At 62.3% G+C, this 230,686-nt stretch carries 196 protein-coding genes, 3 tRNA genes, 3 rRNA genes, 1 other RNA gene and 1 pseudogene (2 of these 204 only partly in view); 136 read left to right on the forward strand and 68 right to left on the reverse strand.

Annotation, left to right across the window (positions count from 1 at the left end; all coding sequences use genetic code 11):
• On the reverse strand, nucleotides 1–74 hold the 5' end (the start) of the coding sequence (locus AT302_RS04380) for a helix-turn-helix domain-containing protein (protein WP_058377381.1). Its footprint begins 856 nt before the window's first position; only the first 74 of its 930 coding nucleotides appear in the window; it begins with the start codon at nucleotides 72–74; its stop codon lies beyond the left edge, outside the window.
• A gap of 191 nt (nucleotides 75–265) precedes the next feature.
• Between AT302_RS04380 and AT302_RS04385 the strand changes: the two genes are divergently transcribed.
• On the forward strand, nucleotides 266–1,159 hold the full coding sequence (locus AT302_RS04385; protein ID WP_058377382.1) for an NmrA family NAD(P)-binding protein: 894 nt from the start codon (nucleotides 266–268) through the stop codon (nucleotides 1,157–1,159).
• 275 nt (nucleotides 1,160–1,434) lie between these two features.
• Here the strand turns inward: AT302_RS04385 and AT302_RS04390 are convergent, their stop codons facing one another.
• From AT302_RS04390 to AT302_RS04405, 4 genes are all read right to left on the reverse strand, one after another.
• The gene (locus AT302_RS04390) at nucleotides 1,435–2,427 is read right to left on the reverse strand and encodes an Ldh family oxidoreductase (RefSeq protein ID WP_058377383.1); all 993 of its coding nucleotides are present in this window, start codon (nucleotides 2,425–2,427) and stop codon (nucleotides 1,435–1,437) included.
• Between the two features lie 47 nt (nucleotides 2,428–2,474).
• Nucleotides 2,475–2,909 carry a GNAT family N-acetyltransferase gene (locus AT302_RS04395; protein ID WP_058377384.1) on the reverse strand — a complete coding sequence of 145 codons (435 nt, stop codon included), beginning with the start codon at nucleotides 2,907–2,909 and terminating at the stop codon, nucleotides 2,475–2,477.
• A gap of 18 nt (nucleotides 2,910–2,927) precedes the next feature.
• Entirely contained in the window at nucleotides 2,928–3,392 is a 465-nt protein-coding gene (locus tag AT302_RS04400) for a CreA family protein (protein ID WP_157125679.1), read from the reverse strand.
• A 227-nt stretch (nucleotides 3,393–3,619) separates the two neighbouring features.
• Entirely contained in the window at nucleotides 3,620–4,381 is a 762-nt protein-coding gene (locus AT302_RS04405) for a hypothetical protein (protein WP_058377385.1), read from the reverse strand.
• Nucleotides 4,382–4,573: 192 nt separating this feature from the next.
• Between AT302_RS04405 and AT302_RS27160 the strand changes: the two genes are divergently transcribed.
• From AT302_RS27160 to AT302_RS04455, 10 genes are all read left to right on the forward strand, one after another.
• A complete protein-coding gene (locus AT302_RS27160; protein ID WP_237172060.1) occupies nucleotides 4,574–5,530 on the forward strand; it encodes a GNAT family N-acetyltransferase in 957 nt (318 codons plus the stop codon).
• 94 nt (nucleotides 5,531–5,624) lie between these two features.
• Nucleotides 5,625–6,515, forward strand: a complete 891-nt coding sequence (locus AT302_RS04415) for a LysR family transcriptional regulator (protein ID WP_058377386.1) — start codon at nucleotides 5,625–5,627, stop codon at nucleotides 6,513–6,515.
• 136 nt (nucleotides 6,516–6,651) lie between these two features.
• Nucleotides 6,652–7,323, forward strand: a complete 672-nt coding sequence (locus AT302_RS04420) for an epoxyqueuosine reductase QueH (protein ID WP_058377387.1) — start codon at nucleotides 6,652–6,654, stop codon at nucleotides 7,321–7,323.
• Nucleotides 7,324–7,420: 97 nt separating this feature from the next.
• The gene (locus AT302_RS04425; RefSeq protein ID WP_058377388.1) at nucleotides 7,421–8,404 is read left to right on the forward strand and encodes a DUF1852 domain-containing protein; all 984 of its coding nucleotides are present in this window, start codon (nucleotides 7,421–7,423) and stop codon (nucleotides 8,402–8,404) included.
• 27 nt (nucleotides 8,405–8,431) lie between these two features.
• Nucleotides 8,432–9,460, forward strand: coding sequence for a methionine synthase (locus tag AT302_RS04430; protein ID WP_058377389.1), 1,029 nt, complete (start codon nucleotides 8,432–8,434; stop codon nucleotides 9,458–9,460).
• A 96-nt stretch (nucleotides 9,461–9,556) separates the two neighbouring features.
• A complete protein-coding gene (locus tag AT302_RS04435; protein ID WP_237172061.1) occupies nucleotides 9,557–10,105 on the forward strand; it encodes a flavin reductase family protein in 549 nt (182 codons plus the stop codon).
• 181 nt (nucleotides 10,106–10,286) lie between these two features.
• Nucleotides 10,287–11,015, forward strand: coding sequence for a TonB family protein (locus tag AT302_RS04440; protein WP_157125680.1), 729 nt, complete (start codon nucleotides 10,287–10,289; stop codon nucleotides 11,013–11,015).
• The gene (locus tag AT302_RS04445; protein ID WP_058377392.1) at nucleotides 11,012–11,518 is read left to right on the forward strand and encodes an RNA polymerase sigma factor; all 507 of its coding nucleotides are present in this window, start codon (nucleotides 11,012–11,014) and stop codon (nucleotides 11,516–11,518) included. The genes AT302_RS04440 and AT302_RS04445 overlap by 4 nt, the downstream gene beginning before the upstream one ends.
• A gap of 127 nt (nucleotides 11,519–11,645) precedes the next feature.
• Nucleotides 11,646–12,638 (forward strand): FecR family protein, encoded by a 993-nt coding sequence (locus AT302_RS04450; protein WP_058377393.1) that lies wholly within the window; start codon nucleotides 11,646–11,648, stop codon nucleotides 12,636–12,638.
• A gap of 308 nt (nucleotides 12,639–12,946) precedes the next feature.
• On the forward strand, nucleotides 12,947–25,564 hold the full coding sequence (locus AT302_RS04455) for a filamentous haemagglutinin family protein (protein ID WP_218918984.1): 12,618 nt from the start codon (nucleotides 12,947–12,949) through the stop codon (nucleotides 25,562–25,564).
• Between the two features lie 284 nt (nucleotides 25,565–25,848).
• Here the strand turns inward: AT302_RS04455 and AT302_RS04460 are convergent, their stop codons facing one another.
• Nucleotides 25,849–26,346 (reverse strand): cupin domain-containing protein, encoded by a 498-nt coding sequence (locus AT302_RS04460; RefSeq protein WP_058377395.1) that lies wholly within the window; start codon nucleotides 26,344–26,346, stop codon nucleotides 25,849–25,851.
• Nucleotides 26,347–26,620: 274 nt separating this feature from the next.
• On the opposite strand from AT302_RS04460, the gene AT302_RS04465 reads away from it, so the two are divergent.
• Nucleotides 26,621–28,216, forward strand: coding sequence for an MDR family MFS transporter (locus AT302_RS04465; RefSeq protein WP_058377396.1), 1,596 nt, complete (start codon nucleotides 26,621–26,623; stop codon nucleotides 28,214–28,216).
• A 4-nt stretch (nucleotides 28,217–28,220) separates the two neighbouring features.
• The gene (locus AT302_RS04470; protein WP_064675033.1) at nucleotides 28,221–28,763 is read left to right on the forward strand and encodes a MarR family winged helix-turn-helix transcriptional regulator; all 543 of its coding nucleotides are present in this window, start codon (nucleotides 28,221–28,223) and stop codon (nucleotides 28,761–28,763) included.
• A 218-nt stretch (nucleotides 28,764–28,981) separates the two neighbouring features.
• Here the strand turns inward: AT302_RS04470 and AT302_RS04475 are convergent, their stop codons facing one another.
• The gene (locus tag AT302_RS04475) at nucleotides 28,982–30,253 is read right to left on the reverse strand and encodes an amino acid deaminase (RefSeq protein ID WP_058377397.1); all 1,272 of its coding nucleotides are present in this window, start codon (nucleotides 30,251–30,253) and stop codon (nucleotides 28,982–28,984) included.
• 175 nt (nucleotides 30,254–30,428) lie between these two features.
• On the opposite strand from AT302_RS04475, the gene AT302_RS04480 reads away from it, so the two are divergent.
• The 5 genes from AT302_RS04480 (at nucleotide 30,429) to AT302_RS04500 (ending at nucleotide 34,439) form a co-directional block, all read left to right on the forward strand.
• On the forward strand, nucleotides 30,429–31,310 hold the full coding sequence (locus tag AT302_RS04480) for a MurR/RpiR family transcriptional regulator (protein ID WP_058377398.1): 882 nt from the start codon (nucleotides 30,429–30,431) through the stop codon (nucleotides 31,308–31,310).
• A 1-nt stretch (nucleotide 31,311) separates the two neighbouring features.
• On the forward strand, nucleotides 31,312–32,805 hold the full coding sequence (locus AT302_RS04485) for an N-acyl-D-amino-acid deacylase family protein (protein ID WP_058377399.1): 1,494 nt from the start codon (nucleotides 31,312–31,314) through the stop codon (nucleotides 32,803–32,805).
• A 41-nt stretch (nucleotides 32,806–32,846) separates the two neighbouring features.
• Nucleotides 32,847–33,233, forward strand: a complete 387-nt coding sequence (locus AT302_RS04490; protein WP_044457733.1) for a RidA family protein — start codon at nucleotides 32,847–32,849, stop codon at nucleotides 33,231–33,233.
• Between the two features lie 194 nt (nucleotides 33,234–33,427).
• Complete coding sequence (locus AT302_RS04495; RefSeq protein WP_157125681.1) at nucleotides 33,428–33,922, forward strand: hypothetical protein; 495 nt, start codon at nucleotides 33,428–33,430, stop codon at nucleotides 33,920–33,922.
• A gap of 106 nt (nucleotides 33,923–34,028) precedes the next feature.
• The gene (locus AT302_RS04500) at nucleotides 34,029–34,439 is read left to right on the forward strand and encodes a hypothetical protein (RefSeq protein WP_058377401.1); all 411 of its coding nucleotides are present in this window, start codon (nucleotides 34,029–34,031) and stop codon (nucleotides 34,437–34,439) included.
• A gap of 37 nt (nucleotides 34,440–34,476) precedes the next feature.
• Here the strand turns inward: AT302_RS04500 and queF are convergent, their stop codons facing one another.
• The 4 genes from queF to AT302_RS04520 all read right to left on the reverse strand — a co-directional run bounded on the left by queF (nucleotide 34,477) and on the right by AT302_RS04520 (nucleotide 38,536).
• On the reverse strand, nucleotides 34,477–35,304 hold the full coding sequence (gene queF / locus AT302_RS04505; RefSeq protein WP_058377402.1) for an NADPH-dependent 7-cyano-7-deazaguanine reductase QueF: 828 nt from the start codon (nucleotides 35,302–35,304) through the stop codon (nucleotides 34,477–34,479).
• Nucleotides 35,291–36,214, reverse strand: coding sequence for a 5'-nucleotidase (locus AT302_RS04510; protein WP_058377403.1), 924 nt, complete (start codon nucleotides 36,212–36,214; stop codon nucleotides 35,291–35,293). Before AT302_RS04510 ends, queF begins: the two co-directional genes overlap by 14 nt.
• A 51-nt stretch (nucleotides 36,215–36,265) precedes the next feature.
• Nucleotides 36,266–37,795 carry a threonine ammonia-lyase, biosynthetic gene (gene ilvA / locus AT302_RS04515; protein WP_058377404.1) on the reverse strand — a complete coding sequence of 510 codons (1,530 nt, stop codon included), beginning with the start codon at nucleotides 37,793–37,795 and terminating at the stop codon, nucleotides 36,266–36,268.
• A 120-nt stretch (nucleotides 37,796–37,915) separates the two neighbouring features.
• Entirely contained in the window at nucleotides 37,916–38,536 is a 621-nt protein-coding gene (locus AT302_RS04520) for a nucleotidyltransferase family protein (RefSeq protein ID WP_058377405.1), read from the reverse strand.
• Nucleotides 38,537–38,655: 119 nt separating this feature from the next.
• Between AT302_RS04520 and AT302_RS04525 the strand changes: the two genes are divergently transcribed.
• The gene (locus tag AT302_RS04525; RefSeq protein WP_058377406.1) at nucleotides 38,656–39,273 is read left to right on the forward strand and encodes a YqaA family protein; all 618 of its coding nucleotides are present in this window, start codon (nucleotides 38,656–38,658) and stop codon (nucleotides 39,271–39,273) included.
• A gap of 53 nt (nucleotides 39,274–39,326) precedes the next feature.
• Here the strand turns inward: AT302_RS04525 and AT302_RS04530 are convergent, their stop codons facing one another.
• Nucleotides 39,327–41,441 (reverse strand): xanthine dehydrogenase family protein molybdopterin-binding subunit, encoded by a 2,115-nt coding sequence (locus AT302_RS04530; RefSeq protein WP_237172157.1) that lies wholly within the window; start codon nucleotides 41,439–41,441, stop codon nucleotides 39,327–39,329.
• Nucleotides 41,442–41,581: 140 nt separating this feature from the next.
• Nucleotides 41,582–42,040, reverse strand: coding sequence for a (2Fe-2S)-binding protein (locus tag AT302_RS04535; RefSeq protein WP_058377407.1), 459 nt, complete (start codon nucleotides 42,038–42,040; stop codon nucleotides 41,582–41,584).
• 492 nt (nucleotides 42,041–42,532) lie between these two features.
• Between AT302_RS04535 and AT302_RS04540 the strand changes: the two genes are divergently transcribed.
• The 21 genes from AT302_RS04540 to AT302_RS04640 all read left to right on the forward strand — a co-directional run bounded on the left by AT302_RS04540 (nucleotide 42,533) and on the right by AT302_RS04640 (nucleotide 68,781).
• Entirely contained in the window at nucleotides 42,533–46,528 is a 3,996-nt protein-coding gene (locus AT302_RS04540) for a DUF3683 domain-containing protein (protein WP_058380099.1), read from the forward strand.
• 52 nt (nucleotides 46,529–46,580) lie between these two features.
• On the forward strand, nucleotides 46,581–48,269 hold the full coding sequence (locus tag AT302_RS04545) for a Na+/H+ antiporter (RefSeq protein WP_058377408.1): 1,689 nt from the start codon (nucleotides 46,581–46,583) through the stop codon (nucleotides 48,267–48,269).
• A gap of 27 nt (nucleotides 48,270–48,296) precedes the next feature.
• Entirely contained in the window at nucleotides 48,297–48,740 is a 444-nt protein-coding gene (locus AT302_RS04550; RefSeq protein ID WP_058377409.1) for an HIT family protein, read from the forward strand.
• 82 nt (nucleotides 48,741–48,822) lie between these two features.
• Nucleotides 48,823–49,239: a gamma-butyrobetaine hydroxylase-like domain-containing protein gene (locus AT302_RS04555; protein WP_058377410.1), complete on the forward strand. Its 417-nt coding sequence runs from the start codon at nucleotides 48,823–48,825 to the stop codon at nucleotides 49,237–49,239.
• A 48-nt stretch (nucleotides 49,240–49,287) separates the two neighbouring features.
• A complete protein-coding gene (gene ubiE / locus AT302_RS04560) occupies nucleotides 49,288–50,022 on the forward strand; it encodes a bifunctional demethylmenaquinone methyltransferase/2-methoxy-6-polyprenyl-1,4-benzoquinol methylase UbiE (protein WP_058377411.1) in 735 nt (244 codons plus the stop codon).
• A gap of 243 nt (nucleotides 50,023–50,265) precedes the next feature.
• Nucleotides 50,266–51,252 (forward strand): Tim44 domain-containing protein, encoded by a 987-nt coding sequence (locus AT302_RS04565; protein WP_058380100.1) that lies wholly within the window; start codon nucleotides 50,266–50,268, stop codon nucleotides 51,250–51,252.
• 167 nt (nucleotides 51,253–51,419) lie between these two features.
• Nucleotides 51,420–52,031, forward strand: coding sequence for a ubiquinone biosynthesis accessory factor UbiJ (locus tag AT302_RS04570; protein WP_058380101.1), 612 nt, complete (start codon nucleotides 51,420–51,422; stop codon nucleotides 52,029–52,031).
• A gap of 3 nt (nucleotides 52,032–52,034) precedes the next feature.
• Nucleotides 52,035–53,597, forward strand: a complete 1,563-nt coding sequence (ubiB, locus tag AT302_RS04575; protein ID WP_058377412.1) for a ubiquinone biosynthesis regulatory protein kinase UbiB — start codon at nucleotides 52,035–52,037, stop codon at nucleotides 53,595–53,597.
• The gene (locus tag AT302_RS04580) at nucleotides 53,587–54,297 is read left to right on the forward strand and encodes a methyltransferase domain-containing protein (RefSeq protein WP_058377413.1); all 711 of its coding nucleotides are present in this window, start codon (nucleotides 53,587–53,589) and stop codon (nucleotides 54,295–54,297) included. The genes ubiB and AT302_RS04580 overlap by 11 nt, the downstream gene beginning before the upstream one ends.
• Nucleotides 54,298–54,692: 395 nt before the next feature.
• Nucleotides 54,693–56,138, forward strand: a complete 1,446-nt coding sequence (locus AT302_RS04585) for a sodium:solute symporter family protein (protein WP_058377414.1) — start codon at nucleotides 54,693–54,695, stop codon at nucleotides 56,136–56,138.
• A gap of 213 nt (nucleotides 56,139–56,351) precedes the next feature.
• Nucleotides 56,352–56,723 (forward strand): FmdB family zinc ribbon protein, encoded by a 372-nt coding sequence (locus tag AT302_RS04590; RefSeq protein WP_058377415.1) that lies wholly within the window; start codon nucleotides 56,352–56,354, stop codon nucleotides 56,721–56,723.
• Nucleotides 56,724–56,866: 143 nt separating this feature from the next.
• The gene (locus AT302_RS04595) at nucleotides 56,867–57,511 is read left to right on the forward strand and encodes a DUF502 domain-containing protein (protein WP_058377416.1); all 645 of its coding nucleotides are present in this window, start codon (nucleotides 56,867–56,869) and stop codon (nucleotides 57,509–57,511) included.
• A gap of 47 nt (nucleotides 57,512–57,558) precedes the next feature.
• Nucleotides 57,559–59,361, forward strand: coding sequence for an aspartate--tRNA ligase (gene aspS / locus AT302_RS04600; RefSeq protein ID WP_058377417.1), 1,803 nt, complete (start codon nucleotides 57,559–57,561; stop codon nucleotides 59,359–59,361).
• 106 nt (nucleotides 59,362–59,467) lie between these two features.
• A complete protein-coding gene (locus tag AT302_RS04605) occupies nucleotides 59,468–59,839 on the forward strand; it encodes an NUDIX domain-containing protein (RefSeq protein ID WP_058377418.1) in 372 nt (123 codons plus the stop codon).
• A 138-nt stretch (nucleotides 59,840–59,977) separates the two neighbouring features.
• Nucleotides 59,978–60,439, forward strand: a complete 462-nt coding sequence (nudB, locus tag AT302_RS04610) for a dihydroneopterin triphosphate diphosphatase (protein WP_058377419.1) — start codon at nucleotides 59,978–59,980, stop codon at nucleotides 60,437–60,439.
• A 16-nt stretch (nucleotides 60,440–60,455) separates the two neighbouring features.
• Nucleotides 60,456–61,613 (forward strand): cardiolipin synthase ClsB, encoded by a 1,158-nt coding sequence (gene clsB, locus AT302_RS04615; protein ID WP_058377420.1) that lies wholly within the window; start codon nucleotides 60,456–60,458, stop codon nucleotides 61,611–61,613.
• A gap of 174 nt (nucleotides 61,614–61,787) precedes the next feature.
• A complete protein-coding gene (locus AT302_RS04620; protein WP_058377421.1) occupies nucleotides 61,788–62,381 on the forward strand; it encodes a TetR/AcrR family transcriptional regulator in 594 nt (197 codons plus the stop codon).
• Between the two features lie 39 nt (nucleotides 62,382–62,420).
• Entirely contained in the window at nucleotides 62,421–64,208 is a 1,788-nt protein-coding gene (locus AT302_RS04625) for an acyl-CoA dehydrogenase C-terminal domain-containing protein (protein ID WP_058377422.1), read from the forward strand.
• A gap of 17 nt (nucleotides 64,209–64,225) precedes the next feature.
• Nucleotides 64,226–66,670, forward strand: coding sequence for a 3-hydroxyacyl-CoA dehydrogenase/enoyl-CoA hydratase family protein (locus AT302_RS04630; RefSeq protein ID WP_150683264.1), 2,445 nt, complete (start codon nucleotides 64,226–64,228; stop codon nucleotides 66,668–66,670).
• A 17-nt stretch (nucleotides 66,671–66,687) separates the two neighbouring features.
• Nucleotides 66,688–67,887, forward strand: a complete 1,200-nt coding sequence (locus AT302_RS04635) for an acetyl-CoA C-acyltransferase (RefSeq protein WP_058377423.1) — start codon at nucleotides 66,688–66,690, stop codon at nucleotides 67,885–67,887.
• Between the two features lie 126 nt (nucleotides 67,888–68,013).
• Complete coding sequence (locus AT302_RS04640; protein ID WP_058377424.1) at nucleotides 68,014–68,781, forward strand: enoyl-CoA hydratase; 768 nt, start codon at nucleotides 68,014–68,016, stop codon at nucleotides 68,779–68,781.
• 91 nt (nucleotides 68,782–68,872) lie between these two features.
• Here the strand turns inward: AT302_RS04640 and AT302_RS04645 are convergent, their stop codons facing one another.
• Complete coding sequence (locus tag AT302_RS04645; RefSeq protein WP_058377425.1) at nucleotides 68,873–69,292, reverse strand: acyl-CoA thioesterase; 420 nt, start codon at nucleotides 69,290–69,292, stop codon at nucleotides 68,873–68,875.
• A 207-nt stretch (nucleotides 69,293–69,499) separates the two neighbouring features.
• Here AT302_RS04645 and AT302_RS04650 point away from each other — a divergent pair, with 207 nt between their 5' ends.
• The 7 genes from AT302_RS04650 to AT302_RS04680 all read left to right on the forward strand — a co-directional run bounded on the left by AT302_RS04650 (nucleotide 69,500) and on the right by AT302_RS04680 (nucleotide 77,396).
• Nucleotides 69,500–71,422, forward strand: a complete 1,923-nt coding sequence (locus tag AT302_RS04650) for an ABCB family ABC transporter ATP-binding protein/permease (protein ID WP_058377426.1) — start codon at nucleotides 69,500–69,502, stop codon at nucleotides 71,420–71,422.
• Between the two features lie 94 nt (nucleotides 71,423–71,516).
• Nucleotides 71,517–72,473 carry a LysR family transcriptional regulator gene (locus AT302_RS04655; RefSeq protein WP_058377427.1) on the forward strand — a complete coding sequence of 319 codons (957 nt, stop codon included), beginning with the start codon at nucleotides 71,517–71,519 and terminating at the stop codon, nucleotides 72,471–72,473.
• Between the two features lie 309 nt (nucleotides 72,474–72,782).
• Nucleotides 72,783–74,072, forward strand: a complete 1,290-nt coding sequence (locus AT302_RS04660; RefSeq protein ID WP_058377428.1) for a Glu/Leu/Phe/Val family dehydrogenase — start codon at nucleotides 72,783–72,785, stop codon at nucleotides 74,070–74,072.
• Between the two features lie 165 nt (nucleotides 74,073–74,237).
• Entirely contained in the window at nucleotides 74,238–75,146 is a 909-nt protein-coding gene (locus AT302_RS04665; RefSeq protein WP_058377429.1) for a glutamate/aspartate ABC transporter substrate-binding protein, read from the forward strand.
• 107 nt (nucleotides 75,147–75,253) lie between these two features.
• On the forward strand, nucleotides 75,254–75,994 hold the full coding sequence (locus tag AT302_RS04670; protein ID WP_058377430.1) for an amino acid ABC transporter permease: 741 nt from the start codon (nucleotides 75,254–75,256) through the stop codon (nucleotides 75,992–75,994).
• A complete protein-coding gene (gene gltK, locus AT302_RS04675; RefSeq protein ID WP_058377431.1) occupies nucleotides 75,994–76,674 on the forward strand; it encodes a glutamate/aspartate ABC transporter permease GltK in 681 nt (226 codons plus the stop codon). Before AT302_RS04670 ends, gltK begins: the two co-directional genes overlap by 1 nt.
• Complete coding sequence (locus AT302_RS04680; RefSeq protein WP_058377432.1) at nucleotides 76,671–77,396, forward strand: amino acid ABC transporter ATP-binding protein; 726 nt, start codon at nucleotides 76,671–76,673, stop codon at nucleotides 77,394–77,396. Before gltK ends, AT302_RS04680 begins: the two co-directional genes overlap by 4 nt.
• Nucleotides 77,397–77,535: 139 nt before the next feature.
• Here the strand turns inward: AT302_RS04680 and AT302_RS04685 are convergent, their stop codons facing one another.
• Nucleotides 77,536–78,366: a class II glutamine amidotransferase gene (locus tag AT302_RS04685; protein ID WP_058377433.1), complete on the reverse strand. Its 831-nt coding sequence runs from the start codon at nucleotides 78,364–78,366 to the stop codon at nucleotides 77,536–77,538.
• A gap of 174 nt (nucleotides 78,367–78,540) precedes the next feature.
• On the opposite strand from AT302_RS04685, the gene pyrC reads away from it, so the two are divergent.
• The 3 genes from pyrC (at nucleotide 78,541) to rnpB (ending at nucleotide 80,911) form a co-directional block, all read left to right on the forward strand.
• Entirely contained in the window at nucleotides 78,541–79,578 is a 1,038-nt protein-coding gene (pyrC, locus tag AT302_RS04690) for a dihydroorotase (RefSeq protein WP_058377434.1), read from the forward strand.
• A gap of 16 nt (nucleotides 79,579–79,594) precedes the next feature.
• Nucleotides 79,595–80,449: a DUF3025 domain-containing protein gene (locus AT302_RS04695; RefSeq protein ID WP_237172063.1), complete on the forward strand. Its 855-nt coding sequence runs from the start codon at nucleotides 79,595–79,597 to the stop codon at nucleotides 80,447–80,449.
• Between the two features lie 53 nt (nucleotides 80,450–80,502).
• Nucleotides 80,503–80,911, forward strand: an RNA gene (gene rnpB, locus AT302_RS04700) — RNase P RNA component class A.
• A 109-nt stretch (nucleotides 80,912–81,020) separates the two neighbouring features.
• On the opposite strand, the gene AT302_RS04705 is transcribed toward rnpB, so the two are convergent.
• The gene (locus tag AT302_RS04705; RefSeq protein WP_058377435.1) at nucleotides 81,021–81,443 is read right to left on the reverse strand and encodes an OsmC family protein; all 423 of its coding nucleotides are present in this window, start codon (nucleotides 81,441–81,443) and stop codon (nucleotides 81,021–81,023) included.
• A 666-nt stretch (nucleotides 81,444–82,109) separates the two neighbouring features.
• Between AT302_RS04705 and rplM the strand changes: the two genes are divergently transcribed.
• From rplM to erpA, 4 genes are all read left to right on the forward strand, one after another.
• Complete coding sequence (gene rplM / locus AT302_RS04710) at nucleotides 82,110–82,538, forward strand: 50S ribosomal protein L13 (RefSeq protein WP_010805091.1); 429 nt, start codon at nucleotides 82,110–82,112, stop codon at nucleotides 82,536–82,538.
• 9 nt (nucleotides 82,539–82,547) lie between these two features.
• Nucleotides 82,548–82,943 (forward strand): 30S ribosomal protein S9, encoded by a 396-nt coding sequence (gene rpsI, locus AT302_RS04715; protein ID WP_058377436.1) that lies wholly within the window; start codon nucleotides 82,548–82,550, stop codon nucleotides 82,941–82,943.
• Nucleotides 82,944–83,114: 171 nt separating this feature from the next.
• Complete coding sequence (gene argC, locus AT302_RS04720) at nucleotides 83,115–84,158, forward strand: N-acetyl-gamma-glutamyl-phosphate reductase (protein ID WP_058377437.1); 1,044 nt, start codon at nucleotides 83,115–83,117, stop codon at nucleotides 84,156–84,158.
• 97 nt (nucleotides 84,159–84,255) lie between these two features.
• Nucleotides 84,256–84,621 carry an iron-sulfur cluster insertion protein ErpA gene (gene erpA / locus AT302_RS04725; RefSeq protein ID WP_058377438.1) on the forward strand — a complete coding sequence of 122 codons (366 nt, stop codon included), beginning with the start codon at nucleotides 84,256–84,258 and terminating at the stop codon, nucleotides 84,619–84,621.
• Between the two features lie 103 nt (nucleotides 84,622–84,724).
• Here erpA and AT302_RS04730 read toward each other — a convergent pair whose 3' ends face one another.
• Together AT302_RS04730 and AT302_RS04735 are read right to left on the reverse strand one after the other, a co-directional pair.
• Nucleotides 84,725–85,882: an anhydro-N-acetylmuramic acid kinase gene (locus tag AT302_RS04730; RefSeq protein WP_058377439.1), complete on the reverse strand. Its 1,158-nt coding sequence runs from the start codon at nucleotides 85,880–85,882 to the stop codon at nucleotides 84,725–84,727.
• Between the two features lie 107 nt (nucleotides 85,883–85,989).
• On the reverse strand, nucleotides 85,990–87,267 hold the full coding sequence (locus AT302_RS04735; protein WP_322788727.1) for a M23 family metallopeptidase: 1,278 nt from the start codon (nucleotides 87,265–87,267) through the stop codon (nucleotides 85,990–85,992).
• 269 nt (nucleotides 87,268–87,536) lie between these two features.
• On the opposite strand from AT302_RS04735, the gene tyrS reads away from it, so the two are divergent.
• The 4 genes from tyrS (at nucleotide 87,537) to AT302_RS04755 (ending at nucleotide 90,844) form a co-directional block, all read left to right on the forward strand.
• Nucleotides 87,537–88,781, forward strand: a complete 1,245-nt coding sequence (gene tyrS / locus AT302_RS04740) for a tyrosine--tRNA ligase (RefSeq protein ID WP_058377440.1) — start codon at nucleotides 87,537–87,539, stop codon at nucleotides 88,779–88,781.
• A 30-nt stretch (nucleotides 88,782–88,811) separates the two neighbouring features.
• Nucleotides 88,812–89,279: a D-aminoacyl-tRNA deacylase gene (gene dtd / locus AT302_RS04745; protein WP_058377441.1), complete on the forward strand. Its 468-nt coding sequence runs from the start codon at nucleotides 88,812–88,814 to the stop codon at nucleotides 89,277–89,279.
• Between the two features lie 81 nt (nucleotides 89,280–89,360).
• Nucleotides 89,361–89,987 (forward strand): YbhB/YbcL family Raf kinase inhibitor-like protein, encoded by a 627-nt coding sequence (locus tag AT302_RS04750; protein WP_058377442.1) that lies wholly within the window; start codon nucleotides 89,361–89,363, stop codon nucleotides 89,985–89,987.
• A gap of 146 nt (nucleotides 89,988–90,133) precedes the next feature.
• Nucleotides 90,134–90,844: a histidine phosphatase family protein gene (locus AT302_RS04755; RefSeq protein WP_058377443.1), complete on the forward strand. Its 711-nt coding sequence runs from the start codon at nucleotides 90,134–90,136 to the stop codon at nucleotides 90,842–90,844.
• Between the two features lie 22 nt (nucleotides 90,845–90,866).
• Here the strand turns inward: AT302_RS04755 and AT302_RS04760 are convergent, their stop codons facing one another.
• Genes AT302_RS04760 through ruvC form a run of 3 tightly spaced genes read right to left on the reverse strand, consistent with a single transcriptional unit; the run spans nucleotide 90,867 to nucleotide 93,539 of the window.
• Nucleotides 90,867–91,853 carry an oxygenase MpaB family protein gene (locus tag AT302_RS04760; protein ID WP_058377444.1) on the reverse strand — a complete coding sequence of 329 codons (987 nt, stop codon included), beginning with the start codon at nucleotides 91,851–91,853 and terminating at the stop codon, nucleotides 90,867–90,869.
• 31 nt (nucleotides 91,854–91,884) lie between these two features.
• Nucleotides 91,885–92,970 (reverse strand): Holliday junction branch migration DNA helicase RuvB, encoded by a 1,086-nt coding sequence (gene ruvB, locus AT302_RS04765; RefSeq protein WP_058377445.1) that lies wholly within the window; start codon nucleotides 92,968–92,970, stop codon nucleotides 91,885–91,887.
• Between the two features lie 26 nt (nucleotides 92,971–92,996).
• Nucleotides 92,997–93,539 carry a crossover junction endodeoxyribonuclease RuvC gene (gene ruvC / locus AT302_RS04770; protein WP_058377446.1) on the reverse strand — a complete coding sequence of 181 codons (543 nt, stop codon included), beginning with the start codon at nucleotides 93,537–93,539 and terminating at the stop codon, nucleotides 92,997–92,999.
• A gap of 270 nt (nucleotides 93,540–93,809) precedes the next feature.
• Here ruvC and AT302_RS04775 point away from each other — a divergent pair, with 270 nt between their 5' ends.
• The 3 genes from AT302_RS04775 (at nucleotide 93,810) to AT302_RS04785 (ending at nucleotide 95,960) form a co-directional block, all read left to right on the forward strand.
• The gene (locus AT302_RS04775) at nucleotides 93,810–94,226 is read left to right on the forward strand and encodes a CopD family protein (protein ID WP_058377447.1); all 417 of its coding nucleotides are present in this window, start codon (nucleotides 93,810–93,812) and stop codon (nucleotides 94,224–94,226) included.
• 63 nt (nucleotides 94,227–94,289) lie between these two features.
• Nucleotides 94,290–94,910, forward strand: a complete 621-nt coding sequence (locus tag AT302_RS04780; protein WP_058377448.1) for a 2-hydroxychromene-2-carboxylate isomerase — start codon at nucleotides 94,290–94,292, stop codon at nucleotides 94,908–94,910.
• 69 nt (nucleotides 94,911–94,979) lie between these two features.
• Nucleotides 94,980–95,960, forward strand: a complete 981-nt coding sequence (locus tag AT302_RS04785) for a 2-hydroxyacid dehydrogenase (RefSeq protein ID WP_058377449.1) — start codon at nucleotides 94,980–94,982, stop codon at nucleotides 95,958–95,960.
• Between the two features lie 10 nt (nucleotides 95,961–95,970).
• Here AT302_RS04785 and AT302_RS04790 read toward each other — a convergent pair whose 3' ends face one another.
• Nucleotides 95,971–96,816 (reverse strand): SIS domain-containing protein, encoded by an 846-nt coding sequence (locus AT302_RS04790; RefSeq protein WP_058377450.1) that lies wholly within the window; start codon nucleotides 96,814–96,816, stop codon nucleotides 95,971–95,973.
• Nucleotides 96,817–97,239: 423 nt separating this feature from the next.
• Here AT302_RS04790 and edd point away from each other — a divergent pair, with 423 nt between their 5' ends.
• From edd to AT302_RS04815, 5 genes are all read left to right on the forward strand, one after another.
• Entirely contained in the window at nucleotides 97,240–99,075 is a 1,836-nt protein-coding gene (gene edd / locus AT302_RS04795) for a phosphogluconate dehydratase (protein WP_058377451.1), read from the forward strand.
• Between the two features lie 55 nt (nucleotides 99,076–99,130).
• Nucleotides 99,131–99,757 (forward strand): bifunctional 4-hydroxy-2-oxoglutarate aldolase/2-dehydro-3-deoxy-phosphogluconate aldolase, encoded by a 627-nt coding sequence (eda, locus tag AT302_RS04800; protein ID WP_058377452.1) that lies wholly within the window; start codon nucleotides 99,131–99,133, stop codon nucleotides 99,755–99,757.
• A 176-nt stretch (nucleotides 99,758–99,933) separates the two neighbouring features.
• Nucleotides 99,934–101,289: a GntP family permease gene (locus AT302_RS04805; protein ID WP_058377453.1), complete on the forward strand. Its 1,356-nt coding sequence runs from the start codon at nucleotides 99,934–99,936 to the stop codon at nucleotides 101,287–101,289.
• Between the two features lie 70 nt (nucleotides 101,290–101,359).
• Nucleotides 101,360–101,902 (forward strand): gluconokinase, encoded by a 543-nt coding sequence (locus AT302_RS04810; protein WP_058377454.1) that lies wholly within the window; start codon nucleotides 101,360–101,362, stop codon nucleotides 101,900–101,902.
• A gap of 49 nt (nucleotides 101,903–101,951) precedes the next feature.
• Nucleotides 101,952–103,262, forward strand: a complete 1,311-nt coding sequence (locus AT302_RS04815) for a THUMP domain-containing class I SAM-dependent RNA methyltransferase (protein ID WP_058377455.1) — start codon at nucleotides 101,952–101,954, stop codon at nucleotides 103,260–103,262.
• A gap of 82 nt (nucleotides 103,263–103,344) precedes the next feature.
• On the opposite strand, the gene AT302_RS04820 is transcribed toward AT302_RS04815, so the two are convergent.
• The 4 genes from AT302_RS04820 to AT302_RS04835 form a co-directional block, all read right to left on the reverse strand.
• On the reverse strand, nucleotides 103,345–104,112 hold the full coding sequence (locus AT302_RS04820; RefSeq protein WP_058377456.1) for a 5'-methylthioadenosine/adenosylhomocysteine nucleosidase: 768 nt from the start codon (nucleotides 104,110–104,112) through the stop codon (nucleotides 103,345–103,347).
• A gap of 121 nt (nucleotides 104,113–104,233) precedes the next feature.
• Nucleotides 104,234–105,676: an NAD(P)(+) transhydrogenase (Re/Si-specific) subunit beta gene (locus AT302_RS04825; protein WP_058377457.1), complete on the reverse strand. Its 1,443-nt coding sequence runs from the start codon at nucleotides 105,674–105,676 to the stop codon at nucleotides 104,234–104,236.
• Nucleotides 105,673–105,993: an NAD(P) transhydrogenase subunit alpha gene (locus AT302_RS04830; RefSeq protein WP_058377458.1), complete on the reverse strand. Its 321-nt coding sequence runs from the start codon at nucleotides 105,991–105,993 to the stop codon at nucleotides 105,673–105,675. The genes AT302_RS04825 and AT302_RS04830 overlap by 4 nt, the downstream gene beginning before the upstream one ends.
• Nucleotides 105,994–106,012: 19 nt before the next feature.
• Entirely contained in the window at nucleotides 106,013–107,143 is a 1,131-nt protein-coding gene (locus tag AT302_RS04835) for a Re/Si-specific NAD(P)(+) transhydrogenase subunit alpha (protein WP_058377459.1), read from the reverse strand.
• Nucleotides 107,144–107,641: 498 nt separating this feature from the next.
• On the opposite strand from AT302_RS04835, the gene AT302_RS04840 reads away from it, so the two are divergent.
• The 11 genes from AT302_RS04840 to AT302_RS04890 all read left to right on the forward strand — a co-directional run bounded on the left by AT302_RS04840 (nucleotide 107,642) and on the right by AT302_RS04890 (nucleotide 116,155).
• Nucleotides 107,642–108,118 carry an NUDIX hydrolase gene (locus AT302_RS04840; protein ID WP_058377460.1) on the forward strand — a complete coding sequence of 159 codons (477 nt, stop codon included), beginning with the start codon at nucleotides 107,642–107,644 and terminating at the stop codon, nucleotides 108,116–108,118.
• Nucleotides 108,115–109,287, forward strand: coding sequence for a tRNA 2-thiouridine(34) synthase MnmA (mnmA, locus tag AT302_RS04845; RefSeq protein ID WP_058377461.1), 1,173 nt, complete (start codon nucleotides 108,115–108,117; stop codon nucleotides 109,285–109,287). The genes AT302_RS04840 and mnmA overlap by 4 nt, the downstream gene beginning before the upstream one ends.
• 72 nt (nucleotides 109,288–109,359) lie before the next feature.
• A complete protein-coding gene (locus tag AT302_RS04850; RefSeq protein ID WP_058377462.1) occupies nucleotides 109,360–110,961 on the forward strand; it encodes an FMN-binding glutamate synthase family protein in 1,602 nt (533 codons plus the stop codon).
• 216 nt (nucleotides 110,962–111,177) lie between these two features.
• Complete coding sequence (locus AT302_RS04855; protein WP_058377463.1) at nucleotides 111,178–111,978, forward strand: helix-turn-helix transcriptional regulator; 801 nt, start codon at nucleotides 111,178–111,180, stop codon at nucleotides 111,976–111,978.
• Nucleotides 111,975–112,193: a type III secretion system needle filament subunit SctF gene (gene sctF / locus AT302_RS04860; RefSeq protein ID WP_058377464.1), complete on the forward strand. Its 219-nt coding sequence runs from the start codon at nucleotides 111,975–111,977 to the stop codon at nucleotides 112,191–112,193. The genes AT302_RS04855 and sctF overlap by 4 nt, the downstream gene beginning before the upstream one ends.
• Nucleotides 112,190–112,591, forward strand: coding sequence for a DUF1039 domain-containing protein (locus AT302_RS27485; protein ID WP_058377465.1), 402 nt, complete (start codon nucleotides 112,190–112,192; stop codon nucleotides 112,589–112,591). Before sctF ends, AT302_RS27485 begins: the two co-directional genes overlap by 4 nt.
• The gene (gene sctI, locus AT302_RS04870) at nucleotides 112,588–112,935 is read left to right on the forward strand and encodes a type III secretion system inner rod subunit SctI (protein ID WP_058377466.1); all 348 of its coding nucleotides are present in this window, start codon (nucleotides 112,588–112,590) and stop codon (nucleotides 112,933–112,935) included. Before AT302_RS27485 ends, sctI begins: the two co-directional genes overlap by 4 nt.
• 17 nt (nucleotides 112,936–112,952) lie before the next feature.
• On the forward strand, nucleotides 112,953–113,702 hold the full coding sequence (sctJ, locus tag AT302_RS04875) for a type III secretion system inner membrane ring lipoprotein SctJ (protein WP_058377467.1): 750 nt from the start codon (nucleotides 112,953–112,955) through the stop codon (nucleotides 113,700–113,702).
• On the forward strand, nucleotides 113,699–114,367 hold the full coding sequence (locus tag AT302_RS04880; protein ID WP_058377468.1) for a type III secretion system domain-containing protein: 669 nt from the start codon (nucleotides 113,699–113,701) through the stop codon (nucleotides 114,365–114,367). The genes sctJ and AT302_RS04880 overlap by 4 nt, the downstream gene beginning before the upstream one ends.
• Nucleotides 114,343–115,032 carry a hypothetical protein gene (locus AT302_RS04885; protein ID WP_058377469.1) on the forward strand — a complete coding sequence of 230 codons (690 nt, stop codon included), beginning with the start codon at nucleotides 114,343–114,345 and terminating at the stop codon, nucleotides 115,030–115,032. The genes AT302_RS04880 and AT302_RS04885 overlap by 25 nt, the downstream gene beginning before the upstream one ends.
• On the forward strand, nucleotides 115,025–116,155 hold the full coding sequence (locus AT302_RS04890; protein WP_084656021.1) for a TyeA family type III secretion system gatekeeper subunit: 1,131 nt from the start codon (nucleotides 115,025–115,027) through the stop codon (nucleotides 116,153–116,155). Before AT302_RS04885 ends, AT302_RS04890 begins: the two co-directional genes overlap by 8 nt.
• Nucleotides 116,156–116,203: 48 nt before the next feature.
• Here the strand turns inward: AT302_RS04890 and AT302_RS04895 are convergent, their stop codons facing one another.
• The 5 genes from AT302_RS04895 to AT302_RS04910 form a co-directional block, all read right to left on the reverse strand.
• Nucleotides 116,204–116,617, reverse strand: a complete 414-nt coding sequence (locus AT302_RS04895; RefSeq protein WP_167365778.1) for an InvB/SpaK family type III secretion system chaperone — start codon at nucleotides 116,615–116,617, stop codon at nucleotides 116,204–116,206.
• Between the two features lie 262 nt (nucleotides 116,618–116,879).
• Nucleotides 116,880–117,092 (reverse strand): EscE/YscE/SsaE family type III secretion system needle protein co-chaperone, encoded by a 213-nt coding sequence (locus AT302_RS28415; protein ID WP_407668842.1) that lies wholly within the window; start codon nucleotides 117,090–117,092, stop codon nucleotides 116,880–116,882.
• 28 nt (nucleotides 117,093–117,120) lie between these two features.
• Nucleotides 117,121–118,503, reverse strand: a complete 1,383-nt coding sequence (gene sctD / locus AT302_RS04900; RefSeq protein ID WP_058377472.1) for a type III secretion system inner membrane ring subunit SctD — start codon at nucleotides 118,501–118,503, stop codon at nucleotides 117,121–117,123.
• Complete coding sequence (locus AT302_RS04905) at nucleotides 118,500–120,074, reverse strand: EscC/YscC/HrcC family type III secretion system outer membrane ring protein (RefSeq protein WP_084656023.1); 1,575 nt, start codon at nucleotides 120,072–120,074, stop codon at nucleotides 118,500–118,502. Before AT302_RS04905 ends, sctD begins: the two co-directional genes overlap by 4 nt.
• A 110-nt stretch (nucleotides 120,075–120,184) precedes the next feature.
• Nucleotides 120,185–120,658, reverse strand: coding sequence for a hypothetical protein (locus AT302_RS04910; RefSeq protein WP_058377474.1), 474 nt, complete (start codon nucleotides 120,656–120,658; stop codon nucleotides 120,185–120,187).
• Between the two features lie 307 nt (nucleotides 120,659–120,965).
• On the opposite strand from AT302_RS04910, the gene AT302_RS04915 reads away from it, so the two are divergent.
• The 12 genes from AT302_RS04915 to AT302_RS04970 all read left to right on the forward strand — a co-directional run bounded on the left by AT302_RS04915 (nucleotide 120,966) and on the right by AT302_RS04970 (nucleotide 131,794).
• A complete protein-coding gene (locus tag AT302_RS04915) occupies nucleotides 120,966–121,625 on the forward strand; it encodes a two component system response regulator (protein WP_058377475.1) in 660 nt (219 codons plus the stop codon).
• A gap of 136 nt (nucleotides 121,626–121,761) precedes the next feature.
• Nucleotides 121,762–122,193 (forward strand): hypothetical protein, encoded by a 432-nt coding sequence (locus AT302_RS04920; RefSeq protein WP_058377476.1) that lies wholly within the window; start codon nucleotides 121,762–121,764, stop codon nucleotides 122,191–122,193.
• Nucleotides 122,190–124,286, forward strand: a complete 2,097-nt coding sequence (gene sctV / locus AT302_RS04925; protein WP_058377477.1) for a type III secretion system export apparatus subunit SctV — start codon at nucleotides 122,190–122,192, stop codon at nucleotides 124,284–124,286. The genes AT302_RS04920 and sctV overlap by 4 nt, the downstream gene beginning before the upstream one ends.
• Nucleotides 124,287–124,288: 2 nt before the next feature.
• A complete protein-coding gene (locus tag AT302_RS04930; protein WP_058377478.1) occupies nucleotides 124,289–125,674 on the forward strand; it encodes a FliI/YscN family ATPase in 1,386 nt (461 codons plus the stop codon).
• Nucleotides 125,650–126,090 carry a hypothetical protein gene (locus AT302_RS04935; RefSeq protein ID WP_058377479.1) on the forward strand — a complete coding sequence of 147 codons (441 nt, stop codon included), beginning with the start codon at nucleotides 125,650–125,652 and terminating at the stop codon, nucleotides 126,088–126,090. Before AT302_RS04930 ends, AT302_RS04935 begins: the two co-directional genes overlap by 25 nt.
• A 40-nt stretch (nucleotides 126,091–126,130) precedes the next feature.
• On the forward strand, nucleotides 126,131–126,583 hold the full coding sequence (locus AT302_RS04940; RefSeq protein WP_157125683.1) for a hypothetical protein: 453 nt from the start codon (nucleotides 126,131–126,133) through the stop codon (nucleotides 126,581–126,583).
• The gene (locus tag AT302_RS04945) at nucleotides 126,573–127,721 is read left to right on the forward strand and encodes a hypothetical protein (protein WP_157125684.1); all 1,149 of its coding nucleotides are present in this window, start codon (nucleotides 126,573–126,575) and stop codon (nucleotides 127,719–127,721) included. Before AT302_RS04940 ends, AT302_RS04945 begins: the two co-directional genes overlap by 11 nt.
• 132 nt (nucleotides 127,722–127,853) lie before the next feature.
• Nucleotides 127,854–128,504 (forward strand): type III secretion system export apparatus subunit SctR, encoded by a 651-nt coding sequence (gene sctR, locus AT302_RS04950; protein ID WP_058377482.1) that lies wholly within the window; start codon nucleotides 127,854–127,856, stop codon nucleotides 128,502–128,504.
• A gap of 76 nt (nucleotides 128,505–128,580) precedes the next feature.
• Nucleotides 128,581–128,847 carry a type III secretion system export apparatus subunit SctS gene (gene sctS, locus AT302_RS04955; RefSeq protein WP_058377483.1) on the forward strand — a complete coding sequence of 89 codons (267 nt, stop codon included), beginning with the start codon at nucleotides 128,581–128,583 and terminating at the stop codon, nucleotides 128,845–128,847.
• Nucleotides 128,844–129,725, forward strand: coding sequence for a type III secretion system export apparatus subunit SctT (gene sctT / locus AT302_RS04960; protein ID WP_084656024.1), 882 nt, complete (start codon nucleotides 128,844–128,846; stop codon nucleotides 129,723–129,725). The genes sctS and sctT overlap by 4 nt, the downstream gene beginning before the upstream one ends.
• A gap of 6 nt (nucleotides 129,726–129,731) precedes the next feature.
• The gene (locus AT302_RS04965; protein WP_058377484.1) at nucleotides 129,732–130,883 is read left to right on the forward strand and encodes an EscU/YscU/HrcU family type III secretion system export apparatus switch protein; all 1,152 of its coding nucleotides are present in this window, start codon (nucleotides 129,732–129,734) and stop codon (nucleotides 130,881–130,883) included.
• Nucleotides 130,880–131,794: a lytic transglycosylase domain-containing protein gene (locus tag AT302_RS04970; RefSeq protein WP_237172064.1), complete on the forward strand. Its 915-nt coding sequence runs from the start codon at nucleotides 130,880–130,882 to the stop codon at nucleotides 131,792–131,794. Before AT302_RS04965 ends, AT302_RS04970 begins: the two co-directional genes overlap by 4 nt.
• Before the next feature lie 78 nt (nucleotides 131,795–131,872).
• Here AT302_RS04970 and AT302_RS04975 read toward each other — a convergent pair whose 3' ends face one another.
• The gene (locus tag AT302_RS04975; protein WP_058377486.1) at nucleotides 131,873–132,484 is read right to left on the reverse strand and encodes a glutathione S-transferase family protein; all 612 of its coding nucleotides are present in this window, start codon (nucleotides 132,482–132,484) and stop codon (nucleotides 131,873–131,875) included.
• A gap of 273 nt (nucleotides 132,485–132,757) precedes the next feature.
• Between AT302_RS04975 and purB the strand changes: the two genes are divergently transcribed.
• Both purB and AT302_RS04985 read left to right on the forward strand, forming a co-directional pair.
• On the forward strand, nucleotides 132,758–134,131 hold the full coding sequence (gene purB / locus AT302_RS04980; protein ID WP_058380106.1) for an adenylosuccinate lyase: 1,374 nt from the start codon (nucleotides 132,758–132,760) through the stop codon (nucleotides 134,129–134,131).
• Between the two features lie 133 nt (nucleotides 134,132–134,264).
• Nucleotides 134,265–134,714, forward strand: coding sequence for a c-type cytochrome (locus tag AT302_RS04985; protein ID WP_058377487.1), 450 nt, complete (start codon nucleotides 134,265–134,267; stop codon nucleotides 134,712–134,714).
• Between the two features lie 162 nt (nucleotides 134,715–134,876).
• Here the strand turns inward: AT302_RS04985 and AT302_RS04990 are convergent, their stop codons facing one another.
• The 7 genes from AT302_RS04990 to queA all read right to left on the reverse strand — a co-directional run bounded on the left by AT302_RS04990 (nucleotide 134,877) and on the right by queA (nucleotide 142,841).
• On the reverse strand, nucleotides 134,877–135,563 hold the full coding sequence (locus tag AT302_RS04990) for a cytochrome b/b6 domain-containing protein (protein ID WP_058377488.1): 687 nt from the start codon (nucleotides 135,561–135,563) through the stop codon (nucleotides 134,877–134,879).
• Between the two features lie 182 nt (nucleotides 135,564–135,745).
• A complete protein-coding gene (gene secF, locus AT302_RS04995; RefSeq protein ID WP_058377489.1) occupies nucleotides 135,746–136,723 on the reverse strand; it encodes a protein translocase subunit SecF in 978 nt (325 codons plus the stop codon).
• Between the two features lie 24 nt (nucleotides 136,724–136,747).
• Entirely contained in the window at nucleotides 136,748–138,640 is a 1,893-nt protein-coding gene (gene secD, locus AT302_RS05000; protein ID WP_058377490.1) for a protein translocase subunit SecD, read from the reverse strand.
• Between the two features lie 137 nt (nucleotides 138,641–138,777).
• Nucleotides 138,778–139,044, reverse strand: coding sequence for a preprotein translocase subunit YajC (gene yajC, locus AT302_RS05005; RefSeq protein WP_233179920.1), 267 nt, complete (start codon nucleotides 139,042–139,044; stop codon nucleotides 138,778–138,780).
• Between the two features lie 228 nt (nucleotides 139,045–139,272).
• Nucleotides 139,273–140,403 carry a tRNA guanosine(34) transglycosylase Tgt gene (gene tgt / locus AT302_RS05010; RefSeq protein WP_058377492.1) on the reverse strand — a complete coding sequence of 377 codons (1,131 nt, stop codon included), beginning with the start codon at nucleotides 140,401–140,403 and terminating at the stop codon, nucleotides 139,273–139,275.
• Between the two features lie 90 nt (nucleotides 140,404–140,493).
• Nucleotides 140,494–141,618: an MBL fold metallo-hydrolase gene (locus AT302_RS05015; protein ID WP_084656025.1), complete on the reverse strand. Its 1,125-nt coding sequence runs from the start codon at nucleotides 141,616–141,618 to the stop codon at nucleotides 140,494–140,496.
• 140 nt (nucleotides 141,619–141,758) lie between these two features.
• Entirely contained in the window at nucleotides 141,759–142,841 is a 1,083-nt protein-coding gene (gene queA / locus AT302_RS05020; protein ID WP_058377494.1) for a tRNA preQ1(34) S-adenosylmethionine ribosyltransferase-isomerase QueA, read from the reverse strand.
• A gap of 100 nt (nucleotides 142,842–142,941) precedes the next feature.
• Here queA and recG point away from each other — a divergent pair, with 100 nt between their 5' ends.
• The 3 genes from recG to AT302_RS05035 all read left to right on the forward strand — a co-directional run bounded on the left by recG (nucleotide 142,942) and on the right by AT302_RS05035 (nucleotide 148,181).
• Nucleotides 142,942–145,239, forward strand: coding sequence for an ATP-dependent DNA helicase RecG (gene recG / locus AT302_RS05025; RefSeq protein WP_058377495.1), 2,298 nt, complete (start codon nucleotides 142,942–142,944; stop codon nucleotides 145,237–145,239).
• Nucleotides 145,240–145,429: 190 nt separating this feature from the next.
• Nucleotides 145,430–146,374, forward strand: a complete 945-nt coding sequence (locus tag AT302_RS05030; RefSeq protein WP_058377496.1) for a LysR substrate-binding domain-containing protein — start codon at nucleotides 145,430–145,432, stop codon at nucleotides 146,372–146,374.
• 355 nt (nucleotides 146,375–146,729) lie between these two features.
• Nucleotides 146,730–148,181, forward strand: coding sequence for a catalase (locus AT302_RS05035; protein WP_058377497.1), 1,452 nt, complete (start codon nucleotides 146,730–146,732; stop codon nucleotides 148,179–148,181).
• Nucleotides 148,182–148,184: 3 nt separating this feature from the next.
• On the opposite strand, the gene AT302_RS05040 is transcribed toward AT302_RS05035, so the two are convergent.
• Nucleotides 148,185–148,889: a thiamine phosphate synthase gene (locus AT302_RS05040; protein WP_084656026.1), complete on the reverse strand. Its 705-nt coding sequence runs from the start codon at nucleotides 148,887–148,889 to the stop codon at nucleotides 148,185–148,187.
• Nucleotides 148,890–149,096: 207 nt separating this feature from the next.
• Between AT302_RS05040 and AT302_RS05045 the strand changes: the two genes are divergently transcribed.
• The 3 genes from AT302_RS05045 (at nucleotide 149,097) to AT302_RS05055 (ending at nucleotide 150,987) form a co-directional block, all read left to right on the forward strand.
• On the forward strand, nucleotides 149,097–149,585 hold the full coding sequence (locus AT302_RS05045) for a Dps family protein (RefSeq protein ID WP_058377498.1): 489 nt from the start codon (nucleotides 149,097–149,099) through the stop codon (nucleotides 149,583–149,585).
• Between the two features lie 83 nt (nucleotides 149,586–149,668).
• The gene (locus AT302_RS05050; RefSeq protein WP_058377499.1) at nucleotides 149,669–150,460 is read left to right on the forward strand and encodes a YdcF family protein; all 792 of its coding nucleotides are present in this window, start codon (nucleotides 149,669–149,671) and stop codon (nucleotides 150,458–150,460) included.
• Nucleotides 150,461–150,579: 119 nt separating this feature from the next.
• Nucleotides 150,580–150,987, forward strand: coding sequence for a GlcG/HbpS family heme-binding protein (locus AT302_RS05055; RefSeq protein WP_058377500.1), 408 nt, complete (start codon nucleotides 150,580–150,582; stop codon nucleotides 150,985–150,987).
• A gap of 451 nt (nucleotides 150,988–151,438) precedes the next feature.
• Here AT302_RS05055 and hemP read toward each other — a convergent pair whose 3' ends face one another.
• The 13 genes from hemP to AT302_RS05120 all read right to left on the reverse strand — a co-directional run bounded on the left by hemP (nucleotide 151,439) and on the right by AT302_RS05120 (nucleotide 161,972).
• Nucleotides 151,439–151,690, reverse strand: coding sequence for a hemin uptake protein HemP (gene hemP, locus AT302_RS05060; RefSeq protein WP_058377501.1), 252 nt, complete (start codon nucleotides 151,688–151,690; stop codon nucleotides 151,439–151,441).
• Between the two features lie 175 nt (nucleotides 151,691–151,865).
• The gene (locus AT302_RS05065) at nucleotides 151,866–152,336 is read right to left on the reverse strand and encodes an SRPBCC family protein (RefSeq protein WP_058377502.1); all 471 of its coding nucleotides are present in this window, start codon (nucleotides 152,334–152,336) and stop codon (nucleotides 151,866–151,868) included.
• 109 nt (nucleotides 152,337–152,445) lie between these two features.
• On the reverse strand, nucleotides 152,446–152,856 hold the full coding sequence (locus AT302_RS05070; protein ID WP_058377503.1) for an OsmC family protein: 411 nt from the start codon (nucleotides 152,854–152,856) through the stop codon (nucleotides 152,446–152,448).
• Nucleotides 152,857–153,042: 186 nt separating this feature from the next.
• A complete protein-coding gene (locus tag AT302_RS05075; protein ID WP_058377504.1) occupies nucleotides 153,043–153,951 on the reverse strand; it encodes a pirin family protein in 909 nt (302 codons plus the stop codon).
• Between the two features lie 232 nt (nucleotides 153,952–154,183).
• Nucleotides 154,184–154,606, reverse strand: a complete 423-nt coding sequence (locus AT302_RS05080) for an ExbD/TolR family protein (RefSeq protein WP_058377505.1) — start codon at nucleotides 154,604–154,606, stop codon at nucleotides 154,184–154,186.
• A 27-nt stretch (nucleotides 154,607–154,633) separates the two neighbouring features.
• Nucleotides 154,634–155,374 (reverse strand): MotA/TolQ/ExbB proton channel family protein, encoded by a 741-nt coding sequence (locus tag AT302_RS05085; protein WP_058377506.1) that lies wholly within the window; start codon nucleotides 155,372–155,374, stop codon nucleotides 154,634–154,636.
• A 39-nt stretch (nucleotides 155,375–155,413) separates the two neighbouring features.
• Entirely contained in the window at nucleotides 155,414–156,112 is a 699-nt protein-coding gene (locus AT302_RS27940) for an energy transducer TonB (protein WP_058377507.1), read from the reverse strand.
• Nucleotides 156,113–156,544: 432 nt separating this feature from the next.
• Nucleotides 156,545–156,811, reverse strand: a complete 267-nt coding sequence (locus AT302_RS05095) for a (2Fe-2S)-binding protein (RefSeq protein WP_058377508.1) — start codon at nucleotides 156,809–156,811, stop codon at nucleotides 156,545–156,547.
• 224 nt (nucleotides 156,812–157,035) lie between these two features.
• Nucleotides 157,036–157,908: a glutamate racemase gene (murI, locus tag AT302_RS05100; protein WP_084656027.1), complete on the reverse strand. Its 873-nt coding sequence runs from the start codon at nucleotides 157,906–157,908 to the stop codon at nucleotides 157,036–157,038.
• Between the two features lie 124 nt (nucleotides 157,909–158,032).
• Entirely contained in the window at nucleotides 158,033–158,512 is a 480-nt protein-coding gene (gene bfr, locus AT302_RS05105; RefSeq protein ID WP_058377509.1) for a bacterioferritin, read from the reverse strand.
• A gap of 272 nt (nucleotides 158,513–158,784) precedes the next feature.
• On the reverse strand, nucleotides 158,785–160,308 hold the full coding sequence (locus AT302_RS05110) for a fumarate hydratase (RefSeq protein ID WP_058377510.1): 1,524 nt from the start codon (nucleotides 160,306–160,308) through the stop codon (nucleotides 158,785–158,787).
• Nucleotides 160,309–160,345: 37 nt separating this feature from the next.
• Nucleotides 160,346–160,927 (reverse strand): TIGR00645 family protein, encoded by a 582-nt coding sequence (locus AT302_RS05115; RefSeq protein WP_058377511.1) that lies wholly within the window; start codon nucleotides 160,925–160,927, stop codon nucleotides 160,346–160,348.
• A gap of 124 nt (nucleotides 160,928–161,051) precedes the next feature.
• Complete coding sequence (locus tag AT302_RS05120) at nucleotides 161,052–161,972, reverse strand: DMT family transporter (protein ID WP_150789649.1); 921 nt, start codon at nucleotides 161,970–161,972, stop codon at nucleotides 161,052–161,054.
• 342 nt (nucleotides 161,973–162,314) lie between these two features.
• Here AT302_RS05120 and acs point away from each other — a divergent pair, with 342 nt between their 5' ends.
• The 4 genes from acs to AT302_RS05140 all read left to right on the forward strand — a co-directional run bounded on the left by acs (nucleotide 162,315) and on the right by AT302_RS05140 (nucleotide 167,187).
• A complete protein-coding gene (gene acs, locus AT302_RS05125) occupies nucleotides 162,315–164,297 on the forward strand; it encodes an acetate--CoA ligase (protein WP_058377513.1) in 1,983 nt (660 codons plus the stop codon).
• Nucleotides 164,298–164,525: 228 nt separating this feature from the next.
• On the forward strand, nucleotides 164,526–165,005 hold the full coding sequence (locus AT302_RS05130) for a DUF4212 domain-containing protein (protein WP_058377514.1): 480 nt from the start codon (nucleotides 164,526–164,528) through the stop codon (nucleotides 165,003–165,005).
• Entirely contained in the window at nucleotides 165,002–167,020 is a 2,019-nt protein-coding gene (locus AT302_RS05135; protein ID WP_058377515.1) for a sodium:solute symporter family protein, read from the forward strand. Before AT302_RS05130 ends, AT302_RS05135 begins: the two co-directional genes overlap by 4 nt.
• 76 nt (nucleotides 167,021–167,096) lie before the next feature.
• Nucleotides 167,097–167,187: transfer RNA gene (locus tag AT302_RS05140), tRNA-Ser, on the forward strand.
• A 207-nt stretch (nucleotides 167,188–167,394) separates the two neighbouring features.
• Here the strand turns inward: AT302_RS05140 and AT302_RS05145 are convergent.
• From AT302_RS05145 to AT302_RS27490, 5 genes and pseudogenes are all read right to left on the reverse strand, one after another.
• Complete coding sequence (locus AT302_RS05145; RefSeq protein ID WP_058377516.1) at nucleotides 167,395–167,727, reverse strand: hypothetical protein; 333 nt, start codon at nucleotides 167,725–167,727, stop codon at nucleotides 167,395–167,397.
• A complete protein-coding gene (locus AT302_RS05150) occupies nucleotides 167,724–168,446 on the reverse strand; it encodes a peptidoglycan recognition protein family protein (RefSeq protein ID WP_058377517.1) in 723 nt (240 codons plus the stop codon). Before AT302_RS05150 ends, AT302_RS05145 begins: the two co-directional genes overlap by 4 nt.
• Nucleotides 168,447–168,452: 6 nt before the next feature.
• Nucleotides 168,453–168,779 (reverse strand): hypothetical protein, encoded by a 327-nt coding sequence (locus tag AT302_RS28030; RefSeq protein WP_058377518.1) that lies wholly within the window; start codon nucleotides 168,777–168,779, stop codon nucleotides 168,453–168,455.
• A 75-nt stretch (nucleotides 168,780–168,854) separates the two neighbouring features.
• Nucleotides 168,855–168,956, reverse strand: a pseudogene (locus AT302_RS28420) (PAAR domain-containing protein); the annotation flags it as partial.
• 2,448 nt (nucleotides 168,957–171,404) lie between these two features.
• On the reverse strand, nucleotides 171,405–172,175 hold the full coding sequence (locus AT302_RS27490) for a hypothetical protein (RefSeq protein WP_157125685.1): 771 nt from the start codon (nucleotides 172,173–172,175) through the stop codon (nucleotides 171,405–171,407).
• Nucleotides 172,176–172,894: 719 nt separating this feature from the next.
• Here AT302_RS27490 and AT302_RS05175 point away from each other — a divergent pair.
• The 5 genes from AT302_RS05175 (at nucleotide 172,895) to AT302_RS05195 (ending at nucleotide 177,953) form a co-directional block, all read left to right on the forward strand.
• Nucleotides 172,895–173,971 (forward strand): porin, encoded by a 1,077-nt coding sequence (locus AT302_RS05175; RefSeq protein ID WP_058377522.1) that lies wholly within the window; start codon nucleotides 172,895–172,897, stop codon nucleotides 173,969–173,971.
• A gap of 111 nt (nucleotides 173,972–174,082) precedes the next feature.
• Nucleotides 174,083–175,363: an MFS transporter gene (locus tag AT302_RS05180; RefSeq protein ID WP_167365781.1), complete on the forward strand. Its 1,281-nt coding sequence runs from the start codon at nucleotides 174,083–174,085 to the stop codon at nucleotides 175,361–175,363.
• Between the two features lie 161 nt (nucleotides 175,364–175,524).
• Nucleotides 175,525–176,337 (forward strand): 2-keto-4-pentenoate hydratase, encoded by an 813-nt coding sequence (locus AT302_RS05185; protein WP_237172065.1) that lies wholly within the window; start codon nucleotides 175,525–175,527, stop codon nucleotides 176,335–176,337.
• Nucleotides 176,338–176,371: 34 nt separating this feature from the next.
• A complete protein-coding gene (locus AT302_RS05190) occupies nucleotides 176,372–177,136 on the forward strand; it encodes an alpha/beta fold hydrolase (protein WP_084656030.1) in 765 nt (254 codons plus the stop codon).
• A gap of 166 nt (nucleotides 177,137–177,302) precedes the next feature.
• A complete protein-coding gene (locus AT302_RS05195; RefSeq protein ID WP_058377525.1) occupies nucleotides 177,303–177,953 on the forward strand; it encodes a GntR family transcriptional regulator in 651 nt (216 codons plus the stop codon).
• A 20-nt stretch (nucleotides 177,954–177,973) separates the two neighbouring features.
• Here AT302_RS05195 and AT302_RS05200 read toward each other — a convergent pair whose 3' ends face one another.
• On the reverse strand, nucleotides 177,974–178,678 hold the full coding sequence (locus AT302_RS05200) for a GntR family transcriptional regulator (protein ID WP_064675036.1): 705 nt from the start codon (nucleotides 178,676–178,678) through the stop codon (nucleotides 177,974–177,976).
• 262 nt (nucleotides 178,679–178,940) lie between these two features.
• On the opposite strand from AT302_RS05200, the gene AT302_RS05205 reads away from it, so the two are divergent.
• The 5 genes from AT302_RS05205 (at nucleotide 178,941) to AT302_RS05225 (ending at nucleotide 184,034) form a co-directional block, all read left to right on the forward strand.
• Entirely contained in the window at nucleotides 178,941–180,101 is a 1,161-nt protein-coding gene (locus AT302_RS05205) for a Rieske 2Fe-2S domain-containing protein (protein WP_058377527.1), read from the forward strand.
• 31 nt (nucleotides 180,102–180,132) lie between these two features.
• The gene (locus AT302_RS05210) at nucleotides 180,133–181,404 is read left to right on the forward strand and encodes an NAD(P)/FAD-dependent oxidoreductase (protein ID WP_064675037.1); all 1,272 of its coding nucleotides are present in this window, start codon (nucleotides 180,133–180,135) and stop codon (nucleotides 181,402–181,404) included.
• 8 nt (nucleotides 181,405–181,412) lie between these two features.
• Entirely contained in the window at nucleotides 181,413–182,354 is a 942-nt protein-coding gene (locus AT302_RS05215) for a 2-hydroxyacid dehydrogenase (protein WP_058377529.1), read from the forward strand.
• 18 nt (nucleotides 182,355–182,372) lie between these two features.
• On the forward strand, nucleotides 182,373–182,690 hold the full coding sequence (locus AT302_RS05220; RefSeq protein WP_064675038.1) for a non-heme iron oxygenase ferredoxin subunit: 318 nt from the start codon (nucleotides 182,373–182,375) through the stop codon (nucleotides 182,688–182,690).
• 66 nt (nucleotides 182,691–182,756) lie between these two features.
• Complete coding sequence (locus tag AT302_RS05225; protein WP_064675039.1) at nucleotides 182,757–184,034, forward strand: Rieske 2Fe-2S domain-containing protein; 1,278 nt, start codon at nucleotides 182,757–182,759, stop codon at nucleotides 184,032–184,034.
• On the opposite strand, the gene AT302_RS05230 is transcribed toward AT302_RS05225, so the two are convergent.
• Entirely contained in the window at nucleotides 183,998–185,014 is a 1,017-nt protein-coding gene (locus AT302_RS05230) for a LysR substrate-binding domain-containing protein (protein WP_058377531.1), read from the reverse strand. The genes AT302_RS05225 and AT302_RS05230 overlap by 37 nt on opposite strands.
• A 319-nt stretch (nucleotides 185,015–185,333) precedes the next feature.
• On the opposite strand from AT302_RS05230, the gene AT302_RS05235 reads away from it, so the two are divergent.
• The 8 genes from AT302_RS05235 to istB all read left to right on the forward strand — a co-directional run bounded on the left by AT302_RS05235 (nucleotide 185,334) and on the right by istB (nucleotide 192,091).
• Nucleotides 185,334–186,269 (forward strand): DODA-type extradiol aromatic ring-opening family dioxygenase, encoded by a 936-nt coding sequence (locus AT302_RS05235; RefSeq protein WP_058377532.1) that lies wholly within the window; start codon nucleotides 185,334–185,336, stop codon nucleotides 186,267–186,269.
• Between the two features lie 96 nt (nucleotides 186,270–186,365).
• A complete protein-coding gene (locus AT302_RS05240; RefSeq protein WP_058377533.1) occupies nucleotides 186,366–187,190 on the forward strand; it encodes an aspartate dehydrogenase in 825 nt (274 codons plus the stop codon).
• A 9-nt stretch (nucleotides 187,191–187,199) separates the two neighbouring features.
• Nucleotides 187,200–187,499 carry a hypothetical protein gene (locus AT302_RS05245; protein WP_157125686.1) on the forward strand — a complete coding sequence of 100 codons (300 nt, stop codon included), beginning with the start codon at nucleotides 187,200–187,202 and terminating at the stop codon, nucleotides 187,497–187,499.
• Nucleotides 187,450–188,301: a DODA-type extradiol aromatic ring-opening family dioxygenase gene (locus AT302_RS05250; RefSeq protein WP_157125687.1), complete on the forward strand. Its 852-nt coding sequence runs from the start codon at nucleotides 187,450–187,452 to the stop codon at nucleotides 188,299–188,301. The genes AT302_RS05245 and AT302_RS05250 overlap by 50 nt, the downstream gene beginning before the upstream one ends.
• Before the next feature lie 54 nt (nucleotides 188,302–188,355).
• Complete coding sequence (locus AT302_RS05255) at nucleotides 188,356–189,204, forward strand: alpha/beta fold hydrolase (RefSeq protein WP_058377536.1); 849 nt, start codon at nucleotides 188,356–188,358, stop codon at nucleotides 189,202–189,204.
• A gap of 99 nt (nucleotides 189,205–189,303) precedes the next feature.
• Complete coding sequence (locus AT302_RS05260; protein WP_058377537.1) at nucleotides 189,304–189,639, forward strand: IPT/TIG domain-containing protein; 336 nt, start codon at nucleotides 189,304–189,306, stop codon at nucleotides 189,637–189,639.
• A 156-nt stretch (nucleotides 189,640–189,795) separates the two neighbouring features.
• Nucleotides 189,796–191,301, forward strand: coding sequence for an IS21 family transposase (gene istA, locus AT302_RS05265; RefSeq protein WP_058379935.1), 1,506 nt, complete (start codon nucleotides 189,796–189,798; stop codon nucleotides 191,299–191,301).
• A complete protein-coding gene (gene istB, locus AT302_RS05270; protein ID WP_058376310.1) occupies nucleotides 191,294–192,091 on the forward strand; it encodes an IS21-like element helper ATPase IstB in 798 nt (265 codons plus the stop codon). Before istA ends, istB begins: the two co-directional genes overlap by 8 nt.
• Before the next feature lie 49 nt (nucleotides 192,092–192,140).
• On the opposite strand, the gene AT302_RS05275 is transcribed toward istB, so the two are convergent.
• The 3 genes from AT302_RS05275 to AT302_RS05285 all read right to left on the reverse strand — a co-directional run bounded on the left by AT302_RS05275 (nucleotide 192,141) and on the right by AT302_RS05285 (nucleotide 194,552).
• The gene (locus AT302_RS05275; protein WP_157125688.1) at nucleotides 192,141–192,947 is read right to left on the reverse strand and encodes a hypothetical protein; all 807 of its coding nucleotides are present in this window, start codon (nucleotides 192,945–192,947) and stop codon (nucleotides 192,141–192,143) included.
• Between the two features lie 21 nt (nucleotides 192,948–192,968).
• Nucleotides 192,969–193,805, reverse strand: coding sequence for an acid phosphatase (locus tag AT302_RS05280; protein ID WP_058377539.1), 837 nt, complete (start codon nucleotides 193,803–193,805; stop codon nucleotides 192,969–192,971).
• Nucleotides 193,806–194,093: 288 nt separating this feature from the next.
• A complete protein-coding gene (locus tag AT302_RS05285) occupies nucleotides 194,094–194,552 on the reverse strand; it encodes a hypothetical protein (protein WP_157125689.1) in 459 nt (152 codons plus the stop codon).
• 286 nt (nucleotides 194,553–194,838) lie between these two features.
• On the opposite strand from AT302_RS05285, the gene AT302_RS05290 reads away from it, so the two are divergent.
• From AT302_RS05290 to AT302_RS05370, 17 genes are all read left to right on the forward strand, one after another.
• Complete coding sequence (locus AT302_RS05290) at nucleotides 194,839–196,524, forward strand: ShlB/FhaC/HecB family hemolysin secretion/activation protein (protein ID WP_058377541.1); 1,686 nt, start codon at nucleotides 194,839–194,841, stop codon at nucleotides 196,522–196,524.
• A gap of 161 nt (nucleotides 196,525–196,685) precedes the next feature.
• Entirely contained in the window at nucleotides 196,686–198,458 is a 1,773-nt protein-coding gene (locus AT302_RS05295) for a DUF2341 domain-containing protein (RefSeq protein WP_058377542.1), read from the forward strand.
• A 12-nt stretch (nucleotides 198,459–198,470) separates the two neighbouring features.
• Entirely contained in the window at nucleotides 198,471–198,881 is a 411-nt protein-coding gene (locus AT302_RS05300; protein WP_010808895.1) for an ExbD/TolR family protein, read from the forward strand.
• Between the two features lie 10 nt (nucleotides 198,882–198,891).
• A complete protein-coding gene (locus tag AT302_RS05305; protein ID WP_237172066.1) occupies nucleotides 198,892–199,617 on the forward strand; it encodes an energy transducer TonB family protein in 726 nt (241 codons plus the stop codon).
• Entirely contained in the window at nucleotides 199,614–201,485 is a 1,872-nt protein-coding gene (locus AT302_RS05310; protein ID WP_237172067.1) for a putative porin, read from the forward strand. Before AT302_RS05305 ends, AT302_RS05310 begins: the two co-directional genes overlap by 4 nt.
• A gap of 10 nt (nucleotides 201,486–201,495) precedes the next feature.
• Nucleotides 201,496–202,242 carry a hypothetical protein gene (locus AT302_RS05315; protein ID WP_058377543.1) on the forward strand — a complete coding sequence of 249 codons (747 nt, stop codon included), beginning with the start codon at nucleotides 201,496–201,498 and terminating at the stop codon, nucleotides 202,240–202,242.
• 75 nt (nucleotides 202,243–202,317) lie between these two features.
• The gene (locus tag AT302_RS05320) at nucleotides 202,318–202,938 is read left to right on the forward strand and encodes a YbjN domain-containing protein (protein WP_237172068.1); all 621 of its coding nucleotides are present in this window, start codon (nucleotides 202,318–202,320) and stop codon (nucleotides 202,936–202,938) included.
• 398 nt (nucleotides 202,939–203,336) lie between these two features.
• Complete coding sequence (locus AT302_RS05325; protein ID WP_157125691.1) at nucleotides 203,337–204,056, forward strand: STN domain-containing protein; 720 nt, start codon at nucleotides 203,337–203,339, stop codon at nucleotides 204,054–204,056.
• The gene (locus AT302_RS05330; protein ID WP_058377545.1) at nucleotides 204,057–204,572 is read left to right on the forward strand and encodes an RNA polymerase sigma factor; all 516 of its coding nucleotides are present in this window, start codon (nucleotides 204,057–204,059) and stop codon (nucleotides 204,570–204,572) included. It begins immediately after the preceding gene.
• A 76-nt stretch (nucleotides 204,573–204,648) separates the two neighbouring features.
• Entirely contained in the window at nucleotides 204,649–205,665 is a 1,017-nt protein-coding gene (locus AT302_RS05335; RefSeq protein WP_058377546.1) for a FecR family protein, read from the forward strand.
• Nucleotides 205,666–205,872: 207 nt separating this feature from the next.
• Complete coding sequence (locus AT302_RS05340; RefSeq protein ID WP_167365782.1) at nucleotides 205,873–219,048, forward strand: filamentous haemagglutinin family protein; 13,176 nt, start codon at nucleotides 205,873–205,875, stop codon at nucleotides 219,046–219,048.
• 641 nt (nucleotides 219,049–219,689) lie between these two features.
• Nucleotides 219,690–221,222 (forward strand): 16S ribosomal RNA (locus AT302_RS05345).
• Between the two features lie 64 nt (nucleotides 221,223–221,286).
• Nucleotides 221,287–221,363 (forward strand) — tRNA-Ile (locus AT302_RS05350).
• 112 nt (nucleotides 221,364–221,475) lie between these two features.
• Nucleotides 221,476–221,551, forward strand: a tRNA-Ala gene (locus AT302_RS05355).
• 281 nt (nucleotides 221,552–221,832) lie between these two features.
• Nucleotides 221,833–224,711, forward strand: a 23S ribosomal RNA gene (locus tag AT302_RS05360).
• Nucleotides 224,712–224,852: 141 nt separating this feature from the next.
• Nucleotides 224,853–224,965 (forward strand): 5S ribosomal RNA (gene rrf / locus AT302_RS05365).
• Together the 16S, 23S and 5S rRNA genes with 2 tRNA genes alongside form the textbook arrangement of a ribosomal RNA operon.
• Before the next feature lie 311 nt (nucleotides 224,966–225,276).
• Nucleotides 225,277–226,056: a glycosyltransferase family 25 protein gene (locus AT302_RS05370; RefSeq protein ID WP_058377548.1), complete on the forward strand. Its 780-nt coding sequence runs from the start codon at nucleotides 225,277–225,279 to the stop codon at nucleotides 226,054–226,056.
• Between the two features lie 263 nt (nucleotides 226,057–226,319).
• Here the strand turns inward: AT302_RS05370 and AT302_RS05375 are convergent, their stop codons facing one another.
• From AT302_RS05375 to AT302_RS05395, 5 genes are all read right to left on the reverse strand, one after another.
• Nucleotides 226,320–226,919 (reverse strand): peroxidase-related enzyme, encoded by a 600-nt coding sequence (locus AT302_RS05375; RefSeq protein WP_058377549.1) that lies wholly within the window; start codon nucleotides 226,917–226,919, stop codon nucleotides 226,320–226,322.
• Nucleotides 226,916–227,452: a CMD domain-containing protein gene (locus AT302_RS05380; protein ID WP_058377550.1), complete on the reverse strand. Its 537-nt coding sequence runs from the start codon at nucleotides 227,450–227,452 to the stop codon at nucleotides 226,916–226,918. The genes AT302_RS05375 and AT302_RS05380 overlap by 4 nt, the downstream gene beginning before the upstream one ends.
• On the reverse strand, nucleotides 227,449–228,855 hold the full coding sequence (locus AT302_RS05385; protein WP_058377551.1) for an acyl-CoA thioesterase/bile acid-CoA:amino acid N-acyltransferase family protein: 1,407 nt from the start codon (nucleotides 228,853–228,855) through the stop codon (nucleotides 227,449–227,451). Before AT302_RS05385 ends, AT302_RS05380 begins: the two co-directional genes overlap by 4 nt.
• Before the next feature lie 26 nt (nucleotides 228,856–228,881).
• Nucleotides 228,882–230,465 (reverse strand): ABC transporter substrate-binding protein, encoded by a 1,584-nt coding sequence (locus tag AT302_RS05390; protein WP_058377552.1) that lies wholly within the window; start codon nucleotides 230,463–230,465, stop codon nucleotides 228,882–228,884.
• Nucleotides 230,466–230,590: 125 nt separating this feature from the next.
• Nucleotides 230,591–230,686, reverse strand: the end of a protein-coding gene (locus AT302_RS05395) for an ABC transporter ATP-binding protein (RefSeq protein WP_058380112.1). 903 nt of this gene lie beyond the right edge of the window; only the last 96 of its 999 coding nucleotides appear in the window; its start codon lies beyond the right edge, outside the window; its stop codon occupies nucleotides 230,591–230,593.

A 230,686-nucleotide genomic window follows, 5' to 3' on the forward strand; every position in this document is an offset into this window, starting at 1 on the left:
GCGCTCGACAGCAAGCTTTTCCGCTGGCCGGAGTGCGGCGTCAACACAGTGTGAGTTGCACGAGTTGCAGTCATTGCATGCCTTCCATGGGACGACGTGATGTCGCATTCTCCTGCAATTTCGGGCGGCGTGCTGGTGGCGACATGGCACACGTCGATGGGGGGCTCATGTTGTCATCCGAATCTGTTCGGAAACATCCGTCTGTGCGAGTTTTCTGGCTTGAGGCTTCGTAGACTCAAGATCCACGAATGAGAGGCGAGGCACTATGTACGTGATCTTTGGCGCATCGGGAAACGTTGGCCGCTCGACGGTGGCGGCGCTGTTGAATGCCGGGCCGGCGGGCCAAGCGGTGCGTGTTGTCGTGAGAGACCCGGCGCAACACGAGGTATTCAAGCATATGGGGTGCGAGGTGGTGGCCGCCGATCTCGATGACGAAGCGTCGTTGCATCTCGCGCTTGAGGGCGCGCAGGCGGTGCAATTGCTGTGTCCGGTGGCACATGGTGCGGCGGACCCTGAAGCCGCGATGCGCAACACGATTCGCACGACGGCGCGCGCGTTGCGTGAGTACCCGCATCTGCATGTACTCGCGCTGTCGGACTACGGTGCAGAACTCGACTCGGGCTCGGGGATCACGATGCTGTTTCGCGAGCTTGAGGCGGCGTATCGGGCGGTGGCACCGCGTCTCACACTGCTGCGCTCGGCAGAGCACATGCATAACTGGGCGCGCACGTTGCTCGTTGCGTTGTCAGCCGGACGCCTGCCGAGTTTTCATCATCCCGTCGACCGGCCGTTCCCGACCGTCGCCGCGAAGGATGTCGGCGTTGTCGCAGCGCAGCTCTTGCTTGATGGCCATGACGGCAACGGCGCTCGCGTTGTCAGTGTCGAGGGGCCGCGTCGTTACCACGCCGAGGATGTTGCGCGAACGCTTAGCGATCTCAGCGGGCGCGATGTTGCGGCCTTCGCGCTACCGCGTAACGAGTGGGCGAATGTGTTGGCACGCGCAGGGCTGAACACGAACCTCGCGAATCTCGTGATGAATACATTCGACGCGCAGAACGCAGGAAGAATCGATGTGGAAGCGGGTAGCGAGCGACGCTTCGGCACCACCGAGTTGCGCGACGTGTTGGCGGCGTTGATGTCGGCTTTCAACGCGCGTTAGCCTCGTCGTGTCTTTAAAGGGATATCAAATGCAATATTGCCCAATGACATGCGCCACGCGCCTATACGTGGCGAAGTCCCGCGCTGAAGCCCGGCCCCGGGTCTCGGCGCCAACCGCTTACCGGCTTCTGGAAGGCATTGCCAAAGGACTTCGATGGCAGGGGCTTGAGGAATTGCTGTGCGCGATTCCCGATAGCAATGACGACTTTGGCATCTTTTAAAAACGCCAAACGATCCTATACCCGAGAAGTTTCAATGGTGCGTCGGTGTTCGTGATCAGGCACCGACGACGACATCGCCGTCAGGCCGGCCGAAGCGTTCGATATCGGCAAGCACCGAAGGCGTGATGGTGACGTGATCCAGCGGCGCGCTACGCCCGGCAAGATAGATGCCCTTGGCGGACAGGCGTTCGGCGTGCGCAGCCAGCCGCGAGGGCAGGTCGGGCGCGAGCGCGGCCGGATCGATGGCAACGATGAACAGTCCCGCGCCGGGCGATGCGTCGCCTTGTTGGAACGAAGGCGCATCCAGCGACCAGTTCGCACCGGTCAGTCCTGCGGACAACACTTCCACGATCAACGCGATATTGGCGCCTCGGGCGCCGCCAAACGCCAGCAGCATGCCGGTCAGCGCGTCGCGCGCATCCGTCGTCGGCGCACCGGTGGCGTCTAGTGCCCAACCTTCGGGGATGGCCTCGCCGCGTGTGGCGGCTTCGCGGACGTTGACGAACGCCGTGGCACTCGATGCCTGATCGACGACGAGCGGACGTCCACCGTCGATCGGCGCGGCAAATGACAACGGGTTGGTGCCGAATACCGGCTGACGGCTTTGCGCCGTAGTGACCATCGCAGGTCCGTTGGACGTTGCGAGACAGACGAGTCCCGCCTCGGCCAATCGCCGCGTGTAATAACTCAATTCGCCCACGGTATAGCTGTTGGCTTGCAGTAAAAGCGCGACACCGTATTGCTCGGCGTTCTCCACGAGTCGGGGAAACGCCAGATCGAAGCCGAGTTGGGCGATGCCGGTTTTTGCGTCGACACGAAGGGTCGTCGGCATGGGGGCGCTGATGTTGGGTTGCGCGGCACCGGCGATACGGCCGGTAGCAAGACCTTCGAGATAGTCAGGCAGATGGGCGAAACCTACCGATGCGTGGCCTGCGAGTTCAGCGGCAACCGTAGCGTCAGCGAGCGATGCGGCGGTTGGCGCGTTGGCACCCGCCGCGATTGCGGCGCGTTGTGCGAGATCTCTGGCGGCTTCGATGCTGAGTTGCATGCGCACTCCCTTGGGCGTGTCGTGGTCATTTGCCCGACTATGCCAGACTATGCCAGACGCACGTACTCGATGTCCCACTCCGATTCTTCCGTCTTCGCGAAGCCATGCCGCTGGTAAAAGCGGTTGGAGTCACTGCCACGCAAAGCCCCTACGCGAATCGGCATGTGCTGCGCATCGGCTCGATCGAACAGGTCTTGCAGAACGCGTGCGCCGATTCCCTTGCCCTGATGTTCCGGAAGCACGTAAAGGTGATTCAGGCGCCAGTGGTCTACCTCTGGGCGCACGAGCACGAAGCCAACGCGGACGCCGTCGATCTCGATGAACTTGCACAGCGCCGGGTCGAATGAGGCGATAAAGCGGTCTCTGGCGCGCTGGGGATCGAAGCGTCCGATGCGCTCCAGACTTTCACGCATCGCGGCAATCCGCATGTCGACCAGAAGGTCGGCGTCGGATGGCGTGGTGGCGGAAAAGATCAGATTCATGGGACGGCTCATTTCGTCTTATTTTGTCGGAATGACCATCGCACGATCCACGGGCACGGCCGTGACGGCGTTTTGCGGCGAACCATCGATCAGTTTGTCGGAGTAGGTCAGATAGACGAGTGTGTTACGCGCTTTGTCGACCATGCGCACGATCCGCAGTTTTTTGAACAGCGGCGAGAGGCTTTCCGAGAAAACTTCCTCCTCCTTCGGCAACGGCCCGGTAAACGTGATCGGCCCGACCGGCCGGCACGCGATCGAGGCCTCGGCCTTGTCTTCCGCCAGCCCGACCATCCCCTTCACGCCGCCCGTCTTCGCCCGCGACACATAACACGTGACGCCGCGCACCTTCGGATCGTCGTACGCATCGACCACGATCTTGTGATCCGGCCCCACCCACTTGAACGCCGTGCTCACGTCGCCGATCTTCTCGGCGTGTGCCCAACTCGCGGCCACCGTCAGCGCCAGCGCGATTGCTGTCTTCATGTTCATGTCCATGCCCGTGCCAGTTAAGCGTCGCTTGCGGCCGGGACCATTGCCGACCATGCGCTGCGACAGGCGGATTCTACTCGTCCCGGATCGCAGGATTGCGACAGCGTCTCGGAGGGTATGGCTAAAAATCTATTTTTTTCGTTTGATCCCACGAGAGATGGGTAGTCGGCAGGTTGCGCACAGAGTATGGGAATGTGGCAACTGGTCGCCCGCGTATCCGGTTAGGTGCTTGGTCCCGAGTTCCGCGCACGCGAAGCATGCGCGACGAGAGCGGCGCCGACGGCAGTGAGCACGAGCCAGCATCCAACAAGATATGGGGTGACTTGCCGACCATCAGATATTTGCAGAGTCGCGAAGTCGGCCGCGAGAAGGATGTTTGACAAGACCCCCGCCATCAGCGCCAGCCCAATTTCACGCAAAGTGTTGAGCTGGTATCGCGCCGAGGAGACTGTGATCCACAGCACAATGGCAGGTACAGCGAAAAGGCCTGCCAATTTTGCCAAGTTATCGTCCGATGGCGTGGCGGCAAACATGTTGTTCATCGTCAGGAAAAAAAGCCCGAGCGAAAACGTGCAGCAAGTAATTGTCATTGCACGTCCAAGCCCCGGCCACCTCAAACGAATCTGTGGACGCGTCTTCAAATACGCCGAGACCGATGGTGAGAAAAGCAAAACGAGCGGAACGAGGCTTGTGATGATGAACTTCAGAGGGACGCGTGCACCGCCATTTTCGGGAAGAACTTCGGAAAGAAACTCAGCCACGACGCAAGTGATGTAGAGGGGGCGCGTCCACCGACTCCCTTTAAACGCTGTGATCGCGCAGAGCAGGCCGACGGCAATGCCGATCGAATAGGTCCCAGTCACTATCAGCGCCTGAAGTGGCTGGGACCCGGATAGCGGAATCTGAAAAGGATTCAGGAAGACTTCCACAACCCCGAAGAGTTGGAGATATGCATAAAGAGAAAGCGGTGCGGGGCGTGTCATCGGTGACGTCAGAGAGAGGGTGCAAAGTGAGCGCCGGGAGAAAGCGACGGTGGAAACAGGAAGCCGCTGACTCGCATTGACTAACGGCAACTGAAGGAGAGACTTTAGGCACGCATTCGTCAGTGCTATTCTCGCTATTCCCTCGATCTCGCCACGACCATGACCGCTCATCGAGTCAACATTCGAGTCGCCGTGAGTGGCGACATTGCATCGCTAATCGAGCTAGATTCGATCTCGCAACGCGACCCACGCCGAGCGGAATTTATCAAGCGCGCCGTTGTTGCCGCGCAGTGTTGGGTGGCAACCGAAGCGCAAGACGATTCATCGATCATCGGATACGGGGTGTTGAACGAAGCCTTCTTCGAACAGAATTTTGTGCCGCTGATCGTGGTGGGTGAAAGGGCTCGGCGAAAAGGCGTTGGCAGTGCGATTTTGCGTGAACTAGTGTTGCAGTGTCGGGGTGCCAGACTTTTCACATCGACCAATGCGTCGAATGCGCCGATGCGTGCGCTTCTGTTGCAGTGCGGATTCGTGGAGTCCGGCCACGTCGACAACCTCGACGAAGGCGACCCGGAATTGATCTTCGTTAGCCCGGCTGCATTCTCGGTAGAGGACGAGGACGCCGCCATACCTCCCGAAGACCTGTATCTGATCCACTGCCAACCGTTCGGCACAGCCCTGGAACTTCGTTTCAAAACAGGGTTGCATCTCGACGCTCCACCCGATGAGCAGGTCCTGCGGATCACTTTGGCCGGGTTGGAAAATGCGCCCGCATGTGCGGATTTCTTCTTGGGGCTGATGTGCGAGACGCCGGTCTACCTCCGGCGTGAGGGAAATACGCTGACGGCTACAACGTCCGAACGCCATGCGCTTGCAATGAGCGCGGGCGCGATTACAACGCGTTATGTGCCGATGAATCAGGGCGAGTTACGCCGCGAGAGAGAATGGGTTTATGACCGATTTCTCACGGGGCATCGCAATCTCACCAACATGAATCGTCGCATTGACGCTGTGCGCGAACTAACGGCAGAGTCCATCAAGCGAGTCGAGTTGAAGGCGTCGAGCCATCTTCACGATGGAACGGCGTCAGTGTTGTATGGCCAGCAGATTGATGTGCTCAAACGCATCCTGTTATTGCTCGACGAGTAGCCAACCTGCTCTTCGGAATCGACACACGATGAACGAGTCACTGATGAATTAGAATGTTGCAATCTCAATAAAATATGAAATTTGCTCATTCATCATGCTTGATCGTATTCATTTGTCCATCGTGCAAGAGGTGGAGAAGCAGGGGTCGCTGACTGCTGCTGCGGGCGTGCTGCATGTGACGCAGTCGGCGTTAAGCCACAGCATGAAAAAGCTGGAGCAGCAGTTGGGCACCGATATCTGGCTGCGCGAAGGCCGTGGCCTGCGCCTGACGCAGGCCGGCCAATATCTGCTGGCGGTAGCTAACCGGGTCCTGCCGCAGCTGAGTTTGGCCGAAGAACGCTTGCGGCAGTTCGCCCAAGGCGAGCGAGGTGCGCTGCGCATCGGTATGGAATGTCACCCCTGCTACCAGTGGCTGTTGAAAGTCGTCTCGCCCTATTTGGACGCATGGCCGGACGTGGACGTCGACGTCAAACAAAAATTCCAGTTCGGTGGCATCGGCGCACTGTTCGGATACGAGATCGACCTGCTGGTCACGCCTGATCCGCTGGACAAACCCGGCCTCGTCTTCGAGCCGGTGTTCGACTACGAGCAAGTTCTGGTCGTTGCGGGCAACCACAAGCTCGCCAACGAGGAATACATCAAGCCCAAGCAACTGACCAATGAGGTTCTGGTGACCTACCCGGTGCCGGTCGACCGTCTGGATATCTACAGCATGTTCCTCACGCCCGCGGGCATCACGCCCAAACGCCATAAGCCGATCGAGACCACCGACATCATGTTGCAGATGGTCGCCAGCGGGCGCGGTGTCGCTGCGCTGCCACGCTGGCTAGTGCTGGAATACGCGGACACGATGGATGTGGTGCCCGTCCGTCTAGGCAAGAACGGCATCGCCAAACACATCTATCTGGGGGCTCGCGAGGCAGACATGGAGATCGATTACCTGCGTGCCTTTATCGAGCAGGCGAAAAATCCTGCCGTGACCTGATACCGCGCGGCAGCGGCCTCCATGAGTGAAGCTCATAAGAACATGAGAACTTATCCATTTTCATGATCCCCGGTCGGACACCATAATTCGAGCCTCCTAGTCCAGCGAACGCGGGCGTATTTCAGAGAGGTTTCTTGTGGCGTCCGCCATCGAACGCAAGCCATTGGCATTACCCGGCGGGCACAAGAAAGTGCTGTTGCACTCGTGCTGCGCGCCTTGCTCGGGCGAAGTGATGGAAGCGATGCAAGCCTCCGGCATCGATTTCACGATCTTCTTCTACAACCCGAACATCCATCCACTCAAGGAATACGAACTTCGCAAAAACGAGAACATCCGTTTTGCGGAAACGTTCGGCATTCCCTTCGTCGACGCCGATTACGACCGCGACAACTGGTTCGAACGTGCCAAGGGCATGGAGAACGAACCGGAGCGCGGTGTGCGCTGCACGATGTGCTTCGACATGCGCTTTGAGCGCACCGCGCTATACGCCCATGAGCATGGCTTTCCGGTCATCACCAGTTCGCTGGGGATCTCGCGCTGGAAGAACATGCAGCAGATCAACGATTGCGGCGTGCGGGCGGCGTCGCACTATCCCGAACTCCTGTACTGGGAATACAACTGGCGCAAAGGCGGTGGCTCGGCTCGCATGATCGAGATCAGCAAGCGCGAGAACTTCTACCAGCAGGAGTACTGCGGCTGCGTCTATTCACTGCGCGATACGAACCGTCACCGCGTAGAGAGCGGACGCGAACGTATCCAACTCGGCGTGAAGTTCTATGGGGACGACGACTCCGCCATGGCGTCCTGAACTCGCCGGTCAGCACCAATTGGGAAGCGCTGAAGACGGACGACGTAAGCGCAGGCTATCTCTCGGAAATTAGGGTATCAATCGCAATGAGTACGCAATGAGTAACGATTTCACATTTGCCATCAAGAGCATTTGCTTCGATGAGGACTATCACCCTTCGGACAATACGCGCATCACGACCAACTTTGCCAACCTCGCCAGAGGCAGCAGCCGTCGGGAGAATCTGCGTAACACGTTCAGGATGATCGACAATCGTTTCAATGCCCTGGCGCATTGGGATAACCCTAAAGGCGATCGCTATACCGTCAATCTCGAGATCATTTCCGTCGAGATGAACATTGATGGCGAAAGCAACGGCAACGCGCTCCCGCTGATCGAGATACTGAAGACGAATATCGTCGATCGAAAGACTGGCGAGCGCATTGAGGGAATCGCAGGGAACAACTTCTCGTCCTACGTGCGGGATTACGACTTCAGTGTGCTGCTGCTCGGACACAACCAGAACAAGCCGGGGTTCAGCACGCCAGACAACTTTGGCGACCTGCACGGGAAGCTGTTCAAGTACTTTGTGAATTCGAGTGCTTACAAAGGCAATTTCAACAAGCCGCCCGTTATCTGCCTGAGCGTGTCGAGCAGCAGAACCTATCGCCGGACCGCCAACCAGCATCCTGTCTTGGGTATTGAATACCTCCAAGACGAATACTCCCTGACTGACGAGTACTTCAAGAAGATGGGGCTGAAGGTTCGCTACTTCATGCCGCCGGGCAGTGTCGCGCCTTTGGCTTTCTATTTCTCCGGCGATCTGCTTGGCGACTACAGCAGTCTTGAGCTTATCGGCACCATCAGCACGATGGATACCTTCCAGAAGATCTACCGGCCAGAGATTTACAACGCCAATTCTGCGGCGGGGGAATCCTATCAGCCGAGTCTGAAGCACGAGGATTTTTCGCTGACGCGAATTGTGTACGACCGAGAAGAACGTAGCCGTCTGGCTGTCGAACAGGGACGGTTTGTTGAAGAGAATTTCATCAAGCCATACCAGGCGGTTCTTGAACGTTGGTCCGCTAACTACGCTAATTGATTCATCAATAACGCAAGATCATCCACCATGAAAAAACTGTTACCGACGTCGACTGCCGGCAGCTTGCCGAAACCCTCCTGGCTCGCGCAACCCGAGAAACTGTGGTCGCCGTGGAAGTTGCAAGACGAGGAATTGGTCGAAGGCAAACGAGATGCTTTGCGCTTGTCTTTGCAGGAGCAACAACACGCGGGCATCGATATCGTCAGTGACGGTGAGCAAACGCGTCAGCATTTTGTGACGACGTTTATCGAGCACCTCAGCGGTGTCGATTTCGAGAACCGCCAGACCGTTCGAATTCGTGATCGCTATGATGCGAGCGTGCCGACGGTTGTTGGGGCTGTGGCCCGCCAAAAGCCGGTGTTTGTCGAGGATGCCAAGTTCTTGCGTCAGCAAACCAAGCAACCCATTAAATGGGCGCTGCCGGGTCCGATGACGATGATCGACACGCTTTACGACGATCACTACAAAAGCCGCGAAAAGCTGGCTTGGGAATTCGCCAAGATTCTGAATCAGGAAGCCAAGGAACTGGAAGCGGCCGGGGTCGATATCATTCAATTCGACGAGCCTGCCTTCAATGTGTTCTTTGATGAGGTGAATGAGTGGGGCGTTGCCACGCTGGAGCGCGCGATCGAAGGGCTCAAGTGCGAAACTGCCGTCCACATTTGCTATGGCTACGGCATCAAGGCCAATACGGATTGGAAAAAGACGCTGGGGTCGGAGTGGCGACAGTACGAAGAAGCTTTCCCCAAGCTGCAAAAGTCCAACATCGATATCGTCTCGCTGGAATGCCACAACTCGCATGTTCCCATCGACCTCATTGAACTCATTCGAGGCAAGAAGGTGATGGTCGGGGCTATCGACGTGGCAAGCGACACCATCGAAACGCCGGAGGAAGTCGCCGCTACGCTGCGAAAGGCACTTCAGTTTGTCGATGCCGACAAGCTCTATCCGTGCACCAACTGCGGCATGGCACCGCTGTCCCGTAACGTCGCACGAGGCAAGCTGAGCGCACTGAGCGCCGGCGCAGAAATCGTCCGGCGCGAACTCTCGAACTGATTGTCAGCGGCTTCCGGTCGGAAGTCGGCGCGCAGGCGGGCCGCAAGGCGTCGTTTCTGATCGATAGGGATCAGGCGGCGCCTTGAGCGCGTTGGCTTGCGCTCATCGAGCATTACCCAGTATCTAGTCCGCACCATGTCTCTTCCCAGTTCTGCTATCGAGCCATTGCGCTTTCGTGAAGCGCTCGGGCACTACGCATCCGGCATCACGGTGATTACTTCGCACGTCGATGGCGAGCCGATTGGCTTCACTTGCCAATCGTTTTATAGCGTGTCGATGAGCCCGCCGCTGGTGTCGTTCAGCGTGATGGCCAGCTCGGCCAGCTATCCCAAGATTCGGCAGGCAGGTCGATTCGCAGTCAATATCCTGTCAGGCGAGCAAGTCGCAATTTCCAATCAATTCGCCCGGCGAGGCACCGACAAATGGCACGGCGTCGACTGGCAGGAATCGCCACTGGGGAATCCGGTCATCGCCGGCAGCCTTCACTGGCTGGATTGCGAAATCTACGCCGAGCATGCCGCCGGTGATCACCTGATTGTGATCGGTGAAGTGAAAGCGCTAGACCAACAAGCGGTTGCCGCTACGCAGCCGTTGCTGTATTTCAAAGGGCAGTACTGCAACATCGCCGGGAATAACGCAGTTTGAACTGACTTGGCCGACCCGATCAGCGACAAAATTAGAAAATTCGGCAAGCTGACGATCAGGACTGCGACGTGATGTATCAATTGTCATGGAAATTTCACGTTCGGCCGGTAGCCTGATCCGTACTTGCCATGGGGCCGAGGCGACTCGACTTCATGGAATACGGACGATCGCGCGATAGAAGATGACAGGCATCCCGGCATCGCTCAGTGGGCTTGCGCTGGCAGGATGCGCGTTTGGTCTGGGCTTTCCGGCCGTCACGAGCGCAGCGCAGGCAAGTTCCCCAACGGCAGCGATGCCTGTGCAGACCGGCGAACCGCGCTTCGATTTCGATATCCCTGCCCAGCCTTTGAACGACGCGTTGCAGCGCTATGGTGCCGTCGCGCGTCAGCCTGCGCTCTATCGCAGTGAAATCGTGACGGGACAACTCTCCACGGCCGTTCGCGGCCGGTATTCGCCCGAGGCCGCCCTGCACCTGCTGCTGGAAGGCACGGGCCTGAGCGCTGAAAAATTCGACATGGGGCAAAGCAGCGCGTTCATCCTCAAGGCAGCAAGCGATTCAGACGCTGCGCCGCTCGCCAATGGCCTGGGCGATCGCACGGGCTATCCCGGCCTTGTGCAGACACGTGTCTGGCAGGCGCTCTGCGCGAACCCGTTGACCGCCCCCGGGCGCTATCGCGCCGTCCTGCGTTTTCAACTGGATGCGGCGGGCCACGTCGAGCGGCCACGCCTCATCGGATCGACGGGCGACGGGCGACGGGACATCGCGGTGCTCGAAACGCTGCGCGACATCCGCATGGACGCCACGCCCCCGAAAGACATGCCGCAGCCAGTCACCCTGCTGCTGCTCCCGCATGACGCCCAGTTTGGCCTGCCGTGCGACCCCGCCGCAGGGGGCAGGGCCGGCTCATGAGCGACGATACGCCGCCGATGGTGCTGGTGGACTACCTCACCAAGCACTACTCCACGCTCAAGTCCCGTATGACGCGATTGCTCGGCAACGGGGATCTCGCCGGCGATGCCTTGCAGGACACATGGCTACGCGTGCACAGCCGTGAGGACGCCGAGCCGATTCAAAGCCCAGCAGGCTACCTGCTGCGCATTGCCGTCAATATCGCGGTCGATATCCAGCGGCGTCAGGGGCGCTCGCTGTCGTTCGACGAGGTCGCGGAACTCATGGACATGGCCGATCCCGCCCCCGGCCCGGAGCAATTGGTCGAGGCGCGCTCCCGAATGACGGCGATGCGTCAGATGATCGACCGCATGCCCAGACGGCGGCGGCAGGTCGTGCTGATGGTCCATTGGGACGGGCTGGAGCAAAAGGAAGTGGCCCGGCGGCTCGGCGTTTCGCTGCGCACGGTCGAGTCCGATCTGAAGCGGGCGCACGATCATCTGATCGCCCGGAAAGACCGATGATGAAAATATTCTGCGGTTATGTGGGGGGCGCGTTCGTCCTTGCTTATGACCCGAAACTCTCCACACCCCGCCGCTTGCCTGCGAAAGCCCTGCCCGTCATGGATGGCAAGGGCGTGAGGGGAATCGCATGAGCGCACGTGATGACCGCCGTCCGCCCACGCCCGACGAGCTTGAGCGTCAGGCGTGGACGTGGCTGCGCCGCCTCGGCTCAGGCGATGTGACGTCGTGGGACGCCGATGCGTTCAAACGCTGGCTACACACCAGTCCTGCCCATCAGAGCGCCTTCAGCGCGGCAAAGCGGGAGTGGGCGTTGATCAAGCCCGCCGCGCGCGAGGTACTGCACGGCAATCCCGAAGCGTCCCGGCAACACGTTCGTGCATTGCAGGGGCCGAACGTTGGCCGGCGGGCGTTTCTCGGCGCTGCGGTGAGTGCCGCTGCCGTGACCGGCATCGCCGTGTTCCATCCCCCCGCGGGTCTTTGGCCAGCCCCCTCGGCGTGGGGCGCGGACTTTCGGACGGCAACCGGCGAGCAGCGCTCGATTCAGGTGGCGTCGACCGTCAGCGTCACGCTCAACACCGATACCAGCATTCGCCGGGAAACGACGGGTAACGCTACCGTCGGCATTCGGTTGTTGACCGGCGAGGCTGCGGTGGACGTTGCCGCGAGCCCCACGCCCTTTGTCGTGGTCGCGGGTGTCGGGCGCAGTCAGGCGAGTGCAGGGCGATTCGAAGTGCGTCGGCTCACTAGCGGCGTGTGCGTCACGTGCGTCGACGGTACGGTGAGCGTCGAGCATCCGGCGGGCCGCCACGTATTACGAGCGGGTGACCAGACGGTGTATGACGACGCGTCCGTGGGGCGCGTGAAGCGGGTCGCGGTCGCGGATGTGTCGGCGTGGCGAAAAGGCATGCTGGTCTTCCGCCAGACGCCCTTGACTGACGTCATCGAGGAGATCAACCGATATCGTCGCGGGCGGGTGGTGCTGATGAATGCATCACTGGCGCATCAGCCGGTCAGCGGTAGTTTCGATATCACGCTGCTTGACGTCGCTGTGGCCCAGTTGCAGCGGACCTTCGATCTGAGCGCCCGTAGTTTGCCGGGCGGGTTAGTTGTCCTTTCCTGAACGTTTCCACGCGACATGCACGCCACGTGGGTGCCGTGTTGCGAACGGTAAAAATAATCAAAAAATAATCTGCGGGTAGAGGGGCGCTTCGTTCGTCCTTGGGCATAGGGTTGCGACGTAGGCCGAGCGGTACGCCGTGAGCGCCGCGCGCGACGCGATGAACAGGACTGTCCGGCACGGGGCGGGCAGTCGAACGGGTATGGCACCCTCTATCGGCAGGATTTGAGATGAACACACGCGGGCACAAGGGCGCATCACAAAAATTACGGCATCCTAATAAAAATCATCGGTTGTCCCGTGTCTCGCCGATGACGCGCGCCGTGGCGATAGCCCTTGCGACGGGAGGTCTGTTCGTCGACGCCCACGCCCAGCAGGCGTTCAGCCCTGCATGGTTCGCTGCCCGGGGAGCAGCGCAAAGCACGGCGGCGCAGACGGGCCGGTTGCCCAATGGTATGCCGGTGTCTTCGCTCAATACGCCCTCGGAGCAGCAGCGTCTCGCGAACATCCAGTTGCAGCGCTCCATCGATAACCTGGGCATCACGGCGCAGGCCGTTGCTGCGCAACAATCGATGCAAGCGGCAGCGCGTCAGGCCGCGCAAAACGATGCTTCCGTGCCGGATGGACTGGCCACGGGTGGCCTCAAAGTCGATACCAACAGCCTGACGCAAGGCTGGATCAACGCGAACGCGCCGACGCAGACGACGTCCGACGGCAAGACCACGGTCGCCGTCCGCCAGACCGCCGACAAAGCCATTCTGAACTGGGAGACGTTCAACGTTGGCAAGAACACGACCGTCGCGTTCGATCAACAGCGCGATTGGGCCGTGCTCAACCGCGTGAACGATCCGCAGGCGCGTCCGAGTGTGATTCAGGGCCAGATCAAGGCGGACGGCACCGTACTGATCGCGAACCGCAACGGGATTTTGTTCACGGGCACGAGTCAGGTCGATACGCGTAACCTCGTGGCAGCCGCCGCCAGCATCACGAACGATCAGTTCAAGAACAACGGTATTTACGGCACTGGCACGAGCACGTCCACCTTCACGGGGGCGGCAGGCAAGGTGCAGGTGCAGGCGGGCGCACAGATCGCCACGCGCGCACCGAACGCGTCGACGGACGGGGGCGGTTACGTGCTGCTGCTCGGGCAGGAAGTCCACAACGCGGGCAGCATTGCCACACCCCGAGGGCAGACCGCCATGGCGGCGGGCGACAGCTTCATCATCCGGCGGGGTGTCGGCACTGACAGTGATCCCACGTTGACGACGCGTGGCAACATGGTCACGCCGCAGTTCGATGCGAATAGCGCGTCGGGGCTGGTTCGCAATACTGGGCTGATCGTGGCGCGGGAGGGCGATGTATCGCTCGTTGGGCGCGACGTACAGCAAAATGCCGTTGCCATCGCCACGACGACGGTGAACACGCGCGGTACCCTGCATTTCGCGGCGCTCGGCGCAGACGGCAAGGTGGCCCTCGGCCCCGGGGCAACGAGCGCTATCGTCATCGAAGGCAATGGCAGCGCGTTGAATAGCCAGCGCAGTTCCCTGCTCGGACCGCCCGTCGACAGCCCGTACGACATCAACCCGGTGAATGACCGTCGCGATCAGTCGCGCGTGGAAATCACGAGTTCCGGGACCGTCGACTTTCTGCCGGATTCGTTGACGCTTGCCACTGGCGGGCAGATTGTCGTCAACGCCGCGGCACGCAGTCTCGTGCGCGACCGTGCGCAACTCGATGTCTCGGGTGCGGTCGGCGTCAATCTGTCGATGGAGAGCAACAACGTCAAGGTCAACGTACAGGGCAACGAGCAACGCGACGCGCCGGGCAATCGCGACAACCTGCTGCTCAACAGCAATGACGTGTGGATCGACCGGCGCAAAGTCGTGTTTGTCCCGAAGGGCACGAACGGCTACGACAGCGACCGTTGGTACACCGCTGGCGGCTTGCTGGAAGTCGGCGGCTATCTCAGCACACAAGGTCATACGGCCGGCGAATGGATGGCGCAGGGCGGCTCGCTGACTTTCAGCGGCAAAGACGTCGTTACACAGGCCGGCTCGAAGATCAACCTGTCGGGCGGCACGTTCAATGTGCAGACGGGCTACCTGAACCAGACGTGGCTCAAGGGCGCTGACGGACGTCTTTACGAGGTATCGTCGGCCCCCGGCGACTTGCTATACACCGGCATATACAAGGGTTTCGAGGACATTCACGCGCGCTGGGGCGACAAGGCGACGCAGTACTACGCGACGCCGTTCATCGCATCGCCCAAGCGGCTGGAAAATGGTTACACGGTTGGCCGCGACGCCGGCCGTCTCGTGATTTCGACCCAAGGTGCCGTGCTCGAAGGCGGCATCGTGGGTGATGTGTTTCAGGGCGCGCACCAGACGCAAACACCGGCACCCGACCTCGATTCGTACAACCAGTCGCAGAACGCTGCCGCCCGTCGCGGTCAACTGATCGTCGGCAACATCCAGCCGATGTATGACAAGACGAGCGGGCTGCTGTACGACAACCTGAGCGCGGTGATGCGTCAGGTCGACCTGCGCGATACGCAGGCGAAGATTGCGGCGGGGCTGGATCTCAAGACGGCACTGCCTGCCGAGCGTCAGGGCGGGCTGGTACTCGACACGTCGTTGCTCAACGGCTTTGCCCTCGGTGCGATCCGTGTGGCAGCCAAGGACAAGATCGAGGTGGGCAGCGCACTTCAGGTGGCCTCGGGCGGCACGCTCACGCTGTTTGGCAACGATATTGCCGTGAACGCCGATGTGACGGCGCATGGCGGGCGAATCCAGATTGGCAGCCTGCTGAATCAGATGGGCCAGAACGGTCTCGCCGATACCGTCGCCAATGCGGCATCGCCCATCGGGAACGTGGCCATTGCCGAAGGGGTGAAACTCGACGCGAGCGGCTTTTGGCGCAACTTGTTGACGTCCCCCGATGGTGTCGATGGTCTGCCGTATCGCGACGGTGGCAGTGTCTCCATTCGCGGTAGCGGCAATCTGGCACTCGCGCGTGGCAGCGTCATCGACGTGTCCTCCGGTTTGGCGGTCATGAGCGACGGCAAGTTGCAGGGCGGACGTGGCGGCGACGTGACGCTGGCGGCCGTGGGCAACGGCGCAACGCTGGCCATCGATCCGGACGCTGCGATTCGTGCCTATGGCTTTAGCGGCGGCGGTACGCTGGATGTCCAGTCGCGCAAGATCGTCATCGGCGGCCCATCGACCGCGCCGGAACCCGGCACGTTGGCGTGGGATGCCGGATTCTTCAACAAGGGGTTCTCCAGCTACCGCGTCACGGGGGCATCGGGCGTGGCGGTCAACGACGGCACGTACGTTGACGTCACCATGCCGGTCTATCGTCGCGCCGATGAAACCCGCGATCTGACGACCGGAGACCTGCGTGACATGTTCACCGTATGGACGCCGCCGTTGTATCAGGTCGACGCCGCCAAAGCCAAACTGACCCAGCGCAAGGGCGCAAGTCTGTTGTTCCAGACGGGTAACTATCTGTCTACGGCAGCGGACATGGCGACATCGCAATTGACGATCGGCAAGGGGGCCGTCGTCAGCGTCGATCCGAGCCAATCGATCACGCTGAACAGCGTCGGTCAGATGACGATCGATGGCACCCTCAACGCCTGGGGCGGCAATATCACGCTCGGCGACATGAAGGAGAACGGACTGCTCGCCGAGACTGTGAATGCCATCGGGCACGGCCGCTCGATCTGGATCGGCGAGAACGCCGTGCTTGACGTCGCAGCCCGCGCCGCCACGGCGTTCGACGCGCACGGCAATCCCTACGGCTTCGTGCGCAATGGCGGCAACATCGTTATCGGTGGCGATATCAATCACGTCAACGGCACCGCAACGGGCTCGGACCTGTTCATTGTCGTGCGTGATGGCGCAGTGCTCGATGCGTCGGGTGCGCAGGCAACGCTCAACGTCGACATGCAAGGGGCCCGGCTCGTCGCATCGAATGGCGGCAGCATCTCGCTGGCATCCAACAGCGGTCTTTATCTGGACGGCGCGTTCAAGGCCGCATCGGGTGGCGGGAGCGCGGCCGGCGGCACCCTGTCGGTGGCGCAAATTACCGCGATGTACCGGAAGAACGACGCCACCCAACGTGTCTTGAAAACACGCGAACTGATTCTCGAACAAACGCAGAGCGCCAGCCCGTTGCGCACGATTCAGACGCCCGCGCAGGCGGCTGCGGCGTTGACGTACGGTTATGGCCGTTTGTCCGTTGCCCAGATCAACGCGGGCGGCTTCGACAATCTCTCGTTGTTCGCATCCACCGCCGTTGCCGGTGACGTGTCGCTCAAGGTCAACCAGAATCTTCAGTTCTACGGGGGTATCACCACGGTGGCGGGTTCCACCGGTTCGCCGAACGTGCATCTTGAATCCTCGTACCTTCGTCTGGCCATGCAACGTCCGGGCGGCCGGGACGGCTATGTCACCCCCGGCACAACGACGCCACAGGTCCGTCCGGTCATCGCCAAAATGGACGCCCTCGCTAATCTGATCGACGTGCGCGGGAATACGATGTTCAATGCCGACCTCATCGAATTGACCAGTCGTGGAGACCTGCGCTTCATGGCGACGGTCGACGGATGGGACGGGCAAGCGCCTGCCACGTCGCTGGCCGGTCCCGGCGACATCACGCTGCGCGCGGCACAGCTGTACCCGGATACGAACGCGGGGGCTGCCGTTATCGCGGGAAGCATTGCGAGCGGGTACGACCCGAAACGCACGCTGACCATTGCACGCACGACCGATACCATCCCCGATGTCCCATTCTCGGTGTTCGGCACGCTTTCGCTGCTGGCAGCGAATATCGAACAGGGCGGGATCGTTCGCGCGCCGCTTGGACGCCTTCGCTTCGGCGCAACCGGCTTCAACGATCAGGTCACGCTGAACGTTCACCTGCTCCCCGGGAGCGTGAGTTCCGTGAGCGGTGCCGGGCTTGTCATGCCGTACGGCGGCACGACCGATGGGCAAAGCTGGCAGTACAACGGCAAAGACGTCACGCCGGACGGTGTGGGCGGGTCTGACTTCCGCGGCAACCTCGTACGGGGTATGGTGCTGGGCGGGAAGTCGATCACTGTCGATAGCGGCGCAGTGCTGGACCTTTCCGGCGGCGGGGAACTGACGGGGGCAGGCTTCGTCTCCGGGCGAGGAGGGTCCACGGACGCTCGCTTCTATCCGCTGGTGCAAGTGGGGCCGAACGGCGGACTGACGTTGCCGGACCTGAAGACCAATCCGGTGTACGCGATTGTGCCGGGCACACAAAGTGGCTACGCGCCGTCGTCGGGCGGCGGTGCCGCCGATCCGGCCATCGGCCGTCAGATCACCATTGGCGCGGGGGTGCCGGGACTTCCGGCAGGCACTTACACGCTGATGCCCTCGACCTATGCGCTGCTGCCGGGCGCATTCCGGGTGGAGATCAACGCACGCGCGGGACAGGGCGCAGGCGGGGCGGCGCTGGCAATGCGCAATGGATCGTGGTCGGCGTCCGGCACGCTGTCGGTCGCAGGAACCGGTACGCACGATAGCCTCGCCAGCCAGATCATTCTCACGCCTGCAAAGGTCCTGCGGACCTATTCTCAGTACAACGAAACCGGATTCACCGCATTTTCGCTGGCGGATGCCGCTCGACGAGGGATTCCACGTCCCGGATTGCCGGCCGACGCGAAGACGCTTCAACTGACGTTGCAGCAAGGGGCGGGGGCGAATGCCTTCCGGTTCGACGGCATCGGTCGCTTTGCACCCGCAGCGGGGGGGTACGGGGGGACGGTATCCGTTGTCGTGCCTAACGTGGGTCAAAAGCAGGCGATCGAAATTGTCGCCGCGCAGGCCACCGCCGGGTTTGCCGGCGTCACGCTGCGGGCAGACAGCCTGAACAATATCGGCGCAGCCCGCATGGTCATCGGCGGCATGACAGCGACGACCTACGGGCAAGGCGGCAACTATGTGACGTTCGGTGAAAATACACCGCTGGAGATCTACCTGCGCAGCGGCACCACGCTTTCGGCACCGGAAGTCTTTCTGGTGGCATCGGAATCATCCGACCCGACGGCACCCGGCGGCCTGATCCGGGTGGAGCAGGGCGCGAGTATCAATACGCTCGGCCGTGGCAAGGTCGCTTACGACGCCAACGACGGCTTCGTCTATAAAGCGGACCGCTATGTGCTTGCCGCGTCCAACGGGCTGCTCAATATCTTGCCGTCGACCAGTAGCGCGCGTGGCGCACTGGAGATCGGTGTGTGTCCCACCGGCGCATGTGTCGGCACGACAACGCTCTATTCGGAAGGCACGCTGGCCGCGTCGACCACCGGGACATTCACCATCGATGACGCGGTGCGCTACGGCACGCGCAATCTGACGCTGGCCGTGGGCGCGATCAACATCGGGTCCACGCAGGCGCTCGCAGCGGCACAGGCAAACGGCACCGCTGCTGCGGGTCTGGCGATGAACCAGCGCGTGCTGGATCGTTTGCTGCACGGTGACACGTTGACAGGCGCCCCCGCGTTGGAAACGCTCACGCTGAGCGCCGCAAACAGCATCAATTTCTATGGCGACTCGGTACTCGATACTTATGACAAGGCCACCGGCAAGTCGTCGCTGAGCCGTCTGGTGCTGACGACCCCGGCCATGTATGGGCAAGGCGACAGCGCAAGCGTCGCGACAATTCGCACGGCGAATCTCGTCTGGGGCGGCACCTCGAACACGCCCGGCACGGTGATTGCCGGCGGCGCAGGCACGGGGGCCGGGACGCTGAATCTGGAGACGGATCGCTTCGAATTCGGCTTCAGCCCGTTCGCTCAGCCGAGCAGTGTGACCTCGTACGAGCGGCTGGCGCTGGGCTTCGCGAACGTCAACATCAAGGCCAGCGAGCGCATTACGTCGAACCACCGGGGCAGCCTGTCGGTGTATCAGTCGCAAGGCGCTTACGACACCTACACCGGGTTCCAATACCAAGGCGGCAACCTAAACCTGACGACACCCCTGATGACGGGGGCGGCAGGTTCGTCCAGCCGAATCACGGCAGGCGGGGCGATTTCCGTGGCGGCACCGGTGGGCGCAACGCCCATCGACCGCTCCCGCGATATTGACGCGTTGGGGGCGGATCTGACACTGCACGGCGACACCTTGCGTGTGGCCACCACCGTGGTGTTGCCGAGCGGCAAGCTCACGCTGATTGCCGACAAGGACCTGACGCTGGCCGACAGCGCGCAGATCGATCTGGCCGGACGCAAGCGAAGCTTCTTCGACATCGACAAATACACGTGGGGCGGCGACGTCGTGCTGGAAAGCCGTGGCGGCAACATCTTTCAGTCTGCGGCGTCGACGATCGACATCTCCGCCGTCAACAGCAGCGCAGGCACGCTCAAAGCAGTGGCCCTCGATGCGGCGGCGGGGCAGGTGGACTTGCAAGGCAGGATTCTGGGCAAGGGCAGCGGGTATTACGACGCGAGCGGCACGCTCGTGCCGTTCAAGTCCGCCCGGGTGGAAGTCCGTGCGCAATCGCTGGGTGCGGGGTCCTTGGATACCGAGTTCGCGGCACTCAACACGCGTCTGAACGAGGGAGGCGTATTGGGCGGTCGCAGCTTCCAGCTCAAACGCGGCGATCTGACGATCGGTAATGAGGTCAAGGCGGGCGAAGTCAACGTGTCTGTCGACAATGGCCGCCTGACGGTGGCAGGGCGCATCGATGCGAGCGGAGACGCTGTCGGCACCATCCGTCTGGCCGCAAAAAATGGGCTGACGTTGACCGACGGCGCCGTCCTTGACGCGCATGGCACGCTGCTGCGTGTGGACAGTTACGGCAAGATCATCGACAGCCCGAACCGGGCCATCGTCGAACTGAGCTCGGGTGATGGCACGCTGACGATGGCGGGCGGTGCGCAGATTGATCTGCGTCACGGCACAGGGGCGATGTTTGGTACAGGGCCGGGGCGCAACGATGGGGTGTCGCGCGGCACGCTGACGCTGAATGCCCCGCGCGTGGGCAGTCAGGGCCGTGTCGACGATGCCGACGCCCCGACGTATGGCGACATCGCCATCGATGCCCGCAGCGGCGTGACGATTCGCGGCGCGAAATCGATTGCCCTGAATGGCATGCAGCGTTACGCCGATGCGCCTTATGCAACCGCCAAGGACGCTAACGGCAATGTGGTGCTGGAACTGGCGGCGGGTGGCCGTCCGTATCAGGTGATCGATCAGGCCTACCTCGACGCCAAACACGCCGACAGCACGCAATTCATCGACCATGCGCTGGCCAACGGCAATCTGCTAAACACGAAGATGGCGGGGTTGAACAACGCCAACTACCTCAACGTTTTGCATTTGCGTCCCGGCGTTGAAATCGTCAGCAAGACCGCCGACGGTGACATGGTGGTTCGTGGCGACGTGGATCTGTCCGGCTACCGCTATGCGAGCCTGAATCCGCTGTCGGCGAAGACCGGTGTCTATGGCTCGGGCGAAGTGGGCATGTTGACCGTACGCGCTGGCGGCAATCTCGACATTTTCGGCAGCATCAACGACGGCTTCTCGCCGCCGCCGGCAACCAAGGACGACTCGGGCTGGATGCTGTTGAAGGGGATCAACTTCGGCGGCGACGACATCGTGGTGCCGGGCGTGGGTGTGACGCTGGCCGACGGCACGGCGTTCCCCGTCGGTTCTGTCCTCAATTACGACGTGCCGATCAGAGGCTTCGTTATCCCGGCAGGGGCGCGTGTGCCGGTGTCGGTCACACTTGCCCAGCCGTTGGTGTTGCCTGCCGGTACGGTGCTCGCAGCCGCCATACGCGATAGCGCCGGCAACGTGCTTTACGCGGCGGGCACCGTCCTGAAAACGACGGTCACCATCGCCGCGAACGCGCGTCTCGACGCAGGGTCGGTGTTCGCCTCTGGCGTGAGTGTCAGCGCGATGACCTGGCCGAAAGGCATACCGTTGCCCGGTATGCCGGATCCGGGAGAGGGGACCCTGACGCGAAACTTCGTATCGCTTAACGGCGCCAAAGCGCTTGCTGCCGGTGCGATCATCCCGTCGGGAACCGACGTCAAACTGCCGGGGGATGCCGACTCGGTGGCATTGCGCCCGGAGATTGGCGGACGTCAGGGCAAGGTGTGGGCGCTCGCACAAATGTTGCCGGAGGGATCGCAGTCATGGTCGATGCGACTGGTGGCAGGCGCGGACACCGATGCCGCCGACAGCCGCATTGTGCAAGCGCGCCCGCCGCATGGCGATCTGCGACTGGCGGACAGTCACTACGGCATGTATGGCCGGGGTATTCCGCCCAAGGGGGTCGGATACTGGACGCAAGCCGCCGCAGACCTCGGCATCGACGGCATTGTGGCGGGGGAGAAGATCGAAGATGATTTTCTCAAGAGCATTGGCGTCGACATGACGGCCGAAGAGTTTTGTAAGAACGATTCAGAAAACTGCCAGGTGAAGGTGAGCTACACCTGGACCCAACAGGGTGCGGACGAATTTGCCGACCCGAGCGTTCGCGCGGGTGATGTGGTGGATACCGTGGGCTTGAATTGGCCAACCTTGTGCGAGGACAACCCGACATGGTGTACGACCCCGGGCATGACCTATGCCTACTCCCCGACGAACCAACGCTTTAGCGTGTTGCGCACGGGCACGGGCGATCTGGAACTGCTCAGTGGCGGCAACATGCGCATGGACTCGCTGTTCGGGGTCTATACCGCAGGCACGTCGTCGAGCGCCACGCGTCCGGGGGACCCGTTCAATCAACCGCGCGGGAAAAATTCGTTGGGCAAGGTGCTCAGCGAAGTGGCGGGCAACAACGAGCCGTTCGTGAACGGCGGCGAGGAGAGCTTGTATCGCGCGTGGTATCCCGATCAGGGCGGCAATCTGTTGCTGCGCGTCGGGGGGAACCTGACGGGATCGTTGCTGCAACCGAGCGGGGCGAGCTCCACGCGACCGCTGCCGGAGGATGCCGGCTATGACAGCGCCAATGTCGGCACGTGGCTCTGGCGTCAGGGCAGTGCCGATGTCGATATCGGTGCACCGGCGCAGCCTACGGCATGGTGGATCAACTTCGGTAGTTTTGTCAGTGGGTTGGGTAACGGTGTCACGCGTCTGGTCGGCTTTACCGGCTTCGGAACGCTGGGTGGCGGCAATCTCACGGCGCAGGTCGACGGCGACGCAGGTCAGTTGGCAAGGCTCGTGGGCAGCCGGTATGACATCAACGTGAACGCGCGTCCGCAGGGGCTTGCGCTGGCCGTCGGGGGCACCGGGCGCGTCGCGCCGGATGGCAGCATCTCCTTGACCGGCGGCGGCGATCTCGACGTGCGTGTGAGCGGTGCGATCAATCCGATCGGTGTGAGCGCCCTCAATCACGCAAACGGCGTGGTCACCAATCTGCGAGGTCATACGGAGATCAAGGCCGCGACGATCGGCGCGATCGATCTTATCTACGGGAGCACGTCCACCCAACATACGCCGAATGAAACGCGCGCCTTCGATGCTTTCCGGTCGACGCGAGGCATTGCGCGGGGCGGGTTCACACTCGTGCCGGGGGACGCCACCTTTAGCCTGTATTCATTGTCGGATCAGGTCACGCAGGACGTCGCGGACCCGGGCCGCTTGCCGTTGGAGTTTTATTCGCCCTACGTGAGCAAATCCGCCATCAATGGTTATGGCTGGAGCTGGTTCACCTTGTGGACGAATCGCACCGCCATCGATATGGTGTCCGCCGGGGGAAATCTCACCCCCTTGACGAGCATGGTCGGCACCGTCACCGATGAGGGGATCGTGTACCCATCGATTCTGCGGGCGGTGGCGCCGAGTGGCAGCCTGTACTACGGCCAGGCGGTTCGTTTCTACCAAGCTGACAGCAGTGTCTCCCCCACGCCCCTGCTGCTTGCGCCGTCGGCGTCGGGCGGTGAGTTGCAATTTCTCGCAGCCGATTCGATTTTCGCAGGGGTGTTCACGGTCAGCCCGTCGAGCGCGCCGACGAGCACGATGCCAACACCGCAACGGCCTGCGTATCTCGCATGGCTGTACCCCATTGGGGGGTCATACGCGTCGACGGCGGACGCCCGCAACTATGCGGGGGACGGTAATCGCGCGAACGGCTCGACGTTCCCGATGTTTGTCTTCGGTGCAAACTCTGCGGCAGGGTTGCCGAATACGGGCGCGTCAACGTCGCTCTTTTACGCGGTGGAGGGTGATCTCGTCGGCGTGAACACTGGACGTGTCCTGAAGTTCACCGGCAAAGGAAACTTCTTCGAAAAAGACCCGAGACTCGGCCGCACGTGGTACGAAGGCGGGCCGGTCGCCATGCGGGCAGGGCGCGACATCGTGAGAAGCGGGAGTCTGGTGCTCGAGGACGGTGCGGGAATCGGGAATGCCGAGTTCGGCTACACCGGCACGGGGAACTTGTTCGTGCACAGCAACGCGTCCGATGTTTCGGTGGTGTCCGCCGGTCGCGACATTCTGTACAGCACGTTCAACGTGGCCGGCCCCGGCACCTTGGATATCAGTGCCGGTCGCAACATTCTGATGGAGGATCGAGCGGGGGTTACGAGTCTGGGGCCGGTGGTGTCGAGCGACACGCGCCCCGGGGCGAGCATCGCCATGCAGGCGGGCGTGGGGGCGAAGGGGCTGGATTACCTCCAGTTCGTCAAACCGTATCTGGACGCGACGAATCTGGCGCGTACCGGTGTACCGCTGGCCGATCAGGCGGGCAAGGTCGTCAAGACGTACGAAACCGAACTCGTGACATGGCTTGGCGAACGTTACGGATTCTCGGGGACGGCAGACGAAGCGCGGGCCTTCTATTTCGCGTTGCCGGTGGCGCAGCAGCGTGTCTTTGCCCGCAACGTCTATTTTGCGGAGTTGAAGGCCGGCGGTCGCGAGTACAACGATCCGGCGAGCCCGCGCTACGGTAGCTTCCTGCGCAGCCGCAATGCGATTGCCGCACTTGCACCCGAGATCGATGCCGATGGCAACCCGGTGACGTACGCCGGCGATATCGTGATGTTCCGGGGGCTGCGCACCACGTATGACGAACTCAACCGGCGGTATGAATATGCGCCGCGCAGTGGTTTCGTCCGAACCAATTTCGGCGGCGATATTCAGATGCTGACGCCGGGTGGCCGAATGGTGGTTGGCATTGAAGGTGCGGCACCGCCTGCGCAATCGGGGGTGTTGACGCAAGGGGGCGGCAACATCGAGATGTTCTCGCACGGCAGCATCTTGCTGGGGCAGAGCCGCATCATGACGACGTTTGGCGGCGACATTCTGGGATGGTCGTCGGAAGGCGACATCAACGCCGGCCGGGGCTCAAAGTCCACCGTGGTGTACACGCCGCCCAAGCGTGAGTATGACCAATGGGGCAACGTCAAGCTATCGCCGCAGGTGCCGAGTACCGGTGCCGGGATTGCGACGCTCAATCCGATTCCCGAAGTGAAGGCAGGCGACGTCGATCTGCTGGCGCCGTTGGGGACGATCGATGCTGGCGAGGCGGGCATTCGTGTGTCGGGCAGTCTGAACCTGGTGGCGCTGCAAGTGGTAAATGCCGCAAACATTCAGGTGCAGGGCAAGTCGGCGGGATTGCCGGTTGTCGCTGGTGTGAACGTTGCCGCGCTGACTAACGCCAGTGCGAGCGCATCGCAGGCGGCTACTGCGGCACAGGACGCCGTGCAGCGTGAGCGCAATGCCGCACGTCAGTCACAGCCGTCGATCTTCACGGTGCGCACGTTGGGGCAGGGTAGTGAACCGGCGCCCGGGGAAGCGGGCAGAGCGGCACCGTTGCGCTCGTCGCTGTCACCCACGACCACCGGCTACAACGCGTCGAACCCGGTGCAGATCGTGGGGCTGGGGGAGAAGGTCGATCAGGCGTTGTGGTCTCGTTTGAGCGATGCGGAACGTCTGGCGTTGCGGCAGGATCGGTAAGTCTCGAGGTTGAATCGTCAGGGGGGGAGCCCATCGGGCTGAGTGTCAGGTCAGTCGGTGGGCTGTTTTATTGGGGGGTGACCTGTGGTCCGAGAAATGCTTGGGGCGGACGCGGCTTAATAGGGACTCGTTGGGTAGTTGAACACCGGCGCGTATGAAATCGATCGGGAACTAGGCGGGTGAAAGAGTCAGCATAGGATGATGCGGTGCAACTGGACGCGTCTGCATCGTATTAACGCCGCTGATAACGAATGGCGGCATTCGACTGCCATTCAACGCTTACGTCATGGGCGTCCTTGCGAAGCGGGCGCATCCCCTTCAATCGATTGTTGGGCGGCTGCTGGAATCGGAGGGCTAGGAACGAGCCCGTAGCGGGACATGACTGCCAACAACTTCTGGCGGTCTGGCGGCCCGCCGGTATTCACAACTCCCTGTACATCCAGAAAGTATTGCGCACCCAGGTCAGGGGTAAGGACGATGAGTGCCTTGGCAGTGGCTTGATGAGGGTTGCTGAACGCATGGACGGAGCCCTTGGGTGTGTGCATCCACTCGCCCGGTGCCAGATCCCTGACTACACCGTCAACGGAATAGCGGATGAGCCCCTCCAGGGCGTATACGCATTCTTCATTGTGGGTGTGACTATGTGGCGGCGGAACGTTTGCTCCCGAGGCGATAGTCAACTCGAAGACGCCCATACCCTTCGTGGCGGATCCGTCTATGAGATAGCGTATTGTCAGGCCACCAATTGTGATTGGCTCAAGAGTGGATGCGTCTGTGCTCATCGCGAATACTCCGAACAGGAAAGGTGTCATCTGCGGAGGCGCCGGGGCAACAATTCGGAGATGCCTGGCTACCAAACTTGGCGCGCACAGCCGACTCGATAGCGCATTCATACTGTCTGTAGCCTGGCGCACAAGAATGTGCGACTGCCCTCGGAAGAGACACCCCAACTCCGCTACGCCGTTACCGTTTTTATTCCGATATACACCGCCTCAGCGCCCTCCGCAACTAACGTGATAGAATCGTTGACTGATCAAACATTGATCCGTCCAAAAAATGTCTTCTAATCCGTCCACCCCGCATTCGGCGGGGCAGGTGTTGCCTTTTCGGCAGTCCATCGTGGCGATGCTGGGTCTGTGTTTCTGTACGATGCTGGTCGCGCTCGACCAGACCGTCGTCGGGACCGCGCTGCCGACCATCGTCGCTGAACTCAAGGGGTTCGAGTACTACGCGTGGGTTGCCACGTCGTATCTGCTCACCTCCGTCATCACCGTGCCGATCTTCGGCCGGCTCGGCGACTACTACGGGCGAAAGCCGTTTGTGATCGCCGCCATCGTCGTATTCACCGGGGCTTCCGTCCTGTGTGGTGCGGCGAACAGCATGCCGTTCCTCGTGATCGCGCGTGCGCTGCAAGGCATCGGCGGCGGCATGCTCGTCGGTACCGCCTTCGCCTGCATTCCTGAACTGTTCCCCGATCCGCACGTGCGCCTGCGCTGGCAAGTCATGCTCAGCTCAGCGTTCGGTATTGCCAACGCCATCGGCCCCTCGCTCGGTGGCTTTCTCACCGAAGCCTATGGCTGGCGCTCGGTGTTCTACGTGAACCTCCCCGTCGGCTTGCTCGGCCTATGGTTTGTCGCTCGCCATCTGCCCCATATGCGCGCCGACGACCACGGCAAGGCCAGTCTCGACTGGCTGGGCGCGCTGCTGATCGCCGCCGCACTCGGCAGCCTGCAAATGCTGGTCGAATGGTTGCCGGCAGACGGTCTCTCGCGTGGCGTGGTGTTTCTCTTCGTCGCGTTCGTCGTGACGTCGCTCGCGCTCTACTGGTGGGAGCAACGCACGTCGCATCCGATTATTCCGTTCGAAATGTTCCGTAACCCGAGTCTGGCGGCGCTCTTCGTGCTGGCGGTCTTTGGCGGCTTTTCGATGTTCGGTGTGCTGTTCTACGCGCCGTTGATGTTGCAAGGCGGCTTTGGTCTGTCGCCCCGCGAAACTGGCTTGTTGATTACGCCCATGGTGGTGTGTATCACCGTCGGCAGTATTGCCAATGGCCGGCTGATCACGCGTCTGCGTAATCCGAATGTGATGCTGTATGGCGGCTTTTTATTGCTCGCGGTTGCTTGTGCAGGCGTGATCACCACGCATCGCGGCACGCCGCATGGCCTCATCGCTTTCTATATGCTGCTCGCCGGTCTGGGTCTCGGCTTCGTGTTGCCGAACCTCACGGTGTTCGCGCAAGAAGTGGCGGGACGCGCGCACCTTGGCATTGCCACCGCGCTCATGCAGTCGCTGCGCATGATTGGCGGCATGCTCGGGACGGCAATCGTCGGTACGCTCGTGGGGCATAGCTACACCGCGCGCGTGAAGGAATCGCTTGTCGCTACCGGCGGCCAGCAATGGACGGCGCAACTCACCGATCCGCAGATTCTCGTCAACGCGCAAGCGCAGAGCGATTTTCTGGCCACGGTGGCCCATATGGGGCAGAACGGTGCGCTGCTGATCGAAGCATCGCGCACGGCGCTCGTCGGCGCCATTCACAACGGACAGATGCTGTCGCTCGCTGCGGCACTTGCCGGGCTGTGGTTTGTTCGCCGTGTGCCGCTCATTCGTCTGACGCGCGGCGCCAAGCCGACGCCGCCCGCCGGAGAGTAACCCCATGCCGACACCACTGAAACGCAACGTCATTCAGCAACTGAGTCTGACGTATCGCGCCATGATGACCGCGTTCGACGCCAAGGTCGGGCACCCGCTGCCACGCTGGCGAATCATTTTTGCGCTGGCCGAGCGCGGTACCTGTTCGCAGAAGTTTCTCGCTGAACACTGCCGCCTCGATCCCGCGCAACTCACGCGCCAACTGCAATCGATGGAAGCGCTGGGCTGGCTCACGCGCGTGACCGATCCCGATGACAACCGGCTCACCAATGTCACGCTCACCGATGATGGCCAGCGCGTGCATGATGAAGCCACGCCGCGCCGTCAGGCGTTCTTCGACGATGCGCTCGACGGCATGACCGCAGCCGACATCGCCGCGCTGGAAAGCGCATTGGTTCATCTCGAAGCGCGCTTCAAGTCGGTATCGTCGCGTGCGCGCGGCGGTGAGGACGCAGGTAAGGCTGTCGTCGAGAAGGGTAATGACACGACGCCGGAGGTTTCAACGCCACCGCGCAAGCGTGCGGCGAAAAAGTCGATAGTCACGTAATCAGTTCGCCAGTCAGCCGACAGTCAGCCCAACAGTCAGCCGACAGTCAGCCCAACAGTCAGCCCAACAGTCAGCCGACGGTCAGCCCAACAGTCAGCCCGACAGTCAGCCCGCCATTCGGTCAGCCCGTCAGCCTTGTGTGGCGATCGCACCCGCCTCAATGCAAGAAGCCGCCCTCGGGCGGCTTCTTTGCTTTCACCTGCGCGTTCGTCCGTCGATCAGAAGAACGTCTGCACGACTTCGACCACGTTGTAATCGCCATCGACGACTGGCAAGTGACGCCACTTGTCGAAGGTGAGGCACGGGTGCGAGATGTCGAACGCGATCATGTCGCCCACTTGGATGTCGTCGCCCGGTGCAATGCGCAGATAAGCGTGCTGATCCATCATGCCGGTGATTTCCCAATGCTCGGGCGTCGCGGCCGGGGCCTTGTCCTTGCCCGGACGGAAGCGTTGTGCCGGTTCCGGCATGCCCGCATCAAACGCCGCGTCGCGCTTGCCCAGTGCAATGATCGCGCGCTCGGCTTCCGGAATCGACTGCACGTACGCCCACAGTTGCAGCGCCGGTTGCAGTTGCGAGCGCATTTGCTTTGCGATCGGGTTGCGCGTGGCGATCTGCGCCTGCGCCGCTTTGTAGATGCCCACGTCGTGCGTGAGATAGCAGCCGGGACGAAGCACCACGTCGAGCGGCGCGCCCACGTCCTTGTTGGCGAACTCTTCCGCGACGATGTCGTACCACGCCGAACCCGCCCCAGAGAGCACCGCCGGTGTGCGCTCGATGCGACCCGCCGCGATCAGCTCGCGCGTGATGCCGACCGCACGTTGCAGGAACGCGCGAATATCGGCTTCCGTGGTGAGTACGCCCTCGTAGACTTCGACACCCGCAAGCTTCACGGCGTCTTTGTACTCGGTAAGGGCATCGAGCACCGCCTGCTGTTGCGTGGCATCGCGCACACCGGTACGGCCACCCGTCACGCCCAACTCGATCAGCACCTGAATCTGCTGCTTGCGGGCGCGGAAGAACTCACCCAGATGCGCGACCGCTGCGGCGGAATCCACCAGACAGAAAAACTCGAAATTCGGATCGGCGAGCAGGTCGGCAATCATCGTCATGTTGCGCTTGCCGACCAACTGGTTGGCCATCAACACGCGACGCACGCCATGGTGATACGCGGCATTGGTTTGCTGCGCAGTGGCCAGCGTGATGCCCCACGCGCCACCGTCCAACTGACGGCGGAACAGCTTCGGCGCCATCGTCGTTTTGCCGTGCGGCGCGAGCTTCACCCCGTATTCGTGGACGAAACGCTGCATCCACGCGAGGTTGTGGCGAATCTTGTCCTCGTAGAGCACCGCTGTCGGCAGGCTCAGGTCTTCGTTCAGCAAATTCCAGCCCAGTCCCGTCGTGGCCGACGGCGCCAAGGCGGCATCCAATGCGCCGAGCCCCTTGTTGAGGGTATCGATCATGCCATGTTGATAGTTTGTATCAGTCATTGAGAATTCTCCACGAAGAGCCCGCGGGCCATGCCTCGCCATTAGCAGAATGGCTCCTATAATAGCGTTGAATTACCAGCGTTTGACAATTTTGTTATAAAGTACCAAAAATTCGTCAACATCTGAAACCGGCGCCTGTCAGGGCCACACACCGACCCAATCCGCGACCCAATACATGACCGAGTCCTTCGATATCGTGACGCGCGTGGCAGAACGCAGCGACGCCCTGAGCCAAGCCGAGCGCAAGGTCGCGCAGGTGGTGCTCGAGGACGTGGCGGGCGCAGCTGCGTCATCGATCAACGTGCTCGCAGATCGGGCCGGCGTGAGCGAGGCGAGCGTCACGCGTTTTGCGAAGGCGATGGGCTGCCGCGACGTGCGCGACCTCAAACTTCGTCTGGCGCAGGCGGCGGTGGTCGGGCAGCGCTTCTTTGGCGCGAACGCCGCCAACGCACAGGACGGCTCGGGCGAGACGATCGATCGCATCGCGGACGATATTCAGACAACGCTACAGGTGCACCGCGCGCTCATCAAGCCGGACACCGTGCGGCGCGCTGCCGAACGCCTCGCGTCCGCCCGCATGGTCTACGCGTTCGGGATGGGCGGCGGTTCGTCGCTCATGGCCGACGAAGCCCGTTACCGGCTTGTGCGGCTCGGGCGCCCGATTGCCAGCTATCAGGACGCCGTGCTGGCGCGCATGGTGGCGGGCACGCTGAATCGCGAGGACGTGGTGCTGGCGTTTTCCGTCAGCGGCCACACGCCGGAGTTGCTGTCGGCCTGCGAGGTCGCTCGCGAATACGGCGCGCAGTTGATCGCGATCACGGCCACCGGCTCGCCGCTGGCGGCGCTCGCCGACGAAGTGCTGCCGATTCGCGCGCTGGAAACCGATTTCATTTTCAAACCGTCGTCGTCTCGCTACGCCATGTTGCTGGCCATGGATGTGCTCGCCACGGAGCTGGCGCTGCTGGCCAAGCCGCAGAGTCAGGCGCTGCTGCGGCGGATCAAGTACGTGCTCGACACGCATCGGGGCGGCGGTGATCGCCAGCCTCTGGGAGATTGATATGACTGATACCCCTGCAACCGCACAAACCGTGGACACGCTGATTACCAATGTGCGCGTGGCCGATGGCTCGGGCGCCACGATGTCCGATGCGCGCTTCGACGTGGCATTGCGCGATGGCCGCATTCATGCGATTGCGCCGACGGGCACGCTGTCGGACTGGCAAGCGGCACAACGCATCGACGGGGCCGGTCAGGTGCTGAGCCCCGGCTTCATCGACGTGCACACCCACGATGACACCAACGTCGTGCGCGCCCCGGAAATGACGCCCAAGCTGTCGCAAGGCGTCACGACGGTGGTCGTCGGCAATTGCGGCATCAGCGCGTCGCCGGTGTCGCTCAAGGGCGATCCGCCCGATCCGATGAACCTGCTTGGCGAGGCCGAGGCGTTCCAGTACCCGACGTTCGCCGCTTACGTCGAAGCACTCGAAAAGGCCCAGCCTGCCATCAACGTGGCAGCGCTCATCGGTCATACGGCGCTGCGCAGCAATCATATGGATCGGCTCGATCGTGGGGCCACCGAGGCGGAAATCGAAGGCATGCGCGCACAACTGCGCGAGGCGCTCGATCACGGCGCGCTGGGTCTCTCGACCGGTCTCGCTTACGCCAATGCCAACGCAGCGCCCACGGAAGAAGTGCTCGCGCTCGCCGAGCCGCTGGCGCAAGCCGGTGGTCTGTACGCGACACATCTGCGCACCGAATTCGCGCAAATTCTGGAAGCGCTCGATGAAGCGTTTCGCATCGGCCGCCATGCGCGCGTGCCGGTGGTCATCTCGCATCTAAAGTGCGCCGGTGTCGACAACTGGGGCCGCAGCGCAGAGATTCTCGACGCCGTGGACAAGGCGCAACGCTACCAGCCGGTCGGCTGCGATTGTTATCCATACACGGCCAGTTCGAGCACGCTCGATCTCAAGCAAGTGACCGACGACTTCGACATTCTCGTCACGTGGTCGCAACCGCATCCGGCGCAAGGCGGCAAGTTGCTGGCGACGATTGCCGCTGAATGGGGCGTCGATCTGATGGAAGCGGCCAAGCGGCTGCAACCGGCCGGTGCCGTCTATCACTGCATGGAAGAAGACGATGTGCGCCGGATTTTGCGTCACCCCGCGACCGTCGTGGGCTCGGACGGTTTGCCGAATGACCCGCTGCCGCACCCGCGTCTGTGGGGTGCATTCCCGCGCGTGCTCGGTCGTTATAGCCGCGAGCAGCAATTGTTCCCGCTCGCCGAGGCGGTGCACAAGATGACCGGCCTCTCGGCAGAGCGGTTCGGGCTGACGGGACGTGGCTTCGTGCGTGAAGGTTATTGGGCCGATCTGGTCTTGTTCGATCCGGAAACCGTGGGCGACGCGGCGACGTTTACCGACCCGATGCAGCCCGCGTTCGGTATTGCGGCGGTGTGGGTCAATGGCGTGTTGTCGTGGCAGGACCGCGCCCCGACGTCGGCGGCGCGCTCGGGCCGCTTCGTGCGGCGCGGCACGCCCCAACCGGTTTTGTAAATGCAGTTCAGGCAGTTTTGTCGAAAGGAGCGATGATGAGCATCAAACGATATGGCGTAGAAGGCGGGCAGGGCACGGGCGGCCAACGCATGCCCTTTGCACGAGCTACCGAAGCCGACGGCTTCCTGTTCGTCTCGGGACAGACCCCGATGAAAGACGGCGAAGTGATCGACGGCGGCATCGTCGCACAGTCGCATCAGGCGATTCAGAACATGATCGCGATCCTTACGGAAGCCGGCTACGGCACCGAGCACGTGATGCGTATCGGCGTGTGGCTCGATGACCCGCGCGACTTTGCCTCGTTCAACAAGGTGTTCAAGGAATACTTTGGCGATCATCCGCCGGCACGCGCCTGCGTGGTGTCGAGCATGGTCATCGACTGCAAGGTCGAAGTGGATTGCGTGGCCTACAAGAAGCCCGCCGCCTGACGAGAAGTCCAAGTACGCGACAAACGGCCGACCGATGTGTCGGCCGTTTGTTTTTCCGCGTCTGGATTCAGCAGACGTATCGGCAAGGACGGACACGTCGGTGACGGTTCCGCAAAGTCTGCGGTTCGGCTTCGATGGCGATACCGGATTCGCGCCTGCACGATGGCGTCTCTCATTTAGCGAGGAGGCGACTTGTGAGGACAGAATCGATTTCGATGGGGACGGTACCGCGCGTCGCTGTCGTGCAGTTGCGCCGCGGCGCAGATGGCGGCGACGGCGACGAATTGTTCAACATCGAGGGACTGACGCCGCCCGATGACATGCGCTCGTGCGGCCGGGCATCACGGCGTTCGATCAGCGAGCGCAGTCAATCGGCTTACGTGAATGGTTGGGTCGCCGTCGCGCTCACGGCACTCGGCACGGCGGGGGCGGCGGCTGCCAGCTATCTCGCGTTCTACGACGATGCGTTCAATACCGACCCGCCACCGACCGCGGCGGACAAGCACATACGTTACGCCGTAGGCGGGACGATGGGCGCGTTGTCGCTGGTGTTGGTGGCGTCAGGTCTGCGGCATGCCTGCCGATGCGTGACCGCATGCCGCGGCGAGCCGTCGAGACCGCTTGCATCGGGGCGACACAGCAGCCCGATAACCCATGACACGGAGGTGGGTGCCAGTGGACACATCTAATCGAATGGTTCGCCCCGGGCCGACGTCAAGGAGCATCGCGAGCCAGATCGAGATCGCGCTGGAGGCGATACGCGAGGGCGATTCGTCAGTGTCTGCGGTGCCTGACATGGCGCTTCCGCAGCCGGGCGAGTGGGATAGCGCACAGTGCGACGCCGTGTACCGATGCGGCTACGGCGCGTTCGAGCGTGGCGATTTTATTCACGCCGTCGAGTGCTTCGCACCGCTGCTGTCGGCGTGTCCGCTGGAACCCGACTATGCCGTTGCGCTCGGGCTGGCGCTTTGCCGCGCGGGCGAGGCCGAGGCGGCGTTGCCGCTGCTCATCGCGGCCGCCATGTTGGACGAGACGGCGCCCGGGCCGATGTATCGCGTCGGGGAATGTCTGCTACGGTTGCGATGCTGGGGGCCGGCGGTCCGCGCATTGAAAGAGACGCTCTTGCGTTGCGACGGACAGCCGAGACATGCGCCGGTGGCCAGCACCGCGCAAAAGCATCTTGCGGCGCTCGGGCTCCGGTGTTGATTCAGGCGTTAATGCAGGCGTTGATGCAGGGCCTGAATTACTGACGTGCGGTGCGGGCGTTATCCGGCATCGGCTGCGTGAAGTTGGTGCGGAACGGGTTGATGTCGAGCCCGCCGCGCCGCGTGTAACGCGCATACACGGCCAACTGCGTCGGCTTGCACTGCCGCATGATGTCCATGAAGATGCCTTCCACGCATTGCTCGTGAAAGCCAGTGTGCCGGCGATACGAGATCACGTACTTCAGCAGGCCTTCCTGATCGATCGGCGGGCCGTTGTAGCGAATCTGCAAGCTGCCCCAGTCGGGCTGTCCGGTCACCGGGCAGTTCGACTTAAGCAGATTCGAGACCAGCGTTTCTTCCACATGCGGCTCGCCTTGCGCCGCTTTGAGCAGGCTGGCATCCGGCGAGTAGATGTCGGTCTCGACGTCCAGACGGTCGACGAGCAGGCCGTCGAGTTCGTCCAGTTGGAGTTTGCCGAAGCCGCTCGGCTCGACCAGCTTCACCTGCACCGAGGCGCCCGCCGCTTCCGACAGATCCTGTTGAATCAACGCGCGCGCGGCGTCGGCATTCGCCAGCTTGGTCTGCGCGAACGATCCCAGATAGAGCTTGAACGACTTCGACTCGATGATGTTCGGCGAGTCGGCCGGCACGATGGCCGTGAGCAGCGCAATGTGCGGCTTGCCCTTGTCGCCGAGCCACGAGAGTTCGTAGCCGTTCCAGATGTCGGCGCCGAAGAACGGCAGGGCGTCTGGCACACCGATGGCGCCACGCGCCGGAGCGCGGGCAATCGGGAACAGCAGAGACGGGTCGTATTGCTCGGTGTAGCCAACTTCTTTACCGAGCGGAGATTGGTCAGGCGTTGTCATGGTTTGCTATGCCACTGATGACGTGGCCGGTCGGGGTGACCCGCGCGGCCGACTCGCAATGGCGTGTCTGATCGTCGAAAAAGAAATCGGGCTCGAACTCGCGCAGGAATGCGCCTTTGTCCAGCCCGCCCAAAAACATGGCCTCGTCGATGTTGATCTTCCAGTCCATCAACGTGCGGATGGCGCGCTCATGCGCAGGTGCCGAGCGTGCCGTCACAAGCGCCGTGCGGATTTTCACCGGTACTTCCTGTCCCGCCAGCACTTGCAAACGGTGCAGCGCGAGCAGCAGCGGTTTGAACGGCCCCGGCGGCAGCGGCGTGGCGGCGCGCTCGGTTTCGTGCTGCTGAAACGCATCGAGGCCGTTGCGCTGGAAGATCTGCTCGGCCTCGTCGGAGAAGAGCACCGCGTCGCCATCGAACGCGATGCGAATTTCGTCGGGATGCAGCTCCGCCTCTTTGGCCGAATCGGGGTACACGCGCGCGGCAGGAAAGCCCGCCATCAGTGCGCTGCGCACATCGTTTTCGTTGACCGAGAGGAAGAGGTGCGCCCCGAGCGCGTTGAGATAGCCGAACGGTTCGCGTCCGCGCGTAAATACGCCGCGCTCGATCTTCAACCCCTCTTGTTTGGCCGAGCGGAAGACGCGCAGACCGCTCACGGGATCATTACGCGAGAGCACCACGACTTCTACGCGATGCTCATCGCCCCGATTGAACGCGAGCAGTTTTTGCACCAGCGGAAAGGCCACGCCGATACGCGCAGGCACGTCGAGCCGGTCGAGCTGGTACTGCATGTACGACTGGTCGTCGCCGCTCGCCACGCCGGTCTCGTAGACGCGGTTCTCCTCCTCGAAGTCGAACAGCGCGCGCGAGGAGATCGCAACGACGAGCTTGTTTTCGAGCGTGATCGGCATGGCGGCGGACGGTTTCCTATGCGGTTTCGGATGAATAGATGATGCGACGGCTTACCCGAGGAACAGCTTGTACACGGGGTTGTTGCTTTCGTCCCAATAAGGATAGCCGAGCGTGGCGAGGAAGTCGCTGAACGCCGCCTTGTCCTCATCCGGCACCTGCATGCCCACGAGAATGTTGCTGTAGTCCGCGCCCTGATTCCGGTAGTGGAACAGGCTGATATTCCAGTTCGGGCTCATCGCCGAGAGGAATTTCATCAACGCGCCGGGACGCTCCGGGAATTCGAAGCGGAACAGCACTTCGTTGCTTGCCAGCGCGGAACGCCCGCCGACCATGTAACGGATGTGCTGCTTGGAGAGCTCGTCGTTGGACAGGTCGAGCGTGGGGAAACCATGACGCTCGAAACCGGCCTTGATGCGCGTGCCTTCGTCGCGGTTGTGCATCTGGATACCCACGAAGATGTGGGCGCTGGACGCTTCGCTAATTCGGTAGTTGAACTCGGTCACATTGCGGCTGCCCACCACTTCGGTGAAGCGCTTGAAGCTGCCGCGCGCCTCCGGGATGGTGACGGCAAACACGGCTTCGCGGGCTTCGCCGACTTCGGCGCGCTCGGCCACGAAGCGCAGGCGGTCGAAGTTCATGTTCGCGCCCGAGGTGATCGCCACGAGCGTTTCGCCCTTGAGCTTTTCGCGCTCGGCATACAGCTTGGCACCGGCCACCGACAGCGCGCCCGACGGTTCGAGCACGCTGCGGGTGTCCTGAAACACATCTTTGATGGCGGCGCAGAGCTGGTCGGTGTCGACGCGCACGACTTCGTCGAGATACTTCTGGCACAGACGGAAGGTTTCCGCGCCGACATACTTCACGGCGGTGCCGTCGGCGAAGAGACCCACGTCGTTGAGCAGCACGCGCTCGCCCGCATGGATCGACTGCGCCATCGCGTCGGAGTCGACCGATTGCACGCCGATCACCTTGATGTCCGGGCGCACCGCTTTGACATAGGCGGCCACGCCAGCGGCCAGACCGCCACCGCCGATCGGCACGAAGATGGCGTGCAGCGGGCCTTGATGCTGGCGCAGGATTTCCATGCCGATGGTGCCCTGGCCGGCGATCACTTCGGGGTCGTCGAACGGCGGCACGAAGGTCAGGCCGCGCTCTTCCTGCAAGGTCATGGCGTGTGCGTAGGCGTCGCTGTACGAGTCGCCGGCGAGCACGACTTCGACGTTGCGCCCGCCGTGGGTGCGCACGGCATCGATCTTCACTTGCGGCGTGGTCACCGGCATGACGATCACGGCCTTGCAGCCCAGACGTGCGGCGGAGTAGGCCACGCCCTGTGCGTGATTGCCCGCCGAGGCGGTCAGCACGCCGCGTTCGCGTTCGGCTTCACTGAGGCTCGCCATCTTGTTGTACGCGCCTCGAATCTTGAAGGAGAACACCGATTGGTTGTCTTCGCGCTTCAGGTAAATTCGATTGTGCAGCCGCATGGAGAGCGTGCGTGCCAATTCGAGTTCGCTTTCCTTGGCGACGTCGTAGACTTTTGCGGTGAGGATCTTCTTCAGATATTCGGGAGCTGCGTCGGACATGATTTAAGGCTTCTTCAGGTTAGGCACATCAGGAACAAAAGGACAATGATAGACCAGCACGTCCGCCGGGGCGGTCGCGCAAGGTCTCTCGGGAAAAAACGGGAAAGGGGAGTGCGCGCCCTAGCGAAGGTCGTCTGGGGTGTCGATGTCGCGCACGATTCCGGCGTCGTCGACATCGACGATCGTAATGTGCTCGCTAATCAACAACTCGCGCGCGCCGGTATCGCCTTCGAGGGCGACCAGGCGGGAGGTGTAAGCGGAACCGAAGGCGACCGGATGGCCGCGCTGTCCCTGATAACTCGGCGCGACAATGGCCTCGGGCGAAGTGAGCCCGTCGGCAATGGCGCGAATCGTATGGGGGGTGAGGTACGGCATGTCGGCCAGCGCAACCAGCCAGCCGTCGAGATGTTCGAGCCCGGGGGGCGGCGCTTCGTCCACGCAGGACTGAATGCCGGCGGCGAGCGTCGCGCCCATGCCGCGCTTGGTCGCGTGGCTCATGACGACTTCACAACCCGCCTGCAACAGCACGTTCTCCAACTCAGCCGAATCCGGTCGCACCACCGCGATCACGCGCGGCAATACCGCCAGCAGCGCGTGGGCGCTGGCGAGGGCAACGGGTCGGTTCAGGGGATCGCCGGGCAGCGGCGCGAGCAGCTTGTTCCGGCGCCCAGCCGCATCGAAGCGGGTACCGAGTCCGCCTGCCAGTAGAATGGCCACGGGCGGCGTCGAAGGTCGGGTCATGGGCATGCATTATGCGCCAGACTTTTTGTTTACGCCAAACGCGTGTACCGTCCCTTAGCTCGCGAGACACCGACCGGCCGGTCGGTTTTTTTGACTTCCCCTTTTTCCGCCGGAGTTGCATGGAGTCGTTCATTTCCTGGCTGCTGGGCGCGCTAGCGCTGCCCGGTGTCGGCCTGCCAGCCGTCTTCCTCATCGCGTTTTTGTCGGCGACGCTGCTGCCGATGGGCTCGGAGCCTGCGCTGTTCGGCTACGTGGCGCTCAATCCGCATATGTTCTGGCCCGCGATCGTGATCGCGAGCATCGGCAACACCGCCGGTGGCATGGTCGATTGGTGGATGGGGTTCGCCGCGCGGCGCGGCTATGTGCGGATCAAGGCGCGCCGGCGGGCGCATGCGCGTGCTGCGGCTGTGGCCGGTGGGGGATCGGTGAACGTCGAGGGGATTGCCGACACAGGCGCTGCCAAGCAGGGTGGCACCAAAGCGCCGATGAACGAGCGATATCACCGCTGGATGCGCCGCTTCGGACCGCCCCTGCTTCTGCTCTCGTGGCTGCCCGTGGTCGGTGACCCGCTTTGCACCCTCGCCGGATGGCTCCGTCTTTCATGGCGCGAATGCCTCGTCTACATCGCCATCGGCAAGACGCTGCGCTATCTCTTCATCACTTACCTGATGCTCAAGGTGCCCGAGTCGTTCTGGCAAGGTATCTTCGCGCCGTTCAAACATCTGCTGATTGGTTGAAGACGGGAGGGGGCCGGAGCTTCAATGCTCCAGCCCCCTCCGAGACGCGCTCGTTATGCCGTCGTCAGATCGAACGGCAATGCGCGCAGACGTTTGCCGGTCAGTGCGAAGACAGCATTGGCATATGCCGGGGCCAGCGGCGGCAAACCCGGTTCACCCATGCCCGTCGGCGCATCGCCTGAGCTTACGATGTGCACGCTGATCGCAGGCATGTCGGTCAGGCGCGCCACCGTGTACTGGTGGAAATTGCTCTGCTCGACTTCACCGTCTTTCAGGGTGATCGCGGCACCCGTCAACGTCGTGCCCAAGCCCATGAGGGCCGCGCCTTCCACCTGCGCCGCGACCGTCAGCGGATTGACCGCAAAATTGCAATGCACCGCCGCCGTCGCACTCACCAGACGCGGCGACCCGTTCTTCACCTCGGCCACCACGACGTACGCGACGACCGAGTCGAAGGACTCGTGCACGGCCACGCCCCACGCCTGACCCGCGGGTAGCTTGGTCTTGCCGTAGCCCGAACGTTCCACCGCCAACGCCAGTGCCGCACGGTGACGCGGATGCTTGTCGCCAATCAACGCGTAACGATAGTCGACCGGATCTTGTCCCGCGTTCTTCGCTAGCTCGTCGATCAACGTCTCCATCACGAACGCCGTGTGGGTGTTGCCGACCGAGCGCCACCACAGCACCGGCACGTTGGCCTTCGGGCTATGCAGCGACAGGCGCAGCGGCACCGCGTACGGCGTGCCCGCGACACCCTCCACACTGGTGCTGTCGACGCCGTTCTTCACCATCATCTTTTCGAACGGCGTGCCTTGCAGGATCGACTGCCCCACGATGGTGTGATTCCACGCCAGCACGTTGCCCTTCGCATCCAGACCGATCTCGGCGCGGTGCACATACATCGGGCGGTAGTAGCCGCCATGGATGTCGTCTTCGCGGCTCCAGATCACTTTGACCGGTTCGCGATGACCCGCGGTTCGCCACGCTTTGGCGACCTGCGCCGCTTCGACGCCATAGTCGGAAGTCGGCACTGCACGTCGTCCGAAACCACCGCCCGCCATCAGGGTGTGCAGCTTGACCTGCTCGGGCTTGAGGCCGAGCGTGGCCGCAATGGCCGCCTGATCGACGGTCTGGAATTGCGTGCCTGTCCAGACTTCCGCGCCCTTGTCGCTGAGCTGCACGGTGCAGTTCAGCGGCTCCATCGGTGCATGGGCGAGGTAGGGGAAGCTGTACTCGGCGACGAGTGTCTTCGGTGCGCCCTTGAGCTTCGAGACATCGGTGTCGATCGCTACAACGCCCGGGGTCTTGGCCAGTTCTTTGTACTTGGCAAGCTGCGAGGTCGTGTCGACATGTTCGACGCCGCTGGTGTCCCACGTCGCATTCAGGGCGTCGCGGCCGGTTTTGGCTTGCCAGTAGCCGTCGGCGATGACCGCCACTGCGGTGCCGCCCCGGTCGTCGGGGATTTCAAGCACGTCGCGCACGCCTTTGACGGCGCGTGCGGCTTTCGCATCGAATGTCTTCACCTTCGCGCCGAAGACCGGCGGGCGGGCGACGAGAGCGACCTTCAGGTTCGGCAACTTGAAATCCATGCCGTACATCGGCGTGCCGGTCGATTTGGCACGCGCGTCGAGCCGTCCGGTCGGTTTGCCGAGCAGGCGGAAGGCCGACGGGTCCTTGAGCTTGACGTCAGTCGGCACCGGCAAGGCCTGCGCCTTGGCGGCCAGACTGCCGAAGGTGGCGCGCTGGCCGTTGGGGCCGAGGACCACGCCATTTTCGGTGCGCAATTGCGCGGCCGGCACTTTCCACTGCTGCGCGGCGGCGGCGATTAGCATGGCGCGTGCCGACGCGCCGATGCGCCGGTATTGCAGCCACGAGTGCGCGACAGAGCCGGAGCCACCCGTCATCTGGATGCCGAACAACGGGTCTTTATAGACGTCGGCCGCCGGGGCCAACTCGCTGCGCACCTTCGACCAGTCGCAATCGAGCTCTTCGGCGACGAGCATGGGCAAGGCGGTTTGCACGCCCTGACCGAAGTCGAGGCGGTTGACCTGAATGGTGACGGTGTCGTCCGGCGCAATGCGCACGAACGCGGACGGCACGACGGGCGTGGCCGCCGGGCCTTCGGCATGGGCCACGCGTACCGCGCCCGGCCACGACATTTCAAGCATCAGGCCGCCCGCCGCAACGGCGGAGGTCTTCAGAAACGCACGACGGGACACACCGGTGTAGTCGCCTACGGTGGTGCCGGGACGTAAGTCAAAACGAAGCCCGTGGAAACGAAGTTCGCGCATGGTGATGTCTCCTCGCTTCAGGCCAACGACGCGGCTGCGTCCTTGATGGCGGCGCGGATGCGCGCATAGGTGCCACAGCGACAGATGTTGCCGGCCATGGCGGCGTCGATCTGGTCGTCGTTGGGCTGCTTGTTCTCGCGCAGGAGTGCCGCGGCGGACATGATCTGGCCGCTCTGGCAGTAGCCGCACTGGGGCACGTCGTGCTTGACCCAGGCGTCTTGCACCGCTTTGCCGACGGGGTCCGTGCCGACGGCTTCGATGGTCGTGACCTTTTTACCGGCCACAGCGGAGATGGGCGTAATGCAACTGCGAATCGGGGCGCCGTCGAGATGCACGGTGCAGGCGCCGCATAGCGCCATACCGCATCCGAACTTGGTGCCGGTCATCGAGAGCGCATCGCGCAGGGTCCATAACAGGGGAGTGGCAGGATCGACATCGACCTGCACGGGACGGCCGTTCAGTTGAAACGAGACCATGAGACACCTCTTGGCAGGTGAATGATTGGGGGATCGCGCCAACATACTCCTGTTCGGAGAAATTTTCAGCCCACGAATGCGTGTAAGTCGTTGTATTCAAACGGATATAGCGGTCCGTTTTAGCGGAATTCGTGTTTTGGCCGTCCCGCAGGCGCTTGGCCGCGAATTGGTTGGGGGGCCGACGTGTTGCGGTGCAATGAAGTACAATTCGGCCTACATTCCCCTACCAACACTTTCCCAAGCCGGAAGAAAGATCTGGGCATGCGCATCAACTGCCTCACCCCTCAGTGCTACTGCCCGATGACCGGACACGATTCGTCATCGGCGTCTTTGCACGGCAGTCGGCGATCTCGCTGATCGTCCTTGCCGGCCCCGCACACACCCGTCGCCAGCGGCCGGCAATTTCTAGCGCATACCCAATTTGACTTTCGGCGCGTCCCGCGAGACGAACGCCGACGGCGGATGCACCGCCGCATTGACGAGCCCGACAAGATGAACGCACCCTTGCCTGCCTTCGAGCCGCACGACGCAAAGCATGCCGTAGCCGCACAGCCCCCTCGACTGCGCGAAATCCCCTACAACTACACCTCGTTCTCGGACCGCGAGATCGTCATTCGCCTGCTGGGCGCCGACGCGTGGAATATCCTCGACGAACTTCGCGCGGAGCGCCGTACCGGCCGCTCGGCCCGGATGCTCTATGAAGTGCTCGGCGATATCTGGGTGGTACGCCGCAACCCGTACCTTCAGGACGATCTGCTCGACAACCCGAAGCGCCGCAAGCTGCTGATCGACGCGCTCAACCACCGTCTGAACGAAATCGACAAGCGTCGCCGTGCCGACGTGGCCGAACACGCCGACGCCACGGGGCGCGAACGTGCCGCCCGCGTGGAGCAACTGGAAGTGGCCGCGCGCCGCGCCGTTGCCGATTTCGCCGGTGAGTTCGAGAAGATGGCGGAACTGCGCCGCCGCGCGAAGAAGGTGCTGGGCCGCACGACGGCACACGACAACATCAAGTTCGACGGCCTGTCGCGCGTGTCGCACGTGACGGACGCGACCGACTGGCGCGTGGAATATCCGTTCGTGGTGCTCACGCCCGATACCGAAGCCGAAATGGCCTCGCTCGTGAAGGGCTGCTTCGAACTCGGGCTGACGGTGATTCCGCGCGGGGGTGGCACGGGCTACACGGGCGGGGCGATTCCGCTCACGCCGTTCTCGGCCGTCATCAATACCGAAAAGCTGGAACAACTCGACGAAGTCGAATACTCGGCGCTGCCGGGTGTCGACAAGCCGGTGCCGACGATCTTCTCGGGCGCCGGTGTGGTCACGCGCCGTGTGGCGGATGCCGCCGAGCGCGCCGGGCTGGTCTTCGCGGTCGACCCGACGTCGATCGACGCATCGTGCATCGGCGGCAACGTCGCCATGAACGCAGGTGGCAAGAAGGCCGTGCTGTGGGGCACCGCGCTCGATAACCTCGCGTGGTGGCGCATGGTCGACCCGCAGGGCAACTGGCTCGAAGTCACGCGCCTCGACCACAACCTCGGCAAGATTCACGATATTGCGGTCGCGCGCTTCGAACTGAAATGGTTCGACGGCAATCACGCGCCGGGTGCGGTGCTGCTCAAGACCGAATCGCTGGATATTGAAGGCAAGCGCTTCCGCAAGGAAGGTCTCGGCAAGGACGTGACGGACAAGTTCCTCGCCGGGCTGCCGGGTATTCAGAAGGAAGGCTGCGACGGCCTGATCACGAGCGCGCGCTGGATTCTCCACAAGATGCCGGCGCACACGCGCACGGTGTGTCTGGAGTTCTTCGGCCAAGCGAAGGAAGCGATTCCGAGCATCGTCGAAATCAAGGACTACATGTTTGCCCAGACGGCTGCGGGCGGCGCGATTCTCGCCGGTCTGGAGCATCTGGACGAACGCTATCTGCGCGCCGTGGGTTATGCCACGAAGTCGAAGCGCAACGCTTTCCCGAAGATGGTGCTGATCGGCGATATCGTCGGCGACGACGACACCGCCGTGGCGCAGGCCACCTCGGAAGTGATTCGCATGGCCAACGGCAAGAGCGGCGAAGGTTTTGTCGCCGTGTCGGCCGAAGCCCGCAAGAAGTTCTGGCTCGACCGTTCGCGCACCGCCGCCATCGCGCGCCACACCAACGCCTTCAAGATCAATGAAGACGTGGTGATTCCGCTGCCGCGCATGGGCGAGTACACGGACCACATCGAGCGCATCAACATCGAGTTGTCGCTCAAGAACAAGCTGCAACTGATCGACGCGCTCGAAAAGTTCTTCGAAGCCGGCAACCTGCCGCTGGGCAAGACCGACGACGCGAACGAGATTCCGTCGGCCGAACTGCTCGAAGACCGCGTGCAGACCGCCCTCACGCTGCTGCGCGACGTGCGCGCACGCTGGGTGTTCCTGCGCGATAACTTCGAGCTGTCGCTCAACGACGCGATTCCGCTGCTCAACCGCCACGGCATTCGCGACATGAATGTGGCGCTGAACGACCGGCTGAACAAGCATCCGGAAACGCGCCTGATCGACCTGCTGCAAGACCGCACGGTGCGCGTGTCGTGGAAGCAGGAAGTGCGCGCCGAACTGCGCCAGATTTTCACGGGCGGCGAGTTCAAGCAGATCCTCGACGAAGCGCAGGCGATCCACAAGCGCGTGCTGCACGGGCGTGTGTTCGTCGCGCTGCATATGCACGCGGGCGACGGTAACGTGCACACGAACATCCCGGTCAACTCGGATAACTACGAGATGCTCCAGGATGCGCACAAGGCCGTGGCGCGCATCATGCAAATTGCCCGTTCGCTCGATGGTGTGATCTCGGGCGAGCACGGCATCGGCATCACGAAGCTCGAATTCCTGACGGAAGAAGAGATCGGCGAATTCCGCGCTTACAAGCTGCGCGTCGATCCGGAAGGGCGCTTCAACAAGGGCAAGCTGCTCGACATGCCCGACCTGCCGGCCGATTTGCGCAATGCCTATACGCCCAGCTTCGGGCTGATGGGCTTTGAATCGCTGATCATGCAGCAGTCGGACATCGGCGCGATTGCCGACAGCGTGAAGGACTGCCTGCGCTGCGGCAAGTGCAAGCCGGTGTGCGCCACGCACGTGCCGCGCGCGAACCTGCTGTACAGCCCGCGCAACAAGATTCTCGCCACGTCGCTGCTGATCGAAGCCTTCCTGTACGAAGAGCAGACCCGCCGCGGTGTGTCGATCAAGCACTGGGACGAGTTCAACGACGTGGCCGACCACTGCACGGTCTGCCACAAGTGCGCGACGCCTTGCCCGGTGAAGATCGACTTCGGCGACGTGACGATGAACATGCGCAACCTGCTGCGCAAGATGGGCAAGAAGAAATTCAACCCGGGCGCGGCAGCAGGCATGTTCTTCCTGAACGCGACGAACCCGGAGACGATCAATATCACCCGCAAGGTGATGATCGACTGGGGCTACAAGGCGCAACGCTTCGGTGCGGACATCTTCAAGAAGCTGGCGAAGAAGCAGATGGCACACCCGCCGGCCACGGTCGGCAAGCCGCCGCTGCGCGAAGAGGTGATCCACTTCGTGAACAAGAAGATGCCGGGCAACCTGCCGAAGAAGACGGCGCGCGCGTTGCTCGATATCGAAGACAACAAGGTGGTGCCGATCATCCGCGACCCGAAGGGGACGTCGGTCGATTCGGAAGCGGTGTTCTACTTCCCGGGCTGCGGCTCGGAACGTTTGTTCTCGCAAGTCGGGCTCGCCACGCAAGCCATGCTCTGGCACGTGGGCGTGCAAACGGTGCTGCCGCCGGGGTATCTGTGCTGCGGTTACCCGCAACGCGGCTCGGGGCAGGGCGAGAAGGCCGAGAAGATCGTGACGGATAACCGCGTGCTGTTCCACCGGGTGGCCAACACGCTGAACTATCTCGATATCAAGACCGTGGTGGTGTCGTGCGGCACTTGCTACGATCAGCTCGCGGGTTATGAATTCGAGAAGATTTTCCCGGGCTGCCGCATCGTCGACATCCACGAATATCTGCTTGAGAAGGGCGTGAAGCTGGAGGGCGTGAACGGTACGCGCTACATGTATCACGACCCGTGCCACACGCCGATCAAGACGATGGACCCGGTCAAGCTCGTGAATCAGTTGATGGGCAGCGAGCACGACGGCTACAAGATCGAGAAGAACGATCGTTGCTGCGGCGAATCGGGTACGCTGGCGGTCACGCGCCCGGATATCTCGACGCAGATCCGCTTCCGCAAGGAAGAAGAGATGCGCAAGGGCGCGGCCAAGCTGCGCGCCGATGGCAAGGTGGAAGAGGTGAAGATCCTCACCAGCTGCCCGTCGTGCCTGCAAGGCCTGTCGCGCTATAACGAAGATGCCGACATCACTGCCGACTACATCGTCGTGGAAATCGCCAAGCACGTGCTCGGCGACCAGTGGATGGCGGACTACGTGAAGGATGCGAACAACGGCGGTATCGAGCGCGTTCTCGTCTGATGGCATTTTCGTGGACGCGGCCGATGCCTGACCGACGGACCATGGAGGTGGCATGGAAGTAGTTTTTACTGCGCTCATCCTGCTGTTCGTGGTGGCGCTCACGGGTGTGCTGGGCAGTTTCGTGCGGTTTCTCCCGATACCGCTGGTCCAGATCGCGGTGGGCGCCGCGCTCGCTTATCCGGGCGCGGGCGTCCACATCGATCTCGACCCCGAGATTTTCTTCCTGCTGTTCATCCCGCCGTTGCTCTTTGCCGACGGCTGGCGCATGCCCAAGCGCGAGTTCTGGCACCTGCGGGTGCCGATCATCGCGATGGCGCTGGGCCTCGTGATCTTCACGGTGCTCGGCGTGGGGTACTTCATTCACTGGATGATTCCGTCGATTCCGCTGGCCGTGGCTTTTGCCCTCGGCGGCGTGCTCTCGCCTACGGATGCGGTAGCGGTATCTGCGCTCACCGGGCGCATGCGCATGCCGACGCGGCTCATGCACGTGCTCGAAGGCGAGGCGATGATGAACGACGCGTCGGGTCTGGTCGTGTTCAAGTTCGCCCTCGTGGCGGCGACCACCGGCATCTTCTCTATCGGCAACGCCACGTTCTCGTTCTTCGTTATTGCACTCGGCGGGTTGCTCGCTGGCTGGGCGGTGACGTGGCTCTTCACGCAGTTTCACCGCCGCGTGATGGACGCCTCGACCGAAGAACCCGCGACGGTCGTGCTGTTGCTGCTGCTCATGCCGTTCGCCGCCTATCTGCTGGCGGAACACTTCGGCTTCTCGGGCATTCTCGCGGCGGTGGCTGCCGGCATGACGGTGAGTTCGACCGATCTGCTCAACACCCGCACGGTCACCCGCATTCTCGGCAACGGCGTCTGGTCGATGCTGGAATTCGTCTTCAATGGCGCCGTGTTTGTACTGCTCGGGCTGCAACTGCCTGATATCGTGCGCGCGGCGCTGGGGCCGAACGAGCACCTGTGGGGCACGCTCACGAAGCTGGGCGAACTGATGTTCTACGTCGGCGCGATCTCGGCGGTGCTGATCGTGCTGCGGTTCTGCTGGGTGTGGGTGGCGTGGCGCGTGATGTACTTCATGGGCATGCGGCGCGGGGAAATTACCCTCAAGCCCGGTATCCGTTTTACGGGTGTGACGGCGCTCTCGGGCGTGCGCGGCGCGGTGACGCTGGCCGGTGCGCTCTCGGTGCCGCTGGCGCTGCCCGGTGGCGCGCCGTTTCCCGGGCGCGATTTGCTGATTTTTCTGGCGGCCGGTGTGATTCTGCTGTCATTGGTGGGCGGGAGTCTCGGCCTGCCGATTCTGCTGCGCGGCGTGCGCTGGCCAGCCGAAGACCCGCGTAATCGTGAAATGGGCGAGGCCCGTGTGGCGGCGTCCGAAGCAGCGATTCGCGCCGTGGAGTCGTTGCAGAAAGTGATCGCGAAGTCAGGTGACGAACTCGATACCGCCGTGTGCGCCGAAGCGGCGGCCCGCGTGATGGGGCGTTATCGTCGCACGCTCAACGCTTCGACAGCGACTGATGAGACGCGAGAGCGGGCGGTACGTGAGGTGGAAGTCGAGCGCCGGCTGCGCGCGGCGGCGCTTCAGGCAGAACGCGTGGAGTTGTCGCGGCTGCGCATCACGCATCGCATCAATGACGAGACGCTGCGCGAAATGCTGAGCGAAATCGATTTTGCCGAACTCGCGCTAGGGTCAGTGGACCCGGCCACGGGCAAGCGCACGAAACGCAGAAAGCACTGACGGGTGCTGGGATCAAGGGAGAGGATCATGGATTGTCCGTTTTGCGCAGGTGACGGCGGCGACGTCGTGTGGCGTGACCCGGTGCTGCGGGTGGTGCTGGCGAACGAAGCCGGTTATCCGGGCTTCGCGCGTGTAGTGTGGGGCGCGCACGTGGCCGAGATGAGCGATTTGCCCGAGGCGGCACGCGAACACGTCATGCGGGCGGTGTTTGCCGTCGAGACGGCGCAGCGCACGGTGATGTCGCCGCACAAGGTCAATGTGGCGAGTCTGGGCAATATGGTGCCGCACGTGCACTGGCATGTGATTCCCCGGTATCAGGACGATATCCACTTCCCGGGCTCGGTCTGGAGCGCGCCGCAGCGCGAGGTGGCACCGGCGGTGCTCGCAGAGCGGGCCGCATGGCTGCCGGCGTTGCGCGAAGCGATCGTGGCAGAATTGAGCCGCATGCCGGTTTGGCCGGCGTCCGCCTGAGCGCGTGGCCGCCAATCCCCCGAGCAGCTATACTTCCGGCCGGTGTGCGCGGCACATCGACTGAATTTCTGGAGTGACACACATGGCAGGGCTGGAGAAAGACACGCCGATTCCTGTTTCCCTCACGCTGCATCGCGTCTCGCGTGTGCTCGAGCTGGGATATGAAGACGGCAAACACTACCGGCTGCCGTTCGAACTTCTGCGCGTGCTCTCGCCGTCGGCGGAAGTGCGCGGCCACGGCCCGGGGCAGGAAACGCTCCAGACCGGCAAGCGCGAGGTTGAATTGAACGGCCTTGAGCCGATCGGCAACTACGCGGTGCGCCCCGTCTTCTCGGACGGCCATGACACCGGCATCTATTCTTGGGACTTCCTCTACGAGCTGTGCGTGCGTCAGGACGCGCTGTGGCAGGAGTATCTCGACAAGCTGGCAGCCGCAGGCGTCGATCGCGACACGCCAATGCCGTCGCCCGCCAGCGGCCACGGCTGCCACCACCACTGATGCACCGGCGGCGCCGCGCGCGCCGCTTTCATGAATTGGGAGATTGCGATGGGTGAACAGACCCACTTCGGTTACGAGACCGTCGACGAGAAGGAAAAGGCCGGCAAAGTCGCCGAAGTGTTCCATTCGGTAGCGAGCAAGTACGACGTCATGAACGACCTGATGTCGGGCGGCCTGCACCGCATCTGGAAAGCGTTCACCATTGGCCGCGCCGCCGTGCGCCCCGGTTTCAAGGTGCTCGACATTGCGGGCGGCACGGGCGATCTGTCGAAGGCGTTTGCCCGTCAGGCCGGTCCGACCGGCGAAGTCTGGCTCACCGACATCAACGAATCGATGCTGCGCGTGGGCCGCGATCGCCTGCTGGACGCTGGCATCGTTACGCCTGCGCTGCTGTGCGACGCCGAGAAGCTGCCGTTCCCGTCGAACTATTTCGATGTGGTGACCGTAGCGTTCGGACTGCGCAACATGACGCACAAGGACGCCGCACTGGCGGAAATGCGCCGCGTGATCAAGCCGGGCGGCAAGGTCATGGTGCTGGAGTTCTCGAAGGTGTGGCAGCCGCTTGAGAAGGCGTACGACACGTACTCCTTCAAAGTGCTGCCGTGGCTGGGCTCGCGCATTGCGGGCGACGCGGAAAGCTACCGCTATCTGGCCGAGTCGATTCGCATGCACCCGGATCAGGAGACGCTGAAGTCGATGATGGAAGACGTCGGTCTGGAGCGGGTGGAGTACCACAACCTCACCGCCGGCGTGGTTGCACTGCACATCGGCCGCAAGTTCTGATGCCCTGAGCGGATGCGCCAAGAATAAGCACTCACTTACTTGATACGGCGCAGCGCCCCGGTTGGCGGAAAAATTCCGCCCCGGGGCGTTTCTCTAAGTACAGGCTAATTTTGCTGTGGCAGAATCAGCCGTCGCGTTATCCCGTTTCAGTACGTAAAAAAGATGCTGAACCAATCCGATAAACGCCTGTCAGTAAACAGCACCTTATAACTCCACGGAGAGACCAGAGCGATGTTCCAGTTCATGAAAAACAAGCTGTTGTTGGGCGTAGTGGCCGGCGTTTTGGCGGTCGGTATGACGATCGCAGACGCTGACGCCAAGCGCGTTGGCGGCGGCCGGAGCGTCGGCAAGCAGTCCAACACCGTGACGCAGCGTCAGGCAACGCCGCAACAACCGGCCCAAAGCCCGAACGCCGCACCGAACCAAGCCGCACCGGCTGCTGCTGGCGCAGGCGCCGCAGGGGCGGCCGCCGCTGCCAAGCCGGCCAACCGCTGGCTCGGCCCGATCGCCGGTCTGGCCGCCGGTCTGGGTATCGCAGCCCTGTTGTCGCACTTCGGCATGGGCGGCGCGTTCGCCAGCATGATGGCCAACGTCATCATCATCGCGTTGATTGCCTTCGCCGTGCTGTGGGTCATCCGTCGCTTCCGCGGCAACAAGTCGCAGTCGCAGACGCCGGCCTACGCCGGTGCCAATGCGGGCAACGACGCGTCGAACAACACCCTGCGCCAGTCGTGGGATAGCCAGCAACCGGCTCAACAACCGGCCGCTTCGACCTCATCGACGCAACCGGCGCTGTCCGCTGTCCCGGCCGCTGCCGGTGTTGCGGGTGCCGCAGCCGCTGCCGCAGGCCCGTTCGGCGTGCCGGCAGGCTTCGATGTCGAAGGCTTCCTGCGTAGCTCGAAGGTGTACTTCAACCGTCTGCAAGCCGCCTGGGACAAGGGCGATCAAGCCGACATCAACGAGTTCACCACGCCGCAGATGTTCGCGGAAATCAAGATGGACCTCGAAGAGCGCGGCAAGTCGACCAATCGTACCGACGTGGTTCAACTCGACGCCGAACTGCTTGGCATCGAACAAACGACGAGCGAGTACATGGCCAGCGTGCGTTTCTCGGGCCTGATCCGTGAGACGGAAGGCGCTGCCGCCGAGCCGTTCAACGAAGTCTGGAACCTGACCAAGCCGGTGACCGGCAATGCGGGTTGGGTACTGGCCGGGATTCAACAGCTCTAAGCCGGCGCTGGGCCAGCATTAAGCTCCCGCCGTTTTTGCCGTAACCTGCCTTACAATAAGAGCCCGCGTTTGAAGCGCGGGCTCTTTTGTTTTTGCCGCCCGGCGAGGTATGCCGGGCGACGTCTTTCGGTGCGACCGGTGTTCTGCGCCGGTCGGCCGCCAAGCTCATGACCGTAGCCGCCAAAGCCTTTGCCGCCACCGTGAATCACTTGCTCGCCCGCGAACCGTGGGCGCGCGAACGCCTGCGCCAACACATCGGCGCCTCCGCCCGGCTGGCGATGTCCCCGTTCGACCTGCGTTTGCAGGTGGGCGACGACGGCTATCTCGCCGCCTTCGAGGCCGACACCCCCTGCGACGTCAGCATCGCCGTGCCCCCGTCGGCACTGGCCGACTTTGCGGGCGGCGGTCAGGCCGCTGTCATGCGTCATGTGAAGATCGAGGGCGATGCCGAGTTCGCCAATACGGTGTCCTATCTTGCCCAGCACCTGCGCTGGGAGGCGGCAGAAGACCTCAGTCGCGTGATTGGCGACGCCGCCGCTCATCGGGTGACCGAAACCGGCAAGGCCGCCGTGGCCGGTGCGCGCCGCACCGGGGCGACGCTGGCGCGCTCGCTCACCGACTACCTCGTGGAAGAAAACCCGCTGCTCGTGGCGCGCCCACGGCTGGACGCCATGCGCGACGAGATCGGCACACTGCGCGACGATCTGGCGCGACTCGAAAAGCGACTCGAGAAACTTGAGCGCCAGCCCGGCGCGCCGCGTTCCACCGGAGGCCGCTGACCGATGCGACTTCTGCGCCTCATCAAGATTCTGTTCGTCTGCTATCGCTACGGCCTCGACGAGCTGGTGCTCTCCAGCATTCCCCATCCTTTCGCCCGCACGTTCATGCGCGTGCTGTCGTTCGGCCGCAGCGGGTTGAAGGCACCGCGCGGCGAGCGTCTGCGTCTGGCGCTGGAAGCACTTGGACCGATTTTCGTGAAGTTCGGACAGGTGCTCTCGACCCGCCGTGACCTGATGCCACCTGACATCGCGCAGGAACTGGCGCGCTTGCAGGATCAGGTGCCCCCGTTCGATCCGGAACTGGCCCGTGCGGCCATCGAGAAATCACTGGGCCGCCCGCTGGAAGAAGTGTTCGTGGAGTTCGAGCGCTCGCCGGTAGCCAGCGCGTCGATTGCTCAGGTGCACTTCGCGCGTATTCGCGAAGGCCAGCATGCGGGCAAAGAGGTTGCCGTCAAGGTGCTGCGCCCGAACATGCTTGGCGTAATCGACAGCGATCTCGCTCTCCTGCGCGATCTGGCGGGGTGGGTCGAACGGCTCTGGCCGGACGGCAAGCGCCTGAAGCCGCGCGAGGTGGTCGCTGAGTTCGACAAGTATCTGCACGATGAGCTCGACCTGATGCGCGAGGCCGCCAACGCGGCGCAACTGCGTCGCAATTTCATCGATTCGGGCATGCTGATGGTGCCCGAGATGTATTGGGAATTCAGTACCAGCACGGTGCTCGTGATGGAGCGCATGCGCGGTGTGCCGATCAGCCAGATCGATGTGCTGCGCGAGGCAGGCGTCGATCTGAAGAAGCTGGCGCGCGAAGGCGTTGAGATCTTCTTCACGCAGTTTCTGCGCGACGGGTTCTTCCACGCGGACATGCACCCGGGCAATATTCTCGTGAGTCTCGATCCGGCCACGTTCGGGCGTTATATCGCGCTGGACTGCGGCATCGTCGGCGCGCTCTCCGAGTTCGACAAGAACTATCTGGCACAGAACTTCCTCGCTTTTTTCCGTCGCGACTATCACCGGGTGGCATCGCTGCATTTGGAGTCGGGCTGGGTGCCGTCCGACACGCGCGTCGAGGAACTGGAGGGGGCGATTCGCGCCGTCTGCGAGCCGTACTTCGACCGCCCGCTCAAGGAAATTTCGCTGGGGCTCGTGCTGATGCGCCTGTTCCAGACGTCGCGCCGCTTCAACGTGGAAATTCAGCCGCAACTGGTGTTGCTGCAAAAGACGCTGCTCAATATCGAAGGGTTGGGGCGTCAGCTCGATCCGGATCTCGATCTGTGGAAGACGGCCAAGCCGTTCCTGGAGCGCTGGATGGCCGAGCAGATCGGCCCGCGTGGCTGGCTGGAACGGCTGAAATCGGAAGCGCCGCAGTGGAGCAAGACCCTGCCGCAACTGCCGCGATTGATTCATCAGGCGCTGGCCGCCCATGCCCGTCCGCAGGACGACACGGTGCTGCTCGCGCTGCTTCAGGAGCAACGGCGTACCAACCGCCTGCTGACCGGCGCGTTCTGTCTGGTGGGCGGTGTCGTCATTGGGGTGCTTGCGGCGTTCATGTGGATCTATGGCGGATAAATCTCAGCAAGATCAGGGCGGGAAGGACGGGGAGGGCGCCTCGGTGACGCCGACGCCGAATCCTGTGAGTGGTGCCCCCGGTGCGCCGGCCTCAACCGCCCCCGCATTTGCGCACCGCGACCCGTCGCGTGCCGAATTCTGGAATGAGCGCTTCGAGAAGGCGTTCATGCCTTGGGATGCGGCCGGTGTGCCAAGCGCATTGCGCGAGTTTGTTGCCAGCGAGACGGCGCCTCAGGCGACGCTGATTCCCGGCTGCGGGGCCGCACACGAAGCTGCGTGGCTCGATGGCCAAGGCTGGCCGGTGCGCGCCATTGATTTTTCGCCAGTGGCCGTCGAGCAGGCGAAGGCGCTGCTAGGCCCGCGCGCCGAACTGGTCGAAGAAGCCGACTTCTTTGCCTATACGCCGCCGTTCACGATCGACGTGATTTACGAACGCGCGTTTCTCTGCGCATTGCCGCGCACGCTCTGGCAGGGCTATGCCCGCCGGGTGGCGCAACTGCTGCCGAGCGGCGCGCGTCTTGCGGGCTTCTTCTTCCTGCGGGAAACGCCAAAGGGCCCGCCGTTTGGCATCGCGCCCGACGCGCTTAACGCCCTGCTGGCGCAGGATTTCGTCTGCGAAGTGGATCGCCAAGTCGATGCAGCCGATTCGGTGCCGGTGTTTGCTGGTGCTGAACACTGGATGGTCTGGCGGCGGCGCTGAGCTGCTGAGCCGCTGAGGCACCCGCCCAGCGTGTGCCGCGATGGCACGATGCCTCGGGTGCGAGACGCTCAGACGCACGCAAGACTGAGGCCTCCGCCCACCGTTTCCCGAAATCTGCAACGTCCGGCAGCGGGATTTGTGATTTTTTCCCCGCGCGTGTCTCGCGCCGCTATAATCGGCCCAAATTTTTTCGCCAGGTGGCAAAAACGGGCGCCCCCGAGCGCTGAACAGCATCAGCCCCGTCATGCTCGACCTGAATTTCTGTTGCCCGGAAGGCTGCGGCCCGCGGCACGGTTTCGTTAGTTCGCGTGTGCGGCCGCCGACGGCCAGATCACGCCCCGCACACTGACGCTGCCGCCGCTACCGTCGCCCTGGGGCTTGGCTGGGGCCGCGTTATGCTGATCTGGTTTGTCATTTTGTATTGGGTCATTTCGGTGGCCATCGGGCTGCTGGCCGCCCTCAAGGTCCGCAATACCAAAGATTTCACCGTTGCCGGGCGCCGCCTGCCGTATGGCATGGTCATCGCCGTGGTGTTTGCCACGTGGTTCGGTTCGGAAGCCGTGCTTGGCATCCCGGCCACGTTCATCGGCGACGGCCTGCGCGGCATCGTGGCCGACCCGTTCGGCTCGTCGATGTGTCTGGTGCTCGTCGGCGTGTTCTTCGCCCGCAAGCTGTATCGCATGAACCTCATGACGATCGGCGATTTCTACAAGCTCAAATACAACCGCACCGTCGAAGTCGTGACGAGTATCGCCATCGTGATCTCGTATCTCGGCTGGGTGGGCGCGCAGATCAAGGCGCTGGGCCTCGTGTTCCATACCGTCTCGGGCGGCGCGATGTCGGAGCCCACGGGCATGATCATCGGCGCGGTGTCAGTGCTCGCATACACGCTGCTCGGCGGCATGATTTCGGTCGCCGTGACCGACTTCATCCAGATGATCATCATCGTGGTGGGTCTGGTCTACATCGCCGTGGAAGTCTCGGGCATGGTGCCGGGCGGTGCGACGGCCGTGATCGCCCATGCGGCCGACGCCGGCAAGTTCGTGTTCCTGCCCGCGATGAATCCTGCCGACGTGCTGGCGTTCATTGCGGCGGGCGTGACCATGATGTTCGGCTCGATACCGCAGCAGGACGTGTTCCAGCGCGTGATGTCGTCCAAGACGGAGAACATCGCAGTCGCAGGCTCCATCACCGGTGGCGTGCTGTACTTCTTCTTCACGTTCATCCCGATCTTTCTTGCTTACTCGGCGCTGCTGATTGCCCCGTCGATGGTGCAGAAGTACATCGGCACCGATCCGCAGCAGATTCTGCCGCAGTTGGTGCTCACCAGCGTGCCGATCGTGGCGCAGGTGATGTTCTTCGGCGCGCTGCTGTCCGCTATTAAGAGCTGCGCGTCGGCCACGCTGCTGGCCCCGTCGGTCACGTTTGCCGAGAACATCATTCGCCCGATGCTGCGCGGCCCGATCGACGACAAGCATCTGCTGCGCCTGATGCGCATCGTCGTGCTGTGCTTCACCGCGCTGGTGCTGGTGTATGCGTTGAATTCGAAGGCGTCGATCTTCCAGATGGTCGAGAGCGCCTATAAGGTCACGCTGGTCTGCTGCTTCGTGCCGCTGGCGTTCGGCCTGTACTGGAAGCGGTCGAGCTCGCTGGGCGGCACGCTTGCCGTGTTCAGCGGTCTGGTCGTCTGGATCGGCTGCGAAGTTTTGGCCCCGGAGGCACTCGTGCCGCCGCAACTGGCTGGCCTGCTGGCCTCGATTACGGGCATGGTCGTGGGTTCGTTGCTGCAACCGGCGTCCGAGCGTGGTCAGCCGCCGAGCCAAGAGGTGTCGACGATCTAAATCGTCCGGGCGCTGAGGCTGCCGATTGTGTGAGCGCTCGCTTTTACGCGAGATGCCGTCCCAGTTAGTCACCGGGCAGAAACCTCAAATACGGTGACGCGAGACCTTGATCTTGCGTCACCGCGTGCCCATATATCTCCGGACAAATCCCGAAAGCCTTGTGAAGCGGTTATAATTCAAGGCTTTGCGCGCCTTTTCCCGTCGGAAAGAATCATGCCTATCTACGCCTATCGTTGCGAAACATGCGGTTTCGCGAAAGATGTGCTGCAAAAAATGAGCGATACCCCGCTCTCCCAATGCCCGGAATGCGGCAAGGATACGTTTCGCAAGCAGGTAACTGCGGCGGGCTTCCAGCTCAAGGGTTCGGGATGGTATGTCACGGATTTCCGTGGTGGTTCGGGCGGCGCAAGTGCACCGGCTTCCGGCGCGGCGGCGTCGACGGCAGCGGCCTCGTCGGGCGATAGCGGTTCGACGTCGTCGAGCGCCTCAGACGCGTCGGCGGGTTCGTCGGCTTCGTCCTCCACGGACGGCGCGTCGTCGAGCACCCCGGCAGCCAGTTGCGGTGGCGGCTGCGCTTGTCATTAAGTGTTGGCAGCATGACCCGTATTGCCCGAATTACCTGTATTGCCTGAATTGCAAGAACAAGCAGAACGACGCGTCCGGCCCGGCGGCCTGGCGCGTGATTGACCCCGCTGACCCAGTAGCCGCCGACATTCGCGAGTCCTGCCATGAGCGTCAAAAAACCCGCGTTGAAGACGATTTTCCTCACCGGCCTGCTGGTGCTGGTGCCGCTCGCCATCACGTTGTGGGTGCTGGGCCTGATCATCGGCACGATGGATCAGACGCTGTTGCTGCTGCCTGACGACTGGCAGCCGTCGCACCTGATCGGCATGCGTGTGCCGGGCTTCGGCGTAGTGGTCACCCTCGCGTTCGTGTTCGTCGTCGGCCTTCTGGCGCATAATTTCATTGGCCAGAAGCTGGTCGGCTGGTGGGAAGCCGTGCTTACGCGCATTCCCGTGGTCGGACCGCTGTACGGCAGCGTCAAGCAGGTGTCCGATACATTGCTTTCGAGCAATGGCAACGCGTTTCGCAAGGCGTTGCTCGTGCGTTATCCGCACGCGGATTCCTGGACCATCGCCTTCCTGACCGGCGCGCCGGGCGGCGACGTGGTCAATCACTTGCAGGGCGAGTATGTGAGCGTTTATGTCCCGACGACGCCGAACCCCACGTCAGGTTTCTTCCTGATGATGCGGGCGAGCGACGTGGTCGAGCTCGACATGACGGTCGATGCCGCCCTCAAGTACATCGTATCGATGGGCGTGGTGGCACCCGCCCACAACCCGCGCCAGCAGCGTCCCGGCCCGCTCCTGTGAGCCACCGGTGACTCCCGGCGTCATTTTTTGAAAATCGGAACAGCAAAATGTCCATGCGTACCTCCTACTGCGGTCTGGTGACCGAGCAACAACTGGGCCAAACGGTCAAGCTTTGTGGCTGGGTCAATCGCCGCCGTGATCACGGCGGGGTCATCTTCATCGACCTGCGCGATCGCGAAGGTCTGGTGCAGGTCGTGTGCGATCCGGACCGCGCAGAGATGTTCAAGGCCGCCGAAGGCCTGCGCAACGAGTTCTGCGTGCAGATCACCGGTCTGGTACGCGCCCGTCCGGCAGGCACGGAAAACGCCAACCTGACGAGCGGCAAGATCGAAGTGCTGTGCCATGAGCTGCAAGTGCTCAACCCGTCGGTCACGCCCCCGTTCCCGCTTGACGACGAAAACCTGTCGGAAACCACGCGCCTCACGCATCGCGTGCTGGACCTGCGCCGCCCGCAGATGCAATACAACCTGCGCCTGCGCTACAAAGTGGCGATGGAAGTGCGCAAGTATCTGGACGCGCAAGGCTTCATCGACATCGAAACCCCGATGCTCACCAAGAGCACGCCGGAAGGCGCGCGCGACTATCTGGTGCCCTCGCGTGTGAACCCGGGCATGTTCTTCGCGCTGCCGCAGTCGCCGCAGCTCTTCAAGCAGTTGCTGATGGTGGCCGGCTTCGACCGCTACTACCAGATCACCAAGTGCTTCCGCGACGAAGATCTGCGCGCTGACCGTCAGCCGGAATTCACGCAGATCGACTGCGAAACCTCGTTCCTGTCGGAGCAAGAGATTCGCGACCTGTTCGAGAACATGATTCGTCACGTGTTCAAGGAAGCGATCAACGTCGAATTCGACGCCAAGGTGCCGGTCATGCAGTACTCGGAAGCGATGCGCCGCTTCGGTTCGGACAAGCCGGACCTGCGCGTGAAGCTCGAATTCACCGAGTTGACCGACGTGATGGGCGATGTGGACTTCAAGGTGTTCTCGGTGCCTGCTACGACCGAAGGCGGCCGTGTGGTTGCACTGCGCGTGCCGGGCGGTTCGGAAATTTCGCGTAGCGAGATCGACGCTTACACCGACTTCGTGAAGATTTACGGCGCGAAGGGGCTGGCCTGGATCAAGGTCAATGAAGTGGCCAAGGGCCGCGACGGTCTGCAAAGCCCGATCGTGAAGAACCTGCACGACGCTGCCATTGCCTCGATTCTCGAGCGCACCGGCGCGCAAGACGGCGACATCATCTTCTTCGGTGCCGACAAGGAAAAGGTCGTCAACGACGGTATCGGCGCGCTGCGTCTGAAGATCGGTCACTCGGAATTCGGCAAGAGCCACGGCCTGTTCGAAGCCGGCTGGCGTCCGCTGTGGGTCGTCGATTTCCCGATGTTCGAATACGACGAAGAAGACGCCCGCTGGGTGGCCTGCCATCACCCGTTCACGAGCCCGAAGGACGAGCACATCGACTATCTTGAGACCGACCCGGGCAAGTGCCTGGCGAAGGCCTACGACATGGTGCTCAACGGCTGGGAAATCGGTGGCGGTTCGGTCCGTATCTTCCAAGAGGAAGTGCAGAGCAAGGTGTTCCGTGCGCTCAAGCTGGGTGAAGAAGAAGCCCGTGCGAAGTTCGGCTTCCTGCTCGACGCGCTGCAATACGGCGCGCCGCCGCATGGCGGTATCGCCTTCGGTCTGGACCGCGTCATCACGATGATGGCCGGTGCCGATTCGATTCGCGACGTGATCGCCTTCCCGAAGACGCAACGCGCGCAGGATCTGCTCACGCAAGCCCCGTCGCCGGTCGACGAGCGCCAACTGCGCGACCTGCACATCCGCCTGCGTCAGTCGGAAGCGCCGAAGGCCTAACGAATCTCGCGGGCGTATCGCTCGTGATGAAACGTTCGAACCCCCTCTGCCGCAAGGCGAGGGGGTTTTTGTTTATGTGGTGGGAATGCCGAGGGAGTGTACGTCGATGATAGTGAGTGCGAAGGCGATCATTCGCCGCAACGACACGGTGCTGTTCGCGCGCAATCCGCGCAACGAGTGGGAACTGCCGGGTGGCCAGCCTGAACCCGGTGAATCGCTGGAAGATGCGGTGCGCCGCGAAGTGCTCGAAGAATGCGGCTGGCAGATCGCGCACGTGACTTACCACGGCAGCGCGTCGTTCGAAGTGATTCCCGGGCGGCATGTGATGCTGGTCTTCTACGTTTGCGAGCGGGACGCGGGCGATCTCACGCCGTTGGTCACGAGCGACGAGCATACGATGTTCGGCTGGATCGACGTCGACGGGCCGCGCCCCGACGATCTGCCCCAGTGCTACTGGGATGCGGTCACGCGCGCATAAGCATCGCCTTGCTTCGCCGTCTGGTTGGCTGCGATCTTTGCCCATCCTGCGAAGCAGACGCCGAATTGCTGCCGTTGCCCATTACAATGACTCACCAGCGCGACGCACCGGCGCAGCTTTCCCTCGCTCACCACCTGCATGAAGCCCTTCAAGATTCCCGAATCCGTGCTCGTCGTCATCTACACGCCGGCGCTCGACGTGTTGCTCATCGAGCGGGCCGATGCCGACAATTTCTGGCAGTCGGTGACCGGCAGCAAAGATCGCCTCGACGAGCCGCTGATCGAGACGGCCACGCGTGAAGTGTTCGAGGAAACGGGCATTCGCGTGGGGGAGGGCGGCCTGCCCGCCAGCGCGCTGACCGACTGGCAGCACGAGATTCAGTACAACATCTACCCGCGTTGGGCGCATCGCTATGCCCCGGACGTCACGCGCAACACCGAACACTGGTTCGGCCTGTGTGTTCCGGAGAACACCCCGGTGACGCTGGCCCCGCGTGAGCATGTCGCATACGAATGGTTGCCTTGGGAAGCCGCCGCCGCTCGCTGTTTTTCGCCCTCGAACGGCGACGCGATCCGGCAGTTACCCACGCGCGTGCGCTGACGCCCCGGCGCGATTGATGAGCAAGTACCTGCCGTTTTCCCACGATAACGACCTGACGCTGCTCTACCTCGGCGAGGCGTACTTCACCGCGCTGATCGCCGCCATCGACGCCGCCCGGCGCGAAGTGGTGATCGAGACCTACATCTTCGAAGCCGACGACGCCGGACAGAACATTTCCGCCGCGCTGCAACGCGCCGCGCAGCGTGGCGTCTCGGTACGCGTGATCACCGATGGCATCGGTACCAGCCGGCGCCTGCCACTGGTCGAGGATTGGCGGGAGTGCGGTGTCATGCATCGCATCTACAACCCGCATCTGTTCGGAAAATTCGGCTTTTCACGCACGCATCGCAAGCTCGCCGTCGTCGACCATGAGGTCGCGTTTGTCGGCGGTATCAACGTCATCGACGACTACAACGCGGGCGGCGGCGTGCGCATGAACGACCCGCGCTGGGATTTCGCGGTGCAATGCCGTGGCCCGATCGTCGCGGAAATTGCCATCGCGTTTCATATCCAGTGGTTGCGTCTCGCGCCCGGCTATCTCGGCACACCCTTCCGGCACCGTCGCCGCGGCCAGCGCGGGCGGTTGCACTCGTCTGTCGCCGGGCAGGCCGCATTCGTTGCTCGGGACAACCTGCACAATCGCCGCTCGGTCGAAAAGGCCTACCTGATGGCATTGGGCCGGGCCCGCCATGAGGTCTGGCTCGCCAACCCGTATTTCGTCCCCGGACGCCGTCTGCGCCGCGCGCTGACGCAGGCCGCACGACGTGGCGTGGCCGTGCACCTGCTCATCGGGCGCAAGGAGTTCCGTCTGCTCGATATGGCGGTGCCGTGGCTCTACGCCAAGATGCTCGACGCGGGCGTGCGCATCGGCGAATACGACATGCGCCAATTGCACGGCAAGGTCGCGGTGATCGACGACGTGTGGGCCACGGTCGGCTCGTCCAATCTCGACGCCCTGTCTCTCTTCCTCAATCACGAAGCCAACGTGGTCGTGCTCGATGACCCGGTTGTCATCGAACTGCGTGACCATATCCGCCAAGCGTTCGCCGAAGCGCGCCTGATCGACGCCGCCCAATACGGCGGGCGCTCGTTATGGCGGCGGTTTCGCCAGTGGGCGGCCTACCGGCTGTACCGGCTGGCGATGAAAGCCATCACCCGCGGCAAGTACGACTGAAGCCCGCCAGACGGCCGGTTGGCCGGGGTTTTCACGCCCGCCGCCACGCGTTTCGATTAGGTATTCCGATCTAATAAATTCCTTGTTCGCCCATGGGCGTCCCCCAATAATAGGACGGCCGTTCGATTTTATGGTTAGCATCGGAGAACGGATAACCAAAGCGATGCCATACACATGCGAAAGGGTGAACAGACACGCAACGCGATCCTGAATGCTGCGCTAGAACTGGCGGGGCGTGACGGACTCGAAGGCCTGACGATCGGCTTGCTGGCCGATCGCATGCAGATGAGCAAGAGCGGGGTTTTCGCGCATTTCGGTTCGCGTGAAGACTTGCAGATCGAAGTGCTGCGCGAATATCACCGGCGCTTCGAAGAAGAAGTGTTTGCCCCCAGCATGGACGTGCCGCGCGGCTTGCCGCGACTGCGCGCTCTGGTCGATCGCTGGATGGACAAACGGATTCGCGAAGTCACGACGGGCTGCATTTATATCAGCGGTGCCGTCGAGTACGACGATCGCGCGGCCAGCCCGGTGCGCGAAGCCTTGGTGAAGAGTGTGCGGTTGTGGCGATCGGCCCTGCTGCGCGCGATCACGCAAGCGAAGGAGGAGGGGCATCTGCGCTCGGACACCGATCCGCGCCTGATGCTCTTTGAAATGTACAGCCTGACGCTCGGCCTGCATCACGACGCGCGCTTCCTGCGGGAACCGGGTGCCGTAGAGATGACCCGGGTGGCACTGGAAAAACTGATTTCGTCTTATCAGCGCGGGTGAGGCGCGAGCCGTCCGCGAATCGTTTCGGAGGAGAAGGTCATGGGACAGTACAACGCGCCGCTGCGCGACATGCAATTCGTCATGCACGAACTGCTGGGCGTGGAAAACGAATTGAAAGCATTGCCGAAGCATGCGGACGTCGATGCCGACACCATCAATCAGGTGCTCGAAGAAGCCGGCAAGTTCTGTAGCGAAGTGGTCTTCCCGCTGAATCAAGTGGGCGATCGCGAAGGCTGCAAATACGAAGGCGATGGTGTGGTCACCACGCCGACGGGCTTCAAAGAGGCCTATCAGAAATACGTCGAAGCCGGCTGGGCCTCACTGGGCTGCGACCCGGAATTCGGCGGTCAAGGCCTGCCGCAAGTCATCAACAACGCGCTGTACGAGATGTTGAACTCGGCGAATCAGGCGTGGACGATGTACCCGGGCCTGTCGCACGGCGCCTACGAATGCCTGCACGCGCACGGCACCCCCGAACAACAAGCCACTTATCTGCCGAAGATCGTCTCGGGCGAATGGACCGGCACGATGTGCCTGACCGAGCCGCATTGCGGCACCGACCTGGGCATGCTGCGCACGAAGGCCGAGCCGAACGGCGACGACTCGTACGCGATCTCGGGCACCAAGATCTTCATCTCGGCCGGCGAGCACGACATGGCCGCCAACATCATTCACCTTGTGCTGGCACGTCTGCCGGATGCGCCCCCGGGCACCAAGGGCATTTCGCTGTTCGTCGTGCCGAAGTTCATCCCCGACGCCAACGGCGCACCGGGTGAGCGCAACGGTATCAAGTGCGGTTCGATCGAACACAAGATGGGCATTCACGGCAATGCCACTTGCGTGATGAACCTCGACGGCGCGAAGGGCTGGCTCGTCGGCGAACCGAACAAGGGCCTGAACGCCATGTTCGTGATGATGAATGCCGCACGCCAGGGCGTGGGCATGCAGGGTCTGGGCCTGACCGAAGTCGCTTATCAGAACTCGCTGGTGTACGCGAAGGAACGCATCCAGATGCGCTCGCTCACCGGCCCGAAGGCACCGGACAAGCCCGCCGATCCGATCATCGTTCACCCGGACGTGCGTCGCATGCTGCTCACGCAAAAGGCTTATGTCGAAGGCGGCCGCGCTTTCTCGTATTGGACCGCGCTGCACATCGACAAGGAGCTCTCGCACGGTGACGAAGCCGAGCGTAAAGAGGCTGCCGATCTGGTCGCGCTGCTCACGCCGATCATCAAGGCCTTCCTGACCGACAACGCGTTCGAGTGCACGAACCACGCGATGCAGATCTACGGCGGCCACGGCTACATCGCCGAGTGGGGCATGGAGCAATACGTGCGCGATGCGCGTATCAACATGATCTACGAAGGCACGAACACGATTCAGGCACTCGATCTGCTGGGCCGCAAGGTGCTGGGCGACATGGGCGCCAAGCTCAAGAAGTTCGGCAAGCTCGTGCAGGACTTCGTCGAAGCCGAAGGCGTGCGCGAAGACATGCAGGAGTTCGTCAATCCGCTCGCGGACATCGGCGACAAGGTCCAGAAGCTGACGATGGAAATCGGCATGAAGGCGATGGCCAACCCCGATGAAGTCGGCGCAGCCGCTGTGCCGTACCAGCGCGTGGTCGGCCATCTCGTGTTCGCCTACTTCTGGGCGCGCATGGCAAGGATTGCCCTCGACAAGCAAGGCAGCGGCGACAAGTTCTACGAGTCGAAGCTCGCTACGGCGCGTTTCTACTTCGCCAAGCTGCTGCCTGAGACCGCGTATCACATCCGCGTGGCACGTGCCGGCGCGAAGACGCAAATGGAAGTCGACGTCGACCTGTTCTGAGAGCGGAGGAGATCACCGTGAGTCAAACCAACAAACCCCTGGTCGTTCGCAAGGTAGCCGTGCTCGGCGCCGGCGTGATGGGCGCGCAGATTGCCGCTCATCTGGTCAATGCGAAAGTGCCTGTCGTGCTGTTCGATTTGCCTGCGAAAGAAGGCCCGAAAAACGGCATCGTGCTGCGCGCCATCGACGGCCTGAAAAAACTGAGCCCCGCGCCGTTCGCCGATAAGGCCGACGCGCAATACATCGAAGCCGCCAACTACGAAGACGACCTCGAAAAGCTGGCCGGTTGCGACGTCGTGATCGAAGCGATCGCCGAGCGCATGGACTGGAAGCACGACCTGTACAAGAAGGTCGCCCCGCATCTGGCCAAGCACGCGATCTTCGCGTCGAACACGTCGGGCCTGTCGATCACCGAACTCTCGGAAGGTTTCGACGCGGAACTGAAGGCGCGCTTTTGCGGCGTGCACTTCTTCAACCCGCCGCGCTACATGCATCTGGTTGAGTTGATCCCGACCGCCACCACGGCACCGGCGATTCTCGACCAGCTCGAAACGTTCCTCACCTCCACGCTCGGCAAGGGCGTGGTGCGCGCGAAGGACACGCCGAACTTCATCGCCAACCGTGTGGGCGTCTTCTCGATTCTGGCGGTATTCGCCGAAGCGCAGAAGTACGGCATCCCGTTCGATGTCGTCGACGATCTGACCGGCAGCAAGCTGGGCCGCGCCAAGTCGGCCACGTTCCGCACGGCCGATGTGGTCGGTCTGGACACGATGGCGCACGTCATCAAGACGATGCAGGACGGCCTCAAGGACGACCCGTTTGCACCGACCTACGCCACGCCGCCCGTGTTGAAAGCACTGGTGGAGAAGGGCGCACTGGGCCAGAAGACGGGCGCGGGCTTCTACAAGAAGGAAGGCAAGGTCATCAAGGTGCTCGACCCGCAATCGGGCGAGTACGTCGAGTCGGGCAAGAAGGCCGACGAGATGGTCGTGCGCATTCTGAAGAAGGCCCCGGCCGAGCGTCTGCGTCTGCTGCGCGAATCGACCAACCCGCAGGCGCAGTTCCTGTGGGCCGTGTTCCGCGACGTGTTCCACTACATCGGCGTGTATCTCGATCAGATCGCCGACAACGCGCGTGAAGTCGACTTCGCCATTCGCTGGGGCTTCGGCTGGACCACCGGTCCGTTCGAAGACTGGCAAGCCGCTGGCTGGAAGGACGTGGCCCAGTGGGTCAAGGAAGACATCGACGCGGGCAAGGCCTTGTCGAACGCGCCGCTGCCCGCTTGGGTGACGAGCGGCAAGGTTGCCGAAGCCGGTGGCGTTCACACGGCCGAAGGCTCATACGCCCCCGCCAAGGACGCGTTTGTGCCGCGCAGCACGCTGCCGGTGTACCAGCGTCAGGTGTTCCCGGCGGCGCTCGTCGGCGAAGCCGGCAACGACCCGCGCAAGTTCGGCAAGACGATCGAAGAGAACGACGCCGTGCGCCTGTGGGTCGATGAAACCCCGGGTCAGGACGACGTGCTCATCGTCTCGTTCAAGTCGAAGATGAACACGATCGGACCGGCCGTCATCGACGGTCTGGTGCGTGCCATCGATCTGGCCGAGGAACAATATCGCGGCGTAGTCGTGTGGCAACCGACGTCGCTCAAGCTCGGCGCGCCGGGCGGTCCGTTCTCCGCAGGTGCCGATCTGGAAGCCGCCATGCCGGCCTTCATGATGGGCGGCGCGAAGGGTATCGAGCCGTTCATCAAGAAATTCCAGGACGGCATGATGCGCGTGAAGTACGCGCAGGTGCCGGTCGTCTCCGCCGTCTCGGGCATCGCCCTCGGCGGTGGCTGCGAGCTGCTGCTGCATAGCGCCAAGCGCGTGGCGGCGCTCGAGAGCTACATCGGTCTGGTGGAAGTCGGCGTGGGCCTCGTGCCGGCCGGCGGCGGTCTGAAGGAAGCCGCGATTCGTGCGGCCGAAGCGGCCACCGCAGCAGGCAGCGTCCAGTATCTGCAATTCGTCACCAAGTCGTTCACCAACGCCGCCATGGCGAAGGTCTCGGCGTCGGCGATCGATGCGCGCGACATGGGCTACCTGAAGCCGTCGGACACCATCGTCTACAACGTGCACGAGTTGCTGTCGGTTGCCCGTAACGAAGCCCGCGCGTTGTCGCTGGCCGGATACCGCCCGCCGCTCAAGCCGGCCGGCATTCCGGTGGCAGGCCGCTCGGGTGTGTCGACGATCAAGGCGCAACTGGTCAACATGCGCGACGGCAACTTCATCTCGGCGCACGACTTCCTGATCGCCTCGCGTATCGCGGAAGCGGTGTGCGGCGGTGACGTGGAAGCCGGTAGCCTGGTGAACGAAGAGTGGCTGCTGGCGCTTGAGCGTCGCGCCTTCATCGAAATGCTGGGCACGTCGAAGTCCCAGGAACGCATCATGGGCATGCTGCAAACCGGCAAGCCGGTGCGTAACTAAGCCGATCGGAGACTGACATGAGCAAACAACTGCAAGACGCCTACATCGTTGCCGCCACGCGCGCCCCGATCGGCAAGGCACCGAAGGGCAGCTACAAGAACACCCGTCCGGACGACCTGCTCGCGACGATTCTCAAGAGCGCGCTCGCCCAGGTGCCCGATCTCGATCCGAAAGTGATCGAAGACGCGATCATCGGTTGCGCCATCCCCGAAGCCCAGCAGGGCCTGAACGTGGCGCGTATCGGTGCGCTGCTCTCGGGCCTGCCGAACACGGTGGGCGGTGTGACGGTCAACCGTTTCTGCGCCTCGGGCCTCACGGCCCTCGCGATGGCCGCCGACCGCATTCGTGTGGGCGAAGCCGACGCGATGTTCGCCGGCGGTATCGAAAGCATGAGCATGGTGCCGATGATGGGCAACACGCCGTCGCTCTCGCCGTCGATCTTCGAGCGCGACGAGAACGTGGGCATCGCCTACGGCATGGGGCTGACCGCGGAGAAGGTGGCGCAGCAGTGGAAGGTCTCGCGCGAAGCGCAGGATGCCTTTGCGCTGGCCTCGCACCAGAAGGCGATCGCTGCCCAGCAACGCGGTGAGTTCACGAACGAAATCACGCCGATCGAGATCGTCGAACGTTTCCCGAATCTCGCCACCGGTGAAGTGTCGATCAAGACGCGTACGCTGTCGCTCGACGAAGGTCCGCGCCCGGATACGACGATCGAAGGCCTCGCCAAGCTGCGTCCGGTGTTCGCCAACAAGGGCTCGGTCACGGCTGGCAACAGCTCGCAGACCTCGGACGGCGCCGGTGCACTGCTCGTGGTTAGCGAGAAGATCCTCAAGCAATTCAACCTCACGCCGCTCGCGCGTTTCGTGTCGTTCGCCGTGCGCGGCGTGCCGCCCGAAATCATGGGCATCGGCCCCAAGGAAGCGATTCCGGCGGCGCTGCGTGCCGCAGGTCTCAAGCAGTCGGACATGGACTGGATCGAGCTGAACGAAGCGTTTGCCGCACAGGCGCTCGCCGTGATTCAGGATCTGGATCTCGACACGAGCCGCGTCAATCCGATGGGCGGCGCCATTGCGCTGGGCCACCCGCTGGGTGCCACCGGTGCGGTGCGTGCAGCTACGGTCGTGCATGCCCTGCGTCGCCACAACCTGAAGTACGGGATGGTGTCGATGTGCGTGGGCACGGGCATGGGCGCAGCGGGGATCATCGAGCGCATGTAAGGACGGGGACCGGACAGGCAAGTGGCCGGTCATCAGGCGCCGGGGTGTGGATCGCGTAGTGCGCGTATCTGCCCCCGGCGTTTGTCATAAGACGAACGCGACATTCAGGATCAGGAGACAGTGGAGATGGACGACGTATTGGTGCAACGCCAGGGCGCGGTACAGGTGCTGACCTTCAACCGCGCACACAAGAAAAACGCGATCACCGCCGAGATGTATCAGGCGCTCGCCGATGGGCTGGCCGAGGCGGATGCCGATCCTGCCATTCGCGTGATCCTGATTCAGGGACAGCCGGAGGCATTTTCCGCCGGCAACGATCTCGAAGACTTCCTGAAGCACCCGCCGAAGGACGACGACGCGCCCGTCTTCCAGTTTCTGCGCCAGATCAGTCAGGCGACCAAGCCGATCGTGGCAGCGGTGGCGGGTAACGCCGTGGGTGTCGGTACGACGATGCTGCTGCATTGCGACGTGGTGTACGCCGCCGAGACGGCTCGCTTCTCGCTGCCGTTCTCGCAGTTGGCACTGGTGCCGGAAGCCGCGTCGAGCTGGCTGTTGCCGCGCGTGGCAGGCTATCACCGCGCCGCCGAGAAGCTGCTGTTCGGTGAGCCGTTCGACGTGAATGAAGCGGTGGTGATGGGGTTCGTGAACCGGATCGTCCCGGCGGCTGAACTTGCGGAATTCGCGGCGAAGCGTGCGGCGCAACTGGCCGCCATGCCGGCGGGCTCGCTGCGCGTGACCAAGCAACTGATGAAGGGCGACAGCGCGCGCGACGTGCAGGAGCGCATTCGCGACGAGGCGCTGGAGTTCGGCAAGCGTCTGCTGTCGCCCGAAGCGCGTGAGGCGTTCACCGCCTTCTTCGAGAAGCGCAAGCCGGATTTCAGTCAGTTTTCGTGAGACGGAAACCGGGCGCTCCGGCGTAATGTCGTGATGATAAAAAGGCTGACGACCCTCGGGTCGCCAGCCTTCTTTGTCTTCACTCCGGCGTTCAGCCCAGCGTTTCGAGCTTGGGCAACTGGCGCGGGCGGCGGTCCTCGTCGGTGGCCACGTAGGTGACCATGGCCTCGGTCACCTTCACGATCTCGTGCGACAGGCGCATGCGCTGTGCGTAGGCCTCGACGTAGACGGTAATCGACGTGTTGCCGGTCTTGACGATCTTCGCGTAGAAGCTCAGCAGATCGCCGACGAACACCGGCTGCTTGAACAGGAACGAGTTGACGGCAATCGTTGCCACACGGCCGTTGGCGCGCTGCGCGGCGGGAATCGAGCCGGCAATGTCGACCTGCGACATGATCCAGCCGCCGAACACGTCGCCATGGGCATTGGCGTCGGCAGGCATCGGCATCACGCGCAACGCCAGTTCTTTTTCGTCGGGCAGGGCCGTGAGGGCAGGGGTCGGGGTACTCATGGGGTTCCTTGCGTGAGCCAAAAAGCGGGAAAACTCGGGAATGCACCGGCAGGCGGGGCATTCGAGGGGGCTCTCCCAAAGGAGAAGCCCGCCCGGCGCTGGCTCAGCATGAGACGCCGGGTTCTGCGAAAATACGCCATTGACGATTTTAGCGGAAAGCCCCCCACCGGACCTGTTGCCCGGGCCGGACCCCGCCCCCACAGCATCATGAGACGTTTTACTCCGGCCGAGCCTGCGCCGGCGGCGGCCAATGCCCCGAACGCGAAGCACACCCCCAAGAAGCCGCGCAACGACTGGCAGGTGCTCAAGTCGCTGCTGCCGTACCTGCTCGAATTCCGCGGGCGGGTGACGCTCGCGTTGTCGTGTCTGATTCTGGCCAAGGTGGCCAACCTCGGTGTGCCGATTCTGATGAAGCACATCGTCGATGCGCTGGGGCCGGTGGCGGCGCTCTCGGCTACCGCCCGTGCCACCGCCGACCCGGCACTGATCGTCGTGGGCGGGCTGGGCATGCTGGTGATCGCCTACGGGGTGGTGCGCCTGTCGACGTCGCTCTTTACCGAGCTGCGCGAAATCCTGTTCTCGAAGGTGACGGAAAGCGCCGTGCGGCAAGTGGCGCTCAGAGTGTTCCGCCATCTGCACGCGCTCTCGCTGCGCTTCCATCTGGAACGTCAGACCGGTGGCATGAGCCGCGACATCGAGCGCGGCACGCGCGGCATCCAGTCGATGATCTCGTACTCGCTGTACAGCATTCTGCCCACGCTCATCGAAGTGGCGCTGGTGCTCGGCTTCTTCGTCGTGCGCTATGACGCGTTCTACGCATTGGTGACGCTCGCGGCGCTCGTGTTCTACATCGCGTTCACCGTGAAGGTGACCGAGTGGCGCACGCATTTCCGCCGCACGATGAACGAGCTCGATTCGAAGGCCAACGCGCGCGCCATCGATTCGCTGATCAACTACGAGACGGTGAAGTACTTCGGCAACGAGGCGTTCGAGACGGAGCGCTACGACGAGAATCTGAAGCGCTATCGTGCGGCGGCCATCCGCTCGCAGAACTCGCTTTCCGTGCTCAACTTCGGGCAGCAGGTGATCATTGCCACCGGGCTGATTCTGATTCTGTGGCACGCCACGCAGGGCGTGATGAGCGGCAGGATGACGCTGGGCGATCTCGTGCTGGTCAACACGTTCATGTTGCAGCTCTATATCCCGCTGAATTTCCTCGGCGTGATCTATCGCGAACTCAAGCAGGCCATGACGGACATGGACCGCATGTTCACGCTGCTCGACGTCAACCGCGAAGTGGCCGACCCGCCCGGCGCGCCCGCGCTGATCTGCACCGGCAGCACGGTGAGCTTCGAGCATGTGAATTTCGGCTACGAGACGACGCGCCAGATTCTGCACGACGTGGATTTCACCATCGCCGCAGGCACGACCACAGCGGTTGTGGGCCACAGCGGCTCGGGCAAATCGACGCTCTCGCGTTTGCTGTTCCGGTTCTATGACGTGGGCTTCCCCGGCACAACGGCGGGGCGCATCACCATCGACGGGCAGGATATTCGCGACGTGACGCAAGACTCGCTGCGGGCCGCCATCGGCATCGTGCCGCAGGACACGGTGCTGTTCAACGACACGATTTACTACAACATCGCTTACGGAAATCCGTCGGCATCGCGCGAGCAGGTCATCGCGGCGGCGCGTGCGGCGCACATTCACGACTTCATCGAGAGCCTGCCGGCGGGCTATGAGTCGATGGTCGGCGAGCGCGGGCTGAAGCTCTCCGGCGGCGAAAAGCAACGCGTGGCGATCGCGCGCACGATTCTGAAGAATCCGCACATCCTGATCTTCGATGAAGCGACGTCGGCACTCGATTCGCGCTCGGAGCAGGCGATTCAGACGGAACTGCGCAATATCGCCCGGGAGCGCACCACGCTTGTGATCGCGCACCGGCTGTCCACGGTCGTGCACGCGGCGCAGATCATCGTGCTTGATAAGGGCCGCATCGTCGAGCGCGGCACGCACGACGAATTGCTGAGTGCGCAAGGGCTGTACGCGCAGATGTGGGCGCTGCAACAACAGCGGCGTGGTGGCGAGGGCGACGCCGAGGCATCGCATTTCGCGACGGTGGTGTCCTGAGCGGCCGACGCCCCACCGTTGGGTGCGGCCCTGTCGCGCGCGCGGGCGATTGAGTAGACTAGCGCGCTGACACCGTCAGCCCCGGGGGCTCTGCATGGAAATCAAATGGCTCGAAGACTTCGTGTCGCTCGCCAAGACGCACAGTTTCAGCCGCTCGGCCGAGTTGCGCCATGTGACGCAGCCCGCCTTCTCGCGCCGCATTCAGGCCCTTGAGGCGTGGCTCGGCAGTGAATTGATCGACCGGTCGAGCTATCCGACCCGGCTCACCCCTGCCGGTGAAGTCTTCTACGAGCAGGCGCTCGCGCTGCTCTCTCAGGCGCAGGAGGCACGGGCCTTGCTGCGCGAGCAGCGTTCCGCGGACCATTCGGTGCTCGACTTCGCCGTGCCGCATACGCTGTCGATGACGTTCTTCCCGCGCTGGCTCAAGACGCTGGAAAAGCGGCTGGGCTTGCTGCGCACCCGTCTGCGGGCGCTCAACGTGCACGACGCCGCGATGTCGCTGACCGACGGCGGCTGCGACCTGCTCATGTGCTACTACCATCCCAGCCAGCCCTTGCAGCTCGACGTGGCGCGCTACGAGATGGTCGTGCTCGGCAGCGAGCGCTTTAGCCCCTACAGCGCGCCGACGCCGCAAAAGCGGGCGCGCTTCAAGCTCCCCGGCACGGCGGAAGCCCCGGTGCCCTATCTGGCCTACACATCGAACGCCTACCTCGGGCGCATGGCCGACCTGCTGGTGGGCGACACGACTAGCCCGCCCCATTTCGACAAGGTCTACGAGACCGACATGGCCGAGGCCCTCAAGGCCATGGTGCTGGCGGGGCACGGCGTGGCGTTTCTACCCGAAAGCGCCGTGGTCGACTCGGTCGCGCGCGAGGAGCTGATCGACCTCGCGCCACCGGGCAAGACCGCCGCGCCATGGCATCTCGATATGGAAATCCGCCTCTATCGCGACCGTCTGGCCTACGCCGACGCGAGCAACCGCCGCGAGAAAGCCAAACGCGAAGCCGTCGAGGCGTTCTGGCAGGCCGTGCGCGATCAGGTCAAGGGCTAAGGCGCTCGATCCGGCAAGCTGGCCGAATTCACCGAATTGGCCCCAATAGGCTGATATGCGCAAAGGGGCATTTCGCAATTGAGAATCCGGCCGGAGGGTATCTGAGGCAGCACGATTGACTCACTTCGATGCGTGATCCGGGCGGTTGACTCGGCGTAATGACGAGATCGCCAATCTATGCACGAAACGCATAGATGCATGTTTATTCGGCATTGGATTGTTCTTTGCGGCTCTAGGTAAAGTGCCTGCCATTCGTGTCGCAAGCACGGTGTGTGCGTGCGGCGCTGATTGAAGCCGGAGAATCCAGAGATGTCTCAATCGTCACAGCACGCCTTGCCTTCCTACCTCCAAGCCGATGATCTCGGCCCCTGGGGCAACTATCTTCAACAGGTCGACCGCGTTACGCCCTATCTGGGCAACCTCTCGCGTTGGGTCGAAACCCTCAAGCGCCCAAAGCGCATCCTGATCGTCGACTGCCCGATCGAACTCGATAACGGCACCATCGCCCACTTCGAGGGCTATCGCGTCCAGCACAACACCTCGCGCGGTCCCGGCAAGGGCGGCGTGCGTTTCCACCAGGACGTCACGCTCTCCGAAGTCATGGCCCTGTCGGCCTGGATGTCGGTCAAGAACGCGGCAGTGAACGTGCCGTACGGCGGCGCCAAGGGCGGTATCCGCGTCGACCCGCGCAAGCTCTCGCGCGGCGAACTCGAACGCCTGACGCGTCGTTACACCAGCGAAATCAACATCATCATCGGGCCGACGAAGGACATTCCGGCACCGGACGTCAACACGAATGAGCAGATCATGGCGTGGATGATGGACACGTACTCGATGAACGAGGGCTCCACGGCCACGGGCGTCGTGACCGGCAAGCCGATCTCGCTGGGTGGCTCGCTGGGCCGTCGCGAAGCGACCGGCCGTGGCGTGTTCGTGGTGAGCTGCGAGTCGGCCCGCCGTCTGGGCATGGACGTGCGCGGTTCGCGCGTGATCGTGCAGGGCTTCGGCAACGTGGGCGGCATTGCGGCCCGCCTGTTCGCGGAAGCCGGCGCGCATGTCATCGGCGTGCAAGATCACACGGGTACGATCTACAAGTCGGACGGCCTCGATGTGCCGAACCTGCTCAAGCACGTGGCCGAAACGGGCGGCGTGGGCGGTTTCCCGGCAGCCGAGACCATCAAGGACGATGAATTCTGGTCGCTCGACTGCGAATTCCTGATTCCGGCGGCGCTGGAAAACCAGATCACCGAGAAGAACGCCGACAAGATTCGCGCGAAGGTCGTGGTGGAAGGCGCCAACGGCCCGACCACGACGGCGGCCGACGACATTCTGCGTGCCAAGAACATTCTGGTGGTGCCCGATGTGGTGGCCAACGCCGGGGGTGTTACTGTGTCGTACTTCGAATGGGTGCAGGACTTCTCGAGCTTCTTCTGGACCGAGGAAGAGATCAACCACCGCCTGGAGCGCATCATGCGCGAAGCCTTCGACGGCGTGTGGCACGTGGCGCAGGAACATTCGGTGTCGCTGCGTACGGCGGCATTCATTGTGGCGTGTAGCCGTATCCTGCAAGCGCGCGAGATGCGCGGCCTGTACCCCTGATCTGGCGGTGCTTTTGCTCTAAGTAGTAATACGCACTAATGCGTAAAAAACGAATGTTCGGGGCGAAATGCGTCAAAAAAGACGTACGTTCCGAACATTCGAGAATAAAAAAACAGGCAATTGCAGTGCTAAAATGCATTCGTTTTGTGCCAAGGAGACCAAGGAATGACCCTCTCGAAAATTGCATTGGCGTTGTGTTGTGTGGGCCTGATGGCAGGTGCTGCACAAGCGCAGGAAAGCGGTACGCTCAAGAAGATCAAGGACACCGGCGTGATTTCGCTGGGTAACCGGGAGTCGTCGATCCCGTTCTCGTTCTATGACAACAACCATAATGTCGTTGGTTACGCGAACGATGTCGCGATGGCCATCGTCGATGAAGTCAAGAAAGAACTGAAGCTCACGAAGCTCGACGCGAAGCAGACCCCGATCACGTCGCAGAACCGTATTCCGCTGGTGCAAAACGGCACGATCGATATCGAGTGCGGTTCGACCACCAACAATGCCGAGCGCCAGAAGCAAGCGGCCTTCTCGAACACCTTCTTCATCATCGGTACGCGTCTGCTGACCAAGAACAGCTCGGGCGTGAAGGATTTCGACGATCTGAAGGGCAAGAACGTCGTGACCACCGCCGGTACGACCTCTGAGCGTCTGCTGCGTCAGATGAATCAGGATAAGAACATGGGCATGAACATCATCAGCGCGAAGGATCACGGCGAGGCAGCGATCACGCTGCATCAAGGCCGTGCCGTTGCGTTCATGATGGACGACGCCCTGCTCGCCGGTGAGCGCGCCAAGTTCAAGGATGCCAAGGACTACAGCATCGTCGGCAAGCCGCAATCGTACGAAGCGTACGGCTGCATGATGCGCAAGGACGATCCGGGCTTCAAGAAGGTGGTGGACACGGCTGTGGCCAACTACCAGAAGTCGGGCAAGGCATTCACGGACTACAAGAAGTGGTTCCAGTCGCCGATCCCGGCGTTGAACGGCACGAACATGGACTTCCCGCCGTCGGCTGAAATGGCCGCGCTGTGGAAGGCGCCGAACGACAGCGCTGACGTGACGCCTGCCAAGTAAGCCTCGTGGCTTATCGCAACGCTGAGCATGATCAGTAAGTAATGCCGAAGCGGAAGGAGTCATCCTTCCGCTTCTTTTTAAGCAAGACAAGTAGAAAAGGGGAGATCATGGCTCTCGGTCTCGATTTCAGTTTTTTCTTCCAGCCGGTAGCGACCGGTGAGAACAGCACCTATTTCGGGTGGCTGCTCTCGGGCTTCAAGCTCACGCTTGAGGTCGGCCTCGGCGGCTGGATCATCGCGTTGATCGTCGGCTCCGTGCTCGGCGTGATGCGCACCGTTCCCAATAAGTGGATTTCGGGCTTCGCGGCGGGGTACGTCGAGCTGTTCCGGAACATCCCGTTGCTGGTGCAGTTGTTCTTCTGGTACTACGTGGCGCCCGACTTCCTCCCGGAAGCGATCCGCCAGTGGCTGTTCTCGCTCAATCCGGCGAACGTCTCGCTGCTCACCGGTGTGATTGGCCTGGGTCTCTTTACGGCCGCCCGCGTGTGTGAACAGGTGCGTTCCGGTATCAATTCGCTGCCCAAGGGTCAGAAGAATGCCGGTCTGGCCATGGGGCTCACGCTGCCGCAGACGTACCGCTTCGTACTGCTGCCGGTGGCTTTCCGTGTGGTGATCCCGCCGATTACCTCGGAATTCGTCAATATCTTCAAGAACTCGGCCGTGATCTCGACAGTGAACCTGCTCGAACTGACCGGCCAGGGCAAGCAACTGATCGACTACACGGCGCATAGCTACGAGTCGTTCATCGCCGTGACGGTTGCCTACATGATCATCAACATCGTCGTGCTCACGTTCATGCGTTGGCTCGAAACGAAGACCCGCCTGCCGGGCTACATCGGGGGCAAATAATGGGTGAGATCTTCGCTTGGGGCGGCGTGGTAGACGCGTGGCCCCTGTTGGTCAAGGGCATGGTCACCACGTTGCAGATCACGGCGCTCGCCGTGATCGTGGGCATCGTGTGGGGCACATTGCTCGCGATGATGCGTCTGTCGGGCGTGGCGGCGTTGAAGTGGTTCGCGGATCTGTACGTGAACGTGTTCCGTTCGATCCCGCTGCTGATGGTGCTGCTGTGGTTCTTCCTGATCGTGCCGCAGGTGCTGCGCTCGTTGCTCGACGTGCCGCCCACGTGGGACATCCGGATGGTCTCGGCGCTCGTCGCCTTCTCGCTGTTTGAAGCAGCGTATTATTCGGAAATCATTCGTGCCGGTATTCAGAGCGTGTCGCGCGGCCAGTTGTCGGCAGCGTTTGCGCTCGGTATGTCGTACTGGCAGGCAATGGGTCTCGTGGTGCTGCCGCAGGCCTTCCGGAACATGGTGCCGTTGCTGCTGACGCAGGGCATCATCTTGTTCCAGGATACGTCGCTCGTGTATGCGATCGCCCTGTCCGACTTCTTCGGAATGTCGTATCAGGTGGGTCAGCGCGACGGCACTTTGCCCGCAATGATTGTGTTTGCCGGGGCGGTCTACTTTGTGATCTGCTTCACGGTTTCGATGTTGGTTAAACGTCTTCAAAAGAGGTTGGCGAAATGATTTCCCTCAAAAACGTCTCCAAGTGGTACGGCCAGTTCCAGGTGCTCACGGACTGTTCCACTGAAGTCAAGAAGGGTGAAGTCGTGGTGGTGTGCGGCCCGTCGGGTTCGGGCAAGTCCACGCTCATCAAGACCGTCAACGGTCTGGAGCCGATCCAGCAAGGCGAGATCATCGTCGACGGCACCTCGGTCGCAGACCCCAAGACGAACCTGGCCAAGCTCCGCTCGCGCGTGGGCATGGTGTTCCAGCACTTCGAACTGTTCCCGCATCTGTCGATTACCGAAAACCTGACGCTCGCGCAGATCAAGGTGCTCGGCCGCCGCAAGGACGAAGCCAACGACAAGGGGCTGAAACTGCTTGAGCGCGTGGGCCTGAAGGCGCATGCACACAAGTTCCCGGGCCAGTTGTCGGGCGGTCAGCAGCAGCGTGTCGCGATTGCCCGTGCCCTGTGCATGGACCCGATAGCCATGTTGTTCGACGAGCCGACGTCGGCACTCGATCCGGAAATGATCAATGAAGTGCTCGACGTGATGGTCGAACTGGCGCATGAAGGCATGACCATGATGGTGGTCACGCACGAAATGGGCTTCGCCAAGAAGGTGGCCAATCGCGTGATCTTCATGGATCAGGGCCTGATCGTCGAAGACGACAAGAAGGAAGAGTTCTTCGACAACCCGAAGTCGGATCGCGCCAAGGACTTCCTGGCCAAGATCCTGCACTGAACTCGGGGCAGGGCACGGCGCGTCAGCCCACAAGGCGACGCGCTGTCGTCTGGCTCGAAGCACTCGCAGAGACGAAAAAGCGTGCCCACGGGCACGCTTTTTTTATGGCCGCTCGGTGCGCACGAGATGCACCGGAGGCTTACTGGCAGGCGGTGTTCTGCGCGTTGCGCAGGCGTACGGCTTCCGGAATCGGGACGACGGCGCGCTGCGTCGGGGCGCCGTTTTCGAAGAGGATCAGCTCGCCCGGCTCGAAGGTCGTCCAGACTTCGTTGTCGGTCAGCGGCACCGTCGCGATGACCGCCACGCGGTCGGCCGGCGTCGTGAACTTGGCGAAGTCGATTTCCCAGTCGGCATCGATCAGATGCGCCTTCGCGAACGGCCACTGACGGGCGATGAAATGCAGCTTGGTCGAGCAGTGGGCGATCAGGGCCTGTCCGTTCGAGAGCACGAAGTTGAACACGCCGTGGCGGGTGATCGTGCGCGTGATGTCTTCCACCGCGTGGAACAGCTCGTCGAGCGGGGGTTGTGAGCCGGGGAAGCGCTTGCGCAGGCCTTGCATGATGTCGCAGAACGCGCGCTCGCTGTCGGTCGTGCCGACCGGCTGGTACACGCCGGAGAGGAACGGGTCGTAATCGTGCAGGTCGCCGTTGTGCGCGAAGATCCAGTGACGCCCCCACAGTTCGCGCTGGAACGGATGGCAGTTCTCCAGCTCAACGATGCCTTGGGTCGCCTTGCGGATGTGCGCGATGACGTTTTTCGACTTGATGGGGTATTTCTTCACCAGTTCGGCGATGGGCGAATTGGCGGCGGCCTGATGATCGATGAAGAGCCGGCAGGCCTTGTCTTCGAAGAAGGCGATACCCCAGCCGTCGGCATGATGGTCAGTGCCGCCCCCGCGCGCCGCAAAACCGGTAAATGAGAACGTGATGTCGGTCGGTTCTGCGCAATTCATTCCAAGCAGTTGGCACATGGGGCGGGCAAATCTCTGATTGGCAGCTCACGTCGTGTCAGTGCGCAGCTGCCGTTACAATATGGGGTTGCACAAGCATAGCACCGGCCCCTGTGCACGTACATTCCCGTCCTAAAAAGTTCGTCGCGCCGACGCCCCACCCGCCGGCACGGCCCAGCAGCCCCGGAACCGATCATGACCACCGAACTGACTATCACCCGTCCCGATGACTGGCACCTGCACGTGCGCGATGGCGCTGTGCTCAAGAGCGTGCTGCCCGACAGCGCCCGCCAGTTCGGCCGCGCGATCATCATGCCGAACCTCAAGCCGCCGGTCACCACCACCGAGCATGCTGCCGCCTACCGCGAGCGCATCCTCGCGGCACGCCCGGCCGGCAACACGTTCGAGCCGCTCATGACGTTGTATCTCACCGACAACACCCCGGGGGACGAGATCCGTCGCGCTAAGGCGTCGGGTTTCGTGCATGGCGTGAAGCTCTACCCGGCAGGCGCCACCACCAACTCGGATGCCGGCGTGACCGATCTGGCCAAGTGCCGCGGTGCGCTCGAAGCCATGCAGGAAGTCGGTATGCCGCTGCTCGTGCACGGCGAAGTCACGAGTTCGGATATCGATATCTTCGATCGCGAAAAAGTCTTCATCGACCGCGTGATGAAGCCGCTGCGCCGTGATTTCCCGGCACTCAAGGTGGTGTTCGAGCACATCACCACGAAGGATGCCGCCGAGTACGTCGCTGAGGCCGAAGGCCCCATCGGCGCCACGATCACCGCGCATCATCTGCTGTACAACCGCAATGCGATCTTCACCGGCGGCATCCGCCCGCATTACTACTGCCTGCCGGTGCTCAAGCGCGAGATCCACCGTGAGGCGCTGGTTAAGGCTGCCACGTCGGGCAGCGCGCGCTTCTTCCTGGGCACGGATAGCGCCCCCCACGCCCGTGGCGCGAAGGAAATGGCCTGCGGTTGCGCGGGTTGCTACACGGCCCTGCACGCCGTGGAGCTGTACGCGGAAGCGTTCGATAACGCCGGTGCGCTCGACAAGCTGGAAGGGTTTGCCAGCTTCCACGGCCCGGATTTCTACGAACTGCCGCGTAACGCCGACAAAATCACGCTGGTGCGCGAAGACTGGGAACTGCCGGCCGAATTGCCGATGGGCGACGCGACCGTCGTGCCGCTGCGCGGTGGCGAGGTTATCGGCTGGAAGCTCAAGGGCTGAGGCAGGGCGTTTTTCGATGCTGTCTGTGTTGCCCGTGATGACCCAGCCGCACACGGCGGATGCATTGCCCGATATCGACTGGCCGCAACCGTGGTTCGCGGCGCTCAGGGCGCACGGGCAGGGCGCGCTCGCCAGCGGCGACTGGCGAGCGGCGCTGTCGTCGCAGGCGAGGGCGGCCGCTCAGGTCAGCGGGCACGGCAAGCCGTTGTGCTTCGTCGCACAGGCGGATTTGCCGGAAGACACGGCTTACGAAGCCTTTATTGCCGCGACTGGCGGCGTGCCGACCCGGCCCAATCTGCATGACTTCTTCAATGCGCTGATCTGGCTGGCCTACCCGCGCAGCAAGGCGGCGCTCAACGCCCGGCAAGCTGCGGCCATCGCGTCCGATGGCGTGCAGGCCACCCGTGGGGCCACCCGCGATGCGGCGACCTTGTTCGACGAAAATGCGGTCATCTTTGCCTGTAGCGACCCGGCTTTGTCCGCTGCGCTGCGCAGCTTCGACTGGCAGACCCTGTTCGTCACGCGCCGCGCGGAGTGGGGTCGTGCCTGCGAAGTGCAGCCGTTCGGGCACGCTTTGCTGGAGAAGCTGGTTACGCCCTACAAGGCGATCACGGCGCACGCATGGATTGTCGATGTCCCGGCCGATTACTTCCGGCTGTCACCCGCCGGACGCCTCGACTGGCTCGACGCCCGGCTAGCGCCGGGGCTTGCCGGCATTCCGTTCAAGCCGCGTGACTTCGCGCCATTGCCGGTGTTGGGTATCCCGGGGTGGTGGCCGGCGAACGGCGATTCGGACTATTACAGCGACACGTCGGTGTTTCGCCCGGGGCGTCGGGCCGATTTGCCCGCGGGGAAGCCGCAAGCGCGGTAATCCGGGGTGGTTGGGCGTGGGGCAAGGCGCGCGCGTGATACACTTCGGCCCGCAGAGTCGGCCAGACAATCGCCGCCTTCTTCGGAAGGGGGAGGAAAGTCCGGACTCCATAGGGCAGGGTGATGGCTAACGGCCATCCGTCGTGAGACGCGGAACAGGGCAACAGAGAACAGACCGCCGATGGCCCCTGGCGCAAGCCAGGCGGATCAGGTAAGGGTGAAACGGTGCGGTAAGAGCGCACCGCGGCGTGCGGCAACGCACACGGCACGGTAACCTCCACCCGGAGCAATTCCAAATAGGCAGGTGAGCGGCATGCGCCTTGTGCGTGTGCCGGCAACGGGGCCCCCGGGAGCCTGCGGGTAGGAAGCTTGAGCGGCGTAGTGATGCGTCGCCTAGAGGAATGGTTGTCAGGCGCGGCGCGAGTCGCGTTCACAGAATCCGGCTTATCGGCCGTCTCTGCATCGATACAAAAGCGAAAGGCTCCCGTGAGGGAGCCTTTTGTCTTTCTGCGACGGGACTTTCGCGACATAGCGCGCGCGACGCCAATCGCTCACGCTCATGCCCTTGTGCCTCAGCCTTCGACGATTTCCACGCTGTGCGTGAGCTCGGCCGTCTTGGCGAGCATGATCGACGCCGAGCAGTACTTGTCGTGCGAGAGCGTCACGGCGCGCTCGACGGTAGCCGGGTTCAGGTTGCGGCCCGTCACGGTGAAGTGGAAGTGAATCTTCGTGAAGACCTTGGGGTCTTCGCTGGCGCGCTCGGCCTTGAGCGTGACGCTGCAATCCTTGACCTCCGCGCGGCTCTTCTTGAGGATCATCACCACGTCGTACGCGGTGCACCCCCCGGTGCCGACCAGCAGCATCTCCATCGGACGCGGTGCCAGGTTACGGCCACCTCCTTCCGGCGCCCCATCCATCGCGACGATGTGCCCACTGCCCGTCTCCGCGATGAAGGCCATGCCATCCTGGCCCATCCAGCTAACCTTGCATTCCATAATCTCGATACCCCGAATTCTCGTTCAAGCAAAAATTGTAGCGGCTTCCGCAATAGTGCGTACGATGCCGTCCGACTCGCGTCCGGCAGCCTCCGGGCGGTCTGAGTTGTTGCGTCGCAATATTGGCGCTTTTTTGATCGGGTTTTCAGGGGGAAAAACCCTAAATTTAGGCAAAAAGCTCTAGCAGGCAGAACGATCTGAGCGTGCGTTTCTTCATAACTTATTGAAATTAAACAGCTATGTTAGTTTGTATGCGATTTTTGAGAATTTCATAATGTGGTGTTGTATTTCGCACTATAAATTTTCTTGCAACGCACCATCGGCTTTGCTAGACTTCAGTCATTGGTTGTTGTGCTTCACAGCAATTCTGCAAGTGTCTCCTCCACCCTCCTCCTTTGGTGGATTTAACCCGGACCCAATGAGGTTCGGGTTTTTTTTTGTGCCCCCGAAAAGTGCGTCGAAAGTGCGGTTTACCCAAGCGCGTTTACCGGGCGGTCGTTTTTTCTGTATAATCAACGGCTTTTCCGGAAATGCCCACGGAAAAAGCATCAGGGAGAGCCTGCAAGCACAGGACTGCGCCATGTGACCCAAATCACAAGGACGCGGCCGGCAGACAAGCAGGAAGTTGGTGTCTATGGGGCAAGCAGTTTTTTAATTGGATCGATCATGAAGACGTTTTCCGCTAAGCCGGCAGAGGTGACGCGCGAATGGTTTGTGATTGACGCGACGGACAAAGTCCTCGGCCGTGTCGCCAGCGAAGTGGCACGCCGTCTGCGCGGCAAGCACAAACCGGAATTCACGCCGCACGTTGACACGGGTGATTACATCATCATCGTCAATGCTGCCAAGCTGAAAGTTACGGGCGCAAAGCAAACTGACAAGAAGTACTACCGTCACACGGGTTACCCGGGCGGTATCTACGAAACCACGTTTGGCAAGATGCAAGAGCGTTTCCCGGGCCGTGCGCTCGAGAAAGCCGTGAAGGGCATGCTGCCGAAGGGTCCGCTGGGCTACGCGATGATCAAGAAGCTGAAGGTTTACGCCGACGGTAACCATCCGCACGAAGCGCAGCAACCGAAGTCGCTCGAGATCTAAGGGCCAGCCATGTTCAAAAACGATTGGAATTACGGCACGGGCCGTCGCAAGAGCGCAGTGGCTCGTGTGTTCATCAAGGCTGGCAAGGGCGACATCGTCGTCAATGGCAAGCCGATCAAAGAGTACTTCGCTCGCGAAACGTCGCTGATGATCGTTCGTCAGCCGCTCGAACTGACCAACCACGCTGAAACGTTCGACATCAAAGTCAACGTGTCGGGCGGTGGTGAAACGGGTCAGGCCGGTGCGGTTCGTCACGGCATCACGCGTGCACTGATCGACTACGACGCGACCCTCAAGCCGTCGCTGTCGACCGCTGGTTTCGTTACCCGCGATGCTCGTGAAGTCGAACGTAAGAAGGTTGGTCTGCACAAGGCCCGCCGTCGCAAACAGTTCTCGAAGCGTTAATCGCACGAGTGCTTGTTGGCATCTGCCGACTCGGCAGATCCGGAGAAAGGGCCGCCTCGCGCGGCCTTTTTTCTTATGTTTTTGGTTTGTGATGTTTCGGGGTGCGGCGCCGTCTCACACGTGTCGTCGAAGCTTGATAGAATCCCGTTTCCAATTTCGTTGGGGTAGGACATGGTCAAGGTAGGTATCGTAGGCGGCACCGGCTATACCGGTGTGGAGCTGCTCCGTTTGCTGGCGCAGCACCCGGAAGCACAATTGACGGCGATTACCTCGCGCAAGGAAGCGGGTACGCTGGTCGCCGATATGTATCCGAACCTGCGTGGCCGCGTGGATCTGGCGTTTTGCACGCCCGATGACGCCCGTCTGACCGATTGCGACGTGGTCTTTTTTGCGACCCCGCACGGTGTGGCGATGGCGCAGGCGCGAGAGTTGCTCGCTGCCGGCGTGCGCGTGATCGACCTGGCCGCCGACTTCCGTCTCAAGGACACGGCCACGTTCGAGAAGTGGTACGGCATGCCGCATGCCTGCCCGGATATTCTCGAAGAAGCCGTTTATGGCCTGCCCGAAATCAACCGCGAGCAGATCAAGCAAGCGCGTGTGATCGGCCTGCCGGGCTGCTACCCGACGTCGGTGCAACTCGGCTACGCGCCGCTGTTCGCCGGCGGCCGCAAGCTGGTCGATGCGAAGCACCTGATCGCCGACGCCAAGTCGGGCGCCAGCGGTGCCGGCCGCAAGGGCGAGACCTCGCTGATCCTGGCCGAGACGCTGGACAACTTCAAGGCGTATGGCGTGAAGGGCCATCGCCACCATCCGGAAATTAAGCAGGGACTGGAAGCGATTGCAGGCTACGATGTGGGCCTGACGTTCGTGCCGCACCTGCTGCCGACGATTCGCGGCATTCATTCGACGCTCTACGCGACGATCCTGCCCGAAGCGCGCGACACCGATTTCCAGCAATTGTTTGAAACCTATTACGAGAACGAGCCGTTCGTCGACGTGCTGCCGGCGGGTTCGATGCCGGAAACGCGCTGGGTACGTGCTTCGAACTACGTGCGCGTGGCGGTGCATCGCCCGGGCAACGAAGACACGCTGGTCATCCTCGTGGTCGAGGACAACCTGGTCAAGGGCGCGTCCGGTCAGGGCGTGCAATGTATGAACCTGATGTTCGGCCTGCCGGAGAACATGGGTCTGACCCATATTCCCGTACTGCCGTAACGGTATTTTTTGTCCCTAAGCTCTTGATTTTTCTGCCGTCGGCACGATTTCGGAATAGGGAATAGAATGGTACCCAACCGAATTATGGAGATTTGCGATGAACGCACCGCTTGAGGCCGCCGTCACGGAAATGCCCGCGTTTCTGGTCTTTACGGACAGCGCCGCGGACAAGGTCAAGCAACTGATCGACGAAGAAGGCAACCCGGAACTCAAACTGCGCGTTTTCGTGCAGGGTGGCGGTTGCTCCGGCTTTCAGTATGGTTTCACCTTCGACGAAGACGTGAACGAAGATGACACCGTGCTCGACAAGAACGGTGTCTCGCTGCTGATCGACTCGATGAGCTACCAGTATCTGGTGGGCGCCGAGATCGACTACAAAGAAGATATCAACGGCGCACAGTTCGTGATCAAGAACCCGAACGCTTCCACGACCTGTGGCTGCGGCTCGTCGTTCTCGGTCTGAGCGACACGACGGCAGTACCGGATGTACCAAGAGAAAGGGCCCGTAAGGGCCCTTTTCTCGTTAACTCGTCATCTCAGCAGCCGGTATCGCCACGGAATCCCCGTCAGCGGGGGTAGATCGCCCCGAGAACGCGCGGGCCGGCAGCGCCAGTGACCGATGGCAGATTGCCCGGCAGGCGCGCCAGACACCGCTCAGCCAGCCAAGCGAAGGCGAGCGCTTCGACCTGATTCGGCGGCACGCCGAGCGCATCCGTCGTCGCGACCGTCATTCCGGGCAGACGAGCGGCAATCGCCTGCATCAGCGCCCGATTGCGCGTGCCGCCACCGCACGCGTAGAAGCCCTTGCAGTCCGGCGCATAGCGAAGCACGTCGTCGGCCACGCATTGGGCCGTGAGCGCGACCAGCGTCGCCTGAACATCGACCGGCGCCACACCGGGGAAGGCCGCCAGATGGGCGTCCAGCCATGCGGCGTGGAACAGATCACGCCCCGTGCTCTTGGGGGGTGTTTGAGTGAAATAGGGCGCGCTCATCAACGCGGCGAGCAGGGCGTCGTCGACGCGTCCGCTGGCACCCCATGCGCCGCCATCGTCATAGGTCTTGCCGAGATGCCGCGCAGCCCAACCGTCGAGCAGCGCATTGCCGGGGCCGCAATCGAAGCCGGTCACCGGCTTGCCCAATGCCGCAGCCGGCAGAATCGTCACGTTGCTGATGCCGCCGAGGTTGCAGACCACGCGCGTCTGGCTCGCGTCCGAAAACTTCGCCTGATGATAGGCGGGCACCAGCGGTGCGCCTTGGCCGCCCGCAGCGACGTCGCGGCTGCGGATATCCGCGACCACGTCGATGCCGGTCAATTCTGCGATCAACGCCGGGGCGTTCAGTTGGCGCGTGTAACCGACGCCGTCGAATTCGCCGGGACGATGGCGAATGGTCTGTCCATGTGCGCCCACGGCGGTGATCGCCGATGCCGGTAACCCGGCGTTCGCGAGGAGTGTTTTCACGCAGTCGGCGTAATGCCGTGCGAGCGCGTTGGCGGCCAGCGCCTCCCGATGCAACTCATTCTCCGACGGCGCTTGCAGCACCATGAGCGTCTCACGCAAATCCGCCGGGAACGGGACATACGCTTCGGCGAGTACTTGGCCTCCGGGAGACGCAACGAGTACGCCATCAACACCATCAAGGCTGGTGCCGGACATGAGGCCGATGAAGTAGGAGGTTGCAGCGGCGGCGGCCGGATGGGCGCCTTGGGATGCGATGTCGGTCATGGGCGGAGCGCAGACGTTCGGGGGGAGCCGGGAAACTTTTCGCACCGGCGGGCGACGTGTGCTAACCCTCGCACGTCATCGCCCGCCGGTGCGGCCTCCAGCATACCTTAGTCGCGCTCGGCGACCTGCACGGTGCGCATCAGATCGATGCGCTTGAGAAGGTTGGCGGCATACATGTCGAACAGCTTCAGGCGCGGGCCCGAGAGCGGTGCGACGGCGGCCACATCGGTGGCAAACGGATTGCGCGGCACGTTCTTGTAGCGCAGTTCGTAATGCAGATGCGGCCCCGTTGCCCAGCCGGTCTGGCCGACAAAGCCGATGACCTGACCCTGCGTGACGCGCGCCCCCGGCTTCAAGCCCGAGCTAAAGCCCGACAGGTGAGCGTAGCGCGTCTGATAGTCGCCCGCGTGGTTGATCTCGATCAGGTTGCCGTAGCCGTTCTGCTTGCCGACGAACTTCACCACGCCATCACCCGCCGCAAAGACGCGCGTGCCGACCGGGGCGGCAAGATCGACGCCTTCATGCTTCTTCCACTGATGCTGGAACGGATGCTCTCGGCCGCCGAATGCCGACGAAATCCGCGAGAACTCGACCGGCGTGCGCAGGAAAGCCTGCTTGAGGTTGCGCCCGTCGAAGCCGTAATACGCGCCGTCGGTGTTGCCTTGCGGGTCCGCGTACCAGATGGCCTGATGCGTCTTGCCCTGATTGATGAACTCGATGGCGAGAATTCGGCCGGTGCGCACGGTGCGGTCTTGCTGCTTGACCACTTCGTACACGAGCCGGAACCGGTCGCCCCGGCGCACGTCGCGCTGGAAGTTGATCACACCGGAGAAGATGTTGACCATCTGCGCGACCACGGCGTCGGGCACGCCCGCGTCGTCCATGGCCGTGAAGAAGTTGCCGGCGATGGCACCCGAGCGCATGGACCATTCGGTGTCGTTCGCGAGCTGTTCCATGCGGGCGCGCAGCTTGCCGGCGTCATTGCGCTCGATCACGAGCTGCTGGGCGTTGGCCGTGCCGGACGAGATCAGAGTGGAGAGCGTAACGAGCTTGCCGTCGTCGTCGGTTTCGGCCTGAACGACCTGACCGGCGGGCACGCCGATGAGACGCCGTGCGACGGCATTCTCACGAATGAAGCGCTCGGCAGCAGGGTCTTGGATCGACAGCCGTGAAAGCATGTCGCCAAGCGTCTCGCCACGCCGCAGCGCCACTTGATGGATGAAGGTCTGGGATTGCGCGTCGAGCTGCTGGATTTGTCGGGCCAGATCGGGGAAGGTGAGCGGCAGCGTGATGCTGGCACCATTGCGTGCCGAATCCGGCACCATGGGGGCCACGCCGAATGCGGTCACCATTCCCAACGTCAGGGCCGAACCGACCGTCGCCACGATTTGCACCTTTCTTCGACGGTGCTTCGGCTGCGTGGGATCAATCAGGGTCAGCAGTTCACGCGCAAAAAAATCACGGAGTTTTGGCCACATCACGTAAAATTCTGCGCAACTTACGAAAAAGCCCGGGCGGAGCGACACGCTTCGAATTGCCTTCCGGCAACCCGGCGGCGCCTTGGCCCGAGCCGAGAATTGAGCGGCGATTATAGCAGACGCGCCAACATCTCTTGCGTTGGGGGAAATCCTAACGCAGTCTGGACAATGAAGTTATGACAAGTGAACACACACTCACCCCGGAAAAGACGTACCCAGTGACTGACGCCACGCGGGCCGCTATGGCGATCGCCAAGCGCGGCTGCGACGAGCTGCTGGTGGAGGAGGAGTTCCTTCAGAAGCTGGCCCGCAGCGAAGCCACGGGCAAGCCGCTGCGCATCAAGCTGGGTCTGGACCCGACGGCGCCGGACATCCACATCGGTCACACGGTGGTGCTCAACAAGATGCGTCAGTTGCAGGATCTGGGCCATACGGTCATTTTCCTGATCGGCGACTTCACCTCGCTGATCGGCGACCCGTCGGGCCGCAACAGCACGCGCCCGCCGCTCACGCGCGAGCAGATCGAGGCGAACGCCAAGACCTACTTCGAACAGGCCGCGCTGGTGCTCGACCGCAGCAAGACCGAGATTCGCTACAACAGCGAATGGTCGATGAAGCTCGGCGCCGACGGCATGATCAAGCTCGCGTCGCGCTACACGATGGCGCGCATGCTGGAGCGCGAAGATTTCACCAAGCGCTTTCAGGGCGGTGTGCCGATCGCGATTCACGAGTTTCTGTACCCGCTCATGCAGGGCTACGATTCGGTGGCGCTGGAGTCGGATCTGGAGCTGGGCGGTACCGACCAGAAATTCAACCTGTTGGTGGGCCGTGAGCTGCAAAAGCAGTACGGTCAGGAGCCGCAGTGCATTCTGACGATGCCGCTGCTCGTGGGGCTCGATGGCGTCGAGAAGATGTCGAAGTCCAAGGGCAACTACATCGGCATCAGCGAGAAGCCGAGCGAGATGTTCGGCAAGCTGATGAGCATCTCCGACGACCTGATGTGGCGCTACTACGAGCTGCTGTCGTTCCGCACGCTCGAAGAGATTGCGCAGCTGAAGCAGGGCGTCGACGGCGGGCGCAACCCGCGCGACGTGAAGGTGCTGCTCGCGCAGGAAATCGTTGCGCGCTTCCACTCGCAGGCCGATGCCGAGCGCGCGCTCGAAGACTTCAACGCGCGCGCCAAGGGCGGCGTGCCGGACGATATTCCGGAAGTTTCCCTCGATGGCGCCCCGCTGGGCATCGCCCAACTGCTCAAGCAGGCGGGCCTCGTGCCGTCGACCTCGGAAGCCAACCGCAATATCGAACAGGGCGGTGTGCGTATCGATGGCGAAGTGGTGTCCGACAAGGGCGCGAAGATCGACGCCGGGACGTACGTGGTGCAAGTCGGTAAGCGCCGCTTCGCCCGCGTCACGCTGGCGTAATCACCTCGACTCGACGCAAATTCGCCTCTCATGATCGCGCTCATTCAACGCGTACTGGAAGCTGCGGTGACGGTCGATGGCCGCACCGTGGGCGCCATTGGGCCGGGCCTGCTGGCGCTGGTCTGCGCGGAGCGCGGCGACACCGAGGCGAGTGCGGACAAACTGCTCACGAAGCTGCTCGGCTATCGTGTCTTTTCCGACGATGCGGGCAAGATGAATCGCAGCGTGAGCAGTCTGGACGGCAACGGGCTGGCGGGCGGGCTGTTGCTCGTCTCGCAGTTCACGCTGGCTGCCGACACCAACAGCGGCACGCGTCCGAGCTTCACGCCGGCAGCGAGCCCGGCGGACGGTCAACGGTTGTTCGATCACTTCGTGACGCAGGCGCGCTCGCGCCATCCTCAGGTCGAGACGGGCGAATTCGGTGCGCATATGCGTGTCTCGCTCGTCAACGACGGCCCCGTCACGTTCTGGCTGCAAACGCGTCCCGAAGGCGTGTAATTCAGACTCGGCATCTCACGCGATACTCGACGGTGTGATACCGTCGTTGGGTTTTGAAATGACATCGCAAGGGAGAAGCTGATGAAAGTCTGGAGTGACTCGTTCGCCGACAATGCGGCGATAGATGCACAGTTTGCGTTCGGTAAGCCGGACGCGCAGTCACACGTGGCGCTGTCGCAAAACAAGAATCCGCATCTGGCTTGGTCCGACGTGCCTGCGGGCACGCGCTCGTTCGTCGTGATCTGTACCGACAGCGATGTGCCGAGCCAAGGGGATGACGTTAACAAGGAAGGCCGCGAAGTGCCGGCCGATCTGCCGCGCGTCGACTTCTATCACTGGGTGCTGGTCGACGTACCGGCATCGGTCAACGAAATCCCGGCTGCCAGCCATAGCAATCACGTCACGCCGCGCGGCAAGTTCGGCCCGGATGCGCTCGACGGCATGCGTCACGGCGTCAACGACTACACCGCGTGGTTTGCTGGCGACGAGAGCATGAAGGGCGACTACTACGGCTATGACGGCCCGTGCCCGCCGTGGAACGATACGATTGTTCACCACTATCACTTCACCGTGTATGCGCTCGACGTTGCACGCGTGCCGCTCGACGGCCGCTTTGGCGGTGACGATGTCGTCCATGCGATCCAGTCGCATGTGCTCGGCAAGGCGAGCGTGACCGGTACCTACACCCTCAACCCGAAGGCAGCATAACGGGTGAGCGACGGGTGAGGGGCGGATGGGGCGACATGCCCCATTCAGCGCACGGATAAGCACGCTCAGCCCCTTCTTCGACCCTCGCAGACCTTTGCAGACCTTTGCAGACCCTCGCGCAATCGCGCACGAACGTAATTCTCAGAATGACTGGCAAGACAACGACGCTGACCCTGATTCGCCATGGCGAGACCGACTGGAACCGCGTGAAGCGCATTCAGGGACATACCGACATTCCGCTCTCCGCCGAAGGCGAACATCAGGCCGTGCGGCTGGGTGCGCGCGTGGCGCGTGAAGTCGCGGCGCAAGGTCACGTTTTCGATCAGGTGCTGACGAGCGACTTGCAACGCGCGGTGCAGACGGCTGAGCCGGTAGCGAAGGCCTGCGGGCTGCCGCTGGTGCGCACGGCCAACTTGCGCGAGCGGCACTACGGTGTATTCGAGACGCGCACGCCCGACGACATTCAGGCGCAATTTCCGCAGGACTACGTGCGATGGCAGACCCGCGATCCGGATTTCACGATTCCGGGCGGTGAGTCGACGCGCGGCTTCTACGCACGCATTACCGACTTCGTCGGCCAGTTGCTGCGCGACTACGAAGGACAGCATCTCGCGCTGGTGGCCCATGGCGGCGTGCTTGACTGCTGCTACCGGCTGGCGACGGGGTTGGATCTGTCCGCACCGCGCGCGTACCCGCTACTCAATGCGAGCGTGAACCGCATCGCGTTCGATGGCGAGCATTGGCAGGTGCTGAGTTGGGGCGATGTCACGCATCTGGATGATGCCGTGCGTGACGAGATCAACGACAAACCTGCCGAGGGCAATTCGACCGATCGCGTGGATCCTCGCGTGGTTTGATGCGTTTGTGACGCGTTCGGCGTCACCGCTCCAGCGACGGCGCCTGCGAAACGGTATCGGGTGTTGCCAGCGCTCGCTTGCGTGCCCGATGCGCGACGCTGTTGCGCATCGCCCATCTTGCCAACTGCGCTGTGTGACGCACGGCCGGACGCACCGTAAGGCGCCGCACGGCCGCGCCTTGTTCGAAGCCAAGCATTCCCTGCGCCCAATCGGGCAGCAAATCCACCCCCGCACGGAACAGCAATCCCCCGAAGACACGCGCACCCGCAAACGGTGACGGCAGGTTGCGCAGCACGTGCACGACTTCATCGGTTTGCTCGCTCGTCGCTAACGACGGCCGCATGGCGGCCAGATACGCGTCGATCTCAGCAACGCTCGTCGGCACGTTACGCGCGCCCAGTGCAATCGCAATGCGCGCGACTTCCGCGTAATAGCGGTCCTGCTCACTGCGCGGGAATGCCGGGTTCTTGTAGACGAGATAGCTGCGCAGAAAACTCGACGTCTCCGCCACGTGCACCCACGTCAGCAAATCGGGATCGTAAGCCGCATAGGGCCTGCCATCCGGCGCGGTGCCTTTCACCTGAAGATGGATGCGCCGCACGCGATCGAGCAACGCCTCGGCATCGGCGGTATTGCCGAATGTCGTGCCGCCAATGAAGGTGGCTGTGCGGCGCAAGCGGCCGATGACATCCTGCCGGAACGTCGAATGATCCCAGACCCCCGCCATCGCAAGCGGATGCAGCGACTGCATCAACAGCGCACTGATGCCGCCGATCATCATCGACGTGAAGTCACCATGAACATGCCAGCAGGCGGCGTCCGGCCCGAACAGGCCCGGGTCGCCCGCAGGCGTGTCGTAATTCAGGCGGGGTGCGCCGGGGCCGGACGTCAGGCTCACGAGTCGCATGGCAATGGCGTGCCGCACGCGGCCCGACACGCCCACGACGGGACCGGCGGGCTGTAGCGGTGTTTTCGGCGGCGGGGTGGGGAGATCGTCCTGTGCGCTCATACGCGGCTGACTACGACGGCACGGCGTGCCGTCAGTTGCCGCCCGTCGCACCGGCCGGCGGCTCGGGCGACCACAGTGAGTCGCTCGTGGGCGCGCAGCCGGGGGCAGACAGGCCGAAGTGGCGATAGGCGGCGAGCGTGGCCACGCGCCCGCGCGGCGTGCGTTGCAAGAAGCCCTGCTGGATCAGGTACGGCTCGATCACATCTTCGATGGTGTCGCGCTCTTCGCCAATGGCGGCGGCCAGATTGTCGACGCCGACCGGGCCGCCGTCGAACTTGTGCAGCACGGCTTCGAGCAGCTTGCGGTCCATCACGTCGAGGCCGCTGGCGTCGACGTCGAGCATCGACAGCGCGGCGTCGGCCACTTCTGCCGTGATGCGCCCGTCGGCGCGCACTTCGGCGTAATCGCGCACACGGCGCAGCAGCCGGTTGGCGATACGCGGCGTGCCCCGAGCGCGGCGTGCGATCTCAAAGGCGCCGTCGTCGACGATCACCGCACCCAGCAGCCCGGCCGAGCGTCGCACGATGCCGGCGAGCTCGTCTGCCGAATAAAACTCCAGCCGCGCGACGATACCGAAGCGATCGCGCAGCGGGTTGGTCAGCATGCCGGCGCGCGTGGTGGCGCCGACCAGCGTGAACGGTTGCAGGTCGAGCTTGACGCTTCGCGCCGCCGGCCCTTCACCGATCATGATGTCGATCTGATAGTCCTCGAGCGCGGGGTACAGAATTTCTTCGACGACCGGCGAGAGCCGGTGAATTTCGTCGATGAACAGGACGTCGTTGGCTTCGAGATTGGTCAGCAGGGCGGCGAGATCGCCCGGCCGCTCGAGCACCGGGCCCGACGTCTGGCGAAGATGCACGCCCATTTCGCGCGCGATGATGTGCGCGAGCGTGGTCTTGCCCAGACCCGGCGGGCCGAAGAGCAATACGTGGTCGAGCGGCTCGGCACGCTTGCGGGCTGCCTCGATGAAGATTTCCAACTGGCCGCGCACCTTGCGCTGGCCGACGTATTCGTCGAGCAGCTTGGGGCGCAGCGCGCGCTCGAAGGCTTCTTCGTTGGGCGAGGCCGGTGTCGGCGCAATGATGCGCTCAGCGGCGAGTTTGTCGGTTTCGATCATGGCAGCATTGTAGCGCTTTGGCGGTGTCAGCCGACCAGCCGTCCGCGTCGTACGCGCAGGGCTTTGCCGGCGAGCGCGGGCGAGACGTCGGCCAGCGCCGTGAAGGTTTCGCCGCAGTGCGCGTGGCAGATGGCGACGCCGAGCGCGTCGGACGCATCGGTGCCCGGCTTGCCCGTGAGCGCCAGCAGGCGCATCACCATGTCTTGCACTTGTTCTTTACGTGCACGTCCGGTGCCGACCACGGCTTGTTTGAGCTGCGAGGGGGTGTATTCGAAGACTTCAAGCCCACCGACCGACAACGCCGTGATGGCCGCGCCGCGCGCCTGCCCAAGGAGCAGCGTCGACTGCGGATTCACATTGACGAAGACTTTTTCAACGGCGGCTTGATCGGGCTGGTAGGTGGCGACCAGTTCTGCCACGCTCTCGAAGATGATGCGCAGACGGGCGGACAGCGTGCCTTCGCCGCTGCGAATGACGCCGCTCGTCACATACTGCAAGCGGTTGCCGTGCTTTTCGAGCACGCCGAAGCCGGTGACACGCAGGCCGGGGTCGATACCAAGAATTCTCATGCAGGGGCCGGTGGCCGGCGCGCAGGGCGCCGAAGGGTAAAAGCGTCTTAAGCCGATATGGCCCGTATTCTGGCACAGGCGGGTGGGGGCGTCGCGTGCCGGAAATGTTTCATTGGGCAAGACGCGGCGATACCGTAATGCCCTCGCGTCGATTTGCCGCATGTCCGCGCCCCGCTGACGCAAGACGGCGCACTTCGCGAGTGAGCGGATTGTTGTACATTGCTTGCTGTTCAAAATATTCGATGGCCCGCCCGTGGCCGCCTGTCCCCGATGCTCTGGATCAAAGCGTTTCACATCGTTTTCATCGCCTCATGGTTCGCGGGCTTGTTCTATCTGCCGCGCATCTTCGTCAATCTCGCGATGGAGACCGACGCCGCCGCCACGCAGCGCCTGCTGCTTATGGCGCGCAAGCTCTACCGCTTCATGACGATTCTGGCCGTGCCCGCACTCGCCTTCGGTCTGGTGCTGTGGCTGTACTACGGCATTGGCCGCCAGAGCGGCTGGCTGCACGCCAAGCTGCTGATCGTGGTGTTGCTGCTCGGCTATCACCATGCGTGCGGCCGTCTGCTGCGCAAGTTCGAAACCGGCCGCAATACCCACTCGCATCGCTGGTATCGCTATTTCAACGAATTCCCTGTGCTCGGGCTGCTCGCCGCCGTGATTCTCGCGGTCGTGAAGCCGTTCTGACACACGTATTGCACACGCATCGCATCAAGACCGATATTCAACGAGAACCGAGAGGAGCCTGCCGTGAGCCTGACCTGCGATTACTACCTCGCCCCGCCGTCGCCCTATGTGTATATGGGCCACGCGCGATTCATCGAACTGGCACGCGAGTACGACGTGCAGGTCCAGCTCAAGCCCGTCGATCTTGGCCGGGTGTTTGCGGTCTCGGGTGGCCTGCCGCTCGCGAAGCGCACGCCGCAACGTCAGGCGTATCGTCTGGTTGAACTCGCCCGCTGGTCGAAGTACCTCGACCTGCCGCTTAACCCGCAGCCGAAGTTCTTTCCGGTGGCGGGCGATCCGGCGGCACGGTTGATCATCGCGACGCAACTCGCCCATGGCACGGCGAAGGCGCTGGAACTCGCAGGCGCCATCTCGGCGGCGCTCTGGACGCAGGAGCGCAACATCGCCGACGAAGCCACGCTGCTGGCGATTGCCAACGACCTGTCGCTCGACGGCAAGTCGTTGCTCACCGCTTCGCAAGGCGCGAGCGTGCAGGCGGCGTATGACGCGAACACCGAAGATGCGATGTCGGCCGGCGTGTACGGCGTGCCTTGGTTCGTGTTCGAGGGCGAGCCGTACTGGGGGCAGGATCGCCTCGATTTTCTCGAGCGCGCGTTTGCACTCGCGCGTGCGAAGCAAGCTTGAACGCGCCAGCAAGGCATCGGTAAGGCACCAACAGAACACCCAATCGAGCATCAACAGGGAGTCAAGAGGATGAGTCGTCCGGAAGTCGTGTTGTACAAGAGCGTGCCGGCAGACGTGCGTGCGCGTCTCGCGGAGCATTTCGAACTGAATGAATTCGACGGTGTGAACGACGCCAATCGCGCGGCATTCACGGCGGCGCTCGGTCGCGCGGACGGTGCGATCGGCGTGGGTGCCAACGTCACGCCCGCGCTGCTCGACGCGGCGCCTAAGCTGAAAGCCTGGGCCACGATCTCGGTCGGCTATGACCAGTTCGATGTGCCCGACCTCACGCGTCGCGGCATCGTGTTGATGAACACGCCCGACGTGCTGACCGAAACCACGGCCGACACGGTTTTCTCGCTGATTCTCGCGAGTGCGCGGCGTGTGGTGGAACTGGCCGAGTTGGTGAAAGCGGGCGGCTGGAAGGGCAGTCTGGGCGAGGCGTACTTCGGCACCGACGTGCAGGGCAAGACGCTGGGCATCGTGGGCATGGGGCGTATCGGCGGTGCCGTGGCGCGCCGGGCGGCGCTCGGTTTCGGCATGAAGGTGCTGTACAGCAACCGTTCGCGCAACGAAGCGGCAGAGACGGCCTACGGCGCGCAGTACCGCACGTTGCCGGAGCTTCTCACGCAGGCCGATTTCGTTGTCACGCTGGTGCCGCTGTCGCCGGCGACCGAGCGCATCATCGGTGCGAAGGAATTCGCGCAGATGAAACCCGGCGCGATCTTCATCAACGCGGCGCGCGGCAAGGTGATTGACGAGGCGGCGTTGATCGATGCGCTGGCGTCGGGGCATCTGCGTGGCGCAGGGCTCGATGTTTTCGAGCGCGAGCCAGTGTCGGTCGACTCGCCGTTGCTCAAGATGAAGAACGTCGTCGCGTTGCCGCACATCGGCTCTGCTACGCACGAAACGCGTCACGCCATGGCGTCGTGTGCGGCCGACAATCTCATTGCGGCACTCACTGGCAAGTCATTGCAAAACGCAGTAAATCCGGACGCAAAGCGGGGATAACTTCCCCCGATTATCGACCGTCGCTCGCGGTGCGGCGACGGTTGATGACTTCCTTCGCGCGGGCGAGCTGTGCGGGCAGACGGTCGCCCAGCCGCAGTGCCATCCCAACGGCGAGCACGTCGCCAATGGCCAGATGTGCAATTCGAGAGGTCAGCGGTGAGTACACATCGGTGTCTTCGTCGACATCGGCGAAGAGCGCCACACTGGCCAGTCGCGCCAACGGCGAATTGCTGTGCGTGATGGCAATCACGCTGGCCCCGGCCGCGCGCGCCAACTGCGCCGCTTCCAACAGATCCTGCGTGCGCCCGGTGTTGGAAATCGCGATCACCACATCGCCCTCATGCAACAAGGCGGCCGACATCCCGTACACATGCGGATCGCTATATGCCACGGCCGGCACACCCAATCGGAAGAACTTGTGCTGCATGTCCTGTGCGGCAATCCCCGACGCTCCCGCGCCATAGAACTCGATGCGCTTGGCATTGGCGAGCAGGTCGATGGCGAGCCCGATGCTGTCGGGCGACAGGTTGTTGCGCACTTGCATGAGACTGCCGATGGTGCGGTCGAGCACCTTGCTGGCAATGCCCGGCACCGGCTCGTCGGGGCGCACGTCGCGATGCACGAACGGCACGCCTTGGGCGATGCCTTGCGCCAGCCGGATCTTGAATTCGCGATACCCGCTGCATCCGACGGCCTGGCAAAAACGGGCAATGGTCGGCTGGCTGACGTTGGCACGCTCGGCCAGTTCGTTCATCGACAGATCGACCACTTCACGCGGGGCGTCCAGCACATAGGTGGCGAGCTTGCGCTCTGAGGGGCGCAATTGAGTCAGTGTGGCTTCGATTCGGTTCAGCATGGCAGGCAGCAACCCACATAAGCAATCAGACCTCACAAGCGTCGCGCCGACTTCTGCGTGCACCACCCTTGTGAAACCCTTCTGCGACAACCCCATTGGCCGGACGCTGGCGCGCGTTCACGCGCGCCGAATGCCCGGCTTGTCAGGCGCTCACTATAGCACCCGCGCCACAAGGTACTGTGCCCCGTCCATCAGGGGCCAACGACGAATGGGAATGATTGGAATGTACAAAAACTACAGAAATATGGCATTTCACATTATGGTTTGAGTTTTCTCAATACGGCAATAATTGCCGTAACTCATGGAAAACACTCAGTAAAACCCCGTATGCCGATGGCTTTTGATTGATGGGATGTAGAATTTCTACTAAACTCCGCTCCCAATCGTGCCCAGCCGGGCACATCAAATTCAAGCCGAGCCGGCATGACGTCTGAGCAAACGAAGCCCCTGCACCCGACCCTGATGGCGGTCACCGCGCGCATTGCCGCGCGTAGCCGCGACTCACGCGCCGCCTATCTGGCACGCATCGCCGCCAGCCGTGGCAGTTTCCCGCAGCGCGGGGCACTCTCATGCGCCAATCTCGCCCACGGTTTTGCGGCCATGCCGGCCAACGACAAGCTGATGCTGCGCGAGCAGCGCCGTCCGAACGTCGGCATCGTGACGGCCTACAACGACATGCTCTCGGCGCATCAGCCGTACGAGCAATATCCGGCGCGTCTGCGCGAAGCCGCCCGCAAACTGGGCGCCACGGCACAAGTCGCCGGCGGCGTACCCGCGATGTGCGATGGCGTGACGCAGGGCAACGCAGGCATGGAGCTGTCGCTGTTCTCGCGCGAAATCATCGCAATGAGCACGGCTGTGGCGCTCTCGCACAACATGTTCGACGCGGCGCTCATGCTCGGCGTGTGCGACAAGATCGTGCCGGGTCTCGTGATCGGCGCGCTCCAGTTCGGCCATCTGCCCACGATCTTCGTGCCGGCGGGCCCGATGGCGAGCGGTCTGTCGAACGACGAGAAAGCCCGCATTCGCCAGTTGTACGCCACCGGCAAAGTCGGCCGCGACGCGCTGCTCGAAGCCGAGTCGCAGGCGTATCACGGCGCGGGCACCTGCACTTTCTACGGCACCGCCAACAGCAATCAGTTGCTGATGGAAGTCATGGGCCTGCACCTGCCGGGCGCGGCCTTCGTACATCCGCACATGCCGCTGCGCGACGCGTTGACCGACGCCGCCCTCGCGCGCGTGCTGGCCATCGGTGCCGATACCGCCGAGTACACGCCTATCGGCCATGTGGTCGACGAGCGCGCGGTGGTCAACGGCATCGTCGGTCTGCTCGCGACGGGCGGCTCGACCAATCACACTCTGCATCTGGTCGCAATGGCCCGCGCAGCCGGCGTCGTGATCGACTGGGACGACTTCGATGCGCTCTCGGCCGTGGTGCCGTTGCTGGCACGTGTGTACCCGAACGGCAAGGCCGACGTGAACCACTTCCACGCGGCCGGCGGCATGGGCTTCCTGATCGGCGAACTGCTCGACGCGGGGCTTCTGCATGACGACGTGCAGACCGTGGCGGGCCCGGGCCTGTCGCGCTACCGCCAGGAGCCGTGGCTCTCGGCCGAAGGGTTGGCATGGCGCGACGGTAGCGCCTACAGTGGTGATCGTGACGTGTTGCGCGGCCATGCCGAGCCGTTCGCCCCTGATGGCGGACTGCGCCTCATGCACGGCAATCTGGGCCGCGGCGTCATCAAGGTGTCGGCGGTCAAGCCGGAACATCGGCGTGTGGCCGCAACGGCACGCGTATTTACTTCGCAGGAAGCGGTCAAGGCCGCGTTCGACGCGGGTGAGCTGCATCGCGACGTGGTGGTGGTGTTGCGTGGCCAGGGGCCGCGCGCCAACGGGATGCCCGAGCTGCATCGCCTCACGCCGTTGCTCGGTGCTTTGCAGGACGAAGGTTTCGCCGTAGCGCTGGTCACCGATGGCCGCATGTCGGGCGCGTCGGGCAAGGTGCCGGCGGTGATTCACGTGTCGCCGGAAGCCGCCGGTGGCGGCCCGCTCGCCCGCGTGTGCGATGGCGATCTGATCGTGCTCGATGCCGCGGCCGGCATGCTGCATGCCGAAGTGAGCCCGGACGTGTGGGCGGCGCGCGAGATTGCGCCCGTGCCTGCCTCGGGCGATGACACCGGCCGCCTGCTGTTCGGCCATATGCGCGCCGCAGTAGGCGCGGCGGAAGCGGGCGCTTCCGTGTTCTTCGGATCTGAATGAGTGGGAAGACCCCGGTGGCGCGCAGGCCGCGCCGCCGACTTCAAGGAAAAACGCAATGGACATCAATGACATCGTTCGTGCCGGCCCCGTGGTCCCGGTGCTCCAGTTCGACACCGTAGAGCAGGGTGAGCACGTCTCGCGTGCGCTGCTCGCGGGCGGCGTACGAGTGCTCGAAATCACGCTGCGCACGCCGGCGGCGATGGACGTCATCAAGCACGTGGCCAGCCTGTCGGACGAGCTGATCGTCGGCGTGGGCACGCTCACGCGCCCCGAAGAAATGGCGCAGGCCGTGGCCGCAGGTGCGCGCTTCGGCGTCTCGCCGGGCTACACGCCCGCGCTCGGTGCGGCGGCCAAGGCGGCCGGCCTGCCGTTGCTGCCGGGCGTGGTCACCCCCTCGGACATTCTCGCGGCACTGGCCGACGGCTACGACACGGTGAAGTTCTTCCCGGCAGAACCGTCGGGCGGCGTGCCGATGCTCAAGGCGTTGTACGGCCCGTTCCGTCACGTGCGTTTCTGCCCGACGGGCGGTATCAGCGCCGAGTCGGCCCCGTCGTACCTCGCGCAGCCGAACGTGGTGTGCGTGGGCGGCTCGTGGCTCACCCCCAAGGCACTTGTCGACGCGAAGGACTGGGACGGCATTACGCGTCTGGCCCGTGCGGCGACGGCACTGCCCCGAGGCTGAATCAAGCGGGCAGAAGGAAGCAGGTTGAAGGAAGCAGGGCTGAAAGCACAGGACTGAAAGACGCAGGACTGAAGGACGCAGGACTGATTCAGGCATCGACCGAATAAAACAGGATTCCAACAATGGGGCGTGAGCCCTGCGGGCAGCCGCCCAACTAGCCAATCGAGGAGACCCCCATGGCTGCGGTGCAAGGTAACTTGCTGCTGGTGTACGCGCTTGTCGCGGTAATTGCGCTGATCGTACTGATCGCGAAATTCAAACTGAACCCGTTCATCACCCTGATCGTCGTGTCGCTCGTGCTGGGCCTCGCGGTGGGGATGCCGATGGGCGGCATCGTCAAGGCTTTCGAGACCGGCGTGGGCAACACGCTCGGCCACATTGCGCTAGTGGTGGGTCTGGGGACGATGCTCGGCAAGATGATGGCCGAATCCGGCGGGGCCGAGCGCATTGCGCGCACGCTCATCGGCTTCTTCGGCGAGAAGAACGTGCATTGGGCGATGGTCGTGATCGCGTTCATCGTCGGTCTGCCGGTGTTCTTCGAAGTCGGCTTCGTGCTGCTGATTCCGATCGCGTTCAACGTCGCCAAGCGCACCGGCACCTCGATGGTGCTGGTGGGTATCCCGATGGTGGCCGGTCTGTCGGTCGTGCACGGTCTGATTCCGCCGCACCCGGCCGCACTGCTCGCCGTGACCGCCTACAACGCGGACATCGGCCACACCATCATGTACGCGCTGATCGTGGGTATCCCGACGGCTGCCATTGCCGGCCCGCTGTTCGCCAAGCTGATGGCGCGCCACGTGGTGCCGAACCCGGATAACCCGCTGCTGTCGCAGTTCGTCGACGAAGACCGTCCGATGAGCCAGTTGCCGGGCTTCGGTATCACCCTCTTCACGATTTTGCTGCCGGTCATTCTGATGCTGATCGGGAGCTGGGCCGACCTGTTCTTCGCACCGAAGACGTTCGCCAACGACTTCCTGCGCCTGATCGGCAACTCGGTGATGGCGCTGCTGATCGCCACGCTGGTGAGCTTCTTCACGTTCGGCAAGCAGCGCGGCTTCAACCGAGACCAGATTCTGAAGTTCACCAACGAGTGTCTGGCACCGATTGCCACGATTACGCTGGTGGTGGGCGCAGGCGGCGGCTTCGGGCGTATTCTGATGGACGGCGGCGTGTCGAAGGCGATTGTCGACGTGGCCACGCATGCCAGCCTCTCGCCGCTGTTGCTCGGCTGGCTGGTGGCGGCGCTCATTCGCGTGGCAACGGGTTCGGCCACGGTCGCCATGACCACGGCTTGCGGTATCGTGGCCCCGATCGCGGCGGCAGCCGGTGCCACGGTCAAGCCCGAGTTGATGGTGCTGGCCACGGGCGCAGGCTCGCTGATCCTGTCGCACGTGAACGATGGCGGCTTCTGGCTGGTCAAGGAATACTTCAACATGACCGTGCCGCAGACGTTCAAGACTTGGACGGTTTGCGAGACGATCATTTCGGTGGTGGCACTGCTGCTCACGCTGGGTCTGGCCAGCGTGGTGTGAGGTAAGCATGCAGGGCACGCAACATCGGCAACACGCTGACGCGAGTCAGCAGGTCACAAGGAGACGAGCCATGATCGTCGTGGTAATGGGCGTATCGGGCAGCGGCAAGAGCACGGTCGGGCAGATGCTGGCCGACCGGCTGGGCTGCGGGTTTTCCGACGCGGATTCGTTTCACAGCGCCGCAAACATCAACAAGATGCGCCGCGGCGAGGCGCTCAACGACAGCGACCGCGCACCGTGGCTCGCTGCGATTCGCGAGGCGATCGTCGCGCGCCGTGTGGCGGGGCGTCACCATGTGTTTGCGTGTTCGGCGTTGCGTTCGCGGTATCGCGATGTGCTGGGCGAGCATGACGGCGACGTCGTGTTCGTCTATCTGAAAGGTGCGCCCGAGGTGATCGGCGAGCGTCTGGCTTCGCGCGGCGGGCATTTCTTCGATCCGGCGCTGCTGCAAAGCCAGTTCGACACGCTCGAAGAGCCGCGCGACGCGCTCGTGATCGACATCCGCGAATCGCCCGAGGCCATCGTCGACACGTTGCTGCACAAACTCGCCGCCTGCCCGGGTGGCATCCCCCTCACGCCAAACACGCCGGGCAAGCCGGCACGCGTACAATAGCGCTTTATTCCCTCTGCCGGCGCCCCGTGCGCCGGCCGTACGCATCACTATGGCTTCCTTCGAATTTTTCGCGCCCTGTCCCCGTGGACTGGAAGAAGCGCTCGCCGCCGAGCTGGCTGAACTGGGGCGTCTGGCCCCCTTGTCGGTTGGCAAACAAGTGCCCGGCGGCGTGCACTTTGCGGGCCCGTGGGCAGCCGGCATGGCGGCCAACCTGTATTCGCGCATCGCGAGCCGTGTGCTGTTGCGCATCGCGCAGCAAGGCTATCGCACCGAACAGGACATTTACGCCTTCGCGCTCGGCCAACGCTGGGAAGACTGGTTCTCGTACCAGCAGACCCTGCGCGTGGACGTCACGGGCATCAAGGCGCCGGTGCGCAGTCTCGAATTCGTCACGCTGCGCATCAAGGATGCCGTGTGCGACCGTCTGCGCGAGAAGACCGGCTCGCGCCCCAACATCGATACGTCCGAACCCGATGTGCGCGTGTTCGCGTTCCTGACGGCCACCGACGCGACGCTTTATCTCGATACGTCCGGTGAGGCGCTGTTCAAGCGCGGCTGGCGTCTGGACAAGGGCGCGGCACCGCTGCGCGAGAACCTCGCGGCGGGCATTCTGCGTCTGGCCGGCTGGCGTACGGACACGGCCGCCGACATGGTGCTGTACGACCCGATGTGCGGCAGCGGCACGTTCCTCGCCGAAGCGGCACAAATCGCGCTCGGCGTGCCGGCCGGTGTGGCGCGCCGCTTCGGTTTCGAGAAGCTCAAGGGCTACGACATCAACGCGTGGCAGACCATGAAGGTGCAGGCGCAGGAAGCGCAACGCGATGCCCGCGTGCGCGGTGTGCCGCCGACGATTTTCGGCAGCGATATCTCGGGCGACATGCTGGTCAAGGCGCGTGCGAATCTGGAGCGCGCCGGGGTGGGCGACGTGGGCCTGAAGCAGGTGGATGCGCGCGACATGGCGCCGCCGGTCGATCGTCCGGGCATCATCGTGGCCAACCCGCCGTATGGCGAGCGTATCGAAGTGCGTGGCCGCCGTTCGCCGCGCGATGCTGGGGAAGATGGCGATTTCGAATCGTCGGGCGGTCGCGGCCAGTTCCAGCGCGCGCAGCCGGACGGCGTGGATGCGCAGTTCTTCAAGGCCTTCGGCGACATGCTCAAGCAACGCTTCACGGGCTGGAGCGCTTATCTGCTGACGGCCGACATGAGCTTGCCGGGCCAGATGCGTCTGCGCGAATCGCGTCGCACGCCGCTCTTCAATGGCGCGCTCGAATGCCGTCTGTTCCGCTTCGATCTGATTGCCGGCTCGGTGCGTAAGCGCCCGCAGGAAGGGGACGCCGAAGGCAGCAAGCCCGACGCATGATCTGCGCTCGGCAGCGGTGATGCCAAGACATAACGCCATGAAAAAAGACCGGCCACTGGCCGGTCTTTTGCGTTGTGCGTGCCTAGCTTCGCGCTGACAGAAACCGCGCAAGGATGCCGTGCGAATACACACTCGCGACATCGCGCAGAAAACGTGGGAAATCGACGTGAGCCGCATCGTCGGCGGCGTCGGAGAGCGTACGCATGACGGCAAACGGCACACCATATTCATGGCACACCTGCGCGACGGCGGCGCCTTCCATTTCCACCGCCAATGTCTGTGGCAGCGCCTCGCGCAAACGCGCGACTTCCCCGGCGCTGCTGATGAACTGATCGCCACTCGCGATTTGTCCGACGTGCACGCGCGGTGCGCTCATGCCGAGTTCGCTTCGCGTGTCCGCTGCTACGTGGTCCGGCATCTCTTGTGCGAGCCAATCGCGCGCGGCTTGGGCGAGCGCATCGCGTAACGACGGTTCGGTGTCGAACGTGGCGCGGCCGAGCAGGGGCACTTCGAAACGCGGGAAGAGGGGGCTGGCGTCGAGATCGTGCTGCACGAGGGTGTCGGCCACGACGACATCACCGACGGCGATTCCGTGGGCGAGACCACCCGCCAGACCGGTGAAGACGATTTCGCTAACGCCAAAACGGTGAATGAGGGCCGTGGTTGTCGCGGCAGCGGCCACTTTGCCGATGCGCGCGAGCACGATCACGCAGTCTTGCCCGTGGAGTCGGCCCACGTGATAGTCACGCATGCCGATGTGTTCGACGCGGGCGCCGGGGGCCATCTCCGCGAGCAGGTCGGCAATTTCTTCGTGCAGAGCGGCAACAATGCCGAGCGGGCCAGACGTCATGGCGCGATTCCGTTTGCCGTGAGGCAGGGTGAGAATGAGCGCGCATTGTAGCGCGGGGCGACTTTCGCCGCCCCGCATAGACTGCATCGTGCGCCATTGCAGCGCACGGGTTCGTGCGGTCTCAGTCGACCGCCTTGACCATCTCTTCGACCACCTTCTTCGCGTCGCCGAACACCATCATCGTCTTGTCGAGATAGAACAGTTCGTTGTCCAGTCCGGCGTAGCCCGCAGCCATCGAACGCTTGTTCACGATGATCGTCTTGGCCTTGTAGGCTTCGAGAATCGGCATGCCGGCAATCGGCGATTGCGGATCGTTCTTTGCGGCCGGGTTCACCACGTCGTTGGCGCCCAACACAAGCACCACGTCGGTCTGGCCGAATTCACCGTTGATCTCGTCCATTTCCAGCACTTGATCGTAGGGGACTTCGGCTTCCGCGAGCAGCACATTCATGTGGCCCGGCATACGACCTGCCACCGGGTGAATGGCATAGCGGACCTGCACACCCTTTTCGGTGAGCTTGTCGGTCAGTTCCTTGAGCGCGTGCTGCGCGCGCGCCACGGCCAAGCCGTAACCCGGCACGATCACCAGCGACTCTGCATTGCTCATCAGGAACGCGGCGTCATCAGGCGAACCCGATTTCACCGGACGTTGCTGCTGTTCGCCGCCTGCCGCTGCTGCACCCGCCTGCGCACCAAAGCCGCCGAGAATCACGTTGAAGAACGAGCGATTCATCGCCTTACACATGATGTACGACAGAATCGCACCCGACGAACCGACCAGCGAGCCTGCAATGATCAGCATCGGGTTGTTCAGCGAGAAGCCGATACCGGCGGCGGCCCAACCCGAGTACGAGTTCAGCATCGACACGACCACCGGCATATCGGCACCGCCAATCGGGATGATGATCAGCACACCCAGCACGAAAGCAATGGCTGCCATCAGGATGAACGGCAGCCAGCTTTGCGACAGGAAGAAGATCACGCCGAAGCCGAGCATGGCGATGGCGAGCAGCAGGTTGATCGTGTGCTGCCCCGTGAACTGGACCGGCGCGCCCTGAAACAGGCGGAACTTGTACTTGCCCGAGAGCTTGCCGAAGGCGATAACCGAACCCGAGAACGTGATCGCGCCGACAAACGTGCCGATGAACAACTCGATACGGTTACCCGGCGGCAGCAATGTTTCACCGGCCGGCACGATGCCAAAGGCGGCTGGTTCTGCAACGGCGGCCACGGCGATACACACCGCAGCCAGACCGATCAACGAGTGCATGGCCGCGACCAGTTCCGGCATCTTTGTCATCTCGACCTTGCGAGCGACGTAAGCACCGATACCGCCACCCACGACGAGACCCGCGAGGATCAGACCGAGTCCCGAATAGTTGCCACCGGAGAGCCTGCGCAATTCATAAATCAGGGCAATCGTGGTGACGGCCGCGATGGCCATACCGATCATGCCGAACGCGTTACCGCGCCGCGCCATCTTCGGGTTCGACAGGCCTTTGAGTGCCTGAATGAAACAGATCGATGCAACCAGATAGAGCAACGTGACGAGATTCATGCTCATTGCTTGTTCCCCTCAGCCTTAACAGGCTTGTCCTTCTTCTTGAACATCTCGAGCATGCGTTGCGTGACGAGGAAACCCCCGAACACGTTCACCGCTGCCAGTGCCACCGCCACGACACCCATCGTCTTGCCCAGACCACCTTCGGTCAGACCAGCGGCGAGCATGGCGCCCACGATCACGATGGCCGAAATGGCGTTCGTGACCGCCATCAGCGGCGTGTGCAGTGCCGGTGTGACGTTCCACACCACGTGATAGCCGACGTACACCGCCAGCACGAAGATGATCAGATTGATCACCGTGTGATTGATCATTTCCATTGTTGTGTCCCCCTATGCCTTATGCAGCCCGCAGCACCTGACCGTCGCGGCACATCAGGCACGCGGCGACGATGTCGTCGTTGGTATCGATGACGAGCTTGTTTTCCTTGTCGATCACCAGCTTGAGGAAGTCGAGCACGTTGCGGGCATACAGAGCCGACGCGTCAGCCGCGACCATGCCTGCGAGGTTGGTATAACCGGCAATCGTCACACCGTGTACCTTCACGATCTCGTCGGCCACCGACAGCGGGCAATTGCCGCCGCCGTTTGTGCCACGCCCAGCGGCCAGATCGATGATCACGGAACCGGGCTTCATGGCTTTGACCGTGTCTTCAGCGATGAGCGTCGGCGCAGCACGCCCCGGGATCAACGCGGTGGAGATGACGATGTCCGCTTGCGTCAGACGCGTGTGCACGAGCTGCGACTGGCGGGCGAGCCAAGCCGCAGGCATCGGGCGAGCGTAGCCGCCCACACCCTTGGCAATCTCACGCTCTTCGTCGGTTTCGAACGGCACGTCGATGAACTTCGCGCCAAGCGATTCGATCTGCTCGCGCACGGCCGGACGCACGTCCGACGCTTCAATCACCGCACCGAGGCGCTTGGCCGTGGCAATCGCTTGCAAGCCTGCGACGCCAGCGCCCAGCACAACGAGGCGCGCGGCCTTGACCGTACCGGCCGCCGTCATCAGCATCGGCATGAAACGCTGATACAGATTGGCGGCAAGCATCACGGCTTTGTAGCCCGCAATGTTGGCCTGTGAAGAGAGCACGTCCATGCTTTGCGCACGTGTGGTGCGCGGCGCGGCTTCGAGCGCGAACGCGGTAATACCCGCGGCGGCCATGCGTGAGTTGTTTTCGGCGTCGAACGGATTGAGCATGCCCACGAGCACCGTGCTGCGGGGGATCTGCGCAAGTTCTTCCGGGGATGGGGCGCGCACTTTGAGGACGAGTTCCGCCCCCAATGCCTCGGCCGCGCTGCCAATGGAAGCACCTGCGGCGACAAAAGCGGCGTCGGGGACGCTGGCTGCGTCTCCTGCGCCATGTGCAACGACCACCTGATGACCTGACGCGACCAGCTTCTTGACCGTTTCTGGCGTGGCCGCCACACGGGTTTCGCCGGCAAGCGTCTCGGCGGGGATGCCGATTCTCATTGCGTCTCTCCTTGGGTTTGTGAACTGATCTCATCAACGGCCAAGGAGCCGCAGCCAGTGCTGCTGGGGGAGCAAGGCGGCCGGAGAGGCGCCCCGCGCCGGCCATATCGCCACTGATGACATTAGTCCTGCAACAAACCACTGCGAACGAACTACTGCACAAACCGATGAGGCGGTACTGCCACTGCACACTGCTGGTGCTCGCAGCTTACCCGAAGATGACAAACGCGCCTATTGCGCGAAACGGCATATGGATATTCACGCCTGAGGGGGTGACGCGGGGTGATACCGGCGCGCAGGGCCGACCGACCGGTCGGTCGTCAGGCGTTGGCGGGCGGCCGTTCGTGCACGGGCGCCCATGCCGGCAGCCGGGGTGTGGGGAAACCGGCGGTGGGGGCCGGTCCGGGCGGGCACCCCCCGTCTTGAGCGCCGATTACCGCCAGACGGTAAAATGTCGCTTTTATCGGGGTAACGTCCCGCGACCTGTGAGGATGCGCCATGGATGAGCGCTGGAAGCCCAACGTGACGGTCGCGGCGGTTGTCGAGCGCGACGGCCGCTTTCTCTTTGTCGAAGAGCAGAAAAGCGCGGGCCTGTTGATCAATCAACCGGCCGGGCATCTGGACCATGGCGAATCGATTCTCGACGCAGTTACGCGTGAGGTGCTTGAGGAGACGGCGTACGTCTTCACGCCACGGCAACTGCTTGGCGTCTATCTGGCACCGGGCCCGGGCGACATCACCTACCTGCGTTTTGCCTTCACCGGCGAGCTTGGCGAGCACGACGCTTCGCGCACGCTCGACGAGGGCATCGTGGGCACGGTCTGGCTCACGCCGGACGAGGTACGCGCCCAGCGCGCGCGCCACCGCTCGCCGCTGCTGGAGCGGTGCGTGGACGATTACCTGCGGGGCGTACGATACGACCTCGCGCTACTTCAGACCCATCCGGCAGTGACCGATGGGCAAGGCAATACATGAGTCAAAAACGCGTAGTAGTGGGCATGTCGGGCGGCGTGGATTCGTCGGTCACGGCATGGCTGCTCAAACAACAAGGCTACGACGTCGTCGGACTGTTCATGAAGAACTGGGAAGACGATGACGATAGCGAATATTGCTCGACCCGGCAGGACTGGATCGACGTGGTGTCGGTCGCCGACCTGATCGGCATCGATGTCGAAGCCGTGAACTTCGCCGCCGAATACAAGGACCGCGTGTTCGCGGAGTTCCTGCGCGAATACTCGGCGGGCCGCACGCCCAATCCGGACGTGCTGTGCAACGCCGAGATCAAGTTCAAGGCGTTCCTCGATCACGCCATTGCATTGGGCGGCGAGACGATTGCGACCGGGCACTACGCCCGCGTGCGCGAACGCGAAGGGCGCTTCGAACTGCTCAAGGCAGTCGATCACACCAAAGACCAGAGCTACTTCCTGCATCGCCTGAATCAGCACCAGCTCTCGCGCACGATGTTCCCGCTCGGCGAAATGCCGAAGACGAAGGTGCGCGAGATTGCCGCGCAGATCGGTTTGCCGAATGCAAAGAAGAAGGACTCGACGGGCATCTGCTTCATCGGCGAGCGTCCGTTCCGCGACTTCCTGAACCGCTATCTGCCGACCAAGCCGGGCCCGATGAAGACGCCCGACGGCACGGTCGTGGGCGAGCACGTCGGTCTGGCGTTCTACACGCTGGGTCAGCGCAAGGGCATTGGTCTGGGCGGTAGCCGCGATGGTTCTGGCGAGCCGTGGTTCGTTGCCCGCAAGGACATGACGAACAACACGCTGTACGTGGTGCAAGGCCATGATCATCCGTGGCTGCTCTCCGGCACGCTGAACGCCGAAGACGTGTCTTGGGTCGCGGGCGAAGCCCCGGCCGGCGGCCTGCGATGCGGTGCCAAGACGCGCTATCGTCAGGCCGACGCCGCGTGCGAAGTCGTGCACGCGAGTGGCGAAGCCCTGACGTTATCGTTTGCCGAGCCGCAATGGGCCGTCACGCCGGGTCAGTCGGCGGTGCTCTACGACGGCGATATCTGTCTGGGCGGCGGCATCATTGCGTCCACGACGGAAATCGATCCGGCCACGGCAACGGCCACGTCGGCAACCACCGGCAACGCGACGAACGCCTCGAATCAAACGATCCTCAATACGCATTAAAAGCCGCCGGCGCTCGCCGGGGGGACACCCGGCAGCGTGCCGGCGTGTGTCCCCCCAAAGCAAGGAGGTTTCATGTTTTCGCGCCGATTCCTGGCACTGTGGCTGGCTGTCGCGTTGCTCGTCGCAACGCTTGCGTTAGTGCTGTTCGACGGATGGCATCCGTTATGGCCGCTGCCGTTTGCGGCGTTGGTGGCGCTCGGGGCATGGGACGTGGTGCAGCAACGCCACGCAGTGTTGCGCAACTACCCGTTGTGGGGACACTTCCGGTTTCTGTTCGAATTCATTCGGCCGGAAATCCGCCAGTATTTTGTGGAAGACGACACGTCCGAGACGCCGTTCTCGCGAGCCCAGCGCAGCATCGTCTACCAGCGCGCCAAGGGGGATGTCGACAGTCGACCCTTCGGCACCGAAATCGACGTGAAGGCTGCGGGCTACGAATGGATTGCGCATTCGCTGGCGCCCACGGTGCTTGATAACCACGACTTCCGCATCACCATCGGGCCGGATCGCGCACAGCCGTATTCGGCCTCGATCTTCAATATCTCGGCGATGAGTTTCGGGGCGCTGTCGGCCAATGCCATTCGCTCGCTCAACCGGGGCGCCAAGCTCGGCAACTTCATTCACGACACCGGCGAAGGTTCGATTTCGCCGCATCATCGCGAGCAGGGCGGCGACCTGATCTGGGAAGTGGCGTCGGGGTATTTCGGCTGCCGCAACGACGACGGTACCTTCAGTGCTGAGAAATTCACCGCGCAGGCCACGACGCCGCAGGTGAAGATGATCGAGGTGAAGCTCTCGCAAGGGGCGAAGCCGGGTCACGGCGGGGTGCTGCCGGCCGCAAAGATCACCCCCGAGATTTCAGCGACACGCGGTGTGCCGATGGGGCAGGACTGCATTTCGCCCGCGCGTCACAGCGAGTTCTCCACACCGCTGGGCTTGCTGCAATTCGTCGATCGTCTGCGCAATCTGTCGGGCGGCAAGCCGACCGGCTTCAAGTTGTGCATCGGGCATCCGTGGGAGTTCTTCGGCATCGTCAAGGCGATGCTGGAGAGCGGCATCTTGCCCGACTTTATCGTCGTCGATGGATCGGAAGGCGGCACCGGTGCTGCGCCGCTGGAGTTCACCGATCACGTGGGCACGCCGCTGCAAGAGGGGCTGCTGCTCGTGCATAACACGCTGGTGGGCGCGGGGTTGCGCGACAAGATCCGCATTGGCGCGTCGGGCAAGATCGTGACGGCGTTCGACATCGCGCGCACGCTGGCGATTGGCGCCGACTGGTGCAACTCGGCGCGCGGCTTTATGTTTGCCATCGGTTGCATTCAGTCGCAGAAGTGCCATACCGACCGCTGCCCGACCGGCGTCGCCACGCAAGACCCGTTGCGTCAGCGTGCGCTCGTGGTGCCCGACAAGGCTGAGCGCGTTCATCAGTTCCACCAGCACACATTGCACGCATTGCAGGAGCTGATTCAGGCCGCAGGGCTGGCGCATCCGTCCGATCTGCGTGCGCATCACATCGTCAAGCGTGTGTCGTCCAACGAGATCCGCCTGATGTCGGAGTCGCTGAAGTATCTCGAACCCGGCGACCTGTTGCGCGGGCAATTCCGCTATCAGCTCTACGAGAAGTATTGGCCGATGGGACGGGCCGACAGTTTTGCGCCCGCGACAGCGGCCTGAGCAAAACCGCAAAGCTTCAGAGGAAGGAAAAACCACAACCCGGCGCGAAAACGCCGGGTTTTTTTATGGTTTCGACAATCGGCGCGCAGAACCCATAACGCAGCGGCGACACCACTCACTTTAAGGTCTCCACCGGATGACATTCGCAGGCGCACCCGCCTATCTTGCGAAGACTGACTTTGTCATCCCGCCCTGAACTTCCGTACAGGAGGACCTATGAGTACGGTGCGATTTCTCATCAGCCGCCACGACACCAATCTGAAAGTGAATGGTCTCGTGCAAGCCTTGCCCGCCGGTAGCATGACGGCAACCAGTTCCGATGCAGAGACAGACGCCTCGGACGGCACGACAGCACACGATTTTCATGTGTGCGATTTGCAGGCGCTGTATCCGGATGTGGTGGATTTGCTCGACCGGCGCCCGCTCGGTGTCTTTCATCGGCAGGCCGCGCGCACGCTGCTGCTTGAGCCGAGCATGCTCGACGTGGCCGTCGCGTTGCAGAACATCGACCGAATGGCCATGCTGCGATTCTTCTATGTCTATTGCCTGTGCCGCGATCAGCGCTATTTCTCCGCGATGTTGCGGCAGTCGATCGCTGGCAGTCATTCACTGTTCGACTTCGTCGAAGCCAATTTCCACAAACCGTGGCCTGTGGGGCGTCTGGCCGACGAGTTCGGCATGCCGCTTCGCAAGTTCCGCTATCTCTTCCAGCAAACGTACGGCATGCCCGCCAAGCAATGGTTGCTTGAACGGCGGTTGCGGCTCGCGCGCGATCTGCTGCTGTCCACCCGGCACAAGGTGCTCGACATTGCGCTCGAATGCGGTTTCACGAATCACGCACATTTCACCGATACCTTCCGCAAGCGCTTTGATTGCGCACCGACGGAAATCCGTTTGGGTGCACCGCCTCTGCGGGGTGGCCAACGCGTGGCGATGACACGCGCCGATTCCTACGCGGCCATGCGTGCCGATCTCGTCGCCGGGCATGGCGCGCTGGCTGACGGAGGCGTGGTGTGAACGTCGAGGAAATCAACAATCAGTTCGGCGAGTCGTCGCGCCGGGTGTCGGAGCAGGCGATGCAAAGTTTGCGCACGCGAAAGCTCGACGACCCGGCACAGATGATCGCCGTGCAGTTTGAGCTGCAACAGGCGACGACAATGTTTGGCCTGCATAGCGCGATCATCAAGCTCGTCAAGGATACGTTGATGGGCATCATCGCCAAGATCGCATGACGTCCGAGGCAGGTGAGACGATGCCGGCCCGGCAAACGGATGACATCCCCGCTGCCGGTCGATGGCTTGATGCGTTGACCCGACAGGTCGTCGTCGAACTGGCGTTTGCGGGGGCGTGCCACGGGATGGCAGCCGAGGCTCGGACCATTCTCGATGCTTTGCCCTGTCTGGTTGACGACGTCGAAACACGGCAGTGGCTGCACGCGGCATTGCTGACGGCGCTCGGTGATGCCGGGGCGGCTCACGCAGCGCTCGCCGGCGATGCGAAAACCGTTGCATCGGACCCGGCGGCGACGCAGGTCCTATATGAATGGCTCGCCGCAACGGCGGCCCTACCTGCGAGCGCGAACGATGCCTCGCGCAATCTTCCTGCAATTCATCCCTTCTCCAGATCATGAGTGTCGATTCCATCCACGAAAGCGTGCAGCGGGTCACTGCGGTCAACTTGCCGACTTCGCGGCCAACGCTTGCCGAAGCGGGCGATGCCGCCCGCTTTACCGAGGTGCTGGCACATGCAACGCCGCTGCCTGAGCATCACTTGTTGAGTGCCGCCGGCAAACTCGCGGCCAATACCGAAAACCTGACGACGCGCGTCACGCTCGATGACCGTACGCTTGACGATCCACAACGTCTGCTTCAAGCGCAGCGCGAGTTGACCGAGCGCGTGCTATCGCTCGAACTTGTCGCCAAGGTGGCCGGTGCCACGACGCAGGGTGTGAACAAACTTGTTCACATGCAATGACGCGGGGGATTTCAATCATGCGTCTGCGGTGCGTTGCTGCGGTACTGGCGCTTGCGTTTCTGGTGTCGGGTTGTAAGGAGGATCTGCATCGCGGATTGGGTGAGACGGAAGCCAACCAGATGCTCGCGTTGCTTCTCATCTCGGGTATGGACGCCGACAAACGTGCCGAGACCACAGGGGCGACGGTACGCGTGGCGCGAAACGATTTTGTGCGCGCGGTAGAAGTGCTGCGTCAGCATGGCCTGCCACGCGAAAAGCGCGCTTCGGTGGAGGATGTCTTCCCGCCCGGGCAGCTCGTGAGTTCGCCCGTGCAGGAGCAGGCAAAGCTGGTCTACCTCAAAGAGCAACGACTTGAGCGAATGCTGGCCGCACTCGACGGCGTGATGGTTGCTGAAGTCTCGATCGCTCAGGTGCCGATCGATTCGGCCGGGCGCGCGACACTGCCGCCCGGCGTTGCCGTCTTCGTGAAGTACAGCCCGGAGATCAACATGGCCAAACGCATGACCGATATTCGCAGCCTGATTCACGACAGCGTGCCCGGCGTCGCGCCGGAACGCATCAGTGTCGTGATGCAACCGGCCGACTATCGTTTGCCTCGTACGGCACCTTCCATAGACCAGACAAACGACGTGGCGGGTGATCGTGGTGGCGTGACGGGCCGATGGTGGTTCGCCGGTGTTGTCGCCGCCATTGCCCTGCTCGCCGCGGCAATACTCGCGTGGCGCGTTAGGTTGAAGGGGCAGGTACGGGTGCCGGAGGCGCTGTGACAACGGCGTTCGATATCCGGGCGATCTCCTTCGAGGTCACGCAACTGGTTCAACTCATCTGGCAGCCGGCGCGTTTCATGGACGCCGGTTGGTGGCAGACACTGGACATGTCGGCTTGGCAACATGTCTACCGTCACCAGCCGGCGACGCGCGCACAAATCGACCGATGCCTGGTCGAACGTCGTGGCTGGCCGACGACACCGGACGGGCTCGGTTTGGCACTGCCGTTGAGCGATGCCGCGTGCGTGACATTGCGTCTGGTGCCGAATCTACGTCGCGTGGCGCTGGCGTACGCGCTGCGAACGATGGGGTGCCCCGATTACCTGTGGCTGGGCGACTATCGACGCGCCCTCTCGCCCTGGCTGGATGCGTGGCAATGTGACCGCTTGCTGCTGACGCGCCGCGACTGGCCGTGCCTTGCTGCGTTGACACCCGATCAGCTTGTCGATGCCGCGTTCACCGCGATGGCGGCCTTGTTCGACGCCATGCCCACAAACCATTCCTCCTCCCCTGACGTCAACATCGCCTGCCGGGCGACGCGTATCTTGCTGCCACCGGGCGAATCGGAGCCGTCTACGCGCCTCGACCTGACGGCGCCGCCGGATCTTTGGGCGCGAATGGCCGCCTTGGAGAAGATGTTATGTATGTCATCGACTACCCGCTGACGTCGATAGAAACGCTGGACGGCCCCGTTCCGCAGGGCACCATCATTGCGCGCGAGACACTCGATCTGATGCGCGAACAGTCCCGAAACCGTGAGCAGTGGTTGGCCGAAGCCAAGGCCTGCCGCGATGCGGCGATGGCTGAGCGCGAGCGGGCTCAGGCCGACAGCGACGCCATGTGCGCTGCTTTGCTGGAGGCGGCGCGTGTGCAGTCGCAGCAGCAGGCGGCACAGTGTGCGGAAGATGCGCGTCGGGAGGTGATCGCGCACACGCTCGATTGGCTGGTCGACGAAGCCTCGATGGAGCGGGCGACGGTGCATTCGCTTGAACGCCGGATCGCCGACGCACTGATCGGTGCACTCTCGAATTTTGTCGCAACTCTCGACGTCGGTGAGCGCTTTGCGCATCGGGTGGCAAACACGTTGCCGTCGTTGGTGCGCGAAGGCGCGCTGGTGTTGCGTGTGCCACCGGCGCATCACGAAGCGGTGGCGACCGCGCTTCAGCGGGCGAATATCGTGCTGGCGTGTACGCCCGACACGACGCTGACCGGCCGCCACGCACGTCTCGAGAGCGAATGGGTGACGCTCTGCCTCGACCTCGACGCGGACCTTGCAGCTGTCGTCGAACGGTTGCGCGTGGCGCCTAGTCTCGAAGTGGCCTATGGTTGATCGCGTCCATACCCCGGGAAATGCCAGACCGGGTGGGACCGGAGAGAACCGCGCGCTCGAAAGCATCCTCGACGACGAGATGCTGGAACTCGAAGGCGCGGTGCCCACCCCGGGGCGAGGGATGGCGCGCGCCGCCAGACCGCCTGGCGAAGGGTACATCGCGATGATTGAGTCGGCCATTGCCCACGATGAAGAGGCGGCGCTCGCGGAATCTCAGGAAAATCTCAGCTTGGCTTTGGGGGTTCGCTTCCGGCGACCGGGCCGCCCCGAGCCGCGCGACGACAAGGCCAGGGCGCGCGCGTTGCTGGAGCAGCAGACGCGGCAGCTTGAACGCGTCAGCGCGCCGCAACTCGATCGGCTACGTCAGCAAATGCGCGACCTGCCTCATGTGCCAGATCCGCGTGAATTGATACGCCGCGCGGGGCTATCGGCAGGGCACGCGGCGCTAGTGGTTTGCGCGTGGCTTGCCGACGGCGGCCTGCATCCGGCGGCACGCAGTCGTCTGCGTCGTCTGCTCGACGAACTCACGTCGGGCGACGATTGGGCCATCGAAGCCTTTGCCGTGCTCGAATGCGGCAACCCCACTGCCGCATTGCTCCAGCAGCTCAAGACACTTTACCGACAGGCGCATGGCCAACAGCGCTCGCTCGTGCAGTGGTTCGACGAATGTCGCAAGTTCGGGCAACGACGCGCGCGTCTACGGGCGTTGTTGCAAGCGCTGGGGCTGGAACTGGGTGCGCAGAGTGCCGATGCCGACACGGCCCATCTGGCGGCGGTAATCGATGACTTGCGGTGTGTCGTTCTCTTCCTCACGTTGGAGTCGACCTGCGAGCAATCCGCCGCGGCCATGCGAGCGGCCGGATATGCCACCTGCGAGACTGATACGATGATTGTCGAAGTGCTCACGTTGCTCGATCAGCCGTGGGCGGGGGCGGAATGGTTCGCACAACGTGCGACGTATCTCGGGATGACAACACGGGGTGTGCACTATGCGTTTTCGCGCGAGCTGACGCTGCTGGTGAAAGCCGCGCACGACGGCTGCTTCCGGGACGAGACACAGCGTGACGCTTTGAACGAGGCACTCGATACGTGGCGTACCGGCATTGCGCAGGACGACTTGTAGCCGCGCATGCGTGCATGGCGGCCTGTTCACATAGCGATCAACGAAATCTCATGCGCGCAGATGTTCACGGCAAAGTTTGATGCGGTCGTAGAAGTCGGTGAGCGCCTGCGCGAACGGTTCCGGCTCGGCAGACGCATCCTCGTTCACCAGCGCGTGCAGAACGAGCCGATTGTCTTGCGCGCGTAATTGCACATGTCCGGTGATCGCCCATTCCGCCGGCTCGATCAGCAGTTGCAGAAGGCGCTCGCTGTTGGCGCGATGCAATCGCGCAGCCTCGTCGGTGGCGACAACCGAATGAATGCCGCAGGTCTGATTTTCGAGCGTCTCCACGATGATGCTCGGTGAGGCGTTGAACGTCAGTTCAATGGGCGAATGGTTGTCGACGGTGTGGATCTTGCCCGGATCGCAGCCGATCAGCTTGAGCGCGTCTACAAGGGTCTGCGCGAGGTCGTGACGTGACATGGTGTACGTGCTCTTAAAATTTGACGGTGATGGGACCTCGGGCGATTCGCGCGTGGTCATGACATCGACGCTCACCCAACAATTCCATGATCGAATCGGTGAGGCGTCGTGCGCGAACGCCGCGGTGCCGAATGTTCACACGCAGTGGCGTCGCCGCCTTTCGAGACGTGATTCGCTTTGTCGCTTCCGGGCGCATCGGTCATCGATTTCCGGGCACTTTCGGGCCCACTCGGTGTCGTCGCGACGATGGCCATCAGCGAGGCTATTGCGGTCCTCCTGTCGCGCTTGCAGGTCCGTAGGACGCGCGAAAGCGCTGCGTCAGCCGCGAGAGAATGGCTATCGCCGCGTCAACGGCCTCGGCCTGCGCTCGGGCGTGTCGGTGCGAGGCGGGGGACAGCGGCGATTGCAGCGCGTCTTTCAGCGTTTGCTGCGCGCGGCTGAGTCGGGCAAGTTGTACCAACTGTGAAGCCGGCACCTCAGGGGCAGAAGCGGCAAGTTGGTCTTCAATCTTCGTCAAGTGTGTCGTCAAAGGTGTTCTCCGGTGTCAGCGGCAAATAGAAGAGCCGGTCGTGTGTGGCAATCGACACACCGTCGGCAGAGACGGCAATGACATGCGCCCCCCCTGCCAGCCGGGCGCCCGGCATGAGGCGAGTGCCGTCGGCCAACGTAATGTGTGGCGCAGTGGGTGAGCCGCCAATGCTCACCACCGGTGCCGGCAGACCGGTTTGTGAAAGCGTCGGCATCCGCACCGGCAACGGTTCGATGCGCAGGCGCAAGGTGCGTGAAGCGTCATTCCACGTGTCTGCGAGGGACTGCAATGCCGCCTGACGTTGCGCGGATACCGGACCGGTGAGCCGCCAGCCGTCGCGCTCGCGTGTGACGTTGACACCGCGCAGCTGATCCGCGTTTTTCAGAAGTTGCACGACCGTGTCGAAGCCGTCGGCTTCGTCGTTGTCGACGCGCCAGCCATGGGGCAGGGCGAGTGCATCTAGCGCATCGGAAGCGGCACGCCACCGCGCGTCCGCGACGAACGCGCCGCTGATCACGATCTCGCCACCCGGGGCGACGCCGACATAGGCCGCGCCGTATCCGTAAAGACGCAACAACGTTCGGACGGACTGTGTCAGGTCTGCGGGGCACCATGTGTCGTCGCGTACGACCCTGTCCAGCCTCCGCGCTTCGGTACGCAGTCGCGAACGGACGTCCTCAGAGGCGCAACCGCCGGAGAACAAGACGGCCCCTTCGGAGAGGGTCAGTGAGATGCCGGGGGCGATGCGTCCGGCAAGCGACTTCAGCGTGCCAATGTCACCCGATGAGGTAATGACGTTGGCCGCGCCCGTTCGCCAGATCATGGCGCCGACGGCGAGGGCGGCCAGCGATACGCCTGTGGCGGCGAACCACGTTACCCGGCGCGGGCGCTTCGAGGGCTTTCGCCCCAAGGGCCACGAGAATGCCGGATTGTCCTGCGCCAGTGACGGCTGCGTATGGGTTTGTCGCTGCGCAGAAAACTGACCCGCGTCGGACGCGAGACGTGCCGGACGTCGGGGCAACGGCACAGGCACCGGCAATTCGGCGTCGCCGGCATCCAGCCAAATGCCGAGTCCTGCCAGATCGACGACAGAGCGTAGCGGCAGCCGGATGGAGAGAGGAACGTCCGGCAAGGCGTCATCAGTCCACCCAAGTGGCGCACCGTCGACCCAGACGTCGGTGCGGGTGAGCAGGTGCACCCCGTCGTCGTCCACGTGAAGCGTTGCCCCGACGCCATTCTCCAGCGCCATGGCGATATCCGAGTCTTCCGTGCCAAGCGAAAACGCACCGTGCGGCAAGGGCAGCGAGCGCCCGGCAAGCGGGCCGTCAAGCAAGGTGAGTGTGTACGTCGTCGTCATGTTTTCGGCTCGCCGGACGTGGGCTCGGCCTTGATGAGGAACAGCCGGATCACGCTTTCATTGCGATGCGTGGTCGAGCGGAAGAGCCACCCGATGAACGGAATATCGCCCAGCAGCGGGATCTTGTTCTCCTGCTCGTGCTGGGTGTCCTGAACGAAGCCGCCTAGCAGCAGACTCTGTCCGGCCTGAAGCGTGGCTTGCGTTGCAATGGCCGAGTTGCGTATCGACGGGACTTCGTTGCGGGAGTCACGTGCGCTGCGTATTTCGCCGCCGTCTTCGATGTTGAGTGTGAGCATCACCTGATCGAGGCCACCGGCGTCGTCAGGCACGAGACGCGGCGTCACGCGTAACAGCGAGCCTGACGTCACGCTCTCGAGCTTGGCTACCTTTTCTCCGGTGACCTTCGTGTAGAACGTCACGCTGCGATCAAGCACCGCCTGCATGTTGTCGAGCGTGACGATGGACGGCCGCGAAAGCACGCGTGCTTTCGAGTTCCGTTCAAGTGCGGAGAGATTGACCATGAACTTGTTGGTGTCGCCGACCACCGCCGAAAACGTACCTTGATCGCTCGCGTCGGCACCGTTGTCTCCTCGCGTGCGGCCGCTATTCAGGCCCAGCGTGCCGAAGCCGCCAAGCCGCGCGCTACCGGCGATATCGACGCCTAGCTCGGCGATGTCGCTGGCGTTCACGTCGATGATGGCGACCGAGATGTCGACCAGACGCGGACGCACATCCAACTGAGCAACGAGATCCGCGTAGAGCGGCAGGTTGCGGCGTCGCTCGCGCACCACGACGGCGTTGCGGCGCGTGTCAGCGGAAAAGCGCGGTGTGTTCGCGCGCGGCGGGCCCGCTGCCGTCCCTGTCGCCTCGCCCGCCACGGCGACGAGCGGGCCAGCACCGAGAATCAGGTCTTGCAGGACGCTGACGACGCCCGGGACGACAACTTCCTGTCCGCGATAAAAGTACCTCGTGTCGGCCGCCGTCGCGAATTTCAGGGGAAAAATCTCGATGGTCTCCTCGCTCTCCTGCTGATCTCGGGCGTCGCGCTCGAGGTGTTCGGCGAGCATTGCGACCGTTTCCAGGCAGGCTGGCACGCCGGCGATCTCAAGCGCGCGGGCGGCGGGAATCGCCCGTGCGACGCAGTGCTGCGGGTGAAGGACACCAGCGCTGCGCAAATGCGAAAGCAACTGATCCGGTGATGCATAACGCAGCGACACGACCTGTCTTGCGACCTCGCTGGCCTTATAGATATGCAACGTCTGGCCGTTGAAATACCACGAAAGCCGATAACGTTCGGAGAGCGCGTCGAGTGTCGCCTGTGGCGTACCCGCAGGCAATGCGCCGATGAACTTGTCGGTGACCTGTGCGCTGACGATCGTCGGGACACGGTGATGCGCACCGAAGTCGCGCAACAGTTCGGCGAGTGGCGTGCCCGCGCTCTGGAAGAGGAACGCGCCACCGCGCCAGATCGGCAGGGTGGCCGTCGTCGGAACAGGGTTCGCAGGGTCGAGAAGCGCTTCTGACGCAGACGAGGCGGGCAAAGGAGGCAACGGGAGTGCGAGCGCTGGCATGGACGCCGCAATGGAAAAAATCGCGGAAACACATACAGACAAACCCGCAGACAAACGCAACAGCGCAACACGCCGTAAGACAAGATGAAGCGAGCGGTGAATCCCCATAGTCATGAGCGGTGCATGGCACGAAGCCGTTGGCTGGCTTGCCGCGCGCCGATGTACTGGATAGATGCAGGCGACGTTGGGTTGCCGGGTTCCGGCTTGGGGGCGACGAGGTGACAGGCAAGTATCTGGCGGCGAAGCTGCGCCTCAACGCTGGCGGGCGTCTCGTCGTCATCGAATCGATGCGTCCACCACACGTCACCGTGTGCGATGCAAACGCTGTCGCGGCGAAGCTCCGGCTGAGCGGCCAGCACGAGGGTGAGCCGCGTGAGCCAGCGCGGCGGCAGGGTGTCGTCGTCAGTAGCATGCGCACCGAGCCGGCGTTGCGCAGGCATCGGTATCGCGATGGCCACACAGAAACTATCGTTGAGCGTGCAGACCCAGCCACGTTGACCGTCGAGATCAATGGCATGGCGCGCGCCTTGTACATCGCGCGGGGTAATCCAGTCGAGGGCGGCGAGCGCGAAAGGCAAACGCATACGTGGAGAAGATTGTCGGGAGAGAGAAGGAGGGAGTACCGAACCCCGCAAAGCGGCGGTCGAACGAGGACGATCCATGTGTCCGGCCTGCGCCCGCAAAGACCGGAATTGTCGCGTGCCTGCGCGCGAGTGCCATCCGGCACATACCTGATTTCATGTGCCAGTACGCCACCGGAAGGCAAATATCCAACGTGATGTCGCGCGGGAGATACGGGATAAAGCTCAAGAGTCGTCTAGCTAATTCGGATACCAAAATTATGGTCAAAAATCCGTATATCCATAAAACACAAATGTCCAGGAGTCGGGAATGACGGGAAGCACAGGCGTTATCGTTGTAGAGGACCACGAGTTGCTGGCGGACGGCATGTGCCGTCTGGTCGAGGGGGATCTCAAGTGGCGCGTGCTCGCCCGGGTGGCCAACGGGCTCGACGTCTACCGTGCGTGTCAGGTGCATCGTCCCGATCTGGTGATGCTTGACCTCGGGCTGCCGGGGATGGACGGCATCGATGTCATTCGTCAGTGCTGTCAGCGCTGGCTCGGCCTGCGGGTATTGGTCAACTCGGCGAGTAACGACGGCGAGCGCGCGCGTCAGGCGCTCGATGCGGGCGCGGCGGCGTACGTGTTGAAAAGCAGCGCGCGCGATACGGTGATTCACGCTGCCCGGCAAGTGATGACAGGGCGGCGCTTCATTGACCCGGCCGTGTTTGGCGTGATGCGAACCCCGGCGCAGTCGCCCTACTTGCCAATCCCCTGCGACAACGAAACGCCTGAGCGTCTGCTCACGTTGCGAGAGCGTCAGGTACTCAAGCTGGTCGCAGAGGGGCAACGTAATCGAGACATCGCCGCACTGCTCTCGATCAGCATCAAGACGGTCGAGACGCACCGGCTCAACATGATGCGCAAGCTCGACGCTCACAACGTGGCCGATATCGTGAACTGGGCACACCGGCTCCGCATGATGTTGTGACGCCCGGACGATCGCGCGTTTTGGGGTGAAGTTCAGGTCTGCGCCGGATGTCCGGTGCAACACGTGTGCGAGACCATCGCTCGTGTTCTTGCCATTCCACTTCACGACTGCCTAACCGGTATCCGGTGCGCGCCGCATGCACTCCTCTCCGATCGATCTCCAGACGCAACGCAAGCTTGAGCAGCTCTTCGAACTGATGGCGCTGCCGGCACGCGCTATCGCACCGAAGATGCGGGTGACGCTTGCGCCGTGCCACCTGATGATCGAGGCCGGGACGACGGGGGTGACATTCGCGCTGACATTGATCGAGCGGACCGCACGAGCGGAGCGTTGGTTGCCGTTGTTGCTGCAAACCTGCGCGCCGGAGTGGAGCTTGGGCATTCCGGTGCGGGCCTGCGTGGCGCAGGGGCGTCCTATGTTGATCGCTACACCGGCCACGGCGTGTCGTTTGCAGGCGGGAGACTGGCTGCAATGTCTTTCGCGCATGCGGCGCCTGCTGGAGCGTATCCATGCCGAACAACAGCGCGATGCCCGTGATGTCAGCGACGCTGCGGAGCCACGAGGATGACCCGCGTGATGTCGTGGCTTGGCGCCGCCGCCGGGCGGCAGGACATCGTGCTGGCGGCATTGCTGCTTGTCACCGTCCTGATGATCATCATCCCGATGCCGCCTTCGGTGATGGACATGCTCATCGCGCTCAATCTTGCTGTGTCGTTGCTGCTCTTGATGGTGGCACTCTACGTCAACGAACCGCTCGATTTCTCTGTTTTCCCCTCCGTATTGTTGATGACCACGCTGTTTCGGCTGGGGCTGACGATCAGCACGAGCCGACTGATTCTGCTGCGTGCGGACGCGGGCGATATCGTCTACACCTTCGGAGACTTTGCGGCGGGCGGCAACATCGTGGTGGGGATGATCGTGTTCCTGATCATCACGGTGGTGAATTTCATCGTGATCACGAAGGGCTCCGAGCGGGTGGCGGAAGTTGGCGCACGATTCTCGCTCGATGGCATGCCCGGCAAGCAAATGAGTATCGACGGCGACCTGCGTGCGGGGACCATCGATGCGGTCGAAGCCGGCCGCCTGCGCCGGGTGGTGCAGAAGGAGAGTCAGTTCTACGGCGCGATGGATGGGGCGATGAAGTTCGTCAAGGGCGACGCCATCGCCGGTCTCGTGATCATCGTGGTCAACTTGCTGGGGGGGATCGGCGTCGGCGTGTTCATGCACGGCATGAGCGCCAGCGAGGCGGGTGCGCTCTACGCCATCCTGTCGATCGGAGACGGACTCGTATCGCAGATTCCGGCACTGCTCATTTCGGTGACGGCGGGCATTATCGTCACGCGGGTGCCGGGGGAACACCGGCATAACCTCGCGCGCGAACTGACCGACCAACTCGCCGCGCAGCCGCAGTCGCTGATGGTCGCGGCGGTGGTGCTGGTCCTGTTCGGGCTGATTCCGGGCTTTCCGATGCACTACTTCATTCTGCTCGCGGCAATGTCGGGCACGGCGGCATGGTGGGTGCGCCGCCGGGCACGCGAAGGTAGCACTGGCGCTGGCGGTGCCAGCGCAGACGGCGGTGCCGGGGGGGTACAAGCTGGCCGCCCCGGCGCGCAACCGTTGCAAGTTCGCGTCGGCAGCGGGTTGGTGAGTGCGTTGACAAGTACATCCGGCGGCGCGGGATCGCTTGGCACACGGATCGACGCATTACGTGATCAGAAATTCGAGCAGTTCGGCGTGCCGATGCCGGAAGTCTGTCTGGTGATCGACGCCTCGCTCGCGCCCGACATGCTCGATATCCAGCTCTATCACGAGAGCGTGTTGACGCTGCCGATGGCTCCCGGCATGGCGCTCGCGCGATTTGACGGCGAACATACGTTGACGACATTGCGTGGGCTCATCGCCAATGACGAAGACGACATTCCACGCACCCCGTTGTCGTTCGGTGGCCACATGCTCTACTGGCTCACGACGGCGCAGCAAGACCGGTGGCGCGAGCACGGTGGCGTGGCGCTCGAAGGCGATGAGCGTGTCGCGCATTGTGTGTCGCTGGTCATCGATGCCCATGCTGCCGATTTCCTTGGCGTGCAGGAAACGCGCTTCCTGATGGACGCGATGGAAGACCGCTACGGTGAACTGGTGAAGGAGTTGCAGCGCCAGTTGCCGATCAACCGCACGGCTGAAGTCTTGCAGCGACTGGTGGCCGAAGGCATTTCGATTCGAGACCTGCGGCGCGTGTTCGAGGCATTGATCGAATGGGCGCCGCGCGAGCGCGATCAGATCATGCTCACGGAATATGTGCGACTCGGCTTGCGGCGCCACATCACGCGGCGTTTCCGGCGCGGTAACGCGCAGATTGCGGGCTGGAATGTCGGCCAAGGGATCGAAGATACGGTACGCGCTGCCGTGCGTCAGACGTCGTCGGGGTCGTACGCCGATCTGAACGCCCAGCAGACGGAATCGATTCTGTGCGCCATCGACGACGTGCTGGCTGCGCACGACGGTAGCCCCGCGGTGCTGTTCACGGCGCTCGACGTGCGCCGTTTCGTGCGCAAGCTGATCGAGCGCGAGCGCGCCGATCTGGCGGTGCTGTCGTTTCAGGAGGTCGCGGACGAGCCACACGTTCGCGTGCTGGGCACAATCGATCTGCAAGGGGCCTATTGAACATGCGACAGCCCGATGCGATTCGTGTTGCCAACGCCTTGCGGCGCTCGCTCAGCGCACGCCGGAAGGCCTGCGAAGAATGGCGTGCCGCGCCCGGGCGAGACATCCCCCATGGACGCATCGACAAGGTCACGCCGAATGCGCTGCGAGCCCGGTTACCCGGTGCATCGCTGGGCGAGCAATGCCGCATCGTGTCGCCTGTTATCGATGCGGAAGTGATTGCCGTCGAAGGGCCGCATGTCTGGCTGTCTCCGTACGCGGAACCTCGCGGCGTGGCCAGCGGCGCGCTGGTGTATGCGCTCGGCACGCCGTCACGCGTCGCGGTGGACGAGCACATGGGCGGGCTCGTGCTCGACGGTCTCGGGAGAAGGCTGGATGCCGATGTGACGTCACGGGGCACGTTCGATGACCCGCACGACGTCGCGCGGCCCGGGACCGTCTGGCGATCCCTTGACACCGCGCCGCCGCCCGCGATGACCCGTGCGTTGGTCGGTACACCGTTGCCGCTCGGTATTCGTGCCATCGACGGCTTGTTGACCTGCGGCCGGGGGCAGCGAATCGGCATCTTCGCCGCTGCGGGCGGCGGCAAAAGCACGTTGCTTTCGATGATGTGTCAGGGGGCGGATGCCGACGTGATTGTGCTGGCGTTGATTGGTGAGCGTGGCCGGGAGGTTCGTGAATTTCTCGAACACGCGCTGCCCCCTGCCGCCAGAGCACGCACTGTCTGCGTGGTCGCAACCTCCGATCGTCCGGCACTGGAGCGCATGAAGGCTGCCTACACGGCCACGGCGATTGCCGAAGCGTTCCGTGATCAGGGCAAGGACGTGTTGCTGCTCATGGATTCGCTCACCCGTTTCGGGCGCGCGGTGCGAGATATCGGCATGGCGGCGGGCGAACCGCTGGGCGCGACCAGTGGTCTGCCTCCGAGTTTCTACGCCCGCCTGCCGCGCCTGCTCGAACGCGCGGGGACGGCAGCGCAGGGCAGCATTACGGCGTTCTACACGGTGCTGGTCGAAGGCGACAACCTCGATGAGCCGCTCGCCGACGAAGTCCGCTCGATTCTCGATGGTCACATCGTGCTCTCCCGCCGTCTCGCGCAAGAAAATCACTATCCGGCGATCGATGTCGCGGCAAGCCTGTCGCGCGTGATGAGCCAGGTGACCGACGCGCAGCACGTTCAGGCCGCCGCACGCGTGCGCCGCGCGATGGCATTGGCGTCCGACGTCGAACTGCTCGTGCGCGTTGGCGAATATCAACCGGGGGAAGACCCCGAGACGGACGATGCGCTCGCACGCGCACCCGAAATCCGCGAATTCCTTTGTCAGCCTTATGGCGACATCGCTCCCTTTGACGAGACACAGGCATGGCTCGCCCGTCTCACGATCTGAAAGCGATTGACCAGATCGACCAGATCTCCGCACTGGCGTCGATTGCCCGGCGGCGTGAGGTGAGTCTACGAACGGCTTTGACGCGGGCGACGCAGGCGCTCAGCGAGGCCGAAGCTGCCGAATCGCAATGCCGTCAGGCGTACGAGGTCCAGCGGGACCGCTGGCGCGATGCACTTGCGCGTGGCGGCGTGTATCGCCAACGCAGGCTCAATGAGGCAAGTCATTCGGTGGAGACCGAGCGTGCGGCGCTGGTCAACGCGTTATCGGCGCAGGATGCCGCTGTCTCTACGAGAGCGCGGGCGCAAGCGAACTTGCAGGAGCAACGGGCGCTACTGCAGGCAAATGCCCGCAAACAGGAGAAATTGCGTGAATGGCTGGCGTCGTTGCAGGCGTCGAAGGTCTCGCACCGTGCATGAGATTCCCCCGAATTCTGTTCGCAACCACAAGGACTTCACGATGAGCACCATACGTCGCAATAGCATGTCAGCCGAGGCATTTGCCAGCTTGGGTGCCGGTTCGCTGGTGCCGCATCGCAAGGCCAGTGAGGGGGGCGGTACGCGTCGGCAAATGGATGATGACGACGAGCGAGAATTCACGCTGAGCGCGGAACCGGCGCCGCGTGTCACCGGCCCGGCGGACGTGTTGCGCTGGCTTCGCGTCTGGCATGCGCGACAGGAGCAAGCGTGGGACGGCGGGAGTGCCTTGCGAATCTGCGTGCACGGTGGCGTGCTCGATGAGATGGTGGTGGAGGCAAGACGCGGGTTGCATGGCGTCACGCTCAGTCTGCTATCGCCGCGTCTGACGTTGTACCGTCGACTGTTGACACAACGCGGTCGTCTCGCCCGCGCAATGACCTGGCGGCTCGGCTTGCCGGTGACGGTCGAAGTCGAGGCACGCTATGCACCCTGAATCGAATGTCGCAATGGGGGCGGAGATCGCTGACGAGATATTCGGCGATATGTTGGGCGGCGGGGGCTGTGTTCAATTTGAACAGGGCGACTTGCAGGTGCGGGTGGGTTGGCTGCGTGTGGGAGGCGAGGGCCTGATCGTCACCGCGCGGGTGGACGAGGGCACGGTCGGGGAGGTGCGATTCTGGTGCGATGCTCAGCAGTGGAGCGAGTGGCTTGGGCCGTGGTTGCCGGTGCCGTCGTTCGAAGCGCTGCCGCAAGCCTGGCACGACATCGCTGCTTCTCTGACACTCGCTGCCAACGCTGCCAACGCTGCCTACGCCACCAACGCCACCAACGCTGCCAACGCTGCCAACGCCGCCAACGCCGGCGGTTACGGTGGCGGTTACGGTGGCGGCACATGGCCGCAGGCAACGCGACTGGCGCCATCGACCGTCGACCTTGCGTGGCGTATCGGTGTCGTGTTGCATCGCGATGGCAGACGGCTTGCATTGGCGTGGATCGGCGGGGCGGCTTCGTGGCTTCGAGAGCGATGCGAGCAGGCCGAAATGGATTCACAACCGATCGATCCCGCAGGCCTGCCGCAGCGCGAGTGCCTATTGGTTTGCGGATGGGCTGATATTTCGCGCGAGCAATGCGATGTTTTACGCGCTGGCGACGCCGTGATGCTCAACAGGTCGACCGATGTCGCGAATGGCGCGTATTGGGTCATTGATGGCGAGTACGCGTTGTCATATCCCGGCGCGTCTTCCGGACGGAGCGCGTCCGGCAATGGCGTCGAGGTGCTACGACTGAATAAGACAGATGTGGCAACGGCTGCGCCTTCTTCTGCACATATCTTCGCGACGCTGACCACGCAGCCCTTCCCGGTGCCAATGCTCAACGCCTGGCGAACCGGACAATTGCGTGAGGAGGCCGTGGACTTTGCGCGCGCCGAGCCGGTGCTTCACATGAGCCACGTCACGCTCTTGCGCGACGGCGTCGCATGGGCCGTGGCGCGCTTGCTTCGCTTTGAAACCGGCCAACTTGCGGTTTGCCTTGAATGTGAACGCGACAACGGCGACACCCCGCACAACATCGCTCAATGTCCTACCAATTCGGGTGGCGACCTGATGGGCGTGCACCCGCAGACCCCCTAAGATCGCGCCACTTGTCGTGGCATCCCGTGCATCGTCTGCGGAGCATTACGCGCTGCGTTGTCAGACGCTTGCATGCTGCCGCACTTCAACGCCGCACACGCGTGCCGGCCTCGGGTACTCAACGGAGTCCGTATGTCCCTGCTCGACCACCCGGTGCAGCTCGTGGTGTTGCTCTCGCTGCTGTCGATTCTGCCGCTGCTGGTCGTGCTCGGGACAGCGTTTCTGAAACTGGCCGTCGTGTTTGCCCTGCTGCGCAATGCACTCGGCACGCAACAGATTCCCCCCAACATCGCGATCTACGGTCTTTCACTCGTGCTGACCTGTTTCATCATGGCGCCAGTCGTTTTCGACATCGAAGCCAATCTCGCGAAGCGTCCTGTGGCGCTGTCGTCGCCGAGTGCCGTGGCCGATGCCGACGCCAGCATTCTGGTGCCGTATCGCGCCTTTCTCACGCGGCATACCGACCCACGCCAGCGCGATTTCTTCGCCGGGATTGCGAGCGACACGTGGCCAGAAAAGCACCGTGCCCGCATCGGTCCCGATTCACTGCTCGTGCTGATGCCTGCGTTCACGCTGAGCCAGCTCGCGGAGGCCTTCAAGATCGGGTTGCTGCTCTACCTGCCGTTTGTCGTCATCGATCTGGTGATCTCGAACATTCTGCTGGCGATGGGGATGATGATGGTCTCGCCCATGACTATTGCGCTGCCGTTCAAGCTGCTGGTGTTCGTGATGATGAACGGGTGGGAGCAGTTGGTCCGCCAGTTGCTCCTGTCGTATGCGTAATTCGGTATGCGTGATTCGGTATGCGTAATTCGGTATGCGTGAGTCGGTATGCGTGATTCCGTATGGGTGATCCGGCATGAGTGAAGCGATCGTCGTCAAATTCACGAGCGAGATGCTCTGGCTAACGCTGCTGCTGTCGCTGCCCACGGTCATCGTGGCGTCGGCGGTCGGTGTGTTCGTGTCGCTGGTGCAGGCGCTCACGCAGGTGCAGGACCAGACCGTGCAGTTCCTGATCAAGCTCATTGCGGTGTCGGTCACGCTGGTCGCGACCTATGGCTGGATGGGCAATGTGCTGCTCAATTACGCGGGCAGCGCATTCGAGCAGATCAGCCGAATGCAATGACCGAAGCCCTCGCATCGATACTGGACTCGACCCTCGGGTCGTCCATCGGACAAGTGCTGGGATCGGCATCTGGCGACGCGTTGTTTATGCGGCTCTGGGGCGACCTGTCCGGCTGGCTGCTCGCGTGGGGCGTGGCGGCGCTGCGCCCGCTTGGCGTGGCGATGCTGCTGCCGGTGTTCTCGCAAGGCATGCTCGGCGCCGGCATGCTCCGCAATGCGCTCGTACTGGCGTTGGCGCTGCCCGTGGTGCCGATGGTGCACGCCGGCCTCGATATCGCGCCGCAGTGGAGCACATGGGCGATGTTGATTCTTGGGGAACTGAGCGTCGGACTCCTGCTGGGCTTTGCGGCAGCGCTGCCCTTCTGGGCGGTCGACATGACCGGCTATGTGATCGACACGATTCGCGGCGCGTCGATGGCGAGCGTGCTCAATCCGCTCATGGGGGCACAGTCGTCGATCTTCGGCATCGCGCTCACCCAAATGCTGTGCGTGCTGTTCTTCGTGACGCCGGCGGCGCATTCGGTGCTCACTGCGTTGTACGACTCGTACGCTGTGTTGCCGCCGGGCACGGCATGGCGGTGGCAGGCGCAGGGTGTGCCATGGTTGCTCACGCTCTGGCAGGCCATGCAGACGATGTGCGTCGCGGTGGCCTTGCCTGCCATGGTGGTGATGGTGCTGGTCGATATGGCGATGGGTTTCATCAATCGCGCCGCGCAGCAACTCAACGTGTTCTTCCTCGCCATGCCGGTCAAGAGCGCGATGGCACTGCTTGTCACGCTGGCCAGTCTGCCGTTCGCCATCGCCGTGCCGCTGGGCTACTGGTATCGGTTGCCCGAGATGTTTCAGTCGTGGGTCGTGACCGCCTTAGGGAATGGCTGAACGCCCATGAGCGAAAAGAATCAGCCGCCCACACCCAAGAAGATTCAGGACGAGCGCAAGAAAGGGCGCGTCGCGAAGAGCGCCGACCTCACGGTTTGTGCGCAACTCGGCGTCGTGCTCGCCTGGCTGGTCTTCGAGGGGCCCACGCTGTACGGCGCCTGCGTGGGTCTTGTGCAGCGAATGTTGCTGGTGCTGGGCGATCCCGTCGGCGAAGCAGTGCGTGGCTTGCTGGTGCCGTCGCTATTGCTGCTCGTGCGATTTTGCGGCGGGCTGGCCGTGGTGCTGATCGTGACCACCTGGCTCGTCATGGTGTTGCAAATCGGCGTGCTGGTGGCACCAGACGCGATCACGCCGAAATTCGAGCGCATCGATCCCATTGCCAAAGCCAAACAGTTGTTCTCGATGCAGTCGCTCTTCGAGTTTGCGAAGTCGTTGCTCAAGGTCGGCGTGCTCGGCACGGTGTTCTTCTATCTGATCCGGCAGTACACCCCATCGCTCGCCGTGCTGCCGCAATGCGGCGCGGACTGCGGCCTCACGTTGACGGCGCGCCTGCTGTTCTGGCTGATGTCGGTGCTCATCATTGCGTACGTGGTGTTCGGTGCGCTCGATTTCGCTTATCAGAAATACAACCTTCACAAGCAACTGATGATGTCGCACGACGAGATCAAGCGTGAATTCAAAGAGGTCGACGGCAATCCGGAGATCAAGCACAAACGCCGAGAAATTCACCGGGAAACGATCGAGAGCGGCAGTCTCGCCAGCAATGTGAAGCGCTCGACGGTGGTGGTGCGCAACCCAACGCGACTCGCCGTGTGCTTGCGATATGTGGCCGGCGAAACGCCGGTGCCCTGTGTGATCGAGAAGGGACGCGACGCTCGCGCACGCACGATTGTTGCGTTAGCGGAGCGCGAAGGCGTGCCGGTGGTCGAGCACATTCCGGTGGCGCGGCGGCTGATGGCCGATGTTGCCATCGACGCACCGATTCCTTCGGATCTCTTCGATGTCGTGGCGGCGATTCTGCGACTCGCGCTCGATTTGCCCTATGAGGTGGACGGGGCGGTCGAACCGGGCGCTGATGAAGCATCACCGAATGCGGCGCCAAATGTGGCTCCAAATGCGGCTCCGAGTGCGACGCCGGGTAGAGGAGAGGCGTCGTGACGCGATCGACGGTGAGGGGATGGCGCTGGCTGATGCGAATGATGTATCCGGTCTGGCTTCCCGGGGCCGTGTTGGCACTGGCGCTCATCCACGTGCCATTGAGGGTGCAATCCGCACAGGACCGCCTGACGCTTCCATCACATCCGAGAATGACTGACGCGAACGTCGAGGTGCCGGTGCCGCGCGTTGCGCCTGTACCCGCAGGCGTGTCTGCGCATGAAGCCGTGACGCAGAGCGTTGAGGTGCCGGAAGATCGCCGCGATCAGGGCGATGATATTGCGGCGGCCTCGTCGCCAGCTCTGCCATTCGACACGCTGGTGCAGACGACGGCGACCGACTTGTCGCTCGACGCCGCGTTGCTCCATGCCATCGTGAATGTAGAGTCGGGATACGACGCGCTGGCCGTATCGCGCAAAGGCGCCATCGGCCTGATGCAGGTGCGCCCGCAGACGGGCGCTCGTTTCGGCTTTCGCCGTCTGGAAGATCCGGCCGAGAACCTGCGCGCGGGGGCGACGTACCTGCAATGGCTGCTTACGCGCTTCGACGGCGATTTGTCGCTGGCACTCGCGGCGTACAACGCAGGAGAGGGGGCGGTGCTGCGGTATGGCCGAAAGATTCCGCCATACCCTGAAACGCAGGGCTACGTTCGCAAAGTGATGGCGGGCTATTCACGGCTGGTGGCGGAGCGCGTGCCGGTGGTTGCCGAAAAACGGGCGCAGACTGGCGCTAGCAAGGTCGGCGCAGCGGTCGCCACGCCGGAGAATTCCCGGGCGTGGCAATTGCTGAGGGGGCTGGGGGCGTTGATCACGCGCAGTCCGTCAGACGAGTCTGGCGGCGGTGAGGCCTCGCAAGGCCGTGACGCCCCGGCTGTCGCGGTACCGGTCAAGCGGAAGCCACCAAACCACGGTTAGTCGCGGCGAGTAACCGTCAGTCACGCAGCCAGTCACGGCCAGTGTCGCGGGTAGCCGTGGATGTCCTTAGACGGGTGGTCAGAGCGCCGGTGCCGTGTCGGCGACCGACGCGCGTGCCGACATGCGCTCGAAATGGCGTTCGAGATTGGGGTGGTCGCGGCGCCATTCGATTTCCGGAAAGCGGAAGTCGAGGAAGCCGAGCGCGCAGACGAGGGCCACATCGGCCAGCGTCAGGCGGTTGCTCGCGCACCATTGGCGTTCATCGAGCCCCTGCGACATGGCACGCAGTGCCTCGTCGATCTTGCTGCGCTGACGGTCGATGAGCGCTTGCGAGCGTGAGGCTTCATCGTGGAACTTCATTTCGACACGGATCTGCACGGCGGCATCGGTTACCCCGTCGGCGAGGGCTTCCCACACCCGCACCTCGGCGCGTTCGCGGCCCGAAGGGGGAATGAGCTTGCCCACCGGCGAAAGCGTGTCGAGATACTCGCAAATCACCCGCGAATCGAAGACGGCTTCCCCGTCTTCCATCACCAGACATGGCACTTTGGCCAGCGGGTTGGACTGCTGGATGCGGGTGTCGTCGGCCCACACGTTCTCTAGCTCAAGCTTGTAATCGAGCTTCTTTTCCGCGAGCACGATGCGGACTTTTCGAACGTAAGGGCTGGCGAGGGCACCGATCAACTTCATGTGAATCCTTGATAAATCGCAATAGCGCCGCAGAGTATAACGTGCCGCCCGGGGCATCGCGTAGCGCCTGGGGAGCCCCGCCGGGAGCGGAAAGGGCGTGAACCGGACAGGCAATGGTAAAATATCGGCCTTTCCGAGTTGGCGTTTCCGTTTTGCAAGGTTTGGCCGGCGTCGCGCGGTGTTCCGGGCTCCCCTATGGGGACGGCCGGCCTCGTGCGAGTGCTGCGGCAGGCCTCGCCGGCTCCCCGGTTTTCTTTTTCGGTGCCCAGTGCCATGTCCGACGAATTCTCCCCCTTGACCGCGCTTTCCCCGCTCGACGGCCGCTATGCCAGCAAGACCGACGCCCTGCGTCCGTGGCTGTCCGAAGCCGCTTTCATGCGCCATCGCGTGACGGTCGAAATCCATTGGCTGATCGCCCTGTCGAAGGCCGGTTTTGCCGAGATCGCCCCGTTCTCGGCGGAAGCGGAGAAATTCCTGCTGGATCTGGCGGCCAACTTCTCGAATGCCGATGCCCAGCGCATCAAGGACATCGAGAAAGTCACCAACCACGATGTGAAGGCCGTCGAATACTGGCTCAAGGAGAAGGTGCAGGGTCAGGCCGAACTCGAGAAGGCCAGCGAGTTCATCCACTTCGCCTGCACGTCGGAAGACATCAACAACACCTCGCACGGCCTGATGATCAAGGGCGCCCGCGACAAGGTGATCGTGCCTGCGCTCGAATCGCTGGTCGCCAAGCTGAGCGAACTGGCCCGCGAACACGCTTCGCAGCCGATGCTCTCGCGCACCCACGGTCAGCCGGCCTCGCCGACCACGCTGGGCAAGGAACTGGCCAACGTGGCCGTGCGTCTGGCCCGTGCCCTGGAGCGCGTGCGCCGCGTCGAGCTGCTCGCCAAGATGAACGGTGCCGTGGGTAACTACAACGCCCACCTGTCGGCCTATCCGACATATGACTGGGAAGCGTTCTCGAAGGCTGTTATCGAGCAACGTCTGGGCCTCACGTTCAACCCGTACACGATCCAGATCGAGCCGCACGACTACATGGCCGAACTGTTCGACGCCGTGGCGCGCGCCAACACGATCCTGCTCGACTTGAACCGCGACGTCTGGGGTTACATCTCGGTTGGCTACTTCAAGCAGAAGACGAAGGCCGGCGAAATCGGCTCGTCGACCATGCCGCACAAGGTCAACCCGATCGATTTCGAGAACTCGGAAGGCAATCTGGGCCTGGCCAACGCCGTGTTGCACCATCTGGCCGAGAAGCTGCCGGTGTCGCGCTGGCAGCGTGACCTGACCGACTCGACCGTGCTGCGCAACATTGGCGTCGCGTTCGGCTACAGCCTGCTCGCCTACGATTCGTGCCTGCGCGGTCTGGCCAAGCTCGAAGTCAACCCGCAACGTCTGAACGAAGATCTGGACAACACGTGGGAAGTGCTGGCCGAGCCGGTGCAGACGGTGATGCGCCGCTTCGGTGTGCCCAACCCGTACGAGCAACTGAAGGAACTCACGCGCGGCAAGGGCATTACCCGTGAAGCGCTGCAAACCTTCATCAAGCAACTGGCGATTCCGGAAGATGCCAAGGCGCTTCTGCTGGAAATGACGCCGGCAAACTACATCGGTATCGCCGAGTCGCTTGCCAAGCGCGTCTGACGCATCCGACGTGTTTGACACGTAGTACGTTGCAAACAAAAAGGGCCGCTGATGCGGCCCTTTTTGCATGTCATACGGGGTACTGACGAGATGTGTATCATGGCCGCATAACTCAAAAGGAGAATCCCCAGAAATGAAGCTCGCCCTTGCTCTCACTACCCTCGCCGCGGCTTTGGTCCCGGCGCTCTCGCACGCCCAGTTCGCCAAGCCCGACGACGCTGTGGAGTACCGCCAGTCGGCCCTGTTCCTGCTCGGTAACCACTTCGGCCGCATCGGTGCGGTCGTCAAGGGCGACGTGCCGTTCAACAAGGACGACGTGGCCAAGAACGCCGAACTCGTCGCCACGCTCTCGAAGCTGCCGTGGCCCGCTTTCGAAGGCGGTCAGACGACGGCAAAGAGCAAGGCCAAGCCGGAAGTCTTCACCGACAAGGTGAAGTTCCAGCAAGCGCAGGAGAAGATGGAGACGGCCGTGGCGCAATTGAACACGGTGGCCAAGGGCGGTGATCTGGCATCGATCAAGAAGGCCTTCGGCGACGCCGCACAGACCTGCAAGAGCTGCCACGACAACTTCCGCGCGAAGTAAGTCGGTCAGTCGATTTGCGGCATGCGTGGGGCGGTGTTCACCGTCTGACGCCGCCAAAGAAAAAGACCGGTCCCCGCGAGGGCACCGGTCTTTTTTGTCCGCTATCGACAGCCGGATGGTCGAGCGATGTAAGGACGGACTTCGCCTGAAGCGCCCGCGAAATCAATAGGACGGCAGCGACGCCACGGCTGGCGTGAGATGGACGATGCGGTACACCAGCGCTGACGCCAGCACGATCAGCACCAGCGCCCCGGCACGCACGCGCCAGTCGTCGCGGGCAGAGCGAGCGGGCGTAGCCAGATGCTTGTCGCCGTGGATCATGGGCGTGATCAGATCTTTCTTTTTGCCGAGGCGGTAGTAAAGAATCGCCAGCACGTGCAGCACCACCAGCCCGATCAGCACCCATTGGTTGAGCTGGTGCCAGCCGGTGAGCGTGTCGCTCAGGTCCTTGTCGATGAACTTGACGAGCGGGCCGTCGTTGAAAATGTCGTCGTTCGAGAACAGACCAAGCACCACCTGAATGCCGAAGAACAGCAGCATGGCGATGACCGACAGCCCGCCGAGCGGCGTGTGTCCGGCAAAGCGCGCGTCGGTGGCAGCGGGGGTACGCAACGACTGGAAAAACGTCCGTGGACCGGTCATGAAGTCGCAAAAACGGGCATAGCGCGGGCCCACGAGCCCCCAGACCAGCCGGAAGATCAGCAGCGCGAGAATCGCGTAGCCGCACCAGAAGTGATAGATCATCGCGTTGCCACCAGTCTTGGCGGTGACGTAGGCGGTGACCGCCAGCACGACAAACGACCAGTGGAAGAGACGGGTGGGCAGGTCCCAGATGCGGATCGGCTTCATGGCGGGCAAGGTCGGGGAATGTTGTAGATAGTCGTAATCGACGAATCTCGCGAGATTACCGCAAGCCCGTGGCGCACGCACGTATTGGGTTCGACATTCGGTTCGACGAGGACAGGCGAAAAAAAACCGCCGGACAGGCCGGCGGTTTTTTCAGACAAGTGACGAGTGGCAAGGCGAGCCGGTCAGACTCGTGCGCCAAAGTTCGGATCGTTACGATCGGAACCTTCTTCTTCGTCCTTGCTGTTGTGCTTGATGAGGTCTTCGCGCTTCACGCCAAACCACATCGCAAGCGCTGCCGCCACGAACACCGACGAGTAGATACCGAACAGAATACCCACGGTCAGTGCCAGTGCGAAGTAGTGCAGCGTCTGGCCGCCGAAGAAGAACATCGACAGCACCATCATTTCCGTACTGGCGTGGGTGATGATCGTACGCGACATGGTCGTCGTAATGGCGTGATCGATCACTTCCTGCACGGTGGCCTTGCGCATCTTGCGGAAGGTTTCGCGAATCCGGTCGAAGATAACGACCGATTCGTTCACCGAGTAGCCGAGCACCGCCAACACCCCCGCGAGCACCGCCAGCGAGAACTCCCACTGGAAGTACGCGAAGAAGCCCAGAATGATCACCACGTCGTGCAAGTTGGCGATCACGCCGGCCACAGCGAATTTCCATTCGAAGCGGAACGACAGGTAGATGATGATGCCGACCACCACGAACGTCAGCGCCAGCAGCCCGTCGGTAAAGAGCTCGTGGCCGATCTGCGGGCCGACGAATTCCACCCGGCGCAGTTGCACGTCAGGCGCGTCAGCCTTGAGTGCGCCCATGACGGCGTCGCTCTGCTGGGCGCTGGTGACTTGCTTGCCGTCCGTGCCGGTCTGAATCGGCAGACGGATCATCACGTCGCGCGAGGTGCCGAAGCTCTGCACCTGCACGTCGCGATAGCCGAGCTTGCCGACTTCGCCGCGAATCTTCTCGAGATCAGCCGCTTGCGTGTAGGCCACTTCCATGACCGTCCCGCCCGTGAACTCGATCGACAGATGCAGACCGCGCGTGAGCAGGAAGAACACGGCCGCGACAAATGTCAGCGCCGAAATAACGTTGAAGATCAGGGCATGCCGCATGAACGGCACGTCTTTCTTGATACGGAAAAATTCCATGACTGTTTCCTCTCGCGCCTGCGGTTATTGCTCGCCTGCGTCGGGTGCGTTCTTCGCACCGTCCGGGCGCCAGACTTGACCGATCGCCAGCGATTTGAGCTTGCGACGGCCGCCATACCACAGGTTGACCAAGCCGCGCGAGAAGAACACGGCAGAGAACATCGAGGTCAGGATACCCAGGCAGTGCACCACGGCAAACGCGCGCACCGGGCCCGAACCGAAGGCCAGCAGCGCCAGACCGGCGATCAGCGTGGTCACGTTCGAGTCCAGAATCGTGGCCCAGGCGTGTTCGAAGCCCAGCGAAATGGCCTTTTGCGCCGAAGCGCCGGCCCGCAGTTCTTCACGAATCCGCTCGTTGATCAGCACGTTGGCGTCGATGGCCATACCGAGCGTGAGCGCGATAGCGGCAATACCCGGCAGCGTGAGCGTGGCCTGCAACAGCGACAGCATGGCGACGAGCAGCAACAGGTTGAACAGCAGGGCGATCACCGAGAACACGCCGAACAGCATGTAGTACATCATCATGAACAGGGCGATGGCGATCAGGCCGTACAGCACCGAATCCACACCCTTTTGCACGTTATCGGCACCGAGGCTCGGGCCGATCGTACGTTCTTCGATGATTTCCATCGGCGCGGCCAGCGAACCGGCGCGCAGCAGCAGCGCCAGATCGTTGGCGCCCTGTGCCGAGCCCATGCCGGTGATCTGGAAGCTCTGACCCAGTTCGCTGCGGATGTTCGCCACCGTCAGCACTTCGCCCTTGCCCTTTTCGAACAGCACGATGGCCATCGGCTTGCCGATGTTGTCGCGCGAGACGTCGCGCAGCACACGGCCACCGGCGGCGTCGAGCTTGATGTTTACCGACGGTTGCTGGTGATCGTCGAAGCCGGCGGCGGCGCTGGTGATGCGGTCGCCGCTGAAGATCACCGAACGCTTGAGCAGCACCGGCGCGCCATTGCCATGCAGGAACAGTTCGTCCTGCGGCGGCACCGGCGTGTCGGCCGTCACGAGACGCGGGGCGTCCGGGTCTGCCAGACGGGCTTCGAGCGTTGCCGTACGGCCGATGATGTCCTTCGCCTTGGCGGTGTCCTGCACGCCCGGCAATTGCACGACGATACGGTCAGGGCCTTCCTGCTGGATCACCGGCTCGGCCACACCGAGTTCGTTCACGCGGTTATGCAACGTGACGATGTTCTGCTTGACGGCGTTGTCCTGCACCGCGCGGCGGGCCGCTTCGGTGAACGCACCCACGACCTTGAACGTGCCGTTAGGACCGGCTTGCGTGGTGTAGGTGAGATCGGGCAGGCCATCGGCGAGCACGCCACGGGCGCGATCGGATTCATCCTGACTCGTGAAAGCGACTTCGATACCGCTGTCCGTGCGCGTCACGCCGTTGTGACGGACGTTCTTGTCGCGCAGCAGGGCACGGGCGTCGGCGGCCGAGGCGTCGAGACGCTTCGTGATGGCACCGGCCATGTCCACTTGCAACAGGAAGTGCACACCGCCACGCAAGTCGAGACCGAGATACATCGGCAGCGCGTGCATCTTGGTCAGCCACGAGGGCGAAGCCGAGAGCAGGTTCAGCGCGACGACGTAGGTCGGGTCGGTGGGGTCGGCGTTCAGCGACGTCTGGAGAAGATCCTTGGCGCGCAGCTGCGTGTCGGTATCCGAGAAGCGGATACGCACGCTCGGGTTGCTACCGGTGCTGTCGAACACTGCCCCTTGATAGGTAATGTTCTGCGCCTTGAGCGCGTCTTCAGCGCGCGCGAGCGTCGAGGGATCGACCTTGACGGTCGCCTTGACGCTGGAAATCTGTACCGCGGGTGTTTCACCGAACAAGTTCGGCAGCGTGTAGAGCACCCCGATGGCGAGAGCCACCAGAATGACGATGTATTTCCAGAGAGGATAGCGATTCATAGCGGCGGGCTAGGGTGATGCCTCGTGGCAAACCGTGCTTCAGACCGGACGCATGGCGGCACCCGTGCCCCGAAGGGCGGGTACCGCCATGCGTTGCGGCCGCCGGATGTGGCGGCCGCGTGCGGTTGCGCGAAGGATCAGAGCGCCTTGATGGTGCCCTTCGGCAGCAGGGTCGTGATAGCGCCCTTTTGCACGTTGATCTCGACGTTCTCGGCGATCTCAACGGTCACGAAGGTCTCACCGACCTTCGAGATACGACCGGCGAGGCCGCCCGAGGTCACGACTTCGTCGCCCTTGGCGAGCGCTGCCAGCATGTTGCGGGTTTCTTTCTGACGCTTCATCTGCGGACGGATCATGATGAAGTACAGCACCACGAACATCAGTACGAGCGGCAGGAAGCTCATCAGGTTGCTGGTCGAGCTGGCGGCGCCAGCCGTCTGGGCGAAGGCTTCTGAAATCAGCACGTTCGGTTCTCCTTATGTGTAAGACGTGTAAAAGCCGCGTGTGGCCGGTTATCCGGTCACGCGCGGCATGTGTTTCGGTGCGAGGATGCAGGATCCAAGCCCGGCATTTTACCACCGCCCGACCCCATTCCCCCGGGGATTCGGTGCCTGAGCCTCAGGCGCCGGCCATCACTGCACGCCGCGCGCGCGATCGGCCCGGAATTGGGCGACGAAAGCGTCGAAACGGTGGGCCTCGATGGCATCCCGGATTTCCTGCATCAGCGTCAGATAGTAATGCAGGTTGTGGATGGTGTTGAGCCGCGCGCCCAGAATCTCCCCGGCTCGCTGCAAGTGGTGCAGATAGGCGCGCGAAAAGTTTCGACAGGCGTAACAGCCGCAAGTTTCGTCCAGCGGGCGCGTGTCCGTCTTGTGCGACGCGTTGCGAATTTTCAGATCACCAAAACGCGTGAACAGCCAGCCGTTACGTGCGTTGCGGGTCGGCATGACGCAATCGAACATGTCCACGCCTGCGGCCACGCCCGCCACCAGATCTTCCGGTGTGCCCACGCCCATCAGGTAATGCGGCTTGTCCGCCGGCAGGCGCGGGGCAACGTGATTGAGCACGCGCATCATGTCTTCCTTCGGCTCACCGACCGACAACCCGCCGATTGCGTAGCCGTGGAACGGCAATTCCGACAGCCCGGCGAGCGACTCGTCGCGCAGGTTCTCGTACATCCCGCCCTGCACGATGCCGAACAACGCGTTCGGGTTTTCCAATTTGTTAAATTCGTCGATCGAGCGCTTGGCCCAGCGCATCGACATGCGCATCGACTGACCGGCCTCGGTTTCGGTGGCCGGACGGCCGTCGATCTCGTACGGTGTGCACTCGTCGAACTGCATCACGATGTCCGAATTCAGCACGCGCTGAATCTGCATCGAGATTTCAGGGGAGAGGAAAAGCCGGTCGCCGTTGACCGGCGAGGCGAATTTCACGCCTTCTTCGCTGATTTTGCGCAGTTCACCGAGGCTGAAGACCTGAAAACCGCCCGAATCGGTCAGGATCGGCTTGTCCCAGCCCATGAACTTGTGCAGCCCGCCGTGCGCGGCAATCGTTTCCAGCCCCGGGCGCAGCCACAGGTGGAAGGTATTGCCGAGGATGATCTGGGCGTTGTTTTCGACCAGCTCGACGGGCGACATCGCCTTGACCGAGCCGTAGGTGCCCACGGGCATGAAGATGGGCGTCTCGACCACGCCGTGATTGAGCGTGACGCGCCCCCGACGGGCTTGTCCGTCGGTGGTGATGAGTTCGAACTTGAGCATGTGTCATGCGCCCCGGCACCACCGGCAAAACAAGCCGGCGCCCGCACGGGACGGGATAAAGCGGCACGCGCCCCATGCGCGGCCAGGCCGCTATTGTACCGGCTCGGGCCTCGCCGGTTCCATAAGCGTCATACGCTCGTTGACGGGGTAGCGCACGCCGCGCCCGAACGTATCTTCCATGGGCGTCCCGCCCGTGGTGTCGTCCTCGCGAACGACCGCCCGCTCTAGCGCTTCGGCGAATGCATAGGCATCGCCACGGCGCAGCACGGTGATGGCGATATCGTCGCCCGCATTGCGACCGGTGCTTTCGTTGCGATCGCTGTGAGGTGGCGTGCCATTGTGTCCGCCGAAGATCCGCGTGTTGGTGTCTACGTATTCCAGCAGCTTGCGGTGTGAGACGAGGTATTGCTTCACGTCACTGCCGGGAAGATGTGCCAGCAACTCCCCCGCGTAGAGATGATCGCCCGTCCAGATGCGGTTGCCGTTGCGCTCGATCAGCGCGGTGGAGTCGGCGCTATGGCCGGGCAAGGAGAGCACATCGAGCGTCAGGCCGCCGAGTTTGATCGCAGAACCCGGGGCGAGCCACTGGGTCACGCGAAACGGGGGGGGATCAAAGCCTTCGCGCTTGCCGAGGTGTATCTCGGCGGGCACCCGCACGCGGCCGTCGTCGCCGATGAGTTGGCGGGTGAAGGGCAGATCGATGAGGGCAATGTCATCGAAGTGTTTCAGGCCACCGATGTGATCGAAATGCAGATGCGACGGGAGTACCAGAATCGGCTTGTCCGTCAGATGCGCAATCGCGTGGCGAATATCCTTGCCGGCGCTGCCGCCCGGGTCGAACAGCAGGGCGCGCTCACTTCCGACGATCAGATACGCGACGTTGCGCTGCCAGTACCCCGGCTCATGGATAGCGTAGTGACCGTCGTCAAGCCGTTCGATGGCAAAGCCTTGCCCGTCGAGTCGTGAGGCTGACGCGCTCGGTGCTGACTGTGTTGCCGGTGTGGATGCGGATGCCGGAAGGTGGGCCCCGGCGGATGACGCGCTGGCTGGACCGCATAACGCGAGCACCAGTCCGAGCGTCATCACGACGCAGACGGCGAAGCGAGCGAGAACGCTTGCGAACGAGGGGTGGCGAGAGCGAAGGTGACGGAATACGCCACTGGCGTGCGAGGAATGCCGCGAATGCAGTGAAGAACAAGAAGCAGGGGCTGTCATGGAAGACTCCGGAGGTGCGAACAAGCGTGTCGCAGTGTGCCTCCGGGGATGTGGTCGACGTAACGCTCTTCGAGTCACAATCGGCCGTTTTGGGATGCCGTCCTAACAGGGATTGCGGCGGCGTCCCAGCCCTCAGATCATCAAGCCGCGGCCCTCGGCGCCTCGTGCATTTCCACGCGCGACAGGATCATCGCGTCGCCATAGCTGAAGAAGCGGTAGCGTTGCTCGATGGCGTGGCGATAGGCCGCGCGGATCGTCTCCATGCCCGAGAACGCCGACACGAGCATGAGCAGCGTCGACTTGGGCAGGTGGAAATTGGTGATCATCCGGTCGACCAACTGGAACCGGTACCCCGGCGTGATGAAGATGTCGGTCTCGGTGCTGCCCGCGCGCAGCGTACCCGCCTCGCCGCCCGCAGCCAACGTCGCTTGTGCGGCAGACTCCAGCGCGCGCATCGACGTCGTGCCGACCGCGATCACACGGCCGCCGCGTGCCCGGGTGGCGGCAATCGCCTCGACCAGTTCGGGCGTGATTTCGTACCACTCCGAGTGCATCTTGTGTTCGCCAAGATTTTCTACGCGCACCGGCTGGAACGTGCCCGCGCCCACGTGTAGCGTGAGCGTCGCGCGCTGCACGCCCAGCGCGTCGAGCCGTTCAAACAGGGCATCGTCGAAGTGCAGACCGGCCGTCGGTGCAGCCACAGCGCCCGGGTTACGGGCGTAGACGGTCTGATAACGCGTCTCGTCACCGGCATCGGCCTCGTGAGCGATATACGGAGGCAACGGCAGGCGGCCGTAAGTTTCCAGCAACGGGTAGCAGTCGCTCGGGAAATGCAGGGTGTAGAACTGGTCGACACGCGCGCCGACGGTGACTTCGAAGGCGTCGGCCAGTCGCAGGACGGTGCCGGGGCCCGGGCTCTTGCTGGCGCGGATCTGGGCAAGCACGGTGGTGCTGTCGATCACGCGCTCGACGAGCACTTCGATCTTGCCGCCGCTCGCTTTCTGGCCGAACAGGCGGGCCTTGATGACGCGGGTGTCGTTGAACACCAGCAGGTCGCCCGGTGCCAGCAGGCCCGGCAGGTCGGCAAAGCGGCGGTCGTAGAGATGCGGCGGCGTGACGCTGCCGTCGACCTCCAGCAGGCGGCTTGCGGAGCGCTCGGCGAGCGCGGTCTGCGCGATCAGTTCGGGCGGCAGGTCGAAATCGAAATCGGAAAGGGTATACATCAGCGTTTACAATGCGTAGCAACCGACATTTTACTTGGTTCGTCCGATGGCTTGCCGATAAGGCGTGCACCCGAGGGCGAACGCCCGACGCCGCGACTGCATGACCGAACGCCGAATGCCCGCCCCAGCGCCTGCCGCCGACCTTGTGGACCTTGCCGATGTTGCCGATGGCACTGCCACCGGCGCCGCGTCCGCACGGGGTGACGCAGCGCCAACCGGGCGCAAAGCCGTCACGAAGCGCGGTGCAAAGTCGAAGGCTGGTGCATCCGCCAACGACGATGCCACGACTGGCAACGCCGCTAAAAAATCTCCCGCGAAACCCACCGCCAGCAGCAGCGCCGCCCGCAAGGGCAGTGCGGACAAGCTCGCCAAGCTCGGCCTCAAGCGTGACATCGATCTGATCCTGCATCTGCCGATGCGGTATGAGGACGAGACCCGGCTGAGCAAGATCGGCGATGTCCTGCCGAGTGAACTCGCGCAGGTCGAAGGCACGGTCACGTCGAGTGACGTCGCTTACCGTCCGCGACGCCAATGGCTGGTACGCATCGAAGACGAAGGGCACGAATTAGTGCTGCGTTTTCTGAATTTCTACGGCAGTCAGCAAAAACAGCTTTCCGTCGGCACTCGCGTGCGTGTGCGCGGTGAAGTGCGCGGTGGCTTCTTCGGTCTGGAGATGGTGCACCCGTCGTATCGCGTCGTGTCCGACGCCGCTCAGCCGTTGCCCGAAGCGCTCACCCCGGTCTATCCGAGCGCCGCCGGTCTGTCGCAGGCGTACTTGCGCAAAGCCATTCATAACGCCATGGAGCGCACCCCGCTCCCTGAGTTGCTGCCGCCCGGGCTCCTGCAAGCCTCGATCGGGCCGGATCATCCGCTGCCGTCGCTGGCCGACGCCGTGCGCTTGCTTCACGCGCCGCCGCCGAAGGTGTCCGAGACGTCGCTCATGGAGCGCTCGCACCCGGCATGGCTGCGCATCAAGTGCGAAGAGCTTCTGGCGCAACAACTCTCGCTCAAGCGGGCGCAGGCAGCGCGACGCCGACTGGCGGCACCCTCGCTGGGCAAGCACGTCCCCGGGGGGCTGCTCGAACGCTTCGAGGCGGCGCTGCCGTTCCGTCTCACCGGCGCACAGCAGCGCGTGTGGGCGGAAATTCGCGCGGATCTGACCGAACCTCACCCGATGCAGCGCTTGCTGCAAGGCGACGTGGGCAGCGGCAAGACGATCATCGCCGCGCTCGCGGCAGCGCAAGCCATCGACGCCGGGTATCAGGCCGCCATCATGGCGCCCACCGAAATTCTGGCCGAACAACATCTGCGCAAGCTCTCCGGGTGGCTGACGCCGCTGGGTGTGCAGGTCGCGTGGCTCGCCGGCAGCATGAAGGCGAAAGAGAAGCGCGAAGCGTTGGCGCGTGTCGCCAGCGGTGAGGCGCAACTCGTCATCGGCACGCACGCGATCATTCAGGACACAGTAACTTTCGCGCGCCTCGGCATGGCCGTCGTCGACGAGCAGCACCGTTTTGGCGTCGCCCAGCGTCTGGCGCTACGCAGCAAGATGCAGACGGCGGGGATGGGCGCAAACGCCATGCCGCACCAGTTGATGATGAGTGCGACGCCGATTCCGCGCACGCTCGCGATGACGTACTACGCCGATCTCGATGTCTCCGTCATTGACGAACTGCCGCCGGGCCGCAGCCCGGTGGTAACCAAGCTGATCAGCGACACGCGGCGCGCCGAGGTGGTCGACCGCGTGCGTGCGGCGGCGCTGGCCGGGCGTCAGGTCTACTGGGTGTGTCCGCTCATCGAGGAAAGCGAGGCGCTGCAATTGCAGACCGCCGTCGACACACACGCGCAATTGATGGTCGCGCTGCCCGAGTTACGTGTGGGGCTCGTCCACGGACGCCTCTCGCCGGCCGAGAAGGCCGCCGTGATGGAGGACTTCACGCGCGGCAACACGCATCTGCTGGTGGCCACGACCGTGATCGAAGTGGGTGTGGACGTGCCGAATGCGTCACTGATGGTGATCGAACACGCCGAGCGCTTCGGCCTTGCGCAGTTGCACCAGCTGCGCGGGCGCGTCGGGCGGGGTTCCGCCGAGTCGGTGTGTTTGCTGATGTATGCGTCGCCGTTGTCGATGGGCGCGAAGGCGCGCCTGCAAACGATGCGCGAGACGACCGACGGCTTTGTCATCGCCCGTCGCGACCTTGAGATTCGCGGTCCCGGAGAGTTTCTCGGAGCGCGGCAATCGGGCGCCGCGATGTTGCGCTTTGTCGATCTGAACGAAGACGGCTGGATGATTCCCGGCGCGCAGGAAGCCGCCGAGCAACTGCTGGCTTCGCATCCGGGCGCCGTGGCGGCGCATCTGGAACGCTGGCTCGGCGCGCGGGAAGACTATCTGAAAGCCTGACCGGGGACGCGCGCATCTACGGGCGGCGGGTCTTGTCGAAACAGGCTGACGTTGACTGAATCCGGGGTCCGCTCAATGCGGCGACGACGATCGGGCGTCGCCTGAAAACGGGCAATGACCGCTCGATTGTGCTATAAAAAACAAAATCTATCGATTGCGGTAATCCGATTAATTTACAGGTTAGGACGACATGACCCTCACGGAACTCAAGTACATCGTGGCGGTGGCGCGAGAACGCCATTTTGGTCGCGCAGCGGAAGCCTGTTTCGTCAGCCAGCCGACGCTGTCGGTGGCGATCAAGAAGCTCGAAGACGAGCTGAATGTGCAGATTTTCGAGCGTGGCGCCGCTGAGGTGAGCGTCACGCCGCTGGGTGAGCAGATCGTCGCGCAGGCGCAGCGCGTGCTCGAACAGACCATTGCCATCAAAGAAATTGCCAAGCAGGGGCGCGACCCGCTCGCCGGCCCGCTGCGTCTGGGTGTGATCTACACGATCGGGCCGTATCTTCTGCCCGCGCTGGTCAAACAGATGATCGAGACCACGCCGCAGATGCCGCTCATGCTGCAAGAGAACTACACGCTCAAGCTGATCGAATTGCTCAAGCAGGGCGAAATCGACGCGGCGATCATGGCGCTGCCGTTCCCCGAGAGCGGGTTGATGGTGCGCCCGCTTTACGACGAGCCGTTCGTGGTGGCGCTGCCGCGCGCCCATCCGTGGGCCAACCGTGATCAGATCGACGCGGGTGATCTGAAGCAGGAAACGATGCTGCTGCTGGGCAGCGGTCATTGCTTCCGCGATCACGTGCTTGGCGTCTGCCCGGAGCTCATGCGTTTCTCGCAGAACGCCGATGGCATTCAGAAGACCTTCGAAGGCTCGTCGCTCGAGACGATTCGTCATATGGTCGCGAGCGGTGTCGGCATCACCGTATTGCCGAAGACGTCGGTGCCTGAGGTTCAGGCGTCCGACAGCCTGCTGAGCTACGTGCCGTTCTCGGCGCCGGTGCCCGACCGCCGCGTCGTGCTTGCATGGCGCAAGAGCTTCACGCGCCTGCCCGCGATCGATGCGGTGGCGCAGGCCATCGCGCGATGCAATCTGCCCGGTGTGATCACGCTCGATCTGCCGGCGACGGCCAACTAAGTCCCTTCCAGACCTCGCGGCCCGCCATAGGGCCGTCTCTCCCCCGCAAGAACCTCATGCGCCGCTGCTTCCCGCCGCGGCGCATTGTTTTTGGCTATGCGATAGATAAAAACGATTAATTCGACTGTTTTAATTGGAATTATTAACCTAGCGACACGCGTTTGCGAACCTTTGCGACCCACAGGAGGCAACCACGATGACCGCACTGAAAACCTATCTGCACGACATCGAAGCCACGCTGGAGCACGTGCTTGCCGAGTTTGCGCAGATGGCGGCCTAGGGCCTGTTCCCGCTAAGCCCATCCCCCCACAGCCTGCACGACAGGCTGACCGATCAAGAAACAGGAGAGCGTCGCATGTCAGATTCCAAGAAACTCACGACCGCCGCCGGTGCACCGGTGCCCGACAACCAGAACACGATCACGGCCGGCCCACGTGGCCCGGCGCTGCTCCAAGACGTGTGGTTCCTCGAAAAACTCGCCCACTTCGACCGCGAAGTGATCCCCGAGCGTCGTGTGCACGCCAAGGGCTCCGGCGCCTACGGCAAGCTCACCATCACGCACGACATCACCCGTTTCAGCCGTGCTCGCGTGTTCGAAGCCGTCGGCAAAGAAACCCCGGTGTTCCTGCGCTTCTCGACGGTGGCTGGCGAGCGTGGTGCGGCCGATGCCGAACGCGACGTGCGTGGCTTCGCGTTGAAGTTCTATACCGATGAAGGCAACTGGGATCTCGTTGGCAACAACACGCCGGTGTTCTTCGTGCGCGATCCGCTCAAGTTCCCCGACTTCATCCACACGCAGAAGCGCGACCCGAAGACCAACCTGCGTAACCCGACGGCCGCATGGGACTTCTGGTCACGTCACCCCGAATCGCTGCATCAGGTCACCATTCTGATGAGCGACCGTGGCTTGCCTGCCAACTATCGCCAGCAGCACGGCTTCGGCTCGCACACGTTCAGCTTCATCAATGCCGCGAACGAACGGTTCTGGGTGAAGTTCCACTTCAAGTCGATGCAGGGTGTCGAGAACCTGACCAACGCACAGGCCGCTGAAGTGGTTGCCGGTGACCGCGAGAGCGCCCAACGCGATTTGTTCGATGCCATCGAGGCAGGCAACTTCCCGCGCTGGCGCATGCAGGTGCAGGTGATGCCCGAGGCCGACGCGGCCACGTACGCCATCAATCCGTTCGATCTGACGAAGGTCTGGCCGCATGGCGACTATCCGCTCATTGACGTGGGCGTGCTTGAACTCAATCGCAATCCAGAGAACTACTTCGCAGAAGTGGAGCAGGCGGCATTCAATCCGGCGAATGTGGTGCCGGGCATCAGCTTCTCGCCCGATCGCATGTTGCAGGGGCGCTTGTTCTCGTACGGCGATACGCAGCGCTATCGCCTCGGGGTGAATCACAGCGCGATTCCGGTGAACGCACCGAAATGCCCGTTCCACAACAGCTTCCATCGCGATGGTGCGATGCGTGTGGATGGCAATCTGGGCGGCACGACGAACTATCAGCCGAACCGCTACGGCGCGTTTGCCGATCAACCGGAGTTTCGTGATCCGCCGGAAGCGGTCGGGGCCGTTGCCGATCGTTACGACCATCGCGTCGACGACGATTACTACTCGCAACCGCGTGCGTTGTTCCGATTGTTCGACGATGCGCAGAAAGCGCGCCTGTTCGGCAATGTCGCCGCTTCGATGCAAGGGGTGCCCGATGACGTGGCGGACCGTCAGCTCGAGCATTTCGGCAAGATCGATCCGGCCTACGCGCAGGGCGTGAAGGCGGCGCGCGAGGCGCTGGCGAAGCCGTAACGCTTAGCTGGCTGGCCAGAACGCTCGGATGGCAGCGATGCCGTAGGCGCCCGCGTTACGCGCGGCCGTCAGGCTGTCGGCACGCATGCCACCGAGCGCGAAGACCGGCAATGTCGTCTGGGCGGCGAGCGATGTGAACGCCGGCCAGCCGAGAGGCGTGGCGTCGGGATGCGTGGCGGTGGCGAGCACCGGTGAGAGCGTCACAAAATCGACGCCAAGACGGCCGGCTTGTGCGAGTTGGGCGGTGTCGTGACAGGCGGCGCTCACGAGTTTCCAGCCGGTCGGCCGCTCACGGCAGGCCAGTAGCCGCGCACTCGTGAGATGCCACCCATCGGCATGCGGCACCGTGTCGGCATGCAGACCGTTTGCGGCGTCGAGCCAGAGATCGGCAACGTCGGCGCGTGGATTGAGCAGCAACTGCGCGCCTGCCGCATGGGTGAGTGCCAGCGCCGATTCCGCAAGTGCGCGATAGCCGTCGGCATCCAGTGAACGGTTACGCAGTTGCACAAGCCGGGTACCGCGCGCGAGCGCCTGTGCGAGCCGTGACGCAAACGACGCGATCTCTGCGCGCGAAGTCACTTCCGGTGTTACCAGAAGTTGCCGGGGCAGGGTGGCATCAGCGGTGTTGCCCGGCGCATTGGTGGTGCTGGACGCACCTGATGTACGTGACGTACGTGACGAACGTGACGAATCGGACAGGCTGGACATCGACAGGAATCGGGCTAGGTCGGCGGGCATGCGCGCAGTGTAACCGGAACATTAATCACGTCACCGTATCAGACAAGTAGTGTGCCTCGCATCGTCACGCGATTCAGATGACAAGACAGGTGACAAGACGTGACACCGAACGCCTGTCGATGTCGCGAGAGCGTGCCCGTGAGGGCCAAGAAAGTGAACCTAACGAACGGAGTGATCATGGCTAAGAAAAACAACGTCGCCAGCGTGAATATCGGGATCAGCGAAAAGGACCGCAAGCGCATCGTCGAAGGATTGAATCACCTGCTCGCCGACACGTACACGCTGTACCTGAAGACGCACAACTTCCATTGGAACGTGACCGGTCCGATGTTCAACACACTGCACCTGATGTTCGAAGGCCAGTACAACGAACTGGCGCTGGCCGTCGATCAGATCGCCGAGCGGATTCGCGCACTGGGCTATCCGGCACCGGGCACGTACAAGGAGTTCGCGAAGCTGTCGTCGATTCCCGAAGCCGAAGGGGTACCGAGCGCGGAAGAGATGATTCGCCAACTGGTCGAAGGGCAGGAAGCCGTAACACGCACCGCGCGCGGCATCTTCCCGACCGTGGACGCCGCATCGGACGAGCCGACCGCCGACCTGCTCACCCAGCGTATGCAGTTGCATGAAAAGAACGCCTGGATGCTACGCAGCTTGCTGGCATAACTTGCTGGCATAAGCGCCCTATCGTACGAGAAATGTCATAGAGAAAGGGTGCACTCGGATAGGCAGTCCAGTACACTGGCCGGATGCCTACCGATTGGCTTATCCGCAATCTCTTCGTCAGTCTGTTCCTTCCGCCCGCCAATGTTCTGGTGTTGGCGGTGCTGGCCTTTGCATGCTGGCGGCGCTGGCCGCGGCTGGGCAAAACCCTGGCCGTGGTGTCCGTGCTGGCGCTATGGCTTCAGGCGATGCCGTGGTTCGCGAGCCGTCTCTCGCATCCGCTCAATGTCGGGGTGCCGGTCGATGTGAAGAGACTCGACGCCGCGCGCCAGTCGCCGGAGGCCGCCGCGAACTTGCCGCAGGCGGTGGTCATTCTCGGTGGCGGCACCAGTCTTGGCGCGCCGGAATTCGGCCGACCCGACGGCGCTGATCTGCATGAGATCACCCTTTCCCGCGTACGCTACGGCGCGTTTCTCGCGCGCCGGGCTCAACTTCCCGTTCTCGTGTCCGGCGGTGCACCGTCGGGCTATCCCATTGCGGAGGGCCGCCTGATGGCGCAAGTGCTCTCCGACGAATTCGGCGTCCCGGTCCGCTGGACCGAGGCCCAATCGCTGAATACGGCGCAAAACGCCACGTTCAGCGCGCGCATGCTGGCCAATGCCGGCGTCACGCGCATCTATCTGGTGACGAGCGCCTGGCATATGCGCCGCGCCCGCGACCAGTTTGTCCGCGCCGGACTCACGGTGGTACCCGCACCGTGCTGCAACGAGCGCGCGCTGGACCCCGATGCGATTCCCGGCTGGTGGCCGACACTCGACGGCATGCGCGCCACGCGCGTGGCTCTGCGCGAGTGGATGGCAATGTCCGTGGGGCATTGAGCCGCCCCCGGTGTGCCTGATGTCACGAAGCGGCGGCATAGTTCGTATGAACGGCCGCACGTGCCGCGACCGGAGCGCCGGCTTTCTGTTTTGCTCACCCACCCAAATGAGAGAGACATATGAAGACCAAAGCAGTCCTGACCGCTGAAGACGTACAAAAGATCAACGCTGCCGCCGTGGCCGAAGCCACTGCGAACGGCTGGAACGTGTGCATCACGATCGTCGATGACGGCGGCCACGCGCTGTCGCTGCATCGCATGGACGGCGCTGCCCCCAGCACCGCGATGATGTCATTGGGCAAGGCGCAGACCTCGGCAGTGAGCCGTCGCGACAGCGGCGTGTTCGAAGAGATGATCAATGGCGGCCGCTATGCGTTCCTGAGCGCGCCGAACACGGCCATGCTCGAAGGCGGCGTGGCCATCGTTGTCGAAGGCAATGTGATCGGTGCCGTGGGTGTGTCGGGCGTGAAGTCGGCGCAAGACGCGCAAATCGCCCGTGCCGGTATCGCTGCCGTCGTTGGCGCGTAAGCAGCACCGTACGTAAGCAGCATTCGCGAGGCTCGCAGTACCAGTGGTACCAGCGGGTCATCGCCTGCGTCGCGGGGCAAAAGTCTCGCGGCGCGTTGTGCACCGCCACACATCCGGCAGCCCAAAAAGAAAAACCCGCTCTCGCGAACGGGTTAAAGGCTTGTCAGGCCGGATGGCCGCAACCTGAGGCTTGGCAGGTTGGGCCACGAGGAGAACATCAATGAAACCCTTGTGGCTGGACAAAAAAAGTGGCTTGGCTGGCGCGCAACGCAGGTAGAGAGGGGCTTGCCGTAACTACATGGGATCGCGTTGCGTTCGCTGGCTACTGCCAAACACCTCTTAGGCGAGGTGGTCCCCACAAAACTCGGTGAAGGCGGCGGCAAGGTCGTGGTCAAGCCACCGCCAAAATTCTTTACTTCGCCTTCTTGCTGCTTCTTGCAACTTACCTCGGTTACTTCGTCAGAATCAGCTTGCCGTAGCGCGTAGCGCGCAGTTGGTAAGTCTGGCCGTTGTGCAGGATGTTCACGCACTGCGTGCCTTGCAGCAGATGGTCGCTCGTCAGGACGCGGCCGGGTGTCGTGCTTGCCGGCTTGGCTGCCACCGGGCTGGCCACTTGCGTACGCGACACCGACAAGGTGCGGCGCGGTGCCGTGGCGGGCGTGGTCTGGCGTGCTGTGGTGTGGCTTGCGCTCATCTCGCTCATCCGTATGTCTGACTGTGAGAAGAATATTAAATGAGAATCATTCCCATTTGTATTTGAATTTGTCTATTGTATTGTTAATAGCGATAGATTTATTGAATTTAGCGTGTGCCGGACGCGATGACGAGGCGTCCGGCACGCCATCAGTGATGACGTCGACCGACGGGCAGCGTGCCAATCAGTCGAGTGCGCCTTGCTCGGCGAGGGCGCGAATATGCGCGATGGTGTCGATGTCGGCCTCGCGATAGGCCGATTTCACGAACTCGCTGTAGCGGGTATCGGCCGTGGCGGCATCTTCCGGCAGCGTGGTGCTGTAGATGAAGCGCACGAAGTAGTGCGTGGGCGAGGGCTCTTCGATGGCCATCGTGAGTGTGCCGCCCGCGTGCTGGTCGGTGGCTGCGGTCTCGTAGCGCACCGATTGCAGCGCCGTGAAGATCACGCGATCGCGCACCACGGCTTGGCCGAAGCGCAGTTCGCGCACCAACGTGTCGTCCGTGCGCTCATGCAGGATGCACTCGTCCAGACCCAGCACGAAGTTTGCCGGCTGCTCGGCGCGCAGCACGAGCCCGTTCCAGAGTTGTTCGCGCGAGAGCGAAAAGGCCAGCGGGTTCAGGAGGTCGTTGACCTCGATCAGGTGTTCGTACTGCAAGAAATTTCCCCTTGAATCGATAACCGCCAGCGCGCCACATTGGCGGGCCGGCGGAGCAGGTGCGGGCGGTGAAGCGTATCTACTGCAATGACGGCCATCCGTCGCCGTGTTACTCGATGAGTGAACTGTCGATGGCGATCGTACCCGACAACACCTTGTGAATTGGGCACGCGTTGGCGATTTCCAAGAGGCGCTGCCGTTGTTCTTCCGACAGATCGCCGCCGAGCTCGATCTTGCGCGTGATTTGCGTCGTGCCTGCCGCAGGTTTGCCATCCGGATTCATGGCCAGCGTGACCTTCACTTCCTTGAGCGGCCACTCTTTGCGGCGGGCATACATCTGCAACGTAATGGACGTGCATGCGCCCAGACTCGAGAGCAGCAGCGCGGAGGGCATCGGGCCCAGATCGCCGCCACCCAGCGAGGCGGGTTCGTCGCCGATCCATTCGTGCTTGCCATCCGACAGGCGCGTCGTAAAACCGGCCGCACCCAGATGGGCGGTGACAATCGCTTCTGCGCTCATAACAACTCCTGTTAGATGCTCCAATGGATCACAACGCACTCTGCGTGTCATTGTGACCCAATTTGGTCCCTCAAGTGCGACGGCGGGTATCTCGGCGCACCCTCGCACCTTGATACCCGCCGTTCATCTCATTGCCGCTACGTCGATACGTCGCTACGTCGGAAGTGCCTCGATCAGGTCGCGGAATCAGGCTGCGGAACCCGTGGCCGGAATGTGACCCATACGTCCCGCCTGAAAATCAAGAATCGCCTGACGAATCTCGCCTTCCGTATTCATCACGAACGGGCCGTAGCGTGCGACCGGTTCGCCCAGCGGCTTGCCACCGATCAGCAGGAACGACAGCGGCTTGTCGCTGACGTTGCGTACGGTCACGCCTTCGCCTTTGCCGTCATCGTTGCTACCGAACACGACCATCTGATGCTTCTTGGCCGCCGACGCTTCCGTCCCGAACTCGCCTTCCCCGTCGACGACATACGCAAACACGTTGAAGTCGGCCGGCACCGCTTGTTCGAGCAGCGCCTGTGGTTGCAGCGTGAAGTGCTGATACAGAATCGGCGTGCGGGTCTCAATCGCGGCCTTCGTGCCGAGGGCTTCACCGGCAATCACGCGCACCGACACCTTGCCGTCGGCGCTGGTGGCGCTCGGAATACCGGCGGCGGGCAGCTCCTGATAGCGCGGCGTCATCATCTTGTCCACGCGCGGCAGGTTCACCCACAGCTGAAAGCCATGCATTTCACCGCCTCGCTCCTGAAACGCCTTTGACGGCATCTCGGAGTGAATGACACCGGCACCGGCCGTCATCCATTGCACGTCACCGGGTGTGAGTTTGCCTGCGTGACCCTGCGAGTCGCGGTGTTCCATTTCGCCAGCCAGCAGATAGGTCACCGTCTCGAAGCCGCGGTGCGGGTGGTCGGGCGCGCCCTTGGCATCACCCGGTGCGACCTGCATCGGGCCCATCTCGTCGAGCAGCAAAAACGGATCGAAGTCCATCAGCATGCGCGTAGGGAACGGACGGTTGACGTAAAAGCCGGCACCTTCCTGCGTTTGCGCAGCCGTGAAGACGCGGGCAACCGGGCGGGTGTAGGTCGTGCTCATGAGGGGACTCTCCTGTGGAGGGCTGACACGCCGTGGCGCGATCAGTCCGTTGTCATGTGCAGACTATATCGGGGCGAGTGGGGCGGGGAGTAGCCCTCAAGCGGGGAAGGATTGTTACCCAATTGGAACAATCGGGCGGAAGTTGTGACGCAAGACGAAAAAAAGCGCGGTGATGAACACCGCGCTTTTTGACTTCTGTGCGACTTCTGTAACTTGTGAATTGCCCGGACGCTTACTTGGCCGGTTCGGTCACGAAGCCCAGTTTGGTGACGCCAGCCGATTGCGCGTCGGCGAGCACCTTGGCGACGCTCTCGTAACGCACGTTCTTGTCGGCGAACAGGTGCAGCTCGGGTTGTGGCTGCGCGTCGGCGGCTTGTTGCAGGCGGGCGTGCAGCGTCGCCTCGTCGACCGGCTGCTTGTCCCAGAAGACGGTGCCGTCGGCTTGGATCGACAGATCGATCTTGGCCGGCTTGGTGTCTTCCGGCTGGCTGCTTGCCTGCGGCAGATCGAGCTTGACGGCGTGGTTGAGCACCGGCAGCGTCACGATGAAGATGATCAGCAGCACCAGCATGACGTCGACCAGCGGCGTCATGTTGATTTCGCTCATCATGCCGTCGTCCATGCTTTCGTCGCTGCTATAAGACCCCATGGCCATGGCGAACTCCTTCTCTCTTGCGGCGGCTTAGCTGGCGCTGGCCGGGGTGGACTTGCGCACCGGCGTGACGTTGTTCGCGAACTGCGGCGAATGCAGGCTGGCACCGGTCAGGAAGTAGGCGTGCAGGCTGTGGGCAAAGCGGTTGAGCTTCGAGACCACGCCCTTGTTGCCGCGCGTCAGGGCGTTGTAGCCGAGCACGGCCGGGATGGCGACGAACAGGCCGAAGGCCGTCATGATCAGGGCTTCACCCACCGGGCCGGCCACCTTGTCGATGGTCGTCTGACCCGACGCGCCGATGGCCAGCAGGGCGTGATAGATACCCCACACCGTGCCGAACAGGCCGACGAACGGCGAGGTCGAACCGATCGAGGCCAGCATGGCCAGACCGCTTTGCAGGCGCGAGACGGTGTCGTCCACCGAGTTCTTCAGCGCGCGCGTGATCCAGTCGCTCACGTCCATCTTGTCGTGCAGGTGCGGCTGGCTCTGGCGGTGGTGTTCGGCGGCGTCCTGACCGGCGAGTGCAAGGGCGAGGAACGGGTTGTTGCTGCCCGACGATTCGCCCAGCTTTTGCAGACCGGCGGTGAAGTTCTCCGAATGCCAGAAGTCCGGCTCGGCCGTGCGCGTGAGGCGGCTCAGGCGGAAGATCTGCGTGCCCTTGATGAGGATGACCGTCCAGGACAGCACCGACATCACCAACAACACGATCGCGATGGCACGGGTGACGAAATCGCCCTGCGCCCAGACGTGGCTCAAACCATACTCTTGCATTTTGCGTTCCTCGGGAGATCCAGTTCGTGAATCGTTACGTTAATCGTTGAGATTGAAATTAAACGGTTTGGTCGCTGCTGCTTCCACCGCGCGGCCGCCCTGCATCGGGGGCGCACAGCGCATCGCCAGCGCGGCGGTGCGGGCCGCCTGATCGAGACGGGGGAAACCGCTCGACTTGACGATATTGGCCGTCGACACCACGCCACGCGTATCGATCACCAGACGCAGCGTAACGGTGCCTTCCTCGCCAACGCGTCGTGATTGCGTAGGATAGACCACACGCGGCTCGTCGCACTTGACGGCCAGACCTTCGATCGGGCCCGACGGTGCGGGGGCCGGCGTCGGTGCAGGCGGTGCGGGTGGTGTTGGGGCAGCGTTCTGCGTCGGCTCGGCCGGGGCCGGCGGTGCAACAGGCTCGGCCTTTTGCGTGATGGCGTTTTGCGGCTGCACGCGCGGCTTGGGCGGCGGCGGCGCGACCTTCGGCTTGGGCGGTTCGGGTTGCGGCTTGGGCGGCGCCGGTTGCGGCGGCGTGGGCGCAGGGGTGAGCGGAATGATCGTCGCGGTAAACGTCGTCGGCTCGATCGTTGCCTTCTCGGGTTCGTTGTGCATCAACGAAAGCCCGATCAGGGCGGCAATATGGACGACTACGATCGCTGTGGCGACCGCGATAGCTCGCGGCGACATCAACGGATCGCGGCTCGGCATGAGCGCGAGGGTCGTAGGGGGCACGGTCGACATGGTAACGGCTAGGGTACGCTAATTGCGGCGGTGAACGGTGAGAGAAGCGCGGTGTGCGGAACTCGGGAGTTCGGAAAGGCCGGACGTGCGATCAAAGGAAAACCGCGCCAAGGGGCGCGGTCGGCGAAAACTGCGAATGTCGCGAAAGCAGTGAACCGAGAGATTGCCGGGCACTCACCTTCGAAACAGGAAGAACGATAAGCATAACGTTGAGACAAAGCCAATCAGGAGTTCCATTTGACACCTCCGTGGGTGACGCGAATCGCTGGCTGGCGCATGGCCGCCTGATGCGGTTGACCGCATGCGAGACGCCTGGCTGGCTCCCTTGCCGTCGCGACGTTGTTGCCCTGTCGCAATGGCGAAATCCTACCGGATGACACGTTACAGGCGCTACCCGGCGCTCATGAATCAGAGGCGGGCGCGAACGCTGAATTACGCTGCCAACGCGAGTTCTTGCATAACGACGACTTCCGTCGTGGTCGTCGTGGTGACGTCGCAGGCGGACTGGCAGCAGCCACCGCACGAGCGGCCGCAGCACGGCGACGCACCGGCCACCATTTCTTGAACGAACGGACCGCACTTGCCGCAGCACAGGGCCACGCCGAGGTCGATCTGGAGATCTTCCATCGAAGTGGCGCCAGCGTCGAGACAGGCCTTGATCTGGCGCTCGGAGACGGATTTGCAGACGCAAACGATCATGATGAAAACGTCAAAATGTAACACTAATGAGAATAATTATTATTTAACCGATCAGATTTTGCAAGCCTAAATACCCTATCCCATAGCACGCTCATGGATATACGGGTGTTTGAATCGGGCTAAACAGTTGGGAATTATGGGAAGGTTTGTCGGGCGACGCGTGGGGCAGAAGCCCGTGGGACGGGCGGCAGCGGCCGATGACCGGCATTCGCCGCCGCAAAATCTCAGTTGGCGAGCGCCGAGCCCGTTTTGGCTGGTGCATCGATCCGGGGCCACGCCGTCCCGTCGATTTGTCCGATTTCGACGATCTGGGCGACCGGCGGGTTGACGAGCAAGCGGTCCGCCATCGTCTGAAGCGCCTGAACATTGGCCGTCGTGAACAATTGCATGTTCCCGCTGGCGCCGGGGTCGCGCGGTGCGCAGAGACCGTCGGTTTCCAGACGGCGTTGCAACTGCCGCGCGATGGCCGCGCCGGTGTCGATCAGCGTGAGCGCCGTGCCGAACCGCTGCCGGATGGCCGGAATCAGGAACGGGTAGTGGGTGCAGCCCAACACCAGCGTGTCGGCGCCTTGCGCCACCATCGGCGCGACGTAGCGTTCCAGCAACGCCATGACGGCGGGCGAGTCGACATCGCCTGCTTCGATGCATTCGACCAGACCGTGCCCCGGCTGACAGAGAAAGCGTTGCCCTTGCGCCGTGTGACGCGCCAGCAAGTCGGCGAAACGGGCGCTGCGCAGGGTGGCGGCCGTGGCCAGCACCCCAATCACGCCGGTGCGCGACACAGCGGCGGCTGGCTTGATACCCGGCTCGACACCCACGACTGGCCACGGCGCGTCGGCCCGTAGGGCGGTGACACCATGTGCGGTGGCCGTGTTGCACGCGACCACAAACGCTTTAGCGCCGCGCTCGCGCAGCCAGCGGCCGACGGCGAGACTGCGTTCGGCGATGAAGGCGTCGGGACGTTCGCCGTAGGGGGCGAAGGCGGAGTCGGCCACGTAGAGCAGCGACTCGTGGGGGAGCAGGGCGCGCACGGCCTGAAGGACCGAGAGACCGCCGAGACCGGAATCGAAGACGCCAATCGGCGCGTTGGAGGGCATGGTAAACAGAAAAGGGCCGGCAAATGGCCGGCCCCGGAATTCTAGCGCAAAGCCCGTTGGGCGGTATTCACCGACGCTGTGTCGATGCTTGCCAACGGGTGTCGCGCGAAACTCTCTATACCGCTCAGTCTTCGAACGAAGCCATGCCCGACTGTTGGTAGTTTTGCAGGCCGACCTTGGCGATCAGTTCGATCTGCGTTTCCAGCCAGTCGATGTGCTCTTCCGTGTCGTGCAGGATTTCGTTGAAGATTTCGCGCGAGACGAAGTCCTTCACGGTTTCGCAGTGCGCCACACCTTCCTTGCAGGTCTTCTGCGAGAGGTATTCCAGCTTCAGATCGCAAGCCAGAATCTCTTCCGTGTTCTCGCCGATGAGCAGCTTGTGCAGGTCTTGCAGGTTCGGCAGGCCGTCGAGCATGAAAATGCGCTCGATGAGCTTGTCGGCATGCTTCATCTCGCCGATCGACTCGTCGTACTCATGCTTGCCGAGCTTGTCGAGACCCCAGTGCTTGTACATGCGGGCGTGCAGAAAGTACTGGTTGATCGCGGTCAGTTCGTTGGTGAGCTGAGCGTTGAGGAGTTCGAGGACTTTCTTGTCGCCTTTCATTTCGGATCCCTATATGCAGTTGTGCAATTTGCAAGCGGTTGAACGATAGCCTGAAAAGCTCGGAAAGCCAAGCCCTGCAAGGCTTTTCGTGAACCGAGACACGAATGGTAACGCGATCTATTCGCGTTGAATTCGGCCCCGTTTCAGGCCGCGAGCATGCCTATGTATGGGGCAAAAAAAAGCCCGGACGGTGCCGGGCCTTTCACAGCAACACTTACCGCGTTCTCATCCGGCGGTGTTCAGCCGAATGAGCCGCGTTCAGTGGTGCTGTATTACGCCGCTGCGACCGGAATCTTGCCGATCTTGGCTTGCCATTCCTTCGGGCCGGTCTGGTGCACCGACACGCCGGTGGAATCCACCGCGACGGTGACGGGCATGTCCTTCACGTCGAATTCGTAGATGGCTTCCATGCCCAGGTCTTCGAAGGCCAGCACGCGTGCAGCGCGAATCGCCTTCGACACCAGATAAGCGGCGCCGCCCACGGCCATCAGGTACGCAGCCTTGTGCTTCTTGATCGCTTCGATGGCGGCCGGGCCACGTTCCGACTTGCCGATCATGACCGCGAGGCCCGTCTTCGACAGCATCATGTCGGTGAACTTGTCCATGCGCGTGGACGTGGTCGGACCGGCCGGGCCGACGACTTCGTCACGCACCGGATCTACCGGGCCCACGTAGTAAATCGCGCGGCCATTGAAGTCAACCGGCAGCGGCTCGCCCTTGGCGATCATGTCGGCGATGCGCTTGTGGGCGGCGTCGCGGCCCGTGAGCATCTTGCCCGAGAGCAGCAGCGTCTGGCCCGGCTTCCAACTGGCGACTTCTTCCGGCGTGAGCGTGTCGAGGTCGACGCGCTTGCTCGTCTCAGTGTTCGGTTCCCAGTGCACGTTCGGCCAGGCGTCGAGCGACGGGGCGGCGAGGAACGAGGGGCCCGAGCCATCGAGCGTGAAATGCGCGTGACGCGTGGCGGCGCAGTTCGGGATCATGGCGACCGGCTTCGACGCGGCGTGCGTCGGGTAGTCGAGAATCTTCACGTCGAGCACCGTGGCGAGGCCGCCGAGGCCTTGCGCGCCGATACCGAGGGCGTTGACCTTCTCGAACAGCTCGATACGCAGCTCTTCGTTCCAGTTCTGCGGGCCGCGCTTGATCAGGTCATGGATGTCGATCGGGTCCATGAGCGATTCCTTCGCGAGGACCATGGCCTTCTCGGCCGTACCGCCGATACCGATGCCGAGCATGCCCGGCGGGCACCAGCCGGCGCCCATCGTCGGCACGGTCTTCACGACCCAGTCGACGATCGAGTCGGACGGGTTGAGCATCACGAACTTCGACTTGTTCTCCGAGCCGCCGCCCTTGGCTGCGACCGTGATGTCGACCTTGTCGCCTTCCACGATTTCGTAGTGGATGACGGCGGGCGTGTTGTCCTTCGTGTTCTTGCGGCCGCCTTCGGGCGGGGCAACGATCGAGGCGCGCAGCACGTTCTCGGGGTGCATGTAAGCCTGACGCACGCCTTCGTTGATCATGTCCGTGAGGCTGCGCTTGGCATCCCACTGCACGTTCATGCCGACCTTCACGAAGACGGTCACGATACCGGTGTCCTGACACAGCGGGCGGCGGCCTTCGGCGCACATGCGGCTGTTGGTCAGAATCTGTGCGATGGCATCCTTGGCGGCGGGGCTTTCTTCGGCCTCATAGGCACGGCCCAGCGCTTGGATGTAATCGTCCGGATGGAAGTAGCTGATGTACTGAAGGGCACCGGCGACGCTCTGAATGACGTCGTCTTCTTTAATGACGGTAGACATGAAACGGCTCTCGACTTAGTGGGGACTTGGTGAGGATTTAGTGGGTATTGTTATTCGGTACAGCCGGTACAGCTTGGGGGGTAGCGTACGCCGGGGCGTGGCTGTCGTTGGTCATCTTGTTGACCACGGCCATCACGACGGCGGAAAGCAGGAACGAGATGTGGATGATGACTTGCCACATGATCGTGTGCGGCGTTTGCTGGGACGCATCGATAAACGTCTTGAGCAGGTGGATCGACGAGATGCTGATGAGCGCCATCGAGAGCTTCACCTTGAGCACGCCGGCGTTCACGTGATCGAGCCATTCGGGCTCGTCGGGGTGGCCTTCCACGCCGAGGCGGGAGACGAAGGTCTCATAGCCGCCGATGATCACCATGATGAGCAGATTCGAGATCATCACCACGTCGATCAGGCCGAGCACGACCAGCATGATCTGCGTTTCGTCGAAGCTGGCGGCGTGGGTGACGAGGTGCCAGAGTTCGGCGAGAAACTTGTAGACGTAGACGCCTTGCGCTGCGATCAGGCCGAGATAGAGCGGCAGTTGCAGCCAGCGGCTGAAGAAAATGATGCGGGGCAGCGGGCGCATCGGCGCGTCGGAGGAGCGGCCGGGAGTCGACATGGCAATCTTGACGAAGTGGGGGACATTCGCCTGCGCCCGAAGCCGCAGGCCATTATTATCAAATCAACATCAAATCAAAGCATCCGGTCGGATTCGCGAGGCGAAATCCGACACCGGCGGCATTTTACAACGTCTTGCCGGGCGAGCCGCCCTTATCCGTGGGTGCCGCGGCCAGTTTCTTGCTGGCGCCTGCGCCCGGCATGGCGGCGAGCACGACGCCCGAGACCGTCAGCGCCAGCGCTGCGCCTTGGGTGAACGTCAACTGTTCGCCGAGAAACACGACCCCGTAGGCCGTGGCGGCCACCGGCACCATAGCGGTGAAAACGCCCGCCAGCTGGGCGCTCACGTGGCGAATGCCGCGCATCCACAAGAAGAACGAGAACACGCTCGCGGCGAGCCCGTACCAGACGATGAGGGCCCAGTGGCCGGGCGTGAGTACCGAGTAATCCACGGCCATCAACCCCACGATGCCGAGCGGCAGCATCATCGCCCCGCCGAGCAGATGGGTGTACGCGCAGATATCGATGGCCGAGAGTTCCGAGGCGAGGCGCTTCGAGACGATCACGTAAATCCCCTCGCACACCACGGCGCCGAGCACTAACAAATTCCCCAGCCATGCGTTGCCGGTGGAGCCGCTGCCACTGCCCGCCCCGTGAGCGTCGCCACGAGAAAGATTCAGCAATGCCACCCCGAGGATCGCCAGCCCGATGCTTACCAGCGTGCGCCGCGACGGGTGCTCGCGCAGCACGGCCCATGACAGCAGGGCGACACAGGCGGGCAGCGTGGCGGTGATCACCCCGGCGGCGGTCGCCGTGGTTTGACGCACGCCGTAGAGCATCAGCAGGGTGAAGAGAAACGTCCCGAAGAACGTTTGCACAAAAAGGTTGCGCCATTGCGACCGGGTGACGAGCCGCATTCTCGCCGGGCGATAACGCGGGGCGAGGGCGATGACGGCGATCACGAAGCGCCAGAGGGCGAAGGCGGCCACGGGCATGACGGCGACCATGGTTTTGCCGATGCCGACATTGGTGCCGACGAAGGTCATGGCGAGGGCCAGCGCGAAACTCGGAAAGCGGGCAAACAGCCGGTCGGTCGACGATGTCGACGCGTGGGCTGAAGGCGTGGATTGGGACGAAGAGGTCGAATTCACGGGCGCTCCGGGCGAGTCCGGGGTTGGCGGGATAGGGATGATGCGGGTAGGATTGTAGCGAATACGCCACGGTCTGCTGCACCGCAGTGACGCGCTTGCGTGAGTCCCGCACGCGAGAGACGTCACGCGGGTGCACCAGTGTAAGGCGTTAGTAAGTCGCTCGTCTTAATGTGGCGTTAGCGATTTGTTTTGGCTTGATTGCAATCGTTTTTGCATATCCATAAGAGGGGACAACTCATGGCAGCAATTGAATCGGTAATGCAGGAGCAGCGCATTTTCGCGCCGCCGCAGGCGCTTGTCGCCAAAGCGAACATCTCCGGCATGCCCGCCTATGAGGCGCTGTGCGCCGAGGCCGAGAAGGATTACGAGGGATTCTGGGCGCGTCAGGCGCGCGAGAATCTGGCCTGGCACAAGCCGTTCACCAAAGTCCTCGACGAGACCAACGCCCCGTTTTACACGTGGTTCGAAGATGGTCAGCTCAATGCGTCGTACAACTGTCTGGACCGCCAGATCGAAGCCGGTCTGGGCGACAAGAACGCCATTCTTTTTGAAGCCGACGACGGCACGGTGACCCCGGTCACCTACCGCGACCTGCTGGCGCGCGTGAGCCGCTTTGCGAACGCGCTCAAGGCTCAGGGCGTGAAGAAGGGCGACCGCGTTGTGATCTACATGCCGATGTCGATCGAAGGCGTCGTGGCCATGCAGGCCTGCGCCCGCATCGGCGCGACGCACTCCGTCGTGTTCGGTGGCTTTTCGGCCAAATCGCTGAACGAGCGCGCGATCGACGCCGGCGCCGTGGCGATCATCACCGCCGACGAGCAGATGCGTGGCGGCAAGGCGCTGCCGCTCAAGGCCATCGTCGACGAGGCGCTGGCGATGGGCGGCTGCGATCACGTGAAGTCGGTGATCGTCTACCGTCGTACCGGCGGCAATGTGGCGATGCAGGCGGGCCGTGACCACGTGCTGCAAGACTTGGTCGCGACGCAATCGGATCAGTGCGAGCCGGAGTGGGTGGGCGCGGAGCATCCGCTGTTCATCCTTTACACGTCGGGCTCGACGGGCAAGCCGAAGGGCGTGCAACACAGCACGGGCGGCTATCTGCTGTGGGCGTCGCTCACGATGCAGTGGACGTTCGACATCAAACCGGACGACGTTTTCTGGTGCACGGCGGATATCGGCTGGATTACCGGCCACACGTACATCGCTTACGGCCCGCTCGCGGTCGGTGCGACGCAGGTCGTGTTCGAAGGTGTGCCGACGTATCCGAATGCCGGGCGCTTCTGGGAAATGATCGGTCGCCACAAGGTGTCGGTGTTCTACACCGCGCCGACGGCGATTCGTTCGCTGATCAAGGCGGCCGAGCAGACGCCGGACGTGCATCCCAAGAAATACGATCTGTCGTCGCTGCGCATTCTCGGGTCGGTTGGTGAGCCGATCAATCCGGAAGCGTGGATGTGGTACTACGAGAACATTGGCGGCGGCCGTTGCCCGATCGTCGATACGTGGTGGCAGACGGAGACTGGCGGTCATGTGATCACGCCGCTGCCGGGCGCGACGCCGCTGGTGCCGGGTTCGTGCACGCTGGGGTTGCCGGGGATCGACGTGGCGATTGTCGATGAAACCGGGCAAGACGTGCCGAACGGTCAGGGCGGCATGCTCGTGATCAAGCGCGCGTGGCCGTCGATGATTCGTACGATCTGGGGCGACCCGGAGCGTTACAAGTCGAGCTACTTCCCGCCGGAGCTGGGTGGGAAGATCTATCTGGCCGGCGACGGTTCGATTCGCGATGCGAAGACTGGGTACTTCACGATCATGGGGCGTATCGACGACGTGCTGAACGTCTCGGGTCACCGCATGGGCACGATGGAGATCGAGTCGGCGCTGGTGGCGAATCCGATCGTGGCGGAAGCTGCGGTGGTGGGCCGTCCGGACGACACGACGGGCGAGGCGATTGTCGCGTTCGTGGTGCTCAAGCGTTCGCGCCCAACCGGGGATGAAGCCAAGCAACTGGCGCTCGAACTGCGTAATTGGGTGGGCAAGGAGATCGGACCGATCGCCAAGCCGAAGGACATCCGCTTCGGCGACAACCTGCCGAAGACGCGTTCGGGCAAGATCATGCGCCGTCTGTTGCGCGTGATCGCGAAGGGCGAGGAGATCACGCAGGACACCTCCACGCTTGAAAACCCGGCGATTCTCGATCAGTTGAAGCAAGCGCAGTGAGTTGGCTGCGGCAACTGTGTCGCGGAGATTGATCCGGGCACAGTGCCGCAGGCTGCGAAAGCCGAGACAACTTCCTCGAAGCAATGTCTGTGGGGTTCCGTCAGGACTTGACGGGCCCCGTGAGCGCCCATGGCGCGTAGACATTGCTGCACCTCGGAACATGGCGATGATGAGTCTTCCGCTGCGTGCTGGCGGTACGTCGGTGTTGCGGAACGCCGGAGTGCGTCGATGGTGAATCCCCCGAAAACCGATGCTAGTGATCTGTCAGCAACGTCCGCACTGACGGACGGTTTGCCACGCGATTCGCATTGGCATCGAGAAGCTGCTGCGATTGCGGCGCGTCACTGGCACCGCACGTTGTGGCTGGTGGCGGCGCTGATGACGATTGGCTTCGTGGTGACGTTCGTTCCACAGTTCTGGGCGCGCGAATGGATGTCGGTGCGATTCGCCGGCTGGCCGTTGCCGTTCTACATGGGCGCGCAGGGTTCGATCCTGATCGATATCGGATTAATCGTCATCTATGCGTTGGTCCAGCGTCGTAACGACGCACGATATCGCGCTGACCTGCAAACTTTGCGCCGCGCACACAGTGACAGCCTCGGGCTTGGTGATGCGGCGGTTTCCGGCATGTCCGGCGGCGCGCAGGGCACTGCTTCCGCTTCTTCTCGTATGACTTCTCGCGCCACGTCGGCGCCGACTTCCCGATGAGTTACACGCGCAGGCTGCTGCGCTACTACCTGTATTACACGGCGGGTTTCTTCGCGTTCGTGCTGATGATCGGCTTGCTTGAGCGGGTCAACGGGCCGGGTGTATGGATCGGTTACGCGTTTCTGTTCGTGACCATTGCCGTCTACGCGGTGATCGGACTGATTTCCAGAACGTCAGATGCTACGGAGTACTACGTGGCAGGACGCCGCGTGCCACCGGTGTTCAACGGCATGGCGTGCGCGGCCGACTGGATGAGTGCAGCGTCGTTCATGGGGTTGGCGGGTTCGTTGTACGTGTCGGGTTACGACGGCTTGGCGTATGTCATGGGATGGACGGGCGGCTATTGTCTGGTGGCGTTTCTGCTGGCGCCGTACCTTCGCAAGATGGGGCGATACACCGTGCCCGACTTTCTCGGCACGCGTTACGACAGCAATGTCGTGCGGGCGTTGGGGGTGTTCTCGACGATTCTGTGTTCGTTCGTCTATTTGGTGGCGCAGATTCAGGGCGTGGGGTTGATCGCGTCGCGCTTTATCGGCGTGGAATTCACCATCGGCATCTTCTTTGGGCTGGCGGGCATTCTGGTGTGCTCGTTCCTCGGCGGGATGCGCGCGGTGACGTGGACGCAGGTGGCGCAGTACATCATCATGATCACGGCGTTTCTGGTGCCGACGGCGATGATCGGGCACCAGACGGGACATGGCTGGTTTCCGCAGTTCAGCTACGGGCAGGCGCTGGCGAAGGTGGAGGCGCTGGAGCGAGAGATTCAGCAGTCGATTCCCGAGCGAGAGGTGCGTGATTATTACCGGGAGCAGGGCGAGCAGATGCAACGCCGGCTGGACGGTCTGCCGGACAGCTTCTACACCGAGCGTGCAGAGCTGGAGCGCCAGTTGCTCGATACGAAGCGCCACAACGGGCCGCTTCGCGATGTGAAGGTGCTGGAAGCGAAGCTGGATGCGTTTCCGCGCGACGTGGGGGATGCGCAGAACCAATGGCTGGAGTTGCGCAATCAGTATGCGGAGCGCAGTGAGCCGCCGCACGCGATGACGGAGCCATTCCCGGCGCGCGACGAGACGACGCGCAGTTCTCAGCGATTGAATTTCCTGTTGTTGATGGTGTGCCTGATGATCGGCACGGCGAGCTTGCCGCACATTCTCACGCGGTACGGCACAACGGCGACGGTGCAGGGGGCGCGTAGCTCGGTGGGCTGGACGTTGTTCTTTGTGGCGTTGTTGTACGTGAGTGCGCCGGCGTTGGCCGTGATGCTCAAGTACGACGTGCTGCTGCATCTGGTCGGGGCGCGATACGAGAATCTACCGGGATGGGTGATGCAGTGGCGGCACGCAACGCCCGTGCAGCTGGATATTTCGGATGTTTATCGGGATGGCGTGGTGCAGTGGGGCGAAATCTGGATGCAGCCGGACATGCTCGTGCTGGCCGGACCGGAGATCGCGGGGCTGCCGTATGTGATCTCGGGATTGGTGGCGGCGGGCGCGTTGGCGGCGGTACTGTCGACGGCGGACGGGTTGTTGCTGACGATCGCGAACGCGTTGTCGCACGACGTGTACTTCCACATGGTGGATCGCCATGCGTCGAGCCAGAAGCGGGTGACGACGTCGAAGATTCTGTTGCTGTGCGTGGCGATGTTCGCGTCGTACGTGACGTCGTTGAAGCTGGGCAATATTTTGTTTCTGGTGGGTGCGGCGTTCTCGCTGGCCGCGTCGTGCCTGTTCCCTGCGTTGGTGCTGGGGGTGTTCTGGAAGCGAACGACGCGGCTGGGCGCGACGGCCGGGATGGTGAGTGGGTTGCTGGTGTGCGTGTACTACATCATGACGACGTATCCGTTCTTCACGAGGCTGACGGGGTTCGCGGGCGCCCGCTGGTGGGGCGTGGATCCGATAGCGGCCGGGGCGTTCGGCGTGCCGGTCGGGTTCGCCGTGGCGATCCTGTTCAGCTTGCTGGGCGGGCGCCCGAGCGAGCGGGACGAGCATCTGGTGGACCACCTGCGACGCCCGTAAGGAATAAATTTTGAAGGGGTTGTGGCGAAAGGGGGTAGGATATTCCCGGCGACCTGCTATAATGCGCGACTCTTCAGGAGAGATGGATGAGCGGTTTAAGTCGCACGCCTGGAAAGCGTGTATAGGTTAATAACCTATCCGGGGTTCGAATCCCCGTCTCTCCGCCACAGATAAACAAAGGGCTCCCCGCGTGGGAGCCCTTTGTGCGTTTACTAGCTTCGTTACTATCCGTTGGGTCTCTGGCGGGATTATCGAATGCCGGGACGTCCCTCCCTCTCCCGCCTTGCCCCATTCGGGGTCGTCTGAAGGGGACGGACCCGCGGTAAGTAGTCCCCGAGCAACGAGGACTCAAGGGGCTCGGTCCGGGTACCCCGTTATGAAACTGACTTCAGGTAGTTTGGAATCTGTGCTTTGCACGCGTCGAGCGCGGGAGTGGCGGTGTCAACCACACCGAATCGATACTTGCAGTATTTCGCAAATTCTTCGCGCGCTCGCGTCGACAGCTTATCAATCGGAATGTCCTCACCCTCGTTGGCAAATGGATCGTAAAACTGCATTTTCAGCGTTGGGAAATACTTGATAAAGAGGGTCGTTTGCTCTTCGTGATCGAGATACGTCTTCACGTAGCCGACGAACATCAATGTGAACGCGATCGGTAGGGCAAGAATCACCACGACAACCGCTCTTCTTTTCTCCGAATATGTCATGGCGCTCCCAGCCCGGTCGAACTGCGCAGACTCTTTACGACATCCAATCCCACGTTGCCGGGGCAAATCTTTCCGTCACCCAATTGTCCCGGGAATTCACGATGACCACCGAGTGTGTTGATATGAAAATACTCGCGCAAGATATCGACCAACGCCCCCAATGACTGCACTTGCCTGTCTGGCGCTCGGGGCCGGTTCTTGAAACCAAGCGTGCCGAACGCACCTCGGACTTTTGAAACGATATCGTTTCCTTCCTGATCATCGGTTAGGTTCTCTAGCAGAACGATACCGATTACCCCCGTGTTGTAGCGTCGAACGTGTTCGCCTTTGAATCGAATGTCGCGCCCTTCAAAAATATTCCCGAAACAATCTAGTGCGTAGTGGTACCCAATGTCGTCACTAGGGACAATGGAATTCCCCATTTGCTTTTGCTGAATCTCCTGCAATTGAAGAGCACCTGGGCCGCAACCGAAACTTCGTCCCGCGTGATGAATCGCGAGCTGGGCGTAGTTCCAGTCGGCCTGCATCCGTTCGGTTCTCGCCTTGTGTGCAGCCCAGTCCGAACGTTCGATGAAGTGCATTCCGCGTCGCCGCACTTGCGTGATGATCGTTTGGCGCGTTGCTGCGCGATTGTTTACAGACACTGATATGGTTTCGGCGTCGGTGCCATCAGGGACAGTCTGTCCAGAAGTCCAATGTTCAATCCGGTAATCGGTCATTTTCGACTATTGGGCGTGTTCGAGATTGCGTTTAGGAGACGAGAAGAGGATGTGAATACGAAAAGCTTGCGAATCACGCGTCTCAATCGTTGCGTAACCGTCATTGTCGGTCTTGCCTAATTGTCTTCCTCCACCCACATCCGCCACGAACGCTTGATGTTTTAGCGCCTCACCTGTCGAGCTATCCCAAACGTAGATTCGGCGGGAATAGATTTTGTCTAGCGCTGAGTGAACCTGCTTGGCTTCATTCGCCTCAACGGCATTGCCGGCCACATTGTTGGCCACTGAGTGCTCGTCAAGCTCAACATACGCGCGATTGTGCGAGGCAAGCATCTGCGGATGCCTCTCACACCTACACACGCACAGATCACCATTGAGGGCCGCCTCTCGTCCTTTGATGTCGAATGAGGGAAGTCGTCTGCCTTGCTGAACTATGACGCCCTCAGACTTACAGACCGGGCAATAGACTCTCGCGCCGACATAGGTCACGGGTGTACCGTCTAGCGTCATTGAGGCGTCACCGTCGATAACAATCCCGTCAGCGGTAGAACGATCTCCCACCAGCAAGTAGTACCTGCGCGTGCTTTCGCCACCGATTGTCTTGAAATAAGGCGAACAGATATATCCCAAGGACGACAAACGGTCTATGGGACAAGCCGCAAATTGGGCGCATAGGAAAATTTGAATGCCCCGGTTGGATTTCGGCTAAGGGGGCATATATGTCGACAATGCTCTATCTAAACAGGTTGACTCGCTAAGGTTTGCAACGATAGACCCTCGCGGTCAGAAGACTGTCGGCATGTACAAGCAGCTCCTGGGCGAGCTCTAACGTCTGCGCACTTGGCGCGAAGTTCATGTTTGATGAATCGAACTTCGACCTCTGTTTCAGCCGACACCCGCCACATGAATCTGTGCCACATCGAGTCCCGCGAAGCGGGCCTGCGTGTTTTCTCGTTGAGGAAAGACTCACTCCACAGGGTGCAGAAAAGCCACTCTGACGTTTGCACTGGTCTGAGAGCCTTGGTTTCTTCGGTGGTAGAGCGTAATTCATCAGTCTGTTCAATGATTAATCGTTTGCGCGAGCTATTCGTTGTTTTGCCCGGTGTGACGTGTATTCCATCGGGTTGAAGGTCTTACCAGCCTTTGAGTGGGGCCGACGAAACGAATTCGTTACAAACTAAGAGGGACAAATCCGTCCAGCCGGAGCCTTTGTTGCGACAAAACACGGGAACCGTCGTCGACGCAGCATCTTTCTTATCCACTCGCTCCCAATCATCACCCGAGAGGAACAGACAATCGTCGCCGAGTGCCAACGTGAAAAGGAGCTTCCCATTCGTCGCAGTGTCGCGAACGATGCCACCGGCGGTGTCTTTCGAGATGACCGCTCGTCTCACTGGAAATGCCCCATCCCAGCGGGGCTGCTGTTGTGATTTCCAAACGAAAAGACCGCTCGATACCATGGCGACTGCTGCCAAGAATTTATTCACTGTCATTGTCTAGCGCACTTTGGATAGTCAGTTCGTTTGTGACGCCGCTTCGAGCGCGACAGCCTAGTACCGTGCCATGGATCTCGCTCATACGCAAATACGACAGCACCACAAATAGCGACGGGAAGTATGCCCGCCAAAGTGCTGGGAAATTGCCCAAACTAACGAGCTTATGACGGTGATCTCGGTAATGCATGAATTGGTGAGTTGAGCACCCCACCGCCTCTGGCTAAGAGTTGGCAGGGCGATTTTGGACGGGAATCTGACTGTCTAGTCAAGAGTACGCCGAGGACGCGTCTGCCGCCGTTAGCGCGGCCGATTGAGGTGCTCTGGTTTGCGCCGGCAAACAAAGGGCTCCCTACGTGGGAGCCCTTAGCATTCCTGTTGTAAAAATTCACATGCCCTGGTGCAGCGTTTTGATCCGCGACAGTCTGCGGCGAGGGATCCCCGCGACATGCCGATATCCAGCCTCGGGACTACGAAGCCGGTGCGTTGGCCCTCAACTTGCGACACTCGCCAACGAGCTCTGTAGCCAGTTCGCCAAGCTCGCCGAACATCGCGATCAGGAATCTGGCTGGAATCTCCTTGCCGCTATCCGTGGTGCATACCGCGAGAGCGAAGATGCGTTCGGAGAGTGTGCTGAGCTTGTCGGCCGACGTGTGGGATAGGGAAATTGCGGAAGCGTGAGAAGTCATGCGGGGAACCTCGATCTAGTCAATTCTTGGACCCCGCCACCCGCTGCATTGCGCAGGGGTGGGCGGGCACTGGACTAGGTTGACGAACCGCTGATGATTCGGATTAGGCGGCACACCCGAAGGTGTCCCAATCCAGACCCGCCCGTGGACACGAAGGCGCGGCATTGCGCACACGAAAGCCGCAGACATCGCGGCCGTGTGCCCGAAAACATCGTTCAGGTCGTCAAACCCGGTCGCGCTTGGGGCGCGACGGGAACCAGATTAGCTATCCAACGATGTGGGCACCACGCGTTCAGAGTCGCATTCTAGGTCACTCGTTGAAATTCAGAACATTCCGATGTCTCAATAGGGACTCTGCTTGGTTGCGAGGGGATGTCCGAGTATTCGACCTGACAGCGGGACCTTCTCCTCCACTGACATACGCGTCTGGGGTTGCGTCACGCGGCTACGGGAGCTGTTTCGTATCAGATGGAGAACGAATGCAGTTAGGGTGGTGCAGTTTCGGCGCTGCGCTCCCGTACGGGGGGCAGAATTTGTGGAATGGGTAGGCGTGGCTACCCAGTTGTTTGCAGATCAGCCCAAGCTCTGCCATCGCGCGACCGACTTTGAAACGCCGATCGCATTGCCTTGCTCGCGCATCATTCCCATGATGCTGCGACTGCCCGCTGAGCTAAGGCTTCGACGAACAGTTCGTGCGCCAGCACTTGGATAGAGATAAAAAGCATCTCTTATGATCGCTTAAATTCTCGTGGAAATATTCATGAATTATGCCGGAATTATTTAATTTCTTTTATAAAAATTCTGACAGTTTCAATGGTTCCATCATAGGCAGTCCCGACGCTCATCTTGGCCGAAAAGAGCGCATTGGAGAAGTCGTATGAGAATTTCTTATTGCCATCGGAGTTGATGGATGGCTTGAATTCACCTGAAGGAGGCATCTGAGGCAATATTTCCGTCCAGTTTTTTCCAAAAACACTTTCAACCACTGAAAACGGGAATAAATCCTCTTGAAAATTCACCGTTATTGTCCCGAAGCACGCTCTGTCATCCATCTCTCCCGAACCGCCGGAATAGCTGGTTGTCACCTCATCGATAAATGAACTTTTTTCCGGCTCAGGAAGCCTCGAAAACTCTCGATCATCCTTAATTTTAGAGAAATTGACTTCCGTCCCACCGGTTGACTCAAGTCCGAAATAGCGCACAGACAGACTTCCAACGAGGTTTCCGAATCCATCGTTCGTATACAACATCTTGTCGATCAATATTCGACTCTTTGTTGCATATAAAATATTTTCCAGTAACTCGTCAATGGTTTTTGGGTAATTAAATGGAAACGACCTCGCTCCATCAGCGGTGAATTTTTGACAAGATGGCGATTTATCCAGGTCGCTCACGATGCGCTCTGCTTTTTCATCTGAATCTCGTGATTTAACGGTAATGTCCTTATCATTCGCAAAAATATAATTCGACGATATTATAGAAATAACAAAAACAAGAATTATTCGCGCGGCGCGAGAATTTCCTTTCCATGCCAACCCATCTCTCACGATCATATCCTCCTGCTGGGTGACTAAAGGATGATTGCATAAAAAAATAATTAAAAAATTCAGAAAAATTACAACAATCAATTTAATGCATAGTATGAATAATTATTTAATGTGAAATTGAAGGTGCAGCCATCCGTTTTTATCGATCCATGTTCGGACCACTCCGATTGCAGACGCTCCGACAAGAGGGAAGTTGTCGATTGACACAAGAAATTCACACTGCAACCATTGGACGTTCCTTGCGTTGATTTCCCCTCTTTGAGAAGGCTCTACCCCTAACTGGTTGGTAGCTTCGAGGGTTGAATGTAGAGTTATTTGGGTGGTGCTTTTCTTCATAAGTTGTTGTGTATTATGGATTTTTCTAATTTTCTGTGCGGATGAATGTAGGGTTCTATGTTGGGGTTTTAGTTTTTGTGACCGACATCCTTCAAACCGCTCTCCCCGATGGCCCCGCCGCCGTCCCAGCTCCCCACGCATGAATGATTTCTCATCGTGCATACACGTCGTTTTTTTCGATTGTGCGTAAAAAAATGGCTGCCTACCTTCTCCCTGCCGGTTCGTAATCAAAAAACACCGCTCGAATTCGTCACCGCGGCTGGCGTTCACGCGTCGCCAGCACTTGCCGTACGTGGCCAGACGATCAAGCGCACTCGAATAACCGGCCGGGCCCGCTATTCAACCGGGTCCTGGGGGCAGAGCTATATGGATGGGAGATCCAGATGAAGAAAATCGCAGTCGGCCTGATCGCATTTTTCCTGATATCCAGCACGGCGCTGGCGCAGTCGAACGTGACGATTTATGGCGCAATTGATGAAGCGGTCGTGTACTCGAACAATGCCGGTGGTGGGAGTGTCGTGCAAATGCTCGACAGCTATCACTGGAATACGGTGTTTGGCTTCCGGGGGACGGAGGATTTGGGGGGCGGGCTGAAGGTCGTCTTCGATTTGGCGAGCTATTTCAATCTATCCAACGGCAAGCAGTTCCGATCGGATACGTTCTTTAGTCGCAGCGCATGGGTGGGGTTGTCCAAGGCGGAATACGGCACGCTGACCTTCGGGCATCACAACGATTTTTCGGTGCTCTTATTAGGCAATTCACCGGGATTCAATTCAACGTTCTCCCAAACCCCCGCGAATGCCGACCATATGGCGGGTGGTTATGTGAACAACTCCGCCTCCTATCGATCACCGACATTCGGCGGCTTCACCCTATTTGCGCTCTACGCACTCCCGGGTGGGACGTCCGACACCTACAACCGAGGCCGCGCAATGAGCTTCGCCCTGTCCTATGCAGACGAGCGATTCAAAGCGGCGGCTGTCGGCACCAAGATCAACGGCGTGAACTTCACGCCCACGCTGGCTGGCATGAAATCGTTTCTCGGCCAGACCGTTACCCCGTATCGCTCCTTTGCTGTCGATTCTCAAAACATCTATGGGGCAAGTGCCTCCTACAAGTTCGCCGAGAAGTGGACCGCAGGCTTGAGCTATACCGACGTGGCGTTTGCCGGGTTTGGCAAATATGAATCGATCCGCAGTGGCACGGTCGACGTCATTTACGATTTCCAGCCGGACCTCAAGATCACGCTCGGGTACGGACGCAGCGCCTTAGGTTCGGGGCGGCTCTCCAACTACAGCCTTTTCGTCGACAAATTCCTGTCGAAGCGGACCGACATTTACGTGGGGACGAGCTTCGTGACGTCCTCCGGCGCGACCCAATCGGCCGTCTTATTCCCTCTGGCACCGTCTTCGACCAGCCGTCAATTTGCCGTGGCCACGGGGATACGCACTTTCTTCTGACCACCAGTAGCGAAATTAAAAAATCGAGAGGAATGCGCATCCGTTCCGGCGCGCATTATTCCGTCGAATTATGAGCAAGTGCAGTAAATCAAGATGATTTGGAGGGGTTTGATGAAACAAGGAAATATCACTTCAGTCGCGACGATGCCGGCAGAAGGCGCGCGCACCAATCAACCATGGCTCATGGTCGCTTACGCGACGATCGGCGCGAGCGTGTGCAGCACAGCGATCATTCTGATGACGGTGGGCGTGTTCATTCGGGCGCTTGGAACTGCGCAAGGTTGGGATCGCGCACAGATCTCTGGCGCGCTGTCCATCTGTGCGCTGAGTCTGGCGGTCGCAACGCCGGTCGTCGGTGCGCTGATCGACCGTTTTCATCTTCGAACCGTGCTGGTGACGTCGTTGCTCACCTATGGCGCGACGGTTTTGGCCGTTCCGCTGATGGTGAAGACGTGGGGAATCACCGGGTTCTTTCTGGCGTTCTTCCTGATCGGCGTCTTTGGCGCAGGGTCGAACACCATCGTCTACTTGCGAGTGATCTCGGGTTGGTTCGACCGGTCGCGCGGTCTTGCGCTGGGCATCAGCATGGCCGGCGTTGCACTCGGCGGGGCTATTGCCGCTCCCATTGCCGCTGCGATGATCCAGCGGTTCGGCTGGGAGGCCGGGTACTACTTCTTGGGCGCGGTGCCGATCGTGATTGGCGTGCCACTGGGCCTGTTTCTACTCAGGGAAGCGCCGACGCAGAACGGCGTCAGCGGGCGTGCTACCGGGGCACTCGGGGCAGCGGGACGCACGCTCTCACAGGCGTTCGCCAGTCGCGCCTTCTGGCTGGTTGGCGTTGCGGCATTTCTCATGGCCGTGGCCATCAACGGTGCGCAAATCCATTTGGTCCCTATGTTGCTCGACCGCGGTGTCGCGCTCTCGTCGGCAGCGTTCGCGACGACCGTGTTGGCGGTTGCTGCGCTCATCGGACGCGTTGCGGCGGGCTATCTGTTCGATCGAATCTTCGCGCCTCGCGCCGCCATTGGCATTTTTGCGCTGTCGTGCGTCGGCTGCGCAGGTCTTCTGCTAACGAACGCCCCGGCATCCGTGTATCTGTGCGCGGCACTCCTTGGCTTTGGTGCTGGCGCCGAATCCGATTTGCTGGGGTATTTGATCAGCCGATATTTCGGGTTGGATCACTTCGGAAAGATCTTCGGCTGGGTGTTTGCTTCGTTCATGGCGGGTTCCGCTGTCGGTCCGGTCGTGTTCGGGATGGGGTTCGATGCGTCGGGAAGTTACGCCATGCCGCTGTATCTGGCGTGCGCGGCCCTGCTAATCGTCTGCGCGTTGTGCGCCATGATGCCGCGATATCAACCCGTGCAAGAGGCGCAACTGGAAATCGTCGCCTAGTCGGCGTATGCGCTTCTCCTCGCGAAGGCACTCGCACCGGGATGCATTACAAAACGTGGGGCAAGGGCTTCAAACAAAGCGTGCATAGCGCGTTGACACACTGCATACAGTGCACAAAACTCTCCGCTCCAATTGAGGCAACGTCGCACACGGCAGTCTCAATGCTTCGCACGCGTTTCGAGGAAATGATGAAAGAAGTCGAACTAGAGGAACTGATCGCGTCGAGACTGCGCGATGCATACACCAGCGGTCCCATTGCCCCATTTGCCTCTTGCGTGGGCGGCGATATCGACGCCGCCTATCGCATCCAGCACCGCAACACAGACCACGCGGTGCAAGTGGACGGCCGCCGAATCGTAGGCCGCAAGATCGGCCTCACGTCGACTGCCGTCCAGAAACAGCTTGGCGTGGACCAACCCGACTATGGCGTTCTGTTCGACGACATGGCGGTCGTCAATGCCGGCCTCGTCAATATGTCGAGCCTCTTGCAGCCCAAGATCGAAGCAGAGATTGCATTTGGCTTTCGTGTGGACATCGACGACCCAACGCTCGAAATGTCCGACCTGTTCGAGCGAATTGAATGGGTGGCGCCAGCGCTCGAAATCGTGGATAGCCGCATCGCAGACTGGAAAATCGGGATTGTAGAGACGATTGCGGACAACGCGTCGTCTGGCCGCTTCGTGATCGGCCGGAAGCTGCCATTCACGCCTGACATCGACTTGGTGAATTGCCAAATGCACATGCAGGAGAACCGGCAGGTGGCATCGACAGGAAGCGGGGCGGCATGTCTGGGGAATCCGCTGAACGCTGCGCTTTGGCTGGCCAAGAAACTGATCGAGGTGGGGCATCCGATCAAGGCGGGCGAACTGGTGCTCAGTGGCGCACTCGGCCCCATGGTGAACGTCAAGCACTACAGCACCTATCACGCGGACATCGAGGGGATCGGTGAGGTCTCGGTTCGGTTCGGCGACTAACGTCGGAAATTGATTTGGAAGTCGGGAGAGAAATTTGCCATACCTAGATCATCATGAAAGTCGGCTGTATTACGAGGTACACGGCAGCGGTTCACCGGTAGTGCTGCTGCATGGCGTGGGCGGAAATCACGCGAGCTGGTTCTATCAGGTCGCCGCGTGGCGAGCGGATTTCAAGGTCATTCTTGTGGATGCCCGAGGCTTCGGAAAATCCACCGACGCCGAGCTTGCCGGACGCGCCGAGTTCACAAACGATCTTCTCGCAGTTCTGGACTCGCTCGATTTGCAGCGCGTCTCGTTTGTCGCGCAGTCGATGGGCGCTGGCACGGCAATCGATTTCGCGTGTCGCTATCCTGATCGCGTTGCGTCCTTACTGATTGCCGATTCTTTGGTCGGCATCACCTTGCCTGAATCCATCGCGGCGGAAATGGCAAAGGTGCAGAGCGCGACGCGCGATCTGTCGCAGGCTGAACGTGTGCTTGGACGCACGCACCTCGCCAGCTCGCCCGCCATGACGCAGTTGTATCTGCAAATTGCCGGATTCAATCGCTACACCTTCAAAACACTCGTAGGCGCCCAGCCGTCTTACTCGCCCGAGCAGATCGCAGCGACGGGCGTACGTATCGGCTTTCTCGTCGGAGAGGAAGATGTCCTGTTCCCACCGAAGATCGTCGCGGAAGTGTGCAAGCACTTTGACGGCGCGGAATTGATGACGCTTGCTGGCGCGGGTCACTCGGCCTATTTCGAAGCGCCAGACCAGTTCAACACGCGCGTCGCCAATTGGCTTCAATTCCAAGACTAGAAAGCAAACGAATTGCGGCATGCAAAGAGCGCTCGCGAGATTGATCGACGTCCGCGTTGCCGGGGGGCAACGTTCTGTGACTGCGATCAATCTCGCGACGCACCCGTGAGGCCAACGGCACTTTCGCTCACATTTGAGCGCCATTGATTGAAGGGTTCCGGCGGCTATGGCAGTTTCTCAGGAAGTCGGGCAGCGATTGCGCGACAGGATTTACGACGCGATCCGAGATCTCGTCGAGCGCGGCAAGCTGCAACCCGGTCAACGGTTGACGGAAACGCATCTCGCCGCGCGGTTCGGCGTTTCCAGAACGCCCGTGCGTGAGGCGTTGTTTCAGTTGGCGCGTGAGGGGCTGCTGGAGCCGTTGGAGCGCGGTTACGGATTCAGCGAAATGCCGATGCCGGCGCTGCTGGCCCGATTGGACGTCAAGTCGATTCTCGACCCTGTGGTCGTCGTCAACGTTGTTGAGTCAGCATCCAGCAAAGAGATTGCGCATATTTCCGCGCTAGCGGACGAGGCGAGACGCCTGCTCCTCTGCGAACCCTCGTCATTCGTTTCCGCGAGTGCGGTTCACGGACTCCAGAAACACCTCGCCACCGTTTGCACGAACCAAGTACTAGCACGCTGCTTCAGTGCCGCAGAGGATGATTTTCTTGCCGCCCGCCCACTGCTGCTGCGAGCCGAAAGAAACCGCTTGATGACGGCGGATTATCTGGAAGCCTTAGCTCAACATCTGACGACTCGGGACGCGGCATCAGCCGAGGCCCAGACGCGCACCCATATCGCCAGTCTTGCGGAATCGTGCCGCATGCAACTCTGAGGGCAACACGGGGGGAAGCGCTACGAACGCTTCGGCAATGCGGTCCTCGCGCTGCGCTTTCGAGCCGCGCGTTCCGCGGGCTTCGCAAGTGTCGTAATCAGCAGCTCAACGTACTCTTTCGCGATTTTCCCCGCGCCTTTCACGTCGCGTGAACGAATCGCGGCAAGCAACAGCCCATCGCGATGCACTGAAATAGCCCGATTCCCTTCGTCTTTGTAGTGTTCGTTGCGCACCAGCAGGAACTGGTCTTCCAGCACCGCGCAAACGCGCGTCAGCGCCGTGTTGTGGCTCATTTCGAGGAGGACGGTGCGGAACTCGTGTGCCGCCGAAACAAACGCCGAATACTTCGACGCCGCCTCGGCCTTTTTCATCTTTTCATAAGCAGTCGCCAGCACTTCGATCTGCTCATCGGACCCGTACTTTGCCGCGTGTTCCGCCAGCGGCGGGTCGAGCAGGAGCCGGACTTCCATGCGCTGAAGGAAATCGCGTGGCGTATCCGTCATCAGCGAATACCCGCGATCGGTGCGCACCACGAGGCCTTCACGTGCCAGTTGGAAGAGTGCCTCGCGAATCGGCGTGCGCGAGACCCCATACCGCTCGGCCAATTCCAACTCAACGAGCCGCGATCCGGCCGGAATGGCGCCCCCGTGCAGATCCTCCCGGAGCAACTGGTAAACCTGATCGCGTAACCGATCGCTCTGTACGACTCTGCGGGTGGCGCTCATGACGTTGAAGTTTTGGTTGGTTAGCCGCGATTCTACGACGAAACGAGTGAGATTTCGGTGGTCAACGCGGGATTCCGTGACATCCACTCAACACATTCGCAAGGCTCATGCATGAGTGAATTTCAAATCGTTTGTTGCGCGTAGAACGGCGCCCTAGGATGGCAATCACGTCGAGTTGCGGCGTCTGAGCCGTCCGCACGCAACCGTGATTCCAGTCGTCATTGCATACAGTACGCAAACAAATAAATTGGAGACGCCCCCAATGAGTGAACAGGCACATTTCGTAGACGAGAGTTTGTTGAACAAGGTCCCGCGCTGGCGCAATTACCTTGCGGCCAAGCTGGGTTTCCGGAACCACTGGTATCCGGTGAAGCTGTCCAGCGACGTCCTCGAAGGGAAGGTATCGCAGGCGACGGTATGCGGCGAGGAGATCCTGCTCAAGCGCGTGGACGGGGAAGTGAAGGCGATCCGCGACCGATGCCTGCACCGCGGCGTGAAGTTCTCCGAGAAGGTGGAGTGCTATACGCCTGACACCATCACCTGCTGGTATCACGGCTTCACCTACAAGTGGAACGACGGCAAGCTGTGCGACATCCTCGCCTCGCCGGACAGCAAGGCCATCGGCCGGCGCAGCGTGAAGAGCTATCCAGTGCAGGAAGCCAAGGGCCTGATCTTCGTGTTCGTGGGCGACGAAGGGTTTGAAGCGCCTCCGCTCGCGGAAGACGTGCCGCCGACCTTCCTTGACGACGATTTGCAGTTGCACTGCGCGATCTATGAGGTCGAGTCGAACTGGCGCGTCGGGTGCGAAAACGGCTTCGACGGCTTGCACGTCTACATTCACCGCGCCTCGGAGCTTGTGCCGGACACGCAGCGCTCGTTGCCCATCGGGCACCTGGCGAAATCGGGCGACGTGCTGGTGCACGAGGACGACGGCGCACCGAAGGGCGTCTATGACGCGTTTGCCAACCATACGAGCATTTGGGAAGGCAAGGTCGACGGTCAGGTGGTCGTCACCGGCACCAAGCGCGTGTCGGAGAAGCCGACCCGAACCACGGCCGCGTCGCTCTGGATGCCGTGCGGGCTGCGCGTCGACGACTTCCCGGATCAGGACATCACACAGTTCGAGTTCTACGTGCCCGTGACGGAAACGAAGCACCTTTATGTGATGCTCGTCGGCAAGCGCGTTTCGACGGAAGAAGAAAGCGCGCACTTCAATCACGAGTTCTGGAACCGCTGGAAGCCCATCGGCTTCGAGAATTTCAACGCGCAGGATATTCAGGCGCGACTCGCACTGCAAACCTTCTACAAGCGCGATTCGGCGTGGCTCGACGAGATGCTGATCGAAGGCGACTCGCCGCTCATCAAGTGGCGCGAGTTGTGTCATCGCCATGCGCGCGGCATTCAGAAGCCGGAGCACATGTGAGCGGTCAACGCTCGGTGGCGTGAGGTGAGCAATGAAAAACACACATGAGAATGAGCCGATGGTGATCATCGGCGCGGGCATCGCAGCCGTCTATGCCGCCGAAAGCGCGCGAAAGGCGGGCTTTGACGGCCGAATCATCATTTGCGGAGACGAGCGCGAAGCCCCCTACGACCGTCCTCCGCTTTCCAAGAAAGTGCTTCAGGAGGCAGAAGAGGCGGCCCACATTTCGCTGCGGGACAACGCGTTCTACGACGCGCACAACATCGATTTGCGATTAGGTAATGCGGCGCAGCGTATCGACCGGGAGGCGCGTCAGGTCGAGTTCTCCGACGGCACGTCGCTTGGATACGGGACGCTGGTGCTGGCGACCGGGTCGTCACTGCGCACGCTTGCGCTGCTTCATCCGGGCATGCAGAACGTGTTTTACCTGCGCCGTATTTCCGACGCCATCGCGCTGCGAGAAGCGCTGCCGAACATCCGCAGTCTCGTGGTGGTGGGCGCAGGCGTCATCGGCCTTGAAGTGGCTTCCGTGGCCAATGGCATGGGAATCGACGTGACGGTACTCGAAGCCGGGGACCGTCCGATGGCGCGCGCGACTTGCGCCGAGGTTTGCGAGTTCGTCGTGAAGCAGCACGAGCAACGAGGCGTGCGCATTCGCACAGGCGTATCGATCCGCGAGGTTTCCGAACGCTCGTCCGGCTATCAACTCGCACTCTCCGACGGCGAATCGCTCGACGCGGATGCGGTGGTGGTCGGCATCGGCGTGGTGCCGAACGTCGCCCTTGCAGAAGCCGCTGGCCTCGAGACGTGCGCGTCGGGGATCTGCGTCGACGGGCAGGGGCGAACGTCCGACGCGCACATCTACGCCGCCGGGGAAGTGGCATTTCACTTCAACGCGCGGGTAGGGCGGGCGGAGCGTCAGGAGAACTGGCATCACGCCGTCGCCCACGGGGAGCATGTCGGGCGAGCCATCGTATGCAGTGGGCCTGACTACGAGGAAATCAGCGGCTACTGGTCAGATCAGTACGACTTTAGCCTCCAGTCCTTCGGGGTTCCCATCGGCGAGCAGAACGTCGTGCGCGGCAGTACCGACATCGGGGCGTTCGTCGTCTTCCACTTGCAGGCGGGCGTGGTCGTCGGCGTCAGCGCCGTGGGCGTGCCTCGCGAAATGCGGGCGGGCAAAGCGCTCGTGAGGTCGGCTGCCAAGGTCCCCGTTTCCGTGCTCCGGGATGCCAGCGTCGACTTGGCAAAGTGGCGGGAAGCGCGGCCCTCCGACGCCGAGTCCGCGTCTGAGTCCGCATAGGAGGCCGCATGCGAATCCTGTTTGCAATGACGGGCAAGGACACAGGGCCATGGATCGATGCGCTGCGAAGCGCCATGCCGGGGGCCGACGTTCGTGAGTGGCGCGTCGCCGATGTAGCTCCTGCCGATTACGCGCTGGTCTGGAAGTCCGATCCTGAAGTCCTGCGCCGTCGCCCTGAACTGAAAGCCATCTTCAACGTCGGGGCGGGTGTCGACTGGATTTTCAACGCCATCGCGCAACACCCGACGGTGGTGACCGGCGACGTACCCATCTACCGGATTGAAGACGCCGGCATGGCATCGCAGATGGTCGAGTACGCCACGTACGCGACGCTGCGAAGCTTCCGACGCTTCGATGCGTATGAACAGCAGCAGCGCGACGGTGTCTGGCAGCCGCTCGCCGTACCTGCGGCGGGCGAGTTCATCGTCGGCGTGCTCGGTTTGGGCAGCCTCGGTGCCGCCGTCGCCAGCCGGCTGGCGTCGTTTGGCTTCGATGTCCGAGGCTACAGCCGGTCGCCGAAACGAGTGGACGGGGTGCAGTGCTTCAGCGGCGAGAGTGAATGGGCGTCGTTCGTGGACGGCGCGCATGTCCTGATCAATCTCCTGCCCAATACGCCGGAGACCCGTGGGGTGCTGAACGCACAGACATTCCTGCGGCTGGCTCAGGGCGCGCATGTCGTGAATCTGGCGCGTGGCGAGCATCTGGTCGAGAAGGATCTGTTGCAGGCCATCGAACAGGGACAACTCTCCGGCGCAACGCTCGACGTATTCATGCGCGAACCGCTCTCGGCCGACCATCCGTTTTGGACGGAACCTCGCATCTGCATCACGCCACATATCTCGGCACAAACGCGGCTGGGGGAAAGCGTCGAACAGCTCGTGCGCAAGATTGGCGAGATCGAACACGGCCGCACGCCCACCGGTCGGGTGGATGTATTTCGCGGCTATTGAACGGAAAAGACAAGTCTTATGGAAAAGAAGGTTTTCTTGTGTCGCAAGGCGGATGTGCCGAGCGAGAGCGTGATTCAGGTCTGCCCGAAAGAGGTCGAGGACGGGCTCGCGGTGTATCACGTCGAAGGGAAGTTCTACGCGACGGAGGATCTCTGCACGCACGGCATGGTCGCGTTGTCGGGTGGCGATCTACAAGGCACCACCATTTTTTGCCCGCTCCATGGCGGGGCATTCGATATCTGCACGGGAGATGCGCTCGAAAAGCCGTGCACTGTGCCGCTCAAAACCTACCGCGTCATTGAAGAAGGCGACGCGTTGTTCGGGCTCATCGACTGACCTTGCCCATTGCCCCTTGCTGCGCGTCAGGCGGCAAGCATCGGTTCAATTTCTGAGGGAAAACTTATGTTCAGTAAGGAAGACAACGAGCGACTGTGTCGAGTAGGCCCCGACACGCCGATGGGCAAGACATTCCGAAGCATGTGGATGCCGTTCCTGATGCCGGAAGAGCTGCCCGGGCCGGACTGTCCGCCCATTCGTGTTCGTCTGCTGGGGGAAGACCTCGTCGCGTTTCGCGATACCAACGGAAAAATCGGCCTGCTCGATCGCTATTGCCCGCACCGTCGCGTGGACCTCTTCTTCGGGCGTAACGAGGAGTGTGGTCTGCGCTGCGTGTATCACGGCTGGAAGTTCGATGTGTCCGGTCAGATCGTCGATATGCCGGCGGAGCCAGAGAACACGCGCATGAAGGCCGATACGCGAATCAAGAGCTATCCGGTCATCGAGTGGGGCGGCGTCATCTGGGCGTATATGGGAGACCCCGCACATATGCCCGAACGGCCACCTGAACTTGAATGGGGACTGGTGCCGCCCGATTTCCGGTTCATCACCAAGCGCTTGCAGCGCACGAATTATGCGCAAGGCGTGGAAGGGGGCATCGACTCCAGCCACGTCGGCATTCTCCACAGCCACCTCGACGCGGAACATCCCGAACGGCCATTTCGCCAGCGGCAGGTGTCGCCCAACTTGGCGATTCCTTATCTGGCATCGGACACCGCGCCGAAGTTCTTTGTCCGCCCGACCGACTACGGCATGGCCATCGGCGCACGGCGCAACGCGAGCGATACGTCGTACTACTGGCGTGTAACGCAATTCCTCGCGCCGTTCTACACGATGATCGCGCCGATTAAGGAAGGGCGCGCGTATATGGGGCACGCGTGGACGCCCATCGACGACGAGAATTGCTGGGTGTTCACCATGACGTGGAATAGCGACCGCCCGCTGAGTCAGGAGGAACTGGACCACGGCGCCGTGCATTCGGATGTGATGAACGACGGCACGTATCGCCCCTTGGTGACGGCGGAAACCGACTACGGCATCGACCGGCTGCGTCAACGTCTGCACAGCTCGACGGGCATCGAGGGCATCGGTATGCAGGACACCGCGGTGCAGGAAAGCATGGGGCCTATCGTTGATCGCTCGCGCGAGAATCTGGGCTCAGGCGACGCGGCTATCGTCGGATTCCGCAAGGCATTGCTGAAGTTGGCGACGCAGTGGGAAGCCGGCGGCGTGCTCGACGTAGCACACCACCCCGAGTGGTACCGCGTTCGATCCACGGCCGCCATTCTCGAACACGGCATCGATTTTCAGGCGGGCACCTCGGCCGCCACGACCGTGTCCTGATCCCTCTCGTCCACCTCTCCCACCTCGTTCATTTGGTAACGCAAGCGACTGGCTTCCTGTGCGAGCCAGTCGCGCAGTACTCGCACGGCGCCATCTTCCTGCGCGCCTTCGCGCATCAACAAGTGATACGCCCCCGCGCTGGACACCTCGCCCAGCGGCGGCACCACCAACTCGTCGCGTCCCTCGTAGTTCTCGAGCACGGCCTTCGGCACCAGTGCCACGCCCTTGCCGTCCTTAACCGCCTGTAGCGTGATGATGAAGTGCCCGAAATCGAGCGGGTTGGCGTCATCAGGGACACGCAGTCCGTGCAAGGCCAGCCAGTCCGGCCACGCGTGCCGGCGGCTCGCCGTATTGATCAGACGGTACTGAAGCAGGTCGGCAGGTTCGTTGATGGGACCTACCGCGTCCATGAGATCTGCGGAAACGACGGGCACCAAAACGTCCGGGAAAAGCGGCTCGACATAGACGTCCTTCCAGTTCTCCGTCATATCCAGATCGATGCGAGGCGCACGCCGGTCGTAGCGCTGCCCCGGAACCTTGCCAACGCGGATGGCCACATCCACCTTCTCGCTGTGCAGATTCACGGGGTCAATCGACGAGATCAGTCGGACTTCGATATCCCGGTGCGCTTCAGTGAATTGCGCGAGTCTCGGCATCAGCCAGCACGTGGCGAGCGTCGGCAGCACATCGAGCGTGACGACGCGATGGGGGTCTCGCACGGCGCGGTGAGTCGCCATCGAGATGATGTCGAGCGCCTGTCGAATCGATCGAAAGTACTCCACTCCGGCGGGTGTCATCTCGATCTTTCGCGTCAACCGGACAAACAGCTTTTGCCCGAGAAAACTCTCGAGAAGCCGAATCTGCCGGGAGATAGCCCCCTGCGTCAGATGCAGCTCTTCTCCGGCTTTGGTGAAGGACAGGTGTCGTGTCGACGCTTCAAAGGCGCGCAGGGCCAACAAGGGGGGAAGGCGATAGCTCATATGACGTACCAAGTTCGATGGACTTGTGGGGGGCTCCAGCGTCGGCGCTTATCGATGACGCATTCCGAAATGCACACGACCGACGCAGAAAAAATCGTTTGTTGACGGCAGCGGTGAACTCCTACTATCCAGACTCGTAACTGACAGGGCTCGAAGGTCGGAAATTTCAATAATTTGATATTTCCGTGATATTGAGTCTTTATTTATCAGGCACTTACGGATTCCACTGTATACAGTACTCAATGGATTCGATACTAGAGAAAACGCTATGGCAAAAATTGTGATGGGCATCGGTTCCTCCCATAGTCCGACCCTTTTGATGAAGCCATCCGCATGGTTGGCCCGCGCCGCGACTGACGATCAGAACTTCTTTGTGCTGCACGATCACTCCGGCGCCCGGGTGAGCTATGGCGAGTTGCTTGAAAAGGCCGACCCGGCAATCCTGGACGAGATCACGCCCGCCAAGCTCGAGCAGCGTCACCAGCAGAATCAGGCGGCAGTGGCGCGTCTTGCCGAGACACTCAATGAGGTGAACCCGGACATCGTGGTCATCATTGGCGACGACCATAAGGAAGTGTTCCACGACGACAACATGCCGGCGCTATCGGTGTATTGGGGCGAGACCATTCCCTATCGCCCGGCGGGGATCATGAAGTGGAAGTACGACCCCGATCTCGATCAACAGCTCTGGTATCCGCAGGAACCCAAGGACTATCCCGTCGCGTCGCAATACGCCGAGCGCCTGATTCGCGGAATGATGGACGACGGCTTCGATGTCGCGCAGTCCAAGTACTTCAAAGATCAGCAGGCGATGAGCCATTCCTTCGGCTACGTCTATTACAAGCTGATGACCGACAAGATCTACCCGTCGATTCCGGTCAGCATCAACACCTACTACCCGCCCAACAACGTCTCGCCGCTGCGGGCCTATCGCATCGGACAGTCGATCCGCCGCCAGATCGAGTCGTGGAGCGAAGACCTTCGCGTCGTGGTCATGTCGACGGGCGGGCTCAGCCACTTTGTGGTCGATGAAGCGTTCGACCGGCAGTTCCTTGAGCGGCTCGCCGCCGGTGGCCCTGACGTTCATGCGCAACTGCCGCTGGAAAAGCTGCAATCGGGGAATTCCGAGTTCCGTTGCTGGTCTGCGCTGGCCGGTGCGGTCGACGGCATGAAGATGGATCTGGTCGACTACATCCCGTGCTATCGCAGCCCCGCCGGCACCGGCTGCGCAATGGCATTTGCGACTTGGTCGTAACGCAAAGCTTCTGGTTCGGGCGGCGGGGCAATGAAAAGAAGCCATGGCCGCTGCCCGTGATAACGCCGGTGAATTCGAGGATTAGGAAAAGTAGATATGCAAGCGCATACGAGCGGTCAAACGAAACGAGTGGGCGTGGCGGTACTGGGGACGGTTGGCAAATCGATCGCGAAAGCGCTCGATGAAGGAATTCCGGGGATTGAGCTTGTCGCTGTCGCGGCGCGAGATGTTAAAGCTGCCGCTGAGTGGGTCAGCACGCTGAGGAGCCGTCCCGTCGTCGCCAGCTTTGGCGAGATGGCGCAAATGTGCGACGTCGTGATCGAGTGCGCACCGGCGCATCTGTTGCCGGAGATCGCCGCGCCCGCGCTCAAGCTGGGAAAGCAGGTTGTCGTACTCAGTTGCGGCGCACTGCTCAATAACGATGAACTGATCGACATTGCGCGCGAGCACGGCGGGCAAATCGTGATTCCGACCGGGGCATTGCTGGGGCTGGACGCAGTGACCGCAGCGGCAGAAGGCCGAATCATGTCGGTGAGCATGGTGACGCGCAAGCCCGTCAAGGGTCTGCTGGGTGCCCCCTACCTTGCGGAGCAAGGCATCGTCATCGACGGGATCACCGAGAAGACCCGGATATTTGCCGGCACGGCGCGCGAAGCGGCGAAGGGCTTCCCGGCGAATTTGAATGTCGTGGTTGCGCTGTCGCTGGCGGGGATCGGGCCCGACCAGACGAAGCTCGAAATCTGGGCCGATCCGGACATTTCGCGAAACATGCACACCATCACGGTGGAGTCGGATGCCGCGCTGCTGTCCATGTCGATCGAAAACATTCCGACCGAGAACCCCCGCACCGGGCGCATTACAGCGCAAAGCGTGCTCGCGCTCCTGCGCAAGATGACGTCGCCGATGCGCGTGGGAACGTAAGGCGTGGCCATGAGCGTACGACGTCGCCCCCCTGTGGAACTGCACCGGCTGATTAGTGCGCTCGTGCACCGTCCCGAGTTGGTCGCCCGGCTGCGAGAAGCGCCCGACGAGGTGCACGAGGCATTTGGCATTCCCGCAGATCAACGCAAGCAGTTGCAGATCGATCCGGCGAGAGCGCTACGTGATCTCTATGTGCATCCGAACTTGCAGTTCAAGTATCTCGGCGCCCGTGGGCTGTTGAAACTGGCCCCGGCGTCGATTGCGCCGTTTCTTCAAAAACAAGGTCTTGGCGATGGGAAAGATTGTTAGTGCGGCGGCCACCTCTCACACGTTTGGCGTGGCGGACGGGGTGGAGGCGCAAGCGCAGCGCATCTTCGACGGCATCGACCGGATTGGACAGGCGATTCAGGCGTCCAGACCCGATGTGATCCTGATTGCCACCAGCGACCATCTGGTCAATTTCTCGCTGGATTTCCAGATTCCGCTCGCGGTCGGCATCTCTGACGATTGGTGTCCCTACGGCGATCTTGGCGTGCCACGGCAGCCGTTCCCGGGGCACCGGGAATTTGCCACCGAACTCGTCGCGTTTGCGGCCACCAAGCACTTCGATCTCGCTGCGGTCGAGAACGTGAAGCCGGATCACGGGCTGGCGATGCCGAACGCGATCATCAATCGCGGCTCGAACGTGCCGGTGGTGCCGATCTACATCAATACCGTGATGACACCGGCGCCGACGTGTGCCCGCAGTTTCGCTTTAGGGAAAGCGGTGCGGGAGTATGTGGAGACTGCGCGTCCCGCGAACGAGCGTGTCGCAATTCTAGCGACGGGCGGGCTCTCGCACTGGATCTGCTTACCCGATTCAGGACGCGTGAATGCGGAGTGGGACCGCGCGTTAATCGAGCGGGTCGTTTCAGGCCGTGGTGCTGAACTGGCGGAACTGTCCTTCGACGCAATCATGAAGGATGGCGGGAACGGCGGACTTGAGATGGCCACGTGGGCATTCATGGCCGGCACCACTGGAGATAGCGTGGGCGAATGCGTCTATTACGAGGAAATGACGGCGTGGTGGACCGGCATGGGCGGCGTGCTCATGCATCTGGATGGGGCGTGACGATCAACCACCAACGACGCGATGTTTCCCTAACAATTTAAAGAAGGTTTGATCATGAGCTATCCCTCTCTGCCTGCGGACGTTCAGGCGGTAAGTCATACGGTCGATGTGAACGGCATCGAAACGCATTACCTCGATGTCGGGCAAGGCGACCCGCTGATTCTGATTCATGGCGGCGGCGCCGGTGCCGACAGCTGGGGCAACTGGCGCGGCTGTCTGGACGCTTACGCCAAGCACTTTCGTGTGATTGCGTACGACATGCCGGGCTTCGGCCGTACGGCAAAACCGTCACCCGAAGTGTATGAATACACACAACAGAACCGTAATCGCCATCTGCTCGGATTCATCGATGCGCTTGGCCTTGATCGTGTTCGGGTCATTGGCAACTCGATGGGCGGGGCGACGGGGCTCGGTTTGGCGATGGAACATCCGGAGCGCGTCGAAAGGCTCGTACTGATGGGGAGCGCTGGGCTGAATATCGCGAATCCCGATCCGTCGTACATCAAGAACCTGCAAGGCTACGACTACACGCTTGAAGCGATGCAGCGGATCATGCGCGCCATGGTGGGCTCTCGCCACGTGGTCGACCCCGTGCTCGTGCAATATCGCCACGAGATCATGCAGAACGAAGATGCGCGGCGGGCGATTCAGCAAATCACCCGATCCAAACTGACTTACGAGCGCGAGCAGATTGCGGCTGTCAAGACGCCGACGCTTGTCGTTGGCGGAAAGGAAGACAAAGTCGCGGTGCTGGCAAGAACCTACGGTTATCTCGAGTTATTGGATAACTCGTGGGGATTCATCGTGCCTCACGTCGGCCATTGGGTGATGATCGAAGCGCCGCAAGAGTTTGCGGCGATCACGCTGCGGTTCTTGATGGACGACGCCTTCGTCGCGTGCTGAATCACTCCGACCTGTCACCCTTAACAGGTGCCCAAACGCTGCGAATCGCCTAAGTTTCAATTACCCCCTGTTGTGGGCGCGTCTCCCTAGGAGTCAATCATGGCAAGTATTCAAAGTGTCAGCCCCACTCAGGTAACGAGTAGCGACGGCGTTAAGCTCACCATTTCTGGCGACGGATTCAACACAGCGACGGCGGTCTATTTTCTGGTGTCGTCCTCATCGTCAAAGATCTTTGCGCGCAGCTTTACCATCGTCAGCGATAAGCGGATCGACACGACGATTCCGTCGCTGCCCGCCACAGGCGGTCGGTTCGAAGTCAATGTCGTCATAGGCGGAGCGGACGCCACGGTGGCGGCGACCGCCAGCCCTTTAGCCGCTTTGCTCGGACCGGCCAATTCCATTCAGATATCCTCCGGTGGACAAACCATGTTGTAGCGATACGCTACTCGCCCCGCGTCGCCAGCCAGATCCCCCGTTTGTTGATGTGCACCAAGAACTGACCCTTTGAGGGGTGTAGTTTTCATCGAAAATTGACCCACGTGATTCAATGTCCTGCTCAACCTTTGAGCAGGAGATACCAAGGTGATCACGGTGGGCATGCTAGCCAAGATCAGGCGGATGTATTTCCGCGAGAAGGTACCGCTGCGAGAGATTGCGCGACGCACGGGCCTGTCCCGAAACACGATTCGCAGCTGGCTGCGCCAGACCGATGCGGTCGAACCCCATTACCCCAAGCGAATCAGCCCCAGCGTCATCGATGAGTGGGCGGAGCAATTGAGCTGCTGGTTACGCACCGACAGCCATCGGCCAAAGCGTGATCGCCGTACCGCTCGCTTCATGTTTGAGGCAATCCATGCACAGGGCTACGCCGGCAGCTACGCACGAGTGAGCGCCTTCGTGCGGCACTGGCACGAGACGCAATCCCAGGCACCACGCACCAAAGCTTACGTGCCGTTGGCTTTCGATCCGGGTGAGGCGTTCCAGTTTGATTGGAGCTGCGAGTATGCCTTCGTGGGAGGCTTGCGCCGGCGGCTCGAGGTCGCCCACGTCAAACTCAACGCCAGTCGCGCATTCTGGTTGGTTGCCTATCCCACGCAGAGCCATGAGATGCTATTCGACGCACATGCTCGAGCTTTTGCAGCATTTGGTGGCGTGCCTCGGCGAGGGATTTACGACAACATGAAGACTGCGGTCGACAAGGTCGGCCGAGGCAAAGAGCGAGCGATCAACGCCCGCTTCGAGGCGATGTGTGGCCACTACCTCTTTGAGCCCGAATTCTGCAATCGCGCTGCCGGTTGGGAGAAAGGTATCGTCGAGAAGAACGTGCAAGATCGGCGACGACAGATTTGGCATGAAGCGGCCGAGCATCGATGGGAAACACTTGCGACGCTCAACGAGTGGGTTGCCGACCAATGCCTATGCGCGTGGCAAGGCAAACACCCGCAGTGGCCTGAGCTCACCATTGCTGACGCGTTGCAAGATGAGCGCACGAAGTTGATGCCCAACCCTAAGCCATTTGATGGATATGTTGAGCAGACGCTACGCGTCTCCTCAACGAGCCTGATTCACTTCCAACGCAATCGCTACAGCGTGCCATCGAATCTGACCAATCAGGTCGTTAGCGTGCGCTGCTACCCGACATATCTGAGCATCGTTTCCGAAGGGCAAGAAGTCGCCCGACATGAGCGTAGCTTTGATCGATACCTCACTTTTTACGATTGGCGCCACTACATCGACTTGGTGGAGCGAAAACCCGGTGCACTGCGCAACGGAGCACCGTTTGCGACGATGCCGGTGCCGCTGCAGCGCTTACAGCATTACTTGCTCAAGCATCCCGGTGGCGACCGGGTTATGACGCAAGTACTAGCGGCAGTACGTGACCACGGTTTAGACGCTGTGCTGACTGCCGTAAAAATGTCATTGGAGTCAGGTCGGCCGAGTGCCGAGCATGTCATCAATGTGCTGGGCCGGCTCAAAACGCCAGTCGGGCCGTTACTGCCCGCACCAACCAAACTGCACCTGACCGAAGAGCCCTCAGCGGATGTCGATCGCTATGAGAGCCTAAGGCCCAATGCCCCGGAGAATCGCCATGTCTAATGACATTACAGCTCAGCTCAAGGGTTTGAAGTTGCACGGCATGGCAAGCAGTTGGCCGGAGCTGCTCGCACAATCCAGGCACACGGAGTTTGATCCGGAGCGTTTCATGAAGCAACTGCTGATGGCTGAGACGGCAGAGCGCCAAGTCCGATCTATTGCCTATCAAATGACTGCGGCTCGTTTCCCGGCACATCGCGATCTCACCGGATTCGATTTCGACCAAGCGCACGTAGATGAAATGCTGGTGCGAGAACTACATGACCTGGCGTTTCTCTCCAGCGCACACAACGTGGTGTTTATCGGCGGGCCCGGTACCGGCAAGACGCATTTGGCGACTGCGATAGGCATCCAAGCGGTGCAGCGCCAAGGCAAGCGAGTTAGGTACTTTTCGACAGTGGAACTGACGAACGCGCTGGAGCAAGAGAAGGCTATCGGCAAGCAAGGCCAAATAGCGCACAAGCTGATGTACGTGGATATGGTGATCCTCGATGAGCTGGGCTACCTGCCATTCAGCCAGACGGGCGGTGCACTGCTATTTCATCTGCTCTCGAAGCTGTACGAGCACACCAGCGTGGCGATAACGACGAATCTGAGCTTTAGCGAATGGGCCAGCGTATTCGGGGACGCAAAGATGACAACTGCGCTGCTCGACCGGGTGACGCATCACTGCCACATCGTAGAAACGGGCAACGATTCCTGGCGTTTCAAGACCAGTTCGGCCAAGTCTCGGGTATCGCGGAAAAAGGCCCCCAAGGGCACGGAAAATGACGACTTATCCACACAGAAGTAGATGTACTAGGCTGATTGGGGGTGGGTTAAATTTCGATGAAAATCCCGGGTCAAGATTTGGTGAAAATCAACACCTGCTGAACAACGTTGTAGACGAAGCCGCTCTTGTTGTACTTCACGCCGAGCGCCCGGTATCCCAGCATGACGGACCAGCTTTCTTTGAACTGATAGCCGAGTGCCGCCGTCACATCCCAATCAAGATCTGCCTGACCCGTGCCGACAACACCCCAGCCGGTCAAAAACCAGTTGTCGGTTAAGAAGTAGTGCCCCCGCACCCCCGCAACGGCGTCCACCCAAGTTGCGCTATCGCTTCGGCGCTTACCGTTGAGTAATCCACCGGTGATATCGATTTCGGTGCTCGCATACCAGACACGAGCGCCCGCGACCAAATCCAAACGACTCCTGCCTGTGTCGAGAACGTTGTAGCTTCCCCCCAAGAAGCTCGTGAATGTCTTCGACGTCACATCGAATTTCCCGCCGGTGGAAACTCGCCCGTACATCACATCAGCCAACAAACCGTAGCGGCCATAGCGCGCTTCGCCGCCCGCCATGAACGACAGGTCCACGTTCTTGAGAATGGTGCCGAAATCAGAACTGATATGCGTCGCCGCCATACCGAACTGCCCGACGTTGCCATGGATGCCGGCCGCCCAGATGTACGGGCTGACACTGAACGTCCAGTGCTCGGCGTTCGGCGAGTCGTTTTTCAATAGCATTGGCGGAACAGGAAGTGAATCCGTTGCGCCCGCCGCATCCGCTGCGGCGGCCGAGCCGTGCATCCCCAGTAGCACGCTCAGCAGCGTCGTTGTTGCGACAAATAATTTCATGGTGCCCCGATAAGAGATCTTGTCTGTCAATCAATAAGTCCGATAAACGGCTTATTGACCCGACAAGGCCGCTTCTTCCGCAGCGCAATTCAACGGCGACGACGAGCCCTTCGACTGCTGAGCCAGCACTTCTTTACGCGCCGCCTTGAGATCGGCAAGAAACGCCGCGTTCGAGTGAAGCTTGGCGACGGTGGCCGCGCCCATGGTGCGACCCGCATCCACATCGCTTTGCCAATGGGCGTTGCAAATCACCCGGCTTTGACCGAATTCCAGACCACGCCGGAGCAGCGCGTCGGCGCGCCCGGGGTTGATTTCGGTCAGGACTAGTGCCCACGCCCAGCCAGCGGCCGTATGCCCCGACGGGTATGAACCGTCATTGCGCAGCAGCGGTTCCTGCTCAGGGAAGCAGGTGCCTTCGTTGTGAACCACAAACGGGCGCGTGCGGTTGTAAGTGTTCTTGACGCCATAGGTCGACATCCCCGCGTCGGTCAGCACCCGCTGCATCAGGTGGTACAGATGCGGGGTCTTCTTTTCGCTGATGTCGACATTCATCGCGCAGGAGAAGTTTTTCGCGGGCTGCGGAAATTGCAGATCAGCGTCAAGACGTGCCAGCTCAGATCGCGGCTTGCCACGTAGTGGAATCGTCGCCTCGCGTGCTTCTTCGTCACGGGCGAGCGCTGCGCTACCAGCCGCCGGGGGCGGTCCGAGCAGCTTCAGGCTATCGGGCAAGTCTTTCGGCTGAAGGTAGCCGGGCGCCAACTTAAAGTGCGGGTCAGTGACTTCGGGGCGCGGGCCCGGTGTGTTGTCTTTCGCGATCGATATCGAGCTGTACATGCCGACAACAACAACCGCGAGAACCGAGATTTTCTGATGAACGTGCGAGCGCATGGGCGAGGGGTCCCGTCGAAATGAAGGTCATAGGTAGTTCATGAATTACAGGACTGCGACCTTGATGCCTACGCCGGTGTTACGCGTGCGCCTGCTAGCGGGTGATTGCGGGTCTATCCAGTGAGCCGCGTTCGTTTGTGACAAGGTTTCTCGTGCGATCCTGCCCGCGAATTTACCTTGGGGGACTTCGGAAAGAACGGGGCCAGCGGTGGGAAGAGACAAATCAACAACGATAAAGAGACAGAACCGGGGATCGTTTCACTCGGTCAATCGATCCCCGGTTGGGTATCACCGTCCCGGAATGATCGGCGCGGGCGGTGGCGGGCTGGGACGCTGCGGCGTCGCCGAATTCCCGAATGCATTTCCCATCCGCTGAGACGTGCCGCTCCAGTTGAACTGGCCGCCGATCTGATTGCTTGGCTTGTTGGCAATGTCTTCCGACTCGAGGCCGGGGGCGCGGCCACCCGCGAGCGGACTCGACGCCGGCTGCAACTGATGCGTCAGGCAGTCGTACGACGGCGAGCGCTGCCCGTTCACTTCCACGTCCACGCAACCTGCCCGTGATGGGGGTGCCGACGGGGCCGCCGACGGGGCCGCCGATACGCCGCTGGCACCCGACGCGCCGTCGGCGGCGCCCGCGTGGGCAGCCATACCGAGCATCAACGCCACAACGCCCGCCATCGCGGCTCCCCGCCACTGAGCGTGCGTGCGAAACCACTGATTACCCCGTGTGTTCTCTGCCTTCATGGCATGTCTCCCCCATCAAAAATGTTAGGTGGTCCATCAGGACTCCGACCGAACAAGCATACGTCAGCCTGCGCGTTTTTCGAGAAAGATGAATTTCTCGTGACAAACGTTAGTCGGCCGCGCTCCCGGACGTCTAGGTACCTGTATTCGTGAGGAATGTCGACACGGATTGCGTGCGGCAGGGCACTACCAGCGAAGTTTGGCGGTATGCGCTGGTAAGCGTCAGGCCACCGGGGGCACTGCATCGGGCAGGGCCGCGTCGACCTAACAAAGCAGAGTCTTCTATATGCGTTTGATGAAAACGAACCGGCCGTGGCTGCGCTGGGCGGCGGTATGCGCTGTCACGTTGGGGGGAACCGTTCATGGCGTTGCGATTGCTCAGGAAGCCAAAGCAGCGCAGTCGGACAACTCGCCTGCGGTAAATCCGCAGGCCGGCGCAACGGGATCGGCGCAGGCAAAGGAAAACGCCGCCGACGCGCAAAAGCCCGTCAATATCAATGAGTACGTCGTGCGCGGCAATACCGTGCTCGACGTACGCACGATCGAAAAGGCCGTCACGCCCTATCTCGGGCCTAACCGCACGCTCGCCGACATCGAAGCCGCACGCGACGCGTTGCTCGCCGCCTATCAGGCCAAGGGCTATCAGTCGGTGTATGTCGATTTGCCGGAGCAGCAGGTCACCGGCGGCATCGTCTATCTGAAGGTGAGCGAGACCAAGCTGGGCCGCCTGCGCGTGGTCGGCTCGGAATACCACTCGCCGCGCGAGGTGCGCGAGCGCGTGCCTTCGCTGGCCGAAGGCAAGGTGCCTGACTTCAATGCCGCGCAGGCGGAACTCACGGCGCTGAACCGCACCGGCGAGCAACAGGTGGTGCCGCTGGTTAAGCAAGGCGCGGTGCCCGGCACGATGGACGTCGATCTCAAGGTCGAAGACACCAACCCGTGGCGCGCAAGCCTGAGCCTGAACAACGACCGCAGCGCCGATACGAAGCCGCTGCGCATGCTTGCCTCGGTGGGCTACGACAACCTGTGGCAACTCGGCCACCGGGTGTCGATGAGTTTCTTCGGCTCGCCTCAGGACTTCAGCCAGAGCAAGGTCTGGTCGGGCTCGTATGTGGCGCCGATCGGCTCGTCGCCTTGGTCGCTCGAACTCAACGGCTATCAGTCGGACAGCAATGTCGCCACCACCGGTGGCACGACCGTGCTCGGCAAGGGGCACGCGATCGGTGTGAAGACGACGTACACGGTGCCGGATACCGGCGCCTGGTATCACGCCTTCAGTCTGGGCGTGGACTTCAAGGACAACACGGAAACCACGCGCTTCGGTACGGCCGGCGACGTGGTGCCGCTCAAGTACGCGCCGATCACGCTGGGCTACAGCGGCTTCTATCAAGACGAAGACCTGAGCGCCGGCCTGAACACGTCGATCGTCTCCGGCATGTCGAGCTTCCTCGGCTACGGCAGCAGCCCTGCCCAGTTCGATGCGAAGCGCTACAAGGCGTCGCCGAGCTTCATGGTGCTGCGCGCCGATGCCAATGGCACTTATACGTTCGGTGGCGGCTGGCAGCTCGCCGCGCGCGTCGCCACGCAAATGACCGATTCGCCGCTCATTTCGAACGAACAGCTCGCGGGCGGGGGCATGAACTCGGTGCGCGGCTACCTCTCGGCAGAAGCGACGGGCGACTACGGCGTGGTCGGCTCGATCGAATGGCGCACGCCGCCGATTCCGCTGCTCGCCCCGGTCGTCTCGAACTGGCGCGCTTATGCGTTCTTCGACGGCGCACGGCTGGGATTGCGTGATGCCTTGGCTGAGCAGACGTCGCGTTACTCGCTGGCGTCGGTCGGTCTGGGCACGTCGCTGCGCCTGACATCGCACGTGACGGGACGCGTCGATGCGGCCTATCCGCTGACCAACGGACCGCGCACGGAACGCTACAAGCCGCGCGTGAACTTCAGCGTGACGGCGACCTATTGAGCGAACCCAGCCAACACAGAGAACACATGAAACCGGGCGGATCGAGACACTCGCGAGCCGCACGAAAACGACACATCCGAATTTCACGACACAACATTCACGACCTGATGCCTGGTGCGCCAATTCAACGCGTCAGGCGGCATAAACGGAGAAATACAGCCATGCGACGCATTCTTCCATTCCTGCTTGCGCTGATCGGCACGCTGATGCCGGTGCTCGCGCACGCCTGGTGGCAACCGGATTGGGCGTACCGCAAGCCGATTACCATCGACGCCGGCCCGCAAGGCGGCAACATCACGGGCGACGCCGGCCGAGTGCCGATGCTGTTGCGCCTGCATACCGGCAACTTCAGCTTTGAAGGCGTGAACGAAACCGGTGCCGACCTGCGCTTTGTGGCAGCCGACGACAAGACCGTGCTGAATCACCAGATCGAGCAGTTCGATCCGGTGCTGGGCATTGCGCTCGTGTGGGTCGATGTGCCCGCGGTGAGCGCCGGCGCCAAGCAGCAGGTCTGGATGTACTACGGCAACCGCAAGGCCCCTGCGGCCGGCAACGGTCAGCGCGTGTTCGATCCGGACTACACCGCCGTGTACCACTTCGGTGAGTCGAACGTGCCCGCACGTGACACGACCGCCTACGGCAACAACAGCCAGAACCCGGTCGTCACGATGGACGGCGCGATCATTGGCAAGGGGGCGCAGGCGGGGGCTTCGCCGATCGTGCTGCCGGCTTCGCCGTCGCTCGCACTCGCCGCAGGCAGCCCGTTCACGTTCTCGGCCTGGGTGCGCCCGGAGAAGCTGGGGGCGAACGAAGCGATTTACGTGCGCCGTGATGGTGGCAACGATCTCGTGGTCGGTATTGATCAGGGTGTGCCGTTTGTGCAGGTGGGTGCGCAGCGTAGCCAGCCGGGTCAACCGATTCAGGCCGGTCAGTGGTCGCATCTGGCCGTCACGGCAGATGGCAAGTCGGTCACGCTTTACGTCGGTGGCCACGCCGCCACGACGCTCGCGGTTGCACTGCCCGCACTGAACTCGCCGACGATCATCGGCGGTGATGTCGATGGCGCCACCGGTGGCCTCGCTCACTTCTCGGGGGCTGTGGACGAAGTGCATCTCTCGAAGGTCGCACGTAGCGCCGCACTGCTGCAAACCGACGCCGTCTCGCAAGGTTCCGAATCGCGCCTGATTGCCTTCGGCCCGGACGAGCAACAAGCCGGCAAGAGCCACTTCGCCTTCATCCTCTCGGCCATGCCGGTTGACGCTTGGGTGGTGGTCTGTGTGCTGGGTCTGATGGCGCTGGTGTCGTGGCTCATCATGATTACGAAGGGTCGCAGCTACGCCGCCAAGGCGCGTGCCAACAGCGCCTTCATGACGCATTTTCGCGAAGCCTCGGGCGCACCGCTCGACCAGATCGCGCGTACGAATCGCGTGCCGGACGACGTGCGCGGGCAATCGCCGCTGTGGCGTCTGTACGAGGTCGCGCTGGGTGAGCTGCATCGCCGCCACGAACTCGGCTACGACACGAGCGCCGTATCGGACGCGACCATCAGCGCCATTCGCGCGTCGATGGACGGTGCGATGGTGCGCGAAGTCGAAGACATGAGCAAACGCATGAACTGGCTCTCGACGTCGATCGAAGGCGCGCCGTATGTCGGTCTGTTCGGCACCGTGATCGGGATCATGCTGGTGTTCGTCGTGGCCGCCATGGCGGGCGCGGTGGACATCAACTCGGTGGCCCCGGGCATGGCCGCGGCACTGCTGTGTACGGCCGCCGGTCTCGGCGTGGCCATTCCTGCACTGTTTGGCTACAACTGGCTGGTGTCGCGCTCGGATGCGCTCTCGGCCGACATGGCCGTGTTCGTCGACGAATTCACGACGCGCCTCGCAGAAGAGCAGGGCGAAGGCCGCCGTCAGCCCGTGCTGCAACGCGCCTGACGAGGACGAATCATGGCTAACGCAACGCGATTCGCCGCGAAGAAGCGCTCGGGCGGCATCAACATCACGCCGTTTGTCGACGTGCTGCTGGTGGTGCTGGTGATCTTCATTCTCACGAGCAACGCCAGCATTCCCGGCATCAAGGTCGATCTCCCGAAGGCCAGCTCATCGGTGGCCCTCGAGAAGCCGAAGACCAAGGCGATCACGGTCGACAACGCCGGTCAGGTCTTTCTCGATGCCTATCCGGTGACGCTCACCGAGCTTGAGGATCGCTTGCGCACGGAAAAGGCAGTCACACCCGACTTCCCGGTGATCGTGCGCGGCGACGCGCAGGTCCAGTACGCCAAGGTCGTCGAAGTGCTCGACCTGCTGCGCCGGATCGATCTCAACCAGGTCGGCCTCGTGACCGGCAAGCCGCAGTAAGGAGCGCAGCGTGAAACCTCGCGATTTCGCGTCCAGCCCCGTGCGGCCCACCGCCAAACCGCCCAGTCCGGCGCTGGCGCTGCTGCGCCGGCGCGGCCCACTGATCGTCGGCGGCCTGGTCGTGCTCGGTCTGATCGCCCTTTTCTGGCACTTGCTCACGGACAAGGCCAGCATGCGCCGCGAGGTGAACACCCCGCCGATGCTCATGCTGCCGCCGCCTCCGCCACCACCGCCGCCTCAGGAGAAACCGCCTGAGCCGCAGCCGGAGAAGATCAAGCCCGAAGTCGTCGAGCCGAAGCCGGCCGACCCTGTCGAGCCGCCGAAGGACGACACGCCGCCGAGTCCGACCAAGGATCTCGGTGACGCCGTGACGATCAATGGCGACGCACAGGCAGGTACCGACGCATTCGGTATCGGCGCCGGCAATGGCGGCGGCATGACGGGCGGTGGCGGCGGGCTGGGTAGCCGTTCCTACAGCGCGTGGCTTGCCAGCTCTCTGCAACAGGCGTTCGGGCGCGATGCGCGCACTCGCACGCTGGCCTTCGACGATGTACGTATCGATCTCTGGCTAGACGCCGACGGACGCGCCACGCGCGCCCAACTGGTGCGGGGCACCGGTAACGCTGCCATCGACGACGCGGTTCTCGCGATGCTGCGCGACTTCCGCGCAGAAGAGAAGCCGCCGGCGTCGCTGCGCTATCCGCTGTCGATGAGTATCCGGGGACGCCGGCCATGAAGCGCAATTCGACGCTCGTCACGCCTCAGGTGGTGGCGCAGGTGGTGGATGAAGGACTTCCTTTTTACGCAAAAGTCACACACAAAATGAAAGCACTGGAACGTATGACCGGCGCGCTCGCACTCCGACGTGCGCCACGCGCTGCGGGGACCGCAGGCGCCGTGGCGCTGGCGCTCGCGCTGATGGGGACCGCAGGTCTGGCTCAGGCACAGGCGCAGCCGGCCCCGAAAGAGACGGCGATGGTCAAGTTGATCCGTGGCCTCATCAAGAGCGGCGCGATCGACAAGACCACGGGCGAAGCCTTGCTGGCACAAGCCGAAACGGAAGCCTACGCGGCGTCCGCTGCGGCGCAAAAGGCGGCCGCCGCACCGGTGGCCGTGGCCGCCGTCCCGGGCGGCGAACCGGGCGACGTGCGCATTCCGTACATCTCGCAGACCACGCGCGATCAGATTCGCGACGAGGTGAAGAACGAAGTGATGGCACAGGCCAAGACGGAAGGCTGGGCCGCACCGAACGAAACCCCCGAGTGGACCAAGCGCATTCATATCGAAGGCGACTTCCGCCTGCGTAACGAATCGCGCTTCTACTCGAGCAGCAACACGAACACGCAGATCGACTGGGCGCAGATCAACAAGGGCAATGGCTTCGACGTCAACTCGAACTCCAGCCTGGCGCTCCCGCCGCTGCTCAACACCACGCAGAACCGTACCAACCAGTTCCGCGCCCGTGCACGCTTTGGCATCTTCGCCGACGTCTCGGAGCAGGTGAAAGCCGGTGTGCGGCTGGCGAGCAGCAACGACGACAGCCCGGTCTCGACCAACTCCACGCTTGGCGGTGGTCTGAACAAGAAGAGCGTCTGGCTCGACCAGATGTGGATGTCGTATCAGCCGTTCACGTGGATGAAGGTCACGGGCGGGCGTTTCGCGCCGCCGTATGTCACCACCGACATGCTGTTCTCGAGCGACCTGAACATCGACGGCATTGCCGCGCAGTTCAACAAGGTGCTGCCGCAGAACCCGAACGTCGAACTGTTCGGCTCGCTCGGCTTTATCCCGCTCGAGTACTCGGGCGACAACTCGCCGTCGAACAACCCGAACAAGATGTCGAGCCAGACCAAGTGGATGCTCGGCACGCAGTTCGGTGCGAACTGGAAGCTCGACTCGAAGAACAGCTTCCGCGGCACGGTCGGCTACTTCGACTTCCGCAACATCACGGGTCAACTGTCGTCGCCTTGCGCGCTTTACGCAGGGCAGACGAGCTGCGATTCGGATTGGTCGCGTCCGGCGTTCATGCAGAAGGGCAACACGCTCATGCTGCTGCGTAACATCGCACTCAACCCGCTCGATCCGGCAGGTACGCCTCAGCCGCAGTATGTCGGTTACGCCTCGAAGTTCCAGTTGCTCGATCTCTCGGCTCGTTGGGACACGATGCTCGCCGGCCGCTACCCGCTGCGCTTCGACGTGAACTACATCCGCAACCTGGCCTACAACGAGGGCGAGATGTGGGCGCGTTCGAACGGTGGCATCGTGAACAACTTCGGTTCGGGCGAAACAACGCGTGCCAACTTCAAGAGCGGCCCGAACGCCTACATGGTGCAGGCGACCTTCGGCAAGCCGGTCATGGCGTCGCGCGGCGATTGGAACGTGTTGTTCGGCTACAAGCGTATCGAGCCGGATGCCGTGCCCGATGCCTACAACGATTCGACGTTCCACGGCGGCGGCACGAACGCGAAGGGCTACTACCTCGGCGCTTCGTATGCCTTCGACAAGAATGCATGGCTCACCGGCCGCTGGCTCTCGACGAAGGAAGTCTATGGCGCGCCGTTGTCGATCGACACGCTGCAAATCGAAGTCAACGCGCGATTCTAAGGAGGTCGTCATGAGTCAACAGCCCCCGCGCGCGATGTCGCGTCTGGCCTCAGGTGTGGCCGCCGCGGTGCTGCTTGCTGCGTGCGCTGCCGCCTCGGCGCAGACGCCGCAGGGCGCACCGACGATGGAAGAGCGTCTGCGCACGCAACTGCGCAGCACGACCGAGCAGCTCCAGCAGGCGAAGAACGAACTCGCCGCGCTCAAGGCCGGCGGCGCCACGGCCGGTGCCGCCGGAAAAGAGTCGCCCGAAGCGTTGAAGAAGGCGCTTGACGAGGCGCAGCAGCAACTGGCCGCAGAGCGTCAGGCGCGCGAGCGCCTCGCGCAGGACGCCCGCGCTTCGCAATCGGAAGTGAAGTCGGTGGCCGATAAGGCCAACACGCAGATTGCCCAGTATCGCAACGCCTACGACGAGCTGCTCAAGCTCGCACGCCAGGCCGACGCGCAGCGCAAGCATCTCGCCGACGAGTCGGCTGCACAACGTGTCGCGCTCACGATGTGCAAGGAGAAGAACGATCGTCTGTATGCCGTCGGCCAGGAAATTCTGACGGCCTACGAGACGATGGATGTGGCGACCGTGGTCGCGGCGCGCCAGCCGTTCGCCGGGCAGGCCCGAGTGAAGTACGAGCGTATCGCGCAGGAGTACGGCGACAAGCTCTACGAGGGCAAGTTCGACGAGCAGCAAGCCGCCGCCGCCATTGCCGCCAAGCCTGCCGAGACCGCAGCCGCCACGGCGTCGGCACCGGCTGCATCGCAGTAATACCGCGCGTGACGAGGGGCGTGGATGGCGCTCCTCGTCCTGAATTCGCATAACGATAGTTTGAGGACCACTGGCATGAACGAAGAGACCACGATGCAACACGATAACCACGACAGCCACGACAGCCACGACGCCGAGCGAGCCGGTGCGCCGACGTCTTCGAGCACGTCGCCGCTCGCAGGCATCATCACTTTTGTCACGTCCGCTCAGGTCGCCGAAGCCATTCGCGCTGCCGGTTGCGCGGTGACCGTGCAGCAAGACGATCTGGTCACGCGCCTGCATAGCGCGAGCCATGGCATCGGCTACCAGGTGCACTGGGGCAACCAGGCCGGCGCCGACCAGTATCTCGATTTCACGCTGAGCTGCCCGCTGCGTGTGCAGGGCGGCGATCTGCCCGAAGGCCTCATCAACGAGTGGCATCGCTCGCGCCGTTTCGCCCGCGTGGCCGCCCATGGCGAGTTCCTCGTGCTGGAAATGGACGTCATCGTGGCAGGCGGCGTTTCCCCGGATTTCCTGAATTTCTCGATGCGTCTCTGGGTCGAGATGATGGGACAGTTCTTCCTGCACCTTCGCAACTTCACGCAGCAGTCCACCGGCCAGATCGCCGGTGACGAAGCGTCGGGCGAAGGCATCTCCGCTGCGCCGGGCGACGTGCTCGCGAGCGGCGATGGACAGGCACCGATGACGCTTAACTAAAGCGTCGCCGCGCGACGCATCTTTTGTGTGTTTCTCGCCTGAGCCTCGGGAACCTCCCGCGCGCGGCTGTATCACGTCCAGTTAGACGACTGGTTGGCCCGTAACCTGCCCGTACCCCGTGGCCGTGTTACGGGCTTTTTTCGTTGCTGCTGCGTCAGGACTCCTGATTTTTCAGTGATATCGCGAGATGTTGAGAAACATTTCATGACGATCGGTGGCACTGTCAAAGTACGGTCACAATCGGACACCAGAATCCTCAGGAATTCTTACAAATTATTCGTGGATCCACGGGGAAACGGCGATCGCCTGCGGGCATCGTCGCGTGCTTTGCTTGCCGCAGAGGTCCCGCCACTTCCGCTATTTCCGACCGCCTGCCATGCAAAGGCCAACCGCCCGACATGACTGCTACTGCTCGCTCTCCACGTTTGCGCTTCGCGGCTGCGAGCGTTCTGGCGGGCTGGCTGCTGGGCGGTATGTTCAGCATGGCACTCGAATGTGCCGTTGCAGCGCCACTTCAGGCGCAGTCGTTTGATCTCCCGGAGCTGCCTTTGAAGGACGCGCTCGCCCGCTTCGATGCGCTGACCCGCATGTCTGTCTTCTACCCGTCTGCACTGGTAGAAGGGCGTCGCTCGCACGCCGTCTCGGGGATCTACTCGCCGGGCGAAGCGCTCAACGAATTGCTCGAAGGCACCGGCGTGATGGCCGAAGCCACGGCGCAGAACGCGTTTGTTCTCGCGCCGCTGGGGCGTGCCGATGCCGATACACAAGGCGAGATGGACCGTAGTGCCGCCCGGGCCGCCACGAACTATCACGCGCGTTTGCAGGGCAAGGTGTTGCAGGCGTTGTGTGCGGCGCCGTCGCTCTCGCCGGGCGAGTATCGATTGGCCATGACGGTTCAGGTTGGCCCGAACGCACGGGTGGCGCAGGTTCGTCTGCTCGATACGACCGGCGACGGCCGCCGCGACGCCGCTATCTTGCGTCGTTTGCAGGGCCTCGATGTCGGCAGCACGCCGGCCGACACGTCGCGGCCGTTCGTTCTGCTTCTGGTGAGCGCCGATTGTCAGGCGAACCCGTCCGCGTGTGCTCATTCGCCGTGTCAGGCGACAACGGAGCGATAGATGGTCGACACGCCCCGATCCTTCCTGCGCGATTTGCTGACGCAGCGTTATGAGGACCTCAAACGCAAGCTGACCTGGCGTCTCGGGTCGGCGGAACTCGCGAGCGATGCGCTGCACGACACGTGGGTGCATCTCGATGACCGGGCGGACCGTCAGAACGACGTGAAGAGTCCCGGCGCGTATCTGATGCGCATCGCCATGAACATGGCGTTCGATCGTGTGCAGCGCGAACGCCGATACATGAGCGACGACGAGATCGATGCCCTCATGACCGAGTTCGTGGACCCGGCGCCGGGCCCCGCGCAGACCGTCGAAGCGCGCGACGAGATTGCGCTGCTCGAACGGCTGCTCGCCACCTTGCCGCCGCGCCGCCGTGCGATCTTCATTGCCGTGCGGGTGCACGAGATGTCCAACGAGGACGTGGCGCGCCGCTTCGGTGTGTCCCCGCGTCTGGTCGGCCTTGAGCTCAAACGCGCCCACGAGTACTGCGTGGCCCATATGCCGAGGTCGGAATGAGCGAAGGATTGCCGATGGCATGCGGGAAAACCGTCTCATGGAGTGAGACCTTCTGTCTCGTGCGAGAGGTGACGCCATGAGTTCTCGACCCGAAGCCAAGTTGCCGCGTAAGCGGCGTCTCGACGCGCTCGAGCGTCAGGCCATGACCTGGGTGCGGCGCATGGCAGCCGGTGAGATGACGCATGCCGACGGCGATGCGCTGCGCGAGTGGGCGCGGCGCGATCCGAGCCATGCGCAGGCGCTTGCCGACGCGCGCCGTCAGTGGCAACACCTCACGCAAGCGGCCCAGCAGACGGCGTCTGCGTCTTGCACGGCAGCGGCAAAGCCGGCGGCACCGGCACCGAAACCAAAAGCCACGCGGGGCTTCGATCCCCGTCGGCGCTGGTGGCTGGCCGGGACGGCCGGCGCCTTCGCGACCGTCGCGGGCGTGGCAGTGATCGGTGCGCCGCTCGGACTGTTGCCGGGCACGACGGCGCTGCGCGCGGATTACCGCACCGGTACCGGTGAGCAGCGCACGATCGCGCTGGCCGGCAACGTGTCGGTCGAAATGAATACGCGTACCAGCATGGCGTTGAGCGCGGGCAGCACGCCCGGCATCGATCTGCTGGGCGGCGAAGCGGCGGTTGATACCACGCGCGCCTCGGCACCCTTCGAAATCGTCGCGGGGGCCGGGCGTACGATTGCCCGCAGTGCCCGGGTGGAAGTTCGCAACGTGGCGCAGAAGGTGTGCGTGACGTGTATCGAGGGCGTGGCCGACGTCGTGCATACCGCCGGGCGAGTGCAATTGCGCGCGCGCCAGCAACTGGTCTACGACGAGCGTGCTTTGCAGTCGCTCGTGAACGTTGGCGACAACGACATGCCGGCGTGGCGCGATGGGTATCTGCGCTTCGCCGAAGTCCCGCTCGGCGAGGTGATCGATGAGATCAATCGCTATCGTCCGGGCAAGGTCGTGCTGATGAACGACAAGGTGGCTGCGCGGCCGGTGACAGGGCGCTTTGCCATTCGCTCGCTCGATGTGGCGCTCGGCCAGATCGAGCATTCGCTGCAACTCTCCGCACACACCTTGCCGGGCGGCATCGTCCTGCTCGGTTGAGCGTCGGCGTTGTGCTTCGTGACGATCGGATCGTGTCACGAAAGATTCAAATAAATCCTTGCCGATTGGCTCGCGCCGAACGGTCTTAATCCCGAGAGCGTCAAGCGTTCGCATCGCTTGAACGAAACCTTGCCAGGGCCGTCGCTGGCGTTGTCGCGAGACAACGTCCCACGGCCGCACGAGACGCCAGACGGGATTGAGATGACCATGCACAAGCGCGTAGTTTCCCTATCAACACGCACGCGGGCCAGCGCACGTCTGCCGCGCATTCGGCCGCTTGCTCAGGCAGTCGCCGTATTCGCCGCCACTAGCGCCATGATCGGCGCGGCGCAAGCGCAACAGGCCTTCAGCAGCGCGTGGTTTGCCGCGCGCGGTGCGGCGCAATCCACCGCTGCGCAAACGGGCCGCTTGCCGAACGGCATGCCGGTTTCGTCGCTGCAAAACCCGGGCGAGCAGCAGCAACGCGCCAATCAGGCGCTGCAAAATTCGATTGCCAATCTCGCCACCGCCGCGCAAGGCATCGCGGCAATGCAGGCCGCGCAGAGTGCTGCACGTCAGGTGGCCGCCGCGACACCCGAGACGATTCCCGACGGTCTGGCCGCAGGCGGCCTGAAGGTCGACACCAATAGCCTCACTGCGGGCTGGATCAACGCGAAGCAAGACATCGCGCAGAGCCGCGACGCCGCGGGCAACACCAAGGTGGCCATCGAGCAAACGGGCGAGAAGGCGATTCTGAACTGGGAGACGTTCAACGTTGGCCGCCGCACGACGGTCGAGTTCGTGCAGCAGCCGGGCTGGGCCGTGCTCAACCGCGTGAACGATCCGCTGGCGCGTCCGAGTCAGATTCAAGGGCAGATCAAGGCCGACGGCACGGTCATGATCGTCAACCGCAACGGCATTCAGTTCACGGGCACGGCGCAGGTCGATACGCGCAATCTCGTGGCGGCAGCCGTTGGCATGACGAACGATCAGTTCAATCGCGGAATCTACGGCACGGCCGTGTCCGGTTCGACGGTGCCGACGTTCGCCAACGATCTTCAGGTGAGCGGCTCGAGCGTGTCGCACACGGGCGCTACCGCCAACGTGACGGTAGACGCCGGTGCCCGCATCAATACGCGGCGTCCGCAATCGGTGACCGAGGGCGGAGGCTACGTGCTGCTGCTCGGGCGCGAAGCCCACAATCGCGGCACCATCGTCACGCCTTCGGGGCAGACGGTCTTGGCCGCTGGCGATTCGTTCGTGATCCGGCGCGGTGTTGGCACCGACGGCAATTTGAATTCCAGCACGCGCGGCAATGAAGTCGAGCCGAAGCTGTTGTCCGGTTCGACCGCGGGTCGCGTCAGCAACAGCGGACTGATTCTGGCCGAGCTTGGCGACATCACGCTTGCGGCCCGACAGGTTGAACAAAGCGGCGTGCTGGTTTCGAGCAGCTCGGTCAATACACGCGGCACGATTCACCTGAGCGCCACCGGCGATACGAATGCGCTGGTGCGCGTTGCCCCCGGCGCAATCAACGCCATCGTGCTCGACACGTCGAGCGATGCGGCACTCGACGCGCAGCGCACCACGCTGCTGGCGCAGGCCGACAAGGTCGCGGAGGCAGGGCTTTTCAATCGCCGGGATCAGTCGCTCGTGCAGATCGTGTCGTCTGGCGATGTGTTGTTCGACAGCGACTCGCTCACGCTTGCCACGGGCGGGCAGATCAACGTGCTCGCCACCCGCCGCGCGATGGCGATGGAGCGCGCGAGGCTCGACGTCTCCGGCGCCGTGGGCGTGAAAATGGCGATGTCGGCAAACAATGTCGAAGTCAATGTGCAGGGCAACGAGCAACGTGATGCACCGAGCAATCGGGACACGCACATGCTCAACAACCTGACCGTCTACATCGATCGACGCTATCTGGTGCGCGTGCCTGCCGGAACGCAGGGGTACACCACCGATCGCTGGTACACGCAGGGCGGTCTGCTGGAGGTGAGCGGGTATCTGAACACGGCGTCGCACGGCATTGGCGAGTGGGCAGCGCAGGGTGGCACGGTGCAGTTGGGTGGCGCCGAAGTGGTCACGCGCGCCGGCTCGCTCATCAATCTGGCTGGTGGCACGCTCGATGTGCAGACCGGCATGATCCGGCAAAGCTGGCTGCGTGGCGCCGACGGGCAGTTGTATCGCGTTGACAATGCACCGGGCGATTTGCGATATCTCGGTGTGTATCGCGGCTTCGAAGTCGAACACGCGCGCTGGGGAAAGGGCACCACCGAGACCTATGCCACGATGTTCATCGCGCCGGGGCAGCGTCTGGAGAACGGTTACACGGTCGGGCGCGACGCCGGCCGGTTGATCGTGTCAGGGCCGTCGGTCGTGCTCGAAGGCGATGTCGATACGACGGTCTTTCAGGGGCCGCGCCAGACACAGGCCGCCGATCGAGGGCTTTACGACGGGTATCTGCAATCGCAGCTTGCTGCACCGCGTGCCGGTCAACTGGTTGTCGGCAAGCTCACGCCGTACTACGACGACGTGTCGCTCTCGCTGCGCGACAGCCCGTCGGCTATCGCACGCACCATCGATGTCGGCGACGTTCAGGCGCTCGCGGCAACGATTGCGCAGGGAAGCCCGCTGGATGCGCAGCGCGCAGGAAAGATCACGATCGACGCCGACTGGCTCAATCGCCAGCAATTTGGCGGCGTGAAGCTCTTGGCAACGGACGAGGTCACGCTCTCGCGCGACATTCGCGTGGCCGACGGCGGCGATGTGGGTCTGCATGCTACGCGTGTGGACATCGGCGCGAACATCACGGCGCGTGGCGGCTCGATCGCAGCGGGCAACGTCGTGATGCGCATGCTGGCGACGTCTGGCAACGGTACATGGGGCGACTCGCCCCTGACGGACCCGGCGGTCGTGACGGGCGGCCAGTCGGTGAAGGTGGCGAGTGGTGTGACGCTCGACGTGCGCGGTCTGTGGGGCCGGGCGGACGACGGCGAGGCAGGCATCCACGGTATGCCGTATCTCAACGGCGGTAGCGTCGTGTTTTCGACGACCGGCGATGTGCGAGTGCAGCAGGGCAGCACCATCGATGTCTCGTCGGGCGCTGCGCTGCTGTCGGGCGGCACGGTGCGCGGTGGCAAGGGCGGCAACGTCTCGCTGCTCGCCAGTCAGTACGACGCGGCCGGCAAAAAAAATGGCGAACTGCATCTTGACGGTGCACTGCGTGGCTATGGCGCGAGCGGTGGCGGCACGCTGACCTTGAACACGGGCAACAGCGTTGTGATCGGTGGCCCGGCTTCGGTGGTCGCCTTGCCCGACACGTGGCTGGACACGTCGCTCTTCTCGACGGGGTTCTCGCGTTACGACGTGACCGGCCAGCGCAATGTGACGGTGGCCGACAACACGCGCCTCGATGTCGTCATGCCCGTGCTGAACATCGATAAACAAGCGGCCGGTGGCGCTTTCAGTGGAAGCGACCCGTTCGGCGTCATGTCGGTCTTGCTGGCCCCCGTCTGGCAAAGCGATGCCGCGAAGGGCACCCTCACGCAACGTGGCGGGGCCGACATCGCGCTGTCCGCTGGTGCGATGCGCAAGCGCGGGCAGTTGAGCGTCGGCGAAGGCGCGCGGATCGAAGTCGACCCGGGCCGCAGCATTTCGCTGACGGGCAACGGGCAGATGACGGTGCTTGGCACGCTCCGGGCAGTCTCGGGCACAGTCAGCCTCTTGCCCGGCTTGTTCAGTGCGACCGACGGATATGACGGCCCCGAGGGGATGTTCACCCCGACATCGATCTGGCTGGGCGGGAACTCCGTGATTGATGTTGCCTCGCGGGCGGTCGTGGCGCAGGGTGCTTCGGGCGCGATTTCCGGCAAAGTCGCCGCAGGCGGCACCATCCAGATTGGCGCGAAGTATGTGGCGGGAGCCACGCAAGTCGATGCGTCCGACGCGTTCGTGATCGTGCGCCCGGGGGCGCAGCTCGATGCTTCGGGCTCGGCGGCAGACATTGATGTGCCGGGCCAGGGCCGCACGCATGTGGTCAGTAACGGCGGGGTCATCTCGCTGGCGTCGGGCCGTGGCCTATATCTCGACGGCGACATGAAGGCGGCAGCCGGTGGTGCAGGTGCCGCGGGTGGCACGTTGAACGTCGTGCTGGAGACGCTCACCTACGGCATGGTCGATCGCGTCACGTTGCGCGGACCCATGGTGGATGATTCCGTCCGTGTCGCGCACGAGTTGACCGTGGCGCAAACGCAGGGCAACAGCCGGCTCTCGGATACGTTGGCCCCGGGTTCGCTCGGCGGCGGGCTGACGATGGGCAGCGCGCGCATCGGTGTGGACCGTGTGACGGCAGGCGGGTTCGACAACCTGGCGTTGTTCGCGAACGGGATGATGAGTTTCGACGGCAACGTCAATCTGGCGCTCGGTCAGAGCCTTCGCCTGACGGCGAGTTCGTTTGGTCTGGCGACGACCGCCGCACCGGACACACAGGTCCGACTCGCCGCGCCCTATGTGCAACTCGCCGGCCCGACGCGCCAGCAGATCGACAACTACATCATTCCCAATCCGGTGAGCGGGTCGAAGAACTCGGGGCAGGGGTCTGGAACACTTGGCGCGCCGTTGTTGGCCGAGAAGACAAAGTTCGAAATCGACGGCGCGCTCATCGACGTAGCGGGCCGGATGCAGTTCGGCACGGCGGGGACCATCGAGACCAACGCAGGGACGCCTGTCAGTGTCTTGCGCAATGCCTTCGGTAACGTCGCGTTGCGCAGTACCGGCGACCTTCGTCTGCTCGACAAGACCGAAGTCTATTCGCCCGGCGACATGACATTGGCGGCGGTGCAGATCTATCCGGGCCAGAATGCCACCGCAAAGATTGTCGTGGGACAGCGCAGCTATCCGAGCGATTGCTGCGTGCGTACGACGAGGCTTGACCCGGAACGTGTGCTGACCGTCGAGCGCGTTGGCGACAGTTTGGTGCCGCAACCGTACTCGCTGTTCGGCCGTATGACCCTTCTGGCAGGGCAGATTCGTCAGGGCGGTGTGTTGCGCGCCCCGATGGGGGGCATCGTCTTCGGCTCATCGCTCGACACGGAAGCCAACGGCGTTCTTCATTTGTTGCCGGGCAGCGTGACGTCCGTGAGTGCCAACGGGCTGGTGATGCCCTATGGCGGCACGCTCGACGGATTGAGTTATCTCAATGCTGCCGCAGACGCGGTGTACGGGCTGGCGGGCGGTGGGCCGTCGGTGATTGTGTATAGCCATTCGGTAGCCGCGGACCCGGGTGCCGTGATCGACTTGTCGGGCGGCGGTGAAATTCGCGGCGCGGCGTTCCTGACCGGGCGTGGCGGCTCTACCGATGCGCGTCTTGCGCCGCTCATGCAAGTGGTGCAGACCGGCACGAAGGGAAGTTTCCGTCTGCCGTCGCTCTCTTCCAATCCGGTGTACGCGATCGTGCCCGGCGCGCAACCGGCTTATGCCCCTGTCGTGGGCGAGAACGGGGCCGGTGCCCCGCTCGCCGGCCAGCAGATCACCATCGGCGCTGGTGTGCCGGGACTGCCGGCGGGCACTTACACGCTGCTGCCGTCGACGTTCGCGCTGCTGCCCGGCGCGTATCGCGTGGAGTTGCAGACGCAGGCCGTCTCTCAGGCGGGGTTGGCGCCGGTCGCCATGCGTAATGGGTCGCTGACGCTCCCGGCGCAATTGAGTGTGAACAACACCGCCATTCGCAATGCCACCCCGACGCAGGTCGTGCTCACGTCGGCGGATGTCCTGCGGACCTACTCGCAGTACAACGAAATGAGCTATGCGGACTTCGCGCGCGCCACGAGTGATCGCGTGGGTGCGCCGCGTTCGCTGCTCGAGGCAGACGCCAAGCGCCTTGATCTCATGTTCTTGCCGGACATTTATTGGGGCAAGGTTGGCGACACGCCCGCGTTGCGCTTCGAGGGTACGGTCAATGTCGCACCGGCCAAAGGCGGCTACGGCGCGAGCCTGCTGGTGAATGCCGACAACATCGAGATTATTGGAGCAGGCGCGACGCCCCGGCAGGGCGACAGATCGTTGATCTCTCTCAAGGCCGACGATCTGAATGCCATCGGCGCAGCACGCGTCGGGATCGGTGCGTTGCCGGTTGTGTCTCAGGACAACTCGGGGTCGATTCTCAATGCCACCACGGCGGGGTTCTCCGGCCGCGCGAATAACGTGGTGCTGCGCGGCGGCGCGGTGCTTCGCGGCAGCGAAGTCTTCATCGTGACGAGCTCGCCGACCAGGGGTATCACCATCGAGCAGGGGAGTGGCATCAATACCCTCGGCTACGGCGTGTCGATGTGGGATTCGACGTTGGGGTATACCTACGCGCCGGGCGCGGCGGGGGTGCTCGCGGTCTCCAACGGACGGCTCTCCATGCTCGCACCGGTGGCGTCCACGATTGGCGATTCGTTCGGGGCGGGTTATATCGACCTCGGCGTTTGCGCGGCGGGTGCGGCATGTTCGGGCGAATCGCTGCTGCTCTCCGAAGGGTCAATTGCGGTGGCGACCGACAAGCGGTTCACAATCTCCGATGCCGTGCGCTACGGCACGCGTCAGTTGTCGCTCGCCGTCGGCCGGGTCAATGTCGGCGATCAGGCGTCGCTCGACGCCCTCGCGGCGGACGGACGTCTGGCCACCGGTCTTACGCTCAACCAAGCGGTGCTCTCGCGGCTGATGCGTGGCGACAGGCTGTATGGCGCGCCTGCGCTGGAAAGCCTCTCGCTCATCGCGCGCGAATCGATCAACTTCTACGATTCCGTCGAACTCTCGACCATCGACGCAGCGACGGGTAAATCGACCATCGATACGCTCGTGTTGGGTACGCCTGCCATCTTCGGATACGGGGCGAGCGATGCGATCGCACGCATTCGTACCGACCGGCTCGTGTGGACCGGCTCGAAGTCGCCGGCGGGTGCCATCGTCGCGGGCGGGGCGGGCACCGGCAGCGGGCGGTTGTCCATCGATGCGCGCGAGATCGAGTTCGGCTTCGGGCCGGCCACGCAGTACGACGCCAATCACGACATGAACCGGATGGCCGTCGGGTTCTCGACGGTGGCGTTAAACGCCAGCGAGCGCGTGAGCGCTAACCAGAAGGGCACCCTGTCCGTCTATCGTTCGCAGAATGCGTGGAACGATCAGAAGCAGAACTTCGACTACAGCGGGGGCGACATCGTTATCGATACGCCGCTGCTCACCGGCGCGGCAGGATCGGTGAACCGGTTCATCGCGGGTGGCAATGTGTCGGTATCCAACGCCAGTGCGCGCACGAAACCCGCGGTCGACAACGGCGCACTGGTCGCAGCACTCGGCGCGGAGGTCGGACTGACGGCGGGCGGCGCCGCCACCATCGACACGAATGTCGTGCTGCCGAGCGGCCGACTGACGGTGGCCGCTCAGGGCGATGTGACGCTGGGTGACGGCGCACAGCTCGACCTCGCCGGGCGCAAGCTCGATTTCTTCGACACCAGCAAATACAGCTGGGGTGGCGATGTGGTGGTGTCGAGCGCGAACGGCAACGTGCGCCAGACGGCGGGTTCGCGCATCGATTTGTCGGCGGTGGAGAACCGCGCCGGTAAGCTCAGCGTTTCGGCGTTGGCACCGACGGGCGGTTTCGTGTCGCTGGCGGGCAAGCTGCTCGGCAGCGCCAGCGGGCGCTACGACGCGGGCGGCACGTTCGTGCCGTTCACGGCGGGCGGTGTGGATATTCGGGCACAGCGCATCGACGACTTCGCGGCGCTGAACGCGCGTTTGACCGAAGGCGGTGTCTTCGGCAGCCGCAGCTTCCAGATCAAGCAGGGCGATCTCGTCGTCGGCGACGAACTCAAGGCGCGTGAGATCACCCTGTCGATCGACGGCGGGCGGCTCGATGTGCTCGGACGTGTCGACGCGAGCGGCGCACAGGTGGGCACGATTCGTCTGTCGGCGCGCGATGGTGTGACGGTTGGCGGCAACGCCGTGCTCGACGCGCACAGCACGACACTGCGTCTGGACAGCTATGGTCAGCCCATCGAGGCGTCCAACCGTGCGGTCATCGAGATCAACGGTGCGCAGGGGCGTGTGGTGCTGGCCGATGGTGCACGGTTCGATGTGCGTGCCGGTACGAACGACAAGCGTGGCACGCCGCTCTCGGCAGGCACGGTCGAGATCAGCGCTAAGCGGCTCGGCGGCGCGAACGAGGCGCTGGGCAACGACATTGCCATCGACGCTGGCGGCAACGTCGTGATCGACGGTGCGCGCTCGATTACGGTCAACGGGATATTCCGCGACACGAAAGCACCGGCAGGCACGGACGTGACGGTCGACGGCCGTCCGTATCAGGTCGTCAATCAGGCGTACCTGGATGCGCTCCACGCGCAGAACGAGACGTTCATGTCGAACGCGCTGGCCAACGGCGCGTTGCTGGCGCGTCTGGCCGGATTGCGCCGCTACACCGACGCTTTCCATTTGCGCCCGGGGGTCGAGATCGTCAGTGCGACGCCCAATGGCGATATTCACCTCGACGGTGACATCGACCTGTCGCGCTATCGCTACGCGAGCCTGAATCCGAACACGCAGAAGACCGGTGTGTATGGCAGCGGCGAAGCCGGTGCGCTGACGATCCGCGCTGGCGGCAATTTGAATATATTCGGCAGCCTGAGCGACGGGTTCGACACCAGCAAGCTCACGCCGAACGTCGACAGTCAGGGGTGGGTGCTGACCAGCGGAAAGGCCGGTTGGGGCGGTGATGCCGTGGTGCCGGTGGGCGGACTGGTAACGCTCGCCGCTGGCACCGCCTTCCCGGCGGAGCGCAAGCTCAATTACGACGTGCAGGTGGCGGCGGCGAAGCTGCCCGCTGGCACGCGTCTGCCGGCGCTCGCCACGCTTGCCGCCGATCTCACACTGCCTGCCGGCACCGTGCTCGGAGCCGCCGTGCGCGATGCGTCGGGCAACGTGGTGTATCCGGCCGGTACGGCCCTGACGTCGGCGCTTACCTTGCGCGCCGGTATGCAACTCGATGCCGGGTTGCTGCTGCCCACCGAGGCGTCCGTGGGGGCCATGCGCTGGCCTGCGGGCGCCGTGATGCCGGTGAGCCTGAAGCTTGCCGTCGATGTGCAGTTGCGCAAGGGCGCGATCATTCCCTCCGAGACCGACGTCAAGCTGCCGGGGGGCGTGCTGTTCGTCAACGTTCGTCCGGCAGATGCCGACGGCAATCAGGGGCTGATCCACGCGCTTTCACCGATGCTTCAGGCGGGCTCTGCGTCGTGGTCGTTGCGGCTCGTCGCGGGCGCCGACACGTCGGCGGCCGATCCGCGTGCGTTGCAGCCGCTGGGCGCTGACGGTCGTCTGATTCTCTCGGATACCCATTACGGCATGGGCCAGCTCGATGTGCTCCGGCCGGGAACCGGCACCCTCGGGGTCTGGCGTTGGGGGCCGGATGCCTGGCAAATGGGCGGTGTCGAGGGCGAGATCGTCACGGATGACGACTGGGCGAACTGGGGCGTTTCGACGCCCGCAGACATCGAGATGTGGAACGGATACTACGACGCGTTTCATGTCGTGACGCCGGGTGTCCCCGCCGAGTACGACAAGAAGACGCAGCCCGCGCGTGAGCCGGTCTTCAGCGTGGTGCGCACCGGTACGGGCGATCTCGACATGCTCGCGGCGGGTAACTTCACGATGAACTCGCCGTTCGGCGTCTACACGGCAGGTACGCAGGCGCGCGATGTGACGAGCGCCTATAACCTCGCCCGCGCCAAGGTCAATAACGCATCCGTGCTTGGCGCAGACGGCACATCCTTCGAAAAATACGTCAGCGGTACACAGAGTCTCTACAGCGCGTGGTATCCGGAGCACGGCGGCAATCTGTTCGTGCGCGCTCAGGGCGAGATTCGCGGCGATACCGTTGGTCAGCGCGACGGGTATTCGCGTGCCACAAGCTTCGGCGTGCCGCGAGCGGTGCCGGATTCCGGCAACGTCGGCAATTGGTTGTGGCGGCAGGGATCGGGTTCCGCGATCGCACAAGGTGGCGTGCCGGCTGCCTGGTGGATCAACTTCGGGACTTACGCCGTCGGCAAGCAATCCGGCTACTCGGTGTATGAAACGGCGCCGTTCCTGATCGGCTTTACCGGACTTGGCACGCTCGGCGGCGGTAATGTCGTGCTCGAAGCCGGTGGCAATGCCGGCATGCTGGAGTCGCGCATCGGGCCGGGAAGTGCCGACGGTACGCGTGCGACGGCGCGTAGCGAAGGCCTGAACGTGTCGGTCGGCAGCACCGGGCGCGTGTCGGCAGACGGCTCTCAGATTCAGTTGACGGGGGGCGGCGATCTCGACGTGCGTATCGGCGGCGGGCTGAATCCGGTGCGCGAAGCACGTGCCGTGGTATCGATCGGCAGCGCTGTGAACGAGGCATCGGAGTGGCGCAACGGGAATCTGGCGTTGAACGGCACGTTCACAAATCTGCGCGGGGCGACGCGCATCGAAGCGGGGGCACTTGGCGGTGTCGATACCCGTTTCGGCGCACCCGACTTGCGCGAAGCCCGGGCGCGCGATGTATTTACGGCGCAAACGGCGTTCGCGACCGGCGGCCCGACGCTGGTGCTCGGCGACTCGGCGGCGCGCATCGACACGCGCGGCGATCTGGTGATCGGCGGCTATGGCGACGCGACACGCTTGCAGCAGCGAACCAATGGCACGCCGTTCTCGGCTGGCGGTGTCGACTACAGCGGCGAAGGTTTCAGTTGGTTCACGCTGTGGACGCCCTCGACCGCCATCGACTTGTTCAGTGTGGGGGGGAATCTCTCGCCGCTCACCGCGATGGCCGACAATCGCAAAGCGTCGAACTATGCCCCAACCGACGGTCGCTTCGTGCTGCCGGCAACGCTTCGTGCCGTGGCAGCGAGCGGCAATATTTACAACGGCTTTTCGGCGACAGCGATTACCGACAGGGCCTCGGCCGTCACCATCGGCGATACCCCTGCGTTGCTGGCGCCCGAGCCCGTCAGTTCATTGTTCAAGGTCGCTACCGATGGCGGGGCGCTCGAGATGATTGCGGGGCGTTCGGTGTATGGGTCGGGTTACCCGATCAGCCGCTCGGCGGCAGATCCGACGGCCCTGCCTACGCCGCAGCATCCGGCGTTTGCCGGCGGTGTGCAAACGGCATGGTTTGGCCGTGTCTTTCTCACCAATGTCAGACAGGACGCGCTGGCGCCAGAGCTCATCCCCACCCCCGGGTGGGACTCGGCAACGATATTCCCGATGTTTAGCCTGACCCCGGCGACTGTGTCCGGTTACGACTTCACCGGTATTTCCCCGGCGCGCTTCTACGCACTCACGGGCGATATCGTGGGCCTGCACACCGGCGGGATCGACTATCGCGGCAGCATTCAGCCCAAACAGGGCACCCAGCCGACTTGGTACGAGGGCAACGGCGCAGTGGCCATCCGGGCCGGACGGGACATTGTCAGCTCGGGAACGCCGCTGGGCACCTATCTGGACACCGACAGCCTGTTCGCCGGCTGGACCACGACGCCGGACTTCCGGGACCCGGTGAACAACCCGGGGCGGCCGATGACGGTGGCGAGCACGACGATGCGCGGCAATCTGATCGTGCAGAACTCGGCAGACGATGTCTCCGTGGTGTCGGCGGGCCGGGACATTCTTTACAGCACGTTCTACGTGGCGGGTCCGGGGGTGCTGGAAATCACCGCGGGACGCAACGTGTTCATGGGCGACAAGGCCGAATTGCGCAGTCTCGGCGCGCTCGCCAACGTCAAGGCGGGCGACCGGAGCAATGGGGCGGCGATTGCCGTGGCCGCCGGTGTGGGGCCGAAGGGGCTCGACGGTATCAACTTCAAGGCGTTCGCCGCCCGGTATCTCGATGCGGCGAATCAGGCAGACGGCTCGCGGCCGTTTGCGGATCAGCCGGGTAAGGCGGTGGTCGTGTATGGCGGAGAACTTACGCTCCCGGGTTGGCTGCGTCAGGAGTTTGGCTACGACGGCACTGCCGCCGGGGCCGATGCGTTCCTCGTCCAGAAGCAGGCGGAGCTCGACGCGGCAGGTAAGGCGGCGGGCAGCGGCGGTGGCGTGGCGAAACGTGATCTGCGCAACGAGTTCGGGCAGCAAAGCCAGCTTTATCTGGTGAACTGGCTTGCCACGCGTTTTGGTGGTCGCAATAGCCTTGGCCGTCAATTCGATGCGGCGTCGATGGATGCGCGTCAGTTCTTCGATGCGCTTCCGGCCGAGCAGCAGCGCGCTTATCTGCGTGATGTGTACTTCGCGGAGTTGCGCGCCTCGGGGCGTGAGTACAACGACGCCAGCGGCCAGCGTGCAGGGAGCTATCTGCGGGGGCGCGAAGCGATTGCCACGCTGTTCCCCGCGAAGGATGCGTCTGGCGCTGCGATCGAGTACGACGGCAGCCTCACGATGTACAGCAGCGCGCTCTATTACCTTGAGAACCTCGGGCGAATTTCGACGACGCGCCCGAAGCCCGGCGTGACGTATCTGACGCAAGAGCAATGGGCGGCGCGGGGCAGTCCGGCGTACTTCGTGCCTCACTACGAAGTGCAGGACGCCGGCATTCATACCGACTTCGGCGGCGGGGTGAGCATTCTCACGCCGGGCGGGCGCACGCTGGTGGGGGTGGACGGCGGCTTCGTGCCGGGCGAAGGCTCGGGGGTGCTTACGCAGGGACGCGGCAACATCGATCTGTATGCGCGTGACAGCATCCTGCTCGGTCAGAGCCGTGTGTTCACCACCTTCGGCGGCAATATTCTGGCCTGGTCGGCGCAGGGGGATATCAACGCGGGACGTGGGTCGAAGTCGACGGTGGTCTACACGCCGCAACGTCGTGTGTATGACGAACTCGGGGTGGTGTCGTTGTCGCCGACCACGCCGAACACCGGTGCCGGCATCGCTACGCTGAACCCGATCCCGGAGATTCCGCCGGGCGACATCGATCTGATCGCACCGCTCGGCACGGTCGACGCGGGTGAGGCGGGCATTCGGGTGTCCGGTAACGTGAATATCGCGGCGCTGCGGGTCATGAACGCCGAGAACATTCAGGTGCAGGGCAAGTCCGTCGGCATTCCGACCATTGCGGCCGTGAACGTGGGGGCGCTGACGAATGCCAGCGCCACGGCAGCGCAGGCGGCAGCTGCGGCGCAGGATGCCGTAGCGCGTGACCGGGCGTCGTCGCGCCAGAATCAGCCGTCGATCTTCTCGGTGCGCATGATCGATGCGGCAACGTCTGGCGATGCGGCGGGCAAGCCGCGTGCCGATAGCGGCCGGATGTTCCGCTACGATCCGGCGTCGCCCGTGCAGGTCCTCGGGCAGATGAACCTGAGTGAAGCGCAGATGCAGGCGCTGACACCGACCGAGCGCAGGAACCTGATGCGTTGATCGTCGACGCACAAAGGTGAGGGAAAGGAACACGCCGCAGGGGCCGTTGTTTGGCGCCTGCGGCGTTTTTCATTGATGGTGCCCGGTGGATCAGACGTCGATCGTGCGCCACTCGCTATATATAGCGCGACGGCGGGATTTGGCGCCTTTTCAAAATAGTTTCACAAAGTGCTTGCGCAGTTCGCGGAACGTGACTAATATCTCGTCTCTCGCAACGACAGCGACGCAGCGAAAGCAGCGAAGCAGAAGGAAGCGACGGGCTGGAAAGCCCGGTGGTTAGTGGTTTTAGAGCTTGTGAGTCGCTACGGCGGCGAGCGAAAAGAAGCGAAAAAAACTGTTGACGACGACGAGAAGCTGCGACATAATCTCACTTCTCTGCTGCTGATGCAGCGACGCAGAAAACGAAGCGACGGCGCGGTAATGATGCGACGAAGCGAAGTTCGAAGCGATTGATCTTTAAAAATTGAACAACCGATAAGTGTGGGCACTCGATGAAAAGTGCGTCTGCTTCGGCAGATAAGCTTTAAATTTATTGAGGCTCACATAGTAATAGGTAAGTTAAGTAATTAACTTGTCAGCATACTTTGAGAGCGACCGGTTCAAGTGATTTATCACGAAAAACCGAAAACAGTAACAGGTTTAAACTGAAGAGTTTGATCCTGGCTCAGATTGAACGCTGGCGGCATGCCTTACACATGCAAGTCGAACGGCAGCACGGGTGCTTGCACCTGGTGGCGAGTGGCGAACGGGTGAGTAATACATCGGAATGTACCTTGTAGTGGGGGATAGCTCGGCGAAAGCCGGATTAATACCGCATACGCTCTGAGGAGGAAAGCGGGGGACCTTCGGGCCTCGTGCTACAAGAGCAGCCGATGTCAGATTAGCTTGTTGGTGAGGTAAAAGCTCACCAAGGCGACGATCTGTAGCTGGTCTGAGAGGACGACCAGCCACACTGGGACTGAGACACGGCCCAGACTCCTACGGGAGGCAGCAGTGGGGAATTTTGGACAATGGGCGAAAGCCTGATCCAGCAATGCCGCGTGTGTGAAGAAGGCCTTCGGGTTGTAAAGCACTTTTGTCCGGAAAGAAATCCTTTGGGTTAATACCTCGGGGGGATGACGGTACCGGAAGAATAAGCACCGGCTAACTACGTGCCAGCAGCCGCGGTAATACGTAGGGTGCAAGCGTTAATCGGAATTACTGGGCGTAAAGCGTGCGCAGGCGGTTTTGTAAGACGGATGTGAAATCCCCGGGCTTAACCTGGGAACTGCATTCGTGACTGCAAGGCTAGAGTATGGCAGAGGGGGGTAGAATTCCACGTGTAGCAGTGAAATGCGTAGAGATGTGGAGGAATACCGATGGCGAAGGCAGCCCCCTGGGCCAATACTGACGCTCATGCACGAAAGCGTGGGGAGCAAACAGGATTAGATACCCTGGTAGTCCACGCCCTAAACGATGTCAACTAGTTGTTGGGGATTCATTTCCTTAGTAACGAAGCTAACGCGTGAAGTTGACCGCCTGGGGAGTACGGTCGCAAGATTAAAACTCAAAGGAATTGACGGGGACCCGCACAAGCGGTGGATGATGTGGATTAATTCGATGCAACGCGAAAAACCTTACCTACCCTTGACATGTACGGAATCTTGCTGAAAGGTGAGAGTGCTCGAAAGAGAGCCGTAACACAGGTGCTGCATGGCTGTCGTCAGCTCGTGTCGTGAGATGTTGGGTTAAGTCCCGCAACGAGCGCAACCCTTGTCCTTAGTTGCTACGCAAGAGCACTCTAAGGAGACTGCCGGTGACAAACCGGAGGAAGGTGGGGATGACGTCAAGTCCTCATGGCCCTTATGGGTAGGGCTTCACACGTCATACAATGGTCGGTACAGAGGGCTGCCAAATCGCGAGATGGAGCTAACCCCAGAAAACCGATCGTAGTCCGGATCGCAGTCTGCAACTCGACTGCGTGAAGTTGGAATCGCTAGTAATCGCGGATCAGCATGTCGCGGTGAATACGTTCCCGGGTCTTGTACACACCGCCCGTCACACCATGGGAGTGGGTTTTGCCAGAAGTAGGTAGCCTAACCGTAAGGAGGGCGCTTACCACGGCAGGATTCATGACTGGGGTGAAGTCGTAACAAGGTAGCCGTAGGGGAACCTGCGGCTGGATCACCTCCTTTCTAGAGCATGCACTGGAAGTTGAGTGTTCACGCTTATCGGTTGTTGACTGCGTAGATCTAAGTCGGGTCTGTAGCTCAGGTGGTTAGAGCACCGTCTTGATAAGGCGGGGGTCGAAGGTTCAAGTCCTTCCAGACCCACCAATCTCTTTCCACCGACGCCTGGTAGAAAGAAATTAGGCTGAGGCAAGGCACAAAAAGCTGCCGCATACATTGGTATGCAAAGGTTTTTGTAACGCCGCATCAGACTGATTTTGGGGGCATAGCTCAGCTGGGAGAGCACCTGCTTTGCAAGCAGGGGGTCGTCGGTTCGATCCCGTCTGCCTCCACCAATTCCTTAGATCGTACATCGATGTCAGTCAAAAGCTTTTACGTCTGTAGTAAATCCCTATAGAGATTTCACGTGAATGTTTTTGAATGACAGCAATGTCATGCAGTTATTTGTTCTTTAACAATTTAGAAGAAGTAGTAGTACAACGGAAGCGCATTAGAGATGGTGCGTGGAAATTGTACGGGTTGTGATTGTATCAACTAGTATTTAAGTGATCGAAAGATGACTTGGAATACGGCACAACGCTAAAACTCAACCTGTAACGAGACATTCTCGTTATAGGGTCAAGCGAATAAGTGCATGTGGTGGATGCCTTGGCGATTACAGGCGATGAAGGACGCGATAGCCTGCGAAAAGTTGTGGGGAGCTGGCAAATAAGCTTTGATCCACAAATGTCCGAATGGGGAAACCCGGCCCGAATGGGTCATCCTAGACTGAATACATAGGTCTAGCGAAGCGAACGCGGCGAACTGAAACATCTAAGTAGCTGCAGGAAAAGAAATCAACCGAGATTCCCAAAGTAGTGGCGAGCGAAATGGGACCAGCCTTCAAGATTTAGCACCGGTGTTATCAAAACGGAATGGAAAGTCCGGCCATAGTGGGTGATAGCCCCGTATGAGAAAACCCTGGTGTGGAACTAAGCTTGAGAAAAGTAGGGCGGGACACGTGAAATCCTGTCTGAAGATGGGGGGACCATCCTCCAAGGCTAAATACTCGTAATCGACCGATAGTGAACCAGTACCGTGAGGGAAAGGCGAAAAGAACCCCGGGAGGGGAGTGAAATAGATCCTGAAACCGCATGCATACAAACAGTCGGAGCCTCGTAAGGGGTGACGGCGTACCTTTTGTATAATGGGTCAGCGACTTACATTCAGTGGCAAGCTTAACCGAATAGGGAAGGCGTAGCGAAAGCGAGTCCGAATAGGGCGTTCAGTCGCTGGGTGTAGACCCGAAACCAAGTGATCTATCCATGGCCAGGATGAAGGTGCGGTAACACGTACTGGAGGTCCGAACCCACTAATGTTGAAAAATTAGGGGATGAGCTGTGGATAGGGGTGAAAGGCTAAACAAACTTGGAAATAGCTGGTTCTCTCCGAAAACTATTTAGGTAGTGCCTCGTGTATCACCTTCGGGGGTAGAGCACTGTCATGGTTGAAGGGTCCATTGCGGATTACTTCGCCATAGCAAACTCCGAATACCGAAGAGTGCAATCACGGGAGACAGACATCGGGTGCTAACGTCCGGTGTCAAGAGGGAAACAACCCAGACCGCCAGCTAAGGTCCCTAAATATTGCTAAGTGGGAAACGAAGTGGGAAGGCTAAAACAGTCAGGAGGTTGGCTTAGAAGCAGCCACCCTTTAAAGAAAGCGTAATAGCTCACTGATCGAGTCGTCCTGCGCGGAAGATGTAACGGGGCTAAGCAATATACCGAAGCTGCGGATGCGAGCTTGCTCGCATGGTAGGAGAGCGTTCTGTAAGCCTGTGAAGGTGTCTTGTGAAGGATGCTGGAGGTATCAGAAGTGCGAATGCTGACATGAGTAGCGATAAAGGGGGTGAAAGGCCCCCTCGCCGTAAGCCCAAGGTTTCCTACGCAACGTTCATCGGCGTAGGGTGAGTCGGCCCCTAAGGCGAGGCAGAGATGCGTAGCTGATGGGAAGCAGGTTAATATTCCTGCACCGTCGTATGATGCGATGGGGGGACGGATCGCGGAAGGTTGTCCGGGTGTTGGAAGTCCCGGTCCCTGTATTGGAGAAGGCGCTTAGGCAAATCCGGGCGCGGAATTCAAGGATATGGGGCGAGTGAACTTGTTCACGAAGCAATTGGAAGTGGTTCCAAGAAAAGCCTCTAAGCTTCAGTCATACGAGACCGTACCGCAAACCGACACAGGTGGGCGAGATGAGTATTCTAAGGCGCTTGAGAGAACTCGGGAGAAGGAACTCGGCAAATTGGTACCGTAACTTCGGGATAAGGTACGCCCTTGTAGCTTGACTGGCCTGCGCCAGGAGGGTGAAAGGGTTGCAATAAACTGGTGGCTGCGACTGTTTAATAAAAACACAGCACTCTGCAAACACGAAAGTGGACGTATAGGGTGTGACGCCTGCCCGGTGCCGGAAGATTAAATGATGGGGTGCAAGCTCTTGATTGAAGTCCCGGTAAACGGCGGCCGTAACTATAACGGTCCTAAGGTAGCGAAATTCCTTGTCGGGTAAGTTCCGACCTGCACGAATGGCGTAACGATGGCCACACTGTCTCCTCCCGAGACTCAGCGAAGTTGAAGTGTTTGTGATGATGCAATCTACCCGCGGCTAGACGGAAAGACCCCATGAACCTTTACTGTAGCTTTGCATTGGACTTTGAACCGGTCTGTGTAGGATAGGTGGGAGGCTTTGAAGCAGGAACGCTAGTTTCTGTGGAGCCATCCTTGAAATACCACCCTGGTTTGTTTGAGGTTCTAACCTAGGTCCGTAATCCGGATCGGGGACAGTGCATGGTAGGCAGTTTGACTGGGGCGGTCTCCTCCCAAAGTGTAACGGAGGAGTACGAAGGTACGCTAGGTACGGTCGGAAATCGTGCTGATAGTGCAATGGCAAAAGCGTGCTTAACTGCGAGACTGACAAGTCGAGCAGGTGCGAAAGCAGGTCATAGTGATCCGGTGGTTCTGTATGGAAGGGCCATCGCTCAACGGATAAAAGGTACTCTGGGGATAACAGGCTGATACCGCCCAAGAGTTCATATCGACGGCGGTGTTTGGCACCTCGATGTCGGCTCATCTCATCCTGGGGCTGTAGCCGGTCCCAAGGGTATGGCTGTTCGCCATTTAAAGAGGTACGTGAGCTGGGTTTAAAACGTCGTGAGACAGTTTGGTCCCTATCTGCCGTGGGCGTTGGAAGTTTGAAGGGGGCTGCTCCTAGTACGAGAGGACCGGAGTGGACGAACCTCTGGTGTACCGGTTGTCACGCCAGTGGCATCGCCGGGTAGCTATGTTCGGAAGAGATAACCGCTGAAAGCATCTAAGCGGGAAACTCGCCTTAAGATGAGACTTCCCTAGGAACTCGATTCCTTTGAAGGGTCGTTCAAGACCAGGACGTTGATAGGTCAGGTGTGGAAGCGCAGTAATGCGTTAAGCTAACTGATACTAATTGCCCGTAAGGCTTGATCCTATAACCAGTGTGTTTTGTGCTGGTGTGAGTTTGCGTGTGCCCATAACGAGGCTGATACGCTCACAACCCAACTACATGTAGTACTACGCTTCTTCTGAATTGGTTTTGTTGCACCTAGTGCAGCAGAACATACAAGTTATGCCTGATGACCATAGCGAGTTGGAACCACCCCTTCCCATCCCGAACAGGACCGTGAAACGACTCCACGCCGATGATAGTGCGGATACCCGTGTGAAAGTAGGTAATCGTCAGGCTCCCCTAAAGACCCCTTGCTACAACGCGTAGCAAGGGGTTTTTGCTTTGCGCGTTCGGAATTCGAGCGTGGTTGCACTCAACACCGCCGGCCGATCTTTGTTTCCCGGATACCACCTAGCGCAATTGATACGCTTCGCGTTCGGATCCCTTCTGATGTTCTCCTTCTTGACGCGTTTGAAAGCTGTCGTCTGGGTAATCGTTTGAAAGATACGAGAGATGACATATTCGGGGGCTATCGTGACGGTTGTTTTATTGACCGATATGGGCGTCGCAAAAGCGTATCTTCATACGCAACGCTGCCCGGCACACGATGAATCTACTTTCAAACCCCGGGACAAAGCTCCCGCCAGTTGTTGTCATCTCGCTGACTGATAGTCTTACGCGTCGCGTCCACATCACCGAACAACTCAAACGAGCTGGCGTACCGTTCCGGTTCTTCAACGCGGAGCGCGTGAGCGAGTATCCGGATGTCTATGATGCGCAAACGCGTCTTCGCACCTATGGCAACCACCTGACGCTCGGTGAAATCGGCTGTTACGACAGTCACTATCGTGTCTGGCAGGAGCTCGCAGATTCGAATAACGACATCTGGTGTGTGCTTGAGGACGACGTTCAACTCGCTCCTGGCTTTGCCGCTCGCTTGAGTTACACACTCGATGCGACGACCCCTTGGGGGATTGCCCGTCTCAACGAAGGTGGTGATGCAGGCCGCTGGCCAGTGGGGCGGCTCCCCGACGGGGCAATCCTGCATGACCATCGCAAGCAGCCCGGTGGAACGCAGGCCTACCTGATTCGCAGGGACGCTGCCCTGACACTTCTTGCGTATGGCAAACGGATGGTGCACCCCGTTGACGACATGTTGAATCGGAACTGGGAACACGGCATCCGCATGATCTCGACGTCGCCCGCAGTCGTCTCGCATTGCGATGAGATTGTCGACACTACCATCACCGGGAGAAAGAAAGCGCAACGCTCACTTCCCGAGAAGCTGCGTCGCGAATTCCATATGGGCCGGGATAGTCTGAGCCGGCACGCGGATGTCTGGCGTAGACGCTTCCTGGAATCGCGTCGATGGGACGAGAGGACGTAGACGCCGCAAAGGCCGTAGCGGACCAAAGTATCCTGTCAAAACAAAAACGCGCTGCCTCAGAGAGGACAGCGCGTCATTGTCACGGCAAGGGGCGTACGAGCGAATTCAAGCCGACATTGCTACCTCTGAATTGACCCCGTAGCACTGCAAGTAAAACCGGCATCGGTTGCGCCGCAGGGCCTACCTCAGAGGAACGCGGCCTCACTAGACTTCAGCATCGGGGGACTGACCCACGCGAAAACCGCGAGTCTCCCCCCAACACCTCACACCGCTACCGTTTCCTCAGGAAACACCGGCTCGCCGAGGTTCAGCATCAGGCGATTTGCCCACGCGAAAATGGCAATCGAGTGGATCAGGTCGAGGATTTCTGCATCCGTTAGGCCAACGTCACGCAGTGCCTGCAATTGTGCCGGGCGCACATCACCCGGCGTCTCGGTCAGCTCGATCGAGAACTGCGCAATGGCCTTCTCCCGCGCGGTCGTTCCCGCCGTGCGCGGCTCGTCGAACACTTCCCGGATCACGTCGTTACGCTTCGCCAGTTGCTCGAAACGCTGCGCATGCACCGACGCGCAGTACACACAACCATTGATGCGCGATACCACCGTCGTCGACAACTCGCGTTCAGCGCGCGGCATTCCGCCCGGTGCGTACATGATGGCGTTGAACGCCGCCGAGCGCTGGCGCAGCACTTCCGGCTGATGCACCAGAAAGAGGTAGTAATCCGACGTCTTGGCCTTCGGATGACTCTCCTCCAGCACAGCGACCTGCTCGGGTGTGGCCTTGTCGAGTGCAACGACGTCGAGCCACGCATCCCAGTCGAGTGACTCGTTGGTAAAACCGTGCGAACGGATGATCTCGCTCATGCTGTCGTCTCCCGCGGAGCCAGTTGTTTGAGGGCTTGCAGACCCGCCACCAGACGCGTCTGGTACGACAGGAACGCAATCAGTTGGGCAAGCGCTACCACGGCCGGCGTCGTCAAACCTGCTGCCGGCAGTTGCTGCAATGCGGCCTTGTCACCCGCGACCGGGTTCTCGATCAACGTCCGCGTGAAGATCAGCATCGCGCGCAAACGGATATCCGTCACGTCTTCCGGCTTGCCACTTTCGGCGGCCGCCAGTTGCGAAGCATCAACGGCATGCTTGCCCAGTTCCGCGCGATAGTGCGCAGCGAGCGAAGGCGACGGCGTGAGCCGGCTCGCATACAGCGCGACGAGCAGACGCTCGACCAGCGAAATGCCTTCGAGTGCCGGATCGAACAGCCCTTCGTAGCTGCCTTGCGTGGCGATGGCAACTTTGTCGCGCGCATGTCGCAGCGTGTGCGCCGCAGAGCCAGCTTCGAGCCCGGCCACGCGGTCGACGAGATCGTCAGCGATGTCGTATTGAGTGTTGGCGGTCATGATTGTCCTTGTGATTGGGCGCGCTCGGCCACGGCTTTCGCGAGGAATGCCTGCACGGCACTCCACGAACGCTGATCGGCGAGTGCGTTGGCATCCGGCTCACCACCGCCGGTGCTGATCTTGCCCGAGACCGGATGCGCATAGACGAGCTGCGTCGTCGGCACATACGGAAACACGATGGCGTGTCCGGCACGCGCGAAGTCGAGATGCTCGACCGGATACGGATAGCGATGCTCGGCCAGCCGTTCAGTCACCATCTTCGAGTAAAGGCTCGACGGCCAAGAGCCATCGTCCTCAGCGGACAACAGCATCACCGGCCCGCGAATCTTCTCGACCGGGATGCGAGCCCGCGCGACGGCGTCGGCATCACCCAGTGCCGTCAACATCGCCTTGGAATGACGATGCGGCGGCGGTCCTTCATCAAACGGCGCCCACGACGCTGTGCGGTTGTTTTCCCAGATATGCGGCAACGGCTTGCCATCCAGCAGCCATGTCGGGCCTTCGCGACCGAGTGCCGGGTCGCACGCGTTCTGCGCACTGTGAATCAACGCACTCGGCACATAACCGATGACGGCCGACACAGCATCCGGGAACGTCGCGCCGAGCAGCAACACGAGCTCACCGCCACGCGACTGGCCCGACAGCGCCACGAAATCATGGGCCGGCTTTACCGTACGGCGAAGCCAGTCCATGCCCTTGGCGAAGTACTCCAGCGGCGTGTTGGAGATGTAATCCGACAACCCCGGCGTCTTGAAATACCCCAACGCGAAGGCGGCATACCCATGCGACGCATAGAGCGCCGCGCGCGGTTCGTTGATACCGCCACCGGAGCCGTTCAGAATCATGACCGCCGGATGTGGGCCGTCGCCCGGCGGCAGGTACAGCGTGCCGACGAGCCCGTCTTCACGCACCTCGCGCCGGGTGACGCCTTCGGCGGCCAGACGTTGAGTGAATGAGACAGAAGCCGAGACAGAAGCCGATGCAGCGGCAGCGCCGGCAGCCGACACATCGGTGCCTGCGTCAGCGGCCGAAGCGTGCGCGGAAGTGCCGTCAGCCACCACCGCATCCGCCTGCGCCACAACCGTCGTCACGAGTGGTGCCGACACCGGTTGCGGGAACACGTCACGGCTTTTGCCGTCTTCGGGCACCTGCGACCAGATGAGTCCCATGGCGGAAACGCCCTGATAACTGCCAGCGACAGGCGCATCGCGCGCCACGTCGACACAGCCTTCAGCGTCGGCCTCGAAAGTGGCTTCGGCATGCCACACCACGCCGCCCGCCCGCGCGGTATGCGCGGTGAGCGTGACGCGCGCACCGGGCGCCGCGCCGCGCACCACCAGGTGGCGCGGCACGTCGATCAGTGCATCCGCGGGTGTTGCCGTGAGAATGAGCGATGACGTCATAAGGCAATAGATCCCGTGGCGTCCGCTTACTTCGCGGCCTTGGTCACTTGCATCGCGACCGTACGATCGCTCGTGAACGGCGTGACCTTCAGGCCCTTACGCACGGCCCAGATGTTCTGGTAGTGATACAGCGGAATCACGCCAACGTCGTCCGACACCACCTTGACCGATTGACGCAAGATCGCTTCGCGCTTGCCTTCGTCGAACTCGGCGGTCGATGCGTCGAGTGCCTTGTCCACGGCCGGGTTGCTGTAGTGGCCCCAGTTCGATGCGCCCAGACCCTTCTTGGCATCCACGGTCGCCAGCACGTTCACGAGCGCGTAGCTCGCTTCACCCGTGCCGTTACCCCACGCGAGCATCGTCATGGCGTAGTCGTTCTTGTTCGCGCGGCCCGAGTACACGGCCCAAGGCACCACTTCCACCTGCGTCTTCACGCCAATGCGTGTCCAGAACTGCGCCACTGCCTGCGCCGTTTCCGGGCCTTGCGGGTAGCGGTCGTTCGGCACGTGCATCGTGAGCTTGAAGCCCTGCGGGAAGCCCGCATCGGCCAGCAGCTTCTTCGCTTGTGCGGCGTCGAACGGAATGTTCTTCACGTCCGGGTTGTAGCCGAACGTGTCTTTCGGCATCCACTGATTGGCTTCGCTGGCCGTGCCCTGCATGATGCGCGACACGATGGCATCGCGATTGATGGCGAGCGACAGCGCGCGGCGCACACGCACGTCGAGCAGCGGGTTCTTGGCAAGCGGCTTGCCGTTGTTGTCGGTAATGAAGTCGTTCGGACCGTCGCGGAACGTCGGTTGCAGCAGCATCACGCGCAGGCCCGGGTACGGGAACACCGTCACGTTGGGCGACTTCTTCAGACGCGGAATATCCGAAGCGGACACCTTGTCGATCACGTCCACGTCGCCGGCGAGCAGCGCGGCAGTCCGTGCGGCACCGTTATTGATGTAGCGATAGTCGACTTTTTCCCACTCCGACTTGCCGCCCCAGTAGTTGTCGTTACGCACCATTTCCACGCGGTCGCCCGGCGTGTACGACACGAACTTGAACGGCCCCGTGCCGATCACGGCGCGCCCGGCGTTGTAGTCGTCGGTGTTCGACTTCTCGCCCACGTGCTTGCTCACGATATGCACCGACGCGAGGTTCAGCGGCAGGTCCGGGTTCGCAATTTTGGTCTTCACGACGAGCGTGAGCGGATCGGGCGCGCTCATCGTCTCGATGGTGCGCAGGTAACCCGCGAACGTCGCCACGCTGCCCGGCACGTTACGTGCGCGCGTGTACGAATAGATGACGTCGGCGGCCGTGAACGGCTGGCCGTCCTGCCACTTCACGTTCGGGCGCAGCTTGAATTCCCACGTCTTAGCGTCGATGGCCTTCCACGACACGGCGAGGCCCGGTTGCAGCTTGTTCCACTTGTTCTCGACGAGCAGATCCCAGAAGTGCAGATCGACCGAGCGGTCGCCCGCGTGGTTGTTCAGTTGCGGATCGAGCGACGAAAGCGGATCGGCAAACGCGATGCGCAGGGTCGAGCTTTGGGCGTTTTGTGCGGAGGCCGCGGCGCTCGTCACGAGCAATGCAGCGGCTAACGAGGACAACAAGAAGCGTTTCATTATCGGCAATCCTGGTCGTTGATGAATGAAAGAAGGTCTGACGTGACACTGACCGCAGGCCGGTCACGTCGTCGGATGATTCGGATGATTCGTATGAGGCAGTTAGTTCAGCGAGTCCGGCGATATCAAACGTCGTTCAGATGGCACGCACTCACGTGGTTGATCGCCACGCCACGCAGCGTCGGCACTTCCGTGCGGCAACGCGGCATGGCGTGCGGACA

Source organism: Pandoraea norimbergensis (genome assembly GCF_001465545.3).
Classification (GTDB): Bacteria; Pseudomonadota; Gammaproteobacteria; order Burkholderiales; family Burkholderiaceae; genus Pandoraea; species Pandoraea norimbergensis.

Excerpts from the sequence above, each read along its gene's own strand:
- AT302_RS04695 (WP_237172063.1), top strand. The coding sequence starts at position 79,595 with ATGCTGTCTGTGTTGCCCGTGATGACCCAGCCGCACACGGCGGATGCA.
- AT302_RS05370 (WP_058377548.1), top strand. The coding sequence starts at position 225,277 with ATGAATCTACTTTCAAACCCCGGGACAAAGCTCCCGCCAGTTGTTGTC.
- argC (WP_058377437.1), top strand. The coding sequence starts at position 83,115 with ATGGTCAAGGTAGGTATCGTAGGCGGCACCGGCTATACCGGTGTGGAG.
- AT302_RS04755 (WP_058377443.1), top strand. The coding sequence starts at position 90,134 with ATGACTGGCAAGACAACGACGCTGACCCTGATTCGCCATGGCGAGACC.
- AT302_RS04425 (WP_058377388.1), top strand. The coding sequence starts at position 7,421 with ATGAGTAACGATTTCACATTTGCCATCAAGAGCATTTGCTTCGATGAG.
- AT302_RS05295 (WP_058377542.1), top strand. The coding sequence starts at position 196,686 with ATGCGACGCATTCTTCCATTCCTGCTTGCGCTGATCGGCACGCTGATG.
- AT302_RS05145 (WP_058377516.1), bottom strand. The coding sequence starts at position 167,727 with ATGACATATTCGGAGAAAAGAAGAGCGGTTGTCGTGGTGATTCTTGCC.
- aspS (WP_058377417.1), top strand. The coding sequence starts at position 57,559 with ATGTCCATGCGTACCTCCTACTGCGGTCTGGTGACCGAGCAACAACTG.
- sctI (WP_058377466.1), top strand. The coding sequence starts at position 112,588 with ATGAGTGTCGATTCCATCCACGAAAGCGTGCAGCGGGTCACTGCGGTC.
- gltK (WP_058377431.1), top strand. The coding sequence starts at position 75,994 with ATGGGTGAGATCTTCGCTTGGGGCGGCGTGGTAGACGCGTGGCCCCTG.
- AT302_RS04620 (WP_058377421.1), top strand. The coding sequence starts at position 61,788 with ATGCGAAAGGGTGAACAGACACGCAACGCGATCCTGAATGCTGCGCTA.
- AT302_RS04890 (WP_084656021.1), top strand. The coding sequence starts at position 115,025 with ATGGTTGATCGCGTCCATACCCCGGGAAATGCCAGACCGGGTGGGACC.
- ilvA (WP_058377404.1), bottom strand. The coding sequence starts at position 37,795 with ATGTCCGACGCAGCTCCCGAATATCTGAAGAAGATCCTCACCGCAAAA.
- AT302_RS05040 (WP_084656026.1), bottom strand. The coding sequence starts at position 148,889 with ATGTCCAGCCTGTCCGATTCGTCACGTTCGTCACGTACGTCACGTACA.
- AT302_RS04635 (WP_058377423.1), top strand. The coding sequence starts at position 66,688 with ATGAGCAAACAACTGCAAGACGCCTACATCGTTGCCGCCACGCGCGCC.
- AT302_RS04580 (WP_058377413.1), top strand. The coding sequence starts at position 53,587 with ATGGCGGATAAATCTCAGCAAGATCAGGGCGGGAAGGACGGGGAGGGC.
- ubiB (WP_058377412.1), top strand. The coding sequence starts at position 52,035 with ATGCGACTTCTGCGCCTCATCAAGATTCTGTTCGTCTGCTATCGCTAC.
- AT302_RS05175 (WP_058377522.1), top strand. The coding sequence starts at position 172,895 with ATGAAGAAAATCGCAGTCGGCCTGATCGCATTTTTCCTGATATCCAGC.
- AT302_RS04500 (WP_058377401.1), top strand. The coding sequence starts at position 34,029 with ATGGCGCTTCCGCAGCCGGGCGAGTGGGATAGCGCACAGTGCGACGCC.
- AT302_RS04835 (WP_058377459.1), bottom strand. The coding sequence starts at position 107,143 with ATGAGAATCGGCATCCCCGCCGAGACGCTTGCCGGCGAAACCCGTGTG.
- AT302_RS05210 (WP_064675037.1), top strand. The coding sequence starts at position 180,133 with ATGAAAAACACACATGAGAATGAGCCGATGGTGATCATCGGCGCGGGC.
- AT302_RS05380 (WP_058377550.1), bottom strand. The coding sequence starts at position 227,452 with ATGACCGCCAACACTCAATACGACATCGCTGACGATCTCGTCGACCGC.
- AT302_RS05130 (WP_058377514.1), top strand. The coding sequence starts at position 164,526 with ATGGTGAATCCCCCGAAAACCGATGCTAGTGATCTGTCAGCAACGTCC.
- AT302_RS05225 (WP_064675039.1), top strand. The coding sequence starts at position 182,757 with ATGTTCAGTAAGGAAGACAACGAGCGACTGTGTCGAGTAGGCCCCGAC.
- AT302_RS05330 (WP_058377545.1), top strand. The coding sequence starts at position 204,057 with ATGGTCGACACGCCCCGATCCTTCCTGCGCGATTTGCTGACGCAGCGT.
- AT302_RS04555 (WP_058377410.1), top strand. The coding sequence starts at position 48,823 with ATGGCAGGGCTGGAGAAAGACACGCCGATTCCTGTTTCCCTCACGCTG.
- AT302_RS27485 (WP_058377465.1), top strand. The coding sequence starts at position 112,190 with ATGACGTCCGAGGCAGGTGAGACGATGCCGGCCCGGCAAACGGATGAC.
- sctV (WP_058377477.1), top strand. The coding sequence starts at position 122,190 with ATGACCCGCGTGATGTCGTGGCTTGGCGCCGCCGCCGGGCGGCAGGAC.
- AT302_RS04840 (WP_058377460.1), top strand. The coding sequence starts at position 107,642 with ATGGATGAGCGCTGGAAGCCCAACGTGACGGTCGCGGCGGTTGTCGAG.
- dtd (WP_058377441.1), top strand. The coding sequence starts at position 88,812 with ATGATCGCGCTCATTCAACGCGTACTGGAAGCTGCGGTGACGGTCGAT.
- AT302_RS05315 (WP_058377543.1), top strand. The coding sequence starts at position 201,496 with ATGAGTCAACAGCCCCCGCGCGCGATGTCGCGTCTGGCCTCAGGTGTG.
- AT302_RS04855 (WP_058377463.1), top strand. The coding sequence starts at position 111,178 with ATGAGTACGGTGCGATTTCTCATCAGCCGCCACGACACCAATCTGAAA.
- AT302_RS04520 (WP_058377405.1), bottom strand. The coding sequence starts at position 38,536 with ATGACCCGACCTTCGACGCCGCCCGTGGCCATTCTACTGGCAGGCGGA.
- AT302_RS04415 (WP_058377386.1), top strand. The coding sequence starts at position 5,625 with ATGCTTGATCGTATTCATTTGTCCATCGTGCAAGAGGTGGAGAAGCAG.
- AT302_RS05310 (WP_237172067.1), top strand. The coding sequence starts at position 199,614 with ATGAAGCGCAATTCGACGCTCGTCACGCCTCAGGTGGTGGCGCAGGTG.
- AT302_RS05300 (WP_010808895.1), top strand. The coding sequence starts at position 198,471 with ATGGCTAACGCAACGCGATTCGCCGCGAAGAAGCGCTCGGGCGGCATC.
- AT302_RS04760 (WP_058377444.1), bottom strand. The coding sequence starts at position 91,853 with ATGAGCGCACAGGACGATCTCCCCACCCCGCCGCCGAAAACACCGCTA.
- edd (WP_058377451.1), top strand. The coding sequence starts at position 97,240 with ATGACGTCTGAGCAAACGAAGCCCCTGCACCCGACCCTGATGGCGGTC.
- AT302_RS04545 (WP_058377408.1), top strand. The coding sequence starts at position 46,581 with ATGGAAGTAGTTTTTACTGCGCTCATCCTGCTGTTCGTGGTGGCGCTC.
- queF (WP_058377402.1), bottom strand. The coding sequence starts at position 35,304 with ATGACAACGCCTGACCAATCTCCGCTCGGTAAAGAAGTTGGCTACACC.
- tgt (WP_058377492.1), bottom strand. The coding sequence starts at position 140,403 with ATGCTCAAGTTCGAACTCATCACCACCGACGGACAAGCCCGTCGGGGG.
- AT302_RS05115 (WP_058377511.1), bottom strand. The coding sequence starts at position 160,927 with ATGTCGACTCCCGGCCGCTCCTCCGACGCGCCGATGCGCCCGCTGCCC.
- nudB (WP_058377419.1), top strand. The coding sequence starts at position 59,978 with ATGAAGCCCTTCAAGATTCCCGAATCCGTGCTCGTCGTCATCTACACG.
- AT302_RS05030 (WP_058377496.1), top strand. The coding sequence starts at position 145,430 with ATGACCCTCACGGAACTCAAGTACATCGTGGCGGTGGCGCGAGAACGC.
- AT302_RS05205 (WP_058377527.1), top strand. The coding sequence starts at position 178,941 with ATGAGTGAACAGGCACATTTCGTAGACGAGAGTTTGTTGAACAAGGTC.
- AT302_RS05255 (WP_058377536.1), top strand. The coding sequence starts at position 188,356 with ATGAGCTATCCCTCTCTGCCTGCGGACGTTCAGGCGGTAAGTCATACG.
- AT302_RS04965 (WP_058377484.1), top strand. The coding sequence starts at position 129,732 with ATGAGCGAAAAGAATCAGCCGCCCACACCCAAGAAGATTCAGGACGAG.
- AT302_RS04510 (WP_058377403.1), bottom strand. The coding sequence starts at position 36,214 with ATGCCGATCACGCTCGAAAACAAGCTCGTCGTTGCGATCTCCTCGCGC.
- AT302_RS05180 (WP_167365781.1), top strand. The coding sequence starts at position 174,083 with ATGAAACAAGGAAATATCACTTCAGTCGCGACGATGCCGGCAGAAGGC.
- ruvB (WP_058377445.1), bottom strand. The coding sequence starts at position 92,970 with ATGATCGAAACCGACAAACTCGCCGCTGAGCGCATCATTGCGCCGACA.
- bfr (WP_058377509.1), bottom strand. The coding sequence starts at position 158,512 with ATGAAAGGCGACAAGAAAGTCCTCGAACTCCTCAACGCTCAGCTCACC.
- AT302_RS04525 (WP_058377406.1), top strand. The coding sequence starts at position 38,656 with ATGGAGTCGTTCATTTCCTGGCTGCTGGGCGCGCTAGCGCTGCCCGGT.
- AT302_RS04830 (WP_058377458.1), bottom strand. The coding sequence starts at position 105,993 with ATGGAAATGATCAATCACACGGTGATCAATCTGATCATCTTCGTGCTG.
- istB (WP_058376310.1), top strand. The coding sequence starts at position 191,294 with ATGTCTAATGACATTACAGCTCAGCTCAAGGGTTTGAAGTTGCACGGC.
- AT302_RS04825 (WP_058377457.1), bottom strand. The coding sequence starts at position 105,676 with ATGAGCATGAATCTCGTCACGTTGCTCTATCTGGTTGCATCGATCTGT.
- AT302_RS04910 (WP_058377474.1), bottom strand. The coding sequence starts at position 120,658 with ATGCGTTTGCCTTTCGCGCTCGCCGCCCTCGACTGGATTACCCCGCGC.
- AT302_RS05085 (WP_058377506.1), bottom strand. The coding sequence starts at position 155,374 with ATGCAAGAGTATGGTTTGAGCCACGTCTGGGCGCAGGGCGATTTCGTC.
- AT302_RS04470 (WP_064675033.1), top strand. The coding sequence starts at position 28,221 with ATGCCGACACCACTGAAACGCAACGTCATTCAGCAACTGAGTCTGACG.
- AT302_RS04750 (WP_058377442.1), top strand. The coding sequence starts at position 89,361 with ATGAAAGTCTGGAGTGACTCGTTCGCCGACAATGCGGCGATAGATGCA.
- clsB (WP_058377420.1), top strand. The coding sequence starts at position 60,456 with ATGAGCAAGTACCTGCCGTTTTCCCACGATAACGACCTGACGCTGCTC.
- recG (WP_058377495.1), top strand. The coding sequence starts at position 142,942 with ATGACCGAACGCCGAATGCCCGCCCCAGCGCCTGCCGCCGACCTTGTG.
- AT302_RS04820 (WP_058377456.1), bottom strand. The coding sequence starts at position 104,112 with ATGACGTCTGGCCCGCTCGGCATTGTTGCCGCTCTGCACGAAGAAATT.
- erpA (WP_058377438.1), top strand. The coding sequence starts at position 84,256 with ATGAACGCACCGCTTGAGGCCGCCGTCACGGAAATGCCCGCGTTTCTG.
- AT302_RS04930 (WP_058377478.1), top strand. The coding sequence starts at position 124,289 with ATGCGACAGCCCGATGCGATTCGTGTTGCCAACGCCTTGCGGCGCTCG.
- AT302_RS05245 (WP_157125686.1), top strand. The coding sequence starts at position 187,200 with ATGAGCGTACGACGTCGCCCCCCTGTGGAACTGCACCGGCTGATTAGT.
- AT302_RS05325 (WP_157125691.1), top strand. The coding sequence starts at position 203,337 with ATGACTGCTACTGCTCGCTCTCCACGTTTGCGCTTCGCGGCTGCGAGC.
- AT302_RS04730 (WP_058377439.1), bottom strand. The coding sequence starts at position 85,882 with ATGACCGACATCGCATCCCAAGGCGCCCATCCGGCCGCCGCCGCTGCA.
- AT302_RS05375 (WP_058377549.1), bottom strand. The coding sequence starts at position 226,919 with ATGAGCGAGATCATCCGTTCGCACGGTTTTACCAACGAGTCACTCGAC.
- AT302_RS05385 (WP_058377551.1), bottom strand. The coding sequence starts at position 228,855 with ATGACGTCATCGCTCATTCTCACGGCAACACCCGCGGATGCACTGATC.
- AT302_RS05335 (WP_058377546.1), top strand. The coding sequence starts at position 204,649 with ATGAGTTCTCGACCCGAAGCCAAGTTGCCGCGTAAGCGGCGTCTCGAC.
- sctT (WP_084656024.1), top strand. The coding sequence starts at position 128,844 with ATGACCGAAGCCCTCGCATCGATACTGGACTCGACCCTCGGGTCGTCC.
- AT302_RS04670 (WP_058377430.1), top strand. The coding sequence starts at position 75,254 with ATGGCTCTCGGTCTCGATTTCAGTTTTTTCTTCCAGCCGGTAGCGACC.
- AT302_RS04485 (WP_058377399.1), top strand. The coding sequence starts at position 31,312 with ATGACTGATACCCCTGCAACCGCACAAACCGTGGACACGCTGATTACC.
- AT302_RS04655 (WP_058377427.1), top strand. The coding sequence starts at position 71,517 with ATGGAAATCAAATGGCTCGAAGACTTCGTGTCGCTCGCCAAGACGCAC.
- sctR (WP_058377482.1), top strand. The coding sequence starts at position 127,854 with ATGTCCCTGCTCGACCACCCGGTGCAGCTCGTGGTGTTGCTCTCGCTG.
- AT302_RS04455 (WP_218918984.1), top strand. The coding sequence starts at position 12,947 with ATGACGCGCGCCGTGGCGATAGCCCTTGCGACGGGAGGTCTGTTCGTC.
- AT302_RS05235 (WP_058377532.1), top strand. The coding sequence starts at position 185,334 with ATGAAGCCATCCGCATGGTTGGCCCGCGCCGCGACTGACGATCAGAAC.
- AT302_RS05290 (WP_058377541.1), top strand. The coding sequence starts at position 194,839 with ATGCGTTTGATGAAAACGAACCGGCCGTGGCTGCGCTGGGCGGCGGTA.
- mnmA (WP_058377461.1), top strand. The coding sequence starts at position 108,115 with ATGAGTCAAAAACGCGTAGTAGTGGGCATGTCGGGCGGCGTGGATTCG.
- AT302_RS04945 (WP_157125684.1), top strand. The coding sequence starts at position 126,573 with ATGCACCCTGAATCGAATGTCGCAATGGGGGCGGAGATCGCTGACGAG.
- AT302_RS04915 (WP_058377475.1), top strand. The coding sequence starts at position 120,966 with ATGACGGGAAGCACAGGCGTTATCGTTGTAGAGGACCACGAGTTGCTG.
- pyrC (WP_058377434.1), top strand. The coding sequence starts at position 78,541 with ATGACCACCGAACTGACTATCACCCGTCCCGATGACTGGCACCTGCAC.
- AT302_RS04480 (WP_058377398.1), top strand. The coding sequence starts at position 30,429 with ATGACCGAGTCCTTCGATATCGTGACGCGCGTGGCAGAACGCAGCGAC.
- AT302_RS04385 (WP_058377382.1), top strand. The coding sequence starts at position 266 with ATGTACGTGATCTTTGGCGCATCGGGAAACGTTGGCCGCTCGACGGTG.
- AT302_RS04785 (WP_058377449.1), top strand. The coding sequence starts at position 94,980 with ATGAGTCGTCCGGAAGTCGTGTTGTACAAGAGCGTGCCGGCAGACGTG.
- AT302_RS05240 (WP_058377533.1), top strand. The coding sequence starts at position 186,366 with ATGCAAGCGCATACGAGCGGTCAAACGAAACGAGTGGGCGTGGCGGTA.
- AT302_RS04565 (WP_058380100.1), top strand. The coding sequence starts at position 50,266 with ATGAAAAACAAGCTGTTGTTGGGCGTAGTGGCCGGCGTTTTGGCGGTC.
- AT302_RS04590 (WP_058377415.1), top strand. The coding sequence starts at position 56,352 with ATGCCTATCTACGCCTATCGTTGCGAAACATGCGGTTTCGCGAAAGAT.
- AT302_RS27940 (WP_058377507.1), bottom strand. The coding sequence starts at position 156,112 with ATGTCGACCGTGCCCCCTACGACCCTCGCGCTCATGCCGAGCCGCGAT.
- rpsI (WP_058377436.1), top strand. The coding sequence starts at position 82,548 with ATGTTCAAAAACGATTGGAATTACGGCACGGGCCGTCGCAAGAGCGCA.
- eda (WP_058377452.1), top strand. The coding sequence starts at position 99,131 with ATGGACATCAATGACATCGTTCGTGCCGGCCCCGTGGTCCCGGTGCTC.
- AT302_RS04685 (WP_058377433.1), bottom strand. The coding sequence starts at position 78,366 with ATGTGCCAACTGCTTGGAATGAATTGCGCAGAACCGACCGACATCACG.
- AT302_RS05260 (WP_058377537.1), top strand. The coding sequence starts at position 189,304 with ATGGCAAGTATTCAAAGTGTCAGCCCCACTCAGGTAACGAGTAGCGAC.
- AT302_RS04550 (WP_058377409.1), top strand. The coding sequence starts at position 48,297 with ATGGATTGTCCGTTTTGCGCAGGTGACGGCGGCGACGTCGTGTGGCGT.
- AT302_RS04935 (WP_058377479.1), top strand. The coding sequence starts at position 125,650 with ATGGCTCGCCCGTCTCACGATCTGAAAGCGATTGACCAGATCGACCAG.
- AT302_RS04405 (WP_058377385.1), bottom strand. The coding sequence starts at position 4,381 with ATGACACGCCCCGCACCGCTTTCTCTTTATGCATATCTCCAACTCTTC.
- rplM (WP_010805091.1), top strand. The coding sequence starts at position 82,110 with ATGAAGACGTTTTCCGCTAAGCCGGCAGAGGTGACGCGCGAATGGTTT.
- AT302_RS28030 (WP_058377518.1), bottom strand. The coding sequence starts at position 168,779 with ATGCTTGCCTCGCACAATCGCGCGTATGTTGAGCTTGACGAGCACTCA.
- AT302_RS04920 (WP_058377476.1), top strand. The coding sequence starts at position 121,762 with ATGCACTCCTCTCCGATCGATCTCCAGACGCAACGCAAGCTTGAGCAG.
- AT302_RS05120 (WP_150789649.1), bottom strand. The coding sequence starts at position 161,972 with ATGACCTTCGTCGGCACCAATGTCGGCATCGGCAAAACCATGGTCGCC.
- murI (WP_084656027.1), bottom strand. The coding sequence starts at position 157,908 with ATGCCCTCCAACGCGCCGATTGGCGTCTTCGATTCCGGTCTCGGCGGT.
- AT302_RS05230 (WP_058377531.1), bottom strand. The coding sequence starts at position 185,014 with ATGAGCTATCGCCTTCCCCCCTTGTTGGCCCTGCGCGCCTTTGAAGCG.
- AT302_RS04440 (WP_157125680.1), top strand. The coding sequence starts at position 10,287 with ATGACAGGCATCCCGGCATCGCTCAGTGGGCTTGCGCTGGCAGGATGC.
- AT302_RS05135 (WP_058377515.1), top strand. The coding sequence starts at position 165,002 with ATGAGTTACACGCGCAGGCTGCTGCGCTACTACCTGTATTACACGGCG.
- sctS (WP_058377483.1), top strand. The coding sequence starts at position 128,581 with ATGAGTGAAGCGATCGTCGTCAAATTCACGAGCGAGATGCTCTGGCTA.
- AT302_RS04625 (WP_058377422.1), top strand. The coding sequence starts at position 62,421 with ATGGGACAGTACAACGCGCCGCTGCGCGACATGCAATTCGTCATGCAC.
- AT302_RS05075 (WP_058377504.1), bottom strand. The coding sequence starts at position 153,951 with ATGAGCACGACCTACACCCGCCCGGTTGCCCGCGTCTTCACGGCTGCG.
- AT302_RS05055 (WP_058377500.1), top strand. The coding sequence starts at position 150,580 with ATGAAGACCAAAGCAGTCCTGACCGCTGAAGACGTACAAAAGATCAAC.
- AT302_RS04595 (WP_058377416.1), top strand. The coding sequence starts at position 56,867 with ATGAGCGTCAAAAAACCCGCGTTGAAGACGATTTTCCTCACCGGCCTG.
- ruvC (WP_058377446.1), bottom strand. The coding sequence starts at position 93,539 with ATGAGAATTCTTGGTATCGACCCCGGCCTGCGTGTCACCGGCTTCGGC.
- AT302_RS04460 (WP_058377395.1), bottom strand. The coding sequence starts at position 26,346 with ATGAGCACAGACGCATCCACTCTTGAGCCAATCACAATTGGTGGCCTG.
- AT302_RS05280 (WP_058377539.1), bottom strand. The coding sequence starts at position 193,805 with ATGCGCTCGCACGTTCATCAGAAAATCTCGGTTCTCGCGGTTGTTGTT.
- AT302_RS05185 (WP_237172065.1), top strand. The coding sequence starts at position 175,525 with ATGCTTCGCACGCGTTTCGAGGAAATGATGAAAGAAGTCGAACTAGAG.
- AT302_RS04885 (WP_058377469.1), top strand. The coding sequence starts at position 114,343 with ATGTATGTCATCGACTACCCGCTGACGTCGATAGAAACGCTGGACGGC.
- AT302_RS04940 (WP_157125683.1), top strand. The coding sequence starts at position 126,131 with ATGAGCACCATACGTCGCAATAGCATGTCAGCCGAGGCATTTGCCAGC.
- AT302_RS04805 (WP_058377453.1), top strand. The coding sequence starts at position 99,934 with ATGGCTGCGGTGCAAGGTAACTTGCTGCTGGTGTACGCGCTTGTCGCG.
- AT302_RS04535 (WP_058377407.1), bottom strand. The coding sequence starts at position 42,040 with ATGGTCTCGTTTCAACTGAACGGCCGTCCCGTGCAGGTCGATGTCGAT.
- AT302_RS05220 (WP_064675038.1), top strand. The coding sequence starts at position 182,373 with ATGGAAAAGAAGGTTTTCTTGTGTCGCAAGGCGGATGTGCCGAGCGAG.
- AT302_RS04400 (WP_157125679.1), bottom strand. The coding sequence starts at position 3,392 with ATGAAGACAGCAATCGCGCTGGCGCTGACGGTGGCCGCGAGTTGGGCA.
- AT302_RS04605 (WP_058377418.1), top strand. The coding sequence starts at position 59,468 with ATGATAGTGAGTGCGAAGGCGATCATTCGCCGCAACGACACGGTGCTG.
- AT302_RS05080 (WP_058377505.1), bottom strand. The coding sequence starts at position 154,606 with ATGGCCATGGGGTCTTATAGCAGCGACGAAAGCATGGACGACGGCATG.
- AT302_RS04645 (WP_058377425.1), bottom strand. The coding sequence starts at position 69,292 with ATGAGTACCCCGACCCCTGCCCTCACGGCCCTGCCCGACGAAAAAGAA.
- AT302_RS04895 (WP_167365778.1), bottom strand. The coding sequence starts at position 116,617 with ATGTCACGTCACGACCTCGCGCAGACCCTTGTAGACGCGCTCAAGCTG.
- ubiE (WP_058377411.1), top strand. The coding sequence starts at position 49,288 with ATGGGTGAACAGACCCACTTCGGTTACGAGACCGTCGACGAGAAGGAA.
- AT302_RS04395 (WP_058377384.1), bottom strand. The coding sequence starts at position 2,909 with ATGAATCTGATCTTTTCCGCCACCACGCCATCCGACGCCGACCTTCTG.
- AT302_RS04905 (WP_084656023.1), bottom strand. The coding sequence starts at position 120,074 with ATGCCAGCGCTCGCACTCCCGTTGCCTCCTTTGCCCGCCTCGTCTGCG.
- AT302_RS05390 (WP_058377552.1), bottom strand. The coding sequence starts at position 230,465 with ATGAAACGCTTCTTGTTGTCCTCGTTAGCCGCTGCATTGCTCGTGACG.
- AT302_RS04790 (WP_058377450.1), bottom strand. The coding sequence starts at position 96,816 with ATGCTGAACCGAATCGAAGCCACACTGACTCAATTGCGCCCCTCAGAG.
- AT302_RS05150 (WP_058377517.1), bottom strand. The coding sequence starts at position 168,446 with ATGACCGATTACCGGATTGAACATTGGACTTCTGGACAGACTGTCCCT.
- AT302_RS04775 (WP_058377447.1), top strand. The coding sequence starts at position 93,810 with ATGCTCTGGATCAAAGCGTTTCACATCGTTTTCATCGCCTCATGGTTC.
- AT302_RS04585 (WP_058377414.1), top strand. The coding sequence starts at position 54,693 with ATGCTGATCTGGTTTGTCATTTTGTATTGGGTCATTTCGGTGGCCATC.
- AT302_RS04540 (WP_058380099.1), top strand. The coding sequence starts at position 42,533 with ATGAACGCACCCTTGCCTGCCTTCGAGCCGCACGACGCAAAGCATGCC.
- AT302_RS05050 (WP_058377499.1), top strand. The coding sequence starts at position 149,669 with ATGCCTACCGATTGGCTTATCCGCAATCTCTTCGTCAGTCTGTTCCTT.
- AT302_RS05195 (WP_058377525.1), top strand. The coding sequence starts at position 177,303 with ATGGCAGTTTCTCAGGAAGTCGGGCAGCGATTGCGCGACAGGATTTAC.
- AT302_RS05215 (WP_058377529.1), top strand. The coding sequence starts at position 181,413 with ATGCGAATCCTGTTTGCAATGACGGGCAAGGACACAGGGCCATGGATC.
- AT302_RS04985 (WP_058377487.1), top strand. The coding sequence starts at position 134,265 with ATGAAGCTCGCCCTTGCTCTCACTACCCTCGCCGCGGCTTTGGTCCCG.
- sctD (WP_058377472.1), bottom strand. The coding sequence starts at position 118,503 with ATGACGACGACGTACACACTCACCTTGCTTGACGGCCCGCTTGCCGGG.
- AT302_RS04465 (WP_058377396.1), top strand. The coding sequence starts at position 26,621 with ATGTCTTCTAATCCGTCCACCCCGCATTCGGCGGGGCAGGTGTTGCCT.
- AT302_RS05285 (WP_157125689.1), bottom strand. The coding sequence starts at position 194,552 with ATGAAGGCAGAGAACACACGGGGTAATCAGTGGTTTCGCACGCACGCT.
- AT302_RS04530 (WP_237172157.1), bottom strand. The coding sequence starts at position 41,441 with ATGCTTGAAATGTCGTGGCCGGGCGCGGTACGCGTGGCCCATGCCGAA.
- AT302_RS04680 (WP_058377432.1), top strand. The coding sequence starts at position 76,671 with ATGATTTCCCTCAAAAACGTCTCCAAGTGGTACGGCCAGTTCCAGGTG.
- AT302_RS04430 (WP_058377389.1), top strand. The coding sequence starts at position 8,432 with ATGAAAAAACTGTTACCGACGTCGACTGCCGGCAGCTTGCCGAAACCC.
- AT302_RS04570 (WP_058380101.1), top strand. The coding sequence starts at position 51,420 with ATGACCGTAGCCGCCAAAGCCTTTGCCGCCACCGTGAATCACTTGCTC.
- secD (WP_058377490.1), bottom strand. The coding sequence starts at position 138,640 with ATGAATCGCTATCCTCTCTGGAAATACATCGTCATTCTGGTGGCTCTC.
- secF (WP_058377489.1), bottom strand. The coding sequence starts at position 136,723 with ATGGAATTTTTCCGTATCAAGAAAGACGTGCCGTTCATGCGGCATGCC.
- AT302_RS04815 (WP_058377455.1), top strand. The coding sequence starts at position 101,952 with ATGGCTTCCTTCGAATTTTTCGCGCCCTGTCCCCGTGGACTGGAAGAA.
- AT302_RS04475 (WP_058377397.1), bottom strand. The coding sequence starts at position 30,253 with ATGACTGATACAAACTATCAACATGGCATGATCGATACCCTCAACAAG.
- sctJ (WP_058377467.1), top strand. The coding sequence starts at position 112,953 with ATGCGTCTGCGGTGCGTTGCTGCGGTACTGGCGCTTGCGTTTCTGGTG.
- tyrS (WP_058377440.1), top strand. The coding sequence starts at position 87,537 with ATGACAAGTGAACACACACTCACCCCGGAAAAGACGTACCCAGTGACT.
- AT302_RS04450 (WP_058377393.1), top strand. The coding sequence starts at position 11,646 with ATGAGCGCACGTGATGACCGCCGTCCGCCCACGCCCGACGAGCTTGAG.
- AT302_RS04445 (WP_058377392.1), top strand. The coding sequence starts at position 11,012 with ATGAGCGACGATACGCCGCCGATGGTGCTGGTGGACTACCTCACCAAG.
- AT302_RS04810 (WP_058377454.1), top strand. The coding sequence starts at position 101,360 with ATGATCGTCGTGGTAATGGGCGTATCGGGCAGCGGCAAGAGCACGGTC.
- acs (WP_058377513.1), top strand. The coding sequence starts at position 162,315 with ATGGCAGCAATTGAATCGGTAATGCAGGAGCAGCGCATTTTCGCGCCG.
- AT302_RS04705 (WP_058377435.1), bottom strand. The coding sequence starts at position 81,443 with ATGGAATGCAAGGTTAGCTGGATGGGCCAGGATGGCATGGCCTTCATC.
- AT302_RS05200 (WP_064675036.1), bottom strand. The coding sequence starts at position 178,678 with ATGAGCGCCACCCGCAGAGTCGTACAGAGCGATCGGTTACGCGATCAG.
- AT302_RS05045 (WP_058377498.1), top strand. The coding sequence starts at position 149,097 with ATGGCTAAGAAAAACAACGTCGCCAGCGTGAATATCGGGATCAGCGAA.
- AT302_RS04975 (WP_058377486.1), bottom strand. The coding sequence starts at position 132,484 with ATGAAGTTGATCGGTGCCCTCGCCAGCCCTTACGTTCGAAAAGTCCGC.
- AT302_RS04640 (WP_058377424.1), top strand. The coding sequence starts at position 68,014 with ATGGACGACGTATTGGTGCAACGCCAGGGCGCGGTACAGGTGCTGACC.
- AT302_RS04390 (WP_058377383.1), bottom strand. The coding sequence starts at position 2,427 with ATGCAACTCAGCATCGAAGCCGCCAGAGATCTCGCACAACGCGCCGCA.
- AT302_RS05070 (WP_058377503.1), bottom strand. The coding sequence starts at position 152,856 with ATGAGCGCAGAAGCGATTGTCACCGCCCATCTGGGTGCGGCCGGTTTT.
- AT302_RS05015 (WP_084656025.1), bottom strand. The coding sequence starts at position 141,618 with ATGACAGCCCCTGCTTCTTGTTCTTCACTGCATTCGCGGCATTCCTCG.
- purB (WP_058380106.1), top strand. The coding sequence starts at position 132,758 with ATGTCCGACGAATTCTCCCCCTTGACCGCGCTTTCCCCGCTCGACGGC.
- queA (WP_058377494.1), bottom strand. The coding sequence starts at position 142,841 with ATGTATACCCTTTCCGATTTCGATTTCGACCTGCCGCCCGAACTGATC.
- hemP (WP_058377501.1), bottom strand. The coding sequence starts at position 151,690 with ATGAGCGAGATGAGCGCAAGCCACACCACAGCACGCCAGACCACGCCC.
- AT302_RS04650 (WP_058377426.1), top strand. The coding sequence starts at position 69,500 with ATGAGACGTTTTACTCCGGCCGAGCCTGCGCCGGCGGCGGCCAATGCC.
- AT302_RS05340 (WP_167365782.1), top strand. The coding sequence starts at position 205,873 with ATGCACAAGCGCGTAGTTTCCCTATCAACACGCACGCGGGCCAGCGCA.
- yajC (WP_233179920.1), bottom strand. The coding sequence starts at position 139,044 with ATGAGCTTCCTGCCGCTCGTACTGATGTTCGTGGTGCTGTACTTCATC.
- AT302_RS04665 (WP_058377429.1), top strand. The coding sequence starts at position 74,238 with ATGACCCTCTCGAAAATTGCATTGGCGTTGTGTTGTGTGGGCCTGATG.
- AT302_RS05320 (WP_237172068.1), top strand. The coding sequence starts at position 202,318 with ATGAACGAAGAGACCACGATGCAACACGATAACCACGACAGCCACGAC.
- AT302_RS05110 (WP_058377510.1), bottom strand. The coding sequence starts at position 160,308 with ATGTCTACCGTCATTAAAGAAGACGACGTCATTCAGAGCGTCGCCGGT.
- AT302_RS04850 (WP_058377462.1), top strand. The coding sequence starts at position 109,360 with ATGTTTTCGCGCCGATTCCTGGCACTGTGGCTGGCTGTCGCGTTGCTC.
- AT302_RS05035 (WP_058377497.1), top strand. The coding sequence starts at position 146,730 with ATGTCAGATTCCAAGAAACTCACGACCGCCGCCGGTGCACCGGTGCCC.
- AT302_RS04660 (WP_058377428.1), top strand. The coding sequence starts at position 72,783 with ATGTCTCAATCGTCACAGCACGCCTTGCCTTCCTACCTCCAAGCCGAT.
- AT302_RS05095 (WP_058377508.1), bottom strand. The coding sequence starts at position 156,811 with ATGATCGTTTGCGTCTGCAAATCCGTCTCCGAGCGCCAGATCAAGGCC.
- AT302_RS04990 (WP_058377488.1), bottom strand. The coding sequence starts at position 135,563 with ATGAAGCCGATCCGCATCTGGGACCTGCCCACCCGTCTCTTCCACTGG.